A 230,686-nucleotide genomic window follows, 5' to 3' on the forward strand; every position below is an offset into this window, starting at 1 on the left:
GAATACTGCGGGGGCACGGATGAATACGAGCTGTCGTTGCCCAAGGGCCTGATCGAGCCGGGCGAAGACGTGCTGGCGGCAGCCGACCGGGAGCTCAAGGAAGAAGCCGGTTTTGGCGCGCGCCAGTTGGAGCACCTGACGGAACTGTCGTTGTCACCGGGCTACATGAGCCAGAAGATTCAGGTGGTGCTGGCCAGCGACCTGTACGAAGAGCGCCTGGAAGGCGATGAGCCCGAGCCGATGCGGGTCGACAAGGTCAACCTGCGTGAATTGTCGGCCTTGGCCATGCATCCGCAGTTCACCGAGGGGCGCGCCTTGGCGGCGCTGTACCTGGCCCGTGACCTGCTGATTCAGCGGGGGCTGCTGGAGCTATGAACGACCTGCAACTGATGCACGAAGTGGTCAAGCTGGCGCTGACGGCAGGCGAGGCAATCCTGCCATTCTGGCGCGCCGATGTCGCGGTGACCAGCAAGGCCGACGATTCGCCGGTTACCGCCGCCGACCTGGCGGCACACCGGGTAATTGCCGATGGCCTGCTGGCGCTGGCGCCACAGATTCCGGTGCTGTCCGAAGAGGACTGCAATATTCCGCTGGCCGAGCGCCAACGCTGGAGCCGCTGGTGGCTGGTCGACCCGCTGGATGGCACCAAGGAGTTCATTGCTGGCAGTGAGGAATTCACAGTCAACATCGCCCTGGTCGAGAACGGCGAAGTGGTGTTTGGCGTAGTGTCGATGCCGACCAATGGGCGCTGCTACTTCGGTGGGCGCGGCCTGGGTGCCTGGCGTGCTGATGCTGGCGAGGCCGCCCAGCCGATCCAGGTACGCATCGCACCACCGGAGGGCGAGCGTTTTACCGTGGTTGCCAGCCGTCGGCACTCCAGCGCGGAACAGGAAGCGCTGTTGTCCGGGCTTGGGGCTGCGGTGGGAGAGCTGGAGCTGGCCAATATCGGCAGCTCGTTGAAGTTCTGCCTGTTGGCCGAGGGCAGCGCCGATTGTTATCCGCGCCTGGCGCCGACTTCGCAGTGGGATACTGCAGCGGCGCAGGGCGTGGTGGAAGGGGCCTGCGGCGAGGTGATCGGGCTGGATGGCTTGCCATTCCGGTATCCGCCGCGCGAGTCGTTGCTTAACCCGTATTTCCTGGCATTGCCCGCCAATGCTGCATGGCGCCAGGCCTTCCTGAACCTGATTTGACGGAGTCTCACCCTACCCTGTGGGAGCGGGCGAGCCCGGGAAGCATGCACCGCGGTGCGGGGCACCGGCTTCGCCGGTGTTCGCGGGCCTGCCCGCTCCAACAGGTTTTGCGCCAGCCTTTGGGGTTTGTGCAGCGCGGTTGCTTTCAGCGGCTGCTGGGCTAGCGGTGCAAGACGTACTGGCCGCTGAACCTCACCGCCGGCTCGTCACTGCCGTCATTGCTCACCGTGGTCTCCAACGTCAACCGTGCCCGCCCACGCCGCTGGTACAGGGCCAGGAATCGCTCCCAGGTCTTTTCGTCGGGCGCTGCACAACGCGCCACTGCCGTACCGGTCACTGGCAACGGGTAGCTGATCTGCCCTTCCTGGATAACGATGTGCCCGTCATCGATCCCCAGCTCACGCAGGCGCAGGTGCAGCCAGCCCCAACCCACCAGCACTGCTGCGCAGTACAGGCTGCCACCGAACATGGTGCTTTTGTGGTTGACGTTGGCCGCCAGCGGCAGTTGCAGGCGCAGGGTGTGCTGCTGCCAATCGATCACTTCCAGGCCCATTTCGCGGGTCAGGGGGATGTCGCTGTGCAGTACGGACTGCAGGTACTGACTATCGGTGCTCATTAACGGTTGTCCTCTTGATCATCATGCCCGCCGCTACCGCCGTCGAAGTTCAAGCCGTGCTTGCGCAGCTTGTCATGCAGGGTTTTGCGGGGGATACCCAGTGCTTCGGCCAGGCTCCGCATGGAGCTGTGTGGCTGGGCCAGTTCGGCAGCGATCAGCGAACGTTCGAACTGCTCGACCTGCTCGCTGAGGTTGCCGCTCAGCATGGGAGCTGCCGGTGCTGCTGCCGAGGGTGCCTGGCCATCCAGTGCCAGTTCCAGGCCAAGGGCGAAACGCTCGGCGGCGTTCTGTAGCTCGCGGACGTTACCTGGCCAGTCATGACGCAGCAGCAGGGCGCGTTGCGCTGGCTGCAGCGCATGCGGCGACAGGCCATGGCGTTGGCTGGCAGCATCGGCGAAATGCTGGAACAACACCAATATGTCGTCCCCGCGTTCGCGCAGTGGCGGAATACGCAGCGGCGCCACGTTCAGGCGGTAATACAGGTCCGCGCGGAATCGCCCTTGGTCGGCAGACTGACGCAGGTCTTCCTTGGTGGCGGCTATGATGCGGATATCCAGCGGGATCAACTGGTTGCCGCCCAGGCGTTCGACAACCCGCTCCTGCAGCATGCGCAGCAACTTCACTTGCACATCCAGGCTCATGCTCTCGATTTCGTCGAGGAACAGCGTGCCGCCGTTGGCAAATTCGAACTTGCCGATACGGCGCTTCTGCGCGCCGGTAAACGCACCGGGCTCGTGGCCGAACAGCTCGCTCTCGACCACCGACTCGGCCAGCGCGCCGGCGTTGATCGCCACGAACGGCCCTTCGCTGCGACTGGACAGGTCGTGAAGGGCGCGAGCCACCACCTCTTTGCCAGCGCCGGTCTCACCCAGAATCAACACATCGGCACGGGTGCCGGCCAAGGCGCCGATCTGCTCGCGCAGGCGCAGCATGGCCGGTGAATGGCCGACCAGGCGGGTTGCCAGTTGCTGGCGGTCGCTCAGAGCCAGACGCAGGCTACGGTTGTCCAGCACCAGCCGGCGCAAGGCCAGGGCGCGGCGTACGCTGTCGAGCAGGGCGTCTGTGGCAAAGGGTTTTTCCAGGAAGTCATAAGCCCCGGCGCGCATCGCCTGCACCGCCAGCGGCACATCGCCATGGCCGGTAATCAGCAGCACCGGCAGCTCGCTGTCACGGCCGTGCAGTTGTTCCAGCAACTGCAGGCCATCGATGCCCGGCATGCGGATGTCGCTGACCACCACGCCTGGCCAGTCGGCCTCGATACGCTCGGCCAGGCCTTGAGCTTCGGCCAGGGCGACTACCTTGAGCCCGGCCAGGTCCAGGGTCTGGCTCAAGGCTTGGCGCAGGTGGGGGTCATCGTCCACCAGGATGACCTGGGCTCGGCTGTCGATCAGTGTCTCGGTGGTCATGCCGAGGGGTCCTCCGAATTGGGCAAAGTAGCGCCAGACGCGGCCACACGCAGCTGGAGGGTCAGCATTGCGCCACCTTCCGGGTGGTTGGCCAGCAGCAGTTCACCGCCCAGGGCGCGCATCAGGCTTTCACAGATGGCCAGGCCCAGGCCCAGGCCCTGTGTACGGGTCTTGGTGGTGAAGAACGGCTCCTTGGCATGCTCCAGAGCCTGGCGGCTGAAACCGGGGCCATTGTCACGGATGTACAGGTAGACGCAGTCATCACGCTGCTCGGCACTTAGCCACAGGCGGCGCGGATTGGCTTTTTCGGTCAGGGCGTCGAGGGCATTGGCCAGCAGGTTGCCTAGCACTTGGCGCAAGCGGGTCTCGCCGGCCTGTACCCACAAGGTAGCTTCCGGCAGGTCGCGTATCAGCTCTACGGCCATCGCCCGGCGGCGCTTGGCCAGCAGCGCCAGGGCATCGTCCAGGGCCGGCTGCAGGGCCACGCTCTCTGGGGCATGGCGGTCACGACGGGCGAAGGCACGCAAGTGGGCAATGATCGAGGCCATGCGCCCTGTCAGTTCGCCGATCAGCTTGAGGTTGCCGCGGGCGTCTTCGGTACGTTGGTGGTCGAGCAGGATCTCGGCGTTCTCCGCGTAGCTGCGGATGGCGGCCAGAGGCTGGTTCAGCTCATGGCTGATACTGGCCGACATGGTGCCGAGCACCGACAGCTTGCCGGCCTGCACCAGTTCGTCCTGCGCACGCACTGCCTCCTGCTGAGCGTTTTCGCGCTCCAGCACGGCATTTTTCAGGCGGGTGTTCAGGCCTTCAAGGTCGGCGGTACGTTCGGCCACGCGCTTTTCCAGTTCCTGGCGGCCACGGGCTTCGAAGTCGATGCGGTCGATGTAATGGCGCCGCCGTTGCATCACCAGACCGGCCAGCAGCATCAGTACCAACAGCGTACCGGCACCTATGGCCATTACCGTCTGCACCGAGCGATCAACCAGCGTGCGCGGGGCGAGGATGCTGACTTGCCAGCCGGTTTCCTTGATGTCGCGGGTCTGTGTGATCCAGGCCTGCGGGTTGAGAACCAGTGGCTGTGGGGCCTGGGTCGGATAGGGCTGGATGGCGATGATGGCCTGGCGCTCGGCGTCGGTCAGCGTGCGGGTAGCACGGAAGCGCCAGTCGGGCCGCGACGTCAGGATGACCACGCCATTGTGATCGGTCAGCAACAGCTGCTCGGGTGTACGGCCCCACAGGGTTTCGGTGTGGTCGAGATCGACCTTGACCACCAGCACACCGACGATCCGCTCGCGGTCCCGCACGGCCGCGGCAAAGAAGTAGCCGCGCTTGGCCGAGGTGGTGCCCTGGCCGAAGAAGCGGCCCAGATGGCCGGCCATGGCTTCGTTGAAGTAGGGGCGGAAGGCGAAGTTTCGCCCGACGAAGGTGTCGTGCTTGTCCCAGTTCGAGGCGGCCAAAGTGTTGCCGCTGACGTCCATCAGGTACATCACCTCGGCACCGGTCTGTTGCACGATGTCCTTGAGCAGGCGGTTGGCGTTGGTCACCGCTTCCAGGCGGAACGGGTCGGCCAGCACGCCACGCAGCGCCGGTAGGTCGCCGAGAATTTGCGGCAAGGTCTCGTAGCGGTGCAGGGTGCCGAGCAGGTTGGCGACATACAGGTCGAGTGTCTGGCGGTTCTGCGAGGCCAGCTCATCCTGGTAATAGCGCTCGGCCAAGTGATGCAGGGGCCACAGCAATGGAGCCAGGCTCAGCGCCAGCAGGGCCAGGCTGCGCCAGCGGGGACGGCGTGGGGGCGTGGGTTTTGCAATCATCACGTAAATGCGCCAGAAAAGTCTGACGCAATTATGCGCTAGTTAAGGCAGCAGTTCCGCCTCTGCCAATGTCAGGCCCACCTTGTCCTTGTCCGATAACAGCGGTGGCTGCTGCAGCCCCCAGTCGATGTCCAGCTGGGGGTCGTCCCAGCGGATACAGCGGTCAGCACCCGGGTTGTAGTAGTCGGTGGTCTTGTAGAGGAACTCGGCCGATTCACTCATCACCGCAAAACCGTGGGCGAAGCCAGGTGGAATCCACAGCTGGCGATGGTTGTCGGCCGACAGGTGCACCGCGACCCATTTGCCGAATGTTGGCGAGCTTTTGCGCACGTCCACGGCGATATCGCGGATTTCCCCGTGCACCACGCGCACCAGCTTGCCCTGGGTGTTTGCCACCTGGTAGTGCAGCCCACGGAGCACGCCCTTGATGGAGCGCGAGTGGTTGTCCTGAACGAACTCCACGTTCACGCCGGTTTGCTGTGAGAACTCACGGGCATTGAATGCCTCGAAGAAGAAACCACGGCTGTCAGCGAACACCTTTGGCTCGATGATCAGTACTTCAGGTATTGCTGTAGGGATGATGTTCATAGCGGCTCGCTGGCCCGTCGCTCAAGTATTGACCCTAGTCGGCCTTGCCGGAAATTTCCGCGCGTAGCTGTAACAGGATGCATAAGGGATGGCTATGGTAGACGGCAGGCAGTTCCTTTAACCAGACCAGCCCTAACGATTGCCGATTGTTATCGATTTAAGTTCGCCATGAGGCAGCAAATTCTTAGGATTCCAGGCTTTAAATATCGATATATATCGGTTATAAATTGACAAACGCCCCAGCACACCCGGCTCAGGGCCATCACAGAGGTCACCCATGAAAACCCTCAACTCCACGCCCCGTGCCGATGGTTTCCACATGCCCGCCGAGTGGGCCCCGCAAACTCAGGTATGGATGGTCTGGCCGGAGCGCCCGGACAACTGGCGCCTGGGCGGCAAGCCGGCGCAGGCTGCCCACGTAACCCTGGCCAAGGCCATTGCCCGTTTCGAACCTGTGACCGTCGCAGTCTCCGCCGGCCAGTACGAAAACGCTCGACGCCAACTCGACCAGCCGAACATTCGTGTGGTTGAAATCAGCAACGACGATGCGTGGGTGCGTGACACCGGCCCGACCTTCGTCATCAACGACCATGGCGAAGTGCGCGGTGTAGATTGGGGCTTCAATGCCTGGGGCGGCTTTGATGGTGGCCTGTACGCACCCTGGAACCGCGACGAGGAACTGGCCGCCAAGGTGCTGGAAATGGAGCGCTGCCAGCGCTACCAGACCGAAGGCTTTGTGCTTGAAGGTGGTTCGATCCACGTAGACGGTGAAGGCACCGTGATCACCACTGAGGAATGCCTGCTCAATCGCAACCGCAACCCGCACCTGAGCCGCGAGCAGATCGAAGCGGTGCTGCGCGATCACTTGGCAGTCGACACCGTGGTGTGGCTGCCGGATGGCTTGTACAACGACGAAACCGACGGCCATGTCGACAATTTCTGCTGTTACGTGCGCCCGGGTGAAGTGTTACTGGCCTGGACCGATGATTCCAACGACCCCAACTATGCGCGCTGCCACGCGGCCATGGATGTGCTGAAGAACACCCGCGACGCCAAGGGCCGCGAGTTCATCGTGCACAAGATGCCGATCCCGGGCCCGCTGTTCGCCACTGCCGAAGAGTGCGCCGGTGTCGACCAGGTCGCCGGCAGCCAGGAACGTGACCCTTCGGTGCGTCTGGCGGGTTCGTACGTGAACTTCCTGATCGTCAACGGTGGCATCATTGCCCCAAGCTTCGACGACCCGGCAGATGCCGAAGCCAGAGCGATCCTGGCAAGGATCTTCCCCGACCACGAGGTGGTGATGATCCCGGGCCGCGAGCTGCTTTTGGGTGGCGGCAACATTCACTGCCTGACCCAACAGCAGCCGGCGCCGATCAAGCGCTGAACGCGTGATGAATAAAGAGGCCCGTCGTATGACGGGCCTTTTTTTGCGCGGGCGACGCCCGGAGGCCGAGCTGGCATACGTTTTGTATTGTTTTTCAAACAGATAGCGAGGTTGCACGGCCAGGCCGCGCCTCGGATCTGTAACAATAACTACGTAAATTAGCCACTCACGGGCCAGGGAGTACGTGTAGACATGAACGCAGCAAGTGAGTCGGCTTTGCGCCCATCGGCAGTTGATCGCCAATCGCTCAGGCTTGTGGCGAAGTGGTTGAAACACCATGGAAGCATCAGGGTCAGGACGACCGACCCACGACGTCTGCTTGCCGGGCGATACCCCCAAGGTTTGATCAGCGAAGCAGAGATGCAGGCGCTGATGGCGGTGTGGCACTGATTGATTGCAGCTGTACCTGCCTCTTCGCGGGCATGCCCGCTCCCACAGATATTTCACAGGTTTTGAAACATGTGGTGATCATGTGGGAGCGGGCGTGCCCGCGAAGAGGCAGGTACAGCCAACAAACATCAGAAGCTGTAGCTACCTGTCACTATCAGGCTACGCGGCCCCCCACTTCAAACTGCGCCGCGCCGGTCGCCGAGCTGTAATAGGTCTTGTCGGCAATGTTGCTCAATACCCCCGATCATCCCAGTCATGGGTCCGATACTCCGTCGGACACCGTCATCGGACCATTGTGCTGCCGGCCTGCGCTTCGATGGTCGAGCGGCGATCTTGCTCCGGAGACTTGCTGACCCTGCCCTCAGGAAATTGTCCGTTCGATCAAAAGGCAATTTCCCACACAAGATAAATTATCTGCTGATAGCGCAAGCTTGCATGGAAATGCACCAGATAGGCCGGTAATTTTGGTCATATAAACCTGCATTTCACGACTTTTTGACATTTGTAATCGCGCGCGGCTAGGATTCGGCCAACGCCTGCTGGCCATGGTATTGGCCAGGCTGCTGCCGAGGGCCGCCGTGAGCTTACCGGTAGGCCCGCCCGGCTGGATCCGCATAGCGTCGAACCTACGAAGGGGCGTTGGTTCCTGGCGTCATATTGCAGCGCGTTTTTGATTAAGAAATAAGGAAAACAACATGTTGAAAACCAGGATCAGCCTGGTCGCCCTGGCGATGATCGCCGCGACCCAGGCTCAGGCCAATGACCAGGCTGACAGCAAGGGCTTCATTGAGGACAGCCACGCCAACGTCCTTCTGCGTAACGCCTACATCAACCGTGACAAGAAGCATGGCACCGACGACCAGATCGAATGGGGCCAGGCGTTCATTGCCAACTTCTCCTCCGGCTTCACCCAGGGCACCGTTGGCATCGGTGTTGACGCATTTGGCCTGTACGCCGTGCGCCTGGATGGCGGCAAAGGTCACAACGGTGGCGGCGGCGTCGACTTCTTCAAACCGCACGAAACCACCAATGCCGAAGGCAACGCCAGTTCGCCGCACAACCTGGCCCGTGGTGGTGCTGCAGTGAAATTCCGCATTTCCAACACCGTGCTTAAGTACGGTGACCAGATGCCAGCACTGCCAGTGCTGCAGTACGACGATGCACGTCTGTTGCCAGAAAGCTTCACCGGTACCCTGATCACCTCCAAAGAGATCCAGGGTCTGGAACTGAACGCTGGTCGCTTCACCCAGGAAGCGCGCAAGAGCGCCGAGCGCCGTGATGGTGGTGGCCTGAAGTCGATCAACGTCTTCGGTGCCAGCTACAAGTTCACCGACAACTTCACCGCTTCGCTGTACACCGCCGACAACGAAGACGTTATGAAGAAGCACTACCTGGGCTTGAACTACGTCTTCCCGATCGCCAGCGACCAGTCCCTGACCCTGGACTTCAACGGCTACAAGTCGGATATCAACAACAAGTACGTAAAAGCCGCAGGCCTGAACGGCGACTCCAACACCATCTGGAGCCTTGCAGCCACCTATGCGTACGGTGCGCACTCGTTCACCCTCGCTCACCAGCGCAGCACCGGCAGCACGGGCTACAACTACGGCTTCTACCAGAACGCCGGTGGCGTGGGTGACGGTGGTTCCACCATCTACCTGGCCAACTCGTACTGGTCCGACTTCAACGCCGAAGACGAGCGCTCCTGGCAGCTGGGCTACGGCCTGGACTTCGGTGCCTATGGCATTCCGGGCCTGACCTACAAGCTGGCCTACGTGGTGGGTGACAACATCAACACCCGTAACGTCGCCAACCCGCAAGGCTTCGGCGAAGGTAAAGAGCGCGAGATCTTCAACCAGATCCGTTACGTGGTGCAGGACGGCCCGGCCAAGGACCTGTCCATCAAACTGCGTAGCTCGTTCTTGCGTACCAACAACGCCGTGCAGCAGAACGGTTACAACGACGACGGCAACGAAGTCCGCGTATTCGTCGAGTACCCGATCAGCATCTTCTGATTCTGATCTGATGTATCGAACAGCCCCGGCCTATGCCGGGGCTGTTTCTTTTCGGCGAGCGGTTAATGTTTGAGCCGGCGCTGGGCTTATGGTCTCCGGTGCAAAACTGTCGCTACGCGCCATCCGCCACATCCGTGCATAAAACTCGCTTTCGATCGAGCCACTGAGTAGCTCCCCCGGCTTGAGGAATGTGTGCAAGTCCGAAAACAACCCGATTTCGCTGGGGCTGATGCGCCGTGCCAGGTGCTTGGGCCTGAGCTCCGAAGGGTGCTCCAGGCCTGCGGCAGCCAACATCTCGGCCAGCGCGTGCAATGTGTTGCGGTGGAAGCTGGCCACCCGCTCGGCTTTGTCTGGCACCACCAGGGCACGCTGGCGCAGAGGGTCTTGGGTGGCCACGCCGGTCGGGCACTTGTTGGTGTGGCAGCTCTGCGACTGAATGCAGCCAATGGCAAACATGAAACCGCGTGCCGAATTGACCCAGTCAGCGCCGATGGCCAAAACGCTGGCAATGTCGAAGGCGCTGACGATCTTGCCCGCCGCACCAATGCGGATGCTGGAGCGCAGGTTCAGGCCGACCAACGTGTTGTGCACGAACATCAGGCCTTCGCGCATTGGCACTCCCATGTTGTCGCTGAACTCGCGAGGTGCCGCGCCGGTGCCACCTTCCTTGCCGTCGACAACGATGAAGTCAGGGGTGATGCCGGTGGCGAGCATGGCCTTGGCAATGCCCATGAACTCCCAGGGGTGGCCCAGGCAGAACTTGAAGCCCACGGGCTTGCCGCCCGAAAGCTCGCGCAGGCTGGCTACGAAATGCAGCAACTCCACTGGTGTGCGGAATGCGCTGTGCGCCGCTGGCGAGATGCAGTCCTCGCCTGTGCGTACGCCACGGGTCTCGGCAATTTCGGGGCTGACCTTGTGCCCCGGTAAAATGCCGCCGTGGCCAGGCTTGGCGCCCTGGCTGAGCTTGATCTCGATCATCTTCACCTGTGCCGAACGGGCCTGTTCGGCGAAGCGCTGTGGATCGAAACGACCGTCCTCGGTGCGGCAGCCGAAGTAGCCGCTGCCAATTTCCCAGATCAGGTCGCCGCCGTGTTCACGGTGGTACGGACTGATGCTGCCTTCGCCAGTGTCATGGGCAAACCGGCCCATGCGCGCGCCGCGGTTGAGTGCAGCAATGGCGTTGGCGCTGAGGGCGCCGAAACTCATCGCCGAGATGTTGAAGATCGAGGCCGAGTAGGGCATTCGGCACTGCGGCCCGCCGATGGCAATGCGGAACGAGGCAGGGTCCGGCGTGGCCACCGGTAGCATGGAATGGCTGATGAACTCGAAACCAGGTTTGTAGGCGTCGTTGAGTGTGCCGAACGCTTTCTCGGCGCTTTCGTTCTTGGCGCGGGCGTAGACCAGCGAGCGTTGCGAACGGGAGAACGGCAGCTTGTCGTCGTCACCTTCGATCAGGTACTGGCGGATTTCCGGGCGGATGGTTTCGATCAGGTAACGGATATTGCCCAGGATCGGGTAGTTGCGTCGCACCGCATGGTGGCTTTGACGCAGGTCATTAAGGCCGACCAGGCTGAGCAGCGCGGTGATCAGCGTTACCGGCCACAGCCAGGCATGCTGGGACAGCAGGGGCAGGCTGGCGAAGGTGAAGACAAGGCAGAGTACGAAGCAGGCGTAGCGGCTGGGAAGAGAGTGTTTCATGGGTCCATCGCAGGCAGGATGACCGGGCATAGGATAGGCAAACACAGGGGACGGAAAACCTGGGTAATCGGTAAAAGACTGTTACACGCCGGCCCCTGGATCAGCCTTTAGACGGGGAGCTGCAGGCTGACCCGTAACCCGCCGCCCGCTCGGTTCGCCAGCATCAGCTCACCCCCATGGCTGGTGGCGATCCGCTGGGCAATGCTCAGCCCCAGCCCATATCCCCCGGATGCCTGGTTACGCGACCCCTCACCGCGCACGAACGGGTCGGTAATGGTCGTCAGCAGCGCTGGCGCAATCCCCGGCCCGCGGTCGTCGATGTGGATGAACACCCCTGTGGCCGTTCGCTCCAGCGTGACGGAAACATCCTTGGCATAACGCAACGCATTGACCAGCAAGTTCTGCAGACAGCGCTGCAGCAGTAGGGCATCCACCCGCAGGCTGTTGACCCGGCCGTGCACGGGCAGGGGTTCCTGGTCAGTAGCCAGGTCCGCACATTGGCGCGTCACCAGCCGGTCCAGGTCCACCTGCTGCAAATTCTGCTGCTCTCCGGCACGCAGGTAATCCAGAACCTGACCGATCATATCGTCCATCTGCGTGATGTTCTGCCGCAGGCGCTGGCGGTGTTCGTCATCGGGTAATCGCTCCAGGCGCAGGCGCATGCGGGTCAGTGGGGTACGCAGGTCGTGGGACACGGCGGCCAGGAAGTAGGCCTTGTCGTTGACCATGGCAATCAGCCGCTGCTGCATCGCGTTGAACGCCTGCGCCGCCTGGCGTACTTCTTCCGGCCCATCCAGTGCCAGGGGAGGCTGTTCGAGGTTACTGCCCAGCCCGCGCGCAGCATCGGCCAGGCGATGCAACGGGCGCAGGCACAGGCGCACGGCAATCAGGCACACCAGCAACACGGCGACAATACGCAGCGCATACACCCGCAGCAGGTAATCGCTGATCAGCACCCAGGCCGACTCGCCGCTCCAGCCCTGCAGTTCCTGGCCCGCAATGGTCAGCCAGTGCCCATCGGCCAGCGGCAGCGCGAACTGGATATGCGCCTGGGCCGTGCGCAGGCCGAACAGGCTGCGCCAGACGATCGGTTGGCCCAGTTCGTCGGTGAGTTGCACGTTCATAAGGCGCACGTCCTGGGCATGCCCCAGTTCGTACTTCAGGGCCTGCTGCAGCAACAGCTCGACCCGCCTGCGCCCAGGGCGCTCGTCATGCTCTTGCCCAGGCAGGCTTTCGACGCAGCGAAGCTGGTAGTGGGCTGGCGCCTGCAATGTACCGCCGTGGCAGTCGATCTGGGCAATCAGGGGGGCGCTGCGTGCAGCAACCAGTCGCACGGGCACCTCTAGCGCCTGGGCGAAACGCACATCGAACCAGATGCTGCTCGACATCAACTGGATCACCAGCGTGCCACTGACCATGATCAGCAGCAGTTGACCAAACAAGGTGCGTGGCCACAGCCGGTGAAACCAGCGCATGTCAGGCCCCGGCCGTGAGGCTGGCGATACTCAGCAAATAGCCTTCGTTGCGGATGGTCAGGATTTGCGCGGCCCCCGCCGGTGCCCGGCGCAGTTGCTGGCGCAGGCGGCTGACGCACATGTCCACCGAACGGTCGTCGGGCAGGTGGTCGCGGCCGAACGCGCTGCGGGTCAGTTGGTCACGGGAGACCACACGGTTGTTGGCTTCCAGCAGTTCGCGCAGCACGCGGTAGTCGGAGCGCGGCAGGGTCAGGGTCTCGCCATCCGGGCGGGTGAGCAGGCGCTTGACGTGTTCCAGACGAAAGCCTGCGAACAGCTGGGCGTCCACCACGGGTTCTTCGGCACAGGTGCCCAGGCGTTGCGGACGACGCAGTACGGCTTTGATCCGGGCGATCAGTTCGCGTGGTTCGAAGGGCTTGGCCAGATAGTCGTCGGCACCCACTTCAAGGCCGATGATGCGGTCCAGCGTGCTGCCCTTGGCTGACAGCATGATCACCGCCAACCCGGGTGTGGCCTGCAACTGCCTGCACAGACTAAGGCCGTCCTCACCCGGCAACATCAGGTCGAGCACCACCAGCTCAACTTTGTGCCGGGCCAGCTGGTCGCGCATCTGTTCACCGTCGGCTGCGGCCAGCACGTTGTAGCCGGCATCGGTCAGGTAATCACAAAGAAGTTCGCGGATCTCGTCGTCATCATCGACAACCAGCAGGGTCGTGCTCATGCAGAAAAACACCTGTTAGGTGAGGGCCGGTGGCGCTCGTTACGTTCAATTACATCCCCGTACATGTCGGGTCTGGAGCCCGGAGGGCTGATCCCTAGAATCCTAACAAAAAATCATCTGCAAATACGAAGCCTTCCCAAATGAATCCCAAGAGCATCCCGACAGCGTTCACCCCCTTCAGTCAAAGTGGTAGTCGCCTCAAGCCGCTGGCCTTCTGCGTTGCCGTCGCCATCAGCGGTGGGGCAATGGCTGCCGACGGCAAACCCCTTGTACTGGACGCCACGCAGATCGAAGACAGCGCATTACTGCCTGCCGACGAGGCCGGCCAGTTGGGCTACACGGTCGAGAGCACTCGTAGCTCTACAGGCCTGGCACTGACACCACGGCAGACGCCGCAATCGGTTACCACCATCACCCGCCAGCAGATGGATGACCGCGACATCCACACCATCGAGCAGGCACTGGGAACCACCCCAGGCGTAACAGCCAACAAGTCCGAGGTGGGTGGGCGTACCGACTACCGCGCCCGTGGTTACTCGATCAGCAACTGGAAGGTCGATGGCCTGCAGACCCAGGGCGGTTCCGATTTCAGTGGCAGCGGCAATGCGCTGAACATGGACCTGTACGAACGCATCGACATCGTGCGCGGTGCCAACGGCCTGCTGGGCGGCACCGGCGACCCCTCGGCCACCGTCAATCTGATCCGCAAGGCACCGACCAAAACCTTCGGCGGCAGTGCTTATGCCACTTACGGCAGTTGGGACAAGCGTCGTCTGGGGGCTGACTTGAACCTGCCTCTGTCCGAAGATGGCCGCCTGCGTTCGCGCTTCGTGATGACCCAACAGGATGCCAACTCCTTCCGTGACAACCAGTCCGAGCGCTCCCGCGCCGCGTTGGCCAATTTCGAGTTCGACCTGGACGACGCCACCACCCTGGGCGCCGGTTATCAGTATGAGTACAACAAGGTTGTGGGCGGCGGCTGGGGCGCGAACATCCCGATCTGGTACCGCGACGGCAGCAAGACCGACTTGCCGCGCAGCACCAACCTGGTGCCCAGCTGGAGCTTTGGCGAATACACCACCCGCACTGCGTTCGGTTCGCTTGAGCACCGCTTCGACAACGACTGGACCCTGGACCTGAAAGCCGCCCAGGCCACCACCGAAGCCCTGAACCACCGGGGCCTTGCCAAGGTAAACTCGGCAGGGCGCGGCAGCTACGGCGGCTATTGGGACCAGGACGGCAGCGGCGCCGTACTGAACGGTTTGCACAGCTCCAGCGACACCACCCAGCAATCGGCGCAGATCGACCTGTCTGGCCCGTTCCAGCTGTTCGGCCGCACTCACCAGGCCATGGTCGGCTACAACGACAGCCGCACCGTCGGCTGGTCGCCCCAGTACACCTGCACCATGGTCGGCGACGGCATGGCCAGCGCGCCTGCACTGGGTTGCCAGTTCCGCGCCAACAACGGCTTCCCGGTGACCGACTGGCACAATGGCGTGGATGGCGACTACGACCTCATCGCCTCGCGCACCGGCCTTCACAGCAAAACCACCACCCGCCTGCAGGGCATGTACGCCGCCACCCGCCTGAGCATCACCGACCCGTTGTCGGTGATCGTTGGCGTGCGCACCAGCAACTATTATTCGGTCACCCGCAGTGTGGCCGGCGAGCGCAGCAGCCAGGAAGAAAACGGCATCGTCACCCCTTACCTGGGGGCGGTGTACGACCTCAACGACAACTACTCGGTATACGCCAGCTACACCGACATCTTTACCCCGCAAACCTCTGAAACCAGCAGCGGCAGCAAGGTCGAACCGATTCGTGGGCAGAGCTACGAAACCGGTATCAAGGGTGAGTGGTTCGATGGCCGCCTGAACGCCTCGGCGGCGTACTTCCGCACCAAGCAGGAAAACAAGGCCGTGCTGGACGGCGACCTGACCACCCCGACCGGCGGCAGCGCCTACAAGGCCGGTTCCGGGCAGGAAACCGACGGTATCGACCTGGAAGTCGCAGGCGCCCTGACCCCCAACTGGAACGTCTACGCCGGCTACACCTACCTGCACTTCCGTCGCGTCGACAGCGACGGCCGCAGCGACCCGTCGCACTTGTTCAAGGCCTCCACCACCTACCGCCTGAGCGGCCCGCTCGATCGCCTGACCCTGGGCGCCGGCGTGACTGCGCAGAGCAACATCCGCGCCATCTCCAGCCCGGCTGGCCAGCCCACCAACGGTGTGAGCAATGGTGCCACTGACGTGAACTGGTCCGGTTATGCCATCTGGAATGCCATGGCCAAGTACCAGTTGACCGATGAGACCAGCGTCAGCCTCAACGCCAACAACCTGTTCGACAAGCACTACTACAGCCAGTACGGGTTCTATGCCGGGGCGATTTATGGTGACCCGCGTAACCTGTCGTTGACGGTAAGCACCGCGTTCTGATCAGCTCTTCCACAAGGCCTGGCGCTGTACCTGTAGGAGCGGGTTCACCCGCGAACACCGGCGCAGCCGGTGCCTGCAACCGCATCGCCAGCGTCGCGGGCACGCCCGCACACGGAACCAGCGCTGGGTTCAAGGCCTGCGCTGGGCCGCCAAGCGGCCCTTTCTTACCTGGGCTCTGCCGCTTGCCTTGGATCAACCGGCTTCTCCAACTGGCCCTCGAAGCTATCCCAATCCTCGCCAAAAAGCTCCACCGGATGCATGGTCCGGTCTGCGCCATTGCCACAGGCTAGCGCCTTGGCAGGGCAGTACAGGTCGCAACCCCAGCAGATACGCTCGGGGTGGCGAGGGTTTGTGGGGAATCTCTTGGCCATGTTCATCCTCCCTCAGGGCTGCCTGTTCTGAACGTAAACTCCTCGCCCAGCCCGTCGTTTGACGGGCATCAATCCATTGGCGATCGCCAGGTCACCGTACATCGCGCATCCAGATATCTGGTTGACAGATATCTGGATAAGAGATATTTTCCACCCTATGTTGGTGCGCCGGGACAACACAATGCGGGTCATAACGAAAGCGGCGGTAACCAAGGCGATTGAAGCCCACGGCCAGTGGAAAGCGCCCCTAAGCCTGTGGCTGACGACCTTCGACAGGGCGACGCTGCGGTTTGAATCTTTTGAACAGTTAAGGCAGACGTGGGTCACTGTGTCTGGCTGGAATGTTGATCGCATCCCCCACTCAAAACTTAGGCCCGCCAGCCGCAAAGGGCCGCTTGATATCTACGTGTTCGATATCAAGAAAAACGAATGCCGCCTGATCGCGTGGCTCAATGCGCGAACGGGCACTCTCTACATCAAGGCCATTCTGTCGCACGCCGAGTACGACAAATGGTGCAGAAGCGATATCAGGTAGCAACCTGGGCCGCGCGATATTTCAATTCGACAGGTGACAACATGAAGCGGGATAAAATCGAAGCCAATGGACTAGATGCCTTCATCGCTAATATTTCACCCATGCTCGATGGCCTGAACACTCAGATGGCAACCATGGCCCAGCTTCTAGCCGCCTGCCATGACCCCATCAAGGACGATGCCGAGCTTGAGGCACGCATGGCATTGATCGACGAGCTCTACTCCCATGCGGACAGCGAAGGCCACGCTGCGGCACGCTTTGCCGAGATGGTAGCGGACCGCGTCTACGAGTATGAGAGTGAGTCTGTATTGGTGCCGTTCGCGAGCCAGGCCGAAGCGTTGGCCTTTCTGCTGTCGGACAGGGGCGTGAAGCAGAAGGACCTGTCGGCGATAGCGACCCAGAGCGCGGTATCCGAGATTCTGAACAACAAGCGGAAGATGACGGTTGCCCAGATAAAGGGCTTTGCTGAGTTTTTCAGCGTACCGGTTGAGTTCTTCATGCATGGGGTGATTTGACAGGCTCGATAGCCGTCTCCGACCACAACCCAGGGTCGACCAGCGCACTGCATGCCATGGCTCGGAACCCGTGGCCGCAGATGTCCGCCTTGGTGTCGTAGCCATCGTCCTGAGTGCGGCAACCCCCGCGAACACCAAGTCGAATTTGCCAGTGATCGCGTAGATCTGCCCAAGCAAGGCCACTGCATGCGGCGGGGTACAACGTGAATGTAGCCGGCCCCAAATGAGGTCGAACTGATTTCAGCGGGCGAGAGAAACACGATATTTCAGGGTATACCGCGAAACATTTCTAATTCCGCCAACTGCAAGCCACTGCGCTAGATTCGCTCCTCTTGGCATCCATGCCGTCACCAATACTGCATCTCGCCGTGGCTGCGACGCATCCAGTATGGCCAGGACCCAGAGCGGCCGATCAAGTCGTTGACCGAGTCGGTAGGGGCGGGTGCGATTGAGCTCATCATCAACGGCAGCCCTGCATTCCGATGTGTGTATGTGGCCAAATTTGCAGACATGGTCGTCGTGTTGCATTCGTTCGTAAAAACGACCAACAGGTCCGACCGGCACGCGATGCAGGTCGCCGAACAGCGGATGAAGGAGTTGAAGCAAGAACTGAGAAAAATGGGATACAGGGTTTAGCTGCCAGGCGTTTGGGTGATCACGATCTGGGGCGGTGAACCGGCATCGTTCGAGGGCAGGGTCAGGGTTGTGCGAAAGCCGAGCTTGTCCAGCATGTCCATCATGGCGTCCAAGGTGAATTTCTCGATCTTGCCATTTGCAAGCTCGGATATGCGGGATTGGGTGACGTTCAGCTTGGCTGCGGCATCATGCTGTTTGAGGCCCATTTTTTTGATGCAGTCAGTGATGAAAATGGACAAGTCCATTTTCAAGGCCATTTTGCTGGCGGTATCTGCGTCGTGGGTGGCGTGGAAAGGGCTTTCGTGGAATTGAAGCGCCATCGGCTTGCCTCGGCAGAAATATCTAAAATTTGCGATAAGTCGTAGTGGGGATTGGTTGGCGAGTCAAAGCGTTTGTGTTGGAGGGTGTGTCTGTTTTTGAGCTGGGCTGTGATCAGAGAATTGCATCTGCTTGGGGGGGGCTGCTGCGCAGCCCATCGCAGGCAAGCCAGCTCCTACACTGATCGCGGTGGCTTCAGGGCATCTGTAAGGCAGGGGATTGGGGGCTGCGGGGGGGAAAACAAAAAAGGCCCACCTTTCGGTGAGCCTTTCTTGATACTGCGTATGGTGCCGGCACCAGGAATCGAACCCGGGACCTACTGATTACAAGTCAGTTGCTCTACCATCTGAGCTATACCGGCAATGGGGCGTCATTATAGCGATCGTTTGGCGCCTGTAAACCACTTCCTTGCGAATGTTCGCAAAAGACCTAAGTCACCGGCCCAAAAGAAGAATTTTCCTACCAGCCGCGGTGCATGGTGGTGACGCTAGGCTCGCTTTTGCCCGGGTTGAAGAACAGCTTGTCGTTGTCGCAGCCGCGCTTGCGGCAGGGGCTTTCGGTGCGCAGGGGCAGGCCGTTGTCGCCGCCCAGTTGCATGCCGGGGTGGTTCCAGTCCAGGTTGCTGCTGGGGTTGGGCGAGGTGCCGCCGGCACAGCCGGTCAGGGCGAAGGTCAACAGGGCGAGGAGTTTGGCTCGGGTCACGATGGTCAGGTCCGTTGGTCCATTGTCGGTTCTGGCGCAACGCCAGAAGGCCGCGGGGCTGGCGGGCAGCGCGCGACGTCACTTTTTAATGATTTGGGGGGTGGATGATACACCGTTGCGGCGGTGGAGCATTAGCCTTGTGTTGCCTGGCATGGCCTCTTCGCGGGTGAACCCGCTCCTACAGGGGGCCGGGTAAGCCGGGTTATCTGTGTAAGGCAATTCTGAACCATGGGGTCAAAAGCTTCAGGGTTTGGATGCTTCGGAAGTATCCTACGCGCGCCGCCGAAGTAACGCTGTTGTCGGGGAAGTGGCTCACGGATACCGTTTTCGGGTCGCTCTGGCGACCGGGTGTGAGAACCCGACTTTGAACGTATCGGCTGCGTAATGGCGACTGTGCGCGGGCAGACCTTGGTCTGGCCGAGCTTCCTACGTTCACTCGGTTTCTCACCTCGTGCACGGTTGCCGCCTTTGTTCCGTGAGAAAGAATGAACACGGCAACTCCTTTTGAACTAGGGAGTTTGAAAAGTGAAAACGATCGATTCTGATCCCAACAGCCCCAAACCAATCACAACCGCAGGCGTGGAAACCTTCCTCGCAGCCGGTAACCCGTCCCTCAATCTGCTACGCGTAGAGCCCGGCGTCCCCATCGATGCTGCCTACGAGCATGTCTCGATCCTGATGGGTTACATCAAGCACCTGGTGCGCGAGGGGGATATGGAGGACGACCATAAATTCCTGGGTGCAGCCGATTACCTGTGCGACATGGCCAAGGCGCTGATGAACGATATCGAGATCGCCAAGGGTAAGGCGAATTGAAAAAGTCAGACCGCCGGGGCTGCTTTGCAGCCCTTTAGCGACGCAAGGGCCGCTCCCACAAGCGACCGTGCAAACAGCGCTTGCGCTAACCACAAGAAATCTTTATGCACAAGTGGCATCAGGGGCCTGAGCGAAAGGCATGCCGGATCGCTACGCCGCTGGTCTTTGCGCAAACGCCTGTTTTTACTGGGTTGCAGCTGCAAGCGGGAATAAGCCAAGCGCTTGAAATAGCGCTTGGATCCAACAGGTAATCACAAGCTTGTTCACAGACTTATCCACAGGTTGTGCTGCGGCTAACCGTCGCGTTCCGCGAGAATGAGCAGGTTGCGCGGGGTCAGTGGGTAATCGCAAAACAGGCCCAGGCGCACGTCATAGCCTTGTTCTTCGAGGAACAGGGCGCGATCGAGTACCAGCCACAGCTCCAGTGGCCGACGGAACAGGTTGCGTACGCGCTCCAGGTTCCGAACCTCGGCCAGGCGTTGCCAGCCCGCAGCTTCCAGCATTGCCCAGTCCGGATTGCCGCTCACTGGCAATTGCTTCAGTTCAGCCAAGTCACGGCAGTATTGTTCGAAGGGTTTCTCCAGCCAGGCCACCGGCAGGGAAGGCGTCGGCAGGTATTCATCGGTCTGGCGCTGCTGGCGTTGCAGCAGGTCGAAGCCCAGGCGCCGGGCCATCGAGGTGTCGCGCTGGCGCCGCACGCGGGCGCCGGCAGTGACGGTTTCGCTCAAGGGCAGGCCCAGGTCGTCCAGCGACAGCTGCAGGCTCGACGCCTGCGCGGCTGTGGATAACGCCTGGTATTGCTGCACGGCGATGCGGTTGTAGCAGCAGGGGGCTACGGCCAGTTGCCGGCAACCTTGCTGGCTGGCCAGTTGCATCAGGCGTACATGCAAATCGCCACAGGCATGCAGGGCAACCACGCTTTTATCGTCAGCCAGGTGGCGAGCGCTGTCTGTGGCCATCACGTCCTGGTGTACGTGCTGTGCCGGTAGGTGATGGTGCGTGCTCAGGGCCTGGCCTGCGGTGACCAGTTCTGCGTCGTACTCCAGGCAGGTCAACTGCTGGCCGGGTTGTAGCAGGCGGCGGCCGAGGTGGCCTTTGCCAGAGCACCAGTCCAGCCAGTGGTGGGGCCGGGCACGGAATGCCAGGTGGCTGGCGAAGGCTTCGATCTGCTGCCATTTGCGGCCGGGGACGGCGACGTCCAGGCGGTGGGCGGCAGGTGGCAGGTCGGTTTGCGGAAGGCTGCCGAGCGTAACGAGCTGTCGGGCTTGCTCGGCCAGTTGCGGGAATGGGGCAGGCAAGCGGTCAGTGGCGCTGTCGGCTTCGGCGTCTGCCAGTGAACATTGGCGCAGGTGGGCGGCAAGCGCTGGGTGGGTGGTTTCCCAGGCCAGTTGCAGGGTGGTGAAGGGGCGGGGTTTCCACAGCCGTTGGTGCTCGATCAGGAACTGGTCGAGGGCCTGGAAGCGGGTGCTTAGGTGGTGGCTGTGGAGGTGGTTGGGCATGGGTAGACATGTGTTGGTTTTCGGGGCCTCTTCGCGGGCGCGCCCGCTCCCACAGGTATAGTGCACAGGCTAAGCACTGTGCAGTACTTGTGGGAGCGGGCGTGCCCGCGAAGAAGGCCAGGAGATGTCAGCGCCCTTGGCACGCATCCACGCGCAACCAGCGCTCCAGCAGCTTGAAACCTTGCACCAGCATGAACGAGATCACCAGGTAGAACACGCCTGCAGCGAAGAAGATTTCCACCGGCAGGTAGGTGCGGGCAATGATGGTACGGGCCATGCCGGTCAGCTCCAGCAGGGTCACGGTACTGGCCAGGGCACTGGCCTTGAGCATCAGGATCACTTCGTTGCTGTACGCCGGCAGGCCGATGCGTGCGGCGCGTGGCAGCATGATGTAGAACAGCGCCTTGCCCCGCGACATGCCCAGCGCCCGCGCCGCTTCGATCTCACCTTTGGGGATCGACTGCAGTGCGCCGCGCAGGATCTCGGCGATGTACGCGGCGGTGTGCAGGGTCATGGTCAGCACCGTGCACCAGAACGGGTCGCGCAGGTACGGCCACAGCGAGCTGGAACGAACTGCATCGAATTGCGCCAGGCCGTAATAGACCAGGAACAGTTGCACCAGCAGTGGCGTGCCGCGGAAGAAGAAGATGTAGCTGAACGGCACGGCGCGCACGTACCAGTGGCGCGAGGAACGGGCGATGCCCAGCGGGATGGCCAGGATCAACCCGGCAACCACGGCAATGGCCACCAGTTCCAGAGTAAGGACCGCACCCTCGGCCAGGCGTGGCAGCCATTTGAAGATGACTTCCCAATTCATTATTCAGCCCTCGCAAAGCCGCGAGCGGCGCGTTTTTCCATGAAATGCATACCGGTCATGGCAATGACGGTCAGGCCCAGGTAGATGCAGGCTGCAACCATGTAGAAGGTGAACGGCTCTTTGGTCACGGTCACGCCGATTTGTGCGTGGCGCATGATTTCTTCCAGGCCGATTACCGACACCAGGGCGGTGTCCTTCATCAGGATCATGAACAGGTTGCCAAGGCCGGGCAGGGCGATGCGCCACATCTGCGGCAGGATGATCCGCGAGAGGATGCGGCCCTTGGACAGGCCCAGCGCCAGGCCAGCTTCACGGTGGCCTTTGGGGATCGCCAGGATGGCGCCACGGAACACTTCGGTGGCGTAGGCGCCAAAGCACAGGCCGAGGGCGATGACGCCCGCAGCGAAGGCGCTGAGCTCCAGGCCCGGCATGTTCAGGGCTTCGCCGAGGCTGCTCATGAGCCCGACGGTACCGAAATAGATAAGCAGCACCCACAGCAGTTCGGGCACGCCGCGAACCAGGGTCGAGTAGAAGCCGCCAAGCCATTGCAGCGGCTTGAGCGGAGAGGTCTTGGCCAGGGCGCCGAGCAGGCCCAGGACCAGCCCCAGCAGCAAGGCGCAAAGCGCCAGTTTTACGGTCATCAGGGTGCCGGCCATCATGGCCGGACCGAATCCGTGCAGGTCGATATTCATGGGCAGGTCATTTTAGGGACTGGCGCGCCGCAAGGGCGCGCCGGTCAGGGCGGATCATTCGATGCTGAACGGGAAGTACTTGTCGTTGATTTTCTTGTACGTACCGTCGGCTTTGATTTCTGCCAGGGCTTTGTTCAGGTCGTCGCGCAGCTTGGTGTCACCTTTGCGCACGGCAATGCCGATCTTGTCGCTGTCCATCACCGGCTCACCCTTGAACTCGAAGTTCGAGCCGTCTTTGCTTTTCAGCCACTCGTACTGCACGTACTTGTCGGCCAGGATGCCGTCGATACGACCGGAGACCAGGTCGAGGTAGGCGTTTTCCTGGGTGTCGTAAAGTTTGATATCGACATCCGGGTAGTTGTCTTCAAGGTAGGTGCCGGCCAGCGTGGCGCGCTGGGTGCCGATGACCTTGCCCTTCAGCGACGCTTTGTCGGTCTTGAAGTCGACGTTTTTCGGCGCGATGAACTGCAGCTTGTTGGAGTAGTACGGATCGGTGAAGTCCACAGCCTGCTTGCGCTCGTCGGTGATCGACAGCGACGACACCAGGAAGTCGAACTTCTTGGCGTTAAGGGCCGGGATGATGCCGTCCCAGTCGGAGGTAACGACCGAGCACTCGACTTTCATCTTGGCGCACAGGGCGTCGCCGATGTCTTTGTCGAAGCCAACCACGTTACCGCTGGCATCCTTGTTGTTGAACGGTGGGTAGGCGGCTTCGATGCCCATGCGCAGTTTTTCTGCGGCCATGGCGTTTGCCGACATCACCAGCGTGGCAGCAGCTGCCAGGAGAAACTTCTTGTAGGTGTGCATGTATTGCTCCGTTAGCGGTGGCTGGACATGAATTGCTTGCAACGCGCCGAGGTCGGGTTTTCGAAGACCTGCTGCGGCGATCCCTGCTCTTCGACCAGGCCCTGGTGCAGGAAGACGACTTCACTGGACACATGGCGGGCAAAGCTCATCTCGTGCGTCACCAGCAGCATGGTACGGCCTTCTTCGGCCAATGCGCGGATAACGTTAAGCACTTCCTGGACCATTTCCGGATCGAGGGCCGAAGTGGGCTCGTCGAACAGGATCACTTTAGGCTTCATGGCCAGGGTACGGGCAATGGCGGCGCGCTGTTGCTGGCCACCGGAAAGCTGGGCGGGGTAGCTGTGGCGTTTGTCGTAGATGCCGACCTTGTTCAGCAGCGCTTCGGCGGCTTCGATGGCCTCGGCCTTGCTTTGGCCGAGCACGCGGCGTGGCGCCTCGATGATGTTGTCGAGGATCGACATGTGTGGCCACAGGTTGAAATTCTGGAAGACAAAGCCGATTTCACTGCGCAGGCGATTGATCTGGCGGTTGTCGGCTGCAATCAGGTCGCCATTCTTGGCGGCCTTGAGCTTGAGGGCTTCACCGGCGACCAGGATTTCGCCTTGGTGCGGGTTCTCGAGCAGGTTGATGCAGCGCAGCAGGGTGGACTTGCCGGAGCCGGACGACCCCAGGATGGAGATCACGTCACCGTCGCGAGCGGTCAGCGAAATGCCCTTGAGAATTTCCTGCTCGCCGTAGCGTTTGTGCAAATTGCGGATTTCCAGCGCGGGCGTGGCCTGAGCCATGTGCGGTCCTCATGTGTTCGGGTGCGTTCCCAGCTGTTGGCGGCCTTCCTGGCGTGCGCCAAGCTAGCATAGCGGCATTATGACGGCCAACAGGGTCGCCGGGGACTGGGGGCGCTGGTGGGGCAGTTTGTCGCATCGCTACAGCGTAACGTCGCGCAGATGTCCGCGAAGGTGTCGCCCAGCACCAGAGCCTTGATGAAAAAAGGCGCGATGGTGCCAGCTTTGGCCGGCTCATGGAAGCTGTTTTGGCCCATTGGAGGGGTAAACCCTACCTTTTACCTGTGGGAGCGGGTTACCCCGCGAATGCTTCGTTGGGGTCATAAGGTTGTACCCATGGGTTGCACTTCTCGGCATTGCAGTGGTGCAAAGGTGTTACCGAGGAGCACCTTTGGTGCATTTGTAAGTGGGTATTTCAGTAATCCGCCTATTTGGTGCCCTTTCGGTCAAGGAATGGCCGAAAGCCCTCCGGGCCGCATCCTAAAAGGCCTGCAGAGTTTTCTGATGAATGTATTCAGCACCTGGCGCGCTTATTGCCAGTAGGAAACCGCCGATTGCAGCGACGCCTAGGTCAACCCCTGGCGCGCTCTGTATCCGCAGTCGGCGTGGTCCACTCCTTACAAAGGTAGTTTCAATGAGCGGTAACAATTCCAATGACCTCGCTCAGGGGCTCAAACAACGGCATGTAACCATGCTGTCCATCGCTGGCGTCATCGGTGCCGGCCTGTTCGTAGGCTCCGGCCACGCCATCGCAGCTGCCGGCCCTGCCGTGCTGCTGGCTTACGCTGCCGCTGGTACGCTGGTCGTGCTGGTGATGCGTATGCTGGGTGAAATGGCAGTCGCCTCGCCTGACACCGGTTCGTTCTCTACGTATGCCGACCGCGCCATCGGGCGCTGGGCCGGGTTCACCATTGGCTGGCTGTACTGGTGGTTCTGGGTGCTGGTGATTCCGCTGGAGGCCAACGCGGCCGCGGCCATTCTGCATGCCTGGTTCCCCGCAGTTGATCTGTGGGCGTTCTCCCTCATCATTACCCTGGCACTGACACTTACCAACCTGTGCAGCGTGAAGAACTACGGTGAGTTCGAGTTCTGGTTTGCCTTGCTCAAAGTGCTGGCGATCATCGGCTTCATCGCCGTGGGCTGTGCTGCTTTGTTCGGCTTTGTACCGAATAGCCAGGTGAGCGGTGCCAGCCACCTGTTCGATACCCAGGGCTTCATGCCCAACGGTCTGGGCGCAGTGCTGGCCGCGATGCTGACCACCATGTTCTCGTTCATGGGTACTGAAATCGTCACCATCGCCGCTGCCGAGTCGAAGGACCCGGGCAAGCAGATCAGCCGTGCCACAAACTCGGTAATCTGGCGTATCTGCCTGTTCTACCTGGTGTCGATCTTCCTGGTCGTGGCCCTGGTGCCGTGGAACGACCCGGCCTTGGCCGAGGCTGGCTCCTACCAGACCGTGCTGAGCCGTATCGGTGTGCCGAACGCCAAGCTGATCGTCGACATCGTCGTGCTTGTTGCAGTAACCAGCTGCCTGAACTCGGCGCTATACACTTCTTCGCGCATGTTGTTCTCGCTGAGCAAGCGTGGCGACGCTCCGGCCATCGCCCAGCGCACCACCAAGGCGGCGACCCCGCACGTGGCGGTACTGCTGTCCACTGCGGCGGCGTTTCTCTGCGTGTTCGCCAACTTCGTGGCACCGGCCCAGGTATTTGAGTTCCTGCTGGCCAGCTCTGGCGCCATTGCGCTGCTGGTGTATCTGGTGATCGCCGTGTCGCAACTGCGCATGCGCGCCCAGCGTGAAGCCCGTGGCGAAAAGATCACCTTCAAGATGTGGCTGTTCCCGGGGCTGACCTGGGCGACCATTGCCTTCATCGTTGCCATTCTGGTAGTCATGGCGCTGCGTGAGGATCACCGTGTAGAGATCATTGCGACTGCGCTGCTGAGTATTGCTGTGGTGGCGGCTGGCTTGCTGGTTCACCGCAAGCGCGAGGCTGCCGGGCGGGTGGCGCTGGACAGCTGATCCGCGCTGGCTTAAATGAAAAGGCCGCGCCCTGTGAAGGGTGCGGCCTTTTCTGTCGCCTGTGATGGCCCGTTCGCGGGCAAGCCCGCTCTCACAGGTTCACCACAGGCCTGTCAGCCAAACTGCTTCTGCTGTTGCTGCTGCTTGGCCACGAGTTCGGAAGCTGCGATATAGGCTTCCTGGAATTCATCACTCTCCAGCCAGGCCATGGTGGTCTCTTCGTCAGCGCCGTCCAGCCATTTGCGGTAGGCGTTGAACACCAGCACGATGTAGTCGGTGGCGTGTTCTTCCTTGTGCCCCTTGAGCACGAGGGCGAGTAGCGGGTCCACCAGGAACACCGAGATCATTGGCACCAGGCCGCCTTCCTGGGCTTCCTTCATCTTGTTGAACATCGCGTCGTAGCTGCCCGACTCCATGGCCTTGTTGTACACCTGCTCGACGCTGGCGCTGTCGCCGGCGCTGGCCTTGACCGCTTGGCCGCTGCGTACCATGCGGTTCTGCTTGGCCTTGCTGGCGGCGCGCTTGGCGCGTTTCTGTTGCTTGGTAGGGGTGGCCATGGGCAAATCCTTGGGTGTGTCTGAAAGTGCGCGTATTGAAGCGCAATTGCCCGATAAACCCAAGCAGTGCTCCCGAGCGCTGCAGTGGAGAGGTCTGCGGGATGGTAGGCATGCCGAGCCTTCAGGTGGCTGGCTGCGGAGTCTCATCTTCTTCGAAGCCGCGTGAAGCTCGGCCTACCAGCAGAGGGTCGGGTGCATACGCCACCCGAGGGTCTTTACCCGGGTAGTCCAGCGAATGCAGGAAATGCCGGATGCAGTTGATCCGCGCCCGCTTCTTGTCATCGGACTTGATCACCGTCCACGGCGCATCGGCTGTATCGGTATGGAAGAACATCGCCTCCTTGGCCGAGGTGTAGTCCTCCCACTTGTCTAGCGACTTGATGTCGATGGGTGACAGCTTCCAATGCTTGAGCGGGTCGTCCCGGCGCGAAATGAAACGGCGCAGCTGCTCTTCGCGGTTCACCGAAAACCAGTACTTGAACAGCAGGATGCCACTGTTGCACAGCATGCGCTCCAAGTCTGGCGTCTGACGCATGAATTCCAGGTACTGCAGTGGCGTGCAAAAATCCATCACCTTCTCGACTCCGGCCCGGTTGTACCAGGAACGGTCGAAGAACACCATTTCACCCTCCGTGGGCAGGTGCTGGATGTAGCGCTGGAAGTACCACTGGCCTTTCTCCTGCTCGGAAGGCTTCTCCAGAGCGACGATGCGCGCACCGCGTGGGTTGAGGTGCTCCATGAAGCGCTTGATGGTGCCGCCCTTGCCTGCGGCATCGCGCCCTTCGAACAGGATCACCACCCGCTGGCCGGTTTCCTTCACCCAGCTCTGTACCTTCAGTAGCTCGATCTGTAACGCATGCTTGGCCTTATCGTAGTCCTGGCGTCGCAGGCGGGTACGGTAAGGGTAGTTGGCCGGCAGGCGCGCCGAGGTGCTGTCTTCGTTGCTGCCCTTGGGGGCGGTGGCAACCTCCAGCGCTGCGGGTTGCTGGCTGATGCTGGTTATTGTCGGCTCCGGCTTGCGCTGGCGTGGGCGGCGGGTGCGGATCGGTGTGAGTGCGGATTCGCTGGGGGAGGGGAGCAGGAGGGGTGATTCTTCGCTCATGGAGGTCCTTGCTGGTCGATACGGATGTCCGTATTCGATTATGAAGGTGAGCGAATAATGGCTATTTGATGCTGATCAATGAGAAAAATTACAGACAACAAAAAACCCGCACTAGGCGGGTTTCTTGTTGTCGCTTCGGGTAACTTTGCAACCACCAGAAGCTTGAAGGTGGTGCCCAGAGACGGAGTCGAACCGCCGACACGAGGATTTTCAATCCTCTGCTCTACCGACTGAGCTATCTGGGCGACGAGGTGAATTAAATAGATTTCCGGACCGCTCGTCAACGACTTTTTGAAAAAATTTTAAATTAATTCCGTCGCTTACGATTTTTGGGGTCATTCGGCCGGTGGAACGTAGCCTTCGGCCTGGGCGTATTCTTCGCCGGCGAAAAACTTGTCCATTTCGGCCTGGAGGAATTTGCGGTCCTCGGCGTTCATCATGTTCAGGCGTTTTTCGTTGATCAGCATGGTCTGGTGCTTCTGCCAGTCGGCCCAGGCTTTCTGCGAGATGTGTTCGAAGATGTCCTGGCCCTTGGCGCCGGGGTAGGGCGGGCGTTCCAGGCCTGGTAGTTCTTCTTGGTACTTGCGGCACATCACGGTGCGGGTCATCGGGCGTCTCCTGCAATCAGTTCGTCGGTCGCGCGTTCAAGCAGTTTTTTCACCGGGGCGGCGAGGCCCAGACGCGGCGGGGTGGCGAGGTTATACCAGAGCCAGTCGGCCTCGGCCACGTGCTCGCCGACCGGGTCGACGCGTACTAGCCAGGGTTCGATCGCCAGCTGGAAGTGGCTGAAGGTATGGGTCAGGCCGTCCATGGCGTGGCGGCCAGCCAGGCGCAGGCCGTGCTGATAGGCCAGGTCGTCGAGCTGGGTGATGTCGTCCAGTTCCGGGAGGCTCCACAAACCACCCCACAGGCCGCTGGAAGGGCGTCGGTAAAGCAGGATGGCGCCTTCGTGGTTGGCCAGCAGAGGCATCAGTGTGCGCCGTTGCGGCAGCGCCTTGCGCGGTTTGGGCTCGGGGTAGCGGGTTTCTTCGCCGTGCAGGTGCGCTTCGCAGCCACGCTGCAACGGGCAGATCAGGCAGCTGGGCTTGCTGCGCGTGCACAGCGTGGCGCCCATGTCCATCATCGCCTGGGTGTAGTGGTTGGCGCGTTGTTGCGGGGTGAAACGCTCGGCAGTGGCCCATAGCTGGTTGGCAACCTTGGGTTCGCCTGGGTAGCCCGCCTGGGCGGTGTAGCGTGCCAGCACGCGCTTGACGTTGCCGTCGAGGATCGGTGCGCGGATGCCCATGCTGATGCTGGCGATCGCGCCGGCAGTGGAGCGGCCGATGCCGGGCAGCTCGGTAAGCTGCTCGACACTGCGCGGGAATTCGCCGCCATGTTGCTCGACGACGACCTTGGCGGCCTTTTGCAGGTTGCGTGCGCGGGTGTAGTAGCCCAGGCCCGTCCACAGGTGCAGCACTTCGTCCTCCGGTGCCTCGGCCAGGGCTTGCACGGTTGGCAGGGCCTGCATGAAGCGGTCGAAGTAGTTGAGCACGGTGCTGACCTGGGTCTGCTGCAACATGATTTCCGACACCCACACGCGGTACGGGGTGATGCCCTGTTGCCAGGGCAGGTCGTGCCGGCCGTGCTCGTCATACCAGTCCAGCACAGCGCTGGAGAACTGCTCGGGGCTCATCGCTTGAACAGCCCCTTGAGCGCGTCTTTCAGTTCCGGGCTCACTTTGTCTCCAAGTTTTTCATCAAGCTTTTCATCGATCTTGTCTTTCAGGCGGTTGCCGGCCAGCTTGGCGGCAACCTTGCCCAGGCCGTTCTGGTCGAGGCGGCAGGCCTTTGCGCCGAGTTCCAGCGGGCCACGGCAGCGTAGGGGTACTTCAACACCCACATAACGTTCGTTGACCTGGCAGGCCGGGTCTGGCATGGCACGCTGGTCGCCTTCGACGATTACGCCGATGTTGTAGTCCATGCCCAGCACGCGCAGGTCGAGGTCACCATGGCCGTTGACGGTCAGGCCCGGGATGCGCGCCTTGAGGTCCGGGTTGCTGGCGACGCCATTGCGTATGACCAGGCTGCCGCGCAGTTCCTGGAACGGGGTGTCCTTGCCGCGTGGTTCGCTGCTCAGCGTCTTGCGATTGAGCGTGGCGATGGCCTGGCACAGTTGCTGTTCCAGGTTGGCATTGACCAGCACGCCATCGTTGATGGCGAAGTTTGCGCTGCCGTTCAGGGTGTCGACCAGTGCCTTCTGGCTGTTACCGGTGGCTGTCAGATCACTGGTCAGGGTCAGCAGGCCCTTGACTGGTGGCGTCTGTTCCTTGCCTTCGGCCTTGATGAAGTGCTCCACCGGCACCCGCTGGATGTTGGTGTTCACACCCAGCTGCGGCACGGCAGGGCGCACGTCGACCGTGCCCTTGGCTTCGAAGGTGCCGTTGTACAGCTCTCCGCGCAGGGTTTGCAGGGTCAGCAGGCCGCCTTGGCCAACGGCCTTTAGCTGGGCGTTTTCGATCGGCAGCTTATCCAGGGTCAACGAGCCGAAGGCCAGGTCGGCCTGCAGATCGAGGGCGCGCAAACGGTCGACCGGCAGCAGCTTGTCGTCGCTCCATGCCACTTGTGTCGGGGCGCTGGGCAGTGGTGTGGAGCCGGCACTGGCTACGGCGCTGGCCTCTTGTTGCTTGACCTCGGCCTGGCGCGCAGCGGTGGCGCCCTTGGCCTCTTCGCTCTTGGCCGGCAGGTAGCGGTCGGCGTCGAAGGTGTCGCCCTTAAGCTGCAGGCGCAGGGCCTGTCTGGCGAAATCTTCGACGGCCACGCGGCCGCTGAAGGTGCTGTCGTCCAGCTTCACCGCCAGGTCTTCCAGGGCCAGGCTGTCAGGCGTGCCCTTCAGGCGAGTTACCAGTTCCAGTTTGGCGAAGGCGGCCGGGTCGTTGGTGGCCGGCAGCGGGCGGCCGATGCTTTCAAGGAAGGTGCGCAGGTTGAACTGGGCGATGGACAGGCCGCCGCTCAGCTGGGGTGCCTTGTCCAGATCACGCAGGTTCAGCTCACCGAGGGCGCGCAGTTGGTTGGCCGAAACTTTCAGGCCGTTCCACGTGGCGACATTGGCGGCCAGGTCGACCAGCAGTTGGCCTTGGGCGGCGAAAGTCACGGTCTTGCCGCCAGTTGGCTCACCCGAGGTCTCGCCCGACAGGCGCATGTCTTCGAAGTTGTAGCGCTTGAGCTTGCGGTCGAAGCGCAATTCGCCGGCCAGTTCGGTACGGGCCTTGATGTTCGGCTGGCTGGCGCTGATGAAGGCGCTGGCCTTGAGCGGGATGTTTGCGCCTTCATGGACCGGGCCGGTGCTCAGCTGGATGCTCTCGGCGCTGTAGCTGTGACCGGTCTTGGCATCGGTGTACTGCACGCGGGCGTTGTTCACGGTCAGGCTGTCGATGTCCAGCTTGATGGCGCGCTCGTTGCTGTCGACGGTCGCAGGCTTCTGCTCGGCAGGTGCCTGTGCCGGTGCATTGGTACTTGCGCCATTCTCCGCGGGCAGCGGCTTGCCGATGTCCTCCCAGTTGCCATGGCCCTGTTCGTCGCGCGTCAGGGTCAGGTTCAGGCCTTCGACACGTACGTCGCTCATTTGTACTTCGCGACGCAGCAGCGGCAGCACACGGACTGAAAGGCCAAGCATCTGCAGATCGGCGAACGGCTCCTTGGGTTTGTTCAAGGTAGCGATGCTGGCTTCGTGCAGCTCCAGGCCCAGCCACGGGAACAGGCTCCAGCCGATGTCACCGTTGAGGGTCAGTTCGATGTGAGCCTTGTCGCGTGCCAACTGGCGAATCTCGTCTTTGTAGTCGTTGGGATCAAAGAGGTGGGTCAGGGCGAAGCCCAGCGCCACGATGATCAGCAGTAACCCGAGAAGCCCCAGTCCCAGGATTTTGCCGAACGCTTTCATGGGCGAGTCCTTTTAGTCCGTTAGTGAGTTCAGGCGGCAGAGTATAACGCTGTAGCGGTTCCCCCTGCTTGTACGACTAGAGATGTAGGAAATTCCTACGCCTGTATCAGATGGTACGGCTTTCGACAGCTTAATATTGAGCTTGTGCCGGAACCATGACCGTTTCAGTCGGGCAGAATTGAACGATGGCAGATTGCTTTCATCCTGCTTGATGCTGCTACCCTTGCGCCGCTTCGCGAGCACCTTCCCAATAACAAGGATCAGATCCATGACCAGTACTGTCGCGACGGGAACCTCGGCCAGTGCGCCAGGTTTCCTGTCGAAGGAACGCATAATTGCCCGCCCAGGCTTCAACCGCTGGCTGGTTCCGCCAGCCGCCCTGGCTATTCACCTGTGCATCGGTATGGCCTACGGCTTCTCGGTATTCTGGCTGCCTTTGTCGCAAGCCCTTGGGATCACCGCCCCCGTCGCCTGTGCAGCAGACATGGGCTTCATGGCCCGAATGTTCAGCGCCGAATGCGACTGGCCAATCTCGATGCTGAGCTGGATCTACACCCTGTTCTTCGTATTCCTCGGCTGCTCGGCGGCGGTGCTGGGCGGCTGGCTGGAGCACGCCGGCCCGCGCAAGGCTGGCCTGGTGTCGGCGTTGTGCTGGTGCGGTGGCATGCTGCTTTCGGCGATAGGTGTGAAAACCCATCAGCTGTGGCTGATGTGGCTTGGCTCCGGCGTGATCGGCGGTATCGGCCTGGGCCTGGGCTACATCTCGCCGGTGTCGACCTTGATCAAGTGGTTCCCGGACAAACGCGGCATGGCCACCGGTATGGCGATCATGGGCTTTGGCGGCGGGGCCATGGTAGGGGCACCGCTGGCCACCGCGCTTATGGGGCATTTTGGCAATGAGCACGAAGTTGGGGTATGGCAGAGCTTTGTCGCCATGGCGGCGATCTACTTCGTGTTCATGACCGCTGGCGCCTTGGCGTATCGCGTACCACCGACCGGCTGGAAGCCTGAAGGCTGGGCTGCGCCGTTGAAGAATGCCAGTAACGCCATGGTCACCGACCGTCACGTGCACGTCAGTGTGGCCTGGAAGACCCCGCAGTTCGCGCTGATCTGGCTGGTGCTGTGCCTGAACGTGTCGGCGGGCATCGGCATTATCGGTATGGCTTCGCCGCTGCTGCAGGAAGTGTTCGCCGGTAAATTACTGGGCAACGAACTGACCTTCAGCCAGCTGAGCACTGCGCAGTTGGCGCAAATTGCCGCGATCGCCGCCGGCTTTACCGGCCTGCTGAGCCTGTTCAACATTGGCGGCCGGTTCTTCTGGGCATCGTTCTCCGACTACATCGGCCGCAAGAACACCTACTTTGCTTTCTTCGCTTTGGGTGTGGGCTTGTACAGCCTGGTACCGAACATGGGGCACCTGGGCAACGTGGCACTTTTCGTGGCCGCGTTCTGCATCATTCTGTCGATGTATGGCGGTGGCTTTGCAACGGTGCCGGCCTACCTGGCCGACCTGTTCGGCACGCAGATGGTGGGTGCCATTCATGGCCGCCTGCTGACCGCTTGGGCGGCAGCCGGGGTGCTGGGGCCGGTGCTGATCACCTACCTGCGCGAGTATCAACTGGCGGCGGGCGTGGAGCGGGCGGCGGCTTATGACATGACCTTGTACATCCTCGCGGGTCTGCTGGTGCTGGGCTTTATCTGCAACATGCTGGTGCGTCCGGTGGCCGACAAGCACTTCATGAGTGATGCCGAACTGGCGGCCGAGCGCGCGTTGAGCCATGACAAGGGCGCCGATGGGGCGCGGTCGCTGGAGTGGAAAGCGGCGCCAGGCAGCCTGCCACTGGTGCTGCTGGCGTGGGCGGTGGTGGTTGTGCCGTTGGCCTGGGGTGTCTGGGTGACCTTGCAGAAAACCGCTGTGCTGTTCCATTGATCAGCAGGGGGCGCGTTGCGCCCCTTTCGCAGATGCAGGAGCGGGCCGTTGTGGTTGTATAGACCTGTAGCGGTATTCAGTCCGTGTAGATCCTGGCTTTGCCATATGTCATCCGCGTTTCAAGCTGGCGCGTTCTGGGCCTATAATGAAACCCTTTTCGCCCAATGATTTTGCGGAGCTGGTGATGGTTGAACGTAAGGCTTCCGTCGAGCGCAATACCCTGGAAACCCAGGTCAAGTGCTCGATCAACCTCGATGGCAGTGGCAAGGCCCGATTCGATATCGGTGTGCCCTTCCTTGAACACATGCTTGACCAGATCGCCCGCCATGGGCTGATCGATCTGGATATCGAGTGCAAGGGTGACACGCATATCGACGATCACCATACCGTCGAAGACGTCGGCATCACCCTGGGCATGGCATTCGCCCAAGCCATCGGTGACAAGAAAGGTATCTTCCGCTACGGCCACGCCTACGTGCCGCTGGACGAAGCGCTGTCACGCGTGGTCATCGACTTCTCTGGCCGCCCAGGCCTGCAGATGCACGTGCCGTATACCCGTGCCAGCGTTGGTGGCTTCGATGTCGACCTGTTCCAGGAGTTTTTCCAGGGCTTCGTCAACCATGCCCTGGTAACCCTGCACATCGATAACCTGCGTGGTCACAACACCCACCACCAGATCGAAACCGTATTCAAGGCTTTCGGCCGCGCCCTGCGCATGGCCATCACTCTCGACGAGCGTATGGCCGGGCAGATGCCTTCCACCAAAGGGTGCCTGTAAATGCAAACGGTAGCCGTAATCGACTATGGCATGGGTAACCTGCACTCGGTGGCCAAGGCGCTTGAGCACGTAGGTGCCGGTAAAGTGCTGGTTACCAGCGATGCCTCAGTGATCCGCGAGGCCGACCGTGTGGTGTTCCCGGGCGTGGGCGCGATTCGCGACTGCATGGCCGAGATCCGCCGCCTTGGCTTCGACAGCCTGGTGCGCGAAGTCAGCCAGGACCGCCCGTTCCTTGGCATCTGCGTCGGTATGCAGGCGCTGCTCGAACACAGTGAGGAAAACACCGGCGTCGACTGCATCGGCCTGTTCCCTGGCCAGGTGCGCTTTTTCGGCAAAGACCTGCAAGAAGACGGCGAGCACCTTAAGGTGCCGCACATGGGCTGGAACGAAGTCGTCCAGACCATCGATCACCCGCTGTGGCACGACATCCCTGACCGCGCACGTTTCTACTTCGTGCACAGCTACTACATCAATGCCGGCAAACCAGGCCAGGTGGTGGGGCGCGGTCACTATGGCGTCGACTTCGCCGCAGCGCTGGCCGACGGTTCGCGTTTTGCCGTGCAGTTCCACCCGGAGAAGAGCCATACCCATGGCCTGCAGTTGCTGCAGAACTTCATCGCCTGGGACGGGCGCTGGTAAATGAGCAGGTCGAAGACCAAGGCCCCGAGCATCACCCTTGCCCCCGAGCAGGAGCGCGAAGCGCTCGACACCTTGAAGCGCTTCCTCGAAGACCGCTTCGAGCTGCAGTTGGGGTCATTCGAGGTGGCCGAGGTCCTCGAGCTGTTCAGCAAAGAGATTGCACCCCATTACTACAACAGGGCGATTGCCGATGTTCAGCTGCACCTCAAGGAGCGGTTCGAGAGCATCGAAAGCGACCTGTGGGCACTCGAGAAGCCCTGAAACCCAACAAATAGACAGGTTCCCAAGATGCTGATTATCCCCGCTATCGATCTGAAGGACGGTGCTTGCGTGCGCCTGCGCCAGGGCCGCATGGAAGACTCTACGGTATTTTCCGACGACCCGGTGAGCATGGCCGCCAAGTGGGTCGAGGGTGGCTGCCGCCGCCTGCACCTGGTCGACCTCAACGGCGCCTTCGAAGGCCAGCCGGTCAATGGTGAAGTGGTTACCGCCATCGCCAAGCGCTACCCGAACCTGCCGATCCAGATCGGCGGCGGTATCCGTTCGCTGGAAACCATCGAACACTACGTCAAGGCTGGCGTCAGCTACGTGATCATCGGCACCAAGGCAGTCAAGCAGCCCGAGTTCGTCGCTGAAGCGTGCAAAGCCTTCCCGGGCAAGGTCATCGTCGGCCTGGACGCCAAGGACGGTTTCGTCGCCACCGATGGTTGGGCCGAAGTCAGCTCGGTGCAGGTCATCGACCTGGCCAAGCGTTTCGAGGCCGATGGCGTCTCGGCGATCGTCTACACCGACATTGCAAAGGACGGCATGATGCAGGGCTGCAACGTGCCCTTCACCAAGGCACTGGCTGAAGCCACCCGTATCCCGGTGATCGCCTCGGGTGGCATTCACAACCTGGGCGACATCAAGGCCCTGCTGGACGCCAAGGCCCCGGGCATCATCGGCGCCATCACTGGCCGTGCCATCTACGAAGGCACCCTGGATGTCGCTGAGGCCCAGGCCTTCTGTGACAACTACCAAGGCTGAGGACTGAACCATGGCACTGGCCAAGCGCATTATCCCTTGCCTGGACGTGGACAACGGCCGGGTGGTCAAGGGCGTCAAGTTCGAGAACATCCGTGACGCCGGCGACCCGGTGGAAATCGCCCGTCGCTACGACGAGCAAGGTGCCGACGAAATCACCTTTCTCGACATCACCGCCAGCGTCGATGGCCGCGACACCACGCTGCATACCGTCGAGCGCATGGCCAGCCAGGTGTTCATCCCGCTGACGGTCGGTGGTGGCGTGCGTACCGTGCAGGACATCCGCAACCTGCTCAACGCCGGTGCCGACAAGGTCTCGATCAACACCGCCGCGGTGTTCAACCCAGAGTTTGTCGGCGAGGCGGCGGACCGTTTCGGTTCGCAGTGCATCGTTGTCGCCATCGATGCCAAGAAAGTGTCCGGGCCAGGTGAAGAGCCGCGCTGGGAGATTTTCACTCACGGCGGGCGCAAGCCGACCGGGCTGGATGCAGTCGAGTGGGCGAAGAAGATGGAAGGCCTGGGCGCTGGCGAGATCCTGCTGACCAGCATGGACCAGGACGGCATGAAGAACGGCTTCGACCTGGGAGTCACCCGCGCCATCAGTGATGCGCTGGGCATTCCGGTGATTGCCTCGGGGGGCGTGGGTAACCTGCAGCACCTGGCAGACGGCATTCTGGAAGGGCACGCCAGCGCGGTGCTGGCGGCCAGCATCTTCCACTTTGGCGAGTACACAGTGCCGGAGGCCAAGGCCTACATGGCTTCGCGCGGGATTGTCGTTCGCTGATCCATTGATCGGGGCTGCTTTGCAGCCCTTCGCGGGCACGCCCGCTCCCACAGAGATCTCAGCAAACCTGTGGGAGCGGGCGTGCCCGCGAAGGGCCGCGAAGCGGCCCCAATTGCCTCAGCCGAGGGTCTTGCCGAGCAGCGCGTGGTAAAGCTCGGTATCCCCGAGAATCCCCACCACCTTGTCGTTATCCTGCAGCACCAGCTTGTTGCCGGTCTGATAACGAATCTGCAGTGCGTCACGCATGCCAATATCGGCGTGCACCACAGTCGGCCTGCGCTCCAGCAACTCCACATCTTGCCCCGGTGCCCATTTCTGCATGTCCAGACCGTTCTGGCCCTGGCGTGCACGCTTGAGCGCGCCGCCTTCGCCAAGGTCCAGCCACGAGTCGATACCTGGGTCCAGGCACACCGAGCCATTGACCCGTTTGCAGTTGTCCAGGCTGCGCATCAGGCTGCGGCCGCACAGCACGTTCAGCGGGTTGGTATGGGCGACGAAGGTGCGCACGTATTCGTCGGCCGGGTTCAGCACGATCTCCTCCGGTTTGCTGTACTGGATGATCCGCCCGTCTTTCATGATCGCAATGCGGGTACCCAGTTTCAGCGCTTCGTCCAGGTCGTGGCTGACGAACACGATGGTTTTGCTCAGCTTGGCCTGCAGGCCAAGCAGCTCATCTTGCAGGCCCTGGCGGATCAGGGGATCCAGCGCCGAGAACGGTTCGTCCATCAGCAAGATGTCGGCATCCATCGCCAGCGCCCGGGCCAGGCCCACGCGCTGTTGCATGCCGCCAGAAAGCTCATCCGGCTTCTTGTTGCGCCACTGGGTCAGGCCCACCAGCTCAAGCTTCTCGTCGACCAGCTTGCGCCGTTCCTTTTCCGGACGACCCTGCATCTCCAAGCCAAAGCTGATGTTCTCGCGCACCGTCAGCCAGGGCATCAGGGCAAACTTCTGGAACACCATGGCAATGCGCTTGGTGCGCATCATCTTCAGTTCGGCCGCGGAGCAGTTGGCAATGTCGATGTGCCTGCCTTCGTGCTCGACGAACAACTTGCCGCGGCTGACGGTGTTGAGGCCGTTGATGCAGCGCAGCAGGCTCGACTTGCCCGAGCCGGACAAGCCCATCAGCACGCAGATCTCGCCTTTGTTGATATCGAGGTTGGCCTTTTCGACACCCACCACCAGGCCGGTCTGCTTGAGGATCTGCTCGCGGGTCTGGCCTTGGTCCAGCAGCGACAGTGCCTCGCGCGGCTTGTTGGAGAAGATGACGTCGACGTCTTCGAAACGAATGATGCTCATGCCTCACCCCTTACCGGCAGTTCCGGTTGCTTGCAGATACGGTCGAGCATGATTGCCAGCAGCACGATCGCCAGGCCCGCTTCGAAGCCCAGGGAGATATCGGCGGTGTTCAGTGCGTTGACCACAGGTTTGCCCAGGCCGTCAGCGCCGACCAGAGCGGCAATTACCACCATCGACAGCGACAGCATGATGCATTGAGTGACACCGGCGGCGATGCTTGGCATCGCGTGCGGAAGTTCGATACGGGTAAGCAGTTGCCGACGCGAGCAGCCAAAGGCCTTGCCGGCGTCCATCAACTCTTGGGGCACGTCGCAGATGCCCAGGTAGGTCAGGCGAATGGGCGCTGCGATGGCGAACACCACGGTGGAGATCAGCCCCGGTACCACGCCCAGGCCGAACAGGGTCAGGGTAGGGATCAGGTAGACGAAGGTGGGCACCGTCTGCATCAGGTCGAGCACCGGGCGCATGGCGGTATAGAACATCGGTTTGTGCGCGGCGAGGATGCCCAGTGGTACGCCGATCAACACACATACCACCGTGGCGAAGGTGACCTGCGCCAGGGTTTCCATGGTTTCCTGCCAGTAACCCAGGTTGAGGATCAGCAGGAACGACAGGGCAACGAACGCGGTCAGCGCCCACTTGCGCTGGATCAGGTGCGCCAGGGCGGCGAACAGGGCGATGAGAACGAGCGGGTTGAACCAGGTAAGGATACTGGTAACCCCGTAGATCATGAACTCCAGGCCTTGCGCGATGGCGTCGAAGTAATTCGCGCCATGCTGGGTCAGCCATTCGACGAACGACGCGATGTACTGGCCCAAAGGTATTTTCTGATCGATAAGCATGATAGCGAGCTTCCACCTGCATAGATTGAAATCAACCCGGAGCAGGCACGGTCCTGCCCCGAGGTAGCGCTACTGCGTAGTTCGTTATTGCGTAAGCTTGGCCTTGGCCGCCTCCAGGCCGGGTTTGCCATCAACGGTAGTTACGCCGGCCAGCCAGGCATCCAGCTTGCCTGGGTTGTCCTTGATCCATTTTCTGGCGGCGGCTTCGGGTTTCATCTTGTCGTCCAGGACATAGCCCATCATGGTGCTTTCATCCTTGAGCTCGAACGACAGGTTTTTAAGCAGTTGGCCAACGTTGCTGCATTCCTGCGTATACCCCTTGCGGGTGTTGGTCAGCACGGTGGCCTTGCCGAAGTCGGGGCCGAAGAATTCGTCCCCGCCGGTCAGGTACTGCATCTTGAAGCGAGTGTTCATCGGGTGTGGCTCCCAGCCCAGGAACACCATTGCCTCGCCGCGTTTCTGCGCGCGATCAACCTGCGACAGCATGCCCGCCTCGCTGGACTGCACGATCTTGAAACCGGCGTCCTTCAAGCCAAAGGCGTTCTTGTCGATCATGCTCTGGATGGTGCGGTTGCCGTCGTTACCCGGTTCGATGCCGTAGATCTTGCCGTTCAGTTCTTTCTTGAACTTGGGAATGTCGCTGAAATCTTTCAGGCCCTTGTCATACAGCGCCTGGGGGACTGCCAGGGTGTACTTGGCGTTTTCCAGGTTGGCGCGCACGGTTTCTACCGTGCCGGCGTCGCGGTATTGCTTGATGTCGTTCTCCATGGTCGGCATCCAGTTGCCGAGAAACACGTCCAGGTCCTTGCCGGTGGCCAGCGACTTGTAGGTCACCGGTACCGAGATCATGGTGGTGTGGGTCTTGTAACCCAGTGCTTCGAGCACAACGCTGGTGGTCGCGGTCGTGACTGTGATGTCGGTCCAGCCGACATCGGAGAAGCGTACAGTCTGACACTGCTCGGGTTCGGCTGCCTGGGCCAGCAATGGCGCGGACAGCAACGCAACCAGCAACAGCGAGGGTGAACCTTTCATGGATGGACTCCTGAGATATTGTCTTCGGGTTCGCGTGGGTCGCCGGGCTTTCTGAGGGTCCGGTCGACCAGGCCTGCAGAGGGCAGGATGCGTGGCCGTGCTTTACGAGTCGCTTTCGATAATCCTCCAGCGCCGGGCAATCGCCTACTGGTGGGGTCGTATCCAGTACGGAACGGGTCGTATCCAGTATGGGCGATGTCGCTTATGGATTTTTCCACCTCCTCACACGCATTTTTGCGTCACCAGGCCGCTGGAAAACGGCGTGGTGGGCGCAGTTCCTCGTTAAAAACAGCGCGGCGCTGCTGGACAAAAGTACGTCGGTTGCAGACGGCGAGGTGGGCGGTAAAAGCCCGATGATGCTGGCATTCAAGGCGGCCCGCTGTTTGAGCCTAGCAGCTACTCCGCCCTGCGCATGGCGCGCAGAGACAAGCCCAGCAAGAGGTGATTCGACAATGGCCATCAGCGTGTTCGACCTGTTCAAGATCGGTGTCGGGCCCTCCAGCTCCCACACCGTCGGCCCCATGCGTGCTGGCGCCCTGTTCGTTCAGGGCCTGCGCGAACGCGGCGAGCTGGAACGTGTAAAACGGATCGAAGTGCGCCTGTATGGCTCGCTGTCGGCCACCGGTATTGGTCATGGCACCGACAACGCCACCATCATGGGCCTGATGGGCGAGTGGCCTGACGCCATTGACCCGACCCAGATCGTGCCGCGTATCGCCGACCTGCGCGAAACCAACACCCTGCAGCTGGATAGCCGCTTGCCCATCGAGTTCGTCTGGGCCCGCGACATGCTGCTGCTGGACGAGAACCTGCCGTATCACCCCAACGCCATGACCCTGATTGCCGAAGGCGAGCAGGGCGAGTTGCACCGCGACACCTATTACTCGGTGGGTGGCGGCTTTGTAGTCGATGCAGCCCAAGCCGCCAGCGGTGTGCTGGATGCTGACCAGACGGTGTTGCCGTACGACTTCAACAGCGCCGCCGAACTGCTGCGCCTGTGCAAGCAAAACGACCTCAGCGTGTCGCAATTGATGATGGCCAACGAGAAGGTCTGGCGCAGCGAGGAAGACATCCGCGCTGGCCTGCACAAGCTCTGGGAAGCCATGCAGGAATGCGTCAACAACGGCCTCAAGTACGAGGGCACGCTACCGGGCGGGCTGAACGTGCGCCGCCGCGCCGCCAAGCTGCACCGCAGCCTGCAGGAAATCGGCAAGCCCAACGTGATCGGCTCGACCATGAGCGCCATGGAATGGGTCAACCTGTTCGCCTTGGCGGTCAATGAAGAAAACGCCGCCGGCGGGCGCATGGTGACCGCACCAACCAACGGCGCGGCGGGCATCATCCCGGCGGTGCTGCATTACTACATGCGTTTCAGTGATGAGGTTGATGAGTCCAGCGTTGTCGATTACTTCCTGGCCGCCGCCGCCGTGGGCATCCTGTGCAAGAAGAACGCCTCGATCTCTGGTGCCGAAGTAGGTTGCCAGGGGGAAGTCGGCTCGGCCTGCGCGATGGCCGCAGCAGGCCTTGCCGAAGTACTCGGCGCCACTCCCGCACAGGTTGAGAACGCCGCTGAAATTGCCCTGGAACATAACCTTGGCCTGACCTGCGACCCGGTTGGCGGGTTGGTGCAAGTGCCCTGCATCGAGCGCAACGCGATTGCTGCGGTGAAGGCCATCAACGCGGTGCAGATGGCGTTACGCGGTGATGGTGAGCACTTCATTTCCCTCGATCAGGTAATCCGCACCATGCGCGATACCGGGGCCGATATGCACGACAAGTACAAAGAGACCTCGCGCGGTGGCCTGGCGGTCAGCGCTATCGAGTGCTGATTTGCTGATCTGACCTCCAGGGCGTCTTCGCGGGCAAGCCCGCTCCTACAGGAACTGTGCAAATCCCTGTAGGAGCGGGCTTGCCCGCGAAGAGGCCCTTGAGGCTGATGCAGGTGCAACACAACCGCCTATGCCTCTTTATGGTGCGGTGATTTGCGGCCCGCCTACCGATCGTCGGATGTCGCGATCAGTGTAGGCGTTGTCGGTGACACTTAAAGGTGTCGCTTCTGGGAAACCCACGCGGCACGTGTCACTAAACTGCTCAACCGTTACAGGCAACGCGCTAGCTCGCCTGTTTTGGACGACTGGCCAACACGATGCAAGTACTTGAAATGCCCAATAAAGGCGTCGTTTTCAGGTTTTTTTGGATGGCCGTTCAAGTTTAGGCACGGCGTTTGCGTTGAGATTGGCAAGCCTACCCCCGGAAAATGACCGAGGGGTCATAACAAGAAGTAAGTGCCCGCCTGAGGCACACCCTGCATTTGTGTGAGGAGAAATCGCGATGACGTCGTACAACTCCGGGAATCCAACCCAGAACCGCACAACACCCCAGTCCATCGGGTTTCTTCTATTGGACAATTTCACCCTGATTTCCCTGGCATCGGCGGTCGAGCCGCTGCGCATGGCCAACCAGCTGTCTGGCCGTGAGCTGTATCGGTGGCACACGCTGACGATCGATGGCGGTCAGGTGTGGGCCAGCGATGGTCTGCAAATCACACCGGATGCGGCAATCAGCAATGCTCCGCCCATCGACACCGTGATTGTCTGTGGTGGTGTTGGCATCCAGCGTTCCGTCACCCGTGAACACGTCACCTGGTTGCAAGCCCAGGCCCGTCAGTCGCGCAGGTTGGGTGCCGTGTGCACCGGCAGTTGGGCACTGGCCTGCGCTGGCCTGCTCGACGGCTTCGATTGCAGCGTGCACTGGGAATGCCTGGCCGCAATGCAGGAAGCCTTCCCGCGGGTGAACATGAGCACCCGCCTGTTCACCCTTGACCGCAACCGCTTCACCAGCTCCGGTGGTACCGCGCCGCTGGACATGATGCTGCACCTGATCAGCCGTGATCACGGCCGTGAGCTGTCGGCGGCGATTTCCGAGATGTTCGTCTACGAGCGTATTCGCAACGAGCAGGACCACCAGCGTGTGCCGCTCAAACACATGCTTGGCACCAACCAGCCGAAGTTGCAGGAAATCGTCGCGTTGATGGAGGCCAATCTGGAGGAGCCGATCGACCTGGACGAACTGGCGGTGTATGTATCGGTTTCGCGACGCCAGCTTGAGCGCCTGTTCCAGAAGTACCTGCACTGCTCGCCGTCGCGCTACTACCTGAAGTTGCGCCTGATCCGTGCGCGGCAGCTGCTGAAGCAGACGCCAATGTCGATCATCGAAGTGGCATCGGTGTGCGGATTCGTGTCGACCCCGCACTTCTCCAAGTGCTATCGCGAGTACTTTGGCATTCCGCCGCGTGACGAGCGTGTGGGCTCCAACACCGCGCAGCAGGTGGCCATGATGCCGATTCCGCAGGCCATGACCCTGTCGCCGCACAGCGGGCCGATGGCGGCCCTTAGCCAGGCGCGCAACGAGTCGACATTTGCCAGTGTAAGGCTCTGAGACCGCGCCGGCCTCTTCGCGGGCACGCCCGCTCCCACAGGTCACCCGCTGAACTGAGCCAGCGGTGATCTGTGGGGGCGGGCTTGTTCCGCGAAGGGGCCGGGCCTGGGTAAAAGAATTACGCGCGTTTGTTGAACTGCGCCAACGCTGGCAACAGTTGCTTGTCGATGGCCTGGCGCACCGCAGGCAGGATCGTCGCACTACCGGTGTACATCTGCTCCACCATCCCCTTCAGCGCCCGCGCATTGGGCTCGGTCAGCCCACGAACCACCGCTTCACACGCCTGTTCGGCACTGGCCCCGGCAGGAATATCGAAACCGCGCGCGCGCAGGTGGCCGGCGAGGTCGTCCTGATCAATCAAATCCGCATGCATCATGGCTGTTGTCCCTTTTATCGCTAAGAGAGTGCTGCTGTGATTTACGACCGATTCTGTGACGTGCGCGACAGCCTCGCAAGGACAGAATGTCGCCATGGCTGCTTTGGCTAAGAACAGGTCGTTTACGACTAAATCCCCTGCCAGGCAAGCACGCACACTGAAGCCATTCACGGTACAGAGGGTTTGGTCACCCTCGCTCACACGCAGTGGATGTTGCTCGCTCTTGGCCCCGGTAGCTCACGGCTTTCCGGGGTTATTTTTTTGCAACCGTTATTTATGTAAGTTGTTGAGAGTCGATGCATATAGACTGGAAAAATCAAAGTTTGGCTTATTGGATGCAGTGTTTATTTTTGTGAGGTGCACAGCCTCGGAGCATACAGACTGTTGGGGATATTCGTGTCGATGCCACTAGGGGCTAAGGTTACTTTCGACCGTCAGAAGGTGCGCGAGCCAACCTGGTAACAATGCTTTCGACGTTTAGCATTTACTGTGGTATCGCGAAAACGCCAGCGTCCATGGAGACGGCTTTCTCGGCCATTAGTTGCTTTGGTGCGTTAACCCTCGAATTAGGGCATAACATGGGGGCCTCGCATAACGACGAGGATCCAGGCATATAGCGCCAAATTTCCATACGCAGATGCGGACGTCGCAGTGCGCCATACCCTATCACTCAACCCGCAGCTGCAGAATCAAGGGGTTCCGATAGGTTCGGCGGATAAGAATGATGTGGCGCGAACTTTCAAGGCGCCATGGCGCTTCCTAGATATGGAAACCCTGGCGCCCGCTCTCGGATCACTCAAGAGGGAAGTTTTATGGTACGCCCCATGTATTGCGGCGCCAGTGCCCCCTCCTGTTGCTCTACCAAGTGATTCAATTGGCAAACAGTCGCGTGCCCAAAAGGCGCTGACTGCGGCCCCGCCAGGTCCACGTGCAGTAACATCTGCTCGCTCGCCGCCAGCACCTCGTCGAACCCTGCCCGGTGCAGGCTGTGATACACATGAAGACGCTTACGATCAAAGCCGATGATCTGCGTCTGCACCCACACCTCGGTGCCCAGCTTCACCTCGTGCAGATAATTGATGTGCGCCTCCAGCGTGAACAGCGAATTTCCGCTTTGCCCACGGCTGTCGGCGTCCAGGCCAATGCGCTCCATCAGGGCATCGGTCGCGTAGCTGAAGATCAGCAGGTAGAAGGCATCGCGAAGGTGCCCGTTGTAATCGACCCAGTCCTCCTGGACCGTGGTGCGGTAGGTGATCAGAGCAGGCATCTTGGTCTCCTTAATCGCTGAACGACATGCCGTGGCTGGCCTTGCTCGACTTCACCGCTTCCAGTACCGCCAGCAAGGTGTCGTCACGGTAGCGCTCCAGTGCAGCGATGCTGCGCTCGCCCTGTTGCTCAGCGGTGCCGCTCACCACATCGTCGATCAGCTTGTCGGTCAGTTCCGGTGCTGGCAGGTACGTCCAGGGCAGCTTCAGGGCAGGGCCGAACTGTGACATGAAGTGGCGCATGCCGGCATCGCCACCGGCCAGGGTATAGGTCAGAAACGTGCCCATGAACGACCAGCGCAAGCCTGCGCCGAAACGGATCGCGTCGTCGATTTCGCCCGTGGTGGCAACCCCGTCGTTGACCAGGTGCAGAGCCTCGCGCCATAGCGCCTCGAGCAGGCGGTCGGCGATGAAGCCTGGCACTTCCTTGCGCACATGCAGCGGGCGCATGCCGAGTGCGGTGTAGATGGTTTTGGCAGCTTCAATGGCCTCGGGTGAGGTGCGGCTGCCGCCGACGATCTCGACCAGCGGCAGCAGGTACACCGGGTTGAACGGGTGGCCGACGACGCAGCGTTCAGGGTGAGTGGACGACTCGTAGAACTCGCTGGGCAGCAGGCCCGAAGTGCTTGAACCGATGATTGCGTCAGGCTTGGCTGCGGCGCTGATTTTGGCGTGCAGGTCGAGCTTGAGGTCCAGGCGCTCTGGTGCGCTTTCCTGGATGAAATCGGCGTTACGTACGCATTCCTCGATGGTCGCCACGAACTTCAGGCGGTCTTGCGATGCGCCGGGTGCCAGGCCCTGTTTTTCTAGCGCCGGCCAGGTGTTGGCGATCCGTTTGCGCAGTGCCTGTTCGGCGCCGGGCGCCGGGTCCCAGGCCACCACGTCCAGGCCGTGGGCCAGGGCGCGGGCAACCCAGCCGCTGCCGATCACGCCGCTACCCAGGGCGGCGAAGGTTTTGATTTCAGTGATAAAGGGCATAGCTAGTCCTCAGGGTAAAACACAGTCATCAGGGTTACTGCCTAACCCTGTGGGAGCGGGCATGCCCGCGAACACCGGCGCGGCCGGTGCCATCCATCGCGTTGCCTGCTTCACGGGCACGCCCGCTCCCACAGGGTCTTCGGTGCATTTGCGATCGTTGAAAGGATCAGCAGCGCTTGAGGTTCATTTTTTCTCGGCCTTCTGCCGGGCTGAGCACGCGGCCACCCATGCGGGTGATGATCTCGCTTGCGCGTTCCACCAGTTGGCCATTGCTGGCCAGCACGCCACGGTCCAGATACAGGTTGTCCTCCAGACCTACCCGCACATTGCCGCCGAGCAACACAGCCTGAGCAGCCATAGGCATCTGCATGCGGCCGATGCCGAAGCCGGCCCAGGTGACGTTGGCTGGCAGGTTGTCGACCATGGCCTTCATGGTGGTGGTGTCGGCCGGTGCGCCCCACGGGATGCCCAGGCACAGCTGGAACAACGGGTCTTCGAGCAGGCCTTCCTTCATCATTTGCTTGGCGAACCACAGGTGGCCGGTGTCGAAGATTTCCAGCTCGGCCTTCACCCCCAGCTCGGTGATGCGCTTGGCGCCGGCGCGCAGTTGGGCCGGGGTGGACACATAGATCGAGTTGCCGTCACCAAAGTTGAGGGTGCCGCAATCGAGGGTGCAGATTTCCGGCAACAGTGCTTCGACATGGGCCAGGCGCTCCAGCGGGCCGATCAGGTCGGTGCCCGGGCCGAACTCCAGCGGCGTTTCACCCGGGCCGATTTCCAGGTCGCCGCCCATGCCGGCGGTGAGGTTGACGATGATGTCCACGTCAGCTTCGCGGATGCGTTCCATGACTTCGCGGTAGAGGTTTACATCACGGCTGAAACGGCCGGTCTGCGGGTCGCGGACGTGGCAGTGGACCACGGTGGCACCTGCTTTGGCGGCTTCCACGGCGGATTCGGCGATCTGTTTGGGCGTGACCGGGACCAGGTGGCTTTTCGAGGCGGTGTCGCCTGCGCCGGTGAGGGCACAGGTGATGATGACGTCGTGGTTCATGGTGCAGTTCCTTGTGATGTCTGTGTTGGCTTTTTCGTGGGCATGCCCGCTCCCACAGGATCAATGTGATCCCGAGTGTGGCGGCGTACCTGTGGGAGCGGGCGTGCCCGCGAAAGGGCCCTGTCAGTTGGCGGTAAGCTTGAGGTTGTCAGCAGCCGGCTTGCCATCGAAGGTGGTCACACCCTCAAGCCAGCGCGCCTTGTCATCGGGGTGGTCCTTGAGCCACTGGCGGGCTGATTCCAGCGCGTCCTTGTGGTCGAGCAGTGGCTGCATCATGCGGCTCTCGTCCTCGGCGCTGAACTTAAGGTTGGCCAGCAGGCGGTGGGCATTGGGGCAGCGTTCGGCGTAGTCCGGCGCCGTCACTGTCCACACCGTCGCACGGCCTTCGTCAGGGCCGAGCGCATCCCGGCTGTCACCTAGGTAGGCCATGTCGATGTTCACGTTCATCGGGTGCGGCGCCCAGCCGAAGAACACCACGGCCTCCTTGCGCCGCACCGCGCGGTCGACGGCGGCGAGCATGCCGGCCTCGCTGGACTCGACCAGCTGGAACTTGCCCAGGTCGAACTGGTTCTTGGTGATCATTGCCTTGATCTGGGTGTTGGCGCCGGAACCCGGTTCAATGCCATAGATCTTGCCGCCCAGCTCTTTCTCGAACTTGTGGATGTCGGCGAAGGTCTTCAGGCCCTTGTCGTAGAGGTATTTCGGCACGGCCAAGGTGGCGCGCGCGTCTTCCAGGCTTGGCTTGTCCAGCACTTTGACCTGGTTGGCATCGATGAACGGGGTAATGGTCTGAGTCATGATCGGGTTCCAGTACCCCAGGAACATGTCCAGGCGCTTGTCGCGGATGCCGGCGAAGATGATCTGTTGCGAGGCACTGGTCTGTTTGGTCTGGTACCCCAGGCCGTCGAGCAGCACCTGGGCCATGGCGCTGGTGGCAATGACGTCGGTCCAGTTGACCACACCAAGGCGCACGTTTTTGCAGACGGCGGGCTCGGCGGCGAAAAGCGGGGTGGCAACGATGCTGCTCAGGGCAAGTGACAACAGGCTGCGGCGGATCAAGCTGTGCATGGTGGCTCTCCATCGGCAGTGCGTATTGTTATTGAGGGCGGCCTCTGCGGACCGTGTGAATACGCTACGCTGGCGCTACCTTGCCCAAGCGCACGCTAGCGACAGGAATTAGCACCTGGGCGACCAGTTTTCTGTGGAGGAGGGGATGATGGAGACGATAGCCTTTCTGTTGGTGCCCGGGTTTTCCGCCATGGGGTTCATTTCGGCGGTGGAGCCACTGCGGGTGGCCAATCGTTTTGGTGGGCAGTTGTACCGGTGGCAGGTGCTAAGCCTGGATGGTGAGGCGGTGCTGGCGAGCAATGGCATGTCGATCAATGCCGATGCCGCCTTGGGGGAGGGGGAGCCGGCCAACATCCTGCTGGTGGTTGCGGGCTTCGAGCCACTGGCCAATGTCGCACCCAAACTGCTGCATGCGCTGCGCCGGCTCAACCACGAAGCTGTCATGCTCGGTGGTATCGACACGGGCGCGATGGTGCTGGCCGAGGCAGGGCTGCTCGAGGGCTACCGAGCGACATTGCATTGGGAGGCGCTTGAGGCATTCAAGGAACGCTATCCAGGCCTTCAGGCCACCCAAGAGCTGTTCGAGATTGACCGCAGCCGCATCACCTGTGCCGGCGGAACGGCCTCGATCGATTTGATGCTGCACCTGATTGCCCAGTCTCACGGCAGCGAACTGGCGGTCAAGGTGTCCGAGCAGTTCGTGCTGGGTCGCATCCGTCAGCGCCAGGACCACCAGCGCATGCAGATCGGTGCGCGTTATGGCATCAGCAACAAGAAGCTGATCCATGCCATCGGCGAAATGGAAAAACACATAGAGCCACCACTGAGCACGCTGGATCTGGCTGCCGCGATCAGGGTAACAAGGCGTCAATTGGAGCGTTTGTTTCGCATGCACCTTGATGCCACACCGAGCAGTTTCTATCTCGCGTTACGGCTGGACAAGGCGCGCCAGCTGCTGGCCCAGACCGACATGTCGGTGACTGAAGTCAGCCTTGCCTGTGGGTTTGAACTGCCATCGTATTTCACGCGGCGCTACAAGCTCAGGTTTGGAAGGTGCCCGCGGGAGGAGCGTCGGCCTGGGGGTACAAAGTGAGCTTCAATCCAGCTCGCGCTCGAGAATCGCCCTCAGTTTTTCACGATTCCTTGCTTGCAGATCCTTGCGAAGCGAGGCAAAACCCGCTGCATTGAAGCGTGCACCCAGATGGTCGAATATCAGGTTCAACTTTCTGGTGGGCTCGACCGGGTCGGTAATGCAGTAGGTGTAAAACAGGATCGCAACCGGAACCTGGTCCCCTTCATGGTCCATTTCGATGCTTAGATGTGAAGAGGCGTTCATTACGGTGAAAGTATGCGTACCTGCCGACTGCAGAGCGGCTTGAACATTTTCTTCAAGGCTCTTGAACCAAGGCCCTTTCTCGCGGGGCGGGGGTAGATAGCCACTGTACACATCGCTCAATGCAAGCAGGTGCGGCTCATACACAATGGTTTTATGTGTATGTTCGAACAAGGTGAATTTCAATGATTGCAAGGTGGCGAGAGCGACAGCGAACCATTGCTGAGGCTGGGTCTCCATCGAGTATTTTTCATTGGCCATCGCTTGTGAATAACGCAGGCATAGCTGCAAATCTTCCCATGTCTCGAGTGTCAGCCAGGGCGCAGGCTTGATTCTTAGCCGCTCCTCGAATATTCGGGTGTCCAGGCTTGTATCGCCCATGTGGCATTGCTCCTCGATGGATGTATATGACCAGAACCGGGTACCAGCGCGCTCTGGTACCCGGCTTCGCTAATCAGATAGCGAGAAACGCGGCGATGTCGCCTTTGATCTTCTCGTTCACAAGATCACGTGCAGCGTCGAAGTGACGAACGCTGAACGTGCCCTGCTGCGACGCGCGATAGACGCGGGTAGAGGTTTTGTCGACCTTGCGGGTCAGGGCGCCTTCACGCTCGACTTTCGAGTCGTAGCTGGCCTGGAAGCTGGTCATGTGCATCGCCGGCAGGCCTTGTGGCGTCATTTCGCACTGGGCGACCACGAAGTTGCTCGATTTGCCGGATTCGCTGTGGCTGTGCTTTTCCAGATGCGCCTTGACTTCCGGTTTCTGCACGACAATTTGCAGAACACGCCTGGCGCAGGCGGCGCGACGAGGGTCCGCAGAGACACTGATGGTGACGGACTTGGTGATCAGCTCTGCCAAGGTCAGGTTGTCCTCATCAATGGCATCTTCGGCATGTGCTGCACCCGTCATGGTCCAGCCGAACTTGATCAGGCCATCGTTGTAGAAGTTGTACCACTCGCGCTGCTGGGTTTCCTTGTCGAACTTCTTGTTGGCCAGTTCGGTCATCAAGCGCATGCCGGCCAGGATGTCTTCTGCAATGTTGGCAGGGACATTGTCAGCGAAGACGCAGATGGTCTGGCCGGTAGCGGCTACGCGCTCTTGACCCTCTTTGCGGATTTTTTCCATTTCAACTTTGATGTCAGCCACTTTGTAATTCCTTGATAGTTGTGAGTTCCAAGACACACATGGTGAGCACGTGGTCTGAGGGCACTATCGAGTAATTACGCAGGGGACATCAGCGGCATGTTGTTCCTCTGGAGTTGATCGTTCACTCGCGCGTACTGATCAATCTTCGGGTGCCAGCTCGTCACCGTTTTGCAGGCCCAGGCTGCGCAAGTACTCCGCTCGCTCATCGCTGTGCTGTGCAATGCAGCTGTTCCAGGCGATCTGGTAGGCCTTGCTGCCTGGTTGTTCAGCATGGGTTTCGACCTTGCAGTCTGCATCGCGCAGTTGGCTCCAGACTTGCTCGGCTGCCTCTAATCGCGACATCAGGCCGGCCTCGTCGCCAAACTGATCACGCATGCGCGCGACCAGGTCGTCGTAGGCCGACTGCAGCTCACGCTCGGCGATCTGCTTGTTGAATGCTGCGCAGGCGAAGGTCTGCTGGTCGGTCTCCACATTGTCGCAAGGTGTGCTTTCTTCCTCGCTGGCCTGGGCCCCGCTCACGATGGCCAGCAGCACCAGCCATGCCATTGATTTCATCCGCTTTCTCCTCAACAGGCTGTCGAATCGCAGGGATTCTCGCTCAGCCTGAGGCCAGGTGGTAGCTCCCTGACCAAATGTTCATGCAGCGGTCGCAAATGGCGTTATCGAGACTGCCTCTCATCGCCGAAAGACGCGCCAGACGTGCTCATGTCGCGCATTGACGCTTTCGGCAAACCCCCTGTCGTTTTTGCACCGGGGCGCCTCGGGGCACAGGCATATGCTGGCCTCAAAGCGCCGGCAGAAGGTTTGGCGCGACCCAACTCTATAAAAGGGGACAGCCTGATGAGCCCAGCCGAATTACACGCCGACAGCATCGTCATCGATGGCCTGATCATCGCCAAATGGAACCGCGAGCTGTTCGAAGACATGCGCAAAGGCGGTCTCACTGCGGCCAACTGCACGGTGTCGGTCTGGGAAGGGTTCAAGGCTACCGTCGACAACATCGCGTCCAGCCAGAAACTGATCCGCGACAACAGCGACCTGGTGATGCCGGTGCGCACCACCGCCGACATCCGCAAGGCCAAGGAGCTGGGCAAGACCGGCATCCTCTTCGGCTTCCAGAACGCCCATGCGTTCGAGGACCAGATCGCTTATGTGGACGTGTTCAAGCAGCTGGGCGTGGGCATCGTGCAGATGTGCTACAACACCCAGAACCTGGTTGGCACCGGCTGCTACGAGCGTGATGGCGGGCTGTCCGGCTTCGGCCGCGAGATCGTTGCCGAGATGAACCGTGTCGGCATCATGTGCGACCTGTCCCACGTCGGTTCCAAGACTTCCGAAGAAGTCATCCTCGAATCGAAAAAGCCGGTGTGCTACTCGCACTGCCTGCCCTCGGGCCTGAAAGAGCACCCGCGCAACAAGTCGGACGAAGAGCTGAAATTCATCGCCGATCACGGCGGTTTCGTTGGCGTCACCATGTTCGCGCCGTTCCTGGCCAAAGGCATTGACTCGACCATCGATGACTACGCCGAAGCCATCGAATACACCATGAATATCGTCGGTGAAGACGCCATCGGTATCGGTACCGACTTCACCCAGGGTCACGGCCAGGACTTCTTCGAATACCTGACCCATGACAAGGGCTACGCCCGCCGTCTGACCAACTTCGGCAAGATCATCAACCCACTGGGCATTCGCACTGTCGGCGAATTCCCCAACCTCACCGAGACCTTGCTCAAGCGCGGCCACTCCGAGCGTGTGGTACGCAAGATCATGGGCGAGAACTGGGTAAACGTCCTCAAGGATGTCTGGGGCGAGTAAGCCGCTCTCCAAGCCTGATAGCCCCTGCCAGCAACGCCGGGGCACCCACAAAAAATTTTTATGGAGTTGAGTTTCCATGGCCAAAATCGCCCCGCAATTGCCAATCGAAGTCGACAGCGAGACCGGTGTCTGGACCAGCGACGCCTTGCCGATGCTGTATGTGCCTCGGCATTTCTTCGTCAATAACCATATGGGCATCGAGGAAGTGCTGGGCGCCGACGCCTATGCCGAAATCCTCTACAAGGCTGGCTACAAGTCCGCTTGGCACTGGTGTGAAAAAGAGGCCGAGTGCCATGGCCTGGAAGGCGTAGCGGTGTTCGAGCACTACATGAAGCGTCTGAGCCAGCGTGGCTGGGGCCTGTTCGAGATCCAGGATATCGACCTGGATAAAGGTACCTGCAGCGTCAAGCTCAAGCACTCTGCATTCGTGTACGTCTATGGCAAGTGCGGCCGCAAGGTCGACTACATGTTCACCGGCTGGTTCGCTGGCGCGATGGACCAGATTCTCGCTGCCCGCGGCAGCAAGATCCGCACCGTGGCCGAGCAGGTCTATGGCGGGTCGGAAGAAGGCCACGAAGATGGCCTGTTCATTACAAAGCCGTTGTAAGCCGGAGATAGCGTCATGGCATTCGAAGCAATGTTCCAGCCGATCCAGATCGGCAAACTGACCATCCGCAACCGTGTGCTCAGCACTGCGCACGCCGAGGTCTACGCCACTGACGGCGGCATGACGACCGACCGCTATGTGAAGTACTACGAAGAGAAGGCCAAGGGCGGCATCGGCCTGGCCATCTGTGGCGGCTCGTCGGTGGTGGCCATCGACAGCCCGCAGGAGTGGTGGGCATCGGTCAACTTGTCGACCGACCGCATCATCCCGCACTTCCAGAATCTTGCCGACGCCATGCACAAGCATGGCGCCAAGATCATGATCCAGATTACCCACATGGGCCGTCGCTCGCGTTGGGACGGCTTCAACTGGCCGACGCTGATGTCGCCATCGGGCATTCGCGAACCTGTGCACCGCGCCACCTGCAAAACCATTGAGGTGGAAGAGATCTGGCGGGTAATCGGCAACTACGCGCAGGCTGCGCGTCGCGCCAAAGAGGGTGGCCTGGACGGCGTGGAATTGTCGGCGGTGCACCAGCACATGATCGACCAGTTCTGGAGCCCGCGGGTCAACAAGCGTACCGACGAATGGGGCGGCACCTTTGAAGGCCGCATGAAATTCGGCCTGGAAGTGCTGAAAGCCGTGCGTGCCGAAGTGGGTGACGACTTCTGCGTGGGCATGCGTATCTGTGGTGACGAGTTCCATCCCGATGGCCTCAGCCACGAAGACATGAAGCAGATCGCCGCCTACTACGACGCCACCGGCATGCTCGACTTCATCGGTGTGGTCGGTTCGGGTTGCGATACTCACAACACCCTGGCCAACGTCATCCCCAACATGAGCTACCCGCCGGAGCCGTTCCTGCACCTGGCGGCCGGTATCAAGGAAGTGGTCAAGGTCCCGGTGCTGCACGCGCAGAACATCAAAGACCCGAACCAGGCCACGCGCATCCTTGAAGGCGGCTACGTGGACATGGTCGGCATGACCCGTGCGCACATGGCAGACCCGCACCTGATCGCCAAGATCAAGATGGGCCAGATCGACCAGATCAAGCAGTGTGTCGGTGCCAACTACTGCATCGACCGCCAGTACCAGGGCCTGGATGTGCTGTGCATCCAGAACGCCGCGACTTCCCGTGAATACATGGGTGTGCCGCACATCATCGAGAAGACCACTGGCGTCAAGCGCAAGGTGGTGGTGGTTGGCGCAGGCCCTGCCGGGATGGAAGCTGCCCGCGTGGCGGCTGAACGCGGCCACGACGTGACCCTGTTCGAGAAGAGGGACCAGATCGGCGGGCAGATCACCATCGCCGCCAAGGCCCCGCAGCGTGACCAGATTGCCGGTATCACCCGCTGGTACCAGCTTGAACTGGCTCGTCTGAAAGTCGACTTGCGCCTGGGCACTGCCGCTGATGTGGCCGCCATTCAGGACCTGCGCCCGGACGTCATCGTGCTGGCGGTAGGTGGGCACTCGTTCCTGGAGCAGAACGAGCACTGGGGCGCTGCTGAAGGGCTGGTGGTCAGCAGCTGGGATGTGCTCGATGGCAAGGTAGCGCCGGGCAAGAACGTGCTGGTGTACGACACCATCTGCGAATTCACCGGTATGTCGGTAGCCGACTTCATCGCCGACAAAGGCAGCCAGGTCGAGATCGTCACCGACGACATCAAGCCAGGCGTGGCCATGGGTGGTACCACCTTCCCCACCTACTACCGCAGCATGTACCCCAAAGAAGTGATCATGACCGGCGACATGATGCTGGAAAAGGTCTACCGCGAAGGCGACAAGCTGGTGGCGGTACTGGAGAACGAATACACCGGCGCCAAGGAAGAGCGCGTGGTCGATCAGGTAGTGGTCGAGAACGGCGTGCGCCCTGACGAAGAGCTGTACTACGCGCTCAAGGAAGGTTCGCGCAACAAGGGCCAGATCGACGTGGAGGCGCTGTTCGCCATCAAGCCACAGCCGATCCTGAGCCAGCCGGGCGAAGGCTACCTGCTGTACCGCATCGGCGACTGCGTGGCCCAGCGCAACGTGCATGCGGCGATCTACGACGCCTTGCGCCTCTGCAAGGACTTCTGATCGTTAACAGTCGCCGCCATCGGGCGCGATCCCTGTAGGAGCGGGTTCACCCGCGAATGCGTCAGCACTGACAACACTGTTGCCTGACCGGATGCATTCGCGGGTGGACCCGCTCCTACATGGGGCCAGTCTCGCCCTCTGGTCGGCGCAAGAATCCAGCTGTTTGTGGGGAGTCTCCCATGTTGAACACCCTTCTACCCATTCTGCTGTTCGCTGCCCTTGGCCTGGCAGTGCTCGGTGCCTTGCGCCGGGTACGCATGTGGCGCCGTGGCCGGCCGTCCAAGGTCAACCTGATCGGCGGCCTGCTGGCCATGCCGCGCCGCTACCTGGTGGACCTGCACCACGTGGTTGAGCGCGACAAATACATGTCCAAGACCCACGTGGCCACTGCGGGCGGCTTTGTGCTGTCCGCTGCCCTGGCGATTCTGGTGCATGGTTTTGGCCTGCAGAGCAAGATCCTCGGCTATGCACTGCTGGTAGCCACGGTGATCATGTTCACCGGCGCCATCTTTGTCTTCAAACGCCGCCTCAACCCGCCCTCTCGCCTGTCCAAGGGCCCGTGGATGCGCCTGCCGAAGAGTTTGCTGGCGTTCGCCGTGAGCTTCTTCATTGCCACCCTGCCGGTCGCCGGTATCCTGCCGGCCAACACCGGTGGCTGGGTGATGGTCGCCATTCTGGGCCTGGGCGTGCTGTGGGGTGTATCGGAGCTGTTCTTTGGCATGACCTGGGGCGGCCCGATGAAGCACGCCTTCGCCGGTGCCTTGCACCTGGCCTGGCACCGCCGTGCCGATCGCTTCGGCGGCGGCCGCTCCACCGGCCTAAAGCCGCTGGATCTGGAAGACCCGAACGCCCCCCTGGGGGTGGAAAAACCGGTGGACTTCACCTGGAACCAGCTGCTGGGCTTCGATGCCTGCGTGCAGTGCGGTAAATGTGAAGCCATGTGCCCGGCCTTTGCCGCTGGCCAGCCGCTGAACCCGAAAAAACTCATTCAGGACATGGTCATCGGCCTTGCCGGTGGCACGGACGCGCAATTTGCCGGTAGCCCGTACCCTGGCAAACCGATCGGCGAACACGGCGGCAATCCGCATCAGCCGATCGTCAATGGCCTGGTCGACGCCGAAACGCTGTGGTCCTGCACCACCTGCCGTGCCTGCGTCGAGGAGTGCCCGATGATGATCGAGCACGTCGATGCCATCGTCGACATGCGCCGCCACCTCACCCTGGAAAAGGGCGCTACCCCGAACAAGGGCGCCGAGGTGCTGGACAACCTGATCGCTACCGACAACCCTGGCGGCTTCGCCCCCGGCGGGCGCATGAACTGGGCTGCCGACCTTAACCTGCAACTGCTGTCTGAAGTCAAAGCGACCGAAGTGTTGTTCTGGGTTGGCGATGGTGCCTTCGACATGCGTAACCAGCGCACTTTGCGTTCGTTTGTCAAAGTGTTGAAAGCCTCGGGCGTGGACTTCGCCGTACTCGGCCTGGAAGAGCGCGACAGCGGCGACGTGGCGCGCCGTCTGGGCGATGAGGCTACCTTCCAGCAACTGGCCAAACGCAACATCCAGACCCTGGCCAAGTACAAGTTCCAGCGCATCGTCACCTGCGATCCGCACAGCTTCCATGTGCTGAAGAACGAATACGGCGCCCTGGGCGGTGATTACCAGGTGCAGCACCACAGCACCTACATCGCCGAACTGATCGCGGCCAAGAAGCTCAACCTCGGCCAGCACAAGGGTGGTAGCGTCACCTACCACGATCCGTGCTACCTGGGCCGCTACAACGGCGAGTACGAAGCCCCGCGCGAAGTGCTCAAGGCGCTGGGTATCGAAGTGCGCGAGATGCAGCGCTCGGGCTTCCGTTCCCGTTGCTGCGGTGGTGGCGGCGGTGCGCCGATCACTGATATCCCTGGCAAGCAGCGTATTCCCGATATGCGCATGGACGACATCCGTGAAACCGAGGCCGAGCTGGTAGCTGTGGGTTGCCCGCAGTGCACTGCCATGCTTGAAGGCGTGGTCGAACCGCGCCCGCAGATCAAGGACTTGGCTGAACTGGTAGCCGACGTGCTGATCGAGGAGGACGGCTCCACTGTCCCAAAGCCGCAAACGGCTAAACGTGAACCTGCGGAGGTGCACTGATGAGCGACATTATCCGCCGCGATCCACGCGCCGAGTGGATCGCCCGTAACCGTCTGCACCCGCTGCATGCCGCGATGCAGACGCAGCAGACCAGCTGGATGGGGCCTAACGGCATCATCCGCAAGAATCCGCATGCGATTGCCGCGGGCTTTGTCGGCCCGGCCGGCATCAAGCGTATCGACCGCAGCGGCGCCCAGCAGGGCACCGGTGCGGGCGGGCGACGCACGGCGGCGGTCGAGGTCAAGTTGCCACTGCACCAGGTGCCGGAGCCGGCGTTCTACATTGCCGTCGTGCCGGACATGGTTGGTGGCCGCCTGAGCAGCCACGACCGCGACCTGCTCGGCCTGGCCCACAGCCTGGCCGGCAGCGACGGGGCGGTGCTGGCAGTGGTGTTCAACGAGCACAAGGAAAGCAACTTTTCCACAGCCGGTGTCGACCGCCTGCTGGTTATCGAAGGCGAGGCCTTTGAAGGTTATGCACCGGAGCAACTGGTGCAAGGCCTGCGGACTGTGGATAACCAGTTCACGCCGCGCCACTGGTTGCTGCCCGACAGCCGCACCGGTGGCGGTGAACTGGGTCGGCGCCTGGGCGCAGCGCTGGGCGAGCGCCCGGCAACGCGGGTATGGCAGGTCAAGGACGGCCAGTGCATCGGCCGCGCCGGTGCCGGCCAGCAAGACCTGCAACGCGCCGTGCCGCGCCTGATCCTGGCGGCAGCCGAGTGCGCCGAGCCGGTCAGCGAGACTCGTCACGAAGCGCTGCCGGTGGAGTTGTCCACAAGTGTGGTGCGCAGCCTGCCGCGCATCGAAGACCTTGGCTCGGTGGCCGTCGACCCGGCCACCATTGCCATGGCCGAAGCCGAGTTCATCGTCTCGGGCGGCAACGGTGTCAAGGACTGGGACCTGTACCACAAGGCCACCGCAGCCCTCGGCGCTACCGAAGGTGCCTCGCGGGTGGCAGTGGACGACGGCTTCATGCCGCGCAACCGCCAAGTGGGGGCCACCGGCACCTGGGTTACCGCGCGTGTCTACGTGGCTGTGGGTATCTCGGGCGCGATCCAGCACCTGCAGGGTATCGGTGCCTGCGACAAGGTGGTGGCGATCAACATGGATCCGGGCTGCGACATGATCAAACGGGCTGACCTGTCGGTGATTGGCGACAGCTCGGCGATTCTCAAGGCGTTGATCGAGGCTGTGGAAAACTTCCGCAGCGGCGGCCAGCGCGACGCGGCATAAGGGCACGAGCATGAGTACGAAAGTGATCAGCCTAGTTTCCATTGGTGCCCACCCCAGCTCCGGCCGCGCCCGCCGCGCCGAGCAGGATGCCCGCGCCGTGGAGCTGGGTTTGCAGCTGGCTGGGGATAACTTGCAGGTGGTGCATGCGGGCGATCCACAGGAAGAGGCCTTGCGCGCTTACCTGGGCATGGGCCTGGACCACCTCGACGTGCTGGAGCAACCGGCCGGTGCCGATGTGCTGGGCGTGCTGGGTGATTATCTGCGCGACGCCGGTGCCCAGCTGGTGCTGACCGGCAGCCAGGCCGAGACTGGCGAGGGTTCGGGTATGTTGCCGTTCCTGCTGGCCGAAAAGCTCGGCTGGCCGCTGATTGTCGGGTTGGCTGAGGTGGAGTCGATCGACAACGGCACCGCGCAGGTGTTGCAGGCTTTGCCGCGAGGTCAGCGGCGTCGGCTGAAGGTACGTCTGCCATTGCTGGCGACTGTGGATAACGCTGCGCCCAAGCCGCGCCAGAGCGCTTTTGGACCTGCGCGCCGGGGGGTATTGGCGGCGCGTAACGTGGCCATTGTCGAAGATGAGCTGTTGGCTGAAGCCGAGTTGCAACCGGCCCGCCCACGGCCCAAGCGCTTGAAGGTGATCAAGGCCAAGAGTGGCGCCGATCGCATGAAGGCGGCAACCGCCAAGGCCAGCGGCGGTGGTGGCAAGGTGCTGAAGGACGTTTCGCCGCAGGAAGGCGCTGAGGCCATCCTCAAGCTGCTGGTGGAAGAGGGTGTCCTGCGCTGAGCAGGGCTAGAGGTCTCTTTATGGGAGCGTCCCGGCAAGGCCGCTCCCTCATTCAATACTCAGCATTGACCGAGCGCTTTTGCCCACCAAAACTGTTCGCCAAGGTGTGGATAAAGTGTTTGTGCATGTCTACAGGCCGTTTGTGACGGGCTCTCCAGGTTTTTGATCAAAAAACGTTCAGGCACTCTTCCAGTCTTTGCAGGCGCGTATGTCAGCATTTTCCTGATTTTGCCCACAATCCCTGTTAGCCGGTCTGTGGATAATCTGTTCGGTTACGGCTGCAGGCTGCGTAGTTAAAGGTGTTGATAGGTTTGTTCAAAAAATGATCAATCCCGTTTGAATCCTGCTCGATCCCTGATAATCAGGACTTTGAACCGCTTATCCACAACCCGGTTCCACACAATTCATCGGTTGCTCACAAAGTCTGTTGGTGTCTCTGTGGACAAGGTGTATGAACCCCGCTGTAGCCCAGTGCTAATGAGGGCTTGGCTAATATGATCAAATAATGATCAGCGCCCTGCCTGGCATTGTTGCCAGTCCGCAAAACTCCAGCCAGCCATAATCGTGTCCACAGGGCTTCATGTTTGTGGGTAACTCATGGCGTCAGTTTGCGACCCCCGTGCTTATAAGCCTTACGGCGTTATCACGCAGCTCTGGCTCCTGGGCTGGCTTTTTGTGGACAGTATCGGGATCCAGTAACTTCACGAGGCTTGGGGATGGCGTCGAATGGGCCGACCTTGGGGTACAACTTCCTGGGGCCTCCTACCGATCGTCTGGGGCTTAACACTGCGTGAATGAGTACATTCGGTTCACTCTTGAGCTTGGGAAGCGCTGCGGCGCAATTTGCAGGAGTGGAGGGTGCAATTTTGGGGGCGAACGCCGGGGCGATGATAAGCCTGACGGCACTGGCGCACGCGCTATCAACGCTGCACTTGGCCCAAGAAGCAGTCCTCTAAGTCAGGTCGGGAAAAATTTCGATTTATTGACAGGCGGAGTCCCGGCTGAGGTTGCTCCGGAAATTGCTTTGGAAGGCGTACAGAGCTCACTTCAGCGTGGTCTGCCGGTGCGGCAATCTGTAGTCAACCGTCCTGCTCATGAAGTGGGCCGAGCAAGCCCCTTAGAGAGGGCTTCGGATTCATGGGCTTTTCAGAACGATACGATGATGCTTAGACAAAGACGACCTTCGAGGTGAATTGGAGGGGCCATGTTTCAGCCCCTCCACACCTCAGTGCAGTCGCTTATTGCGCCTGCACTTCTTTCAGATAAGCCGCCGGCTCTGCTCCCAGGTTGTTCAGCATCCGCCCGCTGTACCAGTCAATGAAGTTCACCACACCAAACTCGTAAGTCTTCGAATACGGGCCAGGCTGGTACGCGGTGGAGTTGATTCCACGCTGGTTCTCTTCGGCCAGACGACGGTCCTGGTCGTTGGTGGCGTCCCACACCTTGCGCATGTTCTCTGGGTTGTAGTCCACGCCTTCCACGGCATCCTTGTGCACCAGCCACTTGGTGGTGACCATGGTTTCCTGGGCGCTGATCGGCCACACGGTGAACACGATCATGTGGTCGCCCATGCAGTGGTTCCACGAGTGCGGCAGGTGCAGGATGCGCATCGAGCCAAGGTCCGGGTTCTTGATGCGACCCATCAGCTTCTGGCAGGCCTGCTTGCCGTCCATGGTCATCGACACGGTGCCCTTGAGCAGCGGCATGCGCACGATACGGTTACGCAGGCCGTGGCTCTTGTGCAGGTAAGGGATCTTCTCGGCTTCCCAGGCTGCAGCGGAGGCGGCCACGTGGTCCTTGAATTCCTGGCTGGCGCGCGGGTCGTTGGTGTCGTCCCACTCCAGCAGGGTTTGCAGCAATTCCGGGTGCGAACCGTTGCAGTGGTAGCACTCGCGGTTGTTTTCCAGCACCAGCTTCCAGTTTGCCTTTTCCATCAAGGTGGTTTGCACCGCCACCTTGGTGTTCTCCATGTCGTACGGTTCCATGTAATGGTCCAGGGTGGCCAGGAACTCGTCGATGGCAGGCGGGTTTTCCGCCAGGCTGATGAAGATGTAGCCCCCGGCAACCTTCACGTTCACCGGCTTGAGGCCATACTGGTTCATATCGAAGTCAGCACCCATCTCGGTGCCGGCGAACAGCAGGCGGCCGTCCAGCTCGTAAGTCCACTGGTGATATGGGCACACCAGTTTGGCCACCTTGCCTTTCTCGCTGACGCACAGGCGCGAACCGCGGTGGCGGCAGACGTTGTGGAACGCATGTACCTTGCCTTCGGCACCGCGCACCACAATGATCGGGTTCTTGCCGATCTGCAGGGTGATGTAGTTGCCCTTGGCCGGGATCTCGCAGGTCATGCCGGCGATCAACCATTCTTTATGGAAGATTTCCTGCATGTCGATCTGGAACAGACGCTCGTCGGTGTAGAAAGGCTGGGGTAGCGAGTAGGTGCGCTCGCGGGTCTGCAACATCTCGGCGGTGGCCTTGCGTGCAGGTTCAAGTGGATCGCCCAGGCTCAGGGTTGCGGTGACGTCCATCGTGTATTCCTCGGGGCCGTATGCGGCCGGCAAAAGGTGGCTAATCGTTGTTGTGGTGCCGCAAGGCTGCTTCAGATAAAACAGCTAGTTCTTTTGCCGTGGAGTGTGCGTCCGAAGACGCCGCGAACCGTATCCATGGGCGACATGGCCGATTTGAATAACGACGCGCCAGCCCTTGTGCCACGGGGCTGGTCGCGATAAGCACGTCGATGTCGCAGGCAGGAATGTACGTCGTCTTCAGCTTGCGCATTATCGCAGCCATGAAAAGGGCCATAGTCGGCCGCTGGAGAAGAACATGTCCGATACCTTCCTCAATCCGGTCACTACCCAGACCTGGGCCAACGGCCGCCACATTGTGCGCTGCGTCAAGGTCATCCAGGAGACCTGGGACGTGCGCACCTTCTGCTTCATGGCCGACCAGCCGATCATGTTCTTCTTCAAGCCGGGGCAGTTCGTCACCCTGGAGCTGGAGATCGAAGGCAAGCCCGTGATGCGGTCCTACACCATCTCCAGTTCGCCGTCGGTGCCCTACAGCTTCTCGATCACCGTCAAGCGCGTGCCGGGCGGCCTGGTCTCCAACTTCCTGCACGACACCATGCACGAAGGCCTCGAACTGCCGGTGCACGGCCCTGTGGGCCTGTTCAATGCCATCGACTTCCCGTCGGGCAAGGTGCTGTACCTGTCGGGCGGTGTGGGCATTACTCCGGTGATGTCCATGGCGCGCTGGTTCTACGACACCAACGCCAATGTCGACATGGTGTTCGTGCACAGCGCCCGTTCGCCGAAGGACATCATCTACCACCGCGAGCTGGAGCAGATGGCTTCGCGCATCCCCAACTTCAGCCTGCACATCATTTGCGAAAAGCATGGCCTGGGCGAGCCGTGGGCGGGGTACCGCGGTTACCTGAACCAGCGGCTGATGGAGCTGATCGCGCCGGACTACATGGAGCGCGTGGTGTTCTGCTGCGGCCCGACGCCGTACATGACAGCGGTCAAGCGCCTGCTCGAAGCGGTCGGTTTCGACATGGCGAATTACCATGAGGAATCGTTCGGCGCGACGCCGGCAGAAGCCAAGGCCGATGCCGTGGAGCACGCCGAGCAGGCGGCCGATGCACCGGAGCTGGATGCGTCCGACCTCAATCTGGTGGAGTTCATCGGCAGCGAGAAGAGCATCCGCATCGCCCCGGGCGAGACCGTGCACGCGGCGGCAGCCAAGGTTGGCCTGATGATCCCGAAAGCCTGCGGCATGGGCATCTGCGGCACCTGCAAGGTGCTCAAGCTGGGTGGTGAAGTGGAGATGGAGCACAACGGCGGGATTACCGAAGAGGACGAAGCCGAGGGCTACATCCTGTCGTGCTGCAGCGTGCCGAAAGGGGATGTGCGGATCGATTACTGATTCGAGATATCGGGGCTGCTTGCGCAGCCCTGTTCTATTGCAGGACTGGCACTTTTGCCAGTTTCAGAGTGCCTGGTGGCCGAGTAAGGTTGCCTGAAACCACTCTGGATGATTGTATGAACCAAAGCAATTCGCTTGCCGTGAGTATGTGCCGCTCAGCGCCATACGATCCCTACGGCGCGCAATTTGGCAATCATGCTTCTCTACTCGCATTCAATGGAGAGCTGCGCGACGCCCCCACTGGCAATTATCTGCTTGGCAATGGCAGAAGAGCATATAGCCCAACCTTGAGGCGATTTTTGTCTGCAGACCAACTAAGCCCGTTTTCCAAAGGTGGCATCAACGCTTATGCCTACTGCCTGGGAGACCCGCTCAACAGGCATGATCCAAGTGGAACGTCCAGCCTCTGGGTGCTGGCTAAACGAGTTGTATGGTTTGGATCGCGAATCAAAGCATTTTTTTCTGGCCGCGATCGGTTGAAGACGTTGGGCGAGGGCGCTACATGGTTGGCCGGCATCGGCGGCGCCATGGCCTCTTACGGAGTACCCGGTGCCAAAGAGTTGGCTGCTGTTGGCAGCGTCGTGAGGTTCAGCGTTAAAGTCGTTTCGGTCGGTAAGGCTCTGAAGAAGCATGTTGATCATTTGATCCCTGCCTCAGGACCTTATGTGATGGATCTGGCTGGTGCCGAATTTTCGCCGTTTGTTGGCCCATTTGCCGGTAATCCTCAAATTGACTCGCAAGCCAGTAAGTCGGTCGGACCGGTGAGGCTGCAAAGCGGCTTCAGTTCCTCAGCAATGCCCCCCCGCCCCATGCCCGTACCTCGGGCGAAGTTTGTGAGGCAGCTATCTTTTTCCTGACCGGCGGTTGACTCAAGTCGGAACAAGGTGCCGGTTATCCTGTCAATCTGCGGGTTCGACACCTTATGAATCCGATATTTAATGGCGATAGGGCGCACTTTTCTTTATCGTGTGTGCCCCTCGCAACAACCTGAGATAGACCCATGCTGGAAGCTTCCCTGAATCAAATCGAGCAACTGGTCAGCGACCTGATGCAGAAAAACGCTCAACTCATCGAGCAGAACACCGCCCTTGGCCAGGAACTGGCCCAGGCCAAGGAAGAGAACGAAACCCTGCAACTGTCGCTGATGGAGCAGGAAGAGAAGAACGGCGCTACCGCAGCACGCATCCAGGCCCTGGTCGAGCGTGCCAGCGCGGGCGTTGTTGGCGCATGAGACTGCAGGAGCAGCCGATCAATGTCGTGTCGATTCTCGGCATCGACTATTCGATCAAGGCGCCCGAAGGCCAGGAAGAAACCCTGGCCCAGGCGGTACGGATGCTCAACAAAGCCCTTAACGAGACCAAGCGTCAGTACCCGACCTTGATCGGTGACAAACTGCTGGTGCTGGCTGCCCTTAACCTGTGCTCCAAACAGGTTGAACTGCAGAAAGAGCATCAGCAGACCCTTGCGCGTACTCAAGCGCAAATCGACGCCACGGTGGATGCCATCGTGCGGACCATTGCAGAGCAATAAGACCGCACACTTTCCCCTCTAGGAGCGGGTTTACCCGCGAATGCGTCAGTGGCTTCAACATCGCGTTCGCGGGTAAATCCGCTCCTGCGGGGTGCATCTGATTGCTTCAGATCACTGGATTAACTGGATACGCAAGTGTATACACTTTCCGCAGAACAATAATGTGCGGGGAGTAGGGGCATGCGTATCTGGCGTAAGAGCATCCAGTTGCAATTGATCACCAGCATGGGCGCTGCCTTGCTGGCGAGCATCCTGGTGGTGGTCATTATCTTCACCGTGGCGCTCAACCGTCTCACCGACCGCTACCTGGTCGACACTGCCCTGCCCGCCAGCGTCGAGGCCATCCGCAACGACATCGAGCGCATGCTGGGGCAACCGTTGGTCGCTGCCGCGGACATTGCCGGTAATACTCTGCTGCGCGACTGGCTTGCTGCCGGTGAAGATCCCGCGCAGGCACCCCAATTCATCGAATACCTGGCCGCCGCCAAACAGCGCAACCACGCTTTTACTGCGCTGTTCGCCTCGACCGAAACCGGCCACTACTACAGCGAGAAGGGCCTGGACCGTACCCTCAGCCGCAGCAACCCCAAGGACAATTGGTTTTACGGTTACATCGACAGCGGCGCCGAGCGGTTCATCAACATCGACATCGATGGTGCCACCGGCGAGCTGGCACTGTTCATCGATTATCGTGTGGAAAAGGAAGGCAAGCTGGTGGGTGTGGCCGGCATGGGCCTGCGCATGACCGAGTTGTCGAAGCTGATCCACGATTTCAGCTTTGGCGAGCACGGCAAAGTGTTTCTGGTGCGCAACGATGGTTTGATCCAGGTGCATCCCGATGGTGCCTTCAGTGGCAAGCGCCAGCTTGCCGAGCAGCTTGGCGCGGACGCAGCCAAAGGTGTCATGACCGGAGGCGCGAGCCTGCGTAGCAGCCGCTTCAGCCGTGACGGTGAGCGCTACCTGGCGCTGGGCTTGCCCTTGCGCGACCTCAACTGGACCCTTGTGGCCGAAGTGCCAGAGTCGGAAATTTACGCGCAAATGCATCAGGCCGTCTGGCTGACCAGCCTGATCGGTGGCGCCGTAGCCTTGGTGTCGCTGCTGTTGGTGGTACTGCTGGCGCGAGGCCTGGTGCGGCCGATCCGCCGCGTTACCGCTGCATTGGTTCAGATTGGCGGTGGAGCGGGGGATCTCAGCCACCGTCTGGACGATTCGCGCCAGGATGAGCTGGGTGACCTGGCCCGTGGTTTCAACCGCTTTCTGGACAGCCAGCGCAGCCTGATCGGCGAGGTGTTGAGTACCTCCGAGCGGCTGCGGCGGGCCGTGGAGCAGGTAACCCAGGTGGTGGACAACACTGCCGAGCGCTCCGGGCGCCAGCAGGAGATGACCGAAATGGTCGCCACTGCTGTACACGAGATGGGCCTGACCGTGCAGGACATCGCCCGTAATGCCGGCGATGCGGCCCAGGCGTCGCAGTCGGCACGAGACGAGGCGTTGCAGGCGCGCGAGGTGGTGCAACGATCCATTCGTGGCATCGAGGGCATGTCGGGTGACATCGGCAAGGCGGCCGATGCGGTCAGCCAACTGGCTGACGAAGTCGCCTCGGTCGATGAAGTGCTCGCGGTAATCCGCAGCATTTCCGAGCAGACCAACCTGCTCGCGCTGAACGCTGCCATCGAGGCCGCGCGGGCAGGGGAGATGGGGCGCGGGTTCGCTGTGGTGGCCGATGAAGTACGTACGCTGGCCCGGCGCACACAGCTGTCCACCGATGAAGTGCAGCAGATGATCCAGCGCCTGAAGCTGGGGGCAGGTTCGGCGGTGAGTTCAATGCAGGCAGGGCAGCAGGCTACCGGCAGCGGCGTGGAATCGAGCCAGCGCACCGGGGCATCGCTGAGCGCGATTACCGACCAGGTAGAGCACATCAGTGACATGAATCACCAAGTGGCCACGGCTACCGAGGAGCAGTCGGCGGTGACCGAGGAAATCAACCGGACGGTGCAGGGGATTTCCGATTTGGCGCGTGAGACGGCGGCGGAGGTGCAAGGGTGCCGCGAGGAGTGCCAGGCGTTGCGTGGGTTGGCTGATGACCTGGCGCGGCAGATGGGTGGGTTCAGGCTTTAGATCGCCGGGGCCGCAAGGCGGCCCCAGCACTCGCTCAGCCACCAATGATCGTGCGGATATCCGCGGCCAGCTCACGCACCCGCGCTTCTTCGGTATCCCACGAGCACATGAAGCGCGCGCCACCGCTGCCGATAAAGGTATAGAAGCGCCAGCCCTTGCCCCGCAGCGCCTCGATGGCGTGCTCCGGCATCTGCAGGAACACCCCGTTGGCCTCCACCGGGAACATCAGCTCTACCCCCGGCAGGCCACTGACCAACGATGCCAGCAGCTGCGCGCAATGATTGGCGTGGTTTCCATGGCGTAACCAGGCGCCATCTTCCAGCAGCCCGACCCATGGCGCCGACAAGAAGCGCATTTTCGACGCCAGTTGCCCGGCTTGCTTGCAGCGATAATCGAAGTCTTCGGCCAACTGGCGGTTGAAGAACAGAATCGCCTCGCCCACCGCCATGCCGTTCTTGGTGCCGCCAAAGCACAGCACATCCACACCGGCCTTCCAGGTCAGTTCGGCCGGGCTGCAGCCCAGGAAAGCACAGGCGTTGGTAAAGCGTGCGCCGTCCATGTGCAGGTTCAGGCCCAGCTCCTTGCAGGTGGCGCTGATCGCCTTCAGCTCGTCTGGGCGGTACACCGTGCCCACTTCCGTGGCCTGGGTAATGGTCACCACGCGCGGCTTGGGGTAATGGATATCCTGGCGTTTGAGCGCCACTTCGCGGATCGACTGTGGCGTCAGCTTGCCGTTGACGCTGGCCGCTGTCAGCAGCTTGGAGCCGTTGGAGAAAAACTCCGGCGCACCGCATTCGTCGGTTTCGACGTGGGCGGTCTCGGAGCAGATCACGCTGTGGTAGCTCTGGCACAGCGACGCCAGGGCCAGGGAGTTGGCCGCGGTACCGTTGAAAGCGAAGAACACTTCGCAGTCGGTTTCGAACAGATTGCGGAAGTACTCCGATGCACGCTCGGTCCACTGGTCGTCGCCGTAGGCGCGGTCGTGGCCGCGGTTGGCTTTTTCCATCGCCGCCCAGGCTTCGGGGCAGATGCCGGAATAGTTGTCGCTGGCGAATTGTTGGCTCTTGTCTGTCATGGCACGGTCCTGTGAACGACGCAGAACAGCACTCTAAACCATCGATTCAGCACTTGCCTATACAACCCGTGCATCGGCTGATTTCTGTGTTGTCCGGGCTGGCCCTTTCGCGGGTGAACCCGCTCCCACAGGGCGCCGCAAGCCTTCAGAGCGCGACCGTACCTGTGGGAGCGGGTTCACCCGCGAAAGGGCCAGCACAAACAGCACAACAGCGAATGTCGTAAACGCGCCATTGCAAGGCGTGCGCAGGCATCTGACCCGACCCCACCAGTCATAACATCGCCACAAAGGGCCACAGTGCCCCACGACAAAAAATGATCGCTGCCGGGAGATACACAATGTTCAGCAAGCAAGACCAGATCCAGGGTTACGACGATGCACTGCTGGCGGCGATGAATGCCGAAGAACAGCGCCAGGAAGATCACATCGAGCTGATCGCCTCGGAGAACTACACCAGCAAGCGCGTCATGCAGGCCCAAGGCAGCGGCCTGACCAACAAGTACGCCGAAGGCTACCCGGGCAAGCGTTACTACGGTGGCTGCGAGCACGTAGACAAGGTAGAGGCCCTGGCTATCGAGCGCGCCAAGCAGCTGTTCGGTGCCGACTACGCAAACGTCCAGCCGCACTCCGGCTCGTCGGCCAACGGCGCGGTCTACCTGGCCCTGCTGCAAGCCGGTGACACCATCCTGGGCATGAGCCTGGCCCACGGTGGTCACCTGACCCACGGCGCCAAAGTGTCCTCCTCGGGCAAACTGTACAACGCTGTCCAGTACGGCATCGACACCAACACCGGCCTGATCGACTATGATGAAGTCGAGCGCCTGGCGGTCGAGCACAAGCCGAAAATGATCGTTGCCGGTTTCTCGGCCTACTCCAAGACCCTCGACTTCCCACGCTTCCGCGCCATCGCCGACAAAGTGGGCGCACTGCTGTTCGTCGACATGGCCCACGTTGCCGGCCTGGTTGCCGCTGGCCTGTACCCGAACCCGATCCCGTTCGCCGACGTGGTCACCACCACTACCCACAAGACCCTGCGCGGTCCACGTGGCGGCCTGATCCTGGCCAAGTCGAACGAAGAGATCGAGAAAAAGCTGAACGCCGCTGTATTCCCGGGCGCCCAGGGTGGCCCGCTGATGCACGTGATCGCTGCCAAGGCGGTGTGCTTCAAGGAAGCGCTGGAGCCTGAATTCAAGGCCTACCAGCAGCAAGTGATCGAAAACGCCCAGGCCATGGCCAAGGTGTTCATCGACCGTGGCTACGATGTGGTTTCCGGTGGTACCGACAACCACCTGTTCCTGGTCAGCCTGATCCGTCAGGGCCTGACTGGCAAAGATGCCGACGCCGCCCTGGGTCGTGCGCATATCACCGTCAACAAGAACGCCGTGCCGAACGACCCGCAGTCGCCGTTCGTCACTTCGGGTCTGCGTATCGGCACCCCGGCCGTCACCACCCGCGGCTTCAAGGTCGCTCAGTGTGTGGCATTGGCTGGCTGGATTTGCGACATCCTCGACAACCTCGGTGACGCAGACGTCGAAGCCGATGTGGCGAAGAACGTCGCGGCCCTGTGCGCAGATTTCCCTGTCTACCGCTGAGTGGAGTCACACACCATGCAACGTTACTCGGGCTTCGGCCTTTTCAAGCACTCCCTCAGCCACCACGAAAACTGGCAGCGGATGTGGCGCACGCCAACCCCTAAAAAGGTTTACGACGTGGTTATTGTCGGTGGTGGCGGCCATGGCCTGGCCACGGCCTACTACCTGGCCAAAGAGCACGGCATCACCAACGTTGCCGTGATCGAGAAGGGCTACCTGGGCGGCGGCAACACCGCCCGTAACACCACCATCGTGCGTTCCAACTACCTGTGGGACGAGTCGGCGCACCTGTACGAGCACGCCATGAAGCTGTGGGAGGGCCTGTCCCAGGACCTCAACTACAACGTGATGTTCTCCCAGCGCGGTGTTTACAACCTGTGTCACACCCTGCAGGACATGCGTGACTCCGAGCGTCGGGTCAGCGCCAACCGCCTCAACGGCGTGGATGGCGAGCTGCTGAATACTGCCCAGGTTGCGGCCGAAATCCCGTACCTGGACTGCTCCAAGAACACCCGCTACCCGATCCTCGGCGCCACCGTACAGCGCCGTGGCGGCGTTGCCCGTCACGATGCCGTGGCCTGGGGCTTCGCCCGCGCTGCCGACGCCTTGGGTGTCGACCTGATCCAGCAAACCGAAGTGATCGGCTTCCGCAAGGAAAACGGCGCGGTCATCGGTGTGGAAACCAACAAAGGCTTCATCGGCGCCAAGCGCGTCGGCGTGGTCACCGCCGGTAACTCCGGGCACATGGCCAAGCTGGCCGGCTTCCGCCTGCCGCTGGAATCGCACCCGCTCCAAGCGCTGGTATCCGAGCCGATCAAGCCGATCATCGACAGCGTGATCATGTCCAACGCCGTGCACGGCTACATCAGCCAGTCCGACAAAGGCGACCTGGTGATCGGTGCCGGTATCGACGGCTGGGTCGGCTACGGCCAGCGCGGTTCGTACCCGGTGATCGAGCACACCCTGCAGGCCATCGTCGAGATGTTCCCCAACCTTTCGCGTGTTCGCATGAACCGCCAGTGGGGCGGCATCGTAGACACCTCGCCGGACGCCTGCCCGATCATCACCAAAACCCCGGTCAAGAACATGTTCTTCAACTGCGGTTGGGGTACTGGCGGCTTCAAGGCGACCCCCGGTTCGGGCAACGTCTTCGCCGCGAGCCTGGCCAAGGGCGAAATGCACCCACTGGCCGCGCCGTTCTCCATGGACCGTTTCTACAACGGCGCACTGATCGACGAACACGGCGCCGCCGCCGTCGCCCACTAACCGGAGACACCGTCATGTTGCATATTTTCTGTCCCCACTGCGGCGAGCTGCGCTCCGAAGAAGAGTTCCACGCCTCTGGCCAGGCACACATCGCCCGCCCGCTGGACCCTAACGCCTGCTCCGACGAGGAGTGGGGTACCTACATGTTCTACCGTGACAACCCACGCGGTATTCACCATGAACTGTGGGACCACGTTGCCGGCTGCCGCCAGTACTTCAACGTCACCCGTGACACCGTGACCTACGAAATTCTGGAAACCTACAAGATTGGCGAGAAGCCGCAAGTGACCGCCAATGGCAAAGCCGCCAGCGCCACGTCGACCGTCAAAGGCCAAGGGGAAAAAGTATGAGCCAGACCTATCGCCTCGCCAGCGGCGGCCGTATCGACCGCAGCAAGGTCCTGAACTTCACCTTCAACGGCAAGACCTACCAGGGTTATGCCGGTGACAGCCTGGCCGCCGCGTTGCTGGCCAACGGCGTCGACATTGTCGGCCGTAGCTTCAAGTACTCGCGCCCGCGCGGCATCATCGCCGCCGGTACCGAAGAGCCGAACGCCATCCTGCAGATCGGCTCCAGCGAAGCTACCCAGATCCCCAACGTGCGTGCCACCCAGCAGGCGCTGTACGCAGGTCTTGTCGCCACCAGCACCAACGGCTGGCCGAACGTCAACAACGACGTCATGGGCATCCTCGGCAAGGTTGGCGGCAGCATGATGCCGCCGGGCTTCTACTACAAAACCTTCATGTACCCCAAATCGTTCTGGATGACTTACGAGAAGTACATCCGTAAAGCCGCCGGCCTGGGCCGTGCACCGCTGCAGAACGATCCTGACAGCTACGACTACATGAACCGGCACTGCGACGTGCTGATCGTCGGCGCCGGCCCTGCTGGCCTGGCTGCGGCATTGGCCGCTGCGCGCAGCGGTGCCCGCGTGATCCTGGCTGACGAGCAGGAAGAGTTCGGCGGCAGCCTGCTCGACACCCGCGAAACCCTCGACGGCAAGCCTGCCGCCGACTGGGTCAACGCAGTGGTCAAAGAGCTGGAAAGCCTGCCAGAAGTGACCCTGCTGCCACGTGCCACGGTCAACGGCTACCACGACCATAACTTCCTGACCATTCACGAGCGCCTCACCGACCACCTCGGCGATCGCGCCCCGATCGGCCAGGTTCGCCACCGCGTGCACCGCGTTCGCGCCAAGCGTGTGGTACTGGCTGCCGGCGCCCACGAGCGCCCGCTGGTGTACGGCAACAACGACGTGCCGGGCAACATGCTGGCCGGTGCTGTTTCCACCTATGTTCGCCGCTATGGCGTGGCCCCGGGTCGCAAGCTGGTACTGTCGACCAACAACGACCACGCCTATCGCGCCGCGCTGGACTGGCACGACGCAGGCCTGCAAGTGGTCGCCATTGCCGACGCCCGCCACAACCCGCGTGGTTCGCTGGTTGAAGAAGCGCGTGCCAAAGGCATTCGCATCCTCACCTCCAGCGCCGTGGTCGAGGCCAAAGGCAGCAAGCACGTCACCGGTGCCCGTGTGGCGGCCATCGATGTGCAGGCGCACAAAGTCACCAGCCCAGGCGAAGTCCTCGAGTGCGACCTGATCGCGTCCTCGGGCGGTTACAGCCCGATCGTGCACCTGGCTTCGCACCTGGGCGGTCGCCCGGTATGGCGTGACGATATCCTTGGCTTTGTGCCGGGCGATGCGCCGCAGAAGCGTGAGTGCGTCGGTGGTATCAACGGCGTGTATGCCTTGGGCGATGTGATTGCCGATGGCTTCGAAGGCGGCGTCCGCGCAGCCACTGAGGCCGGTTTCAAGGCCACTGTCGGCACCCTGCCAAAAACCGTGGCGCGCAAGGAAGAGGCCACTGTGGCACTGTTCCTGGTGCCGCACGACAAAGGCACCAAGGGGCCGAAGCAGTTCGTCGACCAGCAGAACGACGTGACCGCAGCCGGTATCGAACTGGCCACCCGTGAAGGCTTCGAGTCGGTCGAGCACGTCAAGCGCTACACCGCGCTGGGCTTCGGTACCGACCAGGGCAAACTGGGCAACATCAACGGCCTGGCCATCGCCGCCCGTTCGATCGGCATCACCATCCCGGAAATGGGTACCACCATGTTCCGCCCCAACTACACGCCGGTCACTTTCGGCGCGGTAGCGGGCCGTCACTGTGGTCACCTGTTCGAGCCCGTGCGCTTCACTGCCCTGCATGCCTGGCACGTGAAGAATGGCGCCGAGTTCGAAGACGTCGGCCAGTGGAAGCGCCCGTGGTACTTCCCGAAAGCCGGCGAAGACATCCATGCTGCCGTCACGCGTGAATGCAAGGCAGTGCGCGACAGCGTCGGCCTGCTGGACGCCTCGACCCTGGGCAAGATCGACATCCAGGGCCCGGACGCGCGCGAATTCCTCAACCGCATCTACACCAACGCCTGGACCAAGCTCGACGTGGGCAAGGCCCGCTACGGCCTGATGTGCAAGGAAGACGGCATGGTCTTCGACGACGGCGTAACCGCCTGCGTCGGCGACAACCACTTCATCATGACCACCACCACCGGCGGCGCTGCCCGCGTGCTGCAGTGGATGGAGCTGTATCACCAGACCGAATGGCCAGAGCTGAAGGTGTATTTCACTTCGGTCACTGACCACTGGGCCACCATGACCCTGTCCGGCCCTAACAGCCGCAAGCTGCTGAGCGAGCTGACCGACATCGACATGGACAAGGAAGCCTTCCCGTTCATGACCTGGAAGGAAGGCAACGTCGGTGGCGTGCCGGCCCGTGTGTTCCGTATCTCGTTCACCGGCGAGCTGTCGTACGAAGTGAACGTGCAGGCCAACTACGCGATGGGCGTGCTGGAACAGATCATCGAGGCCGGCAAGAAGTACAACCTGACCCCGTACGGCACCGAGACCATGCACGTACTGCGTGCAGAGAAGGGCTTCATCATCGTGGGCCAGGACACCGATGGTTCGATGAACCCGGACGACCTGAACATGAGCTGGTGCGTTGGCCGCAACAAGCCGTTCTCGTGGATCGGCCTGCGTGGCATGAACCGCGAAGACTGCGTACGTGAGAACCGCAAGCAGCTGGTGGGCCTGAAGCCGGTCGACCCGACCAAGTGGCTGCCGGAAGGCGCCCAACTGGTGTTCGACCCGAAACAGCCAATCCCGATGGACATGGTCGGCCACGTCACCTCCAGCTACGCGTCCAACTCCCTGGGCTACTCGTTCGCCATGGGTGTGGTCAAAGGCGGCCTCAAGCGCATGGGCGAGCGTGTCTACTCGCCGCAGGCGGATGGCAGCGTGATCGAGGCGGAAATCGTGTCTTCGGTGTTCTTCGATCCGAAGGGTGAGCGGCAGAACGTCTAAGGCCCCCGGTCCAACCGGTGTCAGGCGTGGAATGAGGTCTCTGTGGGAGCGGGCGTACCCGCGAAGAGGGCGGTGAATTCAACATCGCATTCGCGGGCATGCCCGCTCCCACAGGATGGCCGTCTCCCGCAGGCATCGTGGTCGAATCCAGAATTCAAGGCAGGTAAGAAATGAGCGCTATCAACGTCTTCCAGCAAAACCCCGGCGCCGAGGCCAAAGCCCAGTCGCCACTGCACCATGCCGACCTGGCCAGCCTGGTAGGCAAAGGCCGCAAGAACGCAGGCGTGACCCTGCGTGAACGCAAGTTCCTCGGCCACCTCACCCTGCGCGGTGATGGCCACAACCCGGAATTCGCCGCCGGCGTGCACAAGGCCCTTGGCCTGGAGCTGCCAGTGGCGCTGACCGTGGTCGCCAACAAGGATATGTCGCTGCAATGGGTCGGCCCCGACGAGTGGTTGCTGATCGTACCCGGCGGTCAGGAGCTGGCAGTCGAGCAAAAGCTGCGCGCGGCCCTTGAAGGCCAGCACATTCAGGTAGTCAATGTCAGTGGCGGGCAAAGCCTGCTGGAACTGCGCGGCCCGAACGTGCGCGACGTGCTGATGAAGTCCACCAGCTATGATGTTCACCCGAACAACTTCCCGGTGGGCAAGGCTGTGGGCACCGTGTTCGCCAAGTCGCAGTTGGTGATCCGCCGCACTGCAGAAGACACCTGGGAGCTGGTGATTCGCCGCAGCTTTGCCGACTACTGGTGGCTGTGGCTGCAGGACGCTTCTGCCGAATACGGCTTGAGCATCGAAGCTTAAGGAGACCAGAACATGAGTCGGGCACCGGATACCTGGATTCTCACCGCCGACTGCCCGAGCATGCTCGGTACCGTCGACGTGGTGACGCGTTACCTCTTCGAGCAGCGCTGCTACGTGACGGAGCACCACTCCTTCGATGACCGGCAGTCGGGGCGCTTCTTCATTCGCGTCGAGTTTCGTCAGCCGGACGATTTCGACGAGGCGGGCTTCCGGGCCGGCCTCGCCGAGCGCAGCGAAGCGTTCGGCATGGCCTTCGAGCTGACCGCGCCCAACCACCGCCCCAAGGTGGTGATCATGGTGTCCAAGGCTGACCATTGCCTGAATGACCTGCTGTATCGCCAGCGCATTGGCCAATTGGGTATGGATGTGGTGGCCGTGGTGTCGAACCATCCGGACCTCGAACCCTTGGCGCATTGGCACAAGATTCCTTATTACCACTTCGCACTCGACCCCAAGGACAAGCCCGGGCAAGAGCGCAAGGTGCTGCAGGTGATCGAGGAGACCGGTGCTGAGCTGGTTATTCTTGCCCGCTATATGCAGGTACTGTCGCCCGAGCTTTGCCGCCGTCTGGATGGTTGGGCGATCAATATTCACCACTCGCTGTTGCCGGGTTTCAAAGGCGCCAAGCCTTATCACCAGGCCTACAACAAGGGTGTGAAAATGGTCGGTGCCACGGCGCACTACATCAACAACGACCTGGACGAAGGGCCGATCATTGCCCAGGGTGTCGAGGTGGTGGATCACAGCCACTATCCCGAAGACCTGATTGCCAAAGGGCGGGATATCGAATGCCTGACATTGGCGCGGGCGGTGGGTTATCACATCGAGCGGCGGGTGTTCCTGAACGCCAACCGGACTGTGGTTCTCTAACACCTGTTCTGGCCTCTTCGCGGGCAAGCCCGCTCCCACAGGTACTGCGCCGCCTTCGGGCCCAGCACAGTCCTTGTGGGAGCGGGCTTGTCCACGAAGAGGCCAGTGCAGTTATGCGCCTCGGTATCTCCCTCATATCCTCCGACGACAGCCCTGCCGCGAAAAGGCATCTCCCTGTCGCTTCCAGTCAGTGCGTCCGGCCCCATCCGGCCCACAATTCCCTGCATTCCAGTAGTACATGCCGCCCACGGATGGCGGCGCTTCAACCAACGCTGCATAAATAATAATCAAGCGAGGTACAAGCAATGTCTGGCAATCGTGGAGTGGTATATCTCGGCGCCGGCAAGGTCGAAGTGCAACACATCGACTACCCGAAAATGCAGGACCCGCGCGGCAAGAAAATCGAACACGGCGTCATCCTGAAGGTGGTCTCCACCAACATCTGCGGTTCTGACCAGCACATGGTCCGTGGCCGCACCACTGCCCAGGTCGGCCTGGTCCTGGGCCACGAAATCACCGGTGAAATCGTCGAGAAGGGCCGCGATGTCGAGCGCATGCAGATCGGCGACCTGGTATCGGTCCCGTTCAACGTCGCTTGCGGCCGCTGCCGTTCCTGCAAAGAGATGCACACCGGTGTCTGCCTCACCGTCAACCCGGCGCGCGCCGGCGGTGCCTACGGCTACGTCGACATGGGCGACTGGACCGGCGGCCAGGCCGAATACGTGCTGGTGCCATACGCCGACTTCAACCTGCTGAAGCTGCCTGAGCGCGACAAGGCCATGGAAAAGATCCGTGACCTGACTTGCCTGTCCGACATCCTGCCCACCGGCTATCACGGTGCCGTGACTGCTGGCGTTGGCCCAGGCAGCACTGTCTACGTTGCCGGTGCTGGCCCGGTCGGCCTGGCCGCCGCTGCCTCGGCGCGCTTGCTGGGCGCCGCCTGCGTAATCGTCGGTGACCTCAACCCGGCCCGCCTGGCCCACGCCAAGTCGCAGGGCTTCGAAGTGGTCGACCTGTCCAAGGACACCCCGCTGCACGAGCAGATCGTCGACATCCTCGGCGAGCCGGAAGTGGACTGCGCTGTCGACGCCGTAGGCTTCGAGGCCCGTGGCCACGGCCATGAAGGTGCCAAGCACGAGGCCCCGGCCACCGTGCTGAACTCGCTGATGCAAGTGACCCGCGTAGCCGGCAACATCGGTATCCCGGGCCTGTACGTAACCGAAGACCCAGGCGCGGTGGATGCCGCTGCCAAGATCGGCGCACTGAGCATCCGCTTTGGCTTGGGCTGGGCAAAATCGCACAGCTTCCACACCGGCCAGACCCCGACCATGAAATACAACCGCCAGCTGATGCAGGCGATCATGTGGGATCGCATCAACATTGCTGAAGTGGTGGGTGTGCAGGTGATCAACCTGGATCAGGCGCCGGAAGGGTATGGCGAGTTTGATGCGGGTGTGCCGAAGAAGTTTGTGATCGACCCGCACAAGATGTGGGGCGCGGCGTGATTAGTGCTGAATAAAAATAGCCCCTCGATTCGAGGGGCTTTTTTTACAGCTGTGTTCAACTATCGGGCATTTTGTAAGTTGGTTTGCCCTGATCTCAGTGCCTCGATTTGATTTTCAATTGTATGGTACTTGGTGGTTTCATGGCTGATATCTTGTTCGATTTGTGAGAGTAAGTTTCTCTCGTGATTAGGCTTATTGCCGACACTGATTTGCCTGTTTATTGTCGAGACAAGATTACTTCTTTTTTCTCCTAGAGCGAGTAAGCGATTCTCGCTGCTTGTCAATTTGGTTTGTAGATACATCGCTTGCCCTGCATCATTTGGGGAAGAGTATCCAATACCGAATTGATTGTTGCTGCGCGATTCTGCAAGTCTGGCTCCGGCTGGAGGGGGGGGCAGTGGTCTACCTTCATTCGGACGGCGTCGTGGAGCCGCTGAATAGTTGTTGGCAACTTGGGTGGCGGGCCTGTTGGGAGCAGTAGGACGGTTACGAGAGGGAGTTCTGAACCCCGCTGCGTTCCCCAGCCCCTTCAGCACTCTGATAATCAAGGTTGACGCTTGTCCAGAGGAATCTATTTTGTTGATCGGATCATTCTCGCAGTAAGCGTAGGAGTTTACGCCACCATCGCCAAATGGGCTCTGAAGTAAATCCGGGGCACAAAAACGTCTGAGTGTAGTATTAAATGGACGGTGTCCGTTACCTAAAATGTCCATTTGGCTAAATGGGTCGCGCCATTGCCCATTGAATAGGATTAGTGTCTTGATAGCTTGGGGGGGGAGATATCCATAAGGTGATAGTGACACAGCCTCGTGCAGTATTCCGAGAACTGAATTAGCACGATCAATTGACAGTAGATTTACTTGTTTGGATTGTGCGAGCTGTGCAGCTGGTATTTCTTGCGCCCATAGAATTTGCCGATGTCCCTGAGCTGATATTTCAGATGCTAGGTGCCCACTTTGGTAAAAGTGCATTATATCTGGAGTTGCCGATTTTTCGGGGGGCACCGTTGCGACATCGGCGTGTTCTAAAATCTGAGATACTGGATTGTCGGTCATGGCTTGTTGCCTTCGGAGATGTATCTAGAGTGTTTACTTTGCATGCCCTAATTTGCCAGCACAACTAGCATAATTATCAGGTGGTTGGGCATTTGGAACAAACCCCTAAACCTAGAGTCCAACACACGTTTCCCCGGCCAACCTGGTCCACGAGGTCCCTCCCGATGAAAGCAATCACCCTGGCAACCCTGATGACCCTGGCCGCAAGCCCGGTGTTCGCCTTCAACCTCAGCGACGCCGCCAACGCCGTGTCCGCCATGCAGAACCAGCAACAACAAGGCCAGATACAGGCACCCGAAGCGCAGGCCAATTTGCTCAACACCTTGGGCAGCCAGTTGAACATTACCCCTGAACAGGCGGTAGGCGGAGCAGGAGCCATGCTGGGGCTGGCACGCAACAACCTTAGCAGCGATGACTATGGGCAACTGACCAAGGCGGTGCCAGGGCTGGACCTGCTGGCCGGTGCAAATGCGCTGGGCGGGTTAAGTGGGTTGGGTGATTTGCTGGGCAAGAGCAGCGAGAGCCAGTCGGCGTTGAGCAACGCACTGGGCAACAACGTGGAAAACCGTAGCGACCTGGACAATGCGTTCAAGGCGCTAGGCATGGATACCGGGATGATCGGGCAGTTTGCGCCGCTGCTGCTGCAGTACCTGGGGCAGCAGGGGATTGCCGGGGCGTTGTTGCAGAATCTGGGGAGTTTGTGGACCACACCGGCGCCATTGGCTCAGCCCTCGGTCTGAAGGTCGGGTGAGGATTCTTGCGCAGTCTGCCCGGGCCTCTTCGCAGGGTGCCCGCGAAGAGGCCCGGGCGGACACTTGAAAATTATCAGCTCATTTCCTGCCGCAGCTGCTCGATCCGCTGGTCCTTCGCCACCCACAGCTGGTTCACCCAAGCCTGCACCGTCTGCCGAAACTCGGGATCATTCTCGTAATCCCCCGCCCACAACGCCGGGTCCAGCTCCCGCACCTGAATGTCGATAATCACCCGGCTGATGCTGCCATTGAGCAAGTCCCAGAACCCCGGTGCTTTGTTGCCGGGGTACACGATGGTCACATCCAGCAGGGCATCCAACTGCTCGCCCAATGCCGCGAGCACAAACGCCACACCACCCGCCTTGGGCTTGAGCAGGTAGCGATACGGCGACTGCTGCTCCTGGCGCTTGGCTTCAGTAAACCGCGTGCCCTCCAGGTAATTGACCACGGTCACTGGCTGGCGCTTGAACAGCTCGCAGGCCGCCTTGGTGATTTCCAGGTCCTTGCCCCTGAGCTCCGGGTGCTTTTCCAGAAACGCCTTGCTGTAGCGCTTCATGAACGGGTAATCCAGCCCCCACCAGGCCAGGCCCAGCAACGGCACCCAGATCAGCTCCTTTTTCAGGAAGAACTTGAAGAACGGTGTACGGCGGTTGAGGCTTTCGATCAGCGCCGGGATGTCGACCCAGGTCTGGTGGTTGCTCACGGCCAGGTACGAGGTGTCCCTGCGCAGGTTTTCCACACCGCGGATGTCCCACTGGGTAGGGATGCACAGGGCGAAGATGGCTTTGTCGATTTCCGACCAGGTTTCGGCCACCCACATCACCGCCCACGACGCGTAGTCGCGGCCACGGCCTGGCAACACCAGCTTGAGCAGGGCGAAGACCAGCAGCGGGCAGATCAATACCACGGTATTGAGCAGCAGCAGGGTGGTAGTGAGAATGCCGGTCAGCAGGCGACGCATAAAGAGACTCTTGTTGTGGGAGATAAACGGTTGGCAATGATAAGCAGGGCGGTGGCCTACGCCAAATGTCCAATGCCCGGCGGCGGGAACAAATGTTTCACGTTATGTTGTTTAGTCTTGTGTAAGCGAACCTCTCTTGCCAGTGCAGTCTAAGCACTGACCCTTTCAAGGAAGCCTGCCTGTGAAACCACTGCTTGCCCTGTTGTCGTTGTTGGCGCTGCCGGTAATGGCAGCCGAACCCACTATATACGGCCGTTACGAGAACATTGCCCTGCCTGAACTGGGCGAAACCCTGAAAGCCAAGATGGATACCGGCGCCTTCACCGCGTCGCTGTCGGCCAAGGATATCGAGCTGTTCACCCGCGATGGCGACGAGTGGGTGCGCTTCCGCCTGGCGACCAAGGACTCGGACGGCAAGGTTTACGAGCACAAGGTCTCGCGCATCAGCAAGATCAAGGGCCGTGCCGATGAAGAGGACGAAGGGGATGCGCCAGAGGTCTCCAAGCGCCCGGTGGTCGACCTGGAGCTGTGCCTGGGGGATGTGAAGCGTACCGTCGAGGTGAATCTGGTGGACCGCAGCAACTTCAACTACCCGCTGCTGGTGGGTTCCAAGGCACTGCGCGAGTTCAAGGCGGCGGTAAACCCGGCGAAGAAGTTCACTGCTGGCAAGCCAGGCTGTTGATCTGAAGCGTGCGCCATACAATGTAGGAGCGGGCTTGCCCGCGAACACACATAATGTGGTGTCAGGCACCGGCTTCGCCGGTGTTCGCGGGCAAGCCCGCTCCTACACTGAGATGTGCCAACCTTCAAAACCGCAAGGCCGGACGCCATGCCTCATATCCTCATCGTCGAAGACGAAGCCGCCATCGCCGACACCCTGGTCTACGCCCTGCAGGCCGACGGTCACAGCACCGAATGGGTAACCCTGGGCAGTGCCGCCCTCGACCAGCAGCGCCAGCGCCCGGCCGACCTGGTCATCCTCGACATCGGCCTGCCCGACATCAGTGGCTTCGAAACCTGTCGCCAGCTGCGCCGGTTCACCGAGGTGCCGGTGATGTTTCTCAGCGCGCGGGACGGTGAAATCGACCGCGTCGTGGGCCTGGAAATCGGTGCCGACGACTACGTGGTAAAACCATTCAGCCCTCGTGAAGTGGCAGCGCGCGTTCGGGCGATCCTCAAACGCATGGCCCCGAGGGCGGAGGTTGTCGGCGAAACCACCTTGTTCCAGCTCGACACCTTGCGCATGCAGATTACCTACCGCAGCCAGCCGCTCACGCTGACCCGGCATGAGTTCCGCTTGCTGCAATGCCTGCTCGAACAACCGCAGCGGGTGTTCAGCCGCGAACAGCTGCTCGACGCTTTGGGCGTGGCCTCCGACGTGGGCTATGAGCGCACCATCGACAGCCATATCAAGAGCCTGCGCGCCAAGCTGCGCCAGGTAGCGGGTGACGCCGAGCCGATCCAGACCCATCGCGGCCTCGGTTACAGCTATAGCCCGGAGCACGCCTGATGCGCTTGGGTATTCGCATCTTTCTGGTGTACTTCCTGTTCGTCGGTTTGGCCGGTTATTTCTTGCTCAATACCGTACGCGAACAGATTCGCCCGGTAGTGCGCCAATCCTCCGAAGAAACCTTGGTAGACACTGCCAACCTGCTGGCAGAAATCCTGCGTGATGACGTCAAGGCCGGCACCCTGAACCAGGGTCGCCTGCCTGAGGTGCTCGAGGCCTACGGCTCGCGCAGCCCGGGTGCACAGATCTGGGGGCTGGCCAAGAACCAGGTCAGCCACCGCATCTACGTCACTGACGCCAAGGGCATTGTGTTGCTGGACTCCAGTGGCGAGGCCCTGGGCAAGGATTACTCGCAGTGGAATGACGTGCTGCTGACCCTGCGAGGCCAGTATGGCGCCCGCTCCACACGCAGCGACCCCAACGACGAAAGCACCTCGGTGATGCACGTTGGCGCGCCGATCATCGACAACGGCAAGATCATCGGCGTTGTCACCGTCGCCAAGCCCAATAGCTCATTGCAACCCTACATCGACCGCTCCGAGCGGCGCCTGCTCACCCTGGGGCTAGGGCTGATCGGCCTGGGCTTGCTGATCGGTGCGGCTCTGTCGTGGTGGCTTGCGCGCTCGCTGCGCAAGTTGGCAGGTTATGCGCAGGCGGTCAGCGAAGGGGAACGTGCGGAGCTTCCGCATTACAAGGGCGGCGAGCTGGCGAACCTGGCACAGGCAGTGGAGCGCATGCGCACCCAGCTGGAAGGCAAGGCCTATGTCGAGCGCTACGTGCACACCCTGACTCACGAGCTGAAAAGCCCGCTGGCGGCCATCCGTGGTGCTTCCGAGCTGTTGCAGGGCGAGGATATGCCCGCTGATCAGCGGGCACGCTTTGCCGGCAATATCGAGCGCGAGAGCGAGCGGTTGCAGCAGATGATCGAGCGGCTGCTCAACCTGGCCAGGGTCGAGCAGATGCAGGCGCTGGAGGACGAGCAGCAGGTGGCGCTGGCGGCGTTGGTCGATGAGTTGCTGCTGGCCCATGCGGCGCGTATCGAAGGCGCCCGTTTGCAGGTACGTCAGCGGGTGCCTGCCACTTTGCGCTTGCTCTGCGATCCGTTTCTAATGCGCCAGGCGTTGGCCAACCTGCTCGACAACGCGCTGGACTTCACCCCGGAAGGGGGCACGCTGCTGTTCGACCTGGAGCGCGATGGCGAACGGGTGGCGTTGAGCTTGTTCAACCAGGGGCAAGCGATACCGGCCTACGCCATCGGGCGGGTCAGCGAGCGGTTCTACTCGCTGCCGCGGCCCGGGAGCGGGCGCAAGAGCACCGGGCTGGGGCTGAACTTCGTGGCCGAAGTGATGCAGCTGCATGGCGGGGCATTGGCGGTGGACAATGTCGATGGCGGGGTGCGTGTGCGATTGTGGCTGCCGGTGCGGCGCATTAGCTGAGATAGGCGGGGCGCGCAGCGGTCCAAATACACTTAAATCACACACGCTCTCCACAAAGCCTCCACGCAAGGCGCAGACACTGCGCCCACTGCCACAGGAGGCCACATGAACAAGACCCTCGGTTTCAAACTCGGCATGATCGCCATGCTGATGTTGCTGCTGCTCATCCCGCTACTGCTGATCAACGGCCTGATCGACGAACGCCAGGCCATGCGCGACGGCGTGTTGCGCGATATTGCCCAGAGCACCAGCTTCGACCAGCAACTCAGCGGCCCGCTATTGGTGGTGCCGTACCGAAAGTACCAGCGCCGCTGGATCGAAAAGGACGGTGAGCGTACCCAGGAAACCAGCACCATCGCCGGCCACCTGTACTTCCTGCCGGAAACCTTCGACGCCGACCTGGGTGTGGACACCGAACTGCGCGCCCGCGGCATCTACCAGGCGCGCCTGTTCCACGCCAAAGGCCGTATCAGCGGCCGCTTCAAGCTCCCGGCGCATTGGGGGATCGACAAGGACTTTGACGACTACCGCTTCGACACGCCGTTCCTGGTGGTGGGCATCAGTGATATCCGTGGTATCGATAGTGGTCTGGAGCTGAGCATGGATGAGCAAAAAGTGCCGTTCGAGCCCGGCACCCAGCTCGACTGGATGCGCGGCGGCGTGCACGCCAGCCTGCCGGGGCTGGACGGGCTACAGGCGCGAGCGTTCAGCTATGGCTTTGACCTGGCGCTGCAAGGTACTGGCCAGTTGCACGTGGTACCCGTGGGCCGTACCAGCAGCGTGGACATGCGCGCCAACTGGCCACACCCGAGCTTCGTCGGCAACTACTTGCCCAGCCGCCGCGAAATCAATGCTCAAGGCTTCAGTGCCCATTGGCAAACCTCGTTCTTTGCCACCAACCTTGAGGATGCCATACGCCAGTGCGCTATCGCCGGGCAGTGTACGGATTTCAGTGAGCGCAGCTTTGGCGTGAGTTTTATAGACCCGGTGGACCAGTACCTGAAAAGCGAGCGGGCGATCAAATACGCATTGTTGTTCATTGCCCTGACCTTTGCCGGCTTCTTCCTGTTCGAGGTAATGAAGAACCTGAGTGTGCACCCGGTGCAGTACATCCTGGTGGGTGTGGCGCTGGCGTTCTTCTATCTGCTGCTGCTGTCGTTGTCCGAGCACATTGGCTTTGGTCTGGCGTATGGGCTGTCGGCTTCGGGCTGTGTGCTGCTGATCGGCTTCTACCTGAGTCATGTTTTACGCAGCCTGTGGCGAGGGGTGGGTTTTGCAGCGGGTTTGGCGGCGTTGTACGCGCTGCTCTTCGGGCTGCTGAGTGCCGAAGACTATGCCCTGCTGATGGGGTCGCTGTTGTGTTTCGGCTTGCTTGGGGTGTTCATGGTGCTGACCCGGCGGCTGGACTGGGCGCGTGTGGGGAGGGCAGCATGAGGGAGGATAGAGAGATCGGGCGCTGGTTGGCGCTCAGGATCGAGCTGTTGTTTCCTGTGATACCTAGGTGAAGCTTTCGCGGGCAAGCCCGCTCCCACAGGTACGGCGCACACTACCTGTGGAGCGGGCTTGCCCGCGAAGGGGCCCTGTCAGGCCACTGGCGCTGTAGCGACCATCGACGGCCGCTTGACCACCTCGGCATACCACGCCGCCAACCCAGGCTGGCGCTCACGCCAGCCAAACCCGGGCTGACGCAGATCCAGATAGCCCAGCGCACAGGCCACGCCAATCGCCGCCAGGTCGAAGCCGGAGATCAGCTCCGGCAAGTGCTCCTGCTCCAGGTTGGCCAGGCTACGGCGGATCTTGTCACCCTGTGCCTGCAGCCAGCCATCCCAGCGCTTGTCTTCTGGCCTCAGGAAGCTTTCATAACGGCTTGACACCGCCGCATCCATGATCGCATCGGCCTGCGACACCAAGGTCATGCGCCGCCAGCGCGCCGAGCCTTCTCGCGGCAGCAGCGGCAGGCCTACGTGCTGCATGTCGAGGTACTCGCAGATTACCCGGCTGTCATGCAGCACGGTGCCGTCTTCCAGGCGCAGGGCCGGGATCTTGCCAATCGGATTGTCCAGGTTGAGCTGCGGGTCGCCGCTCACCGGGCTGATGTTCACCGGCTGCAACTGCACACGCTCAAGCTGGCCGGTCTCGTGCAACACCACCATGACCTTGCGCACGAAAGGCGACAACGGCGAGTGGAACAGGGTCATCGTGCTCATGCGTCAGTTACCTTGCAGGCTGGGTGGCAGGCACACGCCGGTGCCGCCGATGCCGCAATAGCCGTCCGGGTTCTTGGCCAGGTACTGCTGATGGTAGGCCTCGGCGAAATATACGGTCGGTGCCTGGTCGATTTCGGTGGTGATCTCACCGAAGCCGGCCTTGCTCAGCTCGGCCTGGAAGGCGTCGCGGCTGGCCTTGGCCTGTTCCAGCTGTTCCGGGCTGGTGCAGTAGATGGCCGAGCGGTACTGGGTGCCGATGTCGTTGCCCTGGCGCATGCCTTGGGTGGGGTTGTGCAGCTCCCAGAACATTGCCAGCAGTTCGCGGTAGCTGACCTTGTCCTTGTCGAACACCACCAGCACCACTTCGGTGTGGCCAGTCAGGCCCGAGCAGACTTCTTCGTAGGTAGGGTGCGGGGTGAAGCCGCCGGCGTAGCCGACCACGGTGCTGACCACACCTTCACGCTGCCAGAAGCGGCGCTCCGCGCCCCAGAAGCAACCCAGGCCGAAGATGGCGAAGTCGATTGCGCCTTCGAAGAACGGGCCGAGCAGCGGGGTGTCTTTGAAGACATAGTGGAACTCGGGCAGGCTCATTGGCGTGTCGCGGCCAGGCAGGGCCTGTTCCGCAGTTGGCATGACGTTTTTGTTCACCAGGATTTCCGAACGCAGGACCATGGCCGTTCCTCTGTATGTCATTGAGATGGGGGCTGGGGCCTTCGCGGGTAAACCCGCTCCCACAGTTGCCCCACAAATTCCGAATACTGTGGCGTACCTGTGGGAGCGGGTTTACCCGCGAAAGGGCCCGAATGGCTTCTATAGTGCCCGAGGATTACGCAGCTGTCAGGCCACCGGGCCACGCGGATAGCGCTTCAGCCGTTCGGCCAGCTCGCGCCCGGGAATCGGCCGGTCGAACAGGTAGCCCTGGCCCACGTCGCAGCGGTGGCGGCGCAGGAACGCCAGTTGCTCCGGCGTCTCGATCCCTTCGGCCACCACCTTCAGCTTCAGGTTGTGGGCCATGGCCACCACCGCCGAGGTGATTTCCATGTCGTCCTGGTTGTCGGGGATTTCGTTGATGAAGCTGCGATCGATCTTGAGGATGTCGATCGGAAACTTCTTCAGGTAGCTCAGCGACGAGTAACCGGTGCCGAAGTCGTCCATGGCCAAGGTCAGGCCCAGGGCCTTCAGCTCGTCGAGCTGGCGGTGGGTGTCTTCGCTGGCTTCCAGCAGCAGGCCTTCGGTCAACTCCAGCTCGAGCAGGTGCGGGGGCAGGGCTTCTTCCTTGAGGATGGTGCTGATCGACGCTACCAGGTCCGGGTCGGAGAACTGTTTGGGCGACAGGTTGATGGCTACATGCAGGTTGCCCAGGCCGGCCTTGCGCAGTTGCTGGCTCATGCAGCACGCCTGGCGCACCACCCATTTGCCGATAGGGATGATCAGGCCGGTTTCCTCGGCCACGCTGATGAACTGGTCCGGGCGGATCATGCCGCGTTCGGGGTGGTTCCAGCGCAGCAGCGCTTCCAGGCCCAGCAGGCGACCGCTGCGCAGGCACAGCTTGGGCTGGTAGAACACTTCCAGTTCGTTCTGGGTCAGGGCACGGCGCAGGTTGTTCTCGACGAACAGCTTGTAGCTGGCTTCGGCATTGAGCACTTCGGTAAACACCTGTACCTGGTGTTTACCGTTGGCCTTGGCCTTGTGCAATGCAAGGCCGGCATTCTTCATCAGGCTGGCCGGGTCGACGCCGTGCAACGGTGCACAGGCCAGGCCTACCGAGGCGGTGACGTTGATCAGCTGGTTGTCGACGAACATCGGCTTGTCGAGGGTACACAGCAACTGCTGGGCAACGCCTTGGCCATCTTCAAGGCTGGTGTCGTCGAGCAGCACGGCGAACTCGTTACTGGCAAAGCGCGCCAGGATGCCACCGCTGTGCAGGCTGTTGCGTAGACGCCTGGCCAGGCTGATCAGCAGCTTATCGCCGGTCTGGTGGCCAAGGCTGTCGTTGATGCGCTTGAAGTTGTCGATGTCCACCAGCAGCAGGCACATCGAGCTTTCGCCATCGCGGGCGAAGCGCTCGTCCAGGCTGCGGATGAACGCCGGGCGGTTGCCCAGGTTGGTGAGGTTGTCGGTGTAAGCCAGGCGTTCGATGCGTTGCTGGGCCAGCTTGGTCTGGGTGACGTCTTCGTAGATGCCGATGTAGTGGGTCAGCTCACGGTTGTCACCGTATACCTTGGAGATCGACAACTGGCCCCAGTACGGCTCCAGGTTCTTGCGCCGGCTCTTGAACTCGCCCTGCCAACTGTTGCCCATGGCCAGGCTCGACGGCGAGTCGAACAGCAGTTCGCTGAGGTTCTCCAGTGCCGGTAGCTCACCCAGCTGGCGGCCCTGCACTTCGTCGGTACTGTACTGGGTGATGGCGGTGAAGCTGGGGTTGACGTACTCCACCCGGCCGTCGCGATTCACCAGCAGGAAGGCACTGGCGCTTTGCTCGACCGCACGCTGGAACAGGTGCAGGGCGCTGGCCGCGGCACGCCGTTTGTGGTTTGTGATCACTTGGGCGAACTGGTCGGCCAGCTCGCCGGCAAAGGCAATCTCGTCCGACTGCCAGGCCCGTGGCTGGCCGGTTTGCTCCAGGCACAACACGCCGATCACCTGGCCATCGACGCGGATGCTGGCGTCGAGCATGGCCTTGTTTTCCGGGCGCATGCTTTGCGCCAGGGCGCGGGTGCGCGGGTCGTGGCCGGCGTTGTGAGCGTCGATGGCGCGGCTTGCGTGCAGTGCATCCAGGTAGTCCGGGAAGCGGCTGGCATCGATAGCTTCGGGCTGGCGGTGCTCTTGCGCGTCGCGGTACCAGGCGATGATCGGTTCCAGGCGTTGGTCTTCCAGGTGCCAGATGCTGGCGCTGTCGACCTTGTAGATTTCGCAGGCGCTCTGGGTAATCAGCTGGGCCGCTTCGAATAGCGAGTTGCCCGCGCTGTAACGCTGGCGGGCAAGGCGCAGGATAAGGTCCTGCTGGCCGCGTACGCGCTCCAGGTGCTCCAGCTGTTCTTGCTGCGTACGCTGGTTCTGTTGCAGGGCCAGCTGCAGGCGGTTGTTGCGTGACTCCAGGTCGCTGGCGCCAAGTTCGCCGCTATCTTCCTGCTGATCGTCGAGCACGCTCAGGTAGCCGCGCAACAGTTGGCGGTTGTGTTGCTTGTAGGCTTCACCCGCCTCCAGCAGGCGCAGCGAGGTGTTCGGCGTGTGCAGGGTGTAGCGCACGCGGTAGTAGCCGCGCTGGGCCAGTTGCAACTGGATTTCGTCGTGCAGCCGGTAGCGTGCTTCGGGTTCCATCAGGCTGGCGTAGGGCGCGTCAATCAGGGCGCACAGCTCGCCGGGTTGCATGCCGAACTGGCGCTCACAGGCCGGGTCAAGGTAGAGCATGGCCCAGGTGGCTTCGTTGAGCCGTTCGAAACGCAACATGCCGAGCCGCGAGGGCACGGGTAATTGCGTCACGACCTCGGCCGCCACACGGCTGGCGGCATCGGGTTGGCTTTTCATCGAAGACTCGCTTGAAGAGGGAACGCTGCCTTTTGGCTGCGGCGAATTTGGCAAGGTTGCATCATGTCCCGAGGGCTGGCAAGCGGCCATGCTTGATGCTGTGGACAGGTTATCGGCGGGTGGGGCGGAAAACTTAGATCGCCTTGGGATTTTTGCCGCCTGGGAGATCGAGCGCCGCCCGCGCGGCGCATCGCGAGCTACGCTCGCTCCTACGTTTGTTTCGGGCCAGTACAGCCTGTGGCAGGCGCACGCGACCGCCGTGTTAGTACGACGCTATATCGCGCCATGTATCAAGGCGATCGCGCGCAAGTCCCACAGGAAAATTGGCCCGAAATAAACGTAGGAGCGAGCGTAGCTCGCGATGCGCCGCGCGGGCGGCGCTCGGTCTCCCAGGCGGCAAAACCCTATCGGCGGACAAAAAAAGCCCCGCCAATCGACGGGGTTGAGGTACGAGCGTGGCAGCTCGAAAAGGGAACTGCCCCTCGCAAGGAGGGGCAGTGTGCTGCCTTACAGCAGCATGGTGCGGATATCGCCCAGCACGTCGCCCAGGCGCTTGGTGAAGCGCGCGGCGGCAGCGCCGTTGATCACACGGTGATCGTAGGACAGCGACAGCGGCAGCATCAGCTTTGGCTGGAAAGCCTTGCCATCCCAGACTGGCTGCATGGTCGCCTTGGAGACGCCCAGAATAGCCACTTCCGGCGCATTGACGATCGGCGTGAAGCCGGTGCCGCCAATGTGGCCGAGGCTGGAGATGGTGAAGCAAGCGCCTTGCATCTCGTCGGCCGACAGCTTCTTGGTGCGCGCCTTCTCAGCCAGTGCAGCGGCTTCGGCAGCCAGTTGCAGCAGGCTCTTCTGGTCGACGTTCTTGATCACAGGGACCAGCAGGCCGTCCGGAGTGTCCACGGCGAAGCCGATGTGCACATACTTCTTGCGGATGATGGCCTTGCCGCTTGGCGCCAGCGAGCTGTTGAAGTCCGGCAGTTCCTTGAGCAGGAAGGCGCAGGCCTTGAGCAGCAGTGGCAGCACGGTCAGCTTCACCCCAGCCTTCTCGGCCACGGCCTTCTGCGCAACGCGGAAGGCTTCCAGCTCGGTGATGTCAGCGGAGTCGAACTGGGTGACGTGCGGCACGTTCAACCAGCTGCGGTGCAGGTTGGCAGCACCGACCTGCATCAGGCGGGTCAGGGCCACTTCTTCCACTTCACCGAACTTGCTGAAGTCCACGGCAGGGATCGGCGGGATGCCGGCGCCGCCGGTTGCGCCAGCGGCGGCCGGGGCTTCCTTGGCCTTCTGCATCATCGCCTTGACGTATACCTGCACGTCTTCTTTCAGGATGCGGCCATGCGGACCGGTGGCGGCAACAGCGCCCAGGTCGACACCAAATTCACGGGCCAGCTGGCGAACCGCCGGGCCAGCGTGAACCTTGGCATTGCTGCCAGCGGCCGGTGCGGTAGCAACCGGTGCAGCGGCAGCGGCCGGGGCAGCAGCTGGAGCGGGTGCGGCAGCCGGAGCAGCCTCAGCCTCAGCCTTGGCCGGGGCAGCAGCAGCTGGAGCCGCTGCAGCAGGCGCAGCGCCAGCAACCTTGAGCTTGAAGATCAGGTCGCCAGTGCCGACTTCGTCTTCCAGCTTGCACAGAACTTCTTCAACCACGCCAGCAGCCGGCGACGGGATTTCCATGGAGGCCTTGTCGGACTCCAGGGTAATCAGCGACTGGTCAGCTTCGACGGTGTCGCCGACTTTGACCAGCACTTCGATGATCTTGGCTTTGCCCGACGAACCGATGTCCGGCACGTGGATGTCCTGCACGCTGGCAGCAGCCGGAGCTGCAGCCGGAGCAGGGGCGGCTTCGGCGGCCGGAGCCGGCGCAGCTGCCTGAGCAGGAGCGGCAGCAGCCGGCGCCTCAGGGGCCGCAGCAGCGGCGCCCTCGGCTTCCAGGACCAGCAGCTCGTCGCCTTCTTTCAGGCGGTCGCCCAGCTTGACCTTCAGCTCCTTGATGACGCCGGCCTTGGGCGCCGGGATTTCCATGGAGGCCTTGTCGGACTCCAGGGTCAGCAGGCTCTGGTCAGCCTCGATACGGTCACCGACCTTGACGAACAGCTCGATGATTTCACCTTCACCGCTGCCGATGTCAGGTACGCGAATGAGTTCGCTCACTTAAAAATACTCCTCAGCAGTCCAGTGGGTTGCGCTTGTCCGGGTCGATACCGAACTTGACGATAGCGTCTGCAACAACCTTGGGTTCGATCTCGCCACGGTCAGCCAGGGCTTCCAGGGCAGCCAGCACCACGAAGTGGCGGTCGACTTCGAAGAAGTGACGCAGCTTCTTGCGGCTGTCGCTGCGACCGTAACCGTCGGTACCCAGGACTTTGAACTCTTTGCTCGGTACCCACTGGCGAATCTGCTCGGCGAACAGCTTCATGTAGTCGGTAGAGGCGATGACCGGGCCTTTGCGACCGTTCAGGCACTGCTCGACGTAGGTCTGCTGTGGCTTCTGGCCAGGCTTCAGGCGGTTGGCGCGTTCCACGGCCAGGCCGTCGCGACGCAGTTCGTTGAAGCTGGTGACGCTCCACACGTCGGCACCGACGTTGAACTCTTCACGCAGGATCTTCGCGGCTTCGCGGACTTCGCGCAGGATGGTGCCGGAGCCCATCAGCTGTACGTGGTGTGCGGCTTCGCGGGTGTCCTCTTCCAGCAGGTACATGCCCTTGATGATGCCTTCCTCGACACCGGCCGGCATGGCTGGCTGCTGGTAGGATTCGTTCATCACGGTGATGTAGTAGAAGATGTCCTGTTGCTCTTCGGTCATCTTCTTCATGCCGTCCTGGATGATCACCGCCAGCTCGTAGCCGTAGGTCGGATCGTAGGTGCGGCAGTTCGGGATGGTGCCCGCCATCATGTGGCTGTGACCGTCTTCGTGCTGCAGGCCTTCACCGTTGAGGGTGGTACGGCCGGCGGTACCGCCGATCAGGAAACCACGGGTGCGGCTGTCGCCAGCGGCCCAGGCCAGGTCGCCAATACGCTGGAAACCGAACATCGAGTAGAAGATGTAGAACGGCAGCATCGGCTGGTTGTGGCAGCTGTACGAGGTACCGGCAGCGATGAACGACGACATGGCGCCGGCTTCGTTGATGCCTTCCTCGAGGATCTGGCCCTTCTTGTCTTCGCGGTAGAACATCACCTGGTCTTTATCGACTGGCTCGTAGAGCTGGCCGACCGACGAGTAGATGCCCAACTGGCGGAACATGCCTTCCATACCGAAGGTACGGGCTTCGTCCGGGATGATCGGAACGATGCGCTGGCCAATGTCCTTGTCCTTGACCAGCTGCGCCAGAATACGCACGAAGGCCATGGTGGTGGAGATTTCGCGGTCGCCCGAGCCGTCCAGGATCGCTTTCAGCGTTTCCAGTGGCGGGGTCGGCACGCTGAAGCTCTTGGCACGGCGCTGCGGTACGAAGCCACCCAGGGCTGCGCGGCGCTCGGCCAGGTACTTGGCTTCGGCAGAACCTTCTTCCGGCTTGAAGAACGGCAGGTTCTCCAGGTCGGCATCCTTGACCGGGATGTCGAAGCGGTCACGGAAGTGACGCAGGCTGTCGACGTCGACCTTCTTGGTGTTGTGCGCGGTGTTCTTGGCTTCGCCAGCACCGGTGCCGTAACCCTTGATGGTCTTGGCCAGGATGACGGTCGGCTGCTCTTTGTGGTTCACAGCCTGGTGATACGCCGCGTAGACCTTGTACGGGTCGTGACCGCCACGGTTGAGCTTCCAGATCTCTTCGTCGGACAGGTCTTCGACCATGGCCTTGAGTTCCGGGGTGTTGAAGAAGTGCTCGCGAACGTACGCGCCGTCTTTGGCTTTGTAGTTCTGGTATTCGCCGTCGATGACTTCGTCCATGCGGCGCTGCAGGGCACCGTTGGTGTCCTTCGCCAGCAGTGGGTCCCAGAAACGGCCCCAGACGACTTTGTTGACGTTCCAGCCACCGCCACGGAACACGCCTTCGAGTTCCTGGATGATCTTGCCGTTGCCGCGAACCGGGCCGTCGAGGCGCTGCAGGTTGCAGTTGATGACGAAGATCAGGTTGTCCAGCTTCTCGCGGCCGGCCAGGGCGATTGCACCCAGGGATTCCGGCTCGTCGCACTCACCGTCGCCCATGAAGCACCAGACCTTCTGCTTGCCGGCCGGGATGAAGCCACGGGCTTCCAGGTACTTCATGAAGCGTGCCTGGTAGATCGCCTGGATTGGGCCCAGACCCATCGAAACGGTCGGGAACTGCCAGAAGTCAGGCATCAACCATGGGTGCGGGTACGAAGACAGGCCGTTGCCGTCCACTTCCTGACGGAAGTTGTTCATCTGGTCTTCGCTGATACGGCCTTCCATGAAGGCACGGGCGTAGACGCCAGGCGAAGCGTGGCCCTGGAAGAAGACCAGGTCGCCGCCGTGTTCTTCGGTAGGGGCCTGGAAGAAGTAGTTGAAGCCGATGTCGTACAGGGTGGCACTGGAGGCGAAGCTAGAGATGTGTCCGCCCAGGTCCGAGTCTTTCAGGTTGGTACGCATGACCATGGCCAGCGCGTTCCAACGCACCATCGAGCGAATGCGGCGTTCCATGAACAGGTCGCCAGGCATGCGTGCTTCGTGGGTGACAGGGATGGTGTTGCGGTATGGCGTGGTGATCGCATACGGCAGCTGGGAGCCACTACGGGTGGCCAGCTCGCCCATACGGGTCATCAGGTAATGAGCGCGGTCTTCGCCTTCTTTGTCGAGGACCGACTCCAGGGCATCCAGCCATTCCTGGGTTTCGATTGGATCGAGGTCTTGCATGGCTTGCTCCAGGGCGGAAAGGCAACCAGAATCGATTGCCTGAGATTGCGACTGGCCTTATGGGCAGACGTCGTGAATTCTTGGATTACCGGGGTGTCTTCCGGCGCGTTGTAGTTTTACTACATTTGCTTTCGCATTTCATGCTTTTACACGACACGAGTAGTAGTAAAACTACATTTGTGCGACGTTTGGTCGCACCTTGGCTTGTGAGGAAAAACGTTCATGTTGGTTGGCATTGTGTCGCGAACGGGTGGTTCTTGATGTTTGTTGCCAAGTTTTCGTTTTTTTCAGCTATTTCCAACTTTTGTACGACAGTCCAACCGTGGTCCGGCTTCCCCTTGGCCGCTTTTTCCCCTCTATTTCACGCCGATCAAGGATAGACCATGCGCCTACCTTTGCCCTCCGATCTGCCTGCCACCTTGCAGCCGCTGGTCACTCGCAACCAGCAGTTCATCAGCGATGCCGTGGCCGGCCACCCCGAACTCGACCTGCAGGCCTGGAGCCCGCTGCACCGGCAGCAGTTCGACCAGGTGGCTGCTGCCAGCGAGTTCGTGCTCAGCCTGGCCCAGCGCGAGCCCGCCATGCTGTTCGCCCTGCTGGCCAGTGGCGAGCTGGAGCGGCGATACGCCCCGGGTGAGCTGCGCGGGCAAATCGCCGCAACGGCCCAGGCAGCACAGAGCGAGGACGAACTGGCGCGCAATCTGCGCCGCGCGCGCAACCGCCAGCAGTTGCGCATTATCTGGCGCGACATTACCCGTCAGGCGGAACTTGGCGAAACCTGCCGGGACCTGTCGGACCTTGCCGATGCGGCCATCGACGAAGCCTACCAATGGCTGTACCCGCGCCATTGCCAGCAATTCGGGACGCCCATCGGCAACCGCAGCGGCCAGCCGCAGCACATGGTGGTGCTGGGCATGGGCAAGCTGGGAGCGGTAGAGCTTAACCTGTCGTCGGACATCGACCTGATCTTCGGTTTCCCCGAGGGCGGTGAAACCGAAGGGGTGAAGCGCTCGCTGGACAACCAGGAGTTCTTCACGCGCCTGGGCCAAAGGCTGATCAAGGCGCTGGACCCGGTTACTGTCGACGGCTTTGTGTTTCGCGTTGACATGCGCCTGCGTCCCTATGGTTCGGCGGGTGCCCTGGTGCTCAGCTTCAATGCACTGGAGCAGTACTACCAGGACCAGGGCCGCGACTGGGAACGTTACGCGATGATCAAGGCGCGAGTGGTGGCCGGCGATCAGGCGGCCGGCGCGCAGTTGCAGGAAATGCTGCGCCCGTTCGTGTACCGCCGCTACCTGGACTTTTCCGCAATCGAAGCGTTGCGCACCATGAAGCAGCTGATCCAACAGGAAGTGCGGCGCAAGGGCATGGCCGAGAACATCAAGCTGGGTGCCGGTGGTATTCGCGAAGTGGAGTTCATCGCCCAGGCCTTCCAGCTGATCCACGGCGGGCGTGACCTCAGCCTGCAGCAGCGGCCGTTGCTCAAGGTGCTGGCCACCCTGGAAGGCCAAGGCTACCTGCCGCCGGCGGTGGTGGCCGAGCTGCGCGAGGGCTATGAGTTCCTGCGCTATACCGAGCACGCCATCCAGGCCATCGCCGACCGCCAGACGCAAATGTTGCCGGAAGGTGAAACCGATCAGGCACGAGTGGCCTACATGCTCGGCTTTGCCGACTGGCAGAGCTTCCATGACCAGTTGATGTACTGGCGTGGCCGCATAGACTGGCATTTCCGCCAGGTCATTGCCGACCCGGATGATGAAGACGGTGAAGGCGAACTGGTGGTGGGTGGCGAGTGGTCGCCGTTGTGGGAGCAGGCGCAGGATGAAGAAGCCGCTGGCCGGCAATTGCAAGAGGCTGGCTTCAAGCAACCCGCCGAAGCCTTGAGGCGCCTGGCCGGGCTGCGTTCCAGCCCGCAGTTGCGCTCGATGCAGCGCATCGGCCGTGAGCGACTTGACGCATTCATCCCACGGCTGCTGGCCCAGGCGGTGGAGCATGACAACCCTGACCTGGTGCTTGAGCGGGTGCTGCCATTGGTCGAGGCTGTGGCAAGGCGTTCTGCCTACCTGGTACTGCTGACCGAAAACCCCGGTGCCTTGCGCCGTTTGCTGACGCTGTGCGCCGCCAGCCCGTGGATTGCCGAGCAGATTGCCCTTTACCCGTTGCTGCTCGACGAACTGCTCAATGAGGGCCGCTTGTTCAGCCCGCCCTTGGCGCCAGAACTGGCCAGCGAGCTGCGCGAGCGCCTGACGCGCATCCCTGAGGACGACCTGGAGCAGCAGATGGAGGCGCTGCGCCATTTCAAGCTGGCCCACAGCCTGCGCGTGGCTGCCTCGGAAATCAGCGGCAATCTGCCGTTGATGAAAGTCAGCGATTACCTGACCTGGCTGGCTGAAGCCATCCTCGACCAGGTGCTGGCCCTGGCCTGGCGCCAGACCGTGGCCCGCCACGGCCAACCCAAGCGCAGCGACGGCAGCCTGTGCGACCCAGGTTTCATCATCATCGGTTACGGCAAGATGGGCGGCCTGGAGCTAGGCCACGGTTCGGACCTGGACCTGGTCTTCATCCATGATGGCGATCCGCAGGCGGAAACCGACGGTGCGAAGCCTATCGACAGTGCGCAGTTCTTCACGCGTCTGGGGCAGCGCATCATCCACTTGCTGACCACCCAGACCAACTCGGGCCAACTGTACGACGTGGATATGCGCCTGCGCCCGTCCGGCGCCTCGGGCCTGCTGGTCAGCTCGCTGGGCGCCTTCGAGCGCTACCAGCAGAACGAAGCCTGGACCTGGGAACACCAGGCGCTGGTGCGAGCCCGCGTGCTGGTGGGTTGCAAGCAGGTGGGTGCGGCGTTCGAAGGTGTGCGCGCCAAGGTTCTGGGCCAGGCGCGCGACCTGGAAAAACTGCGCGACGAGGTGAGTGAAATGCGCGCCAAGATGCGTGACAACCTCGGTACCAAGGCGACGGCTGCCGGTACTGCGGCGAACGCCTTCGACGCCGGTGTACCCTTCGATATCAAGCAGGATGCCGGCGGTATCGTCGATATCGAATTTATGGTGCAATACGCCGCTTTGGCCTGGTCCCATGACCATCCGGCCCTACTGCGATGGACCGATAACATCCGCATTCTGGAAGAGCTGGAGCAGGCGAACTTGATGCCGGCCAGTGACGCGGTGCTGTTGCGTGAAGTGTACAAGGCGTTCCGCTCGGCCTCCCACCGCCAGGCCTTGCAGAAGCAGGCCGGGGTGATCGATGCGGCGCAGTTTGCCGATGAACGCCGTGAAGTGCGGCGGATCTGGGGTGAGTTGGGTTTAAGCTGATACCGTGTTGGCTTATTCGTGGGCAAGCCCGCACCCACAGGTACTGCGCAGGCCCTGAGCAGTGTGCAATCCCTGTGGCAGCGGGCTTGCCCGCGAATAGGCCATGTGAGTGGTACACTGTCCGCCACATAGCCTGAATATAAAGAGGGGAGGCCAGGCTGTACCGCAGCCTGTAGCCTCCCCGAGCGTTTCTGGACTAAGCATGAGAATACTGATCATTGGCCCCAGCTGGGTCGGCGACATGGTGATGGCGCAAACCCTGTTCCAGTGCCTGAAACAGCAGCACCCCGACTGCGTGATCGACGTGCTGGCTCCTGAATGGAGCCGGCCGATCCTCGAACGCATGCCTGAAGTGCGTCAGGCCTTGAGCTTCCCGCTCGGCCACGGTGCGCTGGAGCTGGCCACGCGGCGGCGCATCGGCAAGTCCCTGGCCGGCCAGTACGACCAGGCCATCCTCCTGCCCAACTCGCTCAAGTCGGCGCTGGTGCCCTTTTTTGCAGGCATTCCAAAACGCACCGGCTGGCGTGGTGAAATGCGCTTCGGCCTGCTGAACGATGTGCGCAAGCTGGACAAGGCCCGCTACCCGCTGATGATCGAGCGCTTCATGGCCCTGGCTTACGCACCCGGCGCCGAGCTGCCGCAGCCATACCCGCGCCCCAACCTGCAGATCGAAGCGCAAAGCCGTGACGCCGCCCTGGCTAAGTTTGGTCTGGAACTGGATCGTCCGGTACTGGCGCTGTGCCCTGGCGCCGAGTTTGGCGAAGCCAAGCGCTGGCCGGCAGAGCACTATGCCGCTGTGGCCGATGCGATGATTCGCCAAGGCTGGCAAGTGTGGCTGTTCGGCTCGAAGAACGATCACCCGGTCGGTGAGCAGATCCGCGACCGGCTGATTCCGGGGATCCGTGAAGAGTCGTACAACCTGGCCGGTGAGACCTCGCTGGCCGAGGCCATCGACCTGATGTCCTGCGCCCATGCAGTGGTGTCCAACGACTCCGGCCTGATGCACGTGGCCGCGGCGCTGAACCGTCCATTGGTGGCGGTGTACGGCTCGACTTCACCCGGCTTCACCCCGCCGCTGGCCGAACAGGTGGAAGTGGTGCGCACCGGTATCGAGTGCAGCCCGTGCTTTGACCGCACTTGTCGCTTCGGCCATTACAATTGCCTGCGGCTGCTGGAACCGGGCAAAGTGATCGCCGCCCTGCACAGCCTCAGCGGACCTGACCTGATTGATACCGTGGCCGAGGTCGACTAAGTGCGGGTACTGATCATCAAGACCTCGTCGCTGGGGGATGTCATCCACACCCTGCCGGCGCTTACCGATGCCGCCCATGCCATTCCCGGCATCCGTTTCGATTGGGTGGTAGAAGAAGGCTTCGCCGAAATCCCCAGTTGGCACCCCGCGGTCGACCAGGTCATCCCGGTGGCGATCCGTCGCTGGCGCAAGAACCTCTGGCAAACCATCAAGAGTGGCGAGTGGAAGGCGTTCAAGCAGCGCGTGCGCGAGCGCAAGTACGACCTTGTGATCGACGCCCAGGGCCTGGTCAAGTCGGCCTGGTTGACCCGTTACGTGAAGGCACCCGTCGCCGGCCTGGACCGCTACTCGGCGCGCGAAGGCTGGGCCAGCCGCTTCTACGACCGGCCTCTGTCGGTTGCTACCGGCCAGCACGCGGTGGAGCGGGTACGCCAACTGTTTGCCATGGCCCTGGCCTATGACCTGCCAGAAGGCATCGGCAACTACGGCCTGGACCTCGACCGCCTGCAACTGCCCCCGGCTGCGCCCTATGTGGTGTTCCTGCATGGCACCACCTGGGCGACCAAGCATTGGCCCGAAGCCTACTGGCGCGAACTGGCCGAGCGCATGGGCCGGCGCAAGCTGGAAGTGCGCCTGCCTTGGGGTAATCCGGCTGAGAAGGCGCGGGCCGAGCGAATTGCCCAAGGCTTGAACAACTGTCAGGTGCTCCCCAAATTGAACCTTGCCGGCGTCGCTCGTGTTCTGGCGGCGGCAAAGGCCTGCGTGGCGGTCGATACCGGCCTTGGCCACCTGGCGGCGGCACTCGATGTGCCCACCCTTTCGCTGTTTGGCCCAACCAACCCGGGCCTGACTGGCGCCTACGGACGGACCCAGATTCACCAGGCCAGTGACTGGCCTTGCGCTCCCTGCCTGCAGAAGAAGTGCACCTACAAACCGAGCGCCGATGACCTGGCCCGGTTCGATCTGAAACGCGAGTGGCCACTGTGCTTCACTCGCCTGAATCCCGAGCATGTGGCGAGCCGCTTGAGCGCGTTGCTGCTGGCTGAGGATGTCCGTTGATGCAACTGGCTTTCGTGCTTTACAAATATTTCCCCTTCGGCGGGCTGCAGCGCGATTTCATGCGCATTGCCCTGGAATGCCAGAAGCGGGGCCACCAGATCCGTGTGTATACGCTGATCTGGGAGGGTGACATTCCGCCGGGCTTCGAAGTGCTGGTGGCGCCGGTGAAGGCGATCTTCAACCACCGCCGCAACGAGAAGCTCAGCGCCTGGATGGCCGCCGACCTGGCCAAGCGCCCGGTTGACCGCCTGATCGGCTTCAACAAGATGCCGGGGCTGGACGTGTACTACGCCGCCGACGGCTGCTTCGAGGACAAGGCGCAGACCCTGCGCGGTGGCCTGTACCGCCGCTGGGGCCGCTACCGGCACTTTGCCGAGTACGAGCGTGCGGTGTTTGCCAAGGACGCCCATACCGAAGTGCTGATGATTTCCGAAGTGCAGCAGCCGCTGTTCATCAAGCATTACGGCACCCCGGTAGAACGCTTCCACCTGCTGCCGCCAGGTATTTCCCAGGATCGCCGTGCGCCGGCCAATGCCGCCGAGATCCGCGCCGAGTTCCGCAAGGAATTCAATCTTGGGGATGACGACCTGCTGCTGGTGCAGATTGGCTCAGGCTTCAAGACCAAAGGCGTGGACCGCAGCCTCAAGGCACTGGCCGCGCTGCCGTCAGCCCTGCGCAAACGCACCAGGCTGATGGTGATCGGCCAGGACGACCCCAAGGTATTCCAGCTGCAAAGCGCTACCCTGGGTCTGGGCGACCAGGTGCAGTTCCTCAAGGGCCGTAGCGACATCCCGCGCTTCCTGCTGGGCGCCGACCTGCTGATTCACCCGGCGTACAACGAGAATACCGGTACGGTGCTGCTCGAAGCGTTGGTCGCCGGCTTGCCGGTGCTGGTGTCCAAGGTGTGCGGTTATGCCCACTACATTGCCGAGGCCGACAGCGGCCTGGTGCTGGACGAGCCGTTCGAACAAGATCAGCTCAACGGCTATCTGCAGCGCATGCTCGAAGACCCGCAGGCGCGTGCCAGCTGGTCGCGCAATGGCCTGGCATTTGCTGATAGCGCCGATCTGTACAGCATGCCGCAGCATGCTGCCGACGTGATCCTGGGGCAAAAAACCGCATGAAGCTGATATTGGCCGAACCCTTCAAACGCCTGTGGGCCGGGCGTGATGCCTTCGACGCCGTGGAGGCGCTGCAAGGCGAGGTCTATCGCGAGCTGGAAGGGCGCCGCACGCTGCGCACCGAAGTGGCTGGCGAGGGCTTTTTCGTCAAGATCCACCGTGGCATCGGCTGGGGCGAGATCTTCAAGAACCTGTTCACCGCCAAGCTGCCGGTGCTCGGTGCCGGCCAGGAGTGGCAGGCCATCCAGCGCCTGCATGAGGTGGGTGTGCCTACCATGACCGCAGTCGCCTATGGCGAGCGCGGCAGCAACCCGGCCGCGCAGCACTCGTTCATCATCACTGAAGAGCTGGCGCCGACCATCAGCCTGGAAGACTTCAGCATCGACTGGGTCAAGCAGCCGCCTGAGCCGCGCCTGAAGCGTGCACTGATCGCCGAGGTGGCGAAGATGACTGGCGGGATGCACCGCGCCGGGGTCAACCACCGCGATTGCTACATCTGCCATTTCCTGCTGCACACCGACCGACCGGTGACGGCGGATGACTTCAAACTGTCGGTGATCGACCTGCACCGCGCGCAAACCCGTGCCAGAATCAGCCGCCGCTGGCGCGACAAGGACCTGGCTGCGCTGTACTTTTCGGCCCTGGACATTGGCCTGACCCAACGCGACAAGCTGCGCTTCCTGCGCGGTTACTTCCAGCGTCCGCTGCGGCAGGTGCTGAAGGACGAAGCCGCGCTGCTCGCCTGGTTGGAGCGCAAGGCCCAGAAACTCTACGATCGCAAGCAACGCTATGGGGATGCACTCTGATGGCGAGTTGGACACTGGCGCCGGGTTACGAACACCTGGCGGCGGACTTCGGCAGCCTTGATGCGGTATTTGCCCTCCAGGGCGAACGCCTGACCCGCGACCCGCTCAGTGAGGTGGTACGCATCGAACGTGACGGGATCAACTACTACGTCAAGCGCTACACCGGGGCCGGCAAGCACATGCGACGGTACCTGGGGCGGCCACGCATCAAGGCCGAATGGCAAAACCTCAAGCAATTCGCAAAATGGGGTATCCCCACCGCCGAAGTAGTGGCCTGGGGCCTGGAGCGCAACGGCCTGGCCTTTGGCCGTGGCGCGATGATCACCCGTGAACTGCCGCGCACCGAAGACCTGTCGGCCCTGGCCGAACAAAACGATCCGCGCTTGGCCGACCGCACCTGGGTCGACCATATCAGCCGTCAACTGGCGCGCCATACCCGGGTCATGCACGAGCACCGCTTCGCCCATAACGATTTGAAGTGGCGCAACCTGCTGGTCGATGACCAGGGCACGCTATTCTTCATCGACTGCCCCACCGGTGACTTCTGGCGCGGATTCATGTGGCGCCACCGGATGATCAAAGACCTGGCATGCCTGGACAAAGTGGCCAAATACCACCTGTCAGCTACCCAGCGCCTGCGCTTCTACCTGCAATACCGTGGCCGTGACCGGCTGAATGTGCGTGACAAGAAGCGCATTCGTCGGGTACTGGGCTTTTTCGAGGGAAGGGAATGACCGATTACCTGGCCAGCGCGGACCTCGCGCTGCTCAAGCGCCATGGCCTGGACGATTTCGAGGCGCTGTGGGCGCTGCAACTTGATGCAGTGGACGAACCCAACACCGGTCGCGGTGGCTGGAGCAGCGTCTTCCGTCTGGAACTCGAAGGCAAGGGCTACTACCTCAAGCGCCAGAGCGACTACCTGACCCGGACCTTGCACCGGCCGTTCGGCGAGCCCACCTTCGCCCGCGAATTCCGCAACATCAGTCGCTACCAGAAGCTGCGCATTCCGGCATTGCAGGCGGTGTTCTATGGCGAGCGCAAGCAGGGTGGCAAGCACCGGGCCATCCTGATGACCCGCGCTCTGGACGAATGGGCCGACCTCGAAAGCCTGCTGGCGCAATGGCCGCGGTTGGGTGAGGCCGAGCGCACCGGCATCCTGCAGGCCTGCGGCCAGCTGGCGCGTACCCTGCACAGTGCCGGGCAGGTGCATGGCTGCTTCTACCCCAAGCACATTTTCTTGCGCCAACGGCGCGACGGCTGGGATGCGCAACTGATCGACCTGGAAAAGACCCGTCCCCTGTTGCTCGGCATGCGTGACCGTCTCAAGGACCTGGAGCCACTGCTGCGCCGCGCCCAGGCGTGGAGCGTGCAGGATGTACGTACTTTGCTGGCTACCTACCTGGGGCAGCCCGCCGACGGCGCGCTGGTCGATACCTGGCTGCAACGGTTGACGCAACGCCGTCGTGAAAAAGAGGCCCGCTGATGCGTTTGTCTGAATTGAAGGATGCCGGGCGCAGCCCATCGCTGCCCCTGAGCATCACGTTGGTTGATGCCGCCGGCAGCGCCGACTTGCAATTGCTCAGCCTGCTGCGCGTGTTGCCGGGCCAGCGTTATGTGGGCGCTGGTGTCTGGCGTGGTACACCGGTGCTGGCAAAGTTGCTGGTCGGTGGTAACGCCGCACGGCATTTCCAGCGCGAACTGCAGGGTGTGAAATTGCTGGCCGAACAAGGCCTGACCACGCCGAAGCTACTGGCCGACGGCCTCAAGGAAGGCGAGGGCGGCTGGCTGCTGTTCGAGTTCCTTGACGGTGCCCAAGGCCTGGCCGATGCCTGGGCCGCAGTGGAAAACCTGCCAGTGTTGGCGGACGAGCAGCACCTGGTACTGGGCGAAGCGCTCACGGCTGTGGCGCACATGCACGCCCAAGGCCTTTGGCAGGAAGACCTGCACCTGGACAACCTGCTGCGCCATGCCGGCAAGCTGTATCTGATCGATGGTGCGGGCATAAGGGCGGAAACACCCGGTCAGCAGTTGTCGCGTCCACGGGTGCTGGAAAACCTCGGGGTGTTTTTCGCCCAGTTGCCCAAGCGCCTGGAGCCGTTCATCGAAGAGCTGCTGGTGCATTACCTGCTGGCCAATGCCGAGCATGCGTTGCCGCTGGAAGCCCTGCAGAAACAGGTGGACAAGGTGCGTACCTGGCGCCAGAAGGACTATCTGGACAAGGCTGGCCGCGAGTGCAGCCTGTTCAGCGTCCAGCGCACCCTCTCGGGCTTGCAGGCGATCCGCCGCAGTGAGGTCCAGGCCATGCAGCCTGTACTGGAGCAGGCCGATACGCTGATCGACAAGGGCCATTTGTACAAGACCGGTGGCGCTGCCAGCGTGGCGCGCATCGAGGTCAATGGTCGCCAGTTGGTGATCAAGCGCTACAACATCAAGAACACCGCGCATTGGTTCAAGCGCTTCTGGCGCCCGAGCCGGGCCTGGCATTCCTGGATTGAAGGCCACCGCCTGGAGTTCCTCGACATCGCCACGCCACGCCCCCTCGCGGTGCTGGAACAGCGGGTGCTGGGCCTGCGCAGCCGTGCCTACCTGGTCACCGAGTATGTCGACGGCCCGGACCTGACGGCATGCTTCGCGCCCTACGTCGAAAGCGGCGATGCGCCCGAGGAGCAGGTGTATGCCTTGGTGCACGTGATGCAGCAACTGATTCGCGAGCGCATCAGCCACGGCGACTTCAAAGGCCATAACCTGTTCTGGCACAACGGCCAGTGGTCGCTGATCGACCTCGATGCCATGTGCCAGCACGCCACCCAGCTCAGCTTCGCCCCGGCCTATGCCCGTGACCGGGCGCGGCTGCTGCGCAACTGGCCCAATGGCAGTGCCTTGCATCAGCGGCTGGACCGGCTGTTGCCAAAACTGGTCGACTGAGGCCGCCGGTTCCGGCTGTCAGTGGGCCGGCGGTGGTTGATCTGGCAGTGTCAGCCAGTCACTGCTGCGCCCTGCCTGGCGAACGCGTATCAGCCACTGGCCGTTTTCGTGGCGCAGCACCGCCCACGGCACCACACCGGCGTTGCTGGCAACGGCAATCTGCAAGTGGTAATGATCCGGCAGCAAGTGGCGGCGCACAGGCAACTGCCCGTCCTTGAGCGCCAGGTACAGCTGATCGTCAGCCTGAAAAAGCCCTTGTTCGGTGTTTACCGGCAGGCCGGCCACAGGCGTTTGTAGATAGCAGTCCTGCAGTAATTGCTTCAGGTCGGGCAGCCCGTCGTACCAGAGCACCGGTGAGTCGATGACCCACTGCCCGTCGGCTTTGCGCTTGAGCGGTTGCTGCAGATAGGCATCTGGCTGGTCAGGGTCAATGGCTCGCCAGCGGTAGCCGTCGAAGCTGACCCGGTAATAGCGGTTGTCGTTGTCCTTGACGAAGTACAGCGATTGCCCACCAAACGCCGAGCTTTGCTCGTAGACACCTTCACCGTAGATACCGTCTATGCGATAGCGCAGGCTGCTGCTGCCCGGTTGTACCTGGAGGCGTGCGGGCAGCGGCAGTGGCGGTTGTTTGGGGATCCCGCGCAGGGATCGGCGTAGCACTCTGGAACCCAGAAAGCTGGTACCGGCATCGTTGAGGTGGCTAAGCGCCTGATAGGCATGCCGCATCACCCCTTCGACATCCTCTTGCTTGAAGGCCTCGGCGCCGTCCCAGATATCGATTGCCATGCGGCCGATCGACAGCACCAGCAGCGCACGGTTCGGCAGCAGCAGGCTGATGAAGTCCAGCAAGCGCCAGCTCAACGCCATGACCGACTCCGCATTCACTTCGCTGGTCGTCATGCTGTCGGCATCGGCCTGGGCGATCAGCGCCCGGGCCTCGGCCATGTAGTAGTCGAAGAAAAGGTCGTCTTTGACCTCGGGCGTGGTCAAATGCGTGCTCAGGCGCCCCTTGTCCAGCAACCGCTGCACCGTGGCGGCAGGCAGCAATGGCAGGCGCTGGGCTACGTATGCTCTCAACGTGGGCTGTTGGCGCAATGTGCGAAGCAGTTCGCGGGTCGTGCGAAACCGGCGCCAGGCCCTGCGGTCCGGGGCATCCGGGGTGTACAGCACGCATGCCGGAGACTTGTAAGGGATGCTGTTGAGCAGAAGCACGCCCTGCAAGGTATGACCCATGATGTTCAGCTGCCGAACAGTGACCGGGTAGCCTGCTACCGGCGCGCGCAAGGCATTGTGTGGTTGGTCCAGCACTGCGCGCACCCAGTTGTAACCATGTTCGAAAGGGTCTTCGCCAAAGTGCCCGGCGTAGCGCGCCTTGACTGCTTCAGCGTGCATGCGTGCACGGTTGACCTTGCTGTGCGCAGTCAGGCGCCATTTGCCCGCTCTGGAACTGATCAGTTGGGTGTGCAGGTACTTTGCGTAGCTGTCACCCACGTTCAGTTCCCGGACCATGTGCTTGACATACTGCGGCGTGAGCCCGGCGGGCATGGCTTTGTCGTGGGCGTGGATCACCCGGGCAGTCAGCCAGTAGTCGGTGTCGAACCACGGCAAGTTCTTGAGGGCGATCTCTTCGAGCGTGTTGATTTCCTCGACCATTTCCACCATCTCGTGGCCCACGCGTCGCATGCCTACATAGGTGACATAGGACGAGAGGGCGAAGGGATGCATGATGGCGCCCGTGCGGCGGGCGCGCACGACGATGATTTTGATCTCGCGAGGATCTGTGTCGTACCCCAGGTCATGGCTCAGGCGCTCGCGAAGGCGTGCGTTGGCCCAGGCCAGCAGGCTATTGCGTTGTTTGAAGTCGTTAAGGCTCAGTACTCCCGGGGCAGCAGCCTGCTCGGCGATTGCTACCAGCGTTTGCATTGCCTGCATCATATGGCTCAGGCCTTGCGCAGGTGTATTGCGCAGCCAGTTGGGCAGGTTCTTCTCAAGCAATTGGGAGTAGCGTGTTTGCAGGATGGGTTTGGCGCCGACTTCGTGCCATAGCGCCAGGGCTTTATGTATTCGGGTGTGCTGGTCGGGTGAGTCGTTGCTCCACAAGCCGGTGTCACTCAGGCGTTGGCGTTGGGCTTCTACAACGCTGTCGATCTGGGCCTCCAGCAGGCTGTCGGCGTACCAGTCATAGCGCAGGCGCTGCGACCGGCGAGCGCGGTCCGCCTGCGTGTCAGTGTACAGATGCAGCAGCGGTCTGCTCTGGAGTGGGTCTTCCAGACGCTCGCAAAGCTCCAGGTGCAGTGCGGCAAGGGAGTCGAAGGCCTCGATGCCTTGTGACAGGCTGCACAGCAAGGCAGCGCCTGCGGCATCCTGAGGCGTGAGCATAGGGCCTTCGGTGGTACCGGCAACGATGATCAGTGTGCCTGGCAGGTAGCTGCGCCAGTTGGGCCTTATGCCTTCCAGCAGCACGCGATACACCTGTGGCCTGCTGGCCAGTGGAAGATGCCTGCGCTGCGAGGGTAGCGGTTGTTCCAGGCAGGCCCGCAGTTGCTCGGCCGACCCGTTGGCCAAGGTCTGGTCGCCCAGGCGCAACTCAACCTCGGTCAGCATCAGCGCCTTGCGCAGTGCCAGCAGTTTTTGTCTGGGGGTTTCGCCTTGCTCATCGGCCGTGGTCCAGAAGCTGGCCAGTTCGCCGTGCAGCCAGGTGCGCGTGTCGGGGTTGATGGGGTGTTGAAGGTCGAGGGTCGGGAGGCCGTCGAGCAGGTCACCGATCTGTCGGTCGATCTGTTCCAGTTGTTCGAGGGGGCGCATGGGGCGGATCCTTGGTTGAGGAAACCCCATGCTTGGCAATAGCTGCGGTTGCGTGGTGGTAGCGGGCTAGCGCCCCCGACGCCAGAGTAGCCCGCGCAGGCTCAGCAGGACCGGCAGGCCCAGGCCGGCCCATGCCAGAACGTCCCAGCCACCGTCGCCGAGCAGCGCAGCGAACAGGCCCAGGAAGCCAAGCAGGGCAATCAACGCTGGCCAGGCGAAGAGGCGTGCAGTGGCTTGCGACCTGTGGCTCATGCGCGCGCCTCCCTGGGTTTGCGCAGCTTGCCCCACCACAGGTAGAGGCCGCTACCGAGCACGATGATTGTCAGCACGTCCAGTAACGCCCAGAGGATCTGCATCGGTCGCCCGCCGTAATCGCCGAAATGCAGTGGCTGCGACAGGCCCATCGCATCCATGTACCAGGGACGGTCGCCTACCGCAGTCACTGCAAGGGTGCGAGCATCGATCAGTACCGGCGTGAACAGGTGCGAACTCAGGTGGGTGGCACCGTTCATGAACACCGCATAGTGGTGCTCGCTGGAGAAACGCGTGCCAGGAAACGCGATGAAGTCCGGGCGCATGCCCGGTGCGGCCTGTTCGGCAATGTCCAGCAGGCGAGTGGCTGGGGCGCGCTCGACGAGCGGCGGGGCGTCGCGGTAGGGGGCAACCATCGCAGCCAGGCTGTCGTTGCGCCAGGCCGCGATGACCAGGTCGGACAGGGCGCTGATTACCCCGGTCACGCTCACCGTCAATGCCCAGGCCAGGGTGACCACGCCGATCAGATTGTGCAGGTCGAGCCAGCGCAGGCGGCGGGATTTTTTGTGGCGTACGGTGCCGAACTCCAGGCGGCGCATGAATGGTGCATAGAGCACGGTGCCGGAGACGATGGCGACAATGAACAATACGCCCATGAAGGCCAGCAGCAGTTTGCCCGGCAAGCCTGCGAACATGTCCACATGCAGGCGCAGCATCACCATCATGAAACCGCCGTTGGCAGCCGGCATGGCCACCGCCTCGCCGGTGCGAGCATCGAGCATGAAGGTGTGCGACAGGTTGGGGTCGGTGCCGGCGGTGGCGGCGGTAATGGCGACCACGCCGTTGGGTTCGTCTTCATCGTAGCCGAAGTACTGCATGACCTCGCCGGGGCGATGTTGTTCGGCCTTGAGCACCAGTTGCTGCAGGTCGAGGTGCGGGGTGCCTGCCGGCATTTCACGCAGTTCAGGGGCGTCGCCTAGCAGGTGTTCGAGTTCGTGGTGGAAGATCAGCGGCAGGCCGGTGACTGCCAGCAACAGCAGGAACAGGGTACAGACCAGGCTGCTCCAGGTGTGGATCAAGGACCAGCGGCGGATGGTGGGGCTTTTCATCACGGTACCGATTGTTGTCGGTTGGAACCCGGGGCCGCAAGGCGGCCCCAGCTCACTCAGAACTTGTAAGTGGTGCTGGCGACAACGCTGCGCTCATCGCCGTAGTAGCAGTAGTACGCGTCACAAGTAGAGAGGTAATCCTTGTTCAGCAGGTTGGTGGCGGTGACCGCTACCGACGCGCCCTTCAGGCTGCCGTTCAGGCGACCGAGGTCGTAATGCACCGACCCGTCGAAGACGGTGTAGGCCTTGGCCTTGCCCAGGTAGGTATTGCCTTGGTCACCGTAGGTATTACCGGTATAACGCGCGCCCAGGCCGATGCCGAAGCCGTCGAGCACGCCCGAGTGCCAGGTATAGTCGCCCCAGATGGACGCTTGCTGGTTAGGCATCAGTTGCAGGCGGTTACCTTTGAAATCGCCATCCTGCACCTCGGACTTGGCCAGGGTGTAGGCGGCAATCACCTTCAGGTTGTCGGTCACATCGGAAACCGCTTCCAGCTCAAGGCCGCGGACTTTCACTTCACCGGTCTGGCTGGTGATGGTCACACCACCGACTGTGTTGGTGACCGAGACGTTTTTCTGAGTCAGGTCGTACACGGCCGCCGACAACAGGGTGTTGGACCCCGGCGGCTGATACTTCACGCCCAGCTCCCACTGTTTGCCTTCGGTGGGCTTGAATGAGTCCGAGGCCGACACACTGGCATTGCTGGACGGCTGGAAAGACTCGGCATAGGACAGGTACGGCACGAAGCCCGAGTCGAACACGTAGCTGATGGCTGCGTTGCCGCTGAACTTTTTGTCCCGCTGGGTATTGGTGGCATCGCCCTGGTTGAAGAACTTGGTGCCGGTATGCACCCAGTCTTCACGACCGCCCAGGGTCAGGCGCCAGTTACCAAGCGCCATCTGGTCCTGCACGTACAGGCCGGTCTGACGGGTTTTCTGGTTGTAGTCATAAAACGCGGTCGAGCGATCCGGGCGAGTGATCGGCAGCCCGTAGACCGGGTTGTTGACGTTGCTGTCCGGCACGTTGAAGTCGAAGATCGACAGGTAGTTGGTGTTGATGCGCTGGTGGTCCAGGCCGATCAACAGCGTGTGGTCGATGTCCCCGGTAGCGAAGTCCGCCTGGAAGTTGTTGTCCACCGCAAACTGGCTGATGTCTTCATCAGTGTTGGTGGACATGCGGCTGACAGTGCCATCGTCCTGCACCGGCGGCGAGCTCTTGTTGTAACTGCCAGGGGTGATGGTCTGGAACGACAGGTCCGACTTGGTGTAGCGCAGGTTCTGGCGGAACTGCCAGACGTCATTGATGCGATGTTCGAAGGCGTAACCTAGCGCGTAGTAAGTGCGGTCGTAGAACTCGTAATCCGGGTCACCCAGGTTCTTGTGGTGTGAGATCTTGCCGAATGGCATGTCGATCTTGGTGCCCTGGATGGGCCGGAACTGGCTGGTGGCACCGGTATCGTCACGGGTGAACTGGGTGAGGAAGGTCAGCGTCGTGTCTTCGTCAATGTTCCAGGTCAGGCTTGGGGCGATGTTGTAGCGCTTGTTGTCGATGTGGTCAATCTGGGTGCCACTGTCACGGATAACGCCACTGACGCCATAGAGAAAGCGACCTTCATCGTCGATCTTGCCGGTGCTGGCGAAGTTGATCTGGCGATGGTTGTCGCTGCCGTATTGAAGCTCGATTTCGTGAGCGCTTTCGGCTTGCGGACGGCGGCTGACCATGTCCAGCAGGCCACCAGGTGGGGTCTGGCCGTAGATCGAAGAGGCCGGGCCGCGCAGCAGGGCGAGGCGGTCGAGGTTCCAGGTTTCGGCTTTCGGGTTGGCATACACGCCGCGTGGCAGCGGCAGCCCATCCAGGAACTGCGTTGGCTCGAAGCCGCGCACGCGCATCCAGTCATAGCGCGTATCGCTGCCGAAGCTGGCGGAGACGATACCTGGCATGTAACGCACTGCATCATCCAGGCTGTGTACACCGCGGTCTTTCATTTGCTCGCGGGTGGCGACAGAGATGGAGCGGGGGACTTCCACAAGTGCCGTGTCAGTCTTGGTGCCAGCAGCGGTGCGTGAAGCCACGTAGCCTTCAACCGGGCCCCAGGCGCTTTCGCTGGCGCTGGTGGCATTGACTGTGGTTTCCGGCAAGGCCAGGGTGCCATCCGGCACGGCCACCAGGCTGTAGCTGCCCGCACTGCTTTGCTGCAACTGCAGGCCGGTACCGCTCAGGGCGGCTTGCAGGGCGCCCAGGCCGTCGTATTGGCCGCTGACCGGGGCCGAGGTACGGCCGCTGACCAGTGCCGGGTCGATGGCCAAGGCAATGCTGGCCTGGCTGGCGATCTGGTTGAGAGTGGTGGCCAGTGGCGCGCTTGGCAGATTGTAGGCGCGCGACGTGGATTGCTCGGCGGCGAACAAGGCAGGGCTGGTCAGCGGGGCAGCCAGGCCGATGGCCAGGGCCACCAGGCTGGGGCGCAGGATATGATCAACGGCACGGGACATGCGGCGGTTCCTCGACGGGTAAGTGCTTGCTGCTTCCTTGCCGAGCGAGATCTGAAAAGTGACAGGGTGAATCTGAAAAATATTGAGAATTATTTAAAAGAGGTTTTGCCAGCACCGCCCACTTCGCGGGTGAACCCGCTCCTACGACCACCCCGATGTGTGTCCACCACCGCGCAGGAGCGGGTTTACCCGCGAATACGGTGGCGGCGGCAGCGGTGAACGGCTGGTGGAGATTGGCCAGCAGGCCCGGCCTATTTGGAAGTGACGTTCACCCACCACTGGGTATGCCGCTCGATCTTCACCGGCAACGCCGGCACCAGCGAGGCGAGCGCCAGGTCGGTGTTGGTCAGCGGGAAGCTACCGGTCACGCGCAGGTCGGCGACCTTGGCATCCACCCCGAGGTAGCCGCTACGGTACTGGCCCAATGTGGCGAGCAGGTCGGCCAGGCGTACGTTGTCGACCACCAGCATGCCGCGGGTCCAGGCACCGGCACCGGCGGGCACCGTGCCAACCTGGCCGAGGCCGTTGGCGTTCATCAACACTTGCTGGCCTTCGTGCAGCACCTGTTCGTCGCCGCTGTCATGCGGCATGGCGGCGACCGAGGCTTGCAGCACTTCCAGGCGCGTACCGCCGACTTCGCGGCGCACCAGGAAGCGCGTGCCCAGTGGCCGCAAGCGACCGTCTTCAGTGCGGACCAGCAGCGGGCGTGGGTCCTGGTGGCCGGTTTCGACCGAGATTTCGCCCTGGTGCAGCACGATCACCCGTTGTGCGCCGGCATAGTCGATGTCCACGGCGGTGTGGGTGTTCAGGCTGAGCAGTGTGCCGTCTTCCAGGCGCAAGGTACGCAATTCACCCGTGGCGGTGCGCTGGTCGGCCAGCCAGTAGCTGGGTGCCAGTGACGGCGCGCCGACCCATGCCAGCAGCGCCCCGAGCAGAAACGTGCCGGCCAGCCCGCCGCCAACCTTGCCAATGCGCCGCCGCAGGCTGGCGCGCGATTGCAGCAGCGCCTGGCGTGCCGGGCCAGCCGCCGCGCTAACGCGCTGTTCCATGGCGCCGAGCTGGCGCCAGGCACGCGCGTGCTCTTCGCTGGCGGCATGCCAGCGCATGAATTCATTGCGTTCATCAGGCGTGCCGCTGCTGTCGCCGAGGCTGAGTTTCCAGGCAATCGCGGCTTCCAGAACCCGAGACGAAACTGGGACGTTGCTCACGTCGGCTCCCCGTACAGGGCTACGTAGCACTGGCGCATGCCTTGGGCGATGTACTGGCGCACCCGTGATACCGAAACACCAAGGCGCTCGGCAATCTCGGCATGGCCCATGCCGTCCAGACGGCTGTGCAGAAACGCCGCGCGAGCCTTGCTCGACAGCTTGCCGAGCAGGCGGTCGATGGCTTTGAGATCTTCAAGGATCAGGTGCTGCATTTCTGGCGAGGGCTGTTCGGCTTCAGGGATCAATGCCAGCTCGGCCAGGTAGGCTTGTTCCAGCGCGGCGCGGCGGAAGTGGTCGAACATCAGCCCTTTGGCCACGGCGGCCAGAAACGCGCGGGGTTCGCGGGGTGTGTCCAGTTGCTCACGACCGAGCAGGCGCACGAAGGTGTCCTGGCTCAGGTCTTCAGCACGTTGGCGGCAGGCCATGCTGCGTTGCAGCCAGGCGAGCAGCCAGCCGCGGTGGTCGCGGTACAGCGCACCGACCAGATCGGCGTGTGGGCTCTGTGCAGAAGACAAGCAGCGTCCCCCCGGAACGAATGCATTAACTAACGATAATTATTCGCGATTGTGGCAGAGGGGAGAGGGTGGTGCAATGGACGCTTATCGGATTGCCATCATGGGGCTTGGTTTGAGTTGTGTGGCGCCAGTGAGATCCAGCGCCGCCCGCGCGGCGCGCATCGCGAGCTGCGCTCGCTCCTACGTTTGTTTCGGGCCAATCATTCCTGTGGGATATGCACGCGAACGCTTTGGCGCATGGCTCGATATCGCGTCGTACGAACAAGGCGGTCGCGCGCGCCTGGCACAGGCGTTACTGGCCCGAAACAAACGTAGGAGCGAGCGCAGCTCGCGATGCGCGCCGCGCGGGCGGCGCTGGATCTCACCGGCGCTGCACATCCCGCCTCTACAAACCGTGATTCTGCATCTTGCGCCGTCGCCACCCGCGCAACCGTTGCTCCAGCTGCAGCGGGCTGTCCAACTGCTGGCGTCTGGCCTGGCTGAACAGGATCAGCGCCAGTTCTGCGGTCACCTGGGCATCGGCGCTGGCGTGGTGGCGCTCTTCAACCTGCAAGCCAAACCGCGCTACCCAGTCATCCAGCCCGGCCTCGCGCAGCACTGTGTCGGGGTTGAGCATCGGCGCCAGTTCGGCAATATCGAGGAACGGCGACTGCAAGCGGTAACCCAGGCTCTCCTTCAGCGCACGCGCCAGCATGCGCTGGTCGAATGGCGCGTGAAACGCCAGCACCGGGCTGTCGCCAATGAAATCGAGCAAATCCAGCAGGGCCTCGGCCGGGTCGCAACCGGCAGCCAGGGCGCTAGGGCCCAAGCCGTGGATCAGTACGCTGGCGTTGGTCTTCTGCAAAGGCCGGTGCAGCGTGCGTTCGAACTGCTGGGCAAAGTCGATGGCACCGTCTTCGATGGCCACCGCCCCGATCGACAGCACCTGATCACGGTTGGGGTTGAGCCCGCTGGTCTCCAGGTCCAGCACCACCCAGCGCTGCTCGCGCAGGGTACATACCCCCAGCGGCACGGGCTTGGGCAATCGGGCCAGGCGCTGGCGTGTGGTGTGGTCCAGTTCGGGCGCGCTGGGGCGCAGCCAGGTAAACAGGCTCACAACTGGTACCGCAAGGCCAGGCTGCTTTGCAAGCGTTGGGCCTGGCGCAGGGACTCGCGCAGGATGCGGCGGTCAAGGTGGTTGAGGCTGTCCGGGTCGACCCGGTTGGAATAGGGCAGGTTGTCGCGTATCTGGCGCTGGTGCTGCTGCATGCGGGTTTGCTGGATGAAGTGGTAGGCCTCTTCATAGGCGGCGCCGTCCAATGGTTCGATCACGCCCTTGGCCACCAGTTGGCGCAGGCGCTCCAAGGTATTGCAGGCACCTATGCCATTGGCCAGGGCCAGCAAACGGGCACCATCGACGAAGGGCGTCAGCCCCTGGACCTTGAGATCGAGGGTCGCCGCCTTGTCGTTGCCCTGGCGTGTCAGCACGAACTCGCGCAACCGGCCCACCGGAGGGCGTTGGCGCAGGGCGTTGTCAGCCATCATGCGCTGGAAGATGCGGTTGTCGGCTACCTGTGCCAGCAGGCCTTGGCGCAGTTGCTCGCAACCTTGCTCGTCACCCCACACCACCCGCAGGTCGAAGTAGATGCTCGAACCCAGCAGGTTCTCCGGGCTGGCTTCGCGAACAAACCCGGCAAAGCGCCGCGCCCACTCGCTGCGCGACAGGCACAGTTCGGGGTTGCCGGCCATGACGTTACCCGTGCACAGGGTGAAGCCGCACTGGGCCAGGCACTGGTTGATGTACTGCGCCAGCGGCAACAGGCGAGCGCGGATGGCGTCGGCCTCGGCGCTTTCGACCGCTTCGAAGAGGATGCCGTTGTCCTGGTCGGTGTGCAGGGTCTGCTCGCGTCGCCCCTCGCTGCCAAAGCACAGCCAGCTGAACGGCACGCCCGGGTCGCCACGTTCGGCCAGGGCCAGTTCGATGACCCGGCACACGGTATGGTCGTTGAGCAAGGTAATGATCTGGGTGATCTGGGTCGACGATGCGCCATGGGCCAGCATGCGTTCTACAAGCTGGCTGATTTCACCGCGCAGCGAGACCAGCGTATCCAGGCGTGGCGCATGGCGTATGGTGCGCGCCAGGTGAACCAGATCGACCCGTTGCAGTGAGAACAGGTCGCGCTCGGAAACCACTCCGCACAGGCGTCCGTTTTCTACCAGGCATACATGGGCAATATGCCGCTCGGTCATGGCCATGGCGGCATCGAAGGCACTGGCCTGGGGTGGGAGGTAGAACGGTTTGGCTGTCATGTGCCGGTCGATGGCGGCGCCGAGGTCGGCATCTGTTGCTGCCACCACCTGGCGCAGGTCGCGCAAGGTGAAAATACCGATGGGGTAGCGTTGCGGGTCGACCACCACGATGCTGCCCACCTGCTGCTCGTGCATCAGCCGCACGGCTTCGCGCAGGGGCGTATCGGCGCTGCACACCACCGGGTGACGCATGGCCAGTTCACCCAGGGGGGTGTTCAGCGAGTACTGGGTGCCGAGGGTTTCCACTGCGCGCTGGCGTACTTGCTGATTGACCTGATCAAGCAGGCTGCTGACACCGCGCAGGGCAAAATCCCGAAACACTTCAGACATCGAGAACACGCGGATGAATGCGGCCTTGTTCAGTTGCAGGCAGAAGGTGTCTTCACCGGCCAGGTGCTCGGTGCGGGTTGCCCGCTCACCCAGCAGGGCTGCCAGCGGGAAGCACTCGCCGCTGGTGATCTCGAACGTGGTCTCGACACCCGGTTTGGCCAGATGCTGGCGCTCGCCAACCACGCGGCCCTGCTTGACGATGTAGAAGTGCTCGACCGGCCCGTCAGCAGGTTTGACGATGCTTTCACCGCAGGCGTAGAAGCGCAGCTGGCACTGCTCGACCAAGAAGGCCAGGTGGCTGTGCTCCATCTGGTTGAACGGCGGAAAGCGCTGCAGGAACTGCAATGTGCCCTGAATGTTTTGCAGTACTGCCGTCTTGCCCGCCTGGCTGTAGGCGTCCTTTTTACTCATGAAACTGACCGTATCGCTATGCCGAACTATATATATCTATATATAGGTACCGGCCATGTTGTTATCTGCCTCCATGGTCGGCTTGCGGCGAGGTGGTGCCCATTGGACGTAAGTCTATGAGCGCCCCTGTCAGAGACCCGACGAAAGGAGAAACGGGTTACGCAAGTACTGCGGTCCTAATGCTGAAGCGGAATTATTTTGACGAGACAAGCATGCCCGAGCACACCGACATCCTGAGCGACGCCGAGCGCGAGGCCTTGGCCGTGATAAACCAGAGTGCGCCTGTGGCTGCCAGGCCGTTGGTGCTTGTGGTGGATGACAACGCGGTTAACCGGGAGGCGCTGATCCTGTACCTGAAAAGCCGGGGCATCGATGCGGTGGGGGCGGATGGGGCCGAGGAAGCCAGGTTGTACCTGCACTACCAGAAACGTATCGGGTTGATGATTACCGATTTGCGCATGCAGCCTGAAAGTGGGCTGGACTTGATCAGGACAATTCGCGCGTCGGAGCGGGCGGCGTTGTCGATCATTGTGGTGTCGGGCGACACCGATGTGGAAGAAGCAGTGGATGTGATGCACCTGGGCGTGGTGGATTTCCTGCTCAAGCCGGTGGATTTGGGCAAGCTGTTGGAGCTGGTGAAGAGAGAATTGAAAATGGATTGATGCGCAGTGGGGGCCGCAAAACGGCCCCCTTGGCGCAGATGTTACTTACAACCCGTTACGTGCCTTGAACTCGCGGCGACGGCGGTGCAGTACCGGCTCGGTATAACCGTTCGGCTGCTTGCCACCTTCCACCACCAGCTCTACTGCCGCCTGGAACGCCACGTTGTCGTCGAAGTTCGGCGCCATCGGACGGTACAGGGCGTCGCCAGCGTTCTGCTGATCGACCACCACGGCCATGCGCTTGAGGCTTTCCAGCACTTGTTCCTGGCTGACCACGCCGTGGCGCAGCCAGTTGGCCAGCAGCTGGGCGGAGATGCGCAGGGTGGCACGGTCTTCCATCAGGCCGACGTTGTTGATGTCCGGCACCTTCGAGCAACCCACGCCCTGGTCGATCCAGCGCACCACGTAGCCGAGGATGCCCTGGGCGTTGTTGTCCAGCTCGTTGCGGATCTCTTCGGCCGACCAGTTGGTGTCCGCAGCCAGCGGAATGGCCAGAATGTCGTCCACCGACGCCGGGGTACGTGAAGCCAGTTCACGCTGGCGCGCCTGTACGTCCACCTTGTGGTAGTGCAGGGCGTGCAGGGTGGCGGCAGTTGGCGACGGCACCCAGGCGGTGTTGGCACCGGCCAGCGGGTGGGCGATCTTCTGTTCGAGCATGGCTGCCATCAGGTCAGGCATGGCCCACATGCCTTTGCCGATCTGCGCCCGGCCTTGCAGGCCGGTGGCCAGGCCAACGTCAACGTTGTTGTTTTCGTAGGCGCCGATCCACTTCTCGTTCTTCATGGCACCTTTGCGCACCACGGCGCCGGCTTCCATCGAGGTGTGGATTTCATCGCCAGTGCGGTCAAGGAAACCGGTGTTGATGAACGCCACGCGCTCGGCGGCTGCCTTGATGCAGGACTTGAGGTTGACCGTGGTACGGCGCTCCTCGTCCATGATGCCGACCTTGACGGTGTTGCGCGGCATGCCCAGCAAGTCTTCGACCTGGCTGAAGATCTCTGCGGCGAAGGCCACTTCCTCGGGGCCGTGCATCTTCGGCTTGACGATGTACACGCTGCCGCTGCGGGTATTCTTGCGGGTGGTGTTGCCTTTGAGGTTGTGCAGGGCGATCAGGTTGGTGAACAGCCCGTCCTGGATACCTTCGGGGATTTCGTTACCTTGGGCATCGAGGATCGCCGGGTTGGTCATCAGGTGGCCAACGTTGCGCACGAACAGCAACGAACGACCGTGCAGGGTCACGCTGCCGCCGTTAGGCGCCGCGTACTCACGGTCCGGGTTCATGGTGCGGGTGAAGGTTTTGCCACCCTTGCTCACGCTTTCGGCCAGGTCGCCTTTCATCAGGCCCAGCCAGTTGCGGTAGACGATGACCTTGTCGTCAGCGTCTACGGCTGCAACCGAGTCTTCGCAGTCCATGATGGTGGTCAGTGCCGACTCCATCAGGATGTCTTTGACACCAGCGGCGTCGGTGCTGCCGACCGGGGTGCTGGCATCGACCTGGATTTCGAAGTGCAGGCCGTTGTGCTTGAGCAGCACGGCAGTGGGTGCAGCGGCGTCGCCGTGGAAGCCGATAAGTTGCGCATCGTCGCGCAGGCCAGTGTTGCTGCCGCCTTTCAGGGCAACAACCAGCTTGCCGCCTTCGATACGGTAGCCCGTGGAGTCAACGTGCGAGCCGGCGGCCAGTGGCGCGGCTTCGTCGAGGAAGGCGCGGGCGAAGGCGATGACCTTGTCGCCGCGCACCTTGTTGTAACCCTGGCCTTTTTCGGCGCCGCCTTCATCGCTGATGGCGTCGGTGCCGTACAGGGCGTCGTACAGCGAACCCCAGCGAGCGTTGGCGGCGTTCAGGGCGAAGCGGGCGTTCATCACCGGCACGACCAGTTGCGGGCCGGCCATGTGGGCGATTTCTTCGTCCACGTTCTGGGTGGTGGCCTGGAAATCGTCGGCTTGTGGCAGCAGGTAGCCGATTTCCTGGAGGAATGCTTTGTAGGCTGCGGCGTCGTGGGCCTGGCCTTTGCGTGCCTGGTGCCAGGCGTCGATCTTGGCTTGCAGCTCGTCGCGCTTGGCGAGCAGGGCTTTGTTCTTTGGAGCGAGGTCATTGATGATCTTCTCTGCACCCGCCCAGAACTGCTCGGCGACGATGCCGGTCCCGGGGATGGCTTCGTTGTTCACGAAGTCGTACAGGACCTTGGCGACCTGAAGGCCACCGACTTGAACGTATCCAGTCATTGCTTGCCTCACTCTGCTCAGCTATTTCGCTCTTCTGTATTAAGCCTGTAGCGCTTCTCTAAACACGGCACCAGTGCATGCCCCTTCGGGGCGGCTGGGTGCGGCCGGCCAGACAGGCTGGCAGACAGTGTGCGTATTTTCACAGGCGCCTTGGCAGACATCCAAACGACGTTTTGTAGTCCGCGCCACGGGATACTACATGAAGCAGTAGGCGGGGCAAAATCAGACTAAAAGCGCCGTTATGCGACCCGATGGTCGCGTATGGTCACGCTGGGAGTGGGTATGTTCGCAAAAAACAGGTGGATTGTTCCAGATAAATCTTGAAACAGTACACGATTAGCCGTGCAGATTGCCCTGCGGCAGGTTGCCGCGCCTTGCCTATACTGATTCGATCCCCCGATTTTCTGCCGCCCGGCGCGGTCCGACACGAGGAAGGGCTTGTGGATCATCTTGTACTGACTGTAATTGCCCCTGACAAGGCCGGCCAGGTCGAACGTATTGCCCAGTGCATCGCCGACCACAGTGGTAACTGGCTTGAAAGCCGCATGTCGCGTATGGCCGGGCAGTTTGCTGGCATTCTGCGGGTGGCGGTGCCGGCAGAGAATTACGCCGAGCTTGTGGCCTCGCTGCAGGGGCTGGCCAGGTATGACATTCGCGTGCTGATTGCCGAGAGCGGGATCGAGCCTTCTTGCACTTGGAAGCCGATTGCCATGGAGCTGGTGGGTAACGACCGGCCGGGGATCGTACGGGACATTACCCGCTTGTTGGCGGACCTTGGGGTGAATCTGGAGCGGTTCACTACCGAAGTGCGGCCCGCGCCAATGAGCAGTGAGCCGTTGTTTCATGCCGATGCGTTGCTGGCGTTGCCGCTGGCCCTTTCGCTGGATGAATTGCAGCAGAAGCTGGAGAGTCTGGCGGATGATTTGATGGTGGAGTTGCAGTTGCGGCCGGAGGATTGATCCTGGCCGGAGGTTATCCCGATATCACGGGGAAGGCCCTGTGGATAACCTGGGGGCGTACCTCTCCAGCCCAGGCATCACGTGCCCTGCAGAGCTTTGTTCAAAAAACACCCAATTATCAGCAGCTTGTGCACAAAGCACGGGGACGAGGGTGTGGATAACCTATGGAGATGTTTCTGCAGGCCAGTAGCTACATGGCCTGCAGAGTTTTGATCGTTTTCTGATCAGCTACGTTTGCGCAAGCTCAGCCATGCATCCACGCTGTAAATCGCCAAACCTGCCCAGATGAACATGAAGGCCACCAAGGTGCTCGACGACAAATGCTCATCGAACAGCAGTACGGCCTGCAACAGCACCAAAGTCGGTGCCAGGTACTGCAGGAAGCCCAGCGTGGTGTACGGCAGGTGCCGCGCGGCGGCGTTGAAGCATACCAGCGGCACCAGCGTTACCGGCCCCGCCGCCATCAGCCACAGCGCCTCGCTGCTGGTATAGAACGCGCCCTGGGCACTCATCGCTGACGGGTGCAGCAGCAGCCAGCCAAGGGCCAGCGGTACCAGCATCCAGGTCTCCACCACCAGGCCCGGCAGTGCTGCTACCGGCGCCTGCTTACGGATCAGCCCATAGAAGCCGAAGCTCAACGCCAGCACCAGTGATACCCATGGCAGGCTGCCCACTTGCCACACCTGCTGCGCCACACCCACGGCGGCCATGCCCACCGCCAGCCATTGCAGGCGGCGCAGGCGCTCACCAAGAATGAGCATGCCCAGCAGTACGTTGATCAGCGGGTTGATGTAATAGCCCAGGCTGGCCTCGAGCATACGACCGTTGTTTACCGACCACACGTAGGTCAGCCAGTTACCGGCGATCAGTGCCCCGCTCAGTGCCAGGATGCCCAGCCGGCGCGGGTTGTTGCGCAGTTCGCGCCACCAGCCGGGGTGTTTCCACACCAGGAGCAGTAGCGAGCCGAACAGTGCTGACCAGAGCACCCGGTGGACAATGATCTCCACCGCCGGGACGCTCTGGATTGCCTTGAAGTAGATGGGGAAAAGGCCCCAGATGATGTAGGCGCTCAAGCCCAGTATGTACCCGCGGCGCGGGTTTGCGGCGTGCATGCAGAATCCTTGCTTAGGTTGCTAAATAAAGCGACGCCTATTGTAGACAGAGGTGGGCGCGCTTCTAGAACAATTTCAGCGGTGCTTCATCCAGCGCAGCCATTTGTTCGCGCAAGGCGAGAATCTGGTCGCCCCAGTAGCGTGGCTGGCCGAACCAAGGGAAGCTGGGCGGGAACGCCGGGTCGTCCCAGCGCCTTGCCAGCCAGGCGCTATAGTGCAGCTGGCGCAGGGCGCGCAGGGGCTCGATCAGGGCCAGCTCGCGCGGGTCGAAGTCGTGGAACTCGTTGTAGCCGTCGATCAGCTCGGCCAGTTGCCCCAGGCGCTCCTCGCGGTTGCCGGCCAACATCATCCACAGGTCTTGCACCGCTGGGCCCATGCGGCAATCGTCGAGGTCCACCACGTGGTACACCTCGTCACGGTGCATCAGGTTGCCGGGGTGCAGGTCGCCGTGCAGGCGGATGAGCTGGTGTGGTGTGCGAGCGTAGATGTCCTCCACCCGCTTGAGCAGGTCGCGTGCCACGGACTCGAACGCCGGCAACAGTTCACGCGGGACAAAATTACCTTCCAGCAAGGTATTCAGTGAGGCGTGGCCAAAGTTGTCCACAGCCAGTGCCTCGCGGTGCTTGAACGGTTTGCTGGCGCCCACGGCATGCATGCGACCGAGCAGTTGGCCCAGGCGATACAACTGGTCGAGGTTGCCAGGCTCGGGGGCGTGGCCGCCGCGACGGGGGAACAGCGTGAAGCGGAAGCCCTGGTGCTCGAACAAGGTGCGGTCATCGTGCTGCATGGGCGCAACCACCGGGACTTCGCAGTCGGCGAGCTCGGCCGTGAAGGCGTGTTCTTCAAGGATGGCTGCATCGCTCCAGCGGCCTGGGCGGTAGAACTTGGCAATCAGCGGCTGCGCGTCTTCGATTCCCACCTGGTACACGCGGTTTTCGTAGCTGTTCAGCGCCAGCACCCGCGCATCACTAAGAAAGCCCAGGCTTTCCACTGCGTCCAGGACCAGGTCGGGGGTGAGGGTGTCGAAGGGGTGGGACATGGTGGCTCCGGAGGGTAAGCGGCGTGGGGCCATGGTAGCGCGTTATGCCTGTGCCGGCTTCTTCACAGGCATGCCCGCAATCCGCCCACCGCGTGGCGAGGCTAAGCCGGTATCCCGATCAGCACATAGGACGGATGGAACTGCACCCGCACCGAACTGCCGGCCGCCACCTGCTGCCCAGCCAACCACTGCGCCTCTGCAATGGCACACAACGTCTGCCCATTACCCAGCGCCAGCCTGACCTCGCTGGGGCCGTCCTCCTCGGCCAGCACTTCTTCCACCGTCGCGCTCAAACAGTTGCTGCCCTCCTCGGCTTCTTCCTCTTGCGCCAGCAACCGCACCCACCCGGCCTTTAGCAGCGCCACCACCATCGTTCCGGCTGTCAGCTCCAGCCGCGCAGTGCTGTCGTGGGTGATCAGCGCATCGATCTCCAGCCCGCCGCTCAATGCCAGGCTGACGCGGTCATACCGGCCTTCTGGGCGCAGGCCGCTGACCTGGCCCTGCAACTGGTTGCGCGCACTGGTGCGCAGCATCAGGCGCCCGAGCAGGTCGAGGTCGCCGGATTCTTCGGCGGCTTCGAGGATTTGTGCCTGCAGGGCCTGCAGCCGTTGGTACAGGCGCAGCACCCGCTCGCCTTCCGGCGACAAGTGCGCACCGCCGCCGCCACGGCCACCGGTGCTGCGCTTGACCAAGGGCTGGCTGGCCAGATTGTTGAGCTCGTCAATGGCATCCCAGGCCGCCTTGTAGCTGATACCCGCTGCCTTGGCGGCGCGGGTGATCGAGCCTTGTTCGGCAATGTGCTGCAGCAGCGCGATGCGCTGTGGGCGGCGGGCGATGTGCTGGGTGAAAAGGGGGGGTAGGGACATGGGTATTCCGTATACAAGGGTGCTTTGCAAATGGGCAGGTCGCGCCAGGTCATACATACCCCGGTTTTGGCGTACGTGCCAGGCAATACACATCCACCCGCCGTGCACCTGCCTTGCGCAGTGTCAGGGCAATAGCCTGCGCAGTAGCACCGGTGGTCAACACATCATCGACGATGGCGACATGCTTGCCTTCCAGCTCGCCCGTTACCGCAAATGCCTGGCGCAAATTGCGCCGTCGTGCCTTGGCGCCCAGATGTTGCTGTGCCGGTGTTTCGCGTGTTCGCACCAGCAAACGCTCGTTGCATGTTACCCCGACGTGCGACGACAACCACCGCCCAAGCATCCCTGCCTGGTTGAACCCCCGCTCGCGCAGTCGACGCCTGGCCAAAGGCACAGGCAACAGCAGGTCAGGGCGGGGCAGCCCTTCGGCGTAGCGATACAGCAGCCCTTGCCCGAGTAGCTCAGCCATCAGGCGCCCCAAAGGCCATTGGCTATTGTGCTTGAAGCGGCTGATCAACGTGTCCACCGGAAAGCCGAACTGCCACAGGGCAATGACCTGATCGAAGGCCGGCAAGCCGCGGCCGCAAACGGCGCAGGTCAGGCCGGCCATGGGCAAGGGCAGGGCGCAATGCCGGCACTGATCACCCAGCCAGGGCAGCGCCTGTTCGCAGGTGATGCACAGCGGGTAGTGCTGCTCGGCAGGCTCATCGCATAACAAACACTGCTGCTCAATAAGTGAGCACTTGTAAACCAGTCGCTTCCAGTACAGTTGACAGTTCATAGGCCTTCCATGACTATGCGAGCTATCCGTGATGCGCTGGCGGGCTTTCCTGTCCCGGCGCCAGCTACAGCCTAAACAAGGAAACGCCGATGAGCGCCAGCACAACTGCAACAACACGTCACGACTGGTCCCTGGCCGAGGTCAAGGCGCTGTTCCAGCAACCGTTCAATGACTTGCTGTTCCAGGCGCAGACCGTGCACCGCGCGCATTTCGACCCCAACCGCGTGCAGGTTTCGACCTTGCTGTCGATCAAGACCGGTGCCTGCCCGGAAGATTGCAAATATTGTCCGCAGTCCGGCCACTACAACACCGGGCTGGAAAAACAGAAGCTGATGGAAGTGCAGAAGGTGCTGGAAGAAGCTGCCCGCGCCAAAGCCATCGGTTCTACCCGTTTCTGCATGGGGGCGGCGTGGAAGCACCCGTCGGCCAAAGACATGCCCTACGTGCTGGAGATGGTCAAAGGCGTCAAGGCCATGGGCCTGGAAACCTGCATGACCCTTGGCAAGCTCGACCAGGAGCAGACCAAAGCCCTGGCCCAGGCTGGCCTGGACTACTACAACCACAACCTCGACACCTCCCCGGAGTTCTACGGCAGCATCATCACCACGCGTACCTACAGCGAGCGCCTGCAGACCCTGGCCTACGTGCGCGATGCCGGGATGAAAATCTGCTCTGGTGGCATTCTGGGCATGGGTGAGTCGCTGGACGACCGTGCCGGCCTGCTGATCCAGTTGGCCAACCTGCCGGAGCACCCGGAGTCGGTGCCGATCAACATGCTGGTCAAGGTAGCCGGCACGCCGCTGGCTGAGGAAGAGGACGTCGACCCGTTCGACTTTATCCGTATGCTGGCCGTGGCCCGTATCCTCATGCCCAAGTCTCACGTGCGCCTGTCCGCCGGCCGCGAGCAGATGAACGAGCAGATGCAGGCCCTGGCCTTCATGGCGGGCGCCAACTCGATCTTCTACGGCGAAAAACTGCTGACCACCGCCAACCCCCAGGCCGACAAGGACATGCAGCTGTTCGCACGCCTGGGTATCAAGCCCGAAGCGCGTGAAGAGCACGCTGACGAAGTGCATCAGGCAGCCATCGAGCAAGCGCTGATCGAGCAGCGCAGCAGCGAGATGTTCTACGACGCCGCGACAGCCTGACATGGCTTTCGATCTGGCTGTGCGCCTGGCCGAACGGCGCGCAGCAGACCTGTATCGGCAGCGGCCGTTGCTGGAAAGCCCGCAGGGGCCGGAAGTGGTGGTCGACGGCCAGCGGTTGCTGGCCTTCTGCAGCAATGACTACCTGGGCCTGGCCAACCACCCCGAAGTGATCGCCGCCTGGCAGGCCGGCGCCGAGCGCTGGGGGGTGGGGGGTGGTGCCTCGCACCTGGTGGTTGGCCACAGCGCACCGCACCATCAGGTTGAAGAGGCACTGGCTGAACTCACCGGGCGCCCGCGCGCGCTGTTGTTCTCCACCGGCTACATGGCCAATCTGGGCGCCATCACCGCGCTGGTGGGGCAGGGCGACACGGTGCTGCAAGACCGCCTGAACCATGCGTCGCTGCTGGATGGCGGGCTGCTCAGTGGTGCCCGCTTCAACCGCTACCTGCACAACGACCCGGCCAGCCTGGCCAGCCGCCTGGACAAGGCGGTCGGCAATACCCTGGTGGTGACCGATGGCGTGTTCAGCATGGACGGTGACCTGGCCGACCTGCCGGCGCTGGCCGATGTCGCCCGTGCCCGCGGCGCATGGTTGATGGTTGACGATGCCCATGGCCTGGGTACCTTGGGCGCACAGGGCGGCGGTATCGTCGAACACTTTGGCCTGGGCGTAGATGACGTACCGGTGCTGATCGGCACGCTGGGCAAGGCTTGCGGCACTGCGGGCGCCTTTGTTGCTGGCAGCGAAGAGCTGATCGAGGCGCTGGTGCAGTTCGCCCGCCCCTACATCTACACCACCAGCCAGCCACCGGCGCTGGCCTGCGCCACACTCAAGAGCCTGGAGCTGCTGCGCCGTGAAACCTGGCGTCGTGAGCATCTGGCAGCCTTGATTCGCCAGTTCAGAAAAGGCGCGCAGCAGATGGGGCTGCAGTTGATGGACAGCCCGACGCCAATCCAGCCTATCGTGATCGGCGACAGTGCGAAGGCGTTGCGTCTGTCACGCCTGCTGCGTGAGCGCGGCTTGCTGGTGACGGCCATCCGCCCACCCACCGTGCCGGCTGGCAGCGCACGCCTGCGGGTGACCTTGAGCGCCGCGCACAGCGAGGCGCAGGTGCAGCTATTGTTGAATGCATTGGCCGAGTGTTATCCACAGTTGGAGAACGCCGATGCGTAATCGACTTGTTCTGTTGCCTGGCTGGGGCTTGGGAACTGCTGCGCTGGAGCCGCTGGCCGCTAGCCTGCGGGCCCAGGACGCCCGCCTGCAGGTAGAGCTGATGCCCCTGCCAGAACTGCCCCACAGCGATGTGCAGGCCTGGATCGACCATCTGGACCGCAAGCTGCCCAGCAATGCCTGGCTGGGTGGCTGGTCACTGGGTGGCATGTTGGCCAGCGCGCTGGCGCACAAGCGTGGCGACCACTGCTGCGGGCTGCTGACCTTGGCCAGCAACCCCAGCTTCCTGGCCCGGCCAGACTGGCCGCACGGCATGGCCGAAGACACCTTCGGCACCTTCCTCGACGGCTGCCGCAGCCATACCCAGGTCACCCTCAAGCGCTTCCGTACCTTGTGCAGCGACGGCGCCCTGCAGCCGCGTACCCTGTTGCGCCAACTGGGTGTCGGCGTGCCGGATACCGACCCGTTGTACCTGGCCACTGGCCTTGAAGTGCTGGCCAAGCTGGACACCCGCGAAGCTTTGCAAGCCTATGGAGGCCCGCAGCTGCACCTGTTTGCCGGCAGCGATGCGCTAGTGCCGGCAGAGGCGGCAAAGGCCTTGAGCGAGCTGTTGCCCGATGTGGAAGTGGGCCTGGTCGAAGACAGTTCCCACGCGTTCCTGCTGGAGTACCCGCAGGAGCTGGCGGCGGGCATCAAGAGTTTCCTGCATGAGAGTGGCGATGACTGACCTTTCCCGTCCGACCCTGCCCGGCGCATTGCCCGACAAGCGCCAGGTGGCGGCCTCGTTCTCCCGCGCCGCGGCCAGCTACGACAGCGTGGCGGCCCTTCAGCGCGCTGTAGGTCTGAGCCTACTGGAGCAGTTACCGGCAGGCCTGCAGCCGTCACACTGGCTGGACCTGGGCAGCGGCACCGGCCATTTCAGCCGCATGCTGGCCGAGCGTTTCACCCAGGCCTGTGGCGTGGCGGTGGATATTGCCGAAGGCATGTTGCTGCACGCCCGTCATGTGAAGGGCGGGGCGCAGTATCACGTGGTTGGCGACGCCGAGCGTTTGCCGCTGCGCGATGGCAGCGTCGACCTGGTGTTTTCCAGCCTGGCGGTGCAGTGGTGCGATCAGTTCGCCAGTGTGCTGGCCGAGGCGCAGCGGGTGCTGCGCCCAGGCGGTGTACTGGCCTTCAGCAGCCTGTGCGTGGGCACCCTCGACGAACTGCGCGCCAGCTGGCAGGCGGTGGATGGTCTGGTGCATGTAAACCGCTTCCGCCGTTTCGAGGACTATCAGCGCCTGTGCGCAGCCAGCGGTTTTGAACAGCTTGAGCTGGAGCGGTGCCCGCATGTGCTGCACTACCCGGATGTGCGCAGCCTGACCCACGAACTGAAGGCGTTGGGGGCGCACAATCTGAACCCTGGGCGACCTTCCGGTCTCACCGGCCGGGCGCGAATGCAGGGCCTGCTGCAGGCCTATGAGGCATTTCGCCAGCCCGCAGGGCTGCCAGCCACCTATCAAGTGGTCTATGGTGTGTTGCGCAAACCACAGGCGTAAGGGGAGCACGATGAGCCAGGCCTTTTTCATTGCTGGTACCGATACCGATGTCGGCAAGACCACCATTGCCGCCGGCCTGTTGCATGCGGCACGTTTGCAGGGCATGAGCACGCTGGGTGCCAAGCCGGTTGCCTCGGGCTGTACGATGACGCCGAAAGGCTTGCGCAATAGTGATGCCCTGGCGCTGATCGACGAAAGCACGGTCAAGCTGCCCTATGAGCAGGTCAATCCGTTTGCCTTCGAGCCTGCTATTGCCCCGCATGTGGCGGCGCGCGAGGCAGGGGTGACGCTGGCCGTGCCAGAACTGCTCGCGGCGATGCGCAATGTGCTGCAACAAAATGCCGACTTCACCCTGATTGAGGGAGCCGGTGGCTGGCGCGTACCGCTGTCGGGCCTGGAGAACCTGTCCGACCTTGCCGTTGCCCTGCGGTTGCCGGTGATTCTGGTGGTAGGCGTGCGCTTGGGTTGCATCAGCCATGCCTTGCTTAGTGCCGAGGCGATCGAGCGTGATGGGCTGCAGTTGGCGGGTTGGGTGGCAAACATCATCGAGCCGCGTACCTCGCGCCTGGAAGAGAACCTGGCCAGCCTTGCAGAGCGCTTGCCGGCGCCATGTCTGGGGCGGGTGCCCAAGCTCAAGCAGGCCAGTGCCGACATGGTGGCTGAGCATCTGCAGCTGGATTTGCTGGATTAGTATGTTGCCGGCCCGGCCTCCTTGCGGGGGTTGCCCGCGAAGAGGCCAGTGCAGGAATACCCAAGGCCTATCAACTGGCATTGAGCCATTAGGGATTTAAACGGGCCTTTTCGCGCCCAGCCTGCTTTAATTGGGGCTGTTCGTCATCCAGCGTCAATGGAGTCCTGACATGGAAATCACCGGTAGCTCCGCCTACTACGCGGGCCTGAGCGCAATCCAGACCGGGCAGAACCGCGTCGATCAAGCCGCCAGCCAGATCGCCAACACCACTGCCGAACGCACCGCCACTAGCCAGTCCAGCGATTTTCAGGCCGAACGCCTGCGCGCGGTCGACCGCAGCCAGCAGATGGACATGGCCACCAGTGTCGTGCAACAGGCGGTGGGCAAGACCGAAGTCGAACTCGGCGCAAAGGTCGCTAAGGCATCCGACGAAATGCTTGGCCGGTTCATCGACACCTACGCCTGAACACTTGCGTCATCCCCTATTTCAGCGCATGCCCTTGTAGGAGCGGGCTTGCCCGCGAATGCGTCCGATCAGACAACAGTTTGGTTTGGTTGGAAGCATTCGCGGGCGAGCCCGCTCCTACAGGTGTTTTGCCGAGCGTTGGCGTATTTGCCATTTTTCGTGGCGGAAATGGCACCATAGTCCATCCTTGACAGAAAGCTGAGCTAAACGTAAGTTTCAAACAACTGTTTGATCGGCTTCCGCCAAGCGCGGGTCACCCCACAGAACTCACCTAGAGGTTCATCGCAATGCCTGACTACAAAGCCCCCTTGCGTGATATCCGCTTCGTTCGCGACGAGCTGCTTGGCTATGAGGCGCACTATCAGAGCCTGCCGGGTTGCCAGGACGCCACGCCCGACATGGTCGACGCGATTCTTGAAGAAGGCGCGAAGTTCTGTGAGCAGGTGTTGTCGCCGCTGAACCGCGTGGGTGACCAGGAAGGCTGCACCTGGAGCGAATCGGGGGTGAAAACCCCAACCGGCTTCAAGGAAGCCTACCAGCAGTTCGTCGAAGGCGGCTGGCCTAGCCTGGCACATGACGTCGAGCACGGCGGCCAAGGCCTGCCAGAGTCGCTGGGCCTGGCCCTGAGCGAAATGGTCGGTGGTTCGAACTGGTCGTGGGGCATGTACCCAGGCCTGTCGCATGGCGCGATGAACACTATTTCTGCGCATGGCACTGCCGAGCAGCAGCACACCTACCTGACCAAGCTGGTGTCCGGCGAGTGGACCGGTACCATGTGCCTGACCGAACCGCACTGCGGTACCGACCTGGGCATGCTGCGCACCAAGGCCGAGCCACAGGCCGACGGCAGCTACAAGGTGTCGGGCACCAAAATCTTCATTTCGGCCGGCGAACACGACATGGCCGACAACATCGTCCATATCGTTCTGGCCCGCCTGCCGGACGCACCGGCCGGTACCAAGGGTATTTCGCTGTTTATCGTGCCGAAGTTCCTGCCCAACGCCGAGGGTGGCGTGGGTGAGCGCAACGGCGTTAGCTGCGGCTCGATCGAACACAAGATGGGCATCCACGGTAACGCTACCTGCGTCATGAACTTCGATGCTGCCACCGGCTACCTGATCGGCCCGGCCAACAAAGGCCTGAACTGCATGTTCACCTTCATGAACACTGCGCGCCTGGGGACCGCACTGCAAGGCCTGGCCCACGCCGAAGTGGCGTTCCAGGGTGGCCTGAAGTACGCCCGTGAGCGCCTGCAAATGCGTTCCCTGACCGGCCCGAAAGCGCCGGACAAGGCTGCCGACCCGATCATCGTCCACCCAGACGTGCGTCGCATGCTGCTGACCATGAAGGCCTTCGCCGAAGGCAACCGCGCGATGGTGTACTTCACCGCCAAGCAGGTGGACATCGTCAAGTACAGCCAGGACGAAGAAGAGCGCAAGAAGGCCGATGCCCTGCTGGCGTTCCTGACCCCGATCGCCAAGGCATTCATGACCGAAGTCGGTTTCGAAGCCGCCAACCACGGCGTGCAGATCTACGGTGGCCATGGCTTCATCGCCGAATGGGGCATGGAGCAGAACGTGCGCGACAGCCGCATCTCCATGCTGTACGAAGGCACTACCGGAATTCAGGCCCTCGACTTGCTCGGTCGTAAAGTGCTTATGACTCAGGGCGAAGCACTGAAGGGCTTCACCAAGATCGTGCATAAGTTCTGCCAGGCGCAGGAAGGTAACGAAGCGGTCAAGGAGTTCGTCGAACCGCTGGCGGCCATCAACAAGGAGTGGGGCGAGCTGACCATGAAAGTGGGCATGGCTGCCATGAAGGACCGTGAAGAAGTGGGTGCGGCTTCGGTCGATTACCTGATGTACTCCGGCTATGCTTGCTTGGCCTACTTCTGGGCCGACATCGCCCGCCTGGCCGCTGAGAAACTGGCAGCTGGCACCAGCGAAGAGGCGTTCTATACCGCCAAGTTGCAGACTGCCCGCTTCTACTTCCAGCGTATTCTGCCGCGTACCCGTACCCATGTGGCGACCATGTTGTCGGGTGCCAACAACCTGATGGCGATGGACGAAGAGCACTTCGGCCTGTCGTACTGATACTGGCGCTGTACTCAAAACCCGCCTGCCCTGACCGGTAGGCGGGTTTTTTACGTCTTCGGGTTCAGCGCGGCCCCTTGCAGGAGACCGGAAGCTGGTAAATCCAACCGCAAATTCAACTGTTCCAGTGCACTGCCGATGAAGTGAGGGCACAATGCCATTATTGATCTGCCGGGTTGGAGATTACCCTTGTTTCGTCTTAACGCTGTTCGCGCAAGCCACTTCATGCCGTCGCTGTTCTTGTTGCTGGCAGGGCTCGCCGCAGCCTATGTGAGAGACCTCAGCGTCTTTTTCACATCGCTGTTCAATGTCCTGCCTACCTTGGTTCTACTGCTGGGCGGCGCCTACTGCGCGGTCTACCGCCGCCAGCGTGAGCTGTTTCTGATGCTGACGGTGTACATCGCCTACTTCCTGCTCGATACCCAGACCGACTTCTATCGTGACCATGGCCGCGTGCGTGAGGACGCGGCGGTGATCTTCCACCTGGTCTGCCTGCTGCTGCCGGCGCTGTTCGGGCTGTATGGCGCCTGGCAGGAGCGTACGCACCTGCTGCAGGACCTGGTCGCCCGCGGTGCTGTGCTGTTTGCCGTGGGCAGCGTGGCGGTGGCCCTCCAGCAAAGCTACCCCGAGGCGTTGCTGACCTGGTTGGCGGAGATCCGCTGGCCGGCTTTGCATGGTCACTGGATGAGCCTGATCCAGATGGTCTACCCACTGTTCCTTGGTGTGTTCATTCTGCTGGTGGTGCAGTACCTGCGTGCACCCCGGCCGCTGCACGCCGCGCAGTTGATCGGCCTGCTGGGCATTTTCTGGATGCTGCCGCAAACCTTCATCCTGCCGTTTACCCTGAACATCATGTGCAGCCAGGTAATGCTGATGATCGCCGCAGCAGTGGCGCACGAGGCTTATCAGATGGCTTTCCGTGACGAGCTGACTGGCCTGCCGGGGCGCCGTGCGCTGAACGAGCGCATGCAGCGCCTGGGGCGCAACTATGTCATCGCCATGACCGATGTCGACCATTTCAAGAAATTCAACGACACCCACGGCCACGATGTCGGTGACCAGGTGCTGCGGTTGGTCGCCAGCCGCTTGTCCAAGGTCACCGGCGGTGGTCGCGCCTACCGTTATGGTGGGGAAGAGTTCGCCCTGGTGTTCGCCGGCAAGACCGCCGAGGAGTGCGTGCCGCATGTGGAGGCCGTGCGTGAAGTGATCGCTAATTACGTGATGCACCTGCGCGACCAGCACAACCGCCCGCAGGACGATACCGCCGGGCGCCAGCGCCGCGCTGGCAGCGGCGGCGGCACGGTTTCGGTCACCATCAGTATCGGCGTGGCCGAGCGCCAGGCGGATCATCGCAACCCCGAGGCGGTGCTGAAATCCGCCGACCAGGCGCTTTACAGCGCCAAAGGTGCGGGGCGCAATTGTGTCATGGTGCATGGGCGACAATCGCCGCGTGGGGCAGTGCGTACAGCGTGACTGTGCGAGACTATATAGTCGATTGATGACCCTATGTCTCGCAAAAGTTGTTCGGTTACACTGCCGGTAACCCCAGTGTCGCGGTTCCCCGAGACCGCCCCGACCCGACTAGTGAGAGGTTGTCATGGCTGACTATAAAGCGCCCCTGCGTGACATGCGCTTCGTACTGAATGAAGTCTTCAACGTGGCCGAGCAGTGGACGCAGTTGCCCGGGCTGGCGGAGGTCGTCGATGCCGACACGGCCATGGCCGTGCTGGAAGAAGCCGGCAAGGTCACCGCCAAGACCATTGCGCCGCTCAGCCGCGCCGCCGACGAAGAGGGCTGCCACTGGGATAACGGCGTGGTACGCACCCCAGCCGGTTTCATCGAGGCCTACAACACCTACGCCGAAGGCGGCTGGGTGGGCGTGGGCGGTGACCCGCTGTTCGGCGGTATGGGTATGCCCAAGGCCATCTCGGCCCAGGTCGAGGAAATGGTCAACGCATCCAGCCTGGCCTTCGGCCTGTACCCGATGCTGACCGCCGGCGCCTGTCTGTCGATCAACGCCCACGCCAGCGAGGCCTTGAAGGCAAAATACCTTCCGAACATGTATGCCGGCGTTTGGGCCGGCTCCATGTGCCTGACCGAGCCGCATGCCGGCACCGACCTGGGCATCATCCGCACCAAGGCCGAGCCCCAGGCTGACGGCAGCTACAAGGTCAGCGGCACCAAGATCTTCATCACTGGTGGCGAACACGACCTGACCGAGAACATCATCCATCTGGTACTGGCCAAGTTGCCGGATGCACCGGCGGGGCCGAAAGGTATTTCGCTGTTCCTGGTGCCAAAGTTCCTGGTCAATGAAGACGGTAGCCTCGGTGCGCGGAACCCGGCCACTTGCGGCTCGATCGAGCACAAAATGGGCATCCAGGCCTCGGCTACTTGTGTGATGAACTTCGACGAAGCAGTCGGCTATATCGTCGGTGAGCCGAACAAGGGCCTGGCGGCCATGTTCACCATGATGAACTACGAGCGCCTGGGTGTCGGCATTCAAGGCCTGGCGTCAGCCGAGCGCTCCTATCAGAACGCCGTGGAGTACGCCCGCGATCGCCTGCAGAGCCGTGCCCCGACTGGCCCGCAAGCCAAGGACAAGGCTGCCGATCCGATCATCGTCCACCCGGACGTGCGTCGCATGCTGTTGACCATGAAGGCACTGATCGAAGGTGGCCGCGCGTTCTCCACTTACGTGGCCATGCAACTGGACAGTGCCAAGTACAGCGAAGACGCCAGCGTGCGCAAACGCAGCGAAGAGCTGGTGGCACTGCTGACGCCGGTGGCCAAGGCCTTCCTCACCGACCTGGGTCTGGAGTGCGCAGTGCATGGCCAGCAGGTATTTGGCGGGCATGGTTACATTCGTGAGTGGGGGCAGGAGCAGTTGGTGCGCGATGTGCGCATTACCCAAATCTACGAGGGGACCAATGGCATCCAGGCCCTCGACCTGATGGGCCGTAAAGTGGTGGCCAGCGGCGGGGCATACTACAAGCTGTTCTCTGATGAGATTCGCCAGTTCATTACTCATGCAGGCAGCGAACTGGACGAATTCACCAAGCCATTGCGTGCTTCGCTCGATCAGCTCGATGGGTTGACCGAGTGGGTATTGCAGCAGGCCAAGGGCAACCCGAATGAAATTGGCGCGGCTTCGGTCGAGTACCTGCATGCCTTCGGCTATGTTGCCTATGGCTATATGTGGGCACTGATGGCGCGGGCGGCGCAGGCGGGCGATGGGGATGCGGCGTTCTATTCGGGCAAGCTGGGTACGGCGCGGTTCTATTTTGCACGGTTGCTGCCACGGGTGGATTCGCTGGTGGCTTCGGTGAAGGCGGGGAGTGAGTCGCTTTACCTGCTGGATGCCGAGCAGTTCTGATATTGAGGGCTACCCAGTGGCCCGATTCCCCAGATATCTGGGTATGAATCTCCCGTGTAAGCTTTTTCCTACACGACGTGGTGACTTTTCACCACTGTTCTAAGATTGGATCCACGGTTAATCTTTACCACATGGACGTTGCGCAGGAAGCGCAAAGGACAGATCAAGGACGACGACGAAGGAACACCTGCCAGGATGGCGGGGCGATACGGATGTCACAGGGAAACAGTCTGGAAAACCCCGCTTCGGCGGGGTTTTCTTTGCGTGCGTGTTTTTCAGGCCAGCACATCCAGCGGTGATGCCCCCAACAGACGAGCGTCCGTCTCTTCCTCCAGCAACGTGCGCAGCAGCTCTACGGACGCCTGCTGGCGCTGGGCATCGCGGAAGACCAGGCCAACCTTCAGCGGCACGCGCGGCTCGCTGAGCGGCTTCCACAGCAGCCCCTGATCATCTTCGGCGGCCTCCTTGGCGCGCCCCGGCAGAATGGTAGCCAGCGCCGTGTGCGCGAGGCTATCGAGAATCCCTGCCATATTGTTCATCTCTGCCTGCACCTGCGGCCGTCGACCCTGGCTGGCCAACTGCGCCTGCCAGATCTGGCGGATCTGGAACTCCTCGCCCAGCATCAGCATGGGCAACTCGGCGGCCTGGCGGATGGACACCTTCTTGAAGTCCTTCAGCGGGTGGGTATCGGGTATGACCAGTTGCAGCTCATCTTCGTACAACAGCAGGCCATGCAGACCTGGCTGGCGCGGCGGCAAGTAGCTGATGCCGATGTCCAGGCTGCCGTTGAGCAGGCGCCGTTCGATCTCCAACCCCGACAACTCGTAAATCTGCACGACCAGGTGGGGTTGAGCCTTGCGCAGCCGTTCAAGCAGCTGCGGTATCAGGCTTGGCCGCACGGTCTGCAATACACCGATAGCCAAGGTGCGCAGCGACTGGCCCTTGAAGTTGCGCATAGCTTCGTGGGCACGCTGCAGGCCGTCGAGCAACGGCAGGGCATGGTTGTACAAGGTGTGGGCGGCCAAGGTCGGCAGCAAGCGTTTGTTGCTGCGCTCGAACAGGCTCAGGTCGAGGCTGTGCTCCAATTGGCGGATCTGCTGGGAAAGCGCCGGCTGTGACAGCGACAGGCGTTCGGCGGCACGGCCTACGTGGCCTTCTTCGTACACCGCGACGAAATAACGCAGTTGGCGGAAATCCATAAGTAATACTTATCGAAAATGCTGGAAAAACGAAATGGTCGAAAACCCTGTTGAAGCCTAGTCTATCGCCGTATTCCAAAGGGTTACAGCGATGATTCGGTCGATTGTTACCATGGATGAAAAACACTTTTGATAGGCAAGGCAAAATATCGAGTGCCGGCATCAAGACCGCACCGTGGCTGCCCTTTACCGTGATTGGTTGGAGCCCTGATGAACCTGTTCAACCTGCGCCGCTCGGCTTCTGCCGCCGCCGCCGAGCCCAAGCGTGCGCCGGTGATCGTGCCGCAAGCATCCGAGCTGTCGCTTGATCGCCTGATGCCCGGCGCCGAACGTGCGGCGCAGGTATTCGTGCGTGGCCAGGGCTCCTGGTTGTGGGACAACGAAGGGCATGCCTACCTGGACTTCACCCAAGGCGGCGCGGTCAACAGCTTGGGCCACAGCCCCAGCGTGCTGGTCAAAGCGTTGGGAGCCCAGGCTCAGGCGTTGATCAACCCGGGCTCGGGCTTTCACAACCGTGGCCTGCTGGGGCTGGTCAATCGGCTGTGTCAGAGTACCGGCAGTGACCAGGCCTACCTGCTCAACAGCGGTGCAGAGGCCTGTGAAGGGGCGATCAAGCTGGCGCGTAAGTGGGGCCAGCTGCACCGCAATGGCGCCTATCACATCATTACTGCCAGCCAAGCCTGCCATGGCCGTAGCCTGGGCGCGCTGTCCGCATCCGACCCGTTACCATGCAATCGCTGCGAACCTGGCCTGCCGGGTTTCAGCAAGGTGCCGTTCAACGACCTGGCGGCGCTGCACGCCGAGGTGGATTCACGCACCGTGGCGATCATGCTCGAGCCGATACAGGGTGAGGCGGGCGTTATTCCCGCTACTCAGGAATACCTCAAGGGCGTGGAAACGCTCTGCCGCGAACTGGGCATCCTGCTGATCCTTGATGAGGTGCAGACCGGTATTGGTCGCTGTGGTGCGCTGCTGGCCGAGGAGCTCTATGGCGTGCGCGCCGACATCATCACTTTGGGCAAGGGCCTGGGGGGCGGCGTGCCACTGGCCGCCTTGCTGGCCAGGGGCAAGGCATGCTGCGCCGAGCCTGGTGAGCTGGACGGCAGCCACCATGGCAACGCGCTGATGTGCGCCGCCGGCCTGGCGGTGCTGGACAGCGTGCTGGAACCTGGCTTTCTGGCCCAGGTTCAGGACAACGGTCGTCACCTGCGTGAAGGCCTGAGCCGCCTGACCGGGCGCTATGGTCAGGGTGAAGTGCGCGGTCACGGGCTGCTATGGGCCCTGCAACTGAAAGAAAACCTGGCCCGCGAGCTGGTGGCTGCGGCCCTGCACGAGGGCCTGCTGCTCAACGCGCCGCAAACGGATGTGGTGCGCTTTTCTCCGGCGCTGACTGTGAGCAAAGGCAACATCGACGAAATGCTGCTGCGCCTGGCGCGCGCTTTCGCCCGCCTGCATGCCCAGCAGCAGGCCCGCCGCGAAGTGCCGGCGTAGCGGCCTGCCAAAGAATTCAACGAACCGTCTGGCGTTCCTGCGCATCGCCCCTGGCCTGTTTCATTCGGCCCGGGGCGTTTTTTTTGCCTGTGGAACCTCTTCGGCTGGCAGCTAGTCTTTGATGTAACCCTTCAGGAGAAACTCGCATGGACTTTATCCGCATTATCATCGCCATTATCCTGCCGCCGCTGGGGGTGTTCCTTCAGGTCGGGTTTGGCGGGGCGTTCTGGCTGAATATCCTGCTGACCCTGCTGGGGTACATTCCGGGGATCGTGCATGCGGTGTACATCATCGCCAAGCGGTGACACAGGCTGAGCCCGCGCCTGCAGGAGCAGCGAAAGGTTGCTCCTGCAGGGGCGCCTGTAACTACTGCACCAACACCCGGCAATAGAATTTCCACTCTTCTTCCAAGGCATGCGCCAGGTTCTCCGCCTTGCGGAACCCATGCCGCTCCTCCGCATAAAAATGCCCTTCAGCGTCGATCCCGTTGGCCTGCAACGCAGCCAACATGGAGCGTGTCTGCTCCGGCACCACCACCGCATCCAGCTCACCCTGGAAGAAAATCACCGGTACCTTGATTCGCTCTGCATGCAGCAACGGCGTGCGCTGGCGATAGCGTTCAACGTCCCGCTGCGGGTCGCCGATCAGCCAGTCCAGGTAATCGCCTTCGAACTTGTGGGTGGCACGGGCCAGGGCTACCGGGTCACTGACCCCGTACAGGCTGGCGCCGGCGCGGAACACGTCTTGAAACGCCAAGGCGCACAGGGTGGTGTAACCCCCGGCGCTGCCGCCGCGGATGAATGCCTTGCGTTTGTCGACCAAGCCCTGAGCCGCCAAGTATTCGACCACCGCGCAGGCATCGGCCACATCGCTTTTGCCCCAGCGCTGATGCAGTGCCTGCCGGTACTCCCGGCCATAGCCGGTGCTGCCCCGGTAGTTGAGGTCGGCCACGGCAAAGCCGCGCTGGGTCCAATACTGAATGCGCGGGTCGAGCACGGGATAGCAGGCTGAGGTTGGCCCGCCGTGGATGAATACCACCAGCGGTGCGGCGCCTTGCGACTGCGCTGGGGGGTAGAAGAAACCATGGGCCTGCTCGCCGTCACTGTTGTAGTGGATCGGCTGCGGCAGGCTGATATTCCCTGCCGGCAGCACTTCGGCACCGCCGGCCAGCACGCGTACTTCGTGGTTGTTGCGGTCAATGGCAATGACTGCCGGTGGGCTGATGGGCGACGCTGCAATGGCATACAGGTGTTCGCTGTCCATGGTCAGGCTGCGAAAGCGTGTGTAGGCACTGGCAAAACGTTCCATACGGCCATCTTCACCACGCAGCCCCAATTGCCCGAAGCCGTCTTCGAACCAACTGGCCAGGTAGCTTTGCGGGCTCAGTGGCAACCAGGTGCAGGTCCCCAATTGCCAAGGCGCAGCAGCATGGTCCGCCGATGCGGCGGGCAACGCTTGCCATTGGCCATCGACCTCACCCCAGGGTTGCCAGAAGCCCTTGCGGTCGGAAAGGCAGTAGAGCCGACCTTGGGCATCGAAGCGTGGTTGTTGCAACGATTCTTCTGCGGCGGCTACACATTGCGCCGGCCCCCAGTGGCCGCTGGCATCGCGCGCGCGGCACATCAGCCGGGTGACGGTCCAGGGCTGTGCCGGGCGGTCCCATTCGATCCACGCCAGGCGCTGGCCATCGGCGCTGACAGCAGGCGAGGCGTAGAAGTCGGCGCCCTCGGCGAGGACTTCGCGGCTGCTGTTACCCAGAGCGACCAGGCGATGCTCTACCTGTTCGGCATGGCGCTCTTCGACGGCCAGCACCTGGCCGTCGTGCCACTGCACATCGCCATAGCGGCAGCTGGCATCCTGGGTCAGTGCACGTGGTAACAGATCGTCCAGCGGCTGGGTGTAGACCTGCTGGTCCTTTTCGTTGACGAACACCAGCCCGTCGCCGCCCAGGCAGAAGCTGCCGCCACCATATTCGTAGACCCGACTGCGCACGCTGAAGCCGTCCGGGGTCAGGCAGCGAGCTTGGTAGTGCAACCAGTGCCAGATACGGCAAGCACCGTCGGCCGGGCGGAATTCGTTCCAGAACAGCCCGTCGGCACTGACCTTGAGTTCGGCAAAGTCGGTGCCGGCGGCAACTGCCTGGGCCGCGCTGAATTCAGCCGCGGGCGATGACACGGGAGTTTCGATCATTGCGGAAGGTCATCTGTTCGATCGCGAGCTGGGCGGTTTCAGCCTCCTCGCGGGCCTTGAGAATGATGCCGTGCTCGGTCGACTTGGCGCACACCGGGTCGGCGTTGCTGGCATCGCCGGTGAGCATGAAGGCCTGGCAGCGACAGCCGCCGAAGTCCTTTTCTTTTTCGTCGCAGGAGCGGCAAGGTTCGCGCATCCACTCATAGCCACGGAAGCGGTTGAAACCGAACGATTCATACCAGATATGGTGCAAGTCGTGGTCGCGTACATTCGGGAACTGCACGGGCAGCTGGCGGGCGCCGTGGCAGGGCAATGCGGTGCCGTCCGGGGTGATGGTGAGGAACAGGTTGCCCCAGCCGTTCATACAGGCCTTGGGACGCTCTTCGTAGTAGTCAGGGGTAACGAAAATAAGCTTGCACGGGTTGCCCTCGGCCTTGAGCTTGTCCCTGTATTCGTTGGTGATACGTTCGGCCCGCTCGAGCTGCGCGCGGGTTGGCAGCAGTCCCAGGCGGTTGAGGTGCGCCCAGCCATAGAACTGGCACGTGGCGAGCTCGACGAAGTCGGCCTCCAGGGCAATGCACAACTCGATGATGCGGTCGATCTTGTCGATGTTGTGCCGATGAGTGACGAAGTTGAGCACCATCGGGTAGCCATGGGCTTTCACCGCGCGGGCCATTTCCAGCTTCTGTGCAAAGGCCTTCTTCGAGCCAGCCAGCAGGTTGTTCACCTGCTCGTCGCTGGCCTGGAAGCTGATCTGGATATGGTCCAGGCCAGCCTTCTTGAATTCGGCGATGCGTGCCTCGGTCAGGCCAATGCCCGAGGTGATCAGGTTGGTGTAGTAACCCAGGCGGCGGGCCTCTGCTATCAGCTGGGCAAGGTCCTGGCGTACCAGTGGTTCACCGCCGGAAAAGCCGATTTGTGCGGCACCCATTTCCCGCGCTTCAGCCATGACCTTGAACCACTGTTCGGTGCTCAGCTCCTGGCCCTGGGCGGCGAAGTCCAGCGGGTTGGAGCAGTAAGGGCACTGCAGCGGGCAGCGGTAGGTGAGTTCGGCCAGCAGCCACAGCGGCAGGCCGACCTCGGGGGTAGGCGGCAACTCAGGCGAGGACGATCCAGTGTTCGGCACGGGCCACCTCCATGAACTGCTCGATGTCGTCCGCCACTTGCGGGACACCGGGGAATTGCTGTTCGAGTTCGCTGATAATTGCTGCCACGTCGCGCTGGCCGTCGATCAGGCCACCGATCAGGCTCGCGCTGTCGTTGAGCTTGATCATGCCTTCGGGGTACAGCAACACATGGCCCTTTTGCGCCGGCTCGTACTGGAAACGATAGCCGGGGCGCCAGTTCGGTACCTGGTTACGGTCGAAACTCATAGGGTGATTCCCTTGTGCCACACCCGTTCCTGGGTGACGGAATGATAGGGTGGGCGGTTCAGTTCGTAGGCCATGCTCATGGCATCGAGCATGCTCCACAGGATATCCAGTTTGAACTGCAGTATCTCCAGCATACGCTCCTGGCCCGCACGGGTGGTGTAGTGCTGCAGGGTAATCGCCAGGCCGTGTTCCACATCGCGTCGAGCCTGGCCCAGGCGGGTACGGAAATACTCGTAGCCGGCGGGGTCGATCCACGGGTAGTGCTGTGGCCAGCTGTCCAGACGTGACTGGTGGATTTGCGGGGCGAACAGCTCGGTCAGCGAGCTGCTGGCGGCTTCCTGCCAGCTGGCGCGGCGGGCGAAGTTGACGTAGGCGTCCACGGCAAAGCGCACGCCAGGCAATACCAGTTCTTGCGAGCGCAATTGGTCCGGGTCCAGCCCGACAGCCTGGCCCAGGCGCAGCCAGGCTTCGATACCGCCATCCTCGCCGGGCGCACCATCGTGGTCGAGCAGGCGCTGGATCCACTCGCGGCGCACTTCGCGGTCCGGGCAGTTGGCCAGGATCGCAGCATCCTTCATCGGGATGTTGACCTGGTAGTAGAAGCGGTTGGCCACCCAGCCCTGGATCTGCTTGCGGGTGGCGCGACCTTGGTACATCGCCACGTGGTACGGGTGATGGATGTGATAATAGGCGCCCTTGGCGCGCAAGGCCTGCTCGAACTCGGCAGGGGACATTGGCAGTGCGTCGCTCATTCGGCTGGCTCCTGTAGAACGATTATCTGGCCTGGCACATCTCTCTCCCTTGTGGGAGCGGGCGTGCCCGCGAACACCGGCGAAGCCGGTGCCATAGACCGTGTTGGCATTTTCGCGGGCGTGCCCGCTCCCACAGGGTCTGGTCTCGCCTCACAGACTGTTTTACAACTCGATGCTCATGCCATCGAAGGCAACTTCGACGCCCCGGCGCAGGACTTCGGCGCGCTCGGGGGAGTTTTCATCGAGAATCGGGTTGGTGTTGTTGATGTGGATAAGCACTTTGCGCTGGCGCGGGAAACCGTCCAGCACTTCGAGCATGCCGCCCGGGCCGTTCTGCGCCAAGTGGCCCATCTCGCGGCCGGTGCGGGTGCCGACACCGCGGCGCTGCATTTCGTCGTCTTCCCACAGGGTGCCGTCGACCAGCAGGCAGTCGGCACCGTGCATCATCGCCAGCAGCTTTTCGTCTACCTGGCCCAGGCCCGGGGCGTAGAACAGCTTGCCGCCGGTGCGGGTGTCTTCGACCATCAAACCAAGGTTGTCGCCCGGGTGCGGGTCGAAGCGGTGTGGCGAATAAGGCGGCGCGGCGCTGCGCAGGGGGAAGGGGGTGAACTTGAGGTTGGGGCAGGCGTCGATCACGAAGCTGCCTTCCAGCTCGATACGGTTCCACTGCAGGCCACCGTTCCAGTGGCTGAGCATGTTGAACAGCGGAAAACCGGTGGTCAGGTCCTGGTGGACCATCTCCGTGCACCACACCTGATGCGGGCAGCCTTCGCGCAGGCTGAGCAAGCCGGTGGTGTGGTCGATCTGGCTGTCCAGCAGGACGATGGCGTTGATGCCGGTGTCGCGCAGGGCCCGGGCCGGTTGCATCGGCGCAAAGGCCTGCAGTTGGGCGCGGATGTCGGGCGAGGCATTGCACAGTATCCAGTGCACACCGTCGTCGGACAGGGCGATGGATGACTGGGTGCGCGCCGTGGCTTGCAGGGTGCCATCGCGGTAGCCCTTGCAGTTGACGCAGTTGCAGTTCCACTGCGGGAACCCGCCACCGGCGGCGGAGCCGAGAACCTGGATGTACATGGCCACTCTCTATGCAGAAACCGGATCGGAAAAAACGAAAACGCCCCGGCAGGCCGAGGCGTGAAACCCTAAACCTGGCTTAGCGGTTAGCGAAGTACATGGTAACTTCGAAGCCGATACGCAGGTCAGTGTATGCAGGTTTGGTCCACATGGAATTACTCCTTCCGAATGAGGGTTGGGTTGTTCAGCTACTACTTGGGTACCGCCATGCGCTGGCAGTTCCCTGAAACCGAGATTGCGCTATCTTACAAGAAAAATTTGAACCGGAAGGTTAATTATTCGAGAAGCGCCGTTGCAGTTCGCGTAATAATCATCGTTTTTCACCCTGCCAGGAAGTGTCTGGCGCGGCAGCGTTGGCCAAACATAGCCAAGCGAAACCTGGGGCGAGCAGGTCGCTCAGCAGGTGGTCCAGATCCGTCTGCCGCGTAGTCAGGATAGACCTGCGCAGCACATCCAGCTTATCGGGTTGTGTGGCCAAGTGTGTCTGCCACGCCCATTCGGCGACATCGGCATTGGCCATGGCGGGCTCGTCGAATTGCCCAGCCAATGCCTGGCGAGCGGCCGGGTCAAGGGTGACGCCATGGCGCAGCAGGCCGAGCAGGTGGTTGAGCACCTGTGCCGGACCGGTGTGGGGAGACTGCACGCCGAACAGCAGCCCACCAACACCCTCGACCTGACGAAAGGCGCTGAACACCGCATAGCCGAGTTGCAATTCTACCCGCAGGCGTTGGTACACCGGTCCTTGCAGCAACTGGGCTAACAGACGGCCTGCGGCTTCTTTGGCCGCAGGCAACGGGTAGAACAGCAGCAGGGCATGTTCGCTGCCTGGCACTTGGGCATGCTGCCAGCGGTGGTTTGCCCATGTAGGCAGGGGGGCAGGCCGCGAGCCTTGCCCAGGGCACTGCTGCAGCGCAGTGCCCAAGGCGTTTAGCGCGGTATCCTCGAAGCCGGTAGCCATGCCATGCCACTCGGTGTGCAGCCACAGGCTGTCGAGTTGCTGCTGGTTCAGCGTGTCGGCGGGCACCGCTGCGGGCAGGCTACCCCGTACCGCGTCTGGCAGTTGCTTGAGCAGGGCCCTGATGGGGATCAGGGCAGGGGGCTGCGCCGTGCAGGGCAGCCAGCAACTGGCAGGTGGCTTGAGCATCAATGCCAAGGCTTGTTCCACTGCCCGCAGCACTGCTGCTGGCAGGCCGGCGCAGCGCAACTGCCAGTATTCTCCGGCGCTGCTGTACTGCAGTTGCACGGAGGCGCGGTCACAGCGTTCCTGCAGTGGTACCAGGGCCAGTTCCAGCACACGCTGTAGCTGCTGGCGCAAAGGCGAAGGTACATGCCAGCGCAGGTACAGCGCAGCGTATTGGCGCGCCGGCGGGAGCTGGTCACTGATCTTCAGCGCTGCCGGCAGCGGCTGCGCCTTGGCATGGCGCAGGTCAGCCTTCAGCAATGGGTCGACTGGCAAGCGCTGCCAATTGCCATGGTCGCTACCTGGCAGGCTTTCCAGCAGGGCGCCAAGCGCCTGCAACCCCTGGGCATCCAGCTTGGCGAACGGCTGGCCTGTGCTGTCCCGGCGGGCCAGTTCGAGTGCGCTGGCACTTTGCGCACGGCTGCACTGCAGCAAGCCGAATTGGTGGTTCAACTGGTCTCGGTCGGCCTGGCGGATGAACCTGAACCAACCTTGCAGCAGGGCGCAGGTTTCGTCCGGGCAAGCGTCGGCACTTAGCTTCAGGTCAAGGTGCCACAGCAGCTGACCGGCAAACGCGTACAGCTTTTCGGCCGTGAAGCTTTGTAGCCAGCCACGCTCGCGAAGCGCGCCCAGCCAGGTACCTGGGCGGCTGTCCTCCAGGTAAGCGATCAGCAGTTCCAAGGCGTGCTCGGCCCCGCTGGGGAGGCCTTGGTGAGTGAAGGTCAGAGCGTTAGCCAGTGCGGGCAGTGGCGGCGGCAGCGCTCGCGGCACGCGCTCACCTGCGGCGAACAGTTCGGCGTGCTGCCGGGCAAGGCGTTCAAGTTCATCCAGCGGCTGTGGCCCGCAAAGGCTCAAGCAGATCTGGCCGCCTTGGTAGAAGCGCTGATGAAAGCCCGCAAGCGCTTGCTGGAAAGCTGCGTCGTGCAAGGCCAGGGTGTATCGATTGCCAGCATGAAAAGCGCCCAGTGGATGCTTGTCTGAGACTGACTGCAGCAGGGCGAACTGCTGTTGGGCCGATGGATTGCGCGACCAGGCGATGAATTCGGCGTGGATCACTTCGCGTTCACGGCGTTGGCGTTCGATACCCAGATCCGGTTCTGACAGCATTTGGCACAGGCGCTCGAGACCGCCATCGAGCGCGTTGGGTGGCACCTCGAAGAAAAAGTCGGTGGCGCGTTCGCGGGTGCTGGCGTTGACCTGTCCGCCCACGGCTTGTACGTAGCGCATCAGGCCGTCTTCCAGCGGGAAGCGCGGTGTACCGAGGAAGAACAGGTGTTCGAGGAAGTGCGCCAGACCGGGCCATCTGGCAGCTGCGTCGTGGCTGCCCGCATGCACCCGCAGTGCGGCGGCCGAGCGTTTGAGGCGCGGGGCGTGGCGCAGGGTCAACTGCAAGCCGTTGGCGAGGGTGAGTTGGCGAGTGGCGTCAGGCATGGGGGCTCCGGTGGCGGCTTTCCATGCTAACCGATTTGTTTGCAGGCTCGGCCTATTCGCGGGGTATGGCGCCGGTATGAAAGGCAGCGCAGATCCCGTGGGAGCGGGCGTGCCCGCGAATGGGCCGCATAGCGGCCCCTGTCAGCCTTTACGCAGGTGCAGCTCCTGGCGCAAATCGGTCAGGTAGGGAAACGCCGTGCGTCCCAGCACCACCCGCTCATGTTCCAGCTCTGCCAACAACTGGCACTCATCCCGCCCGGCCATGGCCAGCAAGCTGCCATCCGGGCCGATGATGCTGCTCTGCCCGCAATACTGGATCTCGTCTTCCGCACCGCAGTAGTTGGCATACACCAGATAGCACTGGTTTTCCTGCGCCCGGGCTCTCACAGTCACCTGGCAGGTAAAGTCGTACGGCGTCATGTTCGCCGTCGGCACCAGGATCAGCTCGGCGCCATCCAGCGCCAGGCGCCGGGCGTTCTCCGGGAACTCGATGTCGTAGCAGATCAGCAGGCCAACCTTCCAGCCTTCCAGTTCCACCACCGGGAAATAGTCGGCGCCTGGGCTGAACATCGAACGGTCCAGTTCACCGAACAGGTGGGTCTTGCGGTAATTGCTCAGGCTGCGGCCATGCGCATCGATCAACTGCACGCTGTTGTAGATCGCCCCGTCATCGCCGCGCTCAGGGTAGCCATAGACAATGGCGATGCGGTGCGCCTGGGCGATCTCCACCACGGTCATGGCTGCCGGGCCATCGGCGGCCTCGGCCAGGCGCTCGACCTGGGCCAGGCCGATGTTGTAGCCGGTCAGGAACATCTCCGGGCAAACCAGCAACTGCGCGCCGCGTTCGGCTGCCAACTGCGCCTGGTGACGCAGCCGTTGCAGGCTGCCGGGCACATCCAGTGGCTTGGGTGCACCTTGGTACAGAGCGATGCGCATGGTGCCTCCTTGTCTCAATCCGCCAGGGCGATCGGGCCGATTTCGTTGAACACATCGCCTGGGCCGGGGTTGTCGGGGTGGGTGTGGCCACCAAAGTGGTTCATGATACCCCACACCGCATTCAGCGACGTCTGCACCGCGCCTTCAACCCAGGCGGGGGTCCATGACACGTCGTCACCGGCAATGAAGATACCGCGCTGCTCCGCCGGCATGTCCTGCTGCATGAAGTGCGCATACATGCGCTGGTTGTAGCGGTAATGGCCCGGCAGCGCGCCTTTGAAGGCACCGAGGAAGTACGGGTCGGCCTCCCAGGAAACCGTGATCGGGTCGCCGATGATATGGCCGGCGATATCGGTCTTTGGGTAGATCTTCTTCAGCGCATCCAGGGCCAGTTGTACACGCTTCTCCACCGGGTGCGGCAGCATCTTCAGCGCGTCGCTCATCCACGAGTACGACAGGCAGATCACCCCGGGCTTGTCGTTGCCGTTGTCGAACAGGTAAGTGCCGCGGGTGAGGCGGTCGGTGAGGGTCATGCTCAACAGGTCACGGCCGGTTTCCGGGTCCTTGTCCTTCCAGAACGGGCGGTCGACCATGACGAAGGTTTTCGACGACTGCATGTAGCGGGTACGGTCCAGGGCCATCCACATCTTTTGCGAGAACAGCGATTCCTCGCAGTCGATCTGGGTGGTCAGCAACCAGGTCTGGCAGGTGGCGAGTACTGCGCTGTAGTGGCGGGTATCGCCCCAGTTGTCGGTGACCGCCAGGCGGCCATCGGCGGCGCGGGCAATGCGCTTGACCCCGGTACGTGGTGCGCCGCCATGCAGCGTGCTCAGGCTGGTGCCCTCCGGCCAATGCACGCAGCGTTCCGGTACGTGGCGCCAGATGCCTTGTGGCACTTGTTCCACGCCCCCGACCACCAGGTGCTGATGGTCGTCGCAGTTGGTCATCACCACGCGGAAGATTTCCAGCATCGAGTTGGGGAAGTCCGAGTCCCAACCGCCGGTGCCGAAACCGACCTGACCGAACACTTCGCGGTGCTGGAAGCTCAGCTTGGCGAACGAGCGCGAGGTGGCGACGAAGTCGTAGAAGGTGCGGTCGTCCCACAGCGGCACCAGCTTGTTCCAGAGTTCCTTCAGGCGCGGTACATCACGGTCGCGGATGGCCTGCTGGATATCGGCGAACTGGGCGCCGCTCTCCAGCGCATCGGCCCAGGCGTCGGCTACCTCATGAAACAGTTGTGGCAGGTCGGTGGGTTTCTCGGCGTAGTAGGTCTGGCCTTCCAGGTCGATAACTGTGCTGCCCGAGGCCGGGGTCAGCGGGTTGGGGAAGGGCTTGGTTTCCAGGCCCAGCTTGTCGACGTAGTGGTAGAAGGCGGTGGACGACACCGGGAAGCGCATGCCACCCAGCTCGGCAACGATCCCGTCAGTGCCATTGAAGGCTTGCGAGCGCAGCCGGCCGCCTAGCTTGGACGCCTCGTACACCACCGGCTTGAGGCCCAGCTTCATTAGCTCGTAGGCCGCTACCAGGCCGGCGATACCGGCACCGACAATGGCTACCTCTTCCCCATGGCGCTCAGCTGGAATGCTGCCCAGGCCTGCCGGGTGTTCCAGCCAGTCGTCGAAAGCAAAAGGGAAGTCCGGGCCGAAAATGGTGATCGGCTTCTTGCCGTCGGCGGGGTGGCGGTTCTTCTTGTTCATGAAATGACCTTGCCAGAGAGGCTGCGCGAGGAGCGGAGCCTGAGTATAGGAGATGCCTGGAGGTCATTTTAGGGCGTGGGGTGTTCGTTATTAAGGTTTAGAGTGTTGTCTTAATGTAGTTTATTTCGTCGAAATTATAATGGTGAGGTTGTTTATGACGACGTGCTTGTCTTGGGCTTTGGGGGGGGGCTGTGAGATCGAGCGCCGCCCGCGCGGCGCATCGCGAGCTGCGCTCGCTCCTACGTTTGTTTCGGGCCAGTTATTCCTGGGGGAATTGCGCGCGATCCCCTTGGCGCATGGCGCGATATCGCGTCGTACAAACAAGGCGGTCGCGCGCGGCTGTCACAGGCGTCACTGGCCTGAAACAAACGTAGGAGCGAGCGCAGCTCGCGATGCGCCGCGCGGGCGGCGCTCGATCTCACAACCCCCCCAAAGCTCAAGACAAGCCCTTCGACGAGCAGGAGGCCTGATTGATCAGAGCGGCTGACCGCGGTCCACCTTGCTGCTGAGAATGATCGACGTGGTGGTCTTCTCCACCCCGTCGACACTGCCGATCTGGTCGAGTAATTGGTCCAGTTGTTCAGGCGAGTCCGTACGCAACCAGGCCACATAGTCGAACTCGCCGCTTACCGCACACAACTGCTGCACCTGGCCCATGGCACTCAGGCGCCGCACCACGTCCTTGCCGGAGCGTGGCTGCACCTTGATCCCCACGTACGCTTGCAGCCCACCGCCTATCACACCCTGGCCCAGGCGTACGCCATAGCCGGAGATAACCTTGTTCTTCTCCAGACGCTCCAGGCGCGAATTGACGGTGGTGCGGGCGATACCCAACTGGCGGGCGAGGGTGGCGACGCTTTCGCGGGCGTTGATCTGCAGCAGGGCGATCAGCTGGCGATCGATTTCATCCAGCGTGATGGAGCGGGAATCCGACATGGCGAGTCTCTACGGTTGGCCCGCTAGCCTAGCCAGCCTGTGCCAATCAGGGCAAGGCCAGGTGCAGTCGATCACCGTTGACGGCGTCGGCTTGGCACTTTGGGTGAGAAGGGCCGTGCATGTCCGAAGGCTGCGTCTTCGGCACTAATTCGGCATGATGAAGCGCTAGTCCCACGGAAATCTCAGCGTGAACCTCGACCACCTGCTCGAATGCTGGCGACTGGAAGTCTCCAACAAGAAAAGACCCGGACGCCCTATCAGCCTGCTGTTCAACGTGCTGCGCCGCGCACGCAAGGACAACAAACTGCGTTTCCTTTTCGCCTATCGCTTGGCCCAGTACCTCGACGCCCGCGGCGGCCTGGCCCGGCGCCACGCCAGGCGCATGCAGCAGCGGCTCAACCTCAAGTATGGGGTGGACATCGACATCGGCGCCCAGATCGCCCCCGGCCTGCGCATCGCTCACCTGCCGGGGGTGGTGGTTACCCGGCATGTAAGCATCGGGCGCAACTTCTTCATCCGGCAGAACTGCTCGATCGGCATCAAGACCCTGGGGTTGCAGGAGTACGCACTGCGCATTGGCGACAACGTGAGCATGGGGGCCAACAGTTGCATCGTTGCTGATCGCATCGACATTGGCGATGACGTGGTGATTGGCGCGATGTCGTTGGTTACGCGGGATATTCCGCCTGGCATGACCTTCTACAACCCACGGCAGGTCGAGATGCGTCCTGGAGGGGGTTAACCAACAGCGGTACATTTGCGGACGTTGGCAGAGGGGGTGGTGGAGCAGACTGGGAGGGTTCTTATGGGGTTGCCCATGGTTGATGGCCATCATCGCCCGATGGACTGGAACGTGCAGTGGTGCGGCCTCCTTCGTTTAGCCCAGGCGCCGCGCTAGTGATGAGCGCACCGAACGAATACGCAAAGGCTTGAGGCAGTTGGCTCTGTAGCCAGCTTCCTGGCGTCCGTTGTCACGGGGCAGGCCCAGGTTCATTCATGGGCTTGCTCATCTGTGAGCCGATTAGCGAGCATATTCGGCTCATTTTGTGAGCTGATAATGGCGGCTATTCGGCTCATTGTTTGATCCTCAAGCTAGGGTGTTTGGCTTGAAGTATCGATAGGGCACCTTTCCGCGATTATCGGCGTGCTGGGTGATCGGCTTCTTGGTGGGGCTGATTTCGCTGAGATACCGTTTCAGCGCTACTTCCAAGGTCATGCGGCCGGCGCCGCTGCGCTGGATGTACACGCCCCCGAACATTTATTTCTCGCGGGCATGAAAAAGCCGCGCAGTGCGCGGCTTCTAAGCTGGTGGGCCCACACGGACTCGAACCGTGGACCAAAGGATTATGAGTCCTCTGCTCTAACCAACTGAGCTATAGGCCCTCAGTAAGTGGGCGGATTATAACGAGGGTTTCGCACCTGTGCCATCTGAAAGATCCGATAGTGCTATGCGAAGAAACGCGGCCGCGAATTCCTCTGGCGGTAGAGGGAGGCTGACGATGTAGCCCTGGATCTGCTCGCAGCCCTCGGCCGCCAGAAAACGCTGCTGGGCCTGGTTCTCCACGCCTTCGGCAATGATGGTCAACTGCATGCTGCGGCCCAGGGCAATGATCGCCCGGGCGATGGCGGCGTCGTGTGGGTCGTCGGGCAGGCCGCGGATGAACGACTTGTCGATCTTGAGGATGTCCAGCGGCAGGCGCTTCAGGTAGCTCAGCGACGAATAGCCGGTGCCAAAATCGTCGATGGCTAGCTGTACGCCGAGTTTCTTCAACTGGTACAGCACGGCCAGGGCCTCTTCTGCCTGGCTCATGATGAAGTTCTCGGTGATTTCCAGCTGCAGGTCACCGGCCCTCAGCTGGTAGTGCTTGAGCAGTTGTTCGATGCGCCGTGCCAGGTGTGGGTGGCGCAGCTGGGCGCCGGCAAGGTTGATCGACAGCGGGCCGAAGGGTTCATAGTGCTGCTTCCAGGCCTGCATCTGCCGGCAGGCTTGCTCCAGTACCCAGTCGCCGAGCTGCAGGATGGTGCCGTTCTCTTCCGCCAGGTGGATGAAGTGTTCCGGCGGTACCTCACCAAAGGTCGGGTGGCTCCAGCGGATCAGCGCTTCGGCACCCACCAGGCTCTGGGTCTTCAGGCTGAGCTTGGGCTGGAAGCACAGGCTCATTTCGTTGCGTTCGACGGCCCGGCGCAGCTCATGCTCCAGGGCGATGCGCTCGCTGGCCTGGGCGGTGAGGTCGCGGGTGTAGGCTTCGACGCGGTTGCGGCCTTTGGCTTTGGAGCGGTACATGGCAGCGTCGGCGTTGCGGATCAGTGTGGAGACGTCAGTGCCATCCTGTGGGTAAAGACTGATGCCGATGCTGGCGCTGGTGAAAAACTCGTGCTCGCCGGCCTGGAACGGTGCGTTGAAGCAGGCCAATAGCTTGTTGGCGATAGTGCTGGCGTCACTGGGCTTGTGCAGGCCGGGCAGCAGAATGATGAATTCGTCGCCACCCAGGCGGGCTACGGTGTCAACGTCGCGTACCTGTTCTTTCAGGCGCTGGGCGATGCCCTTGAGCAGCAGGTCGCCGACCGGGTGGCCAAGGCTGTCGTTGATATGCTTGAAGCGGTCGAGGTCCAGGAACAGCACTGCGCCCTGGCGGTTGGACACTTGCGCGCAGGTGAGCACACCCTGTAGCCGGTTTTCGAACAGGGTGCGATTGGGCAGGCCGGTCAGCGGGTCGTGGTGGGCCTGATAGTCGAGTTTGGCCTGGGCGTGCTTGATGCTGGAGATGTCTGCAAAAACCGCCACGAAGTGAGTGACCTCGCGGTCGCTGTTGCGCACGGCGCTGATGGTCAGCCAGCTTGGGTAAAGCTCGCCGTTCTTGCGCTTGTTGTAGATTTCGCCCTGCCAGTGGCCCTCGTCTGTAAGCTGGTGCCACATGGCCAGATAGAAAGCGCTGTCGTGCTGGCCCGAGGCGAGCAGGCGCGGAGTCTGGCCGAGGGCCTCGATCTCGCTGTAGCCGGTGATCTCGCTGAAGGCGCGGTTGACGGCACTGATGCGCTGGTCAATGTCGGTGATCAGCACGCCTTCGGCGGTGTTCTCGAACACGGTGGCGGCCAGCTGCAGTTTTTCTTGCATCAGGTGACGCTCGGTGATGTCGCGGGCGATGGTCAGCATGCAGTCGACGCCGGTAATCGGCAGGGGGCGGGCGGACAGCTCGCAAAGGCGGATCTGCCCGTCGCTGCGACGGATATGGCAGGTGAAGTCGCGCACGAAGCCGTCGCGGTTGAGCTGGTCAACCAGGTGTTTGCGCTCGTTGAGGTCGACCCAGATACCCAGGTCTAGCGAGGTCTGGTCGATGGTTGGGTTGAGGGCGTAGCCGGTGAGGCGACAGAAGCCCTCGTTCACCTCCAGCAGCAACCCGTCGCTCTGGCGCGATAGCAGCAGGCCGTCGGGCGAGGCGTGGAAGGCCTTTGCGAACTTTTCTTCTGAAGTTTGCAGCTGCTGCTGGGTCTCCTTCAGCTGGCTGATGTCGCGTACTGCCACAACTAGCGCGGGTGTGCCGTCCAGTTCGAAGGTTTCGGCCGAAGTCAGGCCGGTGAACAGTTGGCCGTTGCTGCGGCGGAAGCTCATTTCCAGGTTGCGGATACCACCTTGGTGCAACCTTTCAAGCAGGAGCGGGCCACTGCCTTCTACGCCCCAAAGGCCAAGGTCGGTGGCGGTGCGGCCAATGACCTGGTCTGGCGGCAGGCCGATCTGCTCTTCGAAAGCCTCGTTCACCTCCAGCAGGCAGCCATCGCTGTGGCGCGCGATCAGCAAGATATCGGGACACTGCTGGAATACCGAGGCGAACTTCTGTTCGGACAGGCGCAGGGCGTCCTCAGTGCGCTTGGTTTCGCTGATGTCGATCATCAGCCCGCGCATCACGGGCTGGTGGCCGTGTTCGATCATGCTGACGATGTTGCGTACCCAGAGGGGCTGGCCATCAGCCCGGATCACTCGGTAGTCCAGGCTGTGGTCGCGCCCCGCTGCGGTCTCGCTGTCGCAGTAGGCCTGTGCCCAGAGCGCGTCCTCCGGATGCAGGATGCTGCGCCAGAAACCGGGCCTGAGCCAGTCACTCAATGGGTAGCCGAGCAGGTCTTCGGCATGGGGTGAAACGTAGCTGTAGGTGAAGTCGTTGGCATCGGCTTCCCAGGCGATGGCTGACAGGCTCTCGACCAGGCCGCGATAGTGGTATTCGCTGCTGCGCAGCTCTTGCTCCAGGGCGATGCGCCGGGAAATTTCCGAGCTGAGTCGGCGGTTGATGCGAATGACCACTGCCAGCACAGCCATCAGCAACAGCACCGCTGGCAGGCCATACACCAGCAGGTCGGACCAGAACATCCGCTGGTCGACTACATTGCCCACCCAGTGCTGCTGGATCTGGCTGATTTCGCTGCTGCTCATGTCGGCCATCACTTTATCGAGAATGCCGACCAGCACGCTCTTGTCGCGGGGGACGGCCATCGCCAGCTGATAACGGTAGGGCGTTTCGCCGCTGACGTAGAGGCCTTCGAGCTTGAGTTGGCGCAGGCTCCAGATACTGGAAGCGAGGTCACCGACCACGGCATCCACCTGGTCGGTCGCCAGTGCTTGCAGCGTGGAGCTGACGTTTGGCAGGGCAACCAGGTTGAGGTCCGGGTGGTGGGTACGCAGCAACTCGTGCGGGGCGTAGTTTTCTACTACGGCGATTTTCAAGCCGTACAGGTCAGCCAGCTTTCGCGGTTGTGCGCCGCCTTTGTGCGCGAGGATGACAATGGGGAAGTCGAGGTACGGGCGAGTGAAGGCCAGGAAGCCCTGGCGTTCCGGGGTGGACATGATGCCGGGCAGCAGGTCGATACGGCTTTCCCGCGCCTGCGCCAGCACCTCGGTCCAACTGCTGGGCTCGACCGGTTTGAACGTCACACCCAGGCGCTGCTGGATCATGGCAATGTAGTCGGCGGCCAATCCCTGGTAACGGCCCTCCTGGTCGCGAAACTCGAACGGTGGCCAAGAGGCGTCTACGCCCAGGTTGAGCTGCGGGTGGGCAGCCAGCCAGGTTTTCTCCTCGTCTGTCAGGGTCAGGGCGCCGGCCGTTGTGTTCCACAGAATCAGGATCAGCAACAGAATGGCCGGCTTCAAGGACATGGCAGCCTCGCACTCAGGTGGTCTGAAGTCGAGTGTAGACGGGCATTGCTGCAGGCGTGCAACGGAAGGGGGGCTTTATGTGGCGGGCCACTAAAGAAAAACCCCGGCCTGGGCCGGGGTTTTGTCATCACTCGTCGAGGAAGGAGCGCAGGTGCTCGCTGCGGGTCGGGTGGCGCAGTTTGCGCAACGCCTTCGCTTCGATCTGACGGATCCGCTCACGCGTTACGTCAAACTGCTTGCCCACCTCTTCGAGGGTGTGGTCGGTGTTCATGTCGATACCGAAACGCATGCGCAGCACCTTGGCTTCGCGTGCAGTCAGGCCCGAGAGCACGTCACGGGTGGCTTCCTTGAGGCTTTCGACCGTGGCCACGTCGATCGGGGACTGCATGGTCGAGTCCTCGATGAAGTCGCCCAGGTGCGAATCTTCGTCGTCACCGATCGGGGTTTCCATGGAGATCGGCTCTTTGGCGATCTTCAGTACCTTGCGGATCTTGTCCTCAGGCATTTCCATGCGCTCGCCCAGCTCTTCCGGCGTCGGTTCACGACCCATTTCCTGCAGCATTTGGCGGGAAATACGGTTGAGCTTGTTGATCGTCTCGATCATGTGCACCGGAATCCGGATGGTGCGTGCCTGGTCGGCGATCGAACGGGTGATCGCCTGACGGATCCACCAGGTGGCATAGGTCGAGAACTTGTAGCCGCGACGGTATTCGAACTTGTCCACCGCTTTCATCAAGCCGATGTTGCCTTCCTGGATCAGATCGAGGAACTGCAGGCCACGGTTGGTGTACTTCTTGGCGATGGAAATCACCAGACGCAGGTTCGCCTCGACCATTTCTTTCTTGGCGCGGCGGGCCTTGGCTTCACCGATCGACATGCGACGGTTGATTTCCTTGATCTCGGCAACGGTCAGGCCGGTTTCGGTCTCAAGGTCGATCAGCTTCTGCTGGCAAGCGACGATGGCAGCGTTCTTTTCACCCAGGGCGGCAGCCCACTTGGTGTTGCGCTTGGCCAGGTCACCGCTCCAGGTCTGGTCGGTTTCGTTGCTTGGGAACATGCGCAGGAAGTCGGCTCGCGGCATGCGGGCGTCACGTACGCACAACTGCATGATGGCGCGTTCTTGCTGTCGCAGACGGCTCAGGGCGTCACGTACACGCTCGACCAGTACCTCGAACTGCTTCGGTACCAGCTTGATCGGCATGAACAGGTCGGCCAGGGCCTGCAGGGCCTCGATGCTTTCCTTGTGGCTACGACCATTTTTCTTCAGGACCTTGGAGGTTACCTGAAGCTGATCGGATACCGCACCGAAGCGCTGGGCCGCGACTACCGGGTCCGGGCCGCTTTCGGCCTCTTCCTCGTCGTCACCGCTTTCGGATTCTTCTTCGTCGTCGTCGGACTCTTCCTTCGCCGCAGCGGCCTTGGCGCCCGGGATCGGCACTTCTTCGGTTGGCGCGGCAATGTTGTCGTCAGGGTCGATGTAACCGCTGAGAACGTCCGACAGGCGGCCACCCTCGGTGGTGACGCGGTCATATTCGCCGAGAATGTAGTCGACAGTGCCCGGGAAGTGGGCGATAGCGCCCATGACTTCGCGAATGCCTTCCTCGATACGCTTGGCGATTTCGATCTCGCCTTCGCGGGTCAGCAGCTCGACAGTACCCATTTCGCGCATATACATGCGCACCGGGTCGGTCGTGCGGCCGATATCGGTTTCAACTGCCGCCAACGCAGCAGCGGCTTCTTCGGCCGCGGCTTCATCGGTGTCGGCTTCCGCCAACAGAAGGGCATCCGCATCCGGAGCACTCTCGAATACGTTGATCCCCATGTCGTTGATCATGCGGATGATGTCTTCCACCTGTTCCGGATCTGAAATATCCTCAGGCAGGTGGTCGTTGACCTCCGCGTAAGTCAGGTAGCCCTGCTCACGACCGCGGGTGATCAACTCTTTGATACGAGACTGCTGTTGCGCTTTTCCGGACATAACACCCTATCCACTGAAGGTCTTGGCGGGCAAAAAACAAGCCGAGGATTATACCCGAGCATGGGCCTCACGCGCCAGATGAGGTCGGCGTTTGTGCGGGAACATTTCGGCTCAGCAGGGCGAGGAGCTGGTTTTTTTCCTCGCTGGTCAATTCGCTTTGACGTGATTTCCTGAGCAGTTGTTCCAGGCTGCGCTCGCGTTGGCGGGCGGACAAGCTAGTTATAGTGTCGAAAAACTGTTGTTCAAGGTTGTCGGCTACGATAAGCCATTCCTTTTCCGCCAGGGCCCGCAGCAGGCGGCCTTGTTCGGTGCCGTGCCAACGTGCGATCAACTGCATTGAGCTTAGCCCAGGATTTTTCTGCGCGGCTTCGATCAACGCCACCAGCAGCTGGCTGTACAGGTGCTCTTCGTCGGCGAAGTGGCTGGCATCTTCCACCTTGCCGGCCAGCAGCGGGTGGTGCAGCAAGGTGCGCAGGGCGGCCAGGGTCGGTGGCTCGACCGGTGCTGGCACGCGCGGAGGTGCTTCGTCGCGTTGTTGCCAGGGCTTGCCGCCCTTGCGGTTCTTGTCCCAGGGTTTGTCGCTCCACGGCTTCTTGCTGCCACCCTTGCTGGGTTTCCACGCCTGCTCCTGATGAACGGGGGCAAAATCGTGCTGCGGCATGTCGCCGTAGTCGGGGGTGTAGCTGGCCATGGCGTCGTAGTCGTAGCCAGGGTCATAGTCCGGCATGCTGCTGGCCGCCGGGGCTTGTTGCGCCAGCTGCTCGACCTGCTGAGGGTCGAGGCCGGTGATTTCCTTCAGGCGGTTGCGCATCAGCTGACGCAGGTTGGCGCCGGGGATCTTTTCGATCAACGGTGCGGCCAAGGTCGCCATATGCGCCTTGCCTTCCAGCGAGCGCGGGTCGGCCTCGACGCCAAGTTGCTCGAAGAAGTAGTCGGCCAGCGGTTGGGCGTGCTGGTTGATACGGGCCATGAAAGCGTCGGTACCTTCGGCGCGCACCAGGCTGTCCGGGTCTTCGCCTTCGGGCAGGAACAGGAAGCGCGCGCGACGGCCGTCCTGCAGGTTCGACAATGTCGATTCCAGTGCGCGCCAGGCCGCCTTTCGCCCGGCCTGGTCGCCGTCAAAACAGAACAGCACGCTGGGCACCACGCGGAACAGGCGCTTGAGGTGCTCTTCGCTGGTGGCGGTGCCAAGGGTGGCCACGGCATTGCGCAGACCTTGCTGGGCCAGGGCAATGACGTCCATGTAGCCCTCGACGACGATGATCTCGTCAAGGTTGCGGTTGTGCTTGCGCGCCTCGTACAGCCCGTACAGTTCCTGCCCCTTGTGGAACACAGGTGTTTCCGGGGAGTTCAGGTACTTGGGCTTGTCGTCGCCGAGCACCCGGCCACCGAAGGCGATGATGCGCCCGCGGCTGTCACGTATCGGGAACATTACCCGGTCGCGGAAGCGGTCGTAGCGCTTGCCGCTCTCGGCGTTCTCGATCAGCAGGCCGGCATCGATCATCACCTTCTGCTGCAGGGTGTCGGCACCCAGGTGCTTGAGCAGGTTGTCCCAGCCGGGTGGGGCAAAGCCCAGGCCGAAGTCGCGGGCAATTTCCCCGGACAGGCCGCGGCCCTTGAGGTAGTCCACCGCTGCCTTGCGTGACGGGTGGCTGCGCAGAGCCTGGCGGTAAAACTCCGAGGCGGCGTCCAGTAGCGGGTACAGTGGCGAGTCAGTTGGCTGGCGCGGCTTCTGGTCGCGGCGGCCTTGCTCGCGGGGCACTTCCATGCCGGCGGCGCGGGCCAGTTCCTCGACGGCCTGGGGGAAGTCCAGGTTGTCGTGGTCCATGACAAAGCCCAAGGCGTTGCCACCGGCGCCACAGCCGAAGCAGTAGTAGAACTGCTTGTCGGGGCTGACCGTGAAGGACGGTGTTTTTTCTTTGTGGAACGGGCAGCAGGCGGAGTAGTTCTTGCCGGTTTTTTTCAGCTGGACGCGCGAACTTACCACGTCGACGATGTCGAGGCGGTTGATCAGGTCGTCAATGAAACTCTGGGGAATCAGCCCGGCCATGGCAGTCTCGTAATCTGGCAACTGGCAAGTCTAATCGCTCACGCGCCGAATGGGGCGAGTGCTGCTTGGGGAAGTGCGAGGGAATGTGCTCGTCGCCAGCCCCTAAGGGCTCGTCAGTCGGACGTGCACGTCTGGTCATACAGCAAGGAGGACCAGCTCTGACGTTTCAGGCAGGTTGCCCATGTGCAGTCCGCATGAAGCTTGTGCAGGGCCTTGAGCTAGCTGCTCAAGTTTGAAGCGACCACTGCCATCGCCCGGGGGTTAGCCGGGCAGGGCAGAAGCTTTGCGTTGAACGCCTGTATTAGTACAGACGAACGGCGCGGCGCTGTTCGCGCTGAACTTTCTTGGCGTGACGCTTAACAGCAGCAGCTGCTTTGCGCTTACGCTCTGCGGTCGGCTTCTCGTAAAACTCGCGGCTACGAACTTCAGCCAGTACACCGGCTTTTTCGCAGGAGCGCTTGAAACGACGCAGAGCTACGTCGAAGGGTTCGTTCTCTTTAACTTTGACGGCTGGCATCCAGGGCTACCTTAATTCATTACCGGGGTAGACGTGCTCCTGGCAAAACAAAGGTGTGCTGGAGAACGTCGGTTTTCAAGGGTTGCGGATGTTAACCCTTAGCAAGCCGGAATGCAAAGCCTCTGATCGAAAACCGCTGGTCGGCACCCGACACGGGGACTATCATGCGCGGCTTCGAATTCAGCCCCCACAAGGGACGAGCCCATGCTAGTACTGGGATTGGAAACATCCTGCGACGAAACTGGCGTCGCATTATACGACAGTGAACGCGGTTTGTTGGCCGACGCACTGTTCAGCCAGATCGACCTGCACCGCGTCTTCGGTGGCGTGGTGCCCGAGCTTGCCTCGCGTGATCACGTCAAGCGCATGCTGCCGCTCATCCGCCAGGTGCTGGACGAGGCAGGCTGCGTTGCCACCGAAATCGACGCCATCGCCTACACCGCGGGCCCCGGCCTGGTCGGCGCCTTGCTGGTGGGCGCTTCCTGCGCCCAGGCGCTGGCCTTTGCCTGGGACATCCCGGCGATCGGTGTGCACCACATGGAAGGCCACCTGCTGGCGCCCATGCTGGAAGAAAACCCGCCCGAGTTTCCGTTCGTCGCTTTGTTGGTTTCCGGTGGCCATACCCAGCTGGTCCGGGTCGATGGCATCGGTCAGTACGAACTGTTGGGCGAGAGCCTGGACGACGCTGCCGGTGAAGCGTTCGACAAGACCGCCAAGCTGATCGGCCTCAATTATCCCGGTGGTCCGGAAATCGCGCGTCTGGCCGAACAGGGTGTGGCCGGGCGCTTCGTGTTCCCGCGGCCAATGACCGATCGGCCAGGCCTGGAATTCAGCTTCAGTGGCCTCAAGACCTTCGCCCTGAACACCTGGCAGCAATGCAAGAATGCTGGCGACGACAGTGAGCAAACCCGTTGCGACCTGTCTCTGGCATTCCAGCAGGCGGTGGTGGAGACTTTGACCATCAAGTGCAAGCGGGCGCTCAAGCAGACCGGCCTCAAGCGCCTGGTCATCGCGGGTGGCGTGAGTGCCAACAAGGCCCTGCGCGCGTCCCTGGAGGACATGCTCGGTAGCATCAAGGGCAACGTGTACTACGCGCGCCCGCAATTCTGTACCGACAATGGTGCGATGATCGCCTACGCCGGTTGCCAGCGCCTGTTGGCCGGGCAGCAGCAAGACCTGGCGATCAGCGTGCAGGCACGCTGGCCGATGGAGCAGTTGCCGCCGCTGTAAGGTAGGGCGTCGAAGGTTCAGAAGTGCCGTTCGCGCCCTGCAAACAAGTCGCGCAGGTTGTTGCGGTGGCGCCACACGATCATCAAAGTCAGTACGCTGATCGGCAGCAGGGCCTCGGGCTCGCGCCAGGCCAGCAATGGCAGGGTGAGTGGCGTGGCAATCAGTGCCGCCAGTGAGCTGGTGCGCGTGAGGTAGAAGGTCAGCAGCCAGGCGCCGATGGCCAGCAGCGCGGCCGGGAAATACAGGCCCATGAGCATGCCGGCAGCCGTCGCCACACCCTTGCCGCCCTTGAAACGGAAGTACAGGGGGAACAGGTGGCCCAGCACCGCGCATATGCCCACCCAGGCCTGCGCGTGCAGGTCCAACCCGGCAGCGCGGGCGAGCAATACCGGCAAAAGGCCCTTGCACAGGTCGCCAAGCAGGGTCAGGATCGCCAGTTTACGGCCTGCCAGGCGTAGCATGTTGGTGGCGCCGGCATTGCCTGAACCGCTGGAACGCGGGTCCGGGCTGCCCGAAAGGCGGCTGAGAACAATGGCGAAGGACAGCGAGCCGAGCAGGTAGGCGAGCAACGCCAGTAACCAAAACATGCTAACTATTCCGGGCGAGGACGCCCTGATTCTAACGGCGCCAGTCGCCCTTGTCGTGCTGTGGAGAGAAGTGCTTGGACAGAGTGTTCATCGAAGGCCTGGAAGTCGATACCGTCATCGGTGCCTATGACTGGGAGCGGGATATTCGCCAGTGCTTGCGCCTGGACCTGAGCTTTGCCTGGGACAACCGCCCGGCTGCCGCCGGAGACGACCTGAACCTGGCGCTGGACTATGCCAGTGTGTCGGCGCGCATCCAGGCGTTTGCCGAACAGGCCCGTTTCGAGCTGGTTGAAACATTTGCCGAGCGCCTGGTGGCCACCTTGATGGACGAGTTCCACATCCCCTGGGTGCGGTTGAAGCTGACCAAGCCGGGCGCGGTGCCGGCGGCCCGTGGTGGTGTAGGCGTGGAGATCGAGCGCGGATGTCTTTGAACACGGTTTACCTGGGCCTGGGCAGCAATATCGACCGTGAGGCGCATTTGTGCGCCGGGCTCGATGCGTTGGCTGGCATCCTGACCGACATGCGCTGTTCGCCGGCTTTCGAAAGCCAGGCGGTGGGTATCAAGAGCGGGCCGTTCATCAACTTCGTGGTGACCGGGCAAACCGCATTGCCGTTGATCGAGCTGGACCGCCGGCTGAAGTTCATTGAGGCCGACAATGGCCGCTATGCACCGGACCGCAAAGGGTTGCCGCTGGATATCGACGTGCTGATGTATGGCGATTTGCACGGTACCTTCGATGGGCTGGTACTGCCCCGGGCCGAGATCCTGAAGAACGCCTTTGTGCTGTGGCCGCTTTCGTTGCTGGCGCCCGACCTGGTGCATCCGGGGGTGGGCAAGCGCATGGCGCAGCTGTGGCAGGAAGCGCAGATCGATCAGGTGCTGGCTCCGGTCGCCTTTGAGTGGCGCGGGTTGCAGTTGACGCCCGCTTAAGCCTGCATCGGCCTCTTCGCGGGTAAACCCGCCCCTACAACGGCCTGTGCCCAACCTCTGATGTGTGCCCCCTGTAGGAGCGGGTTTACCCCGCGAATACGGTGGTGACTGCGACGGTGAACAGCGGTCGGAAATTGGCCAGCAGGCCCGGCCCTTTCGCGGGTGAACCCGCTCCTACAGCGGCTTCAGCCGCGAAGAGGCCGGGAGGTCTAACCGCGCTGGTAAGCCTCGAGCGCTTTCAGCCGTTCACCTTTGAGTGCTTCGCCCAGCGCCTGACCCGTCAGCCCGGCTTGCACCAACGGCTTCACATCCACCGCTCGCGCCGCCGCTGCTGCGCCTCGCAGGTAATCGGCCTGTGGGTAACCCTGCTCGCCATCGCCCAACGCCGCCATCTCGCAAACGACCACAAAATCCTCGAACCGCTGCGGCCGTCGGTAGACATCGAACTTCTGCAACAGCTCCAGCAGTGCCGTGGCCGGCAGTTCGAGCGCCTGATTGCCCTGCGCCAGGCACTCCCCTGTCAGCATGGCCAGTTCCTGGCATTCACGCGGTGCCTTCAGGCGCTGGTTGACGGTTTTGATCGATGTCGGTGCCAGCCCGCGCAACAGGCAGGCCCAGCGCACGAGCAGCGGTTGTTCGTGCGCCGCCGCCTGCTCCAGCGCCGACAGTGTCCGGGAGCCGTCATCGAGCTCAGGCAGCAGCTCCTGCAGGGCCCCGCACGCGCTCAGCACCTTGAAGAATACCTGTGGTTGCACTTCCATCAGCGCGCGCTCGATTTCCTTCCAGCTGCGCTCAGCAGTGAGTGCCTGCAGTTCGCCCGAGGCGCTGATCTGGCGCATCAGCGTCAAGGTTTCATCGGCAACCCGGAAACCCAGTGGCGCATAGCGGGCAGCAAAGCGGGCAACACGCAGCACGCGTAGAGGATCTTCGGCGAATGCCGGGGAAACATGGCGTAGCAGGCGTTGATCCAGATCTTTCTTGCCTTGGTAGGGGTCGTATAGCGTGCCGGCTTCATCCTCGGCCATCGCATTTATGGTCAGGTCGCGACGGATCAGGTCCTCTTCCAGGGTTACGTCGGGGCTGGCGTGAAAAGTGAACCCGCCGTAGCCTCGCCCACTCTTGCGCTCGGTGCGCGCCAGGGCGTATTCCTCGCCGGTTTTCGGGTGCAGGAACACCGGGAAATCGGCGCCCACCGGCCGATAGCCTTTGGCGAGCATTTCTTCGACTGTGGCGCCCACCACCAGCCAGTCGATATCGCTGACAGGGCGGCCGAGCAGGCGGTCGCGCACGGCGCCGCCAACTTTGTAGATGTGCATGTGCAGCTCTCCATAACTGCCGACAGGATAACCCGTCGGCGGTCATGGAGTTGCATCATAGGTGGTGGATAACGGCCAGGTCCATGCGGCCGTAGTCGGCGCTTTCGCTATGCTCGCCGCGCGGCGGCATGTGGTGAGTACTCATCACTTGCTCGCCTTGCACGGTCTCCAGGTGGATATCGAAGCCCCACAGGCGATGCAGGTGCTTGAGCACTTCGTCGGTCGAGTCCCCCAGCGGTTTGCGGTTGTGTTGCTGGTGTCGCAGGGTTAGTGAGCGGTCTCCGCGGCGGTCGACGCTCCAGATCTGTACGTTCGGTTCACGGTTGCCCAGGTTGTACTGCGCTGCCAGTTGCTCCCGAATCACCCGGTAGCCGGCCTCATCATGGATGGCAGGCACCAGCAGGTCGTCGCGCTGGTCGTCATCGAGGATGCTGAACAACTTGAGGTCGCGCATCACCTTGGGCGACAGGTACTGCAGGATGAAGCTCTCGTCCTTGAAGCTGCTCATGGCGAATTTGATGGTAGAAAGCCAGTCGCTGCCGGCAATTTCGGGGAACCAGTGGCGATCTTCTTCGGTGGGGTTTTCGCACATGCGGCGGATGTCGGTGTACATCGCAAAGCCCAGCGCGTAGGGGTTGATGCCGCTGTAGTACGGGCTGTCGAAGCCGGGCTGGAACACCACGCTGGTGTGCGACTGCAAGAACTCCATCATGAAGCCTTCGGTAATCAGCCCCTCGTCGTACAGGTCGTTCATCAGGGTGTAGTGCCAGAAGGTTGCCCAACCTTCGTTCATCACCTGGGTCTGGCGCTGGGGGTAGAAGTACTGGGCGATCTTGCGCACGATGCGCACTACCTCACGTTGCCAGGGTTCAAGCAGCGGGGCGTTTTTTTCGATGAAATACAGGATGTTTTCCTGCGGTTCGGCGGGGAAGCGCCCCTCATCGCGGTCGTTGCCCTTTTCGGCGTTCTTCGGAATTGTCCGCCAAAGGTCGTTGATCTGACGCTGAAGATGCTCTTCGCGCTCCTGTTGCCGGCGCCGCTCTTCTTCGGCAGAAATAGGATAGGGCCGCTTGTAGCGGTCGACACCGTAGTTCATCAGGGCATGGCAGGAGTCGATCAGGTCCTCCACTGCATCAATACCGTGGCGCTCTTCGCACTGGGCGATGTACTGCTTGGCGAACACCAGGTAGTCGATGATCGAACTGGCGTCAGTCCAGGTGCGGAACAGGTAATTGCCCTTGAAAAAGCTGTTATGGCCGTAGCAAGCGTGGGCAATCACCAGTGCCTGCATGCACATGGTGTTTTCTTCCATCAGGTAAGCGATACAAGGGTCGGAGTTGATCACGATCTCGTAGGCCAGGCCCATCTGGCCCCGGCTGTAGGACTTTTCCGTGCTGAGGAACTGCTTGCCGTAGGACCAGTGGTGGTAGCCCAGCGGCATGCCGACAGATGCGTAGGCGTCCATCATCTGTTCGGCAGTGATTACCTCGATCTGGTTGGGGTAGGTGTCCAGGGCGTAACGCTCGGCCAGACGGCTGATTTCCCGGTCGTAGGTCTGGATCAGCTCGAACGTCCACTCGGACCCAGTGGAAATGGGTTGGCGTCTCTGTGCTCTGGCGGTCATGTGGCTAACCTGCGCTGGAAGAGTTCACGGAAGACCGGGTAGATGTCGCCGGCCGATACCAGCTGCTGTTGGGCGAACGTGTCGGGGAAAGCATCGCCGATACGCTCGTACTCATACCACAGCGCCTGGTGTTCACGGGGGGTGATCTCAACGTAAGTGTAGTACTGCACATGCGGCATGATCTGTTTGGAGAGGATGTCGCGGCAGATCGGCGAGTCGTCGTTCCAGTTGTCGCCATCGGAAGCTTGCGCGGCATAAATATTCCAGTCGCTGGCCGGGTAGCGCTCGGCCATGATCTCCTGCATCAGCTTGAGGGCACTGGAAACGATGGTGCCGCCGGTTTCCCGCGAGTAGAAGAACTCTTCTTCATCGACTTCCCGGGCGCTGGTGTGGTGGCGAATGAAAACGACTTCGATGCGCTCGTAGTTACGCTTGAGGAACAGGTACAGCAGGATGAAGAAGCGCTTTGCGATGTCCTTGGTGGCCTGGGTCATCGAGCCGGATACGTCCATCAGGCAGAACATCACCGCCTTCGAGCTTGGGTTGGGTTGCTTGACCAGCAGGTTGTACTTGAGGTCGAAGGTGTCGAGGAAGGGCAGGCGGTTGATACGCGCTTTCAGGCGCTCGATTTCCTGTTCGATTTCCTGGATATCGGTGAAATTGTCCGGCTCTTCGACCCGCAGGCGGTCGAGTTCCTTTTGTGCTTCGCGCAGCAGGGCGCGGCTGCTGCCGGTCAGGGCGATACGCCGGGCATGGGCCGAGCGCAGGGTGCGCACGATGTTGATGCGTGACGGGTTGCCTTCGTTGGCGATGCCGGCCCGAACGGTCTTGAAGGTGTCGGCGCCAGTCAGGTGACGTTTGACCAGGTTGGGTAGCTCAAGGTCCTCGAACATGAATTCGAGAAATTCTTCCTGGGTGATCTGGAAGACGAACTCGTCCATGCCCTCGCCGGAATTGCCGGCCTTGCCGCGACCGCCACCACCTCCACCGCCTTGCGGCCGCGGGATGTGTTCACCTGCCGTGAATTCTTTGTTGCCAGGGTGCACGATGGTCTGTTTGCCCCCACGACCATGATGCAAGACCGGTTCGTCGATGTCGCGTCCGGGAATACTGATCTGCTCGCCGTGTTCCATATCCATGATGGAGCGGCGGCTCACCGCCTCTTCGACGGCCTTTTTGATATGTTCGCGGTACCGCCGCAGGAAGCGCTGGCGGTTGACCGTGCTCTTGTTCTTGCCGTTCAGGCGTCGGTCTATAACGTAGCTCATGGTCCCTCCGGTGACTGGATGCAGCTGCAACCCACAAGCTGCAAGCCACAAGCTTCAAGCTGCAAGAAAGAGCAGCCACCGCCGCTGCAAGCTGTGACGCGGGCGGCAATGCCAACGCCAGGCAGCTTGCAGCTTGCGGCTCGTAGCTTGCCGCTTTATTGCGATTTCCTGACCCGCAGGTACCATTCCGACAGCAGGCGCACCTGTTTGTCGGTATAGCCACGCTCCACCATCCGGGTGACGAAGTCGTTGTGTTTCTTCTGGTCTTCTTTGCTGGCCTTGGCGTTGAAGCTGATGACGGGCAGCAGGTCTTCGGTGTTGGAGAACATTTTCTTCTCGATCACGACCCGCAGCTTTTCATAACTCAGCCAGCTTGGATTCTTGCCATTGTTGTTGGCGCGTGCGCGCAGTACGAAGTTGACGATCTCGTTGCGGAAGTCTTTCGGGTTGCTGATACCTGCCGGTTTCTCGATCTTCTCCAGTTCTTCGTTGAGCGCAATGCGGTTAAGAATTTCGCCGGTTTCCGGGTCGCGGTATTCCTGATCCTGGATCCAGAAGTCTGCGTACAGCACGTAGCGGTCGAAGATGTTCTGGCCGTATTCGCTGTAGGACTCGAGGTAGGCGGTCTGGATTTCCTTGCCGATAAACTCGATGTAGCGCGGCGCCAGGTATTCCTTCAGGTAGCGCAGATAGCGTTCGCGCACTTCAGCCGGGAACTGTTCCTGTTCGATCTGCTGTTCGAGCACATACAGCAGGTGCACCGGGTTGGCGGCAATTTCGTGTGGGTCGAAGTTGAACACCTTGGACAGGATCTTGAAGGCGAAGCGAGTCGATAGGCCGTTCATGCCTTCGTCGACACCCGCGGCGTCCCGGTATTCCTGAATCGACTTGGCCTTTGGATCGGTGTCCTTGAGGTTTTCCCCGTCGTAAACGCGCATCTTGGAATAGATATTGGAGTTCTCTGGCTCCTTCAGGCGCGAAAGCACAGTGAACTGAGCCAACATCTTGAGCGTGTCTGGCGCACAGTGGGCCTTGGACAGTGAGCTGTTGATCAGCAACTTGTCGTAGATCTTGATTTCATCGCTGACCCGCAGGCAGTACGGCACCTTGACGATATAGATCCTGTCGATGAATGCTTCGTTGTTCTTGTTGTTACGGAAGGTGTGCCACTCCGATTCGTTGGAGTGCGCCAACAGAATACCGGTATAGGGGATCGCCCCAAGGCCTTCGGTACTGTTGTAGTTGCCTTCCTGAGTGGCGGTGAGCAAGGGGTGCAGGACCTTGATCGGCGCCTTGAACATTTCGACGAATTCCATCAGGCCCTGGTTGGCCCGGCACAGCGCGCCCGAGTAGCTATAAGCATCGGCGTCGTTCTGTGGGTATTCCTCAAGTTTGCGGATATCGACCTTGCCGACCAGGGCAGAAATGTCCTGGTTGTTTTCATCGCCGGGTTCGGTCTTGGCAATGGCGATCTGGTTAAGAATCGACGGGTACAGCTTCACCACCTTGAACTTGGAGATGTCACCGCCAAATTCCTGCAGGCGCTTGGTGGCCCAAGGCGACATGATGGTGTTGAGGTAGCGCCGTGGGATACCGAACTCTTCCTCGAGAATGGCCCCATCTTCGGTGGCATTGAACAAGCCCAGAGGTGACTCGAATACCGGCGAGCCCTTGATCGCGTAGAACGGTACCTTTTCCATCAGCTGCTTGAGTTTTTCCGCCAGCGAGGACTTGCCGCCGCCCACCGGGCCCAGCAGATAGAGGATCTGTTTCTTCTCTTCCAGGCCTTGGGCGGCGTGGCGGAAGTACGACACGATCTGGTCGATGCACTCTTCCATGCCATGGAAGTCGGCAAAGGCCGGATAGCGGCGGATAACCTTGTTGGAGAAGATGCGCGACAGCCTGGAGTTGGTAGAGGTGTCGATCAGCTCTGGCTCACCGATGGCCAGCAACAGCCGTTCGGCCGCCGATGCGTAGGCACTGCGATCCTCTTTGCACAGCTCGAGGTACTCCTGCAGCGAGAGTTCTTCCTGGCGCGTAGACTCGAAACGTTGTTGGAAGTGGCTAAAAATACTCATGACGTCACCTCGCTCGATACGTGGAGACGACGCCGGATCAGTCAGCTGATGCTGGCATGCAACCGGGTTGGCCGATTGCTGTATACCCCCCAGAACACCCTGTAACGCTACCGATGACCCGCACGCCGGTGTACCGGCTCTCCCCTTTTTGGATGGCCTGAGCTTAAGCGTAGTTGGTTATCTGCAAGATCAAGGGGCGAGGAAGGCAGAAGTTACGAACGACCGTTCGTCAGATAAGCCGCAAGCCCGCGCGGGGCACGGGCTGCAGGGGAAAATAAAAAATTATTCAGCGTTGCCCTGAGCGGTCTCGGCCGGGTAGGTCGCGCGCCACAGTTCGAAGCCGCCGTCCACGCTGTAAACGTCGGAGAAACCTTGGCCTACCAGGTAGGCGGCAGCGCTTTGGCTGGAATTGCCGTGATAGCAGACCACCAGGGTTGGCGCGTCGAGGTCGGCGTTGCGGATGAAATCGGCGACCGAGTGGTTGTCCAGGTGCCGGGCGCCGGTGATGTGGCCGGCGGCAAAGGCCTGCGGGTCGCGAATGTCGACCACGACCGCACCGTCTTTCTTGCGAAGCTCCAAGGCCTGCTCAGGAGGGATGCGCTTGAATTCGCTCATGGGTACTACTTCCTTCAGGTGTGGTCGTTGAGTGTAGTGGGTTGTGCCGGTTGGCGCAGGGTGCCGTCGTCGGCGCAGTCGCAGCGGTGGTATTCACCGCTGTCAACGTTGTACAGGGTCATGGCGCCACCCCATACACAGCCAGTGTCCAGGGCGATGACGTCGGGCTGGGTGACCTCACCCTGCAGAGCGGCCCAATGGCCAAAGATGATCTTCACGTGGCGTGAGCGGCGGTCTTTGTGCGCGTACCAGGCTTTGTAGCCTTTGGGCGCGCTACCCAGGCCTTCCTTGCTCTTGAGGTCGAGTTTGCCATCGGCAGTGCAAAAGCGCATGCGGGTGAAGTAGTTGGTGATGACCCGTAGGCGTTCGACGCCGGCGAGGTTCTTGCGCCACTTGTTCGGCTCGTTACCATACATGCCTTCGAGGTACAGCTGCAGGCGGGTGTCGTCACGCAGCACTTCCTCGACCTCGGCGGCGAGTTCCAGGGCTTTGCCAAGGGTCCATTGTGGCGGTATGCCGGCGTGAACCAGGGCGATGCCGCGGGGCTCGTCGTAATGCAGCAGCTTTTGCTGGCGTAGCCAGTCGAGCAGCTGGTCGGCGTCCGGCGCTTCAATGATCTCGCGCAGTGTGTCGCTTTTCTTGAGCCGCTCGACGTTGTGCCAGGCGGCCAGCAGGTGCAGGTCATGGTTGCCCAGCACGCAGACCAGTGAATGACGGATCGAGTACAGGAAGCGCAGGGTTTCCAGTGACTCGGGGCCGCGGTTGACCAGGTCGCCGACCAGCCACAGGCGGTCGACGGCGGGGTTGAAACTGACGCGATCGAGCAGGCATTTGAGTGGCTGCAGGCAGCCCTGCAGGTCACCGACGGCGTAGGTAGCCATCAGTGCAGCGCCCCGGGCACTGCCAGGCGGAAGGGGGCAATCTCGGCGTCGAAGCGCTTACCGTCTTCGGCGAACATCTGGTAGCTGCCCTGCATGGTGCCAACGCGGGTGCTGATGACGGCACCACTGCTGTAAGTATGGCTCTGGCCAGGGTCGATGTTGGGTTGCTGGCCGACCACACCGGCACCGCGTACTTCCTCAACCTCGCCGTCACCGTTGGTGATCAGCCAGTGGCGCGACAGCAGCTTGGCCGTGAGCGAGCCATTGTTCTGCACGGTAATGGTGTAGGCGAAAGCGAAACGACTGTTTTCGGGGTCGGATTGTTCTTTCAGGTAGCGGGTCACGACGCTGACGTCGATTTGATAGCGGGGGTCGGACATGCAAGGGCCTTGGGCGAACTGACGCAATAATGCAGTCTAGGCCATTGGGAGGGGGGAGGGCCAGCGGTGATCGGGCTTGGGGTGTTGACTATGCCGGCCCCTTCGCGGGTTTAACCGCGATAAGGCCGGTACAGGCTAAATCAGGCTTGTTGCTGATCAGCCAGTTGGTCAGCCAGGCGCACGAAGGCTGCCAGGTCGAGCTGTTCAGGGCGCAGGCTGCCATCAACGCCGGCAGCCTCGATGGCGGCGCTGTCCAGCAGGCCTTTCATGGTGTTGCGCAGGGTCTTGCGGCGCTGGTTGAACGCTTCGCGAACGACGCGCTCCAGCAGCAGGTGGTCCTGGGCCGGGAACGGCAGCACTTCGTGCGGCACCAGGCGGACGATCGCCGAATCCACTTTCGGTGGCGGGTTGAAGGCACCAGGGCCGACATTGAACAGGTGCTCCACGCGGCAGTGGTACTGCACCATGATCGACAGGCGCCCCCAGTCACCACCGCCAGGGCCGGCGGCCATGCGCTCGACCACTTCCTTCTGCAGCATGAAGTGCATGTCGCGGATCAACCCAGCATGGCTGAGCAGGTGGAAGATCAGCGGGGTGGAGATGTTGTAGGGCAGGTTGCCAACCACCTTGAGGCTGCGCGGCGGCACGCCCAGTTGGTTGAAGTCGAACTTCAGGGCGTCGCCCTGATGCAGGCGGAAGTTGCTGCGATCAGCGAACTTGTGCTGCAGGATCGGCACCAGGTCTTTGTCCAGCTCCACCACGTCCAGCTGTGCGCCACTGCCCAGCAGGCCTTCGGTCAGGGCGCCCTGGCCCGGGCCGATTTCCAGCAGGTGTTCGCCGGCCTTGGCGTTGATGGCGCGCAGGATGCGGTCGATGATACCGGCGTCGTGCAGGAAGTTCTGGCCGAAGCGCTTGCGCGCCCGGTGTTGGTATTGCTCGTTCATGGTCGGTTCTCGGCCATCTGGTAGGCGGTTTCCAGTGCGACGCGCAGGCTGCCGGTGTCGACTTTGCCTGTGCCGGCCAGGTCCAGGGCGGTGCCGTGGTCAACCGACGTGCGGATGATCGGCAGGCCCAGGGTCACGTTCACTGCAGCGCCGAAGCCTTTGTACTTGAGTACGGGAAGGCCCTGGTCGTGGTACATCGCCAGCACCGCATCGCAGTGCTCCAGATATTTGGGGGTAAACAGGGTATCGGCCGGCAGCGGCCCGCGCAGGTCCATGCCTTCGGTGCGCAGGCGGGCCAGGGTCGGCTCGATGATGTCGATTTCTTCGCGGCCCAGGTGGCCGCCCTCGCCCGCGTGCGGGTTGAGGCCGCACACGAGGATACGCGGGTTGGCAATGCCAAACTTGTCGCGCATGTCGGCATGCAGGATACGGGTTACACGTTCGACGCGCTCTGCAGTGATAGCGTCGGCAACATCACGCAGTGGCAGGTGCGTGGTCACCAGGGCCACGCGCAGGCCGCGGGTGGCCAGCATCATTACCACTTGTGCGGTGCGGGTCAGTTCGGCAAGGAATTCGGTATGCCCGGAAAAGGCGATACCGCTTTCGTTGATCACACCCTTGTGCACCGGGGCCGTGATCATCCCGGCGAAGTGCCCGTCCAGGCAGCCTTGCCCGGCGCGGGTCAGGGTTTCCAGCACGAACGCTGCGTTGGCCTTGTCGAGCTGGCCTGGCACCACCGGGGCCGCCAAGGGGGTATCCCAGACGTACAGGCTACCTGCGGGTGCCGGGAGGTCAGGCCATTGGCCCGGGGCTACCGGCAGCAGGCTGACGGCCAGCCCCAGCTGCGTGGCCCGCTCGGCGAGCAGGTCACGGCTGGTGATGGCGATCAGGGGGTGAGGCTGGGCGTCTGCGGCGAGCAGCAGGCACAGGTCGGGACCTATGCCGGCCGGCTCGCCGGGGGTGACGGCGAAGCGCAGGGGCTTCACTGGGCGGCCTGGTCAGCGCCAGGCAGCTTGATTTCAACGTAGGCTTCGTCGCGGATCTGGCGCAGCCAGGTTTGCAGCTCTTCGTCGTACTTGCGATTGCGCAGTACGCTCAGTGCCTGCTGTTCGCGAGCCTGCTCGGTGCTGTCGGTGGCGCGGCGGCCCAGCACTTCCAGAACGTGCCAGCCGTACTGGGTCTTGAACGGTTTGGTCACTACGCCTTGCTGGGCATTGGCCATCTGTTCACGGAACTCCGGTACCAGGCTGTTCGGGTCGACCCAGTTGAGGTCGCCACCGTTGAGTGCCGAACCCGGGTCTTCCGAGAAGCTCTTGGCCAGTTCGCCGAAGTCTTCGCCGCTCTTGATCCTCTCGTACAGGCGCTCGGCCAGCTGCTTGGTGGCCGCCTCGCTGCGGATCTCGCTTGGCTTGATCAGGATGTGGCGTACATGCACTTCGTCACGCAGCACGTTCTCGCTGCCACCGCGCTTCTCCTCGAGCTTGAGGATGATGAAGCCGTTGGGGATGCGAATAGGCTGGGTAATTTCGCCCACTGGCATGCTGCTGAGCATCTTGGCGAAGTCAGGTGGCAGCTGACCGGCTTTACGCCAGCCCATCTCGCCGCCTTCCAGTGCGTTTTCGCTGGCGGAATTGGCAATCGCCATCTGGCCGAAGTCCGCGCCCTGGCGCAGTTGCTGGTACACGTCACCGACCTTGCGGGCCGCTTTCTGGATATCGTCCGAGTTGGCGGCTTCCGGGGTCGGGATGAGGATGTTGGCCAGGCGGTACTCTTCCGACATCTGCATCTTGCCCAGATCCGAGGCCAGGAAGTTCTTCACTTCCTGCTCGGACACCTGAATGCGTTCGGCAACGCGGCGTTGGCGCACGCGGCTGATGATCATCTCGCGCTTGACCTGCTCGCGAGCGTCGTCGAACGACAGGCCGTCATGGGCCAGCGCCGCGCGGAACTGGTCCAGCGACATACCATTGCGCTGGGCAATGGTACCAATGGCCTGGTTCAGCTCTTCGTCGGTGATGCGGATGCCGGAGCGCTCGCCAATCTGCAACTGCAGGTTCTCGACGATCAGGCGTTCCAGTACCTGCGGTTCCAGGGCGCTGGTCGGCGGTACGCCGCCGCCGCGCTTGGCGATTGTTCGCTGGACTTCATGGACACGCTGTTCCAGCTGGCTTTGCATGACCACGTCGTTGTCGACGATAGCCACCACGCGATCAAGAGGTTGCACCGCGGCATGCACCGCGCCACTCAGCAAAGCGGCGCCCAGCAACACTGGGCGCAGACGATCAATAAGCTTGGTCTTCACGTTCACGGTAACCTTGAATGCCTTGGTCGAGGAAAGACTCGACCTTGTTGCCAACTACGCCGCCGAGGCCTTTCAGGACGATCTGAAGGAAGACACCGTGGTCGCCTTTTTCGTTCTGTGGAAGGGCCTGGCTGAAATCGTCGTAGTCGATCCAGTAACGGTTGATCAGGCGCAGCTTCCAGCAGCAGTTGTCGTATTCGAAACCGCCCATGGCTTCCAGGGTGCGGTTGCGGTTGTAGTCATGCTGCCAGCGGGCGATAACGTTCCACTGTGGAACGATCGGCCAGATGACCGAGAAGTCATGCTGCTGGATCTTGTAGTAGTCCTTCACGTAGTTAGGGCTGCCCGGGGTGCCATAGTCACCGCCGCCCACTTTCCAGGTACCGGTCGCGGAGTCGTAGGCGATGGTGTCGTTACGGTAGCGATAACCGAGGTTGACCACCTTGTTCGGGTTGTCTTCAGGCTGGTAGTGGAACATCGCGGCGCCCGAGCGTGGGCTGCGGGTGTCCGGGTCCCAGTTGTAGTTCGAATTGAAGCGCCAGTCGCGGTTGAAGTAGTAGTTGTACATCAGCGCGTACGGCGACACATCGGACTGCGAGTCGGTGCGGGTGCGGTAGTCGATACCCGGCAACTGGACCTTGCGATCCTTGAAGTAATAGGCCTGGCCGATGCTGAAGTTCTGCCGCTCGAAGCCATTCTCTTCGATCCAGCGGGTTGTCACGCCCAGCGACAGTTTGTTCTCGTCGCCGATACGGTCGATGCCGCTGAAGCGGTTGTCGCGGAACAGCGAGTCGTAGCTGAACACCGTTTCGCCCGTGCTGAACAGCGGGATATCGGTCTGATCCTTGTAGGGTACGTAGAGGTAGAACAGACGCGGCTCGAGGGTTTGGCGGTAGTTGGTACCGAACAACGAGGTGTTACGGTCGAAATACAGGCCGCTGTCGACACTAAGAATTGGAATGTCGCGGTTCTGGTTGCTCTTGAAGTCACCGTAAAGATCGATTCGCTCGGGATGATCAATAAGGTCTTGCTTACCCTTACTATCCAAATCGAGGTCGTAGTGGGTGTACATGTACTTCAGCTTCGGCGTGATATAGCCGTAGCTGGCTTCCATGGGCAGACTCATGGAAGGTGCGACGTTCAGACGCGTACCGTTGGAGCGGGCGTTACCGAAGATATTCTGGTCCAGACGGCGGCCTGCTACACCGGCAGAGGCGTCCGGGTTACCGTCCTCGTCCAGAACGAAGTCGTTTTTCAGGTCGCGATCAAAGCGAACGGCTTCGGTTTCATATCCGAAGTTCAAGCCACCCGGCTCGAACGGCAGCTTACCGTTCAGGGTAATCTGCGGCAGGCGATCGTACGGCGTGATCTTCGAAATGGTCGCCATTTCGTAGGCATGCACGTTCAACCTTGCGGTGTAGCCGTTGCCACGGTAGGTCAGCGCGCCCTGCTGGTCCAGCAGGTCTTTGCTCTCAACACCGATCTGGTCGGACTCCAGGTCCTGGAAGTAGAACGGGTCGCTGATGTCGGTGTAGTCCACCTCGGCCATCAGGCGCTCGTCCAGCCCGCCCTTGTGCTGCCAGTTGACCATCCAGCGCTGATCTTTGTAATCAGTCTGGTCTTTGCGGTCGTCGTTCTTGTCGTTCAGGTAGGCGCCGCCGAACTGGCCTTCGCTGGAAGGCGTCAGATAGCGGAACTCGCCTTCCATCAGCAGGCCGCGCTTGGCCATGTAACGTGGGTACAACGTGGCGTCGTAGTTTGGCGCCAGGTTGAAGTAATACGGCGTGACCAGCATGAAGCCGGTGTCGCTGCTGGTGCTGAACGATGGCGGCAGGAAACCGGACTGGCGACGGTCGTCGATCGGGAAGTAGATGTACGGTGTGTAGAACACCGGGAAATCCTTGACCCGCAGCGTGACGTTGGTCGCGGTACCGAAACCGGTTGCCGGGTTCAGGGTGATGTTGTTGCCCTTCAACTGCCAGGCGTTGCTGCCCGGTTCGCAGGTGGTGTACGTACCGTCCTTGAGGCGGATGATGGCGTTTTCGCTGCGCTTGGCGTACAGGGCATTGCCGCGAATGTGCGACTTGTGCATCACGTATTCGGCGTTGTCGACCTGGGCTTCGCCAGTATCGAGCTGGATCTGTGCCTCGTCACCGACCACCAGCGAACCGTTGTCACGGATCTTGACGTTGCCCTTGAGCTCGCCACGGTTTTCGGCCTGGTAGAGGTTGGCCTCGTCGGCTTCGGCCTGCATGCTGCCCTGGCGCATCACCACGTCACCGGCGAGGGTGGCGATCTGTTGCTCCTGCTGGTACTTGGATACCTTGGCATTGATGTAGGTCGGCGACTCATCCTTCGGCGTGGTGTCGGCCATGCCCGGGCGGGTTGGCTCGATATACGCGCCACCGCAGTAGGGGCCGGTTTCAGCCAGCTGCGCGGCGGTGAGCTTTTCACGCGGAACCCAGTCCAGGTGGCTGTAGTCTTCACTGCGCGACTTCAGGCCACGGCCCTTGGCCTCGGTAACCAGCATGGGCCGGTCCGCAGTTTCGGCTTCGCCCGCAGCTTCGGTACCGGAACTGACGGCTGCACCTTCGTGCACCGGGCGCGGTGGCAGGTTGTTGACTGGGGTTTTGGGCTTGCAGTCCCAACCACCGGCGGCGGACACTTGGCAGTCGAATTGTTCGGCTGCCACTACGTATGAGGTGGCCAGAGGTTGCAGGGCCAGCAGACCGCCGGTTACCAGCAACGGAAACTTTCTACGAAACGCGGGGGATTTCAATGCCATCTTATTAGTCCGGGCTTCCTGCGTGCCATCTGCCCGCGTGTGGGGCCGCACGCCTCTCGATGGTCTGAAAAAGATGCTGGATAATAAAGCATGACCCGCTTGACGGCTAGGGCCGTCGGAGACCCTTGCAATGCCTGAACACGATGTACGCCTGCAACAACTGTCGGTCTGGCTCGATGAGCAGCTCAATGATCTTTTCCGCGACAACGCCTGGGGCGAAGTGCCTGCAGGTAGCTTGACTGCTGCCAGCAGCGACGCCAGCTTCCGCCGCTATTTCCGCTGGCAGGGCGCTGGCCACAGCTTCGTGATCATGGATGCGCCCCCCCCGCAGGAGAATTGCCGACCGTTCGTCGCCATCGACCACCTGCTGGCCGGCGCTGACGTGCATGTGCCGCTGATCCACGCCCAGGACCTGGAACGCGGCTTTTTGCTGCTCGGGGATCTGGGCACTCAGACATACCTTGACATCATCAATGCCGACAACGCCGATGGCCTGTTCGCCGACGCCATCGATGCCCTTCTGAAGTTCCAGCGTTTGCCGATGGACGCGCCGCTGCCCAGCTACGACGACGCCCTGCTGCGCCGTGAAGTGGAATTGTTCCCCGAATGGTACGTGGGGCGTGAGCTGGGCCTGACCTTCACCGATACACAGAAGGCCACCTGGCAGCGCGTCAGCCAGTTGCTGATCGACAGCGCCCTGGCGCAACCCAAGGTGCTGGTACACCGTGACTACATGCCGCGCAACCTGATGCAGAGCAGCCCCAACCCTGGTGTGCTGGACTTTCAGGATGCGGTATATGGCCCGGTCACCTACGACATTACCTGCCTGTTCAAGGACGCCTTTGTCAGCTGGCCGCAGGCGCGGGTCGAAGGCTGGCTGAGCGACTACTGGCAGCAGGCGCAGGCGGCCGGCATCCCGGTGCACGCCGAGTTCGAAGCCTTCCACCGCGCCAGTGACCTGATGGGCGTGCAGCGCCACCTGAAGGTGATCGGCATCTTCGCCCGTATCTGCCACCGCGACGGCAAGCCGCGTTACCTGGGCGACGTACCGCGTTTCTTCGCCTATATAGATGAAGTGATCGGTCGCCGGCCCGAATTGGCGGAGCTGGGTGAGCTGATTGCCGAGTTGCAGGCCGGAGCGCGTGCATGAAGGCCATGATCCTGGCTGCGGGGAAGGGCGAGCGCATGCGCCCGCTGACCCTGCACACCCCAAAACCGTTGGTCCCGGTCGCCGGCCAGCCGCTGATCGAGTACCACCTGCGCGCCCTGGCGGCAGCGGGGGTGACCGAAGTGGTGATCAACCATGCCTGGCTTGGCCAGCAGATCGAAGAACACTTGGGTGACGGTAGCCGCTTCGGCCTGAGCATCCGCTATTCACCTGAGGGTGAACCGCTGGAAACCGGCGGCGGCATCTTCAAGGCCCTGCCTTTGTTGGGTGATGCGCCGTTCCTGCTGGTGAATGGCGATGTCTGGACCGACTACGACTTCGCGCGTCTGCAGGCTCCCCTGCAAGGTCTGGCTCACCTGGTGCTGGTCGACAACCCTGGCCATCACGGCCGCGGTGATTTCCGCCTGATGGGCGAGCAGGTCGTTGACGGCGATGACGCGCCAGGCACGCTGACCTTCAGCGGCATTTCGGTGCTGCACCCGGCGCTGTTCGAAGGTTGTCAGGCCGGCGCCTTCAAGCTGGCACCGTTGCTGCGTCAGGCGATGGCGGCTGGCAAGGTTTCTGGCGAACACTATCGTGGCCACTGGGTGGATGTTGGCACGCTTGAACGCCTGGCCGAGGCTGAGTCTCTGATCGGCGAGCGCGCCTGAGATGTGGTGGCCAAGCACAGTGATTGGGGTGGGTGCCGGCTTTGCTGTTGCGAGCATACCGGGTGCCTTGCTCGGTGCGTTGCTTGGGCAGGCCATCGATCGCCGGCTGCGCTTGCAAGGCTGGGAAGACATGCGCGAACGCCTGGGTGGGCGCCCTGCATTACGCGACGATGAATTGTTGTTCGTAATGCTCGGGCGCCTGGCCAAGTGCGATGGTCGGGTAGCCGAGCAGCACATTCAGCAGGCGCGCCAGGAGATGGTGCGCCTGGACCTGGCCGAGGCTGCCCGGCTGCGCGCCATCAGTGCGTTCAACCGTGGCAAGGCGGGCAAGGACCGCCTTGGCGGGCACCTGCGGCGCATTCGCCAGCAGCCCCACGCGGCGGAAGGTACCTTGCGGGCCTGTTGGCGCATGGTCTGGGCTGACGGCAAGATGGGCAACAAGGAGCGTGAGCTGCTGCTGGACTGGGGGCAGAAACTCGGCATGAGCCGACGCCAGGTGCAGGCCATGTCGCTGGAGTACGAGCCGCGCAAGGCCACGGGGGCAGAGGGCTTGCCCATGACCTATGCGGCAGCGTTGCGCTTGCTGGCGGTGGAGGCGGATACCGACACTGACAAGGTCAAGCAGGCGTATCGTCGGCTTGTCAGCCGGCATCACCCGGACAAGCTGGCGGGTACCGGTGCCAGCGAGGCGCAGGTGCGTGAAGCGACCGCGCGTACCCGTGAGTTGCACCAGGCCTATGCCATGATCCGCAAGCGGCGCGGCCTTTGATGGCCCACCACAAGGATCAAGCCGAACTCAACCCTGAGGGCTTATCCACCCCCGCACCCGGCGGAACAATTGCTCTTGTTCCGCCGCTTTGTTTCCCGGTATGGCGATCAACGACAACTGGCGATACTGGCTATCCTTCTGCCGCTTGCTGGCCTGCAGGCGTTGCTGGGCTGCGTTGCGGTCAGCGCTGCGGGTGGCGTAGTAGATATCAGCTGTCGGTACCTTCAAGGTTGGGGCCAGGCTTTCCAGATCATGCTCCACCCGTGCAGGTGTCTGAGCAGCAACCATCACCAGTTTTTGTACCTGCGGTGGCTGCTTCTCGCTCAGGTAGCGCGCCGCCCAATATGCACCGCTACCATGGCCGATCAGTACGATGCTGCGGGCGTTGTGTTGCTGGGCGAACGCCACGGCGGCATCCAGGCGGGCGAAGATGCGTTCGGCATCTGCCGGGTCGGACTGCTCGCTGGCTTGTTCGGCGTCGGTGCTTTCTGCCGTGTCGGCATCGGCTGCCGTGGCTTGGGCCACGTTGGCGTTGGCGTCGGCCGGCACGTCCTTGGCCGGTGCGCTTTCGCCTTTGTCTTGCGCAGGCGCTGCAGGTGGTGCGGTTTCGACCCGCGCTTGCGGGCTGTCGGCGAGCAGGTCGGGCAGGCTGACGCTCAGGCTGTGCCAGCCGATATCAGGGAATTTTTGCCGCAGTGGGCCGACTGCATTTGGCCAGTCGGCCGTTTCGCCAGCACCGGGGACAATGATCACTGCCCCTTGCGGATCGTTGTCGTTGGCCGGCTTCCACAGGGCCAGGAAGCTGTCGGCACCGGCCTGAAGGGTCTGCTGCTCAGCTTTGGGCAGCAGCCGCTCCAGCGCCAGGGCATCCTCTTGGCTGCGTTCCAGCAAAGGGGGGCGTGGGGCTTCGGCAGCCGGTGCCACGGTACTTGCAGGTGGTGTTTCGGCATCAGCGGCCAGGGCGCCGAGTGGAAGGACCGAGGCTAGGCAGCACAGTGCCAGCGTCGTGCGATAAAGTGTGGACATGAGTCAACCCAAGGCCAGAATGAAACCGGCAGCCTAATAGTATTTGCCCGTGACGGCCATGCTGCATGGTCGTCTTTGCCAAGTCGAGCGTATAGATGAAGCGAGTGCGTCGCCTGTTGGTTATCGGCTGCTTGTGGCTGCCCTTGATTGTCTGGGCCAAGCCCGAGGCGCTGCCCTCTGTGGTGCTGGAGCCTGATCAGCAGCAGTGGCTGGACACCCACCGCAGTTTGCGTGTCGGCCTGGTGTTGCAGGCGCCCTACGCCCAGTTCGACCGGCGTCTGCAGCAACTTTACGGGGCCAATGTGGAACTGGTGAACAGCCTGGCGCAGGCGCTGCGGCTGGACCTCACCTGGCGTAACTTCAGCGACCAGGCCAGTTTGGAACATGCCCTGCAGCGCGGCGAAATCGACTTCGCCCCTGGCCTTACCCAGACGCCGGCCAGCCTGCGGCTGTGGCTATTCAGCGACCCGTACATGCGCGTGCCACAACTGGTGGTGGGGCCGCGCACCGGGGCCATGGCCGTGGAGCTGGAAAAGCTTGAAGCCGAGCAACGCGTGGCGGTGCGCATGCCCAGCCCCCTGGCGGATTACCTGCGCGGCAACTACGGCAACCTCAACCTGCAGGGGGTGCCAGACGATCGTGAGGCCTTGCAACTGGTGGTCGGTGGCCAGGCCAGTTTCGCCGTGCTGGATGAAGCGCAGCTCAGCCGCCTGTCGCGCGAGAGCGAGTTCGGTGAGCTGGCGGTGGTCGGCGATGTCGGCTTGCCGCAGCTGTTGCGTATCGGTTCGCGGCGCGACTGGCCGCTGCTGGCCGATGTACTTGAACGTGGCCTGCAGGCACTGCCGGCCAAGGAGCTGGAACAACTGCATCAGCGTTGGTTGCAGCCGAAATACCCGCGCCTGAGCGAGTCGCCTGGCTTCTGGCAGAACATCGCCTTGCTGTTCGGTATGTTGCTGCTGTGTGCCATGGCCACACTGGTGTGGCAACGCCGGCAGCAGCGCCAGCTGGAGCGCAGCCTGTTGGCCGCGCGGGAAAGCCTTGTGGAGCGCCAGGTGCGCGAAGAGGCGTTGCGCCTGAGCCAGTTCGCCATCGATCAGAGCACCGTGGGTATCCTCTGGGTCAATTGGGACAGCCATGTGCGTTACGCCAACCATGCTGCCGAGCGCATGTTGGGCTACACCGAGGGTGAACTGCTGGAGCGGCCGCTGAGCGACTTCGAGCCAAGCCTGAACATGGACCGCTGGCTAGAGCTGTGGAAGGGCGCGCGTACGGGGGCGGGTGGTGTCGGTCAGTTTGAGACGCAGTGCCGGCGGGCTGATCAAAGCTTGCTACCCGTGGAGCTGTCGCTGAGCTTTCTGCGTTTTCGTGACTCCGAATATCTGGTGGTCTACCTCGCCGATGTTACCGAACGCCACCGCGCCCTGGCGGCCCTGCGCGAAAGCGAGGCGCGGCTCAAGGGCATTGCTGGCAACGTACCCGGGTTGGTGTTTCGCCTGGAGCGTGACCCGGCAGAGGGCGATCTGGAGTTCCCCTATATCAGCGAGGGTAGCGAGGCGTTGGTGGGTTATGCGCCCAGCGAGATCCAGCAGCCGCAGATGGGGCTGCGCAACCTGGTACACCCCGAGGACCGTGCTGATTATCACAGGGTACAGGACCTGGCCTTGGCCAGCGACCAGGACTGGTCCTGGCAGGGGCGCATCCTCACCCGGCAGGGCGAACAGCGCTGGGCCGATATCAAGGCCAGCGCCCGGCGCCTGGGCAACGGCCAGGTGGTGTGGGACGGTGTAGTCTGGGACATCACACAGGGCAAGCGGGCCGAGCTGGCGCTGGCGAAGTCCCAGGAGCAGCTGCGCGAACTCTCGGCCCACCTGGAGAGCGTGCGTGAAGAAGAAAAAGCCCGTATCGCCCGGGAAGTGCATGATGAACTGGGGCAGATGCTGACCGTGCTCAAGCTGGAAGTGTCGATGTGCGAGCTGGCCTATGCCGAACTGGACCCAGGCCTGAATGAACGCCTGGCGAGCATGAAACGCCTGATCGCCCAGTTGTTCCAGTTGGTGCGCGATGTCGCCACTGCCTTGCGTCCGCCGATCCTCGACGCCGGTATTGCCTCGGCCATCGAATGGCAGGCGAGGCGTTTCGAGGCGCGCACGCAAATCCCCTGTCTGGTGCAAGTACCCGATAATCTGCCAGCATTGAGTGATGCCAAAGCCACCGGGCTGTTTCGTATCCTCCAGGAGGCGCTGACCAATGTGATGCGTCACGCCCAGGCACACAGCGTGGAGATTGAACTGGTACGTGAGGGCGGTCAGTTGCGCATGACGGTCAGCGATGATGGCCAAGGCTTTTGCCGCGAGCAGACCCGGCCCACCTCGTTTGGCCTGGTGGGTGTGCGCGAGCGGGTGCTGATGATGGGGGGGAGCATGGCGCTGGACAGTGAGCCGGGTGAAGGCACCAGCCTGAGCGTGGCCATTCCGTTGGAGTAGGAGAGCAATCGTGATTCGAGTACTGGTGGCCGAAGACCACACCATTGTCCGTGAAGGCATCAAACAGTTGATTGGCCTGGCCAAGGACATGCAAGTGGCGGGGGAGGCCGGTAACGGCGAGCAGTTGCTCGAAACCCTCCGCCACACACCGTGCGAGGTGGTACTGCTGGATATCTCCATGCCGGGTGTGAACGGTCTGGAAGCGATCCCGCGTATCCGTGCGTTGCACGATGCGCCGGCGATCCTGATGCTGTCGATGCACGATGAGGCGCAGATGGCGGCGCGGGCGCTGAAGGCCGGTGCTGCGGGCTATGCCACCAAAGACAGTGATCCGGCGCTGCTACTGACGGCGATTCGTCGGGTGGCGGGTGGTGGACGTTATATCGACCCGTCGCTGGCCGACCGCATGGTGTTCGAAGTGGGCCTGACCGAATCCCGGCCGTTGCACACATTGCTCTCGGAGCGGGAGTTTTCGGTGTTCGAGCGCCTGGCCCAGGGCGCCAACGTCAACGACATTGCCCAGCAGTTGGCGCTGTCGAGCAAGACCATCAGCACCCACAAGGCGCGCCTGATGCAGAAGTTGAAAGTGAACTCGCTGGCGGAGCTGGTGAAATACGCCATGGAGCACAAGCTGGTCTGATTGCGACATACGCAATCGTTGAACCTGTCGAGGCCCTTGTGGGAGCGGGCGTGCCCGCGAAAGGGCCTTGCCGGTTGATTTCTATGGTTGCACCGGCCTCTTCGCGGGCATGCCCGCTCCCACAGGTTCGGTGGACTGCTTTGGAGCGCATTCCAATCCCGCCATCTTTGTAGGGCGATCCCTACAACAAGTCTTCCATCCGGATGATGGCATTCTCTCACTACCCCCGATTTTCGGGCGCTTGCGTCTCTTCTACTCTTTTGCCTACGCAGTCATCCAACAAGAAGGTGCAGGCATGAGCGAGGCGAAGTCGAACGCTGCAACCGGCGAAACGCTGGTCAGCTTCCGTGGTGTGCAGAAGAGCTACGACGGCGAGTCGCTGATCGTCAAAGACCTCAACCTGGATATCCGCAAGGGCGAGTTCCTCACCCTGCTTGGCCCGTCCGGCTCCGGCAAAACCACCAGCCTGATGATGCTGGCGGGCTTCGAGACCCCCACCGCCGGCGAAATCCAGCTTGGCGGCCGCTCGATCAACAATGTGCCGCCGCACAAGCGTGATATCGGCATGGTGTTCCAGAACTACGCGCTGTTTCCGCACATGACCGTGGCCGAGAACCTGGCCTTTCCGCTGACCGTGCGCAACCTGAGCAAGACCGATATCAGCGAGCGGGTCAAACGTGTGCTGAACATGGTCCAGCTCGACGCTTTCGCCAAACGCTACCCCGGCCAGCTGTCTGGCGGCCAGCAGCAGCGTGTGGCGCTGGCCCGGGCATTGGTGTTCGAGCCTCAGCTGGTGCTGATGGATGAGCCACTCGGCGCACTGGATAAGCAACTGCGCGAACACATGCAGATGGAAATCAAGCACATTCACCAGCGCCTCGGTGTGACCGTGGTGTACGTAACCCATGACCAGGGCGAAGCGCTGACCATGTCAGATCGCGTGGCGGTGTTCCACCAGGGCGAAATCCAGCAGATCGCCGACCCGCGCACGCTCTACGAAGAGCCTTGCAACACCTTCGTCGCCAACTTCATCGGCGAGAATAACCGCATTAACGGCACCCTGCTGGCCAGCGATGGCAACCGTTGCCAGGTGCAGTTGCCTCGCGGCGAGCGGGTTGAGGCGCTGGCGGTGAATGTCGGCCAGGCCGGCGAGCCGGTGACCCTATCGATTCGCCCGGAGCGCGTGCGCCTGAATGGCCACAGTGAAAGCTGCGTCAACCGGTTCTCTGGCCGTGTGGCCGAATTCATTTATCTGGGCGACCACGTGCGCGTGCGTCTGGAAGTCTGCGGCAAGGGCGACTTCTTCGTGAAGCAGCCTATTGCCGAGCTCGACCCGGCATTGGCCGTGGGCGATGTAGTACCGCTGGGCTGGGAGGTGGAGCACGCCCGCGCGCTCGATCCGATTGCCGAAGCCCATTGATGGATTGCTTCACCAACCCTGTACTGTGGAGAGAATAATAATGCGTAAGCAGTTGAAACTGACCGCCCTGGCGTTGGGGCTGTTCACCGCTGGCCAGGCCATGGCCGCAGACCTCACCGTGATCTCGTTCGGGGGCGCCAACAAGGCTGCCCAGGCCAAGGCGTTCTACGAGCCATGGGAAAAAGCGGGTAATGGCAAGATTGTCGCGGGTGAGTACAACGGCGAAATGGCCAAGGTCAAGGCGATGGTCGACACCAAGAGTGTGTCGTGGAACCTGGTAGAGGTTGAGTCGCCAGAGCTGGCGCGCGGTTGCGACGAGGGCATGTTCGAAGAGCTAGACCCGGCCCTGTTCGGTAACGAGTCCGATTATGTGAAGGGCGCCATCCAGCCGTGCGGCGTAGGTTTCTTCGTTTGGTCCACGGTCATGGCCTACAACGCTGACAAACTGAAGACCGCACCCACCAGCTGGGCGGATTTCTGGGACACCAAGAAATTCCCTGGCAAGCGCGGCCTGCGCAAGGGCGCCAAGTACACCCTGGAGTTCGCCCTGATGGCCGACGGTGTGGCACCGAAGGACGTGTATCAGGTACTGGGCACCAAAGAGGGTGTGGACCGCGCCTTCAAGAAACTCGATGAACTCAAGCCCAGTATCCAGTGGTGGGAAGCGGGTGCACAGCCGCCACAGTTCCTGGCCTCTGGCGACGTGGTCATGAGTTCTGCCTACAACGGGCGTATTGCCGCTGTGCAGAAAGAGAGCAACCTCAAAGTGGTGTGGAACGGCGGCATCTACGACTTTGATGCATGGGCGATCCCTAAGGGTGCCAAGAACGTCGAAGAGGCGAAGAAGTTCATCGCCTACAGCGTCAAGCCCGAGCAGCAGAAGATCTACTCCGAGAACATCGCCTATGGCCCGGCCAACTCCAAGGCCGTGAGTCTGCTGTCGGACGAAGTGAAGAAAGACATGCCGACCACGCCTGAGAACATTGCCAACCAGGTGCAGATCGACGTGGCGTTCTGGGCCGACAACAGCGAGCAGCTGGAGCAACGCTTCAACGCCTGGGCGGCGAAGAAGTAAACGTCCAGTGTGTGGGGCCGCAGAGCGGCCCCCATTTCAGCCTGTATTGCGGAGTTCGCCATGGCCATTGCAGTGCCCCTCAAAGAAGGCGCAGATCCAAGTCTCAAGCAGCGCCTCAAACACGCCGAGCGGGTAAACCGCTGGAAGGCGCAGGCGTTGATCGCGCCGCTGGCGCTGTTTCTTCTGCTGGTGTTCCTGGTGCCGATTGCGGCGCTGCTGTACAAGAGCGTCGGTAACCCGGAAGTGGTCGGCGGCCTGCCGCGTACGGTGGAAGTCATCAGCCAGTGGGATGGCAAGAGCCTGCCTGGCGAGGACGTTTACAAGGCGCTCAGCCAGGACCTGGCCGAGTCGCGCAAGAACCATACCCTTGGTGACCTTTCCAAACGCTTGAACATGGAGCTGGCCGGCTACCGCAGCTTGTTGACCAAGACTGCCCGGGCATTGCCATTCAAGGCTGAGCCTGCCTCTTATAAAGACGCTTTGCAGGCTGTCGACGAGCGTTGGGGTGACCCGGCTTATTGGCAGGCGATACGCCGTAATACCAGTTCGGTGACTTCTTTTTACCTGCTGGCCTCGGTTGACCACCGCATCGATGACCTTGGTGAACTGGCCAAGGCCACCCCGGACCAGGCCATTTACCTGGACATTTTTGTCCGTACCCTGTGGATGGGGGTGGTGATTACCACTATCTGCCTGGTACTGGCCTACCCTCTGGCCTACCTGTTGGCCAACCTGCCTACCCGGCAGAGCAACCTGCTGATGATTCTGGTGCTGTTGCCTTTCTGGACATCGATCCTGGTGCGGGTGGCGGCCTGGATCGTGCTGCTGCAGTCGGGCGGCCTGATCAACGGCGCGCTGATGGCCATGGGCATCATCGACCAGCCGCTTGAGCTGGTGTTCAACCGCACAGGCGTCTACATCTCGATGGTGCACATTCTGCTGCCGTTCATGATCCTGCCGCTGTACAGCGTGATGAAGGGGATTTCCCCGAGCTACATGCGTGCGGCAATCTCGCTGGGCTGCCACCCGTTCGCCAGTTTCTGGCGGGTGTACTTCCCGCAGACCTACGCCGGTGTTGGCGCCGGTTGCCTGCTGGTGTTCATCCTGGCCATCGGTTACTACATCACCCCGGCGCTGCTGGGTAGCCCCAACGACCAGATGGTCAGCTACTTCGTCGCCTTCTACACCAACACCAGCATCAACTGGGGCATGGCCACCGCACTGGGCGGGCTGTTGCTGCTGGCGACCGTGCTGTTGTACCTGATCTATAGCTGGCTGGTCGGCGCCAGCCGCCTGCGCCTGAGCTGAGGAGCCTGTCATGCTGAGCCCATACATGTCGCCCGTGGAGCGGGTCTGGTACTACAGCCTGCGCATTCTCTGTGGCTTGATCCTGCTGTTCCTGATCTTGCCAGTGCTGGTGATCGTGCCGCTGTCATTCAACAGTGGCAGCTTCCTGGTGTACCCGCTGCAGGGCTTCTCGCTGCAGTGGTATCAGGACTTCTTCGGCTCGGCCGAGTGGATGCGGGCGTTGAAGAACAGCATCATCGTTGCCCCGGCGGCCACGGTGCTGGCCATGGTGTTCGGCACCTTGGCGGCCATCGGCCTGACCCGTGGCGATTTCCCCGGCAAGTCGCTGGTGATGGCGTTGGTGATCTCGCCGATGGTGGTGCCGGTAGTGATCATCGGGGTGGCCAGTTACCTGTTCTTCGCTCCTCTGGGCATGGGCAACAGCTTCATCTCGCTGATTCTGGTGCATGCGGTACTGGGTGTGCCGTTCGTCATCATTACCGTGTCGGCGACGCTGCAGGGCTTCAACTACAACCTGGTGCGCGCGGCGGCCAGCCTGGGAGCCTCGCCTCTGCTGGCTTTCCGCCGGGTGACCCTGCCGCTGATCGCGCCCGGTGTCATCTCGGGAGCGTTGTTTGCCTTTGCCACCTCGTTTGACGAGGTGGTGGTGACGCTGTTCCTCGCCGGGCCGGAGCAGGCAACCCTGCCGCGGCAGATGTTCAGCGGTATTCGCGAGAACCTGAGCCCGACCATTGCCGCGGCGGCGACCTTGCTGATTGCGTTCTCGGTGGTGTTGCTGCTTACCCTGGAATGGTTGCGTGGGCGTAGTGAGAAGCTGAGGACCCAGCAGCCGACCTGATGATGGTTTGCCTGTGCCGGGCTCTTCGCGGCTAAAGCTGCGAAGGGGCCGGCACAGGTTGCGCTGGTCGACACCAATTGATACCAATCAGCCTTGATCGCTTTCCCTGAGTTACAATGCGCGCCACCGTGACTTTGCCAACAGGTGCGCCATGCAGCCCTACGCTATTGCCCCCTCCATTCTCTCCGCCGATTTTGCCCGCCTGGGTGAGGACGTCGACAAGGTATTGGCTGCGGGTGCAGACATCGTCCACTTCGATGTCATGGACAATCACTATGTCCCCAACCTGACCATCGGCCCTATGGTTTGCACCGCTCTGCGCAAGTACGGCGTCACTGCGCCGATCGACGTGCACCTGATGGTCAGCCCGGTTGATCGCATCATTGGCGACTTTATCGAAGCGGGTGCCACCTACATCACCTTCCACCCTGAAGCCACACAGCACATCGACCGTTCGCTTCAGCTGATCAAGGATGGTGGCTGCAAGGCTGGCCTGGTGTTCAACCCGGCCACCAGCCTGGATGCCCTGAAATACGTGATGGACAAGATCGACATGGTGCTGCTGATGAGCGTCAACCCGGGCTTCGGCGGGCAGAAGTTCATCCCCGGCACCCTCGACAAGCTGCGCGAAGCGCGTGCGCTGATCGACGCCAGTGGCCGTGATATCCGTCTGGAGATCGATGGTGGCGTGAACGTCAACAACATCCGCGAGATCGCTGCCGCTGGCGCCGACACCTTCGTGGCCGGCTCGGCGATTTTCAACGCCCCGGACTACCAGGAAGTTATCGCCAAGATGCGCGCCGAACTGGCCCTGGCCCGCCCATGAGCGGCTTCGAGCAGCTGTTCCCGGGGACGCTGCCCAGGCTGGTAATGTTCGATCTGGACGGTACCCTGATCGATTCCGTGCCTGATCTGGCCGCCGCTGTGGACCGCATGCTGCTCGAACTGGGGCGCCCGCCTGCTGGCCTTGAGGCGGTGCGCCACTGGGTTGGCAATGGCGCCCAGGTGCTGGTGCGCCGCGCGTTGGCGGGTGGCATCGACCATGCCGAAGTGGACGATGCGCTGGCAGAACAGGCGCTGGCGCTGTTCATGGACGCTTATGCCGAAAGCCATGATCTGACCGTGGTCTACCCCGGCGTACGGGACACCCTGCGCTGGCTGCGCAAGCAGGGCGTGGAGATGGCGCTGATTACCAACAAGCCTGAGCGCTTCGTTGGCCCGCTGCTGGACCAGATGAAGATCGGCAATTTCTTCCGCTGGATCATTGGTGGCGACACCTTGCCGCAGAAAAAGCCCGACCCGGCGGCGTTGCTGTTCGTCATGCAGATGGCCGGTGTTACCCCGCAGCAATCCCTGTTTGTGGGTGATTCGCGCAGTGACGTGCAGGCGGCCAAGGCGGCTGGCGTGCAATGCGTGGGCCTGACCTACGGCTATAACCATGGCAGGCCGATCGACGATGAATCCCCCAGCCTGGTAATCGACGACTTGCGGGCATTGCTGCCCGGTTGCGCAGACCCGGCCACTGGGATAACGTTGGCGGACCTTCAAGCCTCACAAGACAGAGAGTCCACCGTGGCGGTTACTGGCAAATTCTGGATGAAAGTCATCAAGGCCTTGGCCCGTTGGCGTTGGCGCGCCTGACTTCAGCCTGCCGGCGTGTGCCGGCCCGTCCGTTTGCCTGACCTATTGCTGCTTGCCACGAGACTACTCATGAACCACGAAGAATTCCTGCGCCTGGCTGCTGCCGGCTACAACCGTATTCCCTTGGCCTGTGAAACCTTGGCCGACTTCGACACGCCGCTGTCGATCTACCTGAAACTGGCTGACCGGCCCAACTCGTACCTGCTCGAATCGGTGCAGGGCGGCGAGAAGTGGGGCCGTTACTCGATGATCGGCTTGCCATCGCGTACGGTGATGCGTGTGCATGGCTACCATGTCAGCATCCTCCAGGATGGCGTCGAGGTGGAAAGCTGTGAGGTCGAAGACCCGCTGGCATTCGTTGAAACCTTCAAGGACCGCTACAAAGTTGCCGATATCCCCGGCCTGCCGCGCTTCAATGGCGGGCTGGTCGGCTACTTTGGCTACGATTGCGTGCGCTATGTGGAAAAGCGCCTAGGCGCCAGCCCCAATCCGGACCCGCTGGGCGTACCCGATATCCTGCTGATGGTGTCCGACGCGGTGGTGGTGTTCGACAACCTGGCGGGCAAGATGCACGCCATCGTGTTGGTCGACCCAGCTGAAGATCAGGCTTTCGAACAGGGCCAGGCGCGCCTGCAAGGCTTGCTGGAAACCTTGCGTCAGCCAATCACCCCGCGCCGCGGTCTGGACCTGAGCGGCCCGCAGGCAGCCGAGCCGGAATTCCGCTCCAGCTACACCCGCGAGGATTACGAAAACGCCGTCGGTCGTATCAAGGAATACATCCTGGCCGGGGACTGTATGCAGGTGGTGCCATCGCAGCGCATGTCGATCGACTTCAAGGCTGCGCCTATCGACCTGTACCGCGCGCTACGCTGTTTCAACCCGACGCCGTACATGTACTTCTTCAACTTCGGTGACTTTCATGTAGTCGGCAGCTCGCCCGAGGTGTTGGTACGTGTCGAGGACAACCTGGTCACCGTGCGCCCGATTGCCGGTACCCGCCCGCGTGGTGCGACCGAGGAGGCCGACCGTGCGCTGGAAGACGACCTGCTGTCGGACGACAAGGAAATTGCCGAGCACCTGATGCTGATCGATCTGGGCCGCAACGATGTGGGCCGTGTGTCTTCGACCGGCAGTGTGCGCCTGACCGAGAAGATGGTGATCGAGCGTTACTCCAACGTGATGCACATTGTCTCCAACGTTACTGGCCAGTTGCGTGAAGGCCTCACGGCGATGGATGCACTGCGGGCGATTCTGCCGGCTGGCACCTTGTCGGGAGCGCCGAAGATCCGCGCGATGGAAATCATCGACGAGCTGGAACCTGTCAAGCGTGGGGTATACGGCGGTGCAGTCGGGTATTTTGCCTGGAACGGCAATATGGATACCGCAATTGCCATTCGTACTGCAGTGATCAAGGACGGCGAGCTGCATGTGCAGGCCGGTGGCGGCATCGTTGCCGACTCGGTGCCGGCGCTGGAATGGGAAGAAACCATCAACAAGCGCCGGGCGATGTTCCGTGCGGTGGCGTTGGCCGAGCAGACTTCGGCCAAATAATTTGCCTGGGGCCGCAAAGCGGCCCCAGCAATTTAGAAGTCCACACTAACCCCCAGGCTAATGCCCTGCTGCGTCAACTCATCACTTTTGCGCCAGTTGTAGTTCCCGCGCAAATGCACCCCCGCCACCAGTTCGTGGCTTACTCCCAGGCTCGCCCGGGTCAGGTCGCTGTGTGGTGTGTACCCGCTCAGGGTGAAGTCATTTGCCGGCAAGCTGGTCAGGTGCATCGTCACATCCTGCTCGTCGTCCTCGAACTCATGCTCCTGTGCCACCTCGGCGAAAAGCCGGGTACCTGGCAGTACCTGCACGCTGCCCAGCAGCCCCACGCCCAGGCGGCGTGAAGTGCGCTCCTGGTCATCGAAGGCAAGCGCCGTCGAGCGCCCGCTCTTCTCGTCGTAGCCATCCACCTTCACCCGCGCATAGTCGACACTGATGAACGGTGCCAACTGCCAGTTGCTGGTGTCGGCCGCCAGGTTGTAGCCCAGCCGCCCGGACAATGCCCAGGCTTCGCCGTCGGTGTCGCCCTTCTCACTGCGGTCATTCACACCCAGGGCGAAGGTACGCTTGAGATCGCTGTAGTCCAGGTGCCCGGCGGTCAGCGCTGCGTCGGCCCACCAGCGGTCCTGGCGGTATTGGGCAAAGGCACTGGCCATATAGCTGTTCAGCTTGTAGTCCGAGTCCTGTTCGCCAGCTTCCAGCTTCTGCCGGTACGCACCGCCGGCCAGGCCCAGGCGCCAGGCGTCGTTCAGGCGATAGCTGCCGCCAAAGGTCAGGTTGTAGCCGCGACCGTCACCGCTGGCCGCGCTGTGCTGGCCGTCGAAGTCCAGGTCCTGAGCGCCGCTGGCGACAAAGGCTTGCCATTGGCCAACTGCTTGCCAAGGCGTCTGCCACTGATTGCGCAACTCATCCTGGTGAGCCCGCAGACTGGCGTGGGCCATTTCCGGTAGCAGGGTCAGTTCCCAAGGGGCAGCGAGGATCGAGTAGGCGTAATCGGCAATCAGTTGTTGGCCCGCGATGGTCGGGTGTACCGAGTCGTTGAACAGCAGTTTGGTCGGGTCTGGCGTTGTACCGTTGATCCCGTACACCGGGTTTTCCACGCAACTGTCTCCGCTGTAGCAGGTGCCGACAAGGTTCTGGTCGCTGGCCAGGCCGAACTGGCTGGGGCTGGCCAACGCCTCGCTCAACAGCGTAGGGATGTTCAGTGGAATGATCTGGGCATCGATCTGCCCCAACTGGCTGATCAATGACTGGTTGAACGCAGCGGAGAGCAGTGACAGTGGGTTTTGCTGTGGTGTGCCGCTGAAATTGGGTGTTTGGCCGAGGTCAGGCAGTAGCCAGACCATGATGTAGCGCGCACCTCCTTGCTGAAGCGCTTGGGCGCTGGCAGCCAGGCGGGCGCCGGCGGCTACGGCGTCGGCCGGGCTATTCACCAGGCCCTGCAGGAAGTCGTTACCGCCGCCTGTCAGATAGTACAAGGCATTTGGGTCGGCGCGCAGCCCGTTGGCCAGGTAGCCGGGGCGCTCGCGCAGCACCAACCCGGCATTGGGGTTTCCAGGTGGGATGACGGTCTCGGACGTTGTCGTGATCGAGTCCAGGATCTGCTGGGTGGTGTACCCGCCGACTGCCCAGTTATTACCATCGGGGCTGATGCCTATTGATGTCGACGGGTTCAGGTCGCCTGGCGCGACCCCCAGGCGGCTACCGAGGATCATCGGTGACACTGGGGCAAAGTTGCCGTCGGCATCGCGGTTGGTGAAACGCGCGCCTGGGGTACCGCCGCCCAGGTCGGGAAACTGCCCTGCATCGGCGAGACTGTCGCCAAATACGACAAGGGTGGAATAGGGCGAAGGGCCTGCCAACGCCTGGCTGCAGGCCAAGGCCAGTGAAGCGAGGGTAAAGCGCAATAACGGGGCTTTTCGCATCAGGGAACATCCTTTTCTTTGTTTTTATAAGGACAACCCCATCGACCTTAGCAAATCGTAGTGCTTCCCTCCCAAGTCCATTCGTTTCCCCGTGTTTACAGGCATATTGCGCCCGTCGCCCCGGTAGGCTACTGTGCCGGGACGTATGAGCGAGACCTATCCTGTGTTGATCGTCAGCAAACTCTTGATGCGCGTAATCAAGGCCCACGCCCGTTGGCGTTGGCGCGCCTGACTTTATCTCCTGCCGGCCCGCCCGGCCCGTCCCCGTTTGCCTTCTCGTTTACCGCCTGTTGTGGCAAAGCCGCGCCTGTGGCTGGTGCAGGAAGGTTCGAATCATGAAGTCAGTAGATTCAAGAGGTTTAACACCATGTTACTGATGATCGACAATTACGACTCATTCACTTACAACGTCGTTCAGTACCTTGGCGAGCTGGGTGCCGAGGTCAAGGTCATTCGCAATGACGAAATGACAATCGCCCAGATCGAGGCCCTCAACCCTGAGCGCATCGTCGTATCCCCGGGGCCGTGCACCCCAAGCGAAGCGGGCGTGTCCATCGAGGCCATCCTGCACTTTGCTGGCAAGTTGCCAATCCTCGGCGTATGCCTGGGCCACCAGTCAATCGGGCAGGCTTTTGGCGGCGACGTTGTACGTGCACGCCAGGTCATGCACGGCAAGACCAGCCCGGTGTATCACCGCGACCTGGGCGTGTTCGCCAGCCTTAACAACCCGCTGACCGTGACCCGTTACCACTCGCTGGTGGTAAAGCGTGAAACCTTGCCCGACTGCCTGGAAGTTACCGCCTGGACCTCTCATGCTGACGGTTCGGTCGATGAGATCATGGGCCTGCGCCACAAGACGCTGAATATCGAAGGGGTGCAATTCCACCCTGAGTCGATCCTGACCGAGCAGGGCCATGAACTGTTCGCCAATTTCCTCAAGCAGACCGGCGGCCGCCGTTAAGGATCGAACATGGATATCAAGAGTGCGTTGAGCCGTATCGTCGGCCAGCTGGACCTTACTACCGACGAAATGCGCCAGGTCATGCGCCAGATCATGACCGGTCAGTGCAGCGAGGCGCAGATAGGTGCCTTCCTGATGGGCATGCGCATGAAAAGCGAAAGCATCGACGAAATCGTCGGCGCGGTGTCGGTGATGCGTGAGCTGGCCGAAAAGGTCGAGCTGCAAAGCCTTGATGGTGTCGTCGATATTGTCGGTACCGGCGGTGATGGCGCCAACATCTTCAACGTCTCCACCGCTTCGTCCTTCGTCCTGGCGGCGGCGGGCTGCCCGGTGGCCAAGCACGGTAACCGCGCGGTATCGGGCAAGAGCGGCAGTGCCGACTTGCTGGAAGCTGCCGGCATCTACCTGAACCTGACGCCAACTCAAGTGGCGCGCTGCATCGACAGCCTGGGCATCGGTTTCATGTTTGCGCAAAGTCACCACTCGGCCATGAAGCACGCCGCAGGCCCGCGTCGAGAACTGGGGTTGCGCACCCTGTTCAATATGCTCGGCCCGCTTACGAATCCGGCCGGAGTGAAGCACCAGGTGGTCGGTGTGTTCGCGCAAGCCCTTTGCCGCCCGCTGGCTGAGGTGCTGCAGCGTCTGGGTAGCAAGCATGTGCTGGTAGTGCACTCGAAGGATGGCCTGGACGAGTTCAGCCTGGCCGCACCCACCTTTGTCGCTGAACTGAAAAACGACGAAATTACTGAATATTGGGTCGAGCCGGAAGACCTCGGCATTAAGAGTCAGAGCCTTCATGGCCTGGCTGTCGAGAGCCCGCAGGCTTCGCTGGAGTTGATCCGCGATGCGCTGGGCCGGCGCAAGACCGAGAACGGCCAGAAGGCCGCCGAGATGATCGTGCTTAATGCTGGCGCGGCGCTGTATGCCGCTGACCATGCCATGAGCCTGAAAGCCGGTGTAGAACTGGCCCATGATGTACTGCACACCGGCCTGGCCTGGGAGAAGCTGCAGGAATTGGGCGCCTTTACTGCAGTATTCAAGGTGGAGAACGAAGCATGAGTGTGCCGACGGTGCTGGAAAGGATCATTGCTCGCAAGTTTCAAGAAGTGGCCGAGCGTAGTGCACGCGTCAGCTTCGCCGAACTGGAAGGTCTGGCCAAGGCCGCCGACGCCCCGCGAGGCTTCGCCAACGCGCTGATCGAGCAGGCCAAACGCAAGCAGCCAGCGGTGATTGCCGAAATCAAGAAGGCTTCGCCAAGCAAGGGCGTGATCCGTGAGCACTTCGTGCCGGCGGAAATCGCGGTCAGCTACGAGAAGGGCGGGGCCACCTGCCTGTCGGTGCTGACCGATGTCGATTATTTCCAGGGAGCCGATGAGTACTTGCAGCAGGCCCGCGCAGCGGTTTCGCTGCCGGTGATCCGCAAGGACTTCATGGTCGACCCTTACCAGATCGTCGAAGCCCGGGCCCTGGGGGCAGACTGCGTACTGCTGATCGTGTCGGCGCTGGATGACGTGAAGATGGCTGAGCTGGCCGCCACTGCCAAGGACGTCGGCCTCGACGTGCTGGTAGAAGTGCACGATGGCGATGAACTGGAGCGCGCGCTGAAAACCCTGGATACACCGCTGGTGGGGGTGAACAACCGCAACCTGCATACTTTCGAGGTCAGCCTGGAAACCACCCTCGACCTGCTGCCGCGCATTCCGCGTGACCGTCTGGCGATTACCGAAAGCGGTATTCTCAACCGGGCCGATGTGGAGCTGATGGCAATCAACGAGGTTTACTCGTTCCTGGTGGGGGAGGCGTTCATGCGCGCCGAGCAGCCTGGCCTGGAATTACAGCGGCTGTTCTTCCCCGAGCAGGTGAAGAAGACTGTTCAGCAACTGGACTGATCAAATGAAGCCGGCGTTTTTGCCGGCTTTTTTGTACCTGTAATGGCCTCTTCGCCGGCAAGCCCGCCCCTACACGGGTACGCGTCCTGTTGTGGGAGCGGGTTTACCCGCGAAGAGGCCGGTGAAAACAACAAAATAGGTGGATCAATGACCGATCAACCCTTGGCCCTGAGCGTCGAACAAGGCCTGCACGCCGAACAGGAATTGCTGGCCGCCGTCTGCCGTGGCGAGCGTGACAGTGGCGTGCTGTTCTGGCGCCCGACCGACCACGCGCTGGTCATGCCTCGGCGCATGAGCCGGCTGGGCAACTTCGAGGTCGCCTGCGCGGAATTGGCTATTGCTGGCTGGCCGGTGCTGCTGCGAGAAACCGGCGGTGAGCCGGTGCCTCAGTCGCACTCGACAGTGAACGTTGCACTGGTCTACGCCGCGCCGCGTAGTGAAGGTGACCACGGCCGTATCGAAAATGCCTACGAGCGCCTGTGTCTGCCGCTGTGCGATGTGCTGCGCGAGTGGGGAGGGGTAGCATCAGTCGGGGAAATTGACGGGGCCTTCTGCGATGGCCGCTACAACGTCAACCTCAATGGCCGCAAACTGGTGGGTACCGCCCAGCGCTGGCGTCAGGGCCTGGGTGGCAAGCGCCCGGTGGTGCTGGTGCACGGTGCCCTGCTGCTGGACAACGAGCGCGAGTCGATGGTGGCGGCGGTCAACCGCTTCAACGAGTGCTGCGAGCTGGAGCAACGCTGTCGCGCTGATGCGCACATCGCCTTGCACGAAGTAGCGCCGGCAGCACCCTGGTTCGAGCGCCTTTCGCAGGCCTACGCCAAGGTACTGGCCGAGTTGCCCAAGGACTAGCGGGTACCGTAGACCACCATGGTCTTACCCTTGACCTGCACCAGGCTGCGTTCCTCCAAATCCTTTAGAACGCGGCCGACCATTTCCCGGGAGCAACCGACGATTCGGCCGATTTCCTGACGGGTAATCTTGATCTGCATGCCATCGGGGTGGGTCATGGCGTCGGGCTGCTTGCACAGCTCCAGCAGGCAACGGGCAACTCGCCCGGTCACGTCGAAAAATGCCAAATCGCCAACCTTGCGCGTAGTGTTGCGCAGGCGCTGGGCCATTTGACTGCCCAGGGCGTAGAGGATTTCAGGGTCCTGGCGCGCCAGTTCGCGAAACTTTTCGTAGCTGATTTCGGCCACTTCGCATTCGGTCTTGGCGCGTACCCAGGCACTGCGCTGCTGCTCGCCATCAACGGGCTCGAACAGGCCTAGCTCGCCAAAGAAATCGCCATTGTTGAGGTAGGCGATGATCATTTCATGGCCGTCATCGTCCTCGATGAGGATGGTGACCGAACCCTTGATGATGAACGACAGTGTCTCGGCCCGGTCGCCGGCGCAGATGATATTGCTTTTGGCGGTGTAGCGGCGGCGCTGGCAGTGCACCAGCAGCTTGTCGATGTTCTTTATCTTGGCGGGTAGGGCGGAGGCAACCATCACGAAATCCTGTTCGATATGACGCATAAGCTTTTTATAGAGGTTGGCTGACGGAGGGCGCCAGTCATTTGGCGCCAGCTTATCAGACACTACAGGATGTTTCGGTACTAAACCGACACATCTCGTGCTTTTCCCACAGCCGCACAAGGTCTAAGCTGACACCCTTTTCCGAAAATCAGGAGTCCGGGTAGATGAAGGCACGTATCCAGTGGGCCGGTGAGGCAATGTTCCTCGGCGAATCGGGGAGCGGCCATGTCGTCGTGATGGACGGCCCGCCCGAGGCCGGCGGCCGCAACCTGGGCGTGCGACCGATGGAAATGCTGTTGCTGGGCCTGGGTGGCTGCAGCAGCTTTGACGTGGTGAGCATTCTGAAGAAGTCGCGCCAGGCAGTGGAAAGCTGTGAGGCATTTCTTGAAGCGGAGCGCGCCAGCGAAGACCCCAAGGTGTTCACCAAGATTCACATGAACTTCGTGGTTAAAGGGCGTGGGCTGAAAGAAGCGCAGGTCAAGCGGGCGGTGGAGCTGTCGGCGGAAAAGTACTGCTCGGCTTCGATCATGCTTGAGCGTGCCGGGGTTGAGATTACCCATGGGTATGAAATCGTAGAGCTGGGTTAAGGCTGAGATTCCGGCGCCGCTTTGCAGCCCTTGAGGGAGCGGGTGAAGCCGCTCCCACATACTGCCCGGCCGACCTTCAGTTGCGCAGCGCCGGAAGGGCCATTCGCAACCATTGCGGAAGATTGCTTCTTAGCGCCTGGCTCAACCGCTCCCGGCGCTTTTGGTAAACCAGGCCAAGCCAGATAACCCCCAGCCCGATCATGGTTAGCACCACCGGGAACAGCAACGACTGGGCAAACACCTCGTACGACAGATATCCCAGATAAGCCGCCACCCCCAGTGCACCAAACACCATGAACACCGGCCGGCGCAGCAGTACCGCCATGCCCATCAGCGCAATGTTGATCAGGCAGTACAGGGCCTTGCCCAACTCACTGCCGCTGTCCAGCAGCGTCAACCCGCCCCAGAATGCTGCCAGCCCGGCGAGGTAACCCCAACGGGCGTAGTCCTCACGCGTGCGGCCGTCTATCACGAGGAAAACCACCAGCAAGCCCAGCCCAAACCACAGGGATACCTGGCGACGCTGCTCCCAACTGAACGGGGAGCCGAAGAACCACTCGCTAAGGTCCATCGACATGAACCACAAGGCCACGGCGATTGGCATGACAACGAACGGGTAGGGGATCAGCCGAAGCATTAGCAGCCCGGCAAGCACCGTGGCTGCTTCCATCGCCAGCCAGCCACCCTGCACGTAGGTGTAGTACTGGTGGTAGTCGGCCTGCGCATCGTCCAGTGGCCACCAGCCGAGCATGCGTTCGATAGCGAATACCGCCAGCGGCACGATGCTGACGGCTACTGCTGCCAGCACGCCAGCGGCGACGGGCTGGGCGCGGCGTTGCAGATTGAGGGCGAACAAGGTGATCAGCAGGATATAGAGGCTGGCGATGATCAACAGCGCGCTGTCACCGATGCTCATCCAGGCCTCGGTGAGCAACCAGCCCATTGCCGCCATGATCAGCATGGCGCCAAAGTAGAAGGCAACATGGGCCAGCTGAAAGCTGCCACGTGGTGTGGGCTGCTGGCGCAGGAATGCCAACAGGCTTTGGTCCTGGCCTGGTTGGAGAATGCCTGCTTGCACGGCGCGCGCCAGGTCCTTGGCGTCGAATCGATCCGTCATGGTGATGCCTTCAGATGCGGTATGTGCTTTTGGTCATGACCTTGGCCAGCAAGCTCATGCCAAAGCGGACGGGGGCCGGGAAGCGATAACCACCGGCCTCCAGTGCAGACTCGGCGTGCTGCTCTTCGTCGATGCGCATTTGCTCGAGAATGGCCCGGGATTTTTCATCTTCGTGCGGGAGCTGCTCCAGGTGCTCGTCGAGGTGCTTGCACACCTGATGTTCGGTAGCGGCGACGAAGCCCAGGCTGACCTTGTCGCTGACCAGCCCGGCCAGTGCGCCAATGCCGAACGACATGCCGTAGAACAGAGGGTTGAGCACGCTCGGGTGGCTGTTCAGCTGGCGAATGCGCTGTTCGCACCAGGCCAGGTGGTCGATTTCTTCCTCAGCGGCATGCTCCATGGCCTTGCGCACTTCCGGCAACTTGGCGGTCAGGGCCTGGCCTTGGTACAACGCCTGGGCGCAGACTTCACCGGTATGGTTGATGCGCATCAGCCCGGCAATATGACGGGCCTGTTGCTCGTCCAGGTCAGCGTCTGGCTGGATGATGGCCGGCGATGGCCGGGCGGGTTGGCCGCTGAATGGCAGCAAGGTGCGCATGGCAGTATCGGCCTGCAGCAACAAGCGGTCGAGCGGCGAGTAGTGACGTTCGGTAGCCATCGGGCACCTCCGCAAGAATGTGCCCGACAGTTTACCGCAATAGCGGCGGGGTCGCTTGCCGTGGGTCAGCCCGGTGGCCAGTTCATCTGGCGCTGGCCAAGCACGTGCATATGGATGTGGTAGACGGTCTGGCCGCCTTTGGGGTTGCAGTTCATGACCACGCGGAAACCTTCCTCGCAGCCTTGTTCGACAGCCAGGCGCTGGGCGGTGAACAGGATGTGGCCAGCCAGGGCCTTGTCTTCTTCGGTCAGGTCATTGAGGGTGCGAATGTGCTTTTTCGGGATGACCAGAAAATGTACCGGTGCCGCGGGTGCAATGTCCTTGAAGGCCAGGATCTGGTCGTCTTCATAGATGATATCTGCCGGGATTTCCCGGTTGATGATTTTGAGGAATAGATCGTCCACAGCACTTGCTCCATGGTGAGGGTCGGGCCGAGTTTACTCAGCCGGGCGCCGCTCGCCCAGTGGCTATTCCATGCCTAAGGGGCAATAGCGGCGGTGGATGGCCCCGGCCAGCTTGCGCACCAGCCAGCGCGGCAACAGCCGCGGGGCGAACGCCAGCCAGCGGTTGCGCCGACCGGGCATGATCAGCGCGCGGTTCTTGTCCAGTGCCCGCACGGTGTACAGCGCCACTTCCTCTGGGCTGAGACAGCGCGGCTTGCCATCGAGCCGCGCAATGCGCCTGCGTGCGGAGCGTACTGGGCCAGGGCACAGTACCGAGACCTTGATGCCGGTGCGTTTCAGTTCTTCGCGCAGGGCCTGGGAAAAGCTCAAAACGTAGGCCTTGCTGGCGGCATAGGCGGCCATCCATGGGCCAGGCGCCACCCCGGCCAGGCCGGCGACGTTGAGAATCTGCCCGCCACCCTGCACAGCCATCAGGTTACCGATGGCGTGGCACAGGCGGCTCAGGGCCAGCACGTTGACCTCCAGCAGGTCTTGTTCGTCGGCCCATTCATGGGCCAGGAACGGCCCATAGGTGCGCAAGCCCGCGCAGTTGACCAGCAAATCGATACGCCGCTCACCTTCTTCCAGCTCTAGCACGAAGCCTGAAAGGCGCAACGGCTGACTGAGGTCGCAGGCGCGGAACAGCACCTCGACACCAAAACGCTGGGTCAGCTCCATGGCGACAGGCTCCAGCGTTTCTCGTTGGCGTGCCACCAGGATCAGGTTGCGCCCGCGCCGTGCCAGCGCTTCCGCCAAGGCCAGGCCCAGGCCGCTGGAAGCACCAGTGATCATGGCGTAACGGGTCATGCAAGGCTCCTGGGGGCGGAAGAGGGCGCCTAGTGTACAACTTGCCCGTGCAAGGTGTTGCCTTTTGCTACAAGGTGCTGGCGCGCAAAACCTGGCAGCGTTCCAGGGCTTGTCGGTACTCGCCATGCAGGCGCTCGATCAATGCGCTGGCGCTGGGCAGGTCATGGATGGCTCCGACGCCCTGGCCCGCTGACCATACGGTCTTCCAGGCCTTGGCTTCGTCATCGATTGGCTTGAGCTTGCCTTGCACCTGCCCCCCCTTGAGGGCGTTCATGTCGTAGCCGGCCTGCTCCAGGCTCTGGCGCAGGAAGCTGGCTGGGATGCCGGACACCACTGGGGTGTGGATGATGTCGGCGGCATGGGCATCCAGCAGCATCTGTTTGTAGGCGCCCTGGGCCTGGCTTTCTGTGGTGGCTATGAAGCGCGTGCCCATGTACGCCAGGTCCGCCCCCAGCAGTTGTGCGGCCAGGATTTCGTGGCCGTGGTTGATGCAGCCAGCCAGCAACAGGGTCTTGTCGAAGAACTGGCGAATTTCTGCGGCCAGGGCGAACGGGCTCCAGGTGCCGGCATGGCCGCCTGCGCCTGCGGCGACGGCGATAAGGCCATCGACACCGGCTTCGGCTGCTTTCTCGGCATGCCGGCGGGTGGTGACATCGTGGAGGACCAGGCCGCCGTAGCCGTGTACGGCATCGACCACTTCCTTTACTGCCCCCAGGCTGGTGATAACGATTGGTACACGGTGTGCGACGCACAAAGCCAAGTCGGCCTGCAGGCGCGGGTTGGTCGGGTGGACGATCAGGTTGACAGCGTAGGGCGCTGGCGCCTGCAGTTGAGCCAGGCCTGCCTCGATCTCTTCCAGCCAAGCCTTGAAGCCAGCGCTGTCGCGTTGGTTCAGGGCCGGGAAACTGCCAACCACGCCGCTGGCGCAGCAGGCCAGCACCAGTTGGGGGTTGGAAATGAGGAACATCGGCGCGGCAACCACGGGCAGCCGCAGGCGTTGCTCGAGCGAGGCAGGTAGCGACATGGCAAGGCTCCTTGAGCGGGGGGCTATGTCAGAACGGTTTCACCACCACCAGAATGACGATACCCAGCAGGATCAGCACGGGCACTTCGTTGAACCAGCGATAGTAGACGTGGCTGCGGGTGTTGGTGCCATTGGCGAAGCGTTTGCGCTGGGCACCGCACACATGATGGTAGCCGGTCAGCAGGATGACCAGGGTGAGCTTGGCATGCAGCCACCCCTGGCTCAGCCAGCCGGGATTGAGGTACAGCATCCAGGCGCCAAAGACGTAGGTGGCGATCATCGCCGGGTTCATGATGCCGCGATACAGCTTGCGCTCCATGGTCACGAAGCGTTCCTGGCTGATGCTGTCCTGGCTCTGGGCGTGGTAGACGAACAGCCTGGGCAGGTAGAACAGGCCGGCGAACCAGCAGACCACGCTGACGATATGCAGCGCTTTGATCCATAGGTAAAGCATGGAGGGAGTTCCTTCAGGTAATCACGGTCGTCAGATAGTAGTGGTCAAGCGCCCGAAGGGTCACCCGAAGAGTTGTTACAGGCGCCCCGCGCCCCTATTATCGTGCGCTTTCCAGACGGCTCGTTGATAAGGGGCAAGCGTTATGATCAAGGTCGGTATCGTCGGCGGCACGGGTTACACCGGCGTCGAACTGTTGCGTCTGCTGGCACAGCATCCACAGGCCGAAGTGGCGGTCATCACTTCGCGCTCCGAGGCGGGCGTGGCGGTGGCGGACATGTACCCGAACCTGCGCGGCCATTATGACGGGTTGGCGTTCAGCGTGCCGGACAGCAAGGCTCTGGCCGCCTGCGATGTGGTGTTCTTCGCCACGCCGCATGGTGTTGCCCACGCCCTGGCTGGTGAGCTGCTGGCGGCCGGCACCAAGGTGATCGACCTGTCGGCCGACTTCCGCCTGCAGGATGCCGCCGAGTGGGGCAAGTGGTACGGTCAGCCGCATGGCGCGCCAGAGCTGCTCAAGGACGCTGTGTATGGCCTGCCTGAAGTCAACCGCGAGAAGATCCGCCAGGCACGCCTGATCGCTGTGCCGGGTTGCTATCCGACCGCCACCCAGCTGGGCTTCCTGCCGCTGCTGGAAGCAGGGCTGGCTGACCCATCGCGCCTGATCGCCGACTGCAAGTCGGGCGTCAGCGGTGCAGGCCGCGGTGCGGCTGTGGGCTCGCTGTTCTGCGAAGCCGGCGAAAGCATGAAAGCATACGCGGTAAAGGGTCATCGCCACCTGCCGGAGATCAGCCAGGGCTTGCGCCTGGCCGCGGGCAAGGACATCGGGCTGACTTTCGTGCCGCATCTGACGCCAATGATCCGCGGCATCCATGCCACCCTGTACGCGAATGTGGTCGATACCTCGGTCGACCTGCAGGCCCTGTACGAGAAGCGCTACGCCGACGAACCGTTCGTCGACGTGATGCCAGCTGGCAGCCACCCGGAAACCCGCAGCGTGCGCGGCGCCAACGTTTGTCGCATTGCGGTTCATCGCCCGCAGGGTGGTGACCTGGTGGTGGTGCTGTCGGTGATCGACAACCTGGTCAAGGGCGCCTCCGGCCAGGCGGTACAGAACCTCAACATTCTGTTCGGCCTGGATGAGCGCATGGGCCTGTCCCATGCCGGCTTGCTGCCGTAAGCAGCCAGCGTTCGAAAAGGCCCGCGTCGTGCGGGCCTTTTTGTATGTCGCGACTAAAGCCGCACAATTCTTGACCGATTTTCTCGGGAAAGCGGATAATGCGCGTCATCGAGTTTTATGGCGGCTACCGCGCCGGGAGAATCAACATGAGTGTCGAAACCTTCACCCCTACCGGCCTGGAGTTCACCCATGGGGCAGCCCAGAAGGTGAAAAACCTGGTCAATGAGGAAGGCAATGAACGTCTGAAACTGCGGGTGTTCGTGACCGGTGGTGGTTGCTCGGGCTTCCAGTATGGCTTTACGTTTGATGAGGATGTGGCCGAAGATGACACCATCGTCGAGCGCGAGGGCGTTTCCCTGGTGGTCGACCCGATGAGCTTCCAGTACCTGGCCGGCGCCGAAGTGGACTACCAGGAAGGCCTGGAAGGCTCGCGTTTCGTGATCAAGAATCCGAATGCCGCCACCACCTGTGGTTGCGGCTCGTCGTTCTCGATCTAAGGCTTCGCCAGAAAGCAAAACGCCGCGCAATTGCGCGGCGTTTTGATTTCCGGCGAAGCGGTCATGCCGGGTAGATCGCGCCCAGTATGCGCAACCCTTTGGCCGCAGTGACGGTGGGGCGGTTGGCAGCGATGCCTTCCAGACAGCAATGGGCCAACCAGGCAAAGGCCATGGCCTCGACCCAGTCCGGGTCCACGCCATGGGCACCAGTGCTGGCGACATGGGCGTCGGGTAGCAACTGACCGAGGCGGGCCATCAGCGCTCCGTTACGTGCGCCGCCACCACATACAAGAAGCGCCTCGGTGCCTTGCTGGGCGTTGCTCAACGAGTCGATGATGCTTCGAGCGGTCAGATCCAACAGTGTCGCCTGTACGTCTTCGTCGCGGTAAACGGGTAGGCGGGCCAGGTGGGCATCCAGCCAGGGCAGGTTGAATACCTCGCGGCCGGTGCTCTTCGGGCCGCTGCCGGCGAAGAACGGGTCGCGGAGCAATGCACTGAGCAGGCCCGCTTGAACCACCCCAGAAGCCGCCCAGGCACCATCCTTATCGTAGGCCAGGCCAAGTTTGCGCTCGATCCAGGCATCCAGCAGCACGTTACCAGGACCGCAGTCGAAGCCGTGCACCGGTTTATCCTGTTCGATCAGGCTCAGGTTGCTGAAGCCGCCCACGTTCAGTATTGCCAGTCGCTGGCCAAGGTGGTTGAACAGGGTTTCGTGGAAGGCGGGCACCAGCGGCGCACCTTGGCCACCGGCTGCCACATCGCGGCGGCGGAAGTCGGCGACCACGCTGATGCCGGTAAGCTCGGCGAGCAACGCCGGGTTGCCGATCTGCACAGTAAAACCACGTGCCGGTTCATGGCGGATGGTCTGACCGTGGCTGCCAATGGCGCGGATGGCGTCCGCTTTCAGGCCTTGGCGAGCCAGCAACTGGTGGATACCTTCGCCTGCCAGGCTGGCCCAGCGGTTTTCCGCCAATGCCGCACGTGCGATCTCGTCAGGGCCGCTGCTGCACAGGGCAAGCAGCTCCTGACGCAAGTCGTCGGGCATTGGCAGGTAATGGGTGGCGAGCAGCTCAGGCTGCTCGCCTTGTTCGATCAGGGCAATGTCCAGGCCATCGAGGCTGGTGCCGGACATCACCCCCAGATAGAGCGCCATGGCTTAGCGCTTGTTCGCTGCGAGCATGGTTGCCTTTTCCTGGTCCATACGGGCAATCAGTGGTTGGCTCTGCTGCAGGAAGCGCTGGCGCTCGTTTCTGGCGATCGGGTCGGCCATCGGCACTTTCTGGCTCAGCGGGTCGACGTGCACACCGTTGACCTGAAACTCGTAGTGCAGGTGCGGTCCGGTGGACAGGCCAGTGGTGCCGATATAGCCAATGATCTGGCCCTGCTTGACCGTGCTGCCAGTCTTGATGCCCTTGGCGAAGCCCTGCATGTGGCCGTACAGCGTCTTGTAACGGTTCCCGTGCTGGATAATCACGGTATTACCGTAGCCACCTCGGCGACCGGCCAGCTCGATACGGCCGTCACCAGCTGCCTTGATCGGCGTACCGCGGGGAGCTGCGTAGTCGACACCCTTGTGGGCGCGGATCTTGTTCAGGATCGGGTGTTTGCGGCCGGCGGAAAAGCGTGAGCTGATGCGGGCGAAGTCGACCGGGGTACGGATGAAGGCCTTGCGCAGGCTGTTGCCGTCGGCGGTGTAGTAGCTCGTGTTGCCCTGCTTGTTGGTATAGCGCACGGCGGTGTAGGTCTTGCCGCGGTTGGTGAAGCGGGCGGACAGGATATTGCCGGTGCCGACGACCTTGCCGTCCATCACTTTCTGCTCATAGACCACGTCGAATTCGTCGCCCGGGCGAATGTCCTGAGCGAAGTCGATGTCGTAACCCAGCACGCGGGCCAGGCTCATGGTCGTGCTGTGGGACAGGCCGGCGCGCTGGGCCGATGCCGACAGCGAACTCTTGATCACACCGTGGGCATAGGCGGTACGCACCACCGGCTTGATGATGTCCCGATTGAAGGTGTAGCCCTTGGCGGTCTTGGTCAGGTGAATGGTTTCGAGGCTGCTGACCTTGCTGCTCAGGCTGGCCAGTTGGCCATCCTTGTCGAGCTCGAACTGCAGCACTTGGCCGTGCTTGAGCTGGCTGAACTGCTTGGCCTGCTTGTTACTTGCCAGCACGTCATGCACTGCATTGGCCGGCAGGCCAACCTTGGCGAACAGGGTTGACAGTGTATCGCCACGGGCCACGGTGATCTCGCGGTGGCCTGGTGCTTTGGCAGGTTCGGCGGCCGGGGCTTTCTGTTCGGCCTTCTGAGTCTCGGGGGCAGCGTCTTCGATCTGGGCGAAAGGCGATGTTTGCCCGTCTTCTGCCTGCACCAGCGGCGCAGCACGTGACTCGCCTTTAAGCTGCTCGGCAGGGCTCTCCAGCTCGAGGTTGAGGGTGGTTTTCTTGGCTTCCACTTCGCTGGATGGAAACACTAGCAGAGCCAAGCTGAGCAGGGCGGCAATGCCGCTGGCGGCCAACAGATGGCTTTTCGGATAAAGCGGGGGCGCTTTAGGCGGTTCGTTGGTCATAGGCAAGGTGACTTTGAAAAAGTGAAATGGAAAAGATGAATGACATGATGAAGATGAAATAACTGTATAAAATATAACCAAATCCATTTTCACGCAAGGGCGCGTAGACGCCGCAAGCCTGTGCCCGGGTCACATTCCTTTGCGAAACTTGTATTTGACGGCCGATCTTGTATGGTTGGCTCCCCCTGAATCTGAGCCTTGCGGGTTTGTCTATGAAGTCGGTTGAAGAGCAGCTGGCGCTTATAAAGCGCGGTGCGGAAGAAGTACTGGTCGAGTCGGAACTGGTGGAGAAGCTCAAGCGCGGCCAGCCTCTGCGCATCAAGGCTGGCTTCGACCCTACTGCACCTGACTTGCACCTTGGTCACACGGTACTGATCAACAAGCTGCGTCAGTTCCAGGAGCTGGGCCATCAGGTCATCTTCCTGATCGGTGACTTCACCGGCATGATCGGCGACCCCAGTGGCAAAAGTGCCACCCGCCCGCCGCTGACGCGTGAGCAGGTGCTGGATAACGCCGAGACTTACAAGCAGCAGGTGTTCAAGATTCTCGATCCGGCCAAGACCGAAGTCGCGTTCAACTCCACCTGGATGGACAAGCTGACCCCAGCTGACTTCATTCGCCTGGCGTCGCAGTACACTGTGGCGCGCATGCTGGAGCGTGATGACTTCGACAAGCGTTATACCACCAACCAGCCGATTGCCATCCACGAGTTCCTATACCCGTTGGTGCAAGGCTATGACTCGGTGGCGCTGAAGGCGGATGTGGAGCTGGGTGGTACCGACCAGAAGTTCAACCTGCTGATGGGGCGCGAGCTGCAGCGCGCCTATGGTCAGGAAGCGCAGAACATCGTGACCATGCCGCTGCTCGAGGGGCTCGACGGCGTGAAGAAGATGTCCAAGTCGCTGGGTAACTATGTCGGCATCCAGGAGGCGCCGGGGGTTATGTACAGCAAGCTGGTGTCTATCCCGGATACCCTGATGTGGCGCTACTTCGAGCTGCTGAGCTTCCGCTCGATGGAAGAAATCGAGCAGTTCCGTACCGACGTTGCCAACGGTGCCAATCCGCGTGACATCAAGATCAAGTTGGCAGAAGAAATCGTTGCGCGCTTCCATGGTGAAGAGGCGGCTGCCAATGCTCATCGTGCTGCGGGTAACCGTATGAAGGAAGGTGAGCTGCCGGAGGACTTGCCGGAGATCGAAGTGGCTGCGACAGAGGGGCTGCCGATCGCTGCCGTGCTGAACCGGGCCGGGTTGGTGAAGAACTCGGCACAGGCTCGTGATTTGCTTAGTGGCGGCGCGGTGAAGGTTGATGGTGCCGTGGTCGACAAGGACTTCATGTTTGTCCTTGGTGCTACTCATGTATGCCAGGCGGGTAAGAAGTCGTTTGGCCGGGTTACCCTCAAGGCTGAGTGATTGGCTGGTGGTGTAGCTATATAGAGGCGGGGAGGCCGGTAGGTCTCCCCGTTTTGTTTTTGGGGTTTGGTTGTTGCTGTTGTAGGGGGGCTGTTTTGAGAGGGCGTTGGCTATGAGATGTGTCCGCCACCACCTTTGCAGTGCCTGTGAGATCGAGCGCCGCCCGCGCGGCGCATCGCGAGCTGCGCTCGCTCCTACGTTTGTTTCGGGCCAATTATGCCTGTGGGATTTGCGCGCGAACGCCTTGGCGCATGGCGCGATATCGCGTCGTACAAACAAGGCGGTCGCGCGCGCCTATCACAGGCGTGACTGGCCCGAAACAAACGTAGGAGCGAGCGGCAGCTCGCGATGCGCCGCGCGGGCGGCGCTCGATCTCACAGGCGCTGAATGTGTTGCGGCGAGCACCTGGTGGCCTTGATACGGTCTTCACCTGGAACATTCCAAATAAATGTAATTAAAGGTTGACGCGCTTTCGAATCCCCTTATAATGCGCCCCACTTCCAGCGACATCGGAACGAAAAACTCCTTGATATTCAACGAGTTAAGTAGTTAAGGCGAAAGCTGGAGGGGCTACGATCGAATGATCGAAAGCGGTTGAAAAGGTGGTTGACAGTGCTTCTAAGTGCTGTATGATTCGCCTCCCGCTACGAGAGATCGCAGCGAGCCAAGTGTTTGAAGCTAAACGAGTTTCTCGCAAAAAACTTCAAAATAAACGCTTGACAGGTTCTGAGGAAAGCGTAGAATGCGCGCCTCGGTTGAGACGAAAAGCTCTTAACCAAACGCTCTTTAACAAATCGAATCAAGCAATTCGTGTGGGTGCTTGTGAGTACGGACTGATAGTCAAAAAGATTATCAGCATCACAAGTGGCCATGCGAGAAATCACATAGTCATTTGAGATTGCTGAGCCAAGTTTAGGGTTTCTTAAAAACCCAAGCAGTATTGAACTGAAGAGTTTGATCATGGCTCAGATTGAACGCTGGCGGCAGGCCTAACACATGCAAGTCGAGCGGATGACGGGAGCTTGCTCCTTGATTCAGCGGCGGACGGGTGAGTAATGCCTAGGAATCTGCCTGGTAGTGGGGGACAACGTTTCGAAAGGAACGCTAATACCGCATACGTCCTACGGGAGAAAGCAGGGGACCTTCGGGCCTTGCGCTATCAGATGAGCCTAGGTCGGATTAGCTAGTTGGTGGGGTAATGGCTCACCAAGGCGACGATCCGTAACTGGTCTGAGAGGATGATCAGTCACACTGGAACTGAGACACGGTCCAGACTCCTACGGGAGGCAGCAGTGGGGAATATTGGACAATGGGCGAAAGCCTGATCCAGCCATGCCGCGTGTGTGAAGAAGGTCTTCGGATTGTAAAGCACTTTAAGTTGGGAGGAAGGGCAGTAAGTTAATACCTTGCTGTTTTGACGTTACCGACAGAATAAGCACCGGCTAACTCTGTGCCAGCAGCCGCGGTAATACAGAGGGTGCAAGCGTTAATCGGAATTACTGGGCGTAAAGCGCGCGTAGGTGGTTTGTTAAGTTGGATGTGAAAGCCCCGGGCTCAACCTGGGAACTGCATCCAAAACTGGCAAGCTAGAGTACGGTAGAGGGTGGTGGAATTTCCTGTGTAGCGGTGAAATGCGTAGATATAGGAAGGAACACCAGTGGCGAAGGCGACCACCTGGACTGATACTGACACTGAGGTGCGAAAGCGTGGGGAGCAAACAGGATTAGATACCCTGGTAGTCCACGCCGTAAACGATGTCAACTAGCCGTTGGAATCCTTGAGATTTTAGTGGCGCAGCTAACGCATTAAGTTGACCGCCTGGGGAGTACGGCCGCAAGGTTAAAACTCAAATGAATTGACGGGGGCCCGCACAAGCGGTGGAGCATGTGGTTTAATTCGAAGCAACGCGAAGAACCTTACCAGGCCTTGACATGCAGAGAACTTTCCAGAGATGGATTGGTGCCTTCGGGAACTCTGACACAGGTGCTGCATGGCTGTCGTCAGCTCGTGTCGTGAGATGTTGGGTTAAGTCCCGTAACGAGCGCAACCCTTGTCCTTAGTTACCAGCACGTAATGGTGGGCACTCTAAGGAGACTGCCGGTGACAAACCGGAGGAAGGTGGGGATGACGTCAAGTCATCATGGCCCTTACGGCCTGGGCTACACACGTGCTACAATGGTCGGTACAGAGGGTTGCCAAGCCGCGAGGTGGAGCTAATCTCACAAAACCGATCGTAGTCCGGATCGCAGTCTGCAACTCGACTGCGTGAAGTCGGAATCGCTAGTAATCGCGAATCAGAATGTCGCGGTGAATACGTTCCCGGGCCTTGTACACACCGCCCGTCACACCATGGGAGTGGGTTGCACCAGAAGTAGCTAGTCTAACCTTCGGGAGGACGGTTACCACGGTGTGATTCATGACTGGGGTGAAGTCGTAACAAGGTAGCCGTAGGGGAACCTGCGGCTGGATCACCTCCTTAATCGACGACATCAGCCTGCTGATGAGCTCCCACACGAATTGCTTGATTCATTGTCGAAGACGGTTTTTCCTGGTCAGAACCTGGAAATGAGCATTCGTATCGAATGTTGATTTCTGGCTTTTGTCAGATCGTTCTTTAAAAATTCGGATATGTGATAGATATAGACTGAACACCAGTTTCACTGCTGGTGGATCAGGCTAAGGTAAAATTTGTGAGTTCTGCTCGAAAGAGCAACGTACGAATTTTCGGCGAATGTCGTCTTCACAGTATAACCAGATTGCTTGGGGTTATATGGTCAAGTGAAGAAGCGCATACGGTGGATGCCTTGGCAGTCAGAGGCGATGAAAGACGTGGTAGCCTGCGATAAGCTTTGGGGAGTCGGCAAACAGACTGTGATCCAGAGATCTCTGAATGGGGGAACCCACTCAGCATAAGCTGAGTATCTTGTACTGAATACATAGGTGCAAGAGGCGAACCAGGGGAACTGAAACATCTAAGTACCCTGAGGAAAAGAAATCAACCGAGATTCCCTTAGTAGTGGCGAGCGAACGGGGACCAGCCCTTAAGTTGGTTTGAGATTAGTGGAACGCTCTGGAAAGTGCGGCCATAGTGGGTGATAGCCCCGTACACGAAAATCTCTTATCAATGAAATCGAGTAGGACGGAGCACGAGAAACTTTGTCTGAATATGGGGGGACCATCCTCCAAGGCTAAATACTACTGACTGACCGATAGTGAACCAGTACCGTGAGGGAAAGGCGAAAAGAACCCCGGAGAGGGGAGTGAAATAGAACCTGAAACCGTATGCGTACAAGCAGTGGGAGCCTACTTTGTTAGGTGACTGCGTACCTTTTGTATAATGGGTCAGCGACTTATATTCAGTGGCGAGCTTAACCGAATAGGGGAGGCGTAGCGAAAGCGAGTCTTAATAGGGCGTTTAGTCGCTGGGTATAGACCCGAAACCGGGCGATCTATCCATGGGCAGGTTGAAGGTTAGGTAACACTGACTGGAGGACCGAACCGACTACCGTTGAAAAGTTAGCGGATGACCTGTGGATCGGAGTGAAAGGCTAATCAAGCTCGGAGATAGCTGGTTCTCCTCGAAAGCTATTTAGGTAGCGCCTCATGTATCACTGTAGGGGGTAGAGCACTGTTTCGGCTAGGGGGTCATCCCGACTTACCAAACCGATGCAAACTCCGAATACCTACAAGTGCCGAGCATGGGAGACACACGGCGGGTGCTAACGTCCGTCGTGAAAAGGGAAACAACCCAGACCGTCAGCTAAGGTCCCAAAGTCATGGTTAAGTGGGAAACGATGTGGGAAGGCTTAGACAGCTAGGAGGTTGGCTTAGAAGCAGCCACCCTTTAAAGAAAGCGTAATAGCTCACTAGTCGAGTCGGCCTGCGCGGAAGATGTAACGGGGCTCAAACCATGCACCGAAGCTACGGGTATCATCTTATGATGATGCGGTAGAGGAGCGTTCTGTAAGCCTGTGAAGGTGAGTTGAGAAGCTTGCTGGAGGTATCAGAAGTGCGAATGCTGACATGAGTAACGACAATGCGAGTGAAAAACTCGCACGCCGAAAGACCAAGGTTTCCTGCGCAACGTTAATCGACGCAGGGTTAGTCGGTCCCTAAGGCGAGGCTGAAAAGCGTAGTCGATGGAAAACAGGTTAATATTCCTGTACTTCCAGTTATTGCGATGGAGGGACGGAGAAGGTTAGGCCAGCCTGGCGTTGGTTGTCCAGGTTTAAGGTGGTAGGCTGAAATCTTAGGCAAATCCGGGATTTCAAGGCCGAGAGCTGATGACGAGTTGCCTTTAGGCGACGAAGTGGTTGATACCATGCTTCCAAGAAAAGCTCCTAAGCTTCAGATAACTGGGAACCGTACCCCAAACCGACACAGGTGGTTAGGTAGAGAATACCAAGGCGCTTGAGAGAACTCGGGTGAAGGAACTAGGCAAAATGGCACCGTAACTTCGGGAGAAGGTGCGCCGGCGAGGGTGAAGGACTTGCTCCGTAAGCTCATGCCGGTCGAAGATACCAGGCCGCTGCGACTGTTTATTAAAAACACAGCACTCTGCAAACACGAAAGTGGACGTATAGGGTGTGACGCCTGCCCGGTGCCGGAAGGTTAATTGATGGGGTTAGCGCAAGCGAAGCTCTTGATCGAAGCCCCGGTAAACGGCGGCCGTAACTATAACGGTCCTAAGGTAGCGAAATTCCTTGTCGGGTAAGTTCCGACCTGCACGAATGGCGTAACGATGGCGGCGCTGTCTCCACCCGAGACTCAGTGAAATTGAAATCGCTGTGAAGATGCAGTGTATCCGCGGCTAGACGGAAAGACCCCGTGAACCTTTACTATAGCTTTGCACTGGACTTTGAATTTGCTTGTGTAGGATAGGTGGGAGGCTTTGAAGTGGGGACGCCAGTTCTCATGGAGCCATCCTTGAAATACCACCCTGGCAACTTTGAGGTTCTAACTCAGGTCCGTTATCCGGATCGAGGACAGTGTATGGTGGGTAGTTTGACTGGGGCGGTCTCCTCCCAAAGAGTAACGGAGGAGTACGAAGGTGCGCTCAGACCGGTCGGAAATCGGTCGTAGAGTATAAAGGCAAAAGCGCGCTTGACTGCGAGACAAACACGTCGAGCAGGTACGAAAGTAGGTCTTAGTGATCCGGTGGTTCTGTATGGAAGGGCCATCGCTCAACGGATAAAAGGTACTCCGGGGATAACAGGCTGATACCGCCCAAGAGTTCATATCGACGGCGGTGTTTGGCACCTCGATGTCGGCTCATCACATCCTGGGGCTGAAGCCGGTCCCAAGGGTATGGCTGTTCGCCATTTAAAGTGGTACGCGAGCTGGGTTTAGAACGTCGTGAGACAGTTCGGTCCCTATCTGCCGTGGACGTTTGAGATTTGAGAGGGGCTGCTCCTAGTACGAGAGGACCGGAGTGGACGAACCTCTGGTGTTCCGGTTGTCACGCCAGTGGCATTGCCGGGTAGCTATGTTCGGAAGAGATAACCGCTGAAAGCATCTAAGCGGGAAACTTGCCTCAAGATGAGATCTCACTGGGATCTTGAATCCCCTAAAGGGCCGTCGAAGACTACGACGTTGATAGGTTGGGTGTGTAAGCGCTGTGAGGCGTTGAGCTAACCAATACTAATTGCCCGTGAGGCTTGACCATATAACACCCAAGCAATCTGCTACGCAGATTGTGGTGGTGAAGACGAAAGACCCGAAAATTCGTAAGACCACAAATATCGCATATCCGAATTCGCTGGGCTGTCCATCTGGACATTCTGGCTACAGAATTTCTTGACGACCATAGAGCATTGGAACCACCTGATCCCATCCCGAACTCAGTAGTGAAACGATGCATCGCCGATGGTAGTGTGGGGTTTCCCCATGTGAGAGTAGGTCATCGTCAAGATTCATTTCGCAAAACCCCTATCTGCGCATGCAGGTAGGGGTTTTGTCTTTGTGGGCCGAAAATTCCGGGCCTGGCAGTATCTCTCTATGTGATTACGATGCGCGGCCCATCCTGCAGGCCCTTTTCCTATGCAAGCCAACAGCCCATGGCTATCATGCCTGCCTAATTCCAAGTTGAGACTGGCATGCTGAAGTTGTTGAATCTCCTCAAGGATGGTCGGTTCCATTCCGGAGAAGCTCTGGGGGCAGCCCTAGGGGTGAGTCGCAGCGCAGTTTGGAAGCAGCTGCAGCATCTGGAAAGTGAGCTGAACCTCACCATTCACAAGGTTCGTGGGCGCGGTTACCAGTTGGCCGCGCCACTGGCTTTGCTTGAGACGCAGGCAATCGCTGGGTTTGCCGCAGGTGAACAGTGGCCGATGTTCATCCACGAAACCATCGATTCCACCAACGCCGAAGGCTTGCGCCTTGCCAGTGAAGGGCAGGCGGCTCCATTCCTGGTTCTGGCCGAGCGCCAGAGCGCCGGGCGAGGTCGGCGCGGCCGGCAGTGGGTCAGCCCATTTGCAGAAAATCTCTATTACAGTCTGGTGCTGCGTGTCGATGGCGGCATGCGTCAGCTTGAGGGGTTGAGCCTGGTAGTGGGGTTGGCCGTAATGCGCACCTTGCAGGCGTTCGGGGTAAAGGATGTCGGGCTTAAATGGCCTAACGATGTGTTGGTTCGTGGGCATAAGATCACCGGGATTCTCCTGGAATTGGTGGGCGATCCTGCAGATGTGTGTCATGTAGTGCTAGGCATTGGTATCAATGTAAACATGCAGGTAAACGAGCAGGTCGATCAGCAGTGGACCTCTATGCTGCGTGAGGTAGGGGCAGCCATAGATCGTAATCACTTGGTAGCGCTGCTCAGCCAGCAGTTGCAGCACGAATTGGCGCGCCATCGCCGCTACGGCTTTGCTGCATTCCAGGAGGAGTGGGAGCAGGCGCACTTGTGGCAGGGCCGCAATGTATCGCTGGTTGCTGGTACTACACGTATTGATGGTGTGGTTCTTGGCGTCGACGGGCAGGGTGGTTTGCGCCTTGAGGTGGACGGGATGGAAAAGAGCTTCAGTGGTGGTGAGCTCAGTTTGAGGTTGCGTGATGATTCTTGAGCTCGATTGCGGTAACAGCTTCATAAAGTGGCGTGTGATCCATGTCGCCGATGCTGTGATTGAAGGTGGCGGGATCGTCGATTCCGACCAGGCGCTAGTGGCCGAAGTGGCTGCGCTTGCTTCAGTTCACCTTACGGGTTGTCGTATTGTCAGTGTGCGCAGCGAAGAAGAAACCGATGCGCTTTGCGCGGTGATCGCTGAGGCATTTGCCGTGCAGGCGCGAGTTGCTCACCCTGTCCGTGAAATGGCCGGTGTGCGCAATGGCTATGACGACTATCAGCGTCTGGGTATGGATCGTTGGCTGGCAGCGCTGGGTGCATTTCACCTGGCCAAGGGCGCGTGCCTTGTGATTGACCTGGGTACTGCGGCAAAAGCGGACTATGTGTCCGCGGACGGCGAGCATCTGGGAGGTTACATCTGCCCGGGTATGCCATTGATGCGTAGCCAACTGCGTACTCACACCCGGCGTATCCGCTATGACGATGCCTCCGCGGAGCGCGCATTGGCCAGCTTGTCACCCGGTCGCTCTACTGTCGAAGCGGTAGAGCGCGGTTGCGTATTGATGCTCCAGGGCTTTGCCTCCACCCAGCTTGAGCAGGCTCGTGTGCTATGGGGTGAGGAATTTACCGTGTTCCTCACTGGCGGTGATGCGCCGCTGGTGAGGGAGGCCCTGCCACAGGCGCGTGTCGTGCCTGATCTGGTTTTCGTTGGCCTGGCAATGGCCTGCCCATTGGATTGAGGTGCCTATGCGCTGGTTGTTTCTGCTGTTACTGGTGCTCAACGTCTTTTATTACGTATGGCATCAGCAGGAAGCCCCGCTGAAGGTCAAGGAAGTCGCCCCGTTGTCGCTGTACAAGGGGAATCAGCAAGAAATCCGTCTGTTGCGTGAAACAGGTGTGTCCGCACCACCCAAGCGTCGTGATGAGTGCCTGGTAGTTGGGGGTGTGATGGGACGGGAGCAGTTGGATGCGCTGCGTCAGCGCCTGCTGAGTCTGGATATTGCCACCTTGCCGGTGGCAGGACAGCTGCCTGGGGTGGATGGTCGCTGGCTCAAGGTTGCTCCGGAAAGCGAGCGTTTGCTGGATCAAACGGTGCTTCTGGCTCTTTCTAATGATTTCAAAGACTTAAAACATAAAATTATTTTCTGCCAGGGTATTGCAACTGGCGAATAGCTTGATAGAATGGCGCCCGCTTCACAGGGAACACCACTCAGGTGGTAGAGCTGGAAGCGGTGTCAAAGCAGCTAAGTTTCAGATTTGATTGAAAAAATTTGAAAAAACGCTTGACACTAGGACGGCAGACAAATAGAATGCCGGCCACATCTGGAGGGATTCCCGAGCGGTCAAAGGGGACGGACTGTAAATCCGTTGCGAGAGCTTCGAAGGTTCGAATCCTTCTCCCTCCACCAGTTTTAGCGAGAGCCGTAAGCTCCGCGGGTATAGTTTAGTGGTAGAACCTCAGCCTTCCAAGCTGATGATGCGGGTTCGATTCCCGCTACCCGCTCCAAGTTTGCCGGATTTTGCACAAAGTGTTTCGCTCTTGTAGCTCAGTTGGTAGAGCACACCCTTGGTAAGGGTGAGGTCAGCGGTTCAAGTCCGCTCAAGAGCTCCATATAAACAAGGCAGATATGAAAATATCTGCCTTTGTTTTATCAGCGCAAGACTATTTCTTCTGCGGAGGATTGTATCGATGGCTAAGGAAAAGTTTGATCGTTCCCTTCCCCACGTTAACGTCGGCACTATCGGCCACGTTGACCACGGTAAGACCACTCTGACCGCAGCTCTGACTCGCGTTTGCTCCGAAGTTTTCGGTTCGGCAATCGTTGAGTTCGACAAGATCGACTCGGCTCCGGAAGAAAAAGCGCGCGGTATCACCATCAACACCGCTCACGTTGAGTACAACTCGACCATTCGTCACTACGCTCACGTTGACTGCCCAGGTCACGCTGACTACGTGAAGAACATGATCACCGGTGCTGCCCAGATGGACGGCGCGATCCTGGTTTGCTCGGCCGCCGATGGTCCGATGCCACAAACCCGTGAGCACATCCTGCTGTCCCGTCAGGTAGGCGTTCCGTACATCGTGGTCTTCCTGAACAAGGCTGACCTGGTAGACGACGCTGAGCTGCTGGAACTGGTCGAGATGGAAGTTCGCGACCTGCTGTCCACCTATGACTTCCCAGGCGACGACACTCCGATCATCATCGGTTCGGCTCGTATGGCGCTGGAAGGCAAAGACGACAACGAAATGGGTACTACCGCTGTCAAGAAGCTGGTAGAAACTCTGGACAGCTACATTCCTGAGCCAGTTCGTGCCATCGATCAGCCGTTCCTGATGCCGATCGAAGACGTGTTCTCGATCTCGGGTCGTGGTACCGTTGTTACCGGTCGTATCGAGCGTGGTATCGTCCGCGTTCAGGATCCGCTGGAAATCGTTGGTCTGCGTGACACCACCACCACCACCTGCACCGGTGTTGAGATGTTCCGCAAGCTGCTGGACGAAGGTCGTGCTGGCGAGAACTGCGGCGTTCTGCTGCGTGGTACCAAGCGTGACGACGTTGAGCGTGGCCAGGTTCTGGTCAAGCCAGGTTCGGTCAAGCCGCACACCAAGTTCACCGCAGAAGTCTACGTTCTGTCGAAGGAAGAAGGCGGCCGTCACACTCCGTTCTTCAAAGGCTACCGTCCACAGTTCTACTTCCGTACCACTGACGTGACCGGTAACTGCGAGCTGCCGGAAGGCGTTGAAATGGTAATGCCAGGTGACAACATTCAGATGACTGTTACCCTGATCAAGACCATCGCAATGGAAGACGGTCTGCGCTTCGCTATCCGTGAAGGCGGTCGTACCGTCGGCGCCGGTGTCGTAGCAAAAATTATTGAATAAGTAGTTGATTTACTTGATCAGGCCGGTATAATGGCCGGCCTGATACAGCGTTACAGGTCAGTAGCTCAATTGGCAGAGCGACGGTCTCCAAAACCGTAGGTTGGGGGTTCGATTCCCTCCTGACCTGCCATTTCACCTCGGTGTGATGGCTTTCTTCTTACAGGATCCTCCTCGATGACCCCCAAAACTGAAGCCCAAGAATCGCGTTTTGATCTGTTCAAGTGGCTGGCTGTAGTGGCTTTGGTGGTTGTTGGTGTTGTGGGTAATCAATATTACTCCGCCTCTCCAATCCTGTACCGCGTTCTTGCACTTCTCGTTCTGGCTGCTGTCGCGGGCTTTGTAGCTCTGCAGACTGCGAAGGGCAAGTCGTTCTTTGCGCTGGCGAAGGAAGCTCGTACCGAGATTCGTAAAGTCGTGTGGCCGACCCGCCAGGAAACCACCCAGACCACGCTGATTGTCGTGGCTGTCGTGCTGGTTATGGCACTGCTGCTGTGGGGGCTCGATTCCCTGCTCGGCTGGGCGGTCTCCTTGATCGTTGGCTAAAGGTGTCCCGTGGCTAAGCGTTGGTATGTTGTGCATGCTTACTCGGGTTACGAGAAGCATGTAATGCGCTCTCTGATCGAGCGCGTCAAGCTGGCTGGCATGGAAGACGGTTTCGGCGAGATCTTGGTTCCGACCGAAGAAGTCGTCGAAATGCGCAACGGCCAGAAGCGCAAGAGTGAGCGTAAGTTCTTCCCTGGCTATGTATTGGTCCAGATGGAAATGAACGAAGGGACTTGGCACTTGGTCAAGGACACTCCTCGCGTGATGGGCTTTATTGGCGGTACTGCTGACAAGCCTGCGCCGATTACAGATAAAGAAGCTGAGGCCATCCTGCGTCGCGTTGCCGACGGTAGCGATAAGCCGAAGCCCAAGACACTGTTCGAGCCGGGTGAAGTGGTTCGAGTCATTGATGGTCCGTTCGCTGACTTCAATGGTAGTGTCGAAGAGGTTAACTACGAAAAGAGCCGCCTGCAGGTTGCTGTGCTCATTTTCGGTCGCTCTACTCCGGTAGAGCTCGAGTTCAGCCAGGTCGAGAAGGTCTAGGCGGACGAAGCATCCCATACCCCGCAGCCCTGTGTGCTGCGGGGTTTTGTCGTCACTGGGATAAAACGCAAGTCATCCGGGGAGCCATCAGGCGTTCGTACCCGATTTTGGAGTAGCTCATGGCTAAGAAGATTCAGGCTTACATCAAGCTGCAAGTTAAGGCCGGCCAGGCCAACCCAAGCCCACCCGTTGGTCCAGCGCTGGGTCAACATGGTGTGAACATCATGGAATTCTGCAAGGCCTTCAACGCCCGTACCCAGGGTCAAGAAGCCGGCCTGCCGACTCCAGTGATCATCACTGTCTACAGCGACCGTAGCTTCACCTTCGAGACCAAGAGCACCCCTGCCTCGGTTCTGTTGAAGAAAGCTGCTGGCCTGACCAGTGGTTCGGCTCGCCCGAACACCGTTAAAGTCGGTACCGTTACCCGTGCTCAGCTGGAAGACATCGCCAAAGCTAAACAGGCTGATCTGACTGCCGCTGACCTGGACGCTGCTGTACGCACCATCGCTGGCTCTGCCCGCAGCATGGGCCTGAACGTGGAGGGTGTGTAATGGCTAAGCTGACCAAACGCCAAAAGGCAATCGCCGAGAAAATCGAAGCAGGCAAGGCCTACAACTTCGAAGAAGCGGCAACTCTGCTGGCCTCGCTGCCCGCTGCCAAGTTCGTCGAATCCTACGACATCGCCGTTAACCTCGGTGTTGACCCGCGTAAATCCGACCAGGTCGTACGTAGCGCTACCGTGCTGCCACACGGCACTGGCAAGACCGTTCGCGTTGCTGTCTTCACCCAGGGTCCAGCTGCTGAAGCTGCTCTGGCTGCCGGCGCTGATCGCGTAGGTATGGACGATCTGGCTGCCGAAATGAAAGGCGGCGACCTGAACTATGACGTCGTTATCGCATCGCCTGATGCCATGCGCGTTGTAGGTCAGCTGGGTCAAGTGCTGGGTCCTCGCGGCCTGATGCCTAACCCGAAAGTTGGTACCGTGACCCCAGACGTAGCCACTGCCGTGAAAAACGCCAAGGCTGGTCAGGTTCGCTACCGTACCGACAAAAACGGTATTATCCACACCTCCGTTGGCAAGATCGGCTTTGAAGCTGACAAGCTGAAGGAAAACGTTGAAGCCCTGATCGCTGATCTGAAGCGTATCAAGCCGGCTTCCTCGAAAGGTATCTACGTTAAGCGCGTTACCCTGAGCACCACCATGGGCCCAGGTCTGGTCATCGATCAGAGCTCGCTGAACGTGTAAGAACATGGCGGCGCGACCAGTCGCGCCGCCAGCAAAAATTGGGGTCCCTGCCTGGCGGGGGCTATCCAAGACCGTAGGCGGCGTAAGCCTTAAAATATCAGCCCACGCAGATGGTGCTCCCGATTCGTTACCGAATCAGACACCAAAACGACATCCGGCTTCGGCCAGATGAAACGGTAAAAACCAGGAGTAAACCCGTGGCAATTAAACTCGAAGACAAGAAGGCCATCGTCGCTGAAGTCAACGAGGCTGCCAAAGTCGCTCTGTCCGCTGTCGTGGCTGATGCCCGTGGTGTGACTGTAAGCGCAATGACCGGACTCCGTAAAGAGGCCCGCGAAGCTGGCGTATACGTACGTGTAGTGCGTAACACCCTGCTCAAGCGCGCTGTTGAAGGCACCGAATTTTCGATCCTCAACGACGCGTTCAAAGGCCCGACCCTGATTGCTTTCTCCAACGAACACCCGGGCGCTGCTGCTCGTCTGTTCAAAGAGTTCGCCAAGGGTCAGGACAAGTTCGAGATCAAGGCAGCTGCGTTTGACGGCAATTTCATTGCAGCGAACCAGATCGACGTGTTGGCTACCCTGCCGACCCGCGACGAAGCTATCGCAAAACTGATGAGCGTTATTCAAGGCGCCACCAGCAAGCTGGCTCGTACTCTGGCAGCCATTCGCGACCAGAAAGAAGCTACCGCTGCCTAAGGCACGCGAATTCTTTCAAAATCATACGTTTAATTTGATGGCTGCGTAGGCTGTCACCCCAATACAGGATTTAAGTCATGTCTCTGACTAACGAACAAATCATCGAAGCAATCGGCCAGAAAACCGTTCTGGAAGTTGTTGAGCTGATCAAAGCAATGGAAGAAACCTTCGGCGTTACCGCTGCTGTTGCCGCTGCTGGCCCAGCTGCTGCTGCTGCCGTTGTTGAAGAGCAGACCGAGTTCAACGTTGTTCTGGTTGAAGCCGGCGACAAGAAAGTGAACGTGATCAAAGCCGTTCGCGAACTGACCGGTCTGGGCCTGAAAGAAGCCAAAGAGAAAGTCGACGGCGCTCCTCAGGTTGTAGCTGAAGGTGTTTCGAAAGAAGCCGCTGAAGACGCTAAGAAGAAGCTGGAAGAAGCAGGCGCTAAAGTCGAGCTGAAGTAATCTCGACCTTGCGATGCCAGCCTGAGCGTTGAGCGAAAGGCTGATGGCTGGTGGCTTATGCCACCGGCCTTTTTCCGTTATTGGTGGCCGGTTAGGCCGGTCCCGATAACGAGCTGCAAGACACCCATGTGGGTGGCGCAAACCAAGGGGTTTGCACGATTTTCTGGCTGCTCCCGCCGGGAGAAGCCAAACAAGCAGGTGACCAAGCTGGGGAACGCTGATGGCTTACTCATACACTGAGAAAAAACGTATCCGCAAGGACTTTAGCAAGTTGCCGGACGTCATGGATGTGCCTTACCTCCTGGCCATCCAGCTGGATTCGTATCGCGAATTCCTGCAAGCGGGAGCATCCAAGGATCACTTCCGCGACGTCGGCCTGCACGCGGCCTTCAAATCGGTATTCCCGATCATCAGCTACTCCGGCAATGCTGCCCTGGAGTACGTAGGCTATCGCCTGGGCGAACCCGCCTTCGATGTGAAGGAATGTGTCCTGCGTGGCGTGACCTTCGCGGTCCCACTGCGGGTCAAGGTGCGCCTGATCATCTTCGACAAGGAATCGTCGAACAAAGCGATCAAGGACATCAAAGAGCAAGAAGTCTACATGGGTGAAATTCCCCTGATGACTGAGAACGGTACCTTCGTTATCAACGGTACCGAGCGTGTGATCGTTTCCCAGCTGCACCGTTCGCCTGGTGTGTTCTTCGACCACGACCGTGGCAAGACCCACAGCTCGGGCAAGCTGCTGTACTCCGCTCGCATCATCCCTTACCGCGGTTCCTGGCTGGACTTCGAGTTCGACCCGAAGGACTGCGTGTTCGTGCGTATCGACCGTCGCCGCAAACTCCCGGCCTCGGTGCTGCTGCGCGCGCTGGGTTACAGCACTGAAGAAGTGCTGAATACCTTCTACACCACCAACGTGTTCCACATTTCCGGCGAAAAACTCAGCCTGGAACTGGTGCCGCAGCGTCTGCGTGGTGAAGTTGCAGTCATGGACATCCATGACGAAACCGGCAAAGTCATCGTCGAGCAAGGCCGCCGTATTACCGCGCGCCACATCAATCAGCTCGAGAAGGCCGGCGTCAAGCAGCTGGACGTACCAATGGAATACGTCCTGGGTCGCACTACCGCCAAGGCAATCGTGCATCCGGCTACCGGCGAAATTCTCGCCGAATGCAACACCGAGATGACCACCGAGCTGCTGATCAAGGTCGCCAAGGCGCAGGTTGTCCGTATCGAGACCCTGTACACCAACGACATCGATTGCGGTCCGTTCATCTCTGACACCCTGAAGATCGATACCACCAGCAACCAACTGGAAGCGCTGGTCGAAATCTATCGGATGATGCGTCCAGGCGAGCCGCCAACCAAGGATGCAGCCGAGACCCTGTTCAACAACCTGTTCTTCAGCGCCGAGCGTTACGATCTGTCCGCCGTCGGCCGCATGAAGTTCAACCGTCGTATCGGTCGTACCGAGATCGAGGGTTCGGGCGTGCTGAGCAAGGAAGACATCGTCGAGGTTCTGAAGACCCTGGTCGATATCCGTAACGGTAAAGGCATCGTCGACGACATCGACCACCTGGGTAACCGTCGCGTACGTTGCGTCGGCGAGATGGCCGAGAACCAGTTCCGTGTTGGCCTGGTGCGTGTCGAGCGCGCGGTCAAGGAACGCCTGTCGATGGCGGAAAGCGAAGGCCTGATGCCGCAAGATCTGATCAACGCCAAGCCGGTAGCGGCGGCGGTGAAAGAGTTCTTCGGTTCCAGCCAGCTGTCCCAGTTCATGGACCAGAACAACCCTCTCTCGGAGATTACCCACAAGCGTCGCGTCTCCGCACTCGGCCCTGGCGGTCTGACCCGTGAGCGTGCCGGCTTCGAAGTTCGTGACGTACACCCGACCCACTATGGCCGTGTGTGCCCGATCGAGACTCCTGAAGGTCCGAACATCGGTCTGATCAACTCCCTGGCGGCCTATGCCCGTACCAACCAGTACGGCTTCCTGGAAAGCCCGTACCGTGTTGTAAAGGAAGGCGTTGTCAGCGACGACATCGTGTTCCTGTCGGCAATCGAAGAGGCAGATCACGTCATCGCACAGGCTTCGGCCGCGATGAACGATAAGAAGCAACTGATCGATGAACTGGTAGCAGTTCGTCACCTGAACGAATTCACTGTCAAGGCGCCGGAAGACGTCACCCTGATGGACGTTTCGCCGAAGCAGGTTGTTTCCGTTGCAGCGTCGCTGATTCCGTTCCTCGAGCACGACGACGCCAACCGTGCGTTGATGGGTTCGAACATGCAGCGTCAGGCTGTACCGACCCTGCGTGCCGACAAGCCGCTGGTAGGTACCGGCATGGAGCGCAACGTTGCGCGTGACTCCGGTGTCTGCGTGGTTGCTCGCCGCGGTGGTGTGATCGACTCGGTCGACGCCAGCCGTATCGTTGTTCGCGTTGCCGACGACGAAGTGGAAACTGGCGAAGCGGGTGTGGATATCTACAACCTGACCAAGTACACCCGTTCGAACCAGAACACCTGCATCAACCAGCGTCCGCTGGTGAGCAAAGGTGACAAGGTTCAGCGTGGTGACATCATGGCCGACGGCCCGTCCACCGACATGGGTGAGCTGGCTCTGGGTCAGAACATGCGCATCGCGTTCATGGCGTGGAACGGCTTCAACTTCGAAGACTCCATCTGCCTGTCCGAACGTGTTGTTCAGGAAGATCGCTTCACCACCATCCACATTCAGGAACTGACCTGTGTGGCGCGTGACACCAAGCTTGGCCCAGAGGAAATCACTGCGGACATCCCGAACGTGGGTGAAGCTGCACTGAACAAGCTGGACGAAGCCGGTATCGTTTACGTAGGTGCTGAAGTTGGCGCTGGCGACATCCTGGTCGGCAAGGTCACGCCAAAAGGCGAAACCCAGCTGACTCCGGAAGAAAAACTGCTGCGCGCAATCTTCGGTGAGAAGGCCAGCGACGTTAAGGACACCTCCCTGCGTGTGCCAACCGGTACCAAGGGTACTGTCATCGACGTACAGGTCTTCACCCGTGATGGCGTGGAGCGCGATAGCCGCGCACTGGCCATCGAGAAGATGCAGCTCGACGAGATCCGCAAGGACCTCAACGAAGAGTTCCGCATTGTCGAAGGTGCAACCTTCGAGCGTCTGCGTTCGGCTCTGAACGGCCAGGTGGTTGACGGTGGTGCGGGCCTGAAGAAAGGCACCGTGATCACTGACGAAGTGCTGGACGGTCTGGAGCACGGCCAGTGGTTCAAACTGCGCATGGCTGAAGATGCACTGAACGAGCAGTTGGAAAAGGCTCAGCAGTACATCGTCGACCGTCGCCGTCTGCTGGACGACAAGTTCGAAGACAAGAAGCGCAAGTTGCAGCAGGGCGATGACCTGGCACCGGGCGTACTGAAGATCGTCAAGGTTTACCTGGCAATCCGCCGCCGCATCCAGCCGGGTGACAAGATGGCCGGTCGTCACGGTAACAAGGGTGTTGTCTCGGTCATCATGCCGGTTGAAGACATGCCGCACGATGCCAACGGTACTCCGGTTGACGTCGTACTGAACCCGCTGGGTGTACCTTCGCGTATGAACGTTGGTCAGATCCTTGAAACCCACCTGGGCCTCGCGGCCAAGGGCCTGGGCGAGAAGATCGACCGCATGCTCGAAGAGCAGCGCAAAGCCGCTGAACTGCGCGTGTTCCTGACCGAGGTCTACAACGAGATCGGCGGTCGTCAGGAAAACCTCGACGAGTTCACCGACGAAGAAATCCTGGCCCTGGCTAACAACCTGAAGAAAGGCGTGCCTATGGCTACCCCGGTCTTCGATGGTGCCAAGGAGCGCGAGATCAAGGCCATGCTGAAGCTGGCCGACCTGCCAGAGAGCGGCCAGATGGTGCTGTTCGATGGCCGTACCGGCAACAAGTTCGAGCGTCCTGTGACCGTTGGTTACATGTACATGCTCAAGCTGAACCACTTGGTGGACGACAAGATGCACGCGCGTTCCACTGGTTCCTACAGCCTGGTTACCCAGCAGCCGCTGGGTGGTAAGGCGCAGTTCGGTGGTCAGCGTTTCGGGGAGATGGAAGTGTGGGCGCTGGAAGCATACGGCGCGGCATACACCCTGCAAGAAATGCTCACAGTGAAGTCGGACGACGTGAACGGCCGTACCAAGATGTACAAGAACATCGTGGATGGCGATCACCGTATGGAGCCGGGCATGCCCGAGTCCTTCAACGTGTTGATCAAAGAGATCCGTTCGCTCGGTATCGATATCGATCTGGAAACCGAATAACACGTGACGCGAAGGGGAGTGGGGCAGGTAATGCCCGCTCCCTGCTCCGCCAGGAGGAAAGGCCTTGAAAGACCTACTGAATTTGCTGAAAAACCAGGGTCAAGTCGAAGAGTTCGACGCCATCCGCATCGGTCTGGCGTCGCCTGAAATGATCCGTTCGTGGTCGTTCGGTGAAGTTAAGAAGCCGGAAACCATTAACTACCGTACGTTCAAACCTGAGCGTGACGGCCTGTTCTGCGCCAAGATCTTTGGCCCAGTCAAGGACTACGAGTGCCTGTGCGGCAAGTACAAGCGCCTCAAGCACCGCGGTGTGATCTGCGAGAAGTGCGGCGTTGAAGTCGCCCTGGCCAAGGTTCGTCGTGAGCGCATGGCGCACATCGAACTGGCCTCGCCGGTTGCCCACATCTGGTTCCTGAAGTCGCTGCCGTCCCGTATCGGCCTGCTGATGGACATGACCCTGCGTGATATCGAACGTGTGCTCTACTTCGAGAGCTATGTCGTTATCGATCCGGGCATGACCACCCTGGAAAAGGGGCAGTTGCTGAACGACGAGCAGTACTTCGAAGCGCTGGAAGAGTTCGGTGACGACTTCGATGCCCGTATGGGTGCCGAGGCTGTTCGCGAGCTGCTGCACGCTATCGATCTGGAGCACGAGATCGGCCGCCTGCGCGAAGAGATTCCGCAGACCAACTCGGAAACCAAGATCAAGAAGCTTTCCAAGCGCCTGAAGCTGATGGAGGCTTTCCAGGGCTCGGGCAACCTGCCTGAGTGGATGGTCCTGACCGTTCTGCCAGTGCTGCCGCCGGACCTGCGTCCGCTGGTGCCGCTGGATGGGGGCCGTTTCGCGACTTCCGACCTGAACGACCTGTATCGTCGGGTGATCAACCGTAACAACCGTCTGAAGCGCCTGCTGGATCTGTCCGCGCCTGACATCATCGTGCGCAACGAAAAGCGCATGCTGCAGGAGGCGGTCGACGCCCTGCTGGACAACGGCCGTCGTGGTCGCGCCATCACTGGCTCGAACAAGCGTCCGCTGAAGTCCCTGGCCGACATGATCAAAGGTAAGCAAGGTCGCTTCCGTCAGAACTTGCTCGGTAAGCGTGTTGACTACTCCGGCCGTTCGGTAATTACCGTAGGTCCGACCCTGCGTCTGCACCAGTGCGGTCTGCCGAAGAAGATGGCCCTCGAGCTGTTCAAGCCGTTCATTTTCGGCAAGCTGGAAATGCGTGGTCTGGCGACCACCATCAAGGCTGCCAAGAAGATGGTCGAGCGCGAGCTGCCAGAGGTGTGGGACGTTCTCGCCGAAGTAATTCGCGAACACCCCGTACTGCTCAACCGTGCACCGACCCTTCACCGTCTGGGGATTCAGGCGTTTGAACCGGTACTGATCGAAGGTAAGGCTATCCAGCTGCACCCGCTGGTCTGTGCTGCGTACAACGCCGACTTCGACGGTGACCAGATGGCCGTTCACGTGCCGCTGACCCTGGAAGCCCAGCTCGAAGCGCGTGCGTTGATGATGTCGACCAACAACATCCTGTCGCCAGCCAACGGTGAGCCAATCATCGTACCGTCGCAGGACGTTGTACTGGGTCTGTACTACATGACCCGTGAAGCCATCAACGCCAAGGGCGAAGGTCGCGTGTTCGCCGACCTGCAGGAAGTCGACCGCGTATTCCGCGCCGGCGAAGCCGCGCTGCACGCGAAAATCAAGGTTCGTATCAACGAAACCGTGAAAGAGCGTGATGGTTCGGTGGTCAAGAACACCCGTATTGTCGACACCACCGTCGGCCGTGCGCTGCTGTTCCAGGTTGTGCCAGCAGGTCTGCCGTACGACGTGGTCAACCAGCCGATGAAGAAAAAGGCGATCTCCAAGCTGATCAACCAGTGCTACCGCGTGGTTGGTCTGAAAGAGACCGTTATCTTCGCCGACCAGCTGATGTACACCGGTTTCGCTTACTCGACCATTTCCGGCGTTTCCATCGGTGTTAACGACTTCGTTATCCCGGACGAGAAAGCCCGCATCATCGGTAACGCTACCGACGAAGTGAAGGAAATCGAGAGCCAGTACGCCTCCGGCCTGGTAACCCAGGGCGAGAAGTACAACAAGGTCATCGACTTGTGGTCGAAGGCGAACGACGAAGTGTCCAAGGCGATGATGGCCAACCTCTCGAAAGAGAAGGTCATCGACCGCGAAGGCAAGGAAGTCGAGCAAGAGTCCTTCAACTCGATGTACATGATGGCTGACTCGGGTGCGCGGGGTTCCGCAGCCCAGATCCGTCAGCTGGCTGGTATGCGTGGTCTGATGGCCAAGCCGGACGGCTCCATCATCGAGACGCCGATCACCGCGAACTTCCGTGAAGGTCTGAGCGTACTTCAGTACTTCATCTCGACTCACGGTGCTCGTAAGGGTCTGGCGGATACCGCACTGAAAACCGCTAACTCCGGTTACCTGACTCGTCGTCTGGTGGACGTTGCCCAGGATCTGGTTGTGACCGAGATCGACTGCGGCACCGATCAGGGCCTGGTGATGACTCCACACATCGAAGGCGGCGACGTTGTAGAGCCGCTGGGTGAGCGTGTATTGGGTCGTGTCATCGCCCGTGACGTGTTCAAGCCAGGCACCGAGGACGTTATCGTTCCGGCCGGTACCTTGGTCGACGAGCAGTGGGTTGAGTTCATCGAGCTGAACAGCATCGACGAAGTGATCGTGCGTTCGCCGATCAACTGCGAAACCCGCTACGGCATCTGCGCCAAGTGCTACGGTCGTGACCTGGCTCGCGGTCACCAGGTGAACATCGGTGAAGCTGTCGGCGTTATCGCTGCACAGTCGATCGGTGAGCCAGGTACCCAGCTGACCATGCGTACGTTCCACATCGGTGGTGCTGCAAGCCGTACCTCGGCTGCCGACAGCGTCCAGGTGAAGAATGGCGGTATGGTGCGTCTGCACAACCTGAAGCAGGTTGAGCGTGCCGACGGTAACCTGGTTGCCGTATCGCGTTCCGGTGAGTTGGCGATTGCCGACGAGTTCGGTCGTGAGCGTGAGCGCTACAAGCTGCCTTACGGTGCGGTGATTTCGGTCAAGGAAGGTGAAAAGGTCGAAGCTGGCGCGATCGTCGCCAAGTGGGACCCGCACACCCACCCGATCGTTACCGAGCTGAAAGGTACCGTGACCTTCGTGGGCATGGAAGAAAACATCACCATCAAGCGTCAGACCGACGAACTGACCGGCTTGACCAACATTGAGGTGCTGGACGTCAAGGATCGCCCTGCCGCAGGCAAGGAAATCCGTCCGGCAATCAAGATGGTCGATGCCGCTGGCAAGGACCTGTACCTGCCAGGTACAGACGTACCTGCCCAGTACTTCCTGCCGGCCAACGCCCTTGTCGGTGTGGCTGACGGTGCGCAGATCGGTGTTGGTGACGTTATCGCGCGTATCCCGCAAGAGACGTCGAAGACCCGTGACATCACCGGTGGTCTGCCGCGCGTTGCCGACCTGTTCGAAGCGCGTCGTCCGAAAGAAGCCTCGATTCTGGCTGAAGTCAGCGGCACCATCGCATTCGGTAAAGAGACCAAGGGCAAGCGTCGCCTGGTGATCACTCCGACCGACGGTAGCGATCCGTACGAAGAGCTGATTCCAAAGTGGCGCCACCTGAACGTCTTCGAAGGTGAGCAGGTAAACCGCGGCGAAGTTATCTCCGACGGCCCAAGCGATCCGCATGACATCCTGCGTCTGCTGGGTGTGAGCGCGCTGGCGAAGTACATCGTCAACGAGATCCAGGACGTTTACCGTCTGCAAGGCGTGAAGATCAACGACAAGCACATCGAGACCATCCTGCGTCAGATGCTGCGCAAGGTCGAGATCTCCGAGTCGGGCGATTCCAGCTTCATCAAGGGCGACCAGATGGAACTGACTCAGGTGCTGGTAGAGAACGAGCGTCTCGCTGGCGAGGATAAGTTCATCTCCAAGTTCACCCGTGTGCTGCTGGGTATCACCAAGGCCTCGCTGTCCACCGAGTCGTTCATCTCCGCGGCTTCCTTCCAGGAAACCACCCGCGTACTGACCGAAGCGGCTGTAACCGGCAAGCGCGACTACCTGCGCGGCCTGAAAGAGAACGTGGTCGTGGGTCGTCTGATCCCGGCCGGTACTGGTCTGGCCTACCACAGCGAGCGTAAGCGTCGCCGTGATGCCGACAAACCGCTGCGTGTAAGCGCCAGTGAAGTGGAAGCTGCACTGACCGAAGCGCTGAATTCCAGCGGTAACTAAGTACAGGGCAAGGCCCCGGCAAGCCTCGGGCGATCATCGGTGACATGAAATGTTGCCGATGATCGGGCGGGGAGGGCCGGGGCCTCGTCTTGACTGGGTGCAAGATCCTCTTTAGACTTTTGTACCCTTAAATTTGGTGAGGCTCCGTCTCGCCAATTTTTGGCTTTCTTGCAAGACAATAGAGTCGCAAGACAATCAGTGGAGCTAGTAGATGGCAACTATCAACCAGCTGGTACGTCAGCCGCGTAAGCGTTCGGTCGAGAAGTCCGACGTTCCTGCGCTGCAGAACTGCCCGCAGCGTCGTGGCGTGTGCACCCGTGTGTACACCACCACGCCGAAAAAACCTAACTCGGCACTGCGTAAAGTATGCCGTGTGCGTCTGACCAACGGTTTCGAGGTTTCCTCGTACATCGGTGGTGAAGGCCACAACCTGCAAGAGCACAGCGTCGTCCTGATTCGTGGCGGCCGTGTAAAAGACTTGCCAGGTGTTCGTTACCACACCGTTCGCGGCTCTCTGGATACTTCGGGCGTCAAAGGCCGTAACCAGGGTCGTTCGAAGTACGGTACCAAGCGTCCGAAGTAATCGGTCGTTTGCAGACATCCATTTTTTTGAGTCGATAAGAGTAAGGTCGGGCGTGGGTCGAATGACCTGGTCCCGGGCTAACCTGAAGACCGTTTGAGGGCTTATCATGCCAAGACGTCGTGTAGCAGCAAAACGTGAGATCCTTGACGATCCGAAGTACGGATCCCAGATTCTCGCCAAGTTCATGAACCACGTGATGGAAAGCGGCAAGAAGGCCGTAGCCGAGCGCATCGTTTACGGTGCCCTGGATACCGTCAAAGCACGCAAGAACAGCGACCCCCTGGAAATCTTCGAGAAAGCTCTCGACGCCATCGCTCCGCTGGTCGAAGTAAAGTCCCGTCGTGTCGGCGGTGCCACTTACCAGGTCCCGGTTGAAGTTCGTCCATCCCGTCGTAACGCTCTGGCAATGCGCTGGCTCGTAGACTACGCCCGCAAGCGCGGCGAGAAGTCGATGGCTCTGCGTCTGGCCGGCGAACTGCTGGATGCTGCCGAAGGCAAGGGTGCTGCAGTCAAGAAGCGTGAAGACGTTCACCGTATGGCTGAAGCCAACAAAGCGTTCTCGCACTACCGCTTCTAATTCAAGCATCAATCTTTTTGCGAGGGCTTTATGGCTCGTACTACAGCAATTAACCGCTACCGTAACATTGGTATCTGTGCCCACGTTGACGCGGGCAAGACCACCACTACCGAGCGGATCCTGTTCTACACAGGTCTGAGCCACAAAATGGGCGAGGTGCATGACGGCGCCGCGACCACCGACTGGATGGTGCAGGAGCAGGAGCGGGGTATCACCATTACCTCCGCTGCCGTTACCACCTTCTGGAAAGGTTCCCGTGGTCAGTATGACAACTACCGCGTAAACGTTATCGATACCCCTGGCCACGTTGACTTCACCATTGAAGTAGAGCGTTCGCTGCGTGTACTCGACGGCGCGGTCGTTGTGTTCTGCGGCACCTCCGGCGTTGAGCCGCAGTCCGAAACCGTATGGCGTCAGGCCAACAAGTACGGCGTTCCACGTGTTGTTTACGTGAACAAGATGGACCGTGCTGGTGCTAACTTCCTGCGCGTCGTAGGTCAGATCAAGAACCGTCTGGGTCACACCCCAGTTCCTGTTCAGCTGGCCATCGGTTCGGAAGATAACTTCCAGGGTCAGGTTGACCTGATCAAGATGAAGGCTATCTACTGGAACGAAGATGACAAGGGCACTACCTACCGTGAGGAAGAAATTCCTGCGGATATGGTCGAGCTGGCTAACGAATGGCGCAACAACATGGTTGAAGCCGCCGCCGAAGCCAACGAAGAGCTGATGAACAAGTACCTTGAAGAAGGTGAGCTGTCTGTCGAAGAGATCAAGGCAGGCCTGCGTGCGCGCACCCTGGCCAGCGAGATCGTTCCGGCTGTCTGCGGTTCGTCGTTCAAGAACAAGGGTGTTCCCCTGGTTCTGGATGCCGTCATCGACTTCCTGCCTGCTCCGACCGAGATTCCTGCTATCCAGGGTATCAACCCGGACGACAAGGATCTGGCAAAAGACGACCCGGCCGTTCGCAAGGACGAGCGTCATGCTGATGATGACGAGCCGTTCTCGGCACTGGCGTTCAAGATCGCGACCGACCCGTTCGTAGGTACTCTGACCTTCGTTCGCGTCTACTCGGGCGTTCTGAGCTCCGGCGACTCCGTGATCAACTCGGTCAAGGGCAAGAAAGAGCGCGTTGGTCGTATGGTGCAAATGCACGCCAACCAGCGTGAAGAGATCAAGGAAGTACGCGCTGGTGACATCGCGGCCCTGATCGGCATGAAGGACGTGACTACGGGTGAAACCCTGTGCAACGCCGACAAGCCAATCATCCTTGAGCGTATGGACTTCCCGGAGCCTGTAATCTCC

At 61.2% G+C, this 230,686-nt stretch carries 193 protein-coding genes, 7 tRNA genes, 3 rRNA genes and 4 pseudogenes (2 of these 207 only partly in view); 111 read left to right on the top strand and 96 right to left on the bottom strand.

Features of this window, described 5'->3' with window-relative positions; genetic code table 11:
- Positions 1–375, top strand: the 3' portion of a protein-coding gene (nudE, locus tag AC3B5Q_RS01065) for an ADP compounds hydrolase NudE (protein WP_003255794.1). It extends 192 nt beyond the left edge of the window; 375 of the gene's 567 nt are visible here — the last part of the coding sequence; its start codon lies beyond the left edge, outside the window; it ends in the stop codon at positions 373–375.
- Complete coding sequence (gene cysQ, locus AC3B5Q_RS01070; RefSeq protein ID WP_103443307.1) at positions 372–1,190, top strand: 3'(2'),5'-bisphosphate nucleotidase CysQ; 819 nt, start codon at positions 372–374, stop codon at positions 1,188–1,190. Before nudE ends, cysQ begins: the two co-directional genes overlap by 4 nt.
- A 160-nt stretch (positions 1,191–1,350) precedes the next feature.
- On the opposite strand, the gene AC3B5Q_RS01075 is transcribed toward cysQ, so the two are convergent.
- Genes AC3B5Q_RS01075 through rfbC form a run of 4 tightly spaced genes read right to left on the bottom strand, consistent with a single transcriptional unit; the run spans position 1,351 to position 5,611 of the window.
- Positions 1,351–1,806, bottom strand: coding sequence for a thioesterase domain-containing protein (locus AC3B5Q_RS01075; protein ID WP_103443308.1), 456 nt, complete (start codon positions 1,804–1,806; stop codon positions 1,351–1,353).
- Positions 1,806–3,212: a sigma-54-dependent transcriptional regulator gene (locus AC3B5Q_RS01080; protein WP_103443309.1), complete on the bottom strand. Its 1,407-nt coding sequence runs from the start codon at positions 3,210–3,212 to the stop codon at positions 1,806–1,808. Before AC3B5Q_RS01080 ends, AC3B5Q_RS01075 begins: the two co-directional genes overlap by 1 nt.
- Positions 3,209–5,023 carry a sensor histidine kinase gene (locus AC3B5Q_RS01085; protein ID WP_021782611.1) on the bottom strand — a complete coding sequence of 605 codons (1,815 nt, stop codon included), beginning with the start codon at positions 5,021–5,023 and terminating at the stop codon, positions 3,209–3,211. Before AC3B5Q_RS01085 ends, AC3B5Q_RS01080 begins: the two co-directional genes overlap by 4 nt.
- 42 nt (positions 5,024–5,065) lie before the next feature.
- Positions 5,066–5,611: a dTDP-4-dehydrorhamnose 3,5-epimerase gene (gene rfbC / locus AC3B5Q_RS01090; RefSeq protein WP_021782612.1), complete on the bottom strand. Its 546-nt coding sequence runs from the start codon at positions 5,609–5,611 to the stop codon at positions 5,066–5,068.
- Between the two features lie 277 nt (positions 5,612–5,888).
- On the opposite strand from rfbC, the gene aguA reads away from it, so the two are divergent.
- Positions 5,889–6,995, top strand: coding sequence for an agmatine deiminase (gene aguA, locus AC3B5Q_RS01095; protein ID WP_021782613.1), 1,107 nt, complete (start codon positions 5,889–5,891; stop codon positions 6,993–6,995).
- A 1,085-nt stretch (positions 6,996–8,080) separates the two neighbouring features.
- Positions 8,081–9,400, top strand: a complete 1,320-nt coding sequence (locus tag AC3B5Q_RS01100; RefSeq protein ID WP_488392797.1) for an OprD family porin — start codon at positions 8,081–8,083, stop codon at positions 9,398–9,400.
- Between the two features lie 30 nt (positions 9,401–9,430).
- On the opposite strand, the gene AC3B5Q_RS01105 is transcribed toward AC3B5Q_RS01100, so the two are convergent.
- From AC3B5Q_RS01105 to AC3B5Q_RS01115, 3 genes are all read right to left on the bottom strand, one after another.
- Positions 9,431–11,098, bottom strand: a complete 1,668-nt coding sequence (locus AC3B5Q_RS01105; RefSeq protein ID WP_392525772.1) for an FMN-binding glutamate synthase family protein — start codon at positions 11,096–11,098, stop codon at positions 9,431–9,433.
- Between the two features lie 107 nt (positions 11,099–11,205).
- On the bottom strand, positions 11,206–12,573 hold the full coding sequence (locus AC3B5Q_RS01110) for an ATP-binding protein (protein WP_103470265.1): 1,368 nt from the start codon (positions 12,571–12,573) through the stop codon (positions 11,206–11,208).
- Between the two features lies 1 nt (position 12,574).
- On the bottom strand, positions 12,575–13,294 hold the full coding sequence (locus AC3B5Q_RS01115) for a response regulator (RefSeq protein ID WP_021782617.1): 720 nt from the start codon (positions 13,292–13,294) through the stop codon (positions 12,575–12,577).
- A 140-nt stretch (positions 13,295–13,434) separates the two neighbouring features.
- Between AC3B5Q_RS01115 and AC3B5Q_RS01120 the strand changes: the two genes are divergently transcribed.
- Positions 13,435–15,732 carry a TonB-dependent siderophore receptor gene (locus tag AC3B5Q_RS01120; RefSeq protein ID WP_414816102.1) on the top strand — a complete coding sequence of 766 codons (2,298 nt, stop codon included), beginning with the start codon at positions 13,435–13,437 and terminating at the stop codon, positions 15,730–15,732.
- A 164-nt stretch (positions 15,733–15,896) separates the two neighbouring features.
- Here the strand turns inward: AC3B5Q_RS01120 and AC3B5Q_RS01125 are convergent, their stop codons facing one another.
- Entirely contained in the window at positions 15,897–16,103 is a 207-nt protein-coding gene (locus AC3B5Q_RS01125; RefSeq protein WP_028697322.1) for a DUF3079 domain-containing protein, read from the bottom strand.
- 58 nt (positions 16,104–16,161) lie between these two features.
- Here AC3B5Q_RS01125 and AC3B5Q_RS01130 point away from each other — a divergent pair, with 58 nt between their 5' ends.
- Together AC3B5Q_RS01130 and AC3B5Q_RS01135 are read left to right on the top strand one after the other, a co-directional pair.
- Positions 16,162–16,638, top strand: a complete 477-nt coding sequence (locus AC3B5Q_RS01130; protein ID WP_230849509.1) for a type II toxin-antitoxin system HigB family toxin — start codon at positions 16,162–16,164, stop codon at positions 16,636–16,638.
- Between the two features lie 41 nt (positions 16,639–16,679).
- Positions 16,680–17,153 carry a helix-turn-helix domain-containing protein gene (locus tag AC3B5Q_RS01135; RefSeq protein ID WP_021782620.1) on the top strand — a complete coding sequence of 158 codons (474 nt, stop codon included), beginning with the start codon at positions 16,680–16,682 and terminating at the stop codon, positions 17,151–17,153.
- Positions 17,154–17,157: 4 nt separating this feature from the next.
- Here the strand turns inward: AC3B5Q_RS01135 and AC3B5Q_RS01140 are convergent.
- Positions 17,158–17,372, bottom strand: a pseudogene (locus AC3B5Q_RS01140) (tyrosine-type recombinase/integrase); the annotation flags it as partial.
- Between the two features lie 162 nt (positions 17,373–17,534).
- On the opposite strand from AC3B5Q_RS01140, the gene AC3B5Q_RS01145 reads away from it, so the two are divergent.
- The gene (locus AC3B5Q_RS01145; protein ID WP_325950988.1) at positions 17,535–17,789 is read left to right on the top strand and encodes a type II toxin-antitoxin system RelE/ParE family toxin; all 255 of its coding nucleotides are present in this window, start codon (positions 17,535–17,537) and stop codon (positions 17,787–17,789) included.
- Here AC3B5Q_RS01145 and AC3B5Q_RS01150 read toward each other — a convergent pair.
- The 3 genes from AC3B5Q_RS01150 to AC3B5Q_RS01160 form a co-directional block, all read right to left on the bottom strand.
- Positions 17,786–18,109 carry a helix-turn-helix domain-containing protein gene (locus AC3B5Q_RS01150; protein WP_011953230.1) on the bottom strand — a complete coding sequence of 108 codons (324 nt, stop codon included), beginning with the start codon at positions 18,107–18,109 and terminating at the stop codon, positions 17,786–17,788. The two genes, AC3B5Q_RS01145 and AC3B5Q_RS01150, sit on opposite strands and share 4 nt — an antisense overlap.
- Positions 18,110–18,392: 283 nt before the next feature.
- Positions 18,393–18,468 (bottom strand) — tRNA-Thr (locus AC3B5Q_RS01155).
- 98 nt (positions 18,469–18,566) lie between these two features.
- A complete protein-coding gene (locus AC3B5Q_RS01160; protein ID WP_021782622.1) occupies positions 18,567–18,809 on the bottom strand; it encodes a hypothetical protein in 243 nt (80 codons plus the stop codon).
- Positions 18,810–19,334: 525 nt separating this feature from the next.
- On the opposite strand from AC3B5Q_RS01160, the gene AC3B5Q_RS01165 reads away from it, so the two are divergent.
- Positions 19,335–19,625, top strand: a complete 291-nt coding sequence (locus AC3B5Q_RS01165) for a DUF3077 domain-containing protein (protein WP_021782623.1) — start codon at positions 19,335–19,337, stop codon at positions 19,623–19,625.
- Positions 19,626–19,918: 293 nt separating this feature from the next.
- Here AC3B5Q_RS01165 and AC3B5Q_RS01170 read toward each other — a convergent pair whose 3' ends face one another.
- The 5 genes from AC3B5Q_RS01170 to AC3B5Q_RS01190 all read right to left on the bottom strand — a co-directional run bounded on the left by AC3B5Q_RS01170 (position 19,919) and on the right by AC3B5Q_RS01190 (position 24,225).
- On the bottom strand, positions 19,919–21,124 hold the full coding sequence (locus AC3B5Q_RS01170) for a methyltransferase (RefSeq protein WP_021782624.1): 1,206 nt from the start codon (positions 21,122–21,124) through the stop codon (positions 19,919–19,921).
- A gap of 127 nt (positions 21,125–21,251) precedes the next feature.
- Positions 21,252–21,941, bottom strand: a complete 690-nt coding sequence (locus tag AC3B5Q_RS01175; protein WP_014589362.1) for an ABC transporter permease — start codon at positions 21,939–21,941, stop codon at positions 21,252–21,254.
- Positions 21,941–22,633 (bottom strand): ABC transporter permease, encoded by a 693-nt coding sequence (locus AC3B5Q_RS01180; protein WP_021782625.1) that lies wholly within the window; start codon positions 22,631–22,633, stop codon positions 21,941–21,943. The genes AC3B5Q_RS01175 and AC3B5Q_RS01180 overlap by 1 nt, the downstream gene beginning before the upstream one ends.
- Before the next feature lie 54 nt (positions 22,634–22,687).
- Positions 22,688–23,440, bottom strand: coding sequence for an ABC transporter substrate-binding protein (locus AC3B5Q_RS01185; RefSeq protein ID WP_021782626.1), 753 nt, complete (start codon positions 23,438–23,440; stop codon positions 22,688–22,690).
- An 11-nt stretch (positions 23,441–23,451) separates the two neighbouring features.
- Positions 23,452–24,225 carry an ABC transporter ATP-binding protein gene (locus AC3B5Q_RS01190; protein ID WP_003255746.1) on the bottom strand — a complete coding sequence of 258 codons (774 nt, stop codon included), beginning with the start codon at positions 24,223–24,225 and terminating at the stop codon, positions 23,452–23,454.
- A 631-nt stretch (positions 24,226–24,856) separates the two neighbouring features.
- Here AC3B5Q_RS01190 and gabP point away from each other — a divergent pair.
- Positions 24,857–26,242 (top strand): GABA permease, encoded by a 1,386-nt coding sequence (gabP, locus tag AC3B5Q_RS01195; protein WP_021782627.1) that lies wholly within the window; start codon positions 24,857–24,859, stop codon positions 26,240–26,242.
- 113 nt (positions 26,243–26,355) lie between these two features.
- Here gabP and AC3B5Q_RS01200 read toward each other — a convergent pair whose 3' ends face one another.
- From AC3B5Q_RS01200 to AC3B5Q_RS01225, 6 genes are all read right to left on the bottom strand, one after another.
- A complete protein-coding gene (locus AC3B5Q_RS01200; RefSeq protein ID WP_021782628.1) occupies positions 26,356–26,799 on the bottom strand; it encodes a hypothetical protein in 444 nt (147 codons plus the stop codon).
- Positions 26,800–26,920: 121 nt separating this feature from the next.
- Entirely contained in the window at positions 26,921–27,901 is a 981-nt protein-coding gene (ppk2, locus tag AC3B5Q_RS01205) for a polyphosphate kinase 2 (protein WP_021782629.1), read from the bottom strand.
- Between the two features lie 169 nt (positions 27,902–28,070).
- Positions 28,071–28,146, bottom strand: a tRNA-Phe gene (locus tag AC3B5Q_RS01210).
- Between the two features lie 90 nt (positions 28,147–28,236).
- Entirely contained in the window at positions 28,237–28,509 is a 273-nt protein-coding gene (locus tag AC3B5Q_RS01215; RefSeq protein WP_003255742.1) for an oxidative damage protection protein, read from the bottom strand.
- Positions 28,506–29,573: an A/G-specific adenine glycosylase gene (mutY, locus tag AC3B5Q_RS01220; protein WP_021782630.1), complete on the bottom strand. Its 1,068-nt coding sequence runs from the start codon at positions 29,571–29,573 to the stop codon at positions 28,506–28,508. Before mutY ends, AC3B5Q_RS01215 begins: the two co-directional genes overlap by 4 nt.
- Positions 29,570–31,816, bottom strand: a complete 2,247-nt coding sequence (locus AC3B5Q_RS01225) for an AsmA family protein (protein WP_028697318.1) — start codon at positions 31,814–31,816, stop codon at positions 29,570–29,572. Before AC3B5Q_RS01225 ends, mutY begins: the two co-directional genes overlap by 4 nt.
- Positions 31,817–32,084: 268 nt before the next feature.
- On the opposite strand from AC3B5Q_RS01225, the gene AC3B5Q_RS01230 reads away from it, so the two are divergent.
- From AC3B5Q_RS01230 to hisF, 6 genes are all read left to right on the top strand, one after another.
- Positions 32,085–33,746 carry an OFA family MFS transporter gene (locus tag AC3B5Q_RS01230; protein WP_021782632.1) on the top strand — a complete coding sequence of 554 codons (1,662 nt, stop codon included), beginning with the start codon at positions 32,085–32,087 and terminating at the stop codon, positions 33,744–33,746.
- A 184-nt stretch (positions 33,747–33,930) separates the two neighbouring features.
- Positions 33,931–34,524, top strand: a complete 594-nt coding sequence (gene hisB / locus AC3B5Q_RS01235) for an imidazoleglycerol-phosphate dehydratase HisB (RefSeq protein WP_003255736.1) — start codon at positions 33,931–33,933, stop codon at positions 34,522–34,524.
- Positions 34,525–35,163: an imidazole glycerol phosphate synthase subunit HisH gene (hisH, locus tag AC3B5Q_RS01240; RefSeq protein WP_021782633.1), complete on the top strand. Its 639-nt coding sequence runs from the start codon at positions 34,525–34,527 to the stop codon at positions 35,161–35,163.
- A complete protein-coding gene (locus AC3B5Q_RS01245) occupies positions 35,164–35,424 on the top strand; it encodes a DUF2164 domain-containing protein (protein WP_021782634.1) in 261 nt (86 codons plus the stop codon).
- A gap of 27 nt (positions 35,425–35,451) precedes the next feature.
- The gene (gene hisA / locus AC3B5Q_RS01250; protein WP_003255731.1) at positions 35,452–36,189 is read left to right on the top strand and encodes a 1-(5-phosphoribosyl)-5-[(5-phosphoribosylamino)methylideneamino]imidazole-4-carboxamide isomerase; all 738 of its coding nucleotides are present in this window, start codon (positions 35,452–35,454) and stop codon (positions 36,187–36,189) included.
- A gap of 10 nt (positions 36,190–36,199) precedes the next feature.
- The gene (gene hisF / locus AC3B5Q_RS01255; protein ID WP_013970495.1) at positions 36,200–36,970 is read left to right on the top strand and encodes an imidazole glycerol phosphate synthase subunit HisF; all 771 of its coding nucleotides are present in this window, start codon (positions 36,200–36,202) and stop codon (positions 36,968–36,970) included.
- A 117-nt stretch (positions 36,971–37,087) separates the two neighbouring features.
- Here the strand turns inward: hisF and choV are convergent, their stop codons facing one another.
- The 3 genes from choV to AC3B5Q_RS01270 all read right to left on the bottom strand — a co-directional run bounded on the left by choV (position 37,088) and on the right by AC3B5Q_RS01270 (position 40,140).
- On the bottom strand, positions 37,088–38,266 hold the full coding sequence (gene choV, locus AC3B5Q_RS01260; protein ID WP_404701587.1) for a choline ABC transporter ATP-binding protein: 1,179 nt from the start codon (positions 38,264–38,266) through the stop codon (positions 37,088–37,090).
- A complete protein-coding gene (gene choW / locus AC3B5Q_RS01265) occupies positions 38,263–39,111 on the bottom strand; it encodes a choline ABC transporter permease subunit (protein WP_172402799.1) in 849 nt (282 codons plus the stop codon). The genes choV and choW overlap by 4 nt, the downstream gene beginning before the upstream one ends.
- Positions 39,112–39,192: 81 nt before the next feature.
- Positions 39,193–40,140: a choline ABC transporter substrate-binding protein gene (locus AC3B5Q_RS01270; RefSeq protein WP_021782637.1), complete on the bottom strand. Its 948-nt coding sequence runs from the start codon at positions 40,138–40,140 to the stop codon at positions 39,193–39,195.
- A 452-nt stretch (positions 40,141–40,592) separates the two neighbouring features.
- Here AC3B5Q_RS01270 and AC3B5Q_RS01275 point away from each other — a divergent pair, with 452 nt between their 5' ends.
- Together AC3B5Q_RS01275 and gbdR are read left to right on the top strand one after the other, a co-directional pair.
- The gene (locus AC3B5Q_RS01275) at positions 40,593–41,969 is read left to right on the top strand and encodes an L-serine ammonia-lyase (protein WP_019439081.1); all 1,377 of its coding nucleotides are present in this window, start codon (positions 40,593–40,595) and stop codon (positions 41,967–41,969) included.
- Positions 41,970–42,471: 502 nt separating this feature from the next.
- A complete protein-coding gene (gene gbdR, locus AC3B5Q_RS01280) occupies positions 42,472–43,578 on the top strand; it encodes a choline metabolism transcriptional regulator GbdR (RefSeq protein ID WP_021782638.1) in 1,107 nt (368 codons plus the stop codon).
- A gap of 118 nt (positions 43,579–43,696) precedes the next feature.
- On the opposite strand, the gene AC3B5Q_RS01285 is transcribed toward gbdR, so the two are convergent.
- The 5 genes from AC3B5Q_RS01285 to choX form a co-directional block, all read right to left on the bottom strand.
- Positions 43,697–43,954 (bottom strand): hypothetical protein, encoded by a 258-nt coding sequence (locus tag AC3B5Q_RS01285; protein ID WP_003255717.1) that lies wholly within the window; start codon positions 43,952–43,954, stop codon positions 43,697–43,699.
- Between the two features lie 796 nt (positions 43,955–44,750).
- Positions 44,751–45,221 (bottom strand): thioesterase family protein, encoded by a 471-nt coding sequence (locus AC3B5Q_RS01290; RefSeq protein ID WP_103470226.1) that lies wholly within the window; start codon positions 45,219–45,221, stop codon positions 44,751–44,753.
- Between the two features lie 10 nt (positions 45,222–45,231).
- Positions 45,232–46,197: an L-carnitine dehydrogenase gene (locus AC3B5Q_RS01295; RefSeq protein WP_488392798.1), complete on the bottom strand. Its 966-nt coding sequence runs from the start codon at positions 46,195–46,197 to the stop codon at positions 45,232–45,234.
- A gap of 166 nt (positions 46,198–46,363) precedes the next feature.
- Positions 46,364–47,248, bottom strand: coding sequence for a 3-dehydrocarnitine:acetyl-CoA trimethylamine transferase CdhC (gene cdhC / locus AC3B5Q_RS01300; protein WP_021782643.1), 885 nt, complete (start codon positions 47,246–47,248; stop codon positions 46,364–46,366).
- Positions 47,249–47,371: 123 nt separating this feature from the next.
- Positions 47,372–48,316 (bottom strand): choline ABC transporter substrate-binding protein, encoded by a 945-nt coding sequence (gene choX, locus AC3B5Q_RS01305; RefSeq protein ID WP_103443358.1) that lies wholly within the window; start codon positions 48,314–48,316, stop codon positions 47,372–47,374.
- A gap of 145 nt (positions 48,317–48,461) precedes the next feature.
- Between choX and AC3B5Q_RS01310 the strand changes: the two genes are divergently transcribed.
- Positions 48,462–49,409: a GlxA family transcriptional regulator gene (locus tag AC3B5Q_RS01310; RefSeq protein WP_021782645.1), complete on the top strand. Its 948-nt coding sequence runs from the start codon at positions 48,462–48,464 to the stop codon at positions 49,407–49,409.
- Between the two features lie 3 nt (positions 49,410–49,412).
- Here AC3B5Q_RS01310 and AC3B5Q_RS01315 read toward each other — a convergent pair whose 3' ends face one another.
- The 3 genes from AC3B5Q_RS01315 to AC3B5Q_RS01325 all read right to left on the bottom strand — a co-directional run bounded on the left by AC3B5Q_RS01315 (position 49,413) and on the right by AC3B5Q_RS01325 (position 51,351).
- Positions 49,413–50,030: a hypothetical protein gene (locus AC3B5Q_RS01315; protein ID WP_021782646.1), complete on the bottom strand. Its 618-nt coding sequence runs from the start codon at positions 50,028–50,030 to the stop codon at positions 49,413–49,415.
- Between the two features lie 73 nt (positions 50,031–50,103).
- The gene (locus AC3B5Q_RS01320) at positions 50,104–50,796 is read right to left on the bottom strand and encodes a hypothetical protein (protein WP_003255705.1); all 693 of its coding nucleotides are present in this window, start codon (positions 50,794–50,796) and stop codon (positions 50,104–50,106) included.
- Between the two features lie 138 nt (positions 50,797–50,934).
- Complete coding sequence (locus AC3B5Q_RS01325) at positions 50,935–51,351, bottom strand: lysozyme inhibitor LprI family protein (RefSeq protein WP_028697317.1); 417 nt, start codon at positions 51,349–51,351, stop codon at positions 50,935–50,937.
- Positions 51,352–51,636: 285 nt separating this feature from the next.
- On the opposite strand from AC3B5Q_RS01325, the gene AC3B5Q_RS01330 reads away from it, so the two are divergent.
- The 6 genes from AC3B5Q_RS01330 (at position 51,637) to etfB (ending at position 59,442) form a co-directional block, all read left to right on the top strand.
- Positions 51,637–52,614 (top strand): dipeptidase, encoded by a 978-nt coding sequence (locus AC3B5Q_RS01330; protein ID WP_003255700.1) that lies wholly within the window; start codon positions 51,637–51,639, stop codon positions 52,612–52,614.
- Between the two features lie 76 nt (positions 52,615–52,690).
- Positions 52,691–53,221, top strand: coding sequence for a DUF5943 domain-containing protein (locus AC3B5Q_RS01335; protein WP_021782648.1), 531 nt, complete (start codon positions 52,691–52,693; stop codon positions 53,219–53,221).
- 15 nt (positions 53,222–53,236) lie between these two features.
- Positions 53,237–55,297 (top strand): dimethylglycine demethylation protein DgcA, encoded by a 2,061-nt coding sequence (dgcA, locus tag AC3B5Q_RS01340; RefSeq protein ID WP_003255697.1) that lies wholly within the window; start codon positions 53,237–53,239, stop codon positions 55,295–55,297.
- Between the two features lie 179 nt (positions 55,298–55,476).
- Complete coding sequence (gene dgcB, locus AC3B5Q_RS01345; RefSeq protein ID WP_021782649.1) at positions 55,477–57,429, top strand: dimethylglycine demethylation protein DgcB; 1,953 nt, start codon at positions 55,477–55,479, stop codon at positions 57,427–57,429.
- Positions 57,429–58,661 carry an electron transfer flavoprotein subunit alpha gene (gene etfA / locus AC3B5Q_RS01350; protein WP_021782650.1) on the top strand — a complete coding sequence of 411 codons (1,233 nt, stop codon included), beginning with the start codon at positions 57,429–57,431 and terminating at the stop codon, positions 58,659–58,661. Before dgcB ends, etfA begins: the two co-directional genes overlap by 1 nt.
- Before the next feature lie 10 nt (positions 58,662–58,671).
- The gene (gene etfB / locus AC3B5Q_RS01355; protein WP_003255694.1) at positions 58,672–59,442 is read left to right on the top strand and encodes an electron transfer flavoprotein subunit beta; all 771 of its coding nucleotides are present in this window, start codon (positions 58,672–58,674) and stop codon (positions 59,440–59,442) included.
- Positions 59,443–60,680: 1,238 nt separating this feature from the next.
- On the opposite strand, the gene gbca is transcribed toward etfB, so the two are convergent.
- Positions 60,681–61,973: a glycine betaine monooxygenase oxygenase subunit gene (gene gbca, locus AC3B5Q_RS01360; protein WP_021782651.1), complete on the bottom strand. Its 1,293-nt coding sequence runs from the start codon at positions 61,971–61,973 to the stop codon at positions 60,681–60,683.
- A gap of 295 nt (positions 61,974–62,268) precedes the next feature.
- Here gbca and gbcB point away from each other — a divergent pair, with 295 nt between their 5' ends.
- The 6 genes and pseudogenes from gbcB to mcpH (AC3B5Q_RS01390) all read left to right on the top strand — a co-directional run.
- Positions 62,269–63,369: a glycine betaine monooxygenase reductase subunit gene (gbcB, locus tag AC3B5Q_RS01365; protein WP_021782652.1), complete on the top strand. Its 1,101-nt coding sequence runs from the start codon at positions 62,269–62,271 to the stop codon at positions 63,367–63,369.
- A gap of 116 nt (positions 63,370–63,485) precedes the next feature.
- A complete protein-coding gene (locus tag AC3B5Q_RS01370) occupies positions 63,486–64,226 on the top strand; it encodes an RHS repeat-associated core domain-containing protein (RefSeq protein ID WP_488392799.1) in 741 nt (246 codons plus the stop codon).
- A 143-nt stretch (positions 64,227–64,369) separates the two neighbouring features.
- Positions 64,370–64,600 carry a hypothetical protein gene (locus tag AC3B5Q_RS01375; RefSeq protein WP_003255686.1) on the top strand — a complete coding sequence of 77 codons (231 nt, stop codon included), beginning with the start codon at positions 64,370–64,372 and terminating at the stop codon, positions 64,598–64,600.
- Entirely contained in the window at positions 64,597–64,899 is a 303-nt protein-coding gene (locus AC3B5Q_RS01380) for a cell division protein ZapA (RefSeq protein WP_003255684.1), read from the top strand. The genes AC3B5Q_RS01375 and AC3B5Q_RS01380 overlap by 4 nt, the downstream gene beginning before the upstream one ends.
- A 225-nt stretch (positions 64,900–65,124) precedes the next feature.
- Positions 65,125–66,153 (top strand): annotated as a pseudogene (gene mcpH, locus AC3B5Q_RS01385) (methyl-accepting chemotaxis protein McpH); the annotation flags it as partial.
- Between the two features lie 348 nt (positions 66,154–66,501).
- A pseudogene (mcpH, locus tag AC3B5Q_RS01390) lies at positions 66,502–67,017 on the top strand (methyl-accepting chemotaxis protein McpH); the annotation flags it as partial.
- Between the two features lie 34 nt (positions 67,018–67,051).
- Here mcpH (AC3B5Q_RS01390) and AC3B5Q_RS01395 read toward each other — a convergent pair.
- A complete protein-coding gene (locus tag AC3B5Q_RS01395) occupies positions 67,052–68,092 on the bottom strand; it encodes a threonine aldolase family protein (RefSeq protein WP_021782654.1) in 1,041 nt (346 codons plus the stop codon).
- Between the two features lie 338 nt (positions 68,093–68,430).
- Between AC3B5Q_RS01395 and AC3B5Q_RS01400 the strand changes: the two genes are divergently transcribed.
- The 7 genes from AC3B5Q_RS01400 (at position 68,431) to fdhA (ending at position 77,489) form a co-directional block, all read left to right on the top strand.
- Positions 68,431–69,684 (top strand): serine hydroxymethyltransferase, encoded by a 1,254-nt coding sequence (locus AC3B5Q_RS01400; RefSeq protein ID WP_021782655.1) that lies wholly within the window; start codon positions 68,431–68,433, stop codon positions 69,682–69,684.
- 15 nt (positions 69,685–69,699) lie between these two features.
- Positions 69,700–70,950, top strand: coding sequence for a sarcosine oxidase subunit beta family protein (locus tag AC3B5Q_RS01405; protein ID WP_003255680.1), 1,251 nt, complete (start codon positions 69,700–69,702; stop codon positions 70,948–70,950).
- 14 nt (positions 70,951–70,964) lie between these two features.
- Positions 70,965–71,300: a sarcosine oxidase subunit delta gene (locus AC3B5Q_RS01410; RefSeq protein ID WP_003255679.1), complete on the top strand. Its 336-nt coding sequence runs from the start codon at positions 70,965–70,967 to the stop codon at positions 71,298–71,300.
- On the top strand, positions 71,297–74,311 hold the full coding sequence (locus tag AC3B5Q_RS01415; protein WP_021782656.1) for a sarcosine oxidase subunit alpha: 3,015 nt from the start codon (positions 71,297–71,299) through the stop codon (positions 74,309–74,311). Before AC3B5Q_RS01410 ends, AC3B5Q_RS01415 begins: the two co-directional genes overlap by 4 nt.
- Before the next feature lie 170 nt (positions 74,312–74,481).
- The gene (locus AC3B5Q_RS01420; RefSeq protein WP_014589391.1) at positions 74,482–75,114 is read left to right on the top strand and encodes a sarcosine oxidase subunit gamma; all 633 of its coding nucleotides are present in this window, start codon (positions 74,482–74,484) and stop codon (positions 75,112–75,114) included.
- A gap of 12 nt (positions 75,115–75,126) precedes the next feature.
- The gene (gene purU, locus AC3B5Q_RS01425) at positions 75,127–75,984 is read left to right on the top strand and encodes a formyltetrahydrofolate deformylase (protein WP_003255675.1); all 858 of its coding nucleotides are present in this window, start codon (positions 75,127–75,129) and stop codon (positions 75,982–75,984) included.
- Between the two features lie 305 nt (positions 75,985–76,289).
- Positions 76,290–77,489 (top strand): formaldehyde dehydrogenase, glutathione-independent, encoded by a 1,200-nt coding sequence (fdhA, locus tag AC3B5Q_RS01430; RefSeq protein ID WP_011953256.1) that lies wholly within the window; start codon positions 76,290–76,292, stop codon positions 77,487–77,489.
- Positions 77,490–77,548: 59 nt separating this feature from the next.
- Here fdhA and AC3B5Q_RS01435 read toward each other — a convergent pair whose 3' ends face one another.
- The gene (locus tag AC3B5Q_RS01435; RefSeq protein ID WP_367249966.1) at positions 77,549–78,544 is read right to left on the bottom strand and encodes an RHS repeat-associated core domain-containing protein; all 996 of its coding nucleotides are present in this window, start codon (positions 78,542–78,544) and stop codon (positions 77,549–77,551) included.
- A 164-nt stretch (positions 78,545–78,708) separates the two neighbouring features.
- Here AC3B5Q_RS01435 and AC3B5Q_RS01440 point away from each other — a divergent pair, with 164 nt between their 5' ends.
- Positions 78,709–79,284, top strand: coding sequence for a DUF2780 domain-containing protein (locus AC3B5Q_RS01440; RefSeq protein WP_135192443.1), 576 nt, complete (start codon positions 78,709–78,711; stop codon positions 79,282–79,284).
- An 85-nt stretch (positions 79,285–79,369) separates the two neighbouring features.
- Here AC3B5Q_RS01440 and yihG read toward each other — a convergent pair whose 3' ends face one another.
- Positions 79,370–80,257, bottom strand: coding sequence for a 1-acylglycerol-3-phosphate O-acyltransferase, YihG family (gene yihG / locus AC3B5Q_RS01445; protein WP_103463397.1), 888 nt, complete (start codon positions 80,255–80,257; stop codon positions 79,370–79,372).
- A gap of 181 nt (positions 80,258–80,438) precedes the next feature.
- Between yihG and rloA2 the strand changes: the two genes are divergently transcribed.
- From rloA2 to creD, 4 genes are all read left to right on the top strand, one after another.
- Entirely contained in the window at positions 80,439–80,939 is a 501-nt protein-coding gene (gene rloA2, locus AC3B5Q_RS01450; RefSeq protein WP_021782660.1) for a retropepsin-like aspartic peptidase RloA2, read from the top strand.
- 147 nt (positions 80,940–81,086) lie between these two features.
- Positions 81,087–81,767 (top strand): two-component system response regulator CreB, encoded by a 681-nt coding sequence (gene creB / locus AC3B5Q_RS01455; protein ID WP_003255664.1) that lies wholly within the window; start codon positions 81,087–81,089, stop codon positions 81,765–81,767.
- On the top strand, positions 81,767–83,203 hold the full coding sequence (gene creC, locus AC3B5Q_RS01460; protein WP_003255662.1) for a two-component system sensor histidine kinase CreC: 1,437 nt from the start codon (positions 81,767–81,769) through the stop codon (positions 83,201–83,203). The genes creB and creC overlap by 1 nt, the downstream gene beginning before the upstream one ends.
- 105 nt (positions 83,204–83,308) lie before the next feature.
- Complete coding sequence (creD, locus tag AC3B5Q_RS01465; protein ID WP_488392800.1) at positions 83,309–84,637, top strand: cell envelope integrity protein CreD; 1,329 nt, start codon at positions 83,309–83,311, stop codon at positions 84,635–84,637.
- A 149-nt stretch (positions 84,638–84,786) separates the two neighbouring features.
- Here the strand turns inward: creD and AC3B5Q_RS01470 are convergent, their stop codons facing one another.
- From AC3B5Q_RS01470 to AC3B5Q_RS01480, 3 genes are all read right to left on the bottom strand, one after another.
- Positions 84,787–85,410: a glutathione S-transferase gene (locus AC3B5Q_RS01470; protein ID WP_019437095.1), complete on the bottom strand. Its 624-nt coding sequence runs from the start codon at positions 85,408–85,410 to the stop codon at positions 84,787–84,789.
- Between the two features lie 3 nt (positions 85,411–85,413).
- The gene (msrA, locus tag AC3B5Q_RS01475; RefSeq protein ID WP_010951691.1) at positions 85,414–86,082 is read right to left on the bottom strand and encodes a peptide-methionine (S)-S-oxide reductase MsrA; all 669 of its coding nucleotides are present in this window, start codon (positions 86,080–86,082) and stop codon (positions 85,414–85,416) included.
- Positions 86,083–86,247: 165 nt separating this feature from the next.
- Complete coding sequence (locus AC3B5Q_RS01480; protein WP_021782664.1) at positions 86,248–88,938, bottom strand: putative bifunctional diguanylate cyclase/phosphodiesterase; 2,691 nt, start codon at positions 88,936–88,938, stop codon at positions 86,248–86,250.
- On the opposite strand from AC3B5Q_RS01480, the gene AC3B5Q_RS01485 reads away from it, so the two are divergent.
- Positions 88,838–89,275, top strand: coding sequence for a hypothetical protein (locus tag AC3B5Q_RS01485; protein WP_162149590.1), 438 nt, complete (start codon positions 88,838–88,840; stop codon positions 89,273–89,275). The genes AC3B5Q_RS01480 and AC3B5Q_RS01485 overlap by 101 nt on opposite strands.
- A gap of 170 nt (positions 89,276–89,445) precedes the next feature.
- Here AC3B5Q_RS01485 and aceF read toward each other — a convergent pair whose 3' ends face one another.
- Positions 89,446–91,089, bottom strand: a complete 1,644-nt coding sequence (gene aceF, locus AC3B5Q_RS01490; protein WP_021782666.1) for a dihydrolipoyllysine-residue acetyltransferase — start codon at positions 91,087–91,089, stop codon at positions 89,446–89,448.
- 13 nt (positions 91,090–91,102) lie between these two features.
- Positions 91,103–93,748: a pyruvate dehydrogenase (acetyl-transferring), homodimeric type gene (gene aceE / locus AC3B5Q_RS01495; protein WP_003255651.1), complete on the bottom strand. Its 2,646-nt coding sequence runs from the start codon at positions 93,746–93,748 to the stop codon at positions 91,103–91,105.
- Between the two features lie 383 nt (positions 93,749–94,131).
- Between aceE and glnE the strand changes: the two genes are divergently transcribed.
- The 8 genes from glnE to AC3B5Q_RS01535 all read left to right on the top strand — a co-directional run bounded on the left by glnE (position 94,132) and on the right by AC3B5Q_RS01535 (position 104,228).
- Positions 94,132–97,065, top strand: coding sequence for a bifunctional [glutamate--ammonia ligase]-adenylyl-L-tyrosine phosphorylase/[glutamate--ammonia-ligase] adenylyltransferase (gene glnE / locus AC3B5Q_RS01500; RefSeq protein WP_021782667.1), 2,934 nt, complete (start codon positions 94,132–94,134; stop codon positions 97,063–97,065).
- Between the two features lie 202 nt (positions 97,066–97,267).
- Positions 97,268–98,317, top strand: coding sequence for a lipopolysaccharide heptosyltransferase II (gene waaF, locus AC3B5Q_RS01505; RefSeq protein WP_021782668.1), 1,050 nt, complete (start codon positions 97,268–97,270; stop codon positions 98,315–98,317).
- A complete protein-coding gene (gene waaC / locus AC3B5Q_RS01510; RefSeq protein WP_003255648.1) occupies positions 98,318–99,376 on the top strand; it encodes a lipopolysaccharide heptosyltransferase I in 1,059 nt (352 codons plus the stop codon). It abuts the gene before it with no gap.
- The gene (locus tag AC3B5Q_RS01515; protein ID WP_003255647.1) at positions 99,376–100,500 is read left to right on the top strand and encodes a glycosyltransferase family 4 protein; all 1,125 of its coding nucleotides are present in this window, start codon (positions 99,376–99,378) and stop codon (positions 100,498–100,500) included. The genes waaC and AC3B5Q_RS01515 overlap by 1 nt, the downstream gene beginning before the upstream one ends.
- Complete coding sequence (rfaP, locus tag AC3B5Q_RS01520) at positions 100,497–101,303, top strand: lipopolysaccharide core heptose(I) kinase RfaP (RefSeq protein WP_103463394.1); 807 nt, start codon at positions 100,497–100,499, stop codon at positions 101,301–101,303. Before AC3B5Q_RS01515 ends, rfaP begins: the two co-directional genes overlap by 4 nt.
- The gene (locus AC3B5Q_RS01525; RefSeq protein WP_021782669.1) at positions 101,303–102,037 is read left to right on the top strand and encodes a lipopolysaccharide kinase InaA family protein; all 735 of its coding nucleotides are present in this window, start codon (positions 101,303–101,305) and stop codon (positions 102,035–102,037) included. The genes rfaP and AC3B5Q_RS01525 overlap by 1 nt, the downstream gene beginning before the upstream one ends.
- Positions 102,034–102,786 (top strand): lipopolysaccharide kinase InaA family protein, encoded by a 753-nt coding sequence (locus AC3B5Q_RS01530; RefSeq protein WP_021782670.1) that lies wholly within the window; start codon positions 102,034–102,036, stop codon positions 102,784–102,786. The genes AC3B5Q_RS01525 and AC3B5Q_RS01530 overlap by 4 nt, the downstream gene beginning before the upstream one ends.
- Positions 102,786–104,228 (top strand): lipopolysaccharide kinase InaA family protein, encoded by a 1,443-nt coding sequence (locus AC3B5Q_RS01535; RefSeq protein WP_488392801.1) that lies wholly within the window; start codon positions 102,786–102,788, stop codon positions 104,226–104,228. Before AC3B5Q_RS01530 ends, AC3B5Q_RS01535 begins: the two co-directional genes overlap by 1 nt.
- Before the next feature lie 18 nt (positions 104,229–104,246).
- On the opposite strand, the gene AC3B5Q_RS01540 is transcribed toward AC3B5Q_RS01535, so the two are convergent.
- From AC3B5Q_RS01540 to AC3B5Q_RS01575, 8 genes are all read right to left on the bottom strand, one after another.
- The gene (locus AC3B5Q_RS01540; RefSeq protein ID WP_319298818.1) at positions 104,247–107,033 is read right to left on the bottom strand and encodes a dermonecrotic toxin domain-containing protein; all 2,787 of its coding nucleotides are present in this window, start codon (positions 107,031–107,033) and stop codon (positions 104,247–104,249) included.
- Positions 107,034–107,099: 66 nt separating this feature from the next.
- A complete protein-coding gene (locus AC3B5Q_RS01545) occupies positions 107,100–107,285 on the bottom strand; it encodes a hypothetical protein (RefSeq protein ID WP_135192450.1) in 186 nt (61 codons plus the stop codon).
- Positions 107,282–108,394 (bottom strand): PepSY-associated TM helix domain-containing protein, encoded by a 1,113-nt coding sequence (locus tag AC3B5Q_RS01550; RefSeq protein ID WP_028697302.1) that lies wholly within the window; start codon positions 108,392–108,394, stop codon positions 107,282–107,284. The genes AC3B5Q_RS01545 and AC3B5Q_RS01550 overlap by 4 nt, the downstream gene beginning before the upstream one ends.
- 56 nt (positions 108,395–108,450) lie before the next feature.
- Positions 108,451–110,883: a TonB-dependent siderophore receptor gene (locus AC3B5Q_RS01555; protein ID WP_021782674.1), complete on the bottom strand. Its 2,433-nt coding sequence runs from the start codon at positions 110,881–110,883 to the stop codon at positions 108,451–108,453.
- A 251-nt stretch (positions 110,884–111,134) separates the two neighbouring features.
- The gene (locus tag AC3B5Q_RS01560) at positions 111,135–112,091 is read right to left on the bottom strand and encodes a FecR domain-containing protein (RefSeq protein ID WP_021782675.1); all 957 of its coding nucleotides are present in this window, start codon (positions 112,089–112,091) and stop codon (positions 111,135–111,137) included.
- Positions 112,088–112,606: an RNA polymerase sigma factor gene (locus tag AC3B5Q_RS01565; RefSeq protein ID WP_010951704.1), complete on the bottom strand. Its 519-nt coding sequence runs from the start codon at positions 112,604–112,606 to the stop codon at positions 112,088–112,090. Before AC3B5Q_RS01565 ends, AC3B5Q_RS01560 begins: the two co-directional genes overlap by 4 nt.
- 385 nt (positions 112,607–112,991) lie before the next feature.
- Positions 112,992–113,702 (bottom strand): 3'-5' exonuclease, encoded by a 711-nt coding sequence (locus AC3B5Q_RS01570; RefSeq protein WP_021782676.1) that lies wholly within the window; start codon positions 113,700–113,702, stop codon positions 112,992–112,994.
- The gene (locus tag AC3B5Q_RS01575; RefSeq protein ID WP_488392802.1) at positions 113,699–115,636 is read right to left on the bottom strand and encodes a putative nucleotidyltransferase substrate binding domain-containing protein; all 1,938 of its coding nucleotides are present in this window, start codon (positions 115,634–115,636) and stop codon (positions 113,699–113,701) included. Before AC3B5Q_RS01575 ends, AC3B5Q_RS01570 begins: the two co-directional genes overlap by 4 nt.
- A gap of 116 nt (positions 115,637–115,752) precedes the next feature.
- On the opposite strand from AC3B5Q_RS01575, the gene AC3B5Q_RS01580 reads away from it, so the two are divergent.
- Positions 115,753–116,298 (top strand): response regulator, encoded by a 546-nt coding sequence (locus tag AC3B5Q_RS01580; protein WP_021782678.1) that lies wholly within the window; start codon positions 115,753–115,755, stop codon positions 116,296–116,298.
- Between the two features lie 45 nt (positions 116,299–116,343).
- Here the strand turns inward: AC3B5Q_RS01580 and AC3B5Q_RS01585 are convergent, their stop codons facing one another.
- Positions 116,344–118,521, bottom strand: a complete 2,178-nt coding sequence (locus tag AC3B5Q_RS01585) for a malate synthase G (RefSeq protein WP_053870464.1) — start codon at positions 118,519–118,521, stop codon at positions 116,344–116,346.
- 440 nt (positions 118,522–118,961) lie between these two features.
- Between AC3B5Q_RS01585 and AC3B5Q_RS01590 the strand changes: the two genes are divergently transcribed.
- Complete coding sequence (locus tag AC3B5Q_RS01590; protein WP_021782680.1) at positions 118,962–119,480, top strand: glycine cleavage system transcriptional repressor; 519 nt, start codon at positions 118,962–118,964, stop codon at positions 119,478–119,480.
- 224 nt (positions 119,481–119,704) lie between these two features.
- Here AC3B5Q_RS01590 and rarD read toward each other — a convergent pair whose 3' ends face one another.
- The 4 genes from rarD to AC3B5Q_RS01610 form a co-directional block, all read right to left on the bottom strand.
- The gene (gene rarD / locus AC3B5Q_RS01595) at positions 119,705–120,592 is read right to left on the bottom strand and encodes an EamA family transporter RarD (RefSeq protein ID WP_053870463.1); all 888 of its coding nucleotides are present in this window, start codon (positions 120,590–120,592) and stop codon (positions 119,705–119,707) included.
- A gap of 64 nt (positions 120,593–120,656) precedes the next feature.
- On the bottom strand, positions 120,657–121,631 hold the full coding sequence (gene srkA, locus AC3B5Q_RS01600) for an SrkA family protein kinase (RefSeq protein WP_021782682.1): 975 nt from the start codon (positions 121,629–121,631) through the stop codon (positions 120,657–120,659).
- 101 nt (positions 121,632–121,732) lie between these two features.
- On the bottom strand, positions 121,733–122,497 hold the full coding sequence (gene modE, locus AC3B5Q_RS01605; RefSeq protein WP_028697300.1) for a molybdenum-dependent transcriptional regulator ModE: 765 nt from the start codon (positions 122,495–122,497) through the stop codon (positions 121,733–121,735).
- A gap of 49 nt (positions 122,498–122,546) precedes the next feature.
- Entirely contained in the window at positions 122,547–123,278 is a 732-nt protein-coding gene (locus AC3B5Q_RS01610) for a ComFC family protein (RefSeq protein WP_488392803.1), read from the bottom strand.
- A gap of 89 nt (positions 123,279–123,367) precedes the next feature.
- Between AC3B5Q_RS01610 and bioB the strand changes: the two genes are divergently transcribed.
- The 9 genes from bioB to AC3B5Q_RS01655 all read left to right on the top strand — a co-directional run bounded on the left by bioB (position 123,368) and on the right by AC3B5Q_RS01655 (position 133,761).
- Positions 123,368–124,426, top strand: a complete 1,059-nt coding sequence (gene bioB / locus AC3B5Q_RS01615; protein WP_274147281.1) for a biotin synthase BioB — start codon at positions 123,368–123,370, stop codon at positions 124,424–124,426.
- Position 124,427: 1 nt separating this feature from the next.
- Complete coding sequence (gene bioF / locus AC3B5Q_RS01620; RefSeq protein ID WP_021782685.1) at positions 124,428–125,600, top strand: 8-amino-7-oxononanoate synthase; 1,173 nt, start codon at positions 124,428–124,430, stop codon at positions 125,598–125,600.
- Complete coding sequence (locus tag AC3B5Q_RS01625; RefSeq protein WP_021782686.1) at positions 125,593–126,324, top strand: alpha/beta fold hydrolase; 732 nt, start codon at positions 125,593–125,595, stop codon at positions 126,322–126,324. Before bioF ends, AC3B5Q_RS01625 begins: the two co-directional genes overlap by 8 nt.
- Complete coding sequence (gene bioC, locus AC3B5Q_RS01630) at positions 126,317–127,135, top strand: malonyl-ACP O-methyltransferase BioC (protein ID WP_021782687.1); 819 nt, start codon at positions 126,317–126,319, stop codon at positions 127,133–127,135. The genes AC3B5Q_RS01625 and bioC overlap by 8 nt, the downstream gene beginning before the upstream one ends.
- Positions 127,136–127,145: 10 nt before the next feature.
- Entirely contained in the window at positions 127,146–127,826 is a 681-nt protein-coding gene (gene bioD, locus AC3B5Q_RS01635; RefSeq protein WP_003255605.1) for a dethiobiotin synthase, read from the top strand.
- A 169-nt stretch (positions 127,827–127,995) separates the two neighbouring features.
- Positions 127,996–128,292 carry a pyrroloquinoline quinone biosynthesis protein PqqE gene (locus AC3B5Q_RS01640; protein ID WP_103443372.1) on the top strand — a complete coding sequence of 99 codons (297 nt, stop codon included), beginning with the start codon at positions 127,996–127,998 and terminating at the stop codon, positions 128,290–128,292.
- 287 nt (positions 128,293–128,579) lie between these two features.
- A complete protein-coding gene (locus AC3B5Q_RS01645; RefSeq protein WP_010951720.1) occupies positions 128,580–130,385 on the top strand; it encodes a phenylacyl-CoA dehydrogenase in 1,806 nt (601 codons plus the stop codon).
- 189 nt (positions 130,386–130,574) lie between these two features.
- Positions 130,575–131,858 carry a GGDEF domain-containing protein gene (locus AC3B5Q_RS01650; protein WP_279934884.1) on the top strand — a complete coding sequence of 428 codons (1,284 nt, stop codon included), beginning with the start codon at positions 130,575–130,577 and terminating at the stop codon, positions 131,856–131,858.
- A 124-nt stretch (positions 131,859–131,982) separates the two neighbouring features.
- Positions 131,983–133,761 (top strand): acyl-CoA dehydrogenase C-terminal domain-containing protein, encoded by a 1,779-nt coding sequence (locus AC3B5Q_RS01655; RefSeq protein ID WP_488392804.1) that lies wholly within the window; start codon positions 131,983–131,985, stop codon positions 133,759–133,761.
- A gap of 275 nt (positions 133,762–134,036) precedes the next feature.
- Here AC3B5Q_RS01655 and AC3B5Q_RS01660 read toward each other — a convergent pair whose 3' ends face one another.
- Positions 134,037–134,960: a LysR family transcriptional regulator gene (locus AC3B5Q_RS01660; protein WP_021782691.1), complete on the bottom strand. Its 924-nt coding sequence runs from the start codon at positions 134,958–134,960 to the stop codon at positions 134,037–134,039.
- Between the two features lie 210 nt (positions 134,961–135,170).
- Between AC3B5Q_RS01660 and AC3B5Q_RS01665 the strand changes: the two genes are divergently transcribed.
- Together AC3B5Q_RS01665 and AC3B5Q_RS01670 are read left to right on the top strand one after the other, a co-directional pair.
- On the top strand, positions 135,171–136,451 hold the full coding sequence (locus tag AC3B5Q_RS01665) for an aspartate aminotransferase family protein (RefSeq protein WP_021782692.1): 1,281 nt from the start codon (positions 135,171–135,173) through the stop codon (positions 136,449–136,451).
- 146 nt (positions 136,452–136,597) lie between these two features.
- Entirely contained in the window at positions 136,598–136,756 is a 159-nt protein-coding gene (locus tag AC3B5Q_RS01670; protein WP_009681539.1) for a YqaE/Pmp3 family membrane protein, read from the top strand.
- Positions 136,757–136,817: 61 nt separating this feature from the next.
- Here AC3B5Q_RS01670 and AC3B5Q_RS01675 read toward each other — a convergent pair whose 3' ends face one another.
- From AC3B5Q_RS01675 to AC3B5Q_RS01720, 10 genes are all read right to left on the bottom strand, one after another.
- On the bottom strand, positions 136,818–138,641 hold the full coding sequence (locus AC3B5Q_RS01675) for a S9 family peptidase (RefSeq protein WP_021782693.1): 1,824 nt from the start codon (positions 138,639–138,641) through the stop codon (positions 136,818–136,820).
- Positions 138,607–139,767: a pyrroloquinoline quinone biosynthesis protein PqqE gene (gene pqqE, locus AC3B5Q_RS01680; RefSeq protein ID WP_021782694.1), complete on the bottom strand. Its 1,161-nt coding sequence runs from the start codon at positions 139,765–139,767 to the stop codon at positions 138,607–138,609. The genes AC3B5Q_RS01675 and pqqE overlap by 35 nt, the downstream gene beginning before the upstream one ends.
- Positions 139,739–140,014 (bottom strand): pyrroloquinoline quinone biosynthesis peptide chaperone PqqD, encoded by a 276-nt coding sequence (pqqD, locus tag AC3B5Q_RS01685; RefSeq protein ID WP_021782695.1) that lies wholly within the window; start codon positions 140,012–140,014, stop codon positions 139,739–139,741. Before pqqD ends, pqqE begins: the two co-directional genes overlap by 29 nt.
- Positions 140,011–140,766, bottom strand: coding sequence for a pyrroloquinoline-quinone synthase PqqC (pqqC, locus tag AC3B5Q_RS01690; protein WP_021782696.1), 756 nt, complete (start codon positions 140,764–140,766; stop codon positions 140,011–140,013). The genes pqqD and pqqC overlap by 4 nt, the downstream gene beginning before the upstream one ends.
- 162 nt (positions 140,767–140,928) lie before the next feature.
- A complete protein-coding gene (gene pqqB / locus AC3B5Q_RS01695) occupies positions 140,929–141,840 on the bottom strand; it encodes a pyrroloquinoline quinone biosynthesis protein PqqB (RefSeq protein WP_274101412.1) in 912 nt (303 codons plus the stop codon).
- A gap of 79 nt (positions 141,841–141,919) precedes the next feature.
- Positions 141,920–141,991 (bottom strand): pyrroloquinoline quinone precursor peptide PqqA, encoded by a 72-nt coding sequence (gene pqqA / locus AC3B5Q_RS01700; RefSeq protein ID WP_003243383.1) that lies wholly within the window; start codon positions 141,989–141,991, stop codon positions 141,920–141,922.
- A gap of 159 nt (positions 141,992–142,150) precedes the next feature.
- Entirely contained in the window at positions 142,151–144,451 is a 2,301-nt protein-coding gene (gene pqqF / locus AC3B5Q_RS01705) for a pyrroloquinoline quinone biosynthesis protein PqqF (protein WP_103463385.1), read from the bottom strand.
- A gap of 141 nt (positions 144,452–144,592) precedes the next feature.
- A complete protein-coding gene (locus AC3B5Q_RS01710; protein WP_103443376.1) occupies positions 144,593–145,387 on the bottom strand; it encodes a carbon-nitrogen hydrolase family protein in 795 nt (264 codons plus the stop codon).
- 14 nt (positions 145,388–145,401) lie between these two features.
- Positions 145,402–147,084 carry a flavin monoamine oxidase family protein gene (locus AC3B5Q_RS01715; RefSeq protein WP_003255585.1) on the bottom strand — a complete coding sequence of 561 codons (1,683 nt, stop codon included), beginning with the start codon at positions 147,082–147,084 and terminating at the stop codon, positions 145,402–145,404.
- Positions 147,085–147,558: 474 nt separating this feature from the next.
- Complete coding sequence (locus AC3B5Q_RS01720; RefSeq protein WP_021782700.1) at positions 147,559–148,020, bottom strand: Lrp/AsnC family transcriptional regulator; 462 nt, start codon at positions 148,018–148,020, stop codon at positions 147,559–147,561.
- A 187-nt stretch (positions 148,021–148,207) separates the two neighbouring features.
- Here AC3B5Q_RS01720 and AC3B5Q_RS01725 point away from each other — a divergent pair, with 187 nt between their 5' ends.
- Positions 148,208–148,762, top strand: coding sequence for a serine acetyltransferase (locus tag AC3B5Q_RS01725; protein WP_021782701.1), 555 nt, complete (start codon positions 148,208–148,210; stop codon positions 148,760–148,762).
- 396 nt (positions 148,763–149,158) lie between these two features.
- On the opposite strand, the pseudogene AC3B5Q_RS01730 reads toward AC3B5Q_RS01725, so the two are convergent.
- From AC3B5Q_RS01730 to rpsU, 6 genes and pseudogenes are all read right to left on the bottom strand, one after another.
- A pseudogene (locus AC3B5Q_RS01730) lies at positions 149,159–149,278 on the bottom strand (site-specific integrase); the annotation flags it as partial.
- Between the two features lie 48 nt (positions 149,279–149,326).
- Positions 149,327–149,403, bottom strand: a tRNA-Ile gene (locus tag AC3B5Q_RS01735).
- A gap of 16 nt (positions 149,404–149,419) precedes the next feature.
- Positions 149,420–153,163 (bottom strand): bifunctional diguanylate cyclase/phosphodiesterase, encoded by a 3,744-nt coding sequence (locus AC3B5Q_RS01740; RefSeq protein ID WP_021782702.1) that lies wholly within the window; start codon positions 153,161–153,163, stop codon positions 149,420–149,422.
- 127 nt (positions 153,164–153,290) lie between these two features.
- On the bottom strand, positions 153,291–155,141 hold the full coding sequence (rpoD, locus tag AC3B5Q_RS01745) for an RNA polymerase sigma factor RpoD (RefSeq protein WP_021782703.1): 1,851 nt from the start codon (positions 155,139–155,141) through the stop codon (positions 153,291–153,293).
- A 67-nt stretch (positions 155,142–155,208) separates the two neighbouring features.
- Positions 155,209–157,191 carry a DNA primase gene (gene dnaG, locus AC3B5Q_RS01750; protein WP_021782704.1) on the bottom strand — a complete coding sequence of 661 codons (1,983 nt, stop codon included), beginning with the start codon at positions 157,189–157,191 and terminating at the stop codon, positions 155,209–155,211.
- A 301-nt stretch (positions 157,192–157,492) separates the two neighbouring features.
- Complete coding sequence (rpsU, locus tag AC3B5Q_RS01755) at positions 157,493–157,708, bottom strand: 30S ribosomal protein S21 (protein WP_003255575.1); 216 nt, start codon at positions 157,706–157,708, stop codon at positions 157,493–157,495.
- 204 nt (positions 157,709–157,912) lie between these two features.
- On the opposite strand from rpsU, the gene tsaD reads away from it, so the two are divergent.
- Positions 157,913–158,938, top strand: coding sequence for a tRNA (adenosine(37)-N6)-threonylcarbamoyltransferase complex transferase subunit TsaD (gene tsaD, locus AC3B5Q_RS01760; protein ID WP_021782705.1), 1,026 nt, complete (start codon positions 157,913–157,915; stop codon positions 158,936–158,938).
- Positions 158,939–158,955: 17 nt separating this feature from the next.
- On the opposite strand, the gene plsY is transcribed toward tsaD, so the two are convergent.
- A complete protein-coding gene (gene plsY, locus AC3B5Q_RS01765) occupies positions 158,956–159,525 on the bottom strand; it encodes a glycerol-3-phosphate 1-O-acyltransferase PlsY (protein WP_021782706.1) in 570 nt (189 codons plus the stop codon).
- A gap of 74 nt (positions 159,526–159,599) precedes the next feature.
- Between plsY and folB the strand changes: the two genes are divergently transcribed.
- Together folB and folK are read left to right on the top strand one after the other, a co-directional pair.
- Positions 159,600–159,956: a dihydroneopterin aldolase gene (gene folB, locus AC3B5Q_RS01770; protein ID WP_004576188.1), complete on the top strand. Its 357-nt coding sequence runs from the start codon at positions 159,600–159,602 to the stop codon at positions 159,954–159,956.
- Complete coding sequence (folK, locus tag AC3B5Q_RS01775) at positions 159,947–160,456, top strand: 2-amino-4-hydroxy-6-hydroxymethyldihydropteridine diphosphokinase (RefSeq protein WP_021782707.1); 510 nt, start codon at positions 159,947–159,949, stop codon at positions 160,454–160,456. The genes folB and folK overlap by 10 nt, the downstream gene beginning before the upstream one ends.
- Positions 160,457–160,665: 209 nt before the next feature.
- On the opposite strand, the gene AC3B5Q_RS01780 is transcribed toward folK, so the two are convergent.
- From AC3B5Q_RS01780 to AC3B5Q_RS01830, 11 genes are all read right to left on the bottom strand, one after another.
- Positions 160,666–161,772 (bottom strand): multifunctional CCA addition/repair protein, encoded by a 1,107-nt coding sequence (locus AC3B5Q_RS01780; protein ID WP_275967157.1) that lies wholly within the window; start codon positions 161,770–161,772, stop codon positions 160,666–160,668.
- Positions 161,773–161,827: 55 nt separating this feature from the next.
- Positions 161,828–163,396 (bottom strand): SpoVR family protein, encoded by a 1,569-nt coding sequence (locus AC3B5Q_RS01785; protein WP_010951740.1) that lies wholly within the window; start codon positions 163,394–163,396, stop codon positions 161,828–161,830.
- Positions 163,393–164,664 carry a YeaH/YhbH family protein gene (locus AC3B5Q_RS01790; RefSeq protein ID WP_021782709.1) on the bottom strand — a complete coding sequence of 424 codons (1,272 nt, stop codon included), beginning with the start codon at positions 164,662–164,664 and terminating at the stop codon, positions 163,393–163,395. Before AC3B5Q_RS01790 ends, AC3B5Q_RS01785 begins: the two co-directional genes overlap by 4 nt.
- A 155-nt stretch (positions 164,665–164,819) precedes the next feature.
- Positions 164,820–166,742 (bottom strand): PrkA family serine protein kinase, encoded by a 1,923-nt coding sequence (locus AC3B5Q_RS01795; protein WP_021782710.1) that lies wholly within the window; start codon positions 166,740–166,742, stop codon positions 164,820–164,822.
- A 282-nt stretch (positions 166,743–167,024) separates the two neighbouring features.
- Positions 167,025–167,357: a thiosulfate sulfurtransferase GlpE gene (glpE, locus tag AC3B5Q_RS01800; protein ID WP_103443390.1), complete on the bottom strand. Its 333-nt coding sequence runs from the start codon at positions 167,355–167,357 to the stop codon at positions 167,025–167,027.
- Positions 167,358–167,371: 14 nt separating this feature from the next.
- Entirely contained in the window at positions 167,372–168,238 is an 867-nt protein-coding gene (locus tag AC3B5Q_RS01805; RefSeq protein WP_021782711.1) for a symmetrical bis(5'-nucleosyl)-tetraphosphatase, read from the bottom strand.
- Entirely contained in the window at positions 168,238–168,618 is a 381-nt protein-coding gene (apaG, locus tag AC3B5Q_RS01810) for a Co2+/Mg2+ efflux facilitator ApaG/CorD (RefSeq protein WP_021782712.1), read from the bottom strand. Before apaG ends, AC3B5Q_RS01805 begins: the two co-directional genes overlap by 1 nt.
- 140 nt (positions 168,619–168,758) lie before the next feature.
- A complete protein-coding gene (gene rsmA / locus AC3B5Q_RS01815; protein WP_103463383.1) occupies positions 168,759–169,562 on the bottom strand; it encodes a 16S rRNA (adenine(1518)-N(6)/adenine(1519)-N(6))-dimethyltransferase RsmA in 804 nt (267 codons plus the stop codon).
- Entirely contained in the window at positions 169,559–170,548 is a 990-nt protein-coding gene (gene pdxA / locus AC3B5Q_RS01820; protein WP_003255557.1) for a 4-hydroxythreonine-4-phosphate dehydrogenase PdxA, read from the bottom strand. The genes rsmA and pdxA overlap by 4 nt, the downstream gene beginning before the upstream one ends.
- Entirely contained in the window at positions 170,545–171,864 is a 1,320-nt protein-coding gene (surA, locus tag AC3B5Q_RS01825; RefSeq protein ID WP_033729885.1) for a peptidylprolyl isomerase SurA, read from the bottom strand. The genes pdxA and surA overlap by 4 nt, the downstream gene beginning before the upstream one ends.
- On the bottom strand, positions 171,845–174,649 hold the full coding sequence (locus AC3B5Q_RS01830) for an LPS-assembly protein LptD (protein ID WP_028696955.1): 2,805 nt from the start codon (positions 174,647–174,649) through the stop codon (positions 171,845–171,847). The genes surA and AC3B5Q_RS01830 overlap by 20 nt, the downstream gene beginning before the upstream one ends.
- Positions 174,650–174,779: 130 nt before the next feature.
- Between AC3B5Q_RS01830 and AC3B5Q_RS01835 the strand changes: the two genes are divergently transcribed.
- From AC3B5Q_RS01835 to AC3B5Q_RS01845, 3 genes are read left to right on the top strand one after another with little or no spacing between them, the layout of a single operon-like run.
- A complete protein-coding gene (locus AC3B5Q_RS01835; RefSeq protein WP_021782715.1) occupies positions 174,780–175,799 on the top strand; it encodes an aminoglycoside phosphotransferase family protein in 1,020 nt (339 codons plus the stop codon).
- Complete coding sequence (murU, locus tag AC3B5Q_RS01840) at positions 175,796–176,467, top strand: N-acetylmuramate alpha-1-phosphate uridylyltransferase MurU (protein WP_028696956.1); 672 nt, start codon at positions 175,796–175,798, stop codon at positions 176,465–176,467. Before AC3B5Q_RS01835 ends, murU begins: the two co-directional genes overlap by 4 nt.
- 1 nt (position 176,468) lies before the next feature.
- The gene (locus tag AC3B5Q_RS01845; protein ID WP_021782717.1) at positions 176,469–177,236 is read left to right on the top strand and encodes a TerB family tellurite resistance protein; all 768 of its coding nucleotides are present in this window, start codon (positions 176,469–176,471) and stop codon (positions 177,234–177,236) included.
- Positions 177,237–177,263: 27 nt separating this feature from the next.
- On the opposite strand, the gene AC3B5Q_RS01850 is transcribed toward AC3B5Q_RS01845, so the two are convergent.
- Entirely contained in the window at positions 177,264–178,262 is a 999-nt protein-coding gene (locus AC3B5Q_RS01850; RefSeq protein ID WP_021782718.1) for an alpha/beta hydrolase family protein, read from the bottom strand.
- Between the two features lie 95 nt (positions 178,263–178,357).
- Here AC3B5Q_RS01850 and AC3B5Q_RS01855 point away from each other — a divergent pair, with 95 nt between their 5' ends.
- The 9 genes from AC3B5Q_RS01855 (at position 178,358) to trpE (ending at position 189,218) form a co-directional block, all read left to right on the top strand.
- A complete protein-coding gene (locus AC3B5Q_RS01855; protein WP_021782719.1) occupies positions 178,358–180,745 on the top strand; it encodes a PAS domain-containing sensor histidine kinase in 2,388 nt (795 codons plus the stop codon).
- A 7-nt stretch (positions 180,746–180,752) separates the two neighbouring features.
- A complete protein-coding gene (locus tag AC3B5Q_RS01860; RefSeq protein ID WP_173401663.1) occupies positions 180,753–181,385 on the top strand; it encodes a response regulator in 633 nt (210 codons plus the stop codon).
- 295 nt (positions 181,386–181,680) lie between these two features.
- Entirely contained in the window at positions 181,681–182,805 is a 1,125-nt protein-coding gene (locus AC3B5Q_RS01865) for an ABC transporter ATP-binding protein (RefSeq protein WP_021782720.1), read from the top strand.
- 40 nt (positions 182,806–182,845) lie between these two features.
- On the top strand, positions 182,846–183,880 hold the full coding sequence (locus AC3B5Q_RS01870) for an ABC transporter substrate-binding protein (protein WP_021782721.1): 1,035 nt from the start codon (positions 182,846–182,848) through the stop codon (positions 183,878–183,880).
- A 60-nt stretch (positions 183,881–183,940) separates the two neighbouring features.
- Complete coding sequence (locus tag AC3B5Q_RS01875) at positions 183,941–185,188, top strand: ABC transporter permease (protein WP_021782722.1); 1,248 nt, start codon at positions 183,941–183,943, stop codon at positions 185,186–185,188.
- Positions 185,189–185,198: 10 nt separating this feature from the next.
- On the top strand, positions 185,199–186,026 hold the full coding sequence (locus AC3B5Q_RS01880; protein WP_021782723.1) for an ABC transporter permease: 828 nt from the start codon (positions 185,199–185,201) through the stop codon (positions 186,024–186,026).
- 151 nt (positions 186,027–186,177) lie between these two features.
- Positions 186,178–186,852 (top strand): ribulose-phosphate 3-epimerase, encoded by a 675-nt coding sequence (gene rpe / locus AC3B5Q_RS01885; protein ID WP_003255539.1) that lies wholly within the window; start codon positions 186,178–186,180, stop codon positions 186,850–186,852.
- Positions 186,849–187,667 (top strand): phosphoglycolate phosphatase, encoded by an 819-nt coding sequence (locus AC3B5Q_RS01890; protein WP_021782724.1) that lies wholly within the window; start codon positions 186,849–186,851, stop codon positions 187,665–187,667. Before rpe ends, AC3B5Q_RS01890 begins: the two co-directional genes overlap by 4 nt.
- 69 nt (positions 187,668–187,736) lie before the next feature.
- Entirely contained in the window at positions 187,737–189,218 is a 1,482-nt protein-coding gene (trpE, locus tag AC3B5Q_RS01895; protein ID WP_021782725.1) for an anthranilate synthase component I, read from the top strand.
- A gap of 32 nt (positions 189,219–189,250) precedes the next feature.
- Here the strand turns inward: trpE and estP are convergent, their stop codons facing one another.
- Positions 189,251–191,140 carry an esterase EstP gene (gene estP, locus AC3B5Q_RS01900; RefSeq protein WP_103443393.1) on the bottom strand — a complete coding sequence of 630 codons (1,890 nt, stop codon included), beginning with the start codon at positions 191,138–191,140 and terminating at the stop codon, positions 189,251–189,253.
- Between the two features lie 367 nt (positions 191,141–191,507).
- Between estP and AC3B5Q_RS01905 the strand changes: the two genes are divergently transcribed.
- The 4 genes from AC3B5Q_RS01905 (at position 191,508) to AC3B5Q_RS01920 (ending at position 194,842) form a co-directional block, all read left to right on the top strand.
- Positions 191,508–192,101 (top strand): aminodeoxychorismate/anthranilate synthase component II, encoded by a 594-nt coding sequence (locus tag AC3B5Q_RS01905; RefSeq protein WP_003255531.1) that lies wholly within the window; start codon positions 191,508–191,510, stop codon positions 192,099–192,101.
- Positions 192,102–192,110: 9 nt separating this feature from the next.
- Positions 192,111–193,160: an anthranilate phosphoribosyltransferase gene (trpD, locus tag AC3B5Q_RS01910; protein ID WP_021782727.1), complete on the top strand. Its 1,050-nt coding sequence runs from the start codon at positions 192,111–192,113 to the stop codon at positions 193,158–193,160.
- Positions 193,157–193,990, top strand: a complete 834-nt coding sequence (gene trpC, locus AC3B5Q_RS01915) for an indole-3-glycerol phosphate synthase TrpC (protein WP_103443394.1) — start codon at positions 193,157–193,159, stop codon at positions 193,988–193,990. The genes trpD and trpC overlap by 4 nt, the downstream gene beginning before the upstream one ends.
- 147 nt (positions 193,991–194,137) lie before the next feature.
- Positions 194,138–194,842 (top strand): lipoate--protein ligase family protein, encoded by a 705-nt coding sequence (locus AC3B5Q_RS01920; protein ID WP_021782729.1) that lies wholly within the window; start codon positions 194,138–194,140, stop codon positions 194,840–194,842.
- Here AC3B5Q_RS01920 and crp read toward each other — a convergent pair.
- Positions 194,839–195,483, bottom strand: a complete 645-nt coding sequence (gene crp, locus AC3B5Q_RS01925; protein WP_019436724.1) for a cAMP-activated global transcriptional regulator CRP — start codon at positions 195,481–195,483, stop codon at positions 194,839–194,841. The genes AC3B5Q_RS01920 and crp overlap by 4 nt on opposite strands.
- A 191-nt stretch (positions 195,484–195,674) precedes the next feature.
- On the opposite strand from crp, the gene AC3B5Q_RS01930 reads away from it, so the two are divergent.
- A complete protein-coding gene (locus tag AC3B5Q_RS01930) occupies positions 195,675–196,097 on the top strand; it encodes an OsmC family protein (protein WP_004376171.1) in 423 nt (140 codons plus the stop codon).
- A gap of 76 nt (positions 196,098–196,173) precedes the next feature.
- Here AC3B5Q_RS01930 and AC3B5Q_RS01935 read toward each other — a convergent pair whose 3' ends face one another.
- From AC3B5Q_RS01935 to hemJ, 6 genes are all read right to left on the bottom strand, one after another.
- Positions 196,174–197,214, bottom strand: coding sequence for a DUF2157 domain-containing protein (locus AC3B5Q_RS01935; protein ID WP_488392805.1), 1,041 nt, complete (start codon positions 197,212–197,214; stop codon positions 196,174–196,176).
- Between the two features lie 10 nt (positions 197,215–197,224).
- The gene (coq7, locus tag AC3B5Q_RS01940) at positions 197,225–197,872 is read right to left on the bottom strand and encodes a 2-polyprenyl-3-methyl-6-methoxy-1,4-benzoquinone monooxygenase (RefSeq protein ID WP_274101372.1); all 648 of its coding nucleotides are present in this window, start codon (positions 197,870–197,872) and stop codon (positions 197,225–197,227) included.
- 65 nt (positions 197,873–197,937) lie between these two features.
- The gene (locus AC3B5Q_RS01945) at positions 197,938–198,276 is read right to left on the bottom strand and encodes a histidine triad nucleotide-binding protein (protein WP_003255518.1); all 339 of its coding nucleotides are present in this window, start codon (positions 198,274–198,276) and stop codon (positions 197,938–197,940) included.
- A gap of 63 nt (positions 198,277–198,339) precedes the next feature.
- Positions 198,340–199,122, bottom strand: coding sequence for an SDR family NAD(P)-dependent oxidoreductase (locus AC3B5Q_RS01950; protein ID WP_021782732.1), 783 nt, complete (start codon positions 199,120–199,122; stop codon positions 198,340–198,342).
- A 67-nt stretch (positions 199,123–199,189) separates the two neighbouring features.
- The gene (locus AC3B5Q_RS01955; protein ID WP_392472292.1) at positions 199,190–200,146 is read right to left on the bottom strand and encodes an NAD(P)H-dependent flavin oxidoreductase; all 957 of its coding nucleotides are present in this window, start codon (positions 200,144–200,146) and stop codon (positions 199,190–199,192) included.
- A gap of 28 nt (positions 200,147–200,174) precedes the next feature.
- Positions 200,175–200,600 carry a protoporphyrinogen oxidase HemJ gene (gene hemJ / locus AC3B5Q_RS01960; RefSeq protein WP_021782734.1) on the bottom strand — a complete coding sequence of 142 codons (426 nt, stop codon included), beginning with the start codon at positions 200,598–200,600 and terminating at the stop codon, positions 200,175–200,177.
- A 142-nt stretch (positions 200,601–200,742) separates the two neighbouring features.
- Here hemJ and argC point away from each other — a divergent pair, with 142 nt between their 5' ends.
- Both argC and erpA read left to right on the top strand, forming a co-directional pair.
- Positions 200,743–201,777, top strand: a complete 1,035-nt coding sequence (argC, locus tag AC3B5Q_RS01965; protein WP_021782735.1) for an N-acetyl-gamma-glutamyl-phosphate reductase — start codon at positions 200,743–200,745, stop codon at positions 201,775–201,777.
- A gap of 146 nt (positions 201,778–201,923) precedes the next feature.
- The gene (erpA, locus tag AC3B5Q_RS01970; RefSeq protein ID WP_003255511.1) at positions 201,924–202,274 is read left to right on the top strand and encodes an iron-sulfur cluster insertion protein ErpA; all 351 of its coding nucleotides are present in this window, start codon (positions 201,924–201,926) and stop codon (positions 202,272–202,274) included.
- Between the two features lie 61 nt (positions 202,275–202,335).
- On the opposite strand, the gene AC3B5Q_RS01975 is transcribed toward erpA, so the two are convergent.
- Positions 202,336–203,427, bottom strand: coding sequence for an anhydro-N-acetylmuramic acid kinase (locus tag AC3B5Q_RS01975; RefSeq protein WP_135192459.1), 1,092 nt, complete (start codon positions 203,425–203,427; stop codon positions 202,336–202,338).
- Between the two features lie 3 nt (positions 203,428–203,430).
- On the bottom strand, positions 203,431–204,840 hold the full coding sequence (locus AC3B5Q_RS01980; protein WP_021782737.1) for a peptidoglycan DD-metalloendopeptidase family protein: 1,410 nt from the start codon (positions 204,838–204,840) through the stop codon (positions 203,431–203,433).
- A 212-nt stretch (positions 204,841–205,052) separates the two neighbouring features.
- Here AC3B5Q_RS01980 and tyrS point away from each other — a divergent pair, with 212 nt between their 5' ends.
- The 23 genes from tyrS to fusA all read left to right on the top strand — a co-directional run.
- Positions 205,053–206,252 carry a tyrosine--tRNA ligase gene (tyrS, locus tag AC3B5Q_RS01985; RefSeq protein WP_021782738.1) on the top strand — a complete coding sequence of 400 codons (1,200 nt, stop codon included), beginning with the start codon at positions 205,053–205,055 and terminating at the stop codon, positions 206,250–206,252.
- 942 nt (positions 206,253–207,194) lie between these two features.
- Positions 207,195–208,731: ribosomal RNA gene (locus AC3B5Q_RS01990) — 16S ribosomal RNA — on the top strand.
- A gap of 293 nt (positions 208,732–209,024) precedes the next feature.
- Positions 209,025–211,917: ribosomal RNA gene (locus AC3B5Q_RS01995) — 23S ribosomal RNA — on the top strand.
- A gap of 130 nt (positions 211,918–212,047) precedes the next feature.
- A 5S ribosomal RNA gene (gene rrf / locus AC3B5Q_RS02000) occupies positions 212,048–212,163 on the top strand.
- The 16S, 23S and 5S rRNA genes sit together here, the layout of an rRNA operon.
- Positions 212,164–212,347: 184 nt before the next feature.
- Positions 212,348–213,307, top strand: coding sequence for a bifunctional biotin--[acetyl-CoA-carboxylase] ligase/biotin operon repressor BirA (birA, locus tag AC3B5Q_RS02005; RefSeq protein WP_021785336.1), 960 nt, complete (start codon positions 212,348–212,350; stop codon positions 213,305–213,307).
- Positions 213,297–214,046, top strand: a complete 750-nt coding sequence (locus AC3B5Q_RS02010; protein WP_021785335.1) for a pantothenate kinase — start codon at positions 213,297–213,299, stop codon at positions 214,044–214,046. Before birA ends, AC3B5Q_RS02010 begins: the two co-directional genes overlap by 11 nt.
- A gap of 7 nt (positions 214,047–214,053) precedes the next feature.
- A complete protein-coding gene (locus AC3B5Q_RS02015) occupies positions 214,054–214,479 on the top strand; it encodes a hypothetical protein (RefSeq protein WP_021785334.1) in 426 nt (141 codons plus the stop codon).
- 152 nt (positions 214,480–214,631) lie between these two features.
- A tRNA-Tyr gene (locus AC3B5Q_RS02020) sits at positions 214,632–214,715 on the top strand.
- A 24-nt stretch (positions 214,716–214,739) separates the two neighbouring features.
- A tRNA-Gly gene (locus AC3B5Q_RS02025) sits at positions 214,740–214,813 on the top strand.
- Positions 214,814–214,842: 29 nt separating this feature from the next.
- Positions 214,843–214,918 (top strand) — tRNA-Thr (locus AC3B5Q_RS02030).
- Positions 214,919–214,996: 78 nt separating this feature from the next.
- Positions 214,997–216,190, top strand: a complete 1,194-nt coding sequence (tuf, locus tag AC3B5Q_RS02035) for an elongation factor Tu (protein WP_003255489.1) — start codon at positions 214,997–214,999, stop codon at positions 216,188–216,190.
- A gap of 54 nt (positions 216,191–216,244) precedes the next feature.
- Positions 216,245–216,320 (top strand) — tRNA-Trp (locus AC3B5Q_RS02040).
- Positions 216,321–216,364: 44 nt separating this feature from the next.
- Complete coding sequence (secE, locus tag AC3B5Q_RS02045) at positions 216,365–216,733, top strand: preprotein translocase subunit SecE (protein WP_003257081.1); 369 nt, start codon at positions 216,365–216,367, stop codon at positions 216,731–216,733.
- 9 nt (positions 216,734–216,742) lie between these two features.
- Positions 216,743–217,276 carry a transcription termination/antitermination protein NusG gene (nusG, locus tag AC3B5Q_RS02050; protein WP_003255501.1) on the top strand — a complete coding sequence of 178 codons (534 nt, stop codon included), beginning with the start codon at positions 216,743–216,745 and terminating at the stop codon, positions 217,274–217,276.
- A gap of 119 nt (positions 217,277–217,395) precedes the next feature.
- Positions 217,396–217,827 (top strand): 50S ribosomal protein L11, encoded by a 432-nt coding sequence (gene rplK, locus AC3B5Q_RS02055; RefSeq protein ID WP_003255500.1) that lies wholly within the window; start codon positions 217,396–217,398, stop codon positions 217,825–217,827.
- Complete coding sequence (gene rplA / locus AC3B5Q_RS02060) at positions 217,827–218,522, top strand: 50S ribosomal protein L1 (RefSeq protein ID WP_003255499.1); 696 nt, start codon at positions 217,827–217,829, stop codon at positions 218,520–218,522. The genes rplK and rplA overlap by 1 nt, the downstream gene beginning before the upstream one ends.
- Before the next feature lie 197 nt (positions 218,523–218,719).
- A complete protein-coding gene (rplJ, locus tag AC3B5Q_RS02065) occupies positions 218,720–219,220 on the top strand; it encodes a 50S ribosomal protein L10 (protein ID WP_016715872.1) in 501 nt (166 codons plus the stop codon).
- 77 nt (positions 219,221–219,297) lie between these two features.
- Positions 219,298–219,663: a 50S ribosomal protein L7/L12 gene (gene rplL / locus AC3B5Q_RS02070; protein ID WP_003255496.1), complete on the top strand. Its 366-nt coding sequence runs from the start codon at positions 219,298–219,300 to the stop codon at positions 219,661–219,663.
- Between the two features lie 220 nt (positions 219,664–219,883).
- Positions 219,884–223,957, top strand: a complete 4,074-nt coding sequence (gene rpoB, locus AC3B5Q_RS02075; RefSeq protein WP_003255495.1) for a DNA-directed RNA polymerase subunit beta — start codon at positions 219,884–219,886, stop codon at positions 223,955–223,957.
- Positions 223,958–224,021: 64 nt separating this feature from the next.
- Positions 224,022–228,221 carry a DNA-directed RNA polymerase subunit beta' gene (gene rpoC / locus AC3B5Q_RS02080; RefSeq protein ID WP_021784866.1) on the top strand — a complete coding sequence of 1,400 codons (4,200 nt, stop codon included), beginning with the start codon at positions 224,022–224,024 and terminating at the stop codon, positions 228,219–228,221.
- A 211-nt stretch (positions 228,222–228,432) separates the two neighbouring features.
- On the top strand, positions 228,433–228,804 hold the full coding sequence (gene rpsL / locus AC3B5Q_RS02085) for a 30S ribosomal protein S12 (protein ID WP_003255492.1): 372 nt from the start codon (positions 228,433–228,435) through the stop codon (positions 228,802–228,804).
- Positions 228,805–228,910: 106 nt separating this feature from the next.
- Positions 228,911–229,381 carry a 30S ribosomal protein S7 gene (rpsG, locus tag AC3B5Q_RS02090; RefSeq protein ID WP_003246741.1) on the top strand — a complete coding sequence of 157 codons (471 nt, stop codon included), beginning with the start codon at positions 228,911–228,913 and terminating at the stop codon, positions 229,379–229,381.
- A gap of 30 nt (positions 229,382–229,411) precedes the next feature.
- Positions 229,412–230,686, top strand: partial view of an elongation factor G gene (gene fusA, locus AC3B5Q_RS02095; RefSeq protein WP_021784865.1) — the 5' portion only. It continues 870 nt past the right edge of the window; the window shows 1,275 of its 2,145 coding nt (coding positions 1–1,275); the start codon lies at positions 229,412–229,414; the stop codon falls past the right edge of the window.

The organism is Pseudomonas sp. D5(2026) (genome assembly GCF_057766845.1).

Coding starts and splice junctions, on each gene's coding strand:
- cysQ (WP_103443307.1), top strand. CDS start 372: ATGAACGACCTGCAACTGATGCACGAAGTGGTCAAGCTGGCGCTGACG.
- AC3B5Q_RS01075 (WP_103443308.1), bottom strand. CDS start 1,806: ATGAGCACCGATAGTCAGTACCTGCAGTCCGTACTGCACAGCGACATC.
- AC3B5Q_RS01080 (WP_103443309.1), bottom strand. CDS start 3,212: ATGACCACCGAGACACTGATCGACAGCCGAGCCCAGGTCATCCTGGTG.
- AC3B5Q_RS01085 (WP_021782611.1), bottom strand. CDS start 5,023: ATGATTGCAAAACCCACGCCCCCACGCCGTCCCCGCTGGCGCAGCCTG.
- rfbC (WP_021782612.1), bottom strand. CDS start 5,611: ATGAACATCATCCCTACAGCAATACCTGAAGTACTGATCATCGAGCCA.
- aguA (WP_021782613.1), top strand. CDS start 5,889: ATGAAAACCCTCAACTCCACGCCCCGTGCCGATGGTTTCCACATGCCC.
- AC3B5Q_RS01100 (WP_488392797.1), top strand. CDS start 8,081: ATGTTGAAAACCAGGATCAGCCTGGTCGCCCTGGCGATGATCGCCGCG.
- AC3B5Q_RS01105 (WP_392525772.1), bottom strand. CDS start 11,098: ATGAAACACTCTCTTCCCAGCCGCTACGCCTGCTTCGTACTCTGCCTT.
- AC3B5Q_RS01110 (WP_103470265.1), bottom strand. CDS start 12,573: ATGCGCTGGTTTCACCGGCTGTGGCCACGCACCTTGTTTGGTCAACTG.
- AC3B5Q_RS01115 (WP_021782617.1), bottom strand. CDS start 13,294: ATGAGCACGACCCTGCTGGTTGTCGATGATGACGACGAGATCCGCGAA.
- AC3B5Q_RS01120 (WP_414816102.1), top strand. CDS start 13,435: ATGAATCCCAAGAGCATCCCGACAGCGTTCACCCCCTTCAGTCAAAGT.
- AC3B5Q_RS01125 (WP_028697322.1), bottom strand. CDS start 16,103: ATGGCCAAGAGATTCCCCACAAACCCTCGCCACCCCGAGCGTATCTGC.
- AC3B5Q_RS01135 (WP_021782620.1), top strand. CDS start 16,680: ATGAAGCGGGATAAAATCGAAGCCAATGGACTAGATGCCTTCATCGCT.
- AC3B5Q_RS01150 (WP_011953230.1), bottom strand. CDS start 18,109: ATGGCGCTTCAATTCCACGAAAGCCCTTTCCACGCCACCCACGACGCA.
- AC3B5Q_RS01170 (WP_021782624.1), bottom strand. CDS start 21,124: ATGCCCAACCACCTCCACAGCCACCACCTAAGCACCCGCTTCCAGGCC.
- AC3B5Q_RS01175 (WP_014589362.1), bottom strand. CDS start 21,941: ATGAATTGGGAAGTCATCTTCAAATGGCTGCCACGCCTGGCCGAGGGT.
- AC3B5Q_RS01180 (WP_021782625.1), bottom strand. CDS start 22,633: ATGAATATCGACCTGCACGGATTCGGTCCGGCCATGATGGCCGGCACC.
- AC3B5Q_RS01185 (WP_021782626.1), bottom strand. CDS start 23,440: ATGCACACCTACAAGAAGTTTCTCCTGGCAGCTGCTGCCACGCTGGTG.
- AC3B5Q_RS01190 (WP_003255746.1), bottom strand. CDS start 24,225: ATGGCTCAGGCCACGCCCGCGCTGGAAATCCGCAATTTGCACAAACGC.
- gabP (WP_021782627.1), top strand. CDS start 24,857: ATGAGCGGTAACAATTCCAATGACCTCGCTCAGGGGCTCAAACAACGG.
- AC3B5Q_RS01200 (WP_021782628.1), bottom strand. CDS start 26,799: ATGGCCACCCCTACCAAGCAACAGAAACGCGCCAAGCGCGCCGCCAGC.
- ppk2 (WP_021782629.1), bottom strand. CDS start 27,901: ATGAGCGAAGAATCACCCCTCCTGCTCCCCTCCCCCAGCGAATCCGCA.
- AC3B5Q_RS01215 (WP_003255742.1), bottom strand. CDS start 28,509: ATGACCCGCACCGTGATGTGCCGCAAGTACCAAGAAGAACTACCAGGC.
- mutY (WP_021782630.1), bottom strand. CDS start 29,573: ATGAGCCCCGAGCAGTTCTCCAGCGCTGTGCTGGACTGGTATGACGAG.
- AC3B5Q_RS01225 (WP_028697318.1), bottom strand. CDS start 31,816: ATGAAAGCGTTCGGCAAAATCCTGGGACTGGGGCTTCTCGGGTTACTG.
- AC3B5Q_RS01230 (WP_021782632.1), top strand. CDS start 32,085: ATGACCAGTACTGTCGCGACGGGAACCTCGGCCAGTGCGCCAGGTTTC.
- hisB (WP_003255736.1), top strand. CDS start 33,931: ATGGTTGAACGTAAGGCTTCCGTCGAGCGCAATACCCTGGAAACCCAG.
- hisH (WP_021782633.1), top strand. CDS start 34,525: ATGCAAACGGTAGCCGTAATCGACTATGGCATGGGTAACCTGCACTCG.
- AC3B5Q_RS01245 (WP_021782634.1), top strand. CDS start 35,164: ATGAGCAGGTCGAAGACCAAGGCCCCGAGCATCACCCTTGCCCCCGAG.
- hisA (WP_003255731.1), top strand. CDS start 35,452: ATGCTGATTATCCCCGCTATCGATCTGAAGGACGGTGCTTGCGTGCGC.
- hisF (WP_013970495.1), top strand. CDS start 36,200: ATGGCACTGGCCAAGCGCATTATCCCTTGCCTGGACGTGGACAACGGC.
- choV (WP_404701587.1), bottom strand. CDS start 38,266: ATGAGCATCATTCGTTTCGAAGACGTCGACGTCATCTTCTCCAACAAG.
- AC3B5Q_RS01270 (WP_021782637.1), bottom strand. CDS start 40,140: ATGAAAGGTTCACCCTCGCTGTTGCTGGTTGCGTTGCTGTCCGCGCCA.
- AC3B5Q_RS01275 (WP_019439081.1), top strand. CDS start 40,593: ATGGCCATCAGCGTGTTCGACCTGTTCAAGATCGGTGTCGGGCCCTCC.
- gbdR (WP_021782638.1), top strand. CDS start 42,472: ATGACGTCGTACAACTCCGGGAATCCAACCCAGAACCGCACAACACCC.
- AC3B5Q_RS01285 (WP_003255717.1), bottom strand. CDS start 43,954: ATGATGCATGCGGATTTGATTGATCAGGACGACCTCGCCGGCCACCTG.
- AC3B5Q_RS01290 (WP_103470226.1), bottom strand. CDS start 45,221: ATGCCTGCTCTGATCACCTACCGCACCACGGTCCAGGAGGACTGGGTC.
- AC3B5Q_RS01295 (WP_488392798.1), bottom strand. CDS start 46,197: ATGCCCTTTATCACTGAAATCAAAACCTTCGCCGCCCTGGGTAGCGGC.
- cdhC (WP_021782643.1), bottom strand. CDS start 47,248: ATGAACCACGACGTCATCATCACCTGTGCCCTCACCGGCGCAGGCGAC.
- choX (WP_103443358.1), bottom strand. CDS start 48,316: ATGCACAGCTTGATCCGCCGCAGCCTGTTGTCACTTGCCCTGAGCAGC.
- AC3B5Q_RS01310 (WP_021782645.1), top strand. CDS start 48,462: ATGATGGAGACGATAGCCTTTCTGTTGGTGCCCGGGTTTTCCGCCATG.
- AC3B5Q_RS01315 (WP_021782646.1), bottom strand. CDS start 50,030: ATGGGCGATACAAGCCTGGACACCCGAATATTCGAGGAGCGGCTAAGA.
- AC3B5Q_RS01325 (WP_028697317.1), bottom strand. CDS start 51,351: ATGAAATCAATGGCATGGCTGGTGCTGCTGGCCATCGTGAGCGGGGCC.
- AC3B5Q_RS01330 (WP_003255700.1), top strand. CDS start 51,637: ATGAGCCCAGCCGAATTACACGCCGACAGCATCGTCATCGATGGCCTG.
- AC3B5Q_RS01335 (WP_021782648.1), top strand. CDS start 52,691: ATGGCCAAAATCGCCCCGCAATTGCCAATCGAAGTCGACAGCGAGACC.
- dgcA (WP_003255697.1), top strand. CDS start 53,237: ATGGCATTCGAAGCAATGTTCCAGCCGATCCAGATCGGCAAACTGACC.
- dgcB (WP_021782649.1), top strand. CDS start 55,477: ATGTTGAACACCCTTCTACCCATTCTGCTGTTCGCTGCCCTTGGCCTG.
- etfA (WP_021782650.1), top strand. CDS start 57,429: ATGAGCGACATTATCCGCCGCGATCCACGCGCCGAGTGGATCGCCCGT.
- etfB (WP_003255694.1), top strand. CDS start 58,672: ATGAGTACGAAAGTGATCAGCCTAGTTTCCATTGGTGCCCACCCCAGC.
- gbca (WP_021782651.1), bottom strand. CDS start 61,973: ATGGACGTCACCGCAACCCTGAGCCTGGGCGATCCACTTGAACCTGCA.
- gbcB (WP_021782652.1), top strand. CDS start 62,269: ATGTCCGATACCTTCCTCAATCCGGTCACTACCCAGACCTGGGCCAAC.
- AC3B5Q_RS01370 (WP_488392799.1), top strand. CDS start 63,486: ATGAACCAAAGCAATTCGCTTGCCGTGAGTATGTGCCGCTCAGCGCCA.
- AC3B5Q_RS01375 (WP_003255686.1), top strand. CDS start 64,370: ATGCTGGAAGCTTCCCTGAATCAAATCGAGCAACTGGTCAGCGACCTG.
- AC3B5Q_RS01380 (WP_003255684.1), top strand. CDS start 64,597: ATGAGACTGCAGGAGCAGCCGATCAATGTCGTGTCGATTCTCGGCATC.
- AC3B5Q_RS01395 (WP_021782654.1), bottom strand. CDS start 68,092: ATGACAGACAAGAGCCAACAATTCGCCAGCGACAACTATTCCGGCATC.
- AC3B5Q_RS01400 (WP_021782655.1), top strand. CDS start 68,431: ATGTTCAGCAAGCAAGACCAGATCCAGGGTTACGACGATGCACTGCTG.
- AC3B5Q_RS01405 (WP_003255680.1), top strand. CDS start 69,700: ATGCAACGTTACTCGGGCTTCGGCCTTTTCAAGCACTCCCTCAGCCAC.
- AC3B5Q_RS01410 (WP_003255679.1), top strand. CDS start 70,965: ATGTTGCATATTTTCTGTCCCCACTGCGGCGAGCTGCGCTCCGAAGAA.
- AC3B5Q_RS01415 (WP_021782656.1), top strand. CDS start 71,297: ATGAGCCAGACCTATCGCCTCGCCAGCGGCGGCCGTATCGACCGCAGC.
- AC3B5Q_RS01420 (WP_014589391.1), top strand. CDS start 74,482: ATGAGCGCTATCAACGTCTTCCAGCAAAACCCCGGCGCCGAGGCCAAA.
- purU (WP_003255675.1), top strand. CDS start 75,127: ATGAGTCGGGCACCGGATACCTGGATTCTCACCGCCGACTGCCCGAGC.
- fdhA (WP_011953256.1), top strand. CDS start 76,290: ATGTCTGGCAATCGTGGAGTGGTATATCTCGGCGCCGGCAAGGTCGAA.
- AC3B5Q_RS01435 (WP_367249966.1), bottom strand. CDS start 78,544: ATGACCGACAATCCAGTATCTCAGATTTTAGAACACGCCGATGTCGCA.
- AC3B5Q_RS01440 (WP_135192443.1), top strand. CDS start 78,709: ATGAAAGCAATCACCCTGGCAACCCTGATGACCCTGGCCGCAAGCCCG.
- yihG (WP_103463397.1), bottom strand. CDS start 80,257: ATGCGTCGCCTGCTGACCGGCATTCTCACTACCACCCTGCTGCTGCTC.
- creB (WP_003255664.1), top strand. CDS start 81,087: ATGCCTCATATCCTCATCGTCGAAGACGAAGCCGCCATCGCCGACACC.
- creC (WP_003255662.1), top strand. CDS start 81,767: ATGCGCTTGGGTATTCGCATCTTTCTGGTGTACTTCCTGTTCGTCGGT.
- creD (WP_488392800.1), top strand. CDS start 83,309: ATGAACAAGACCCTCGGTTTCAAACTCGGCATGATCGCCATGCTGATG.
- AC3B5Q_RS01470 (WP_019437095.1), bottom strand. CDS start 85,410: ATGAGCACGATGACCCTGTTCCACTCGCCGTTGTCGCCTTTCGTGCGC.
- msrA (WP_010951691.1), bottom strand. CDS start 86,082: ATGGTCCTGCGTTCGGAAATCCTGGTGAACAAAAACGTCATGCCAACT.
- AC3B5Q_RS01480 (WP_021782664.1), bottom strand. CDS start 88,938: ATGAAAAGCCAACCCGATGCCGCCAGCCGTGTGGCGGCCGAGGTCGTG.
- aceE (WP_003255651.1), bottom strand. CDS start 93,748: ATGCAAGACCTCGATCCAATCGAAACCCAGGAATGGCTGGATGCCCTG.
- glnE (WP_021782667.1), top strand. CDS start 94,132: ATGCGCCTACCTTTGCCCTCCGATCTGCCTGCCACCTTGCAGCCGCTG.
- waaF (WP_021782668.1), top strand. CDS start 97,268: ATGAGAATACTGATCATTGGCCCCAGCTGGGTCGGCGACATGGTGATG.
- AC3B5Q_RS01515 (WP_003255647.1), top strand. CDS start 99,376: ATGCAACTGGCTTTCGTGCTTTACAAATATTTCCCCTTCGGCGGGCTG.
- rfaP (WP_103463394.1), top strand. CDS start 100,497: ATGAAGCTGATATTGGCCGAACCCTTCAAACGCCTGTGGGCCGGGCGT.
- AC3B5Q_RS01525 (WP_021782669.1), top strand. CDS start 101,303: ATGGCGAGTTGGACACTGGCGCCGGGTTACGAACACCTGGCGGCGGAC.
- AC3B5Q_RS01530 (WP_021782670.1), top strand. CDS start 102,034: ATGACCGATTACCTGGCCAGCGCGGACCTCGCGCTGCTCAAGCGCCAT.
- AC3B5Q_RS01535 (WP_488392801.1), top strand. CDS start 102,786: ATGCGTTTGTCTGAATTGAAGGATGCCGGGCGCAGCCCATCGCTGCCC.
- AC3B5Q_RS01540 (WP_319298818.1), bottom strand. CDS start 107,033: ATGCGCCCCCTCGAACAACTGGAACAGATCGACCGACAGATCGGTGAC.
- AC3B5Q_RS01545 (WP_135192450.1), bottom strand. CDS start 107,285: ATGAGCCACAGGTCGCAAGCCACTGCACGCCTCTTCGCCTGGCCAGCG.
- AC3B5Q_RS01550 (WP_028697302.1), bottom strand. CDS start 108,394: ATGAAAAGCCCCACCATCCGCCGCTGGTCCTTGATCCACACCTGGAGC.
- AC3B5Q_RS01555 (WP_021782674.1), bottom strand. CDS start 110,883: ATGTCCCGTGCCGTTGATCATATCCTGCGCCCCAGCCTGGTGGCCCTG.
- AC3B5Q_RS01575 (WP_488392802.1), bottom strand. CDS start 115,636: ATGAGTAAAAAGGACGCCTACAGCCAGGCGGGCAAGACGGCAGTACTG.
- AC3B5Q_RS01580 (WP_021782678.1), top strand. CDS start 115,753: ATGAGCGCCCCTGTCAGAGACCCGACGAAAGGAGAAACGGGTTACGCA.
- AC3B5Q_RS01585 (WP_053870464.1), bottom strand. CDS start 118,521: ATGACTGGATACGTTCAAGTCGGTGGCCTTCAGGTCGCCAAGGTCCTG.
- rarD (WP_053870463.1), bottom strand. CDS start 120,592: ATGCACGCCGCAAACCCGCGCCGCGGGTACATACTGGGCTTGAGCGCC.
- srkA (WP_021782682.1), bottom strand. CDS start 121,631: ATGTCCCACCCCTTCGACACCCTCACCCCCGACCTGGTCCTGGACGCA.
- modE (WP_028697300.1), bottom strand. CDS start 122,497: ATGTCCCTACCCCCCCTTTTCACCCAGCACATCGCCCGCCGCCCACAG.
- AC3B5Q_RS01610 (WP_488392803.1), bottom strand. CDS start 123,278: ATGAACTGTCAACTGTACTGGAAGCGACTGGTTTACAAGTGCTCACTT.
- bioB (WP_274147281.1), top strand. CDS start 123,368: ATGAGCGCCAGCACAACTGCAACAACACGTCACGACTGGTCCCTGGCC.
- bioF (WP_021782685.1), top strand. CDS start 124,428: ATGGCTTTCGATCTGGCTGTGCGCCTGGCCGAACGGCGCGCAGCAGAC.
- AC3B5Q_RS01625 (WP_021782686.1), top strand. CDS start 125,593: ATGCGTAATCGACTTGTTCTGTTGCCTGGCTGGGGCTTGGGAACTGCT.
- bioC (WP_021782687.1), top strand. CDS start 126,317: ATGACTGACCTTTCCCGTCCGACCCTGCCCGGCGCATTGCCCGACAAG.
- bioD (WP_003255605.1), top strand. CDS start 127,146: ATGAGCCAGGCCTTTTTCATTGCTGGTACCGATACCGATGTCGGCAAG.
- AC3B5Q_RS01640 (WP_103443372.1), top strand. CDS start 127,996: ATGGAAATCACCGGTAGCTCCGCCTACTACGCGGGCCTGAGCGCAATC.
- AC3B5Q_RS01645 (WP_010951720.1), top strand. CDS start 128,580: ATGCCTGACTACAAAGCCCCCTTGCGTGATATCCGCTTCGTTCGCGAC.
- AC3B5Q_RS01655 (WP_488392804.1), top strand. CDS start 131,983: ATGGCTGACTATAAAGCGCCCCTGCGTGACATGCGCTTCGTACTGAAT.
- AC3B5Q_RS01660 (WP_021782691.1), bottom strand. CDS start 134,960: ATGGATTTCCGCCAACTGCGTTATTTCGTCGCGGTGTACGAAGAAGGC.
- AC3B5Q_RS01665 (WP_021782692.1), top strand. CDS start 135,171: ATGAACCTGTTCAACCTGCGCCGCTCGGCTTCTGCCGCCGCCGCCGAG.
- AC3B5Q_RS01670 (WP_009681539.1), top strand. CDS start 136,598: ATGGACTTTATCCGCATTATCATCGCCATTATCCTGCCGCCGCTGGGG.
- AC3B5Q_RS01675 (WP_021782693.1), bottom strand. CDS start 138,641: ATGATCGAAACTCCCGTGTCATCGCCCGCGGCTGAATTCAGCGCGGCC.
- pqqD (WP_021782695.1), bottom strand. CDS start 140,014: ATGAGTTTCGACCGTAACCAGGTACCGAACTGGCGCCCCGGCTATCGT.
- pqqC (WP_021782696.1), bottom strand. CDS start 140,766: ATGAGCGACGCACTGCCAATGTCCCCTGCCGAGTTCGAGCAGGCCTTG.
- pqqB (WP_274101412.1), bottom strand. CDS start 141,840: ATGTACATCCAGGTTCTCGGCTCCGCCGCCGGTGGCGGGTTCCCGCAG.
- pqqF (WP_103463385.1), bottom strand. CDS start 144,451: ATGCCTGACGCCACTCGCCAACTCACCCTCGCCAACGGCTTGCAGTTG.
- AC3B5Q_RS01710 (WP_103443376.1), bottom strand. CDS start 145,387: ATGCGCATCGCTCTGTACCAAGGTGCACCCAAGCCACTGGATGTGCCC.
- AC3B5Q_RS01715 (WP_003255585.1), bottom strand. CDS start 147,084: ATGAACAAGAAGAACCGCCACCCCGCCGACGGCAAGAAGCCGATCACC.
- AC3B5Q_RS01720 (WP_021782700.1), bottom strand. CDS start 148,020: ATGTCGGATTCCCGCTCCATCACGCTGGATGAAATCGATCGCCAGCTG.
- AC3B5Q_RS01740 (WP_021782702.1), bottom strand. CDS start 153,163: ATGTCCTTGAAGCCGGCCATTCTGTTGCTGATCCTGATTCTGTGGAAC.
- rpoD (WP_021782703.1), bottom strand. CDS start 155,141: ATGTCCGGAAAAGCGCAACAGCAGTCTCGTATCAAAGAGTTGATCACC.
- dnaG (WP_021782704.1), bottom strand. CDS start 157,191: ATGGCCGGGCTGATTCCCCAGAGTTTCATTGACGACCTGATCAACCGC.
- rpsU (WP_003255575.1), bottom strand. CDS start 157,708: ATGCCAGCCGTCAAAGTTAAAGAGAACGAACCCTTCGACGTAGCTCTG.
- tsaD (WP_021782705.1), top strand. CDS start 157,913: ATGCTAGTACTGGGATTGGAAACATCCTGCGACGAAACTGGCGTCGCA.
- plsY (WP_021782706.1), bottom strand. CDS start 159,525: ATGTTTTGGTTACTGGCGTTGCTCGCCTACCTGCTCGGCTCGCTGTCC.
- folK (WP_021782707.1), top strand. CDS start 159,947: ATGTCTTTGAACACGGTTTACCTGGGCCTGGGCAGCAATATCGACCGT.
- AC3B5Q_RS01780 (WP_275967157.1), bottom strand. CDS start 161,772: ATGCACATCTACAAAGTTGGCGGCGCCGTGCGCGACCGCCTGCTCGGC.
- AC3B5Q_RS01785 (WP_010951740.1), bottom strand. CDS start 163,396: ATGACCGCCAGAGCACAGAGACGCCAACCCATTTCCACTGGGTCCGAG.
- AC3B5Q_RS01790 (WP_021782709.1), bottom strand. CDS start 164,664: ATGAGCTACGTTATAGACCGACGCCTGAACGGCAAGAACAAGAGCACG.
- AC3B5Q_RS01795 (WP_021782710.1), bottom strand. CDS start 166,742: ATGAGTATTTTTAGCCACTTCCAACAACGTTTCGAGTCTACGCGCCAG.
- glpE (WP_103443390.1), bottom strand. CDS start 167,357: ATGAGCGAATTCAAGCGCATCCCTCCTGAGCAGGCCTTGGAGCTTCGC.
- AC3B5Q_RS01805 (WP_021782711.1), bottom strand. CDS start 168,238: ATGGCTACCTACGCCGTCGGTGACCTGCAGGGCTGCCTGCAGCCACTC.
- apaG (WP_021782712.1), bottom strand. CDS start 168,618: ATGTCCGACCCCCGCTATCAAATCGACGTCAGCGTCGTGACCCGCTAC.
- rsmA (WP_103463383.1), bottom strand. CDS start 169,562: ATGAACGAGCAATACCAACACCGGGCGCGCAAGCGCTTCGGCCAGAAC.
- AC3B5Q_RS01830 (WP_028696955.1), bottom strand. CDS start 174,649: ATGGCATTGAAATCCCCCGCGTTTCGTAGAAAGTTTCCGTTGCTGGTA.
- AC3B5Q_RS01835 (WP_021782715.1), top strand. CDS start 174,780: ATGCCTGAACACGATGTACGCCTGCAACAACTGTCGGTCTGGCTCGAT.
- murU (WP_028696956.1), top strand. CDS start 175,796: ATGAAGGCCATGATCCTGGCTGCGGGGAAGGGCGAGCGCATGCGCCCG.
- AC3B5Q_RS01845 (WP_021782717.1), top strand. CDS start 176,469: ATGTGGTGGCCAAGCACAGTGATTGGGGTGGGTGCCGGCTTTGCTGTT.
- AC3B5Q_RS01850 (WP_021782718.1), bottom strand. CDS start 178,262: ATGTCCACACTTTATCGCACGACGCTGGCACTGTGCTGCCTAGCCTCG.
- AC3B5Q_RS01855 (WP_021782719.1), top strand. CDS start 178,358: ATGAAGCGAGTGCGTCGCCTGTTGGTTATCGGCTGCTTGTGGCTGCCC.
- AC3B5Q_RS01865 (WP_021782720.1), top strand. CDS start 181,681: ATGAGCGAGGCGAAGTCGAACGCTGCAACCGGCGAAACGCTGGTCAGC.
- AC3B5Q_RS01870 (WP_021782721.1), top strand. CDS start 182,846: ATGCGTAAGCAGTTGAAACTGACCGCCCTGGCGTTGGGGCTGTTCACC.
- AC3B5Q_RS01875 (WP_021782722.1), top strand. CDS start 183,941: ATGGCCATTGCAGTGCCCCTCAAAGAAGGCGCAGATCCAAGTCTCAAG.
- AC3B5Q_RS01880 (WP_021782723.1), top strand. CDS start 185,199: ATGCTGAGCCCATACATGTCGCCCGTGGAGCGGGTCTGGTACTACAGC.
- rpe (WP_003255539.1), top strand. CDS start 186,178: ATGCAGCCCTACGCTATTGCCCCCTCCATTCTCTCCGCCGATTTTGCC.
- AC3B5Q_RS01890 (WP_021782724.1), top strand. CDS start 186,849: ATGAGCGGCTTCGAGCAGCTGTTCCCGGGGACGCTGCCCAGGCTGGTA.
- trpE (WP_021782725.1), top strand. CDS start 187,737: ATGAACCACGAAGAATTCCTGCGCCTGGCTGCTGCCGGCTACAACCGT.
- estP (WP_103443393.1), bottom strand. CDS start 191,140: ATGCGAAAAGCCCCGTTATTGCGCTTTACCCTCGCTTCACTGGCCTTG.
- AC3B5Q_RS01905 (WP_003255531.1), top strand. CDS start 191,508: ATGTTACTGATGATCGACAATTACGACTCATTCACTTACAACGTCGTT.
- trpD (WP_021782727.1), top strand. CDS start 192,111: ATGGATATCAAGAGTGCGTTGAGCCGTATCGTCGGCCAGCTGGACCTT.
- trpC (WP_103443394.1), top strand. CDS start 193,157: ATGAGTGTGCCGACGGTGCTGGAAAGGATCATTGCTCGCAAGTTTCAA.
- AC3B5Q_RS01920 (WP_021782729.1), top strand. CDS start 194,138: ATGACCGATCAACCCTTGGCCCTGAGCGTCGAACAAGGCCTGCACGCC.
- crp (WP_019436724.1), bottom strand. CDS start 195,483: ATGGTTGCCTCCGCCCTACCCGCCAAGATAAAGAACATCGACAAGCTG.
- AC3B5Q_RS01930 (WP_004376171.1), top strand. CDS start 195,675: ATGAAGGCACGTATCCAGTGGGCCGGTGAGGCAATGTTCCTCGGCGAA.
- AC3B5Q_RS01935 (WP_488392805.1), bottom strand. CDS start 197,214: ATGACGGATCGATTCGACGCCAAGGACCTGGCGCGCGCCGTGCAAGCA.
- coq7 (WP_274101372.1), bottom strand. CDS start 197,872: ATGGCTACCGAACGTCACTACTCGCCGCTCGACCGCTTGTTGCTGCAG.
- AC3B5Q_RS01950 (WP_021782732.1), bottom strand. CDS start 199,122: ATGACCCGTTACGCCATGATCACTGGTGCTTCCAGCGGCCTGGGCCTG.
- AC3B5Q_RS01955 (WP_392472292.1), bottom strand. CDS start 200,146: ATGTCGCTACCTGCCTCGCTCGAGCAACGCCTGCGGCTGCCCGTGGTT.
- hemJ (WP_021782734.1), bottom strand. CDS start 200,600: ATGCTTTACCTATGGATCAAAGCGCTGCATATCGTCAGCGTGGTCTGC.
- argC (WP_021782735.1), top strand. CDS start 200,743: ATGATCAAGGTCGGTATCGTCGGCGGCACGGGTTACACCGGCGTCGAA.
- erpA (WP_003255511.1), top strand. CDS start 201,924: ATGAGTGTCGAAACCTTCACCCCTACCGGCCTGGAGTTCACCCATGGG.
- AC3B5Q_RS01975 (WP_135192459.1), bottom strand. CDS start 203,427: ATGGCGCTCTATCTGGGGGTGATGTCCGGCACCAGCCTCGATGGCCTG.
- AC3B5Q_RS01980 (WP_021782737.1), bottom strand. CDS start 204,840: ATGACCAACGAACCGCCTAAAGCGCCCCCGCTTTATCCGAAAAGCCAT.
- tyrS (WP_021782738.1), top strand. CDS start 205,053: ATGAAGTCGGTTGAAGAGCAGCTGGCGCTTATAAAGCGCGGTGCGGAA.
- birA (WP_021785336.1), top strand. CDS start 212,348: ATGCTGAAGTTGTTGAATCTCCTCAAGGATGGTCGGTTCCATTCCGGA.
- AC3B5Q_RS02010 (WP_021785335.1), top strand. CDS start 213,297: ATGATTCTTGAGCTCGATTGCGGTAACAGCTTCATAAAGTGGCGTGTG.
- AC3B5Q_RS02015 (WP_021785334.1), top strand. CDS start 214,054: ATGCGCTGGTTGTTTCTGCTGTTACTGGTGCTCAACGTCTTTTATTAC.
- tuf (WP_003255489.1), top strand. CDS start 214,997: ATGGCTAAGGAAAAGTTTGATCGTTCCCTTCCCCACGTTAACGTCGGC.
- secE (WP_003257081.1), top strand. CDS start 216,365: ATGACCCCCAAAACTGAAGCCCAAGAATCGCGTTTTGATCTGTTCAAG.
- rplK (WP_003255500.1), top strand. CDS start 217,396: ATGGCTAAGAAGATTCAGGCTTACATCAAGCTGCAAGTTAAGGCCGGC.
- rplA (WP_003255499.1), top strand. CDS start 217,827: ATGGCTAAGCTGACCAAACGCCAAAAGGCAATCGCCGAGAAAATCGAA.
- rplL (WP_003255496.1), top strand. CDS start 219,298: ATGTCTCTGACTAACGAACAAATCATCGAAGCAATCGGCCAGAAAACC.
- rpoB (WP_003255495.1), top strand. CDS start 219,884: ATGGCTTACTCATACACTGAGAAAAAACGTATCCGCAAGGACTTTAGC.
- rpsL (WP_003255492.1), top strand. CDS start 228,433: ATGGCAACTATCAACCAGCTGGTACGTCAGCCGCGTAAGCGTTCGGTC.
- rpsG (WP_003246741.1), top strand. CDS start 228,911: ATGCCAAGACGTCGTGTAGCAGCAAAACGTGAGATCCTTGACGATCCG.